The sequence below is a fragment of the Natranaerofaba carboxydovora genome, assembly GCF_022539405.1.
In the GTDB taxonomy this organism is placed as follows: Bacteria; Bacillota; Natranaerobiia; order Natranaerobiales; family Natranaerofabaceae; genus Natranaerofaba; species Natranaerofaba carboxydovora.
In genome coordinates, this window is the sequence record NZ_CP054394.1 from 2,259,215 (window position 1) to 2,489,900 (window position 230,686).

At 36.3% G+C, this 230,686-nt stretch carries 202 protein-coding genes, 3 pseudogenes, 1 riboswitch and 1 other annotated feature (1 of these 207 only partly in view); of the genes and pseudogenes, 60 read left to right on the forward strand and 145 right to left on the reverse strand.

Annotated features, from left to right (window positions below; all coding sequences use genetic code 11):
- The 16 genes and pseudogenes from ACONDI_RS10780 to ACONDI_RS10860 all read right to left on the reverse strand — a co-directional run.
- Window positions 1-758, reverse strand: partial view of a glycine betaine ABC transporter substrate-binding protein gene (locus ACONDI_RS10780; RefSeq protein ID WP_241078555.1) — the 5' portion only. The gene continues 196 nt to the left of window position 1, outside the view; only the first 758 of its 954 coding nucleotides appear in the window; the start codon lies at window positions 756-758; its stop codon lies off the left edge, out of view.
- Window positions 759-922: 164 nt separating this feature from the next.
- Complete coding sequence (locus tag ACONDI_RS10785) at window positions 923-2,098, reverse strand: iron-containing alcohol dehydrogenase (RefSeq protein ID WP_241078556.1); 1,176 nt, start codon at window positions 2,096-2,098, stop codon at window positions 923-925.
- Window positions 2,099-2,151: 53 nt separating this feature from the next.
- Window positions 2,152-3,993 (reverse strand): aldehyde ferredoxin oxidoreductase family protein, encoded by a 1,842-nt coding sequence (locus ACONDI_RS10790; protein WP_241078557.1) that lies wholly within the window; start codon window positions 3,991-3,993, stop codon window positions 2,152-2,154.
- Window positions 3,986-4,447 (reverse strand): 4Fe-4S dicluster domain-containing protein, encoded by a 462-nt coding sequence (locus ACONDI_RS10795; RefSeq protein ID WP_241078558.1) that lies wholly within the window; start codon window positions 4,445-4,447, stop codon window positions 3,986-3,988. Before ACONDI_RS10795 ends, ACONDI_RS10790 begins: the two co-directional genes overlap by 8 nt.
- 406 nt (window positions 4,448-4,853) lie before the next feature.
- Complete coding sequence (gene cudC / locus ACONDI_RS10800) at window positions 4,854-5,393, reverse strand: choline uptake/conversion transcriptional regulator CudC (RefSeq protein ID WP_241078559.1); 540 nt, start codon at window positions 5,391-5,393, stop codon at window positions 4,854-4,856.
- Window positions 5,394-5,547: 154 nt separating this feature from the next.
- Window positions 5,548-6,018, reverse strand: coding sequence for a hypothetical protein (locus ACONDI_RS10805; RefSeq protein WP_241078560.1), 471 nt, complete (start codon window positions 6,016-6,018; stop codon window positions 5,548-5,550).
- Window positions 6,019-6,131: 113 nt separating this feature from the next.
- Window positions 6,132-6,881, reverse strand: coding sequence for an MBL fold metallo-hydrolase (locus tag ACONDI_RS10810; RefSeq protein ID WP_241078561.1), 750 nt, complete (start codon window positions 6,879-6,881; stop codon window positions 6,132-6,134).
- Between the two features lie 306 nt (window positions 6,882-7,187).
- Window positions 7,188-8,597 (reverse strand): argininosuccinate lyase, encoded by a 1,410-nt coding sequence (gene argH / locus ACONDI_RS10815; RefSeq protein ID WP_241078562.1) that lies wholly within the window; start codon window positions 8,595-8,597, stop codon window positions 7,188-7,190.
- A gap of 38 nt (window positions 8,598-8,635) precedes the next feature.
- A complete protein-coding gene (locus ACONDI_RS10820) occupies window positions 8,636-9,862 on the reverse strand; it encodes an argininosuccinate synthase (protein WP_420848201.1) in 1,227 nt (408 codons plus the stop codon).
- A gap of 272 nt (window positions 9,863-10,134) precedes the next feature.
- Window positions 10,135-11,097, reverse strand: a complete 963-nt coding sequence (gene argF / locus ACONDI_RS10825; RefSeq protein WP_420848202.1) for an ornithine carbamoyltransferase — start codon at window positions 11,095-11,097, stop codon at window positions 10,135-10,137.
- A gap of 259 nt (window positions 11,098-11,356) precedes the next feature.
- Entirely contained in the window at window positions 11,357-14,578 is a 3,222-nt protein-coding gene (carB, locus tag ACONDI_RS10830) for a carbamoyl-phosphate synthase (glutamine-hydrolyzing) large subunit (RefSeq protein ID WP_420848143.1), read from the reverse strand.
- A gap of 36 nt (window positions 14,579-14,614) precedes the next feature.
- Window positions 14,615-15,826 (reverse strand): aspartate aminotransferase family protein, encoded by a 1,212-nt coding sequence (locus tag ACONDI_RS10835; protein ID WP_241078566.1) that lies wholly within the window; start codon window positions 15,824-15,826, stop codon window positions 14,615-14,617.
- A gap of 12 nt (window positions 15,827-15,838) precedes the next feature.
- On the reverse strand, window positions 15,839-16,744 hold the full coding sequence (gene argB, locus ACONDI_RS10840) for an acetylglutamate kinase (protein WP_241078567.1): 906 nt from the start codon (window positions 16,742-16,744) through the stop codon (window positions 15,839-15,841).
- A gap of 27 nt (window positions 16,745-16,771) precedes the next feature.
- A pseudogene (gene argJ / locus ACONDI_RS10850) lies at window positions 16,772-17,961 on the reverse strand (bifunctional glutamate N-acetyltransferase/amino-acid acetyltransferase ArgJ).
- A gap of 22 nt (window positions 17,962-17,983) precedes the next feature.
- The gene (gene argC / locus ACONDI_RS10855) at window positions 17,984-19,021 is read right to left on the reverse strand and encodes an N-acetyl-gamma-glutamyl-phosphate reductase (RefSeq protein WP_241078570.1); all 1,038 of its coding nucleotides are present in this window, start codon (window positions 19,019-19,021) and stop codon (window positions 17,984-17,986) included.
- Window positions 19,022-19,136: 115 nt separating this feature from the next.
- Window positions 19,137-19,409, reverse strand: a binding site (T-box leader).
- A gap of 256 nt (window positions 19,410-19,665) precedes the next feature.
- Window positions 19,666-20,952 carry a DUF401 family protein gene (locus tag ACONDI_RS10860; RefSeq protein ID WP_241078571.1) on the reverse strand — a complete coding sequence of 429 codons (1,287 nt, stop codon included), beginning with the start codon at window positions 20,950-20,952 and terminating at the stop codon, window positions 19,666-19,668.
- An 82-nt stretch (window positions 20,953-21,034) separates the two neighbouring features.
- Between ACONDI_RS10860 and ACONDI_RS10865 the strand changes: the two genes are divergently transcribed.
- A complete protein-coding gene (locus ACONDI_RS10865) occupies window positions 21,035-21,193 on the forward strand; it encodes a hypothetical protein (RefSeq protein WP_241078572.1) in 159 nt (52 codons plus the stop codon).
- A gap of 62 nt (window positions 21,194-21,255) precedes the next feature.
- Here the strand turns inward: ACONDI_RS10865 and ACONDI_RS10870 are convergent, their stop codons facing one another.
- The 7 genes and pseudogenes from ACONDI_RS10870 to ACONDI_RS10900 all read right to left on the reverse strand — a co-directional run bounded on the left by ACONDI_RS10870 (window position 21,256) and on the right by ACONDI_RS10900 (window position 27,969).
- The gene (locus ACONDI_RS10870; protein ID WP_241078573.1) at window positions 21,256-21,861 is read right to left on the reverse strand and encodes a 5-formyltetrahydrofolate cyclo-ligase; all 606 of its coding nucleotides are present in this window, start codon (window positions 21,859-21,861) and stop codon (window positions 21,256-21,258) included.
- Window positions 21,862-21,990: 129 nt separating this feature from the next.
- Window positions 21,991-23,435: pseudogene (gene proS, locus ACONDI_RS15855) on the reverse strand (proline--tRNA ligase).
- 202 nt (window positions 23,436-23,637) lie between these two features.
- Entirely contained in the window at window positions 23,638-24,348 is a 711-nt protein-coding gene (locus ACONDI_RS10880) for an ABC transporter ATP-binding protein (RefSeq protein ID WP_241078574.1), read from the reverse strand.
- A gap of 266 nt (window positions 24,349-24,614) precedes the next feature.
- Window positions 24,615-25,799 carry an ABC transporter permease gene (locus tag ACONDI_RS10885; protein ID WP_241078575.1) on the reverse strand — a complete coding sequence of 395 codons (1,185 nt, stop codon included), beginning with the start codon at window positions 25,797-25,799 and terminating at the stop codon, window positions 24,615-24,617.
- Between the two features lie 149 nt (window positions 25,800-25,948).
- Window positions 25,949-26,488 (reverse strand): Fe-S-containing protein, encoded by a 540-nt coding sequence (locus ACONDI_RS10890; RefSeq protein WP_241078576.1) that lies wholly within the window; start codon window positions 26,486-26,488, stop codon window positions 25,949-25,951.
- Window positions 26,489-26,541: 53 nt separating this feature from the next.
- Window positions 26,542-27,528 carry a M56 family metallopeptidase gene (locus ACONDI_RS10895; RefSeq protein WP_241078577.1) on the reverse strand — a complete coding sequence of 329 codons (987 nt, stop codon included), beginning with the start codon at window positions 27,526-27,528 and terminating at the stop codon, window positions 26,542-26,544.
- 15 nt (window positions 27,529-27,543) lie between these two features.
- Window positions 27,544-27,969: a BlaI/MecI/CopY family transcriptional regulator gene (locus tag ACONDI_RS10900; RefSeq protein WP_241078578.1), complete on the reverse strand. Its 426-nt coding sequence runs from the start codon at window positions 27,967-27,969 to the stop codon at window positions 27,544-27,546.
- Between the two features lie 257 nt (window positions 27,970-28,226).
- Between ACONDI_RS10900 and ACONDI_RS10905 the strand changes: the two genes are divergently transcribed.
- A complete protein-coding gene (locus tag ACONDI_RS10905) occupies window positions 28,227-29,351 on the forward strand; it encodes a polysaccharide deacetylase family protein (protein ID WP_241078579.1) in 1,125 nt (374 codons plus the stop codon).
- 87 nt (window positions 29,352-29,438) lie between these two features.
- On the opposite strand, the gene ACONDI_RS10910 is transcribed toward ACONDI_RS10905, so the two are convergent.
- Complete coding sequence (locus tag ACONDI_RS10910) at window positions 29,439-29,924, reverse strand: hypothetical protein (RefSeq protein WP_241078580.1); 486 nt, start codon at window positions 29,922-29,924, stop codon at window positions 29,439-29,441.
- A 352-nt stretch (window positions 29,925-30,276) separates the two neighbouring features.
- Here ACONDI_RS10910 and ACONDI_RS10915 point away from each other — a divergent pair, with 352 nt between their 5' ends.
- Genes ACONDI_RS10915 through ACONDI_RS10960 form a run of 10 tightly spaced genes read left to right on the forward strand, consistent with a single transcriptional unit; the run spans window position 30,277 to window position 37,743 of the window.
- On the forward strand, window positions 30,277-30,609 hold the full coding sequence (locus tag ACONDI_RS10915; RefSeq protein ID WP_241078581.1) for an MnhB domain-containing protein: 333 nt from the start codon (window positions 30,277-30,279) through the stop codon (window positions 30,607-30,609).
- A gap of 4 nt (window positions 30,610-30,613) precedes the next feature.
- Complete coding sequence (locus tag ACONDI_RS10920; RefSeq protein WP_241078582.1) at window positions 30,614-31,006, forward strand: sodium:proton antiporter; 393 nt, start codon at window positions 30,614-30,616, stop codon at window positions 31,004-31,006.
- Between the two features lies 1 nt (window position 31,007).
- Window positions 31,008-32,522, forward strand: coding sequence for a complex I subunit 5 family protein (locus tag ACONDI_RS10925; protein WP_241078583.1), 1,515 nt, complete (start codon window positions 31,008-31,010; stop codon window positions 32,520-32,522).
- A 20-nt stretch (window positions 32,523-32,542) separates the two neighbouring features.
- The gene (locus ACONDI_RS10930; RefSeq protein ID WP_241080951.1) at window positions 32,543-33,055 is read left to right on the forward strand and encodes a Na+/H+ antiporter subunit E; all 513 of its coding nucleotides are present in this window, start codon (window positions 32,543-32,545) and stop codon (window positions 33,053-33,055) included.
- A complete protein-coding gene (locus ACONDI_RS10935; protein ID WP_241078584.1) occupies window positions 33,052-33,354 on the forward strand; it encodes a monovalent cation/H+ antiporter complex subunit F in 303 nt (100 codons plus the stop codon). The genes ACONDI_RS10930 and ACONDI_RS10935 overlap by 4 nt, the downstream gene beginning before the upstream one ends.
- Before the next feature lie 58 nt (window positions 33,355-33,412).
- Window positions 33,413-33,796 carry a monovalent cation/H(+) antiporter subunit G gene (gene mnhG / locus ACONDI_RS10940; RefSeq protein ID WP_241078585.1) on the forward strand — a complete coding sequence of 128 codons (384 nt, stop codon included), beginning with the start codon at window positions 33,413-33,415 and terminating at the stop codon, window positions 33,794-33,796.
- On the forward strand, window positions 33,783-34,031 hold the full coding sequence (locus ACONDI_RS10945; RefSeq protein WP_241078586.1) for a hydrogenase subunit MbhD domain-containing protein: 249 nt from the start codon (window positions 33,783-33,785) through the stop codon (window positions 34,029-34,031). The genes mnhG and ACONDI_RS10945 overlap by 14 nt, the downstream gene beginning before the upstream one ends.
- Window positions 34,024-34,314 (forward strand): hydrogen gas-evolving membrane-bound hydrogenase subunit E, encoded by a 291-nt coding sequence (mbhE, locus tag ACONDI_RS10950; protein ID WP_241078587.1) that lies wholly within the window; start codon window positions 34,024-34,026, stop codon window positions 34,312-34,314. The genes ACONDI_RS10945 and mbhE overlap by 8 nt, the downstream gene beginning before the upstream one ends.
- A gap of 29 nt (window positions 34,315-34,343) precedes the next feature.
- Window positions 34,344-35,732: a proton-conducting transporter transmembrane domain-containing protein gene (locus ACONDI_RS10955; RefSeq protein WP_241078588.1), complete on the forward strand. Its 1,389-nt coding sequence runs from the start codon at window positions 34,344-34,346 to the stop codon at window positions 35,730-35,732.
- A gap of 13 nt (window positions 35,733-35,745) precedes the next feature.
- Entirely contained in the window at window positions 35,746-37,743 is a 1,998-nt protein-coding gene (locus tag ACONDI_RS10960) for a complex I subunit 5 family protein (protein WP_241078589.1), read from the forward strand.
- Between the two features lie 243 nt (window positions 37,744-37,986).
- Here ACONDI_RS10960 and ACONDI_RS10965 read toward each other — a convergent pair whose 3' ends face one another.
- On the reverse strand, window positions 37,987-39,201 hold the full coding sequence (locus tag ACONDI_RS10965; protein ID WP_241078590.1) for an NAD(P)-dependent malic enzyme: 1,215 nt from the start codon (window positions 39,199-39,201) through the stop codon (window positions 37,987-37,989).
- A gap of 278 nt (window positions 39,202-39,479) precedes the next feature.
- On the reverse strand, window positions 39,480-40,058 hold the full coding sequence (locus ACONDI_RS10970) for a biotin transporter BioY (protein WP_241078591.1): 579 nt from the start codon (window positions 40,056-40,058) through the stop codon (window positions 39,480-39,482).
- Window positions 40,059-40,232: 174 nt separating this feature from the next.
- Between ACONDI_RS10970 and ACONDI_RS10975 the strand changes: the two genes are divergently transcribed.
- Window positions 40,233-40,508: a hypothetical protein gene (locus ACONDI_RS10975; RefSeq protein WP_241078592.1), complete on the forward strand. Its 276-nt coding sequence runs from the start codon at window positions 40,233-40,235 to the stop codon at window positions 40,506-40,508.
- A gap of 91 nt (window positions 40,509-40,599) precedes the next feature.
- Here the strand turns inward: ACONDI_RS10975 and prxU are convergent, their stop codons facing one another.
- Window positions 40,600-41,202 (reverse strand): thioredoxin-dependent peroxiredoxin, encoded by a 603-nt coding sequence (gene prxU, locus ACONDI_RS10980; protein ID WP_277397767.1) that lies wholly within the window; start codon window positions 41,200-41,202, stop codon window positions 40,600-40,602.
- A gap of 266 nt (window positions 41,203-41,468) precedes the next feature.
- On the opposite strand from prxU, the gene ACONDI_RS10990 reads away from it, so the two are divergent.
- Window positions 41,469-43,235 carry an FMN-binding protein gene (locus ACONDI_RS10990; RefSeq protein ID WP_241078593.1) on the forward strand — a complete coding sequence of 589 codons (1,767 nt, stop codon included), beginning with the start codon at window positions 41,469-41,471 and terminating at the stop codon, window positions 43,233-43,235.
- A 54-nt stretch (window positions 43,236-43,289) separates the two neighbouring features.
- Here the strand turns inward: ACONDI_RS10990 and ACONDI_RS10995 are convergent, their stop codons facing one another.
- Both ACONDI_RS10995 and ilvD read right to left on the reverse strand, forming a co-directional pair.
- Window positions 43,290-44,099: a histidinol-phosphatase HisJ family protein gene (locus tag ACONDI_RS10995; protein WP_277397768.1), complete on the reverse strand. Its 810-nt coding sequence runs from the start codon at window positions 44,097-44,099 to the stop codon at window positions 43,290-43,292.
- A gap of 59 nt (window positions 44,100-44,158) precedes the next feature.
- A complete protein-coding gene (ilvD, locus tag ACONDI_RS11000) occupies window positions 44,159-45,820 on the reverse strand; it encodes a dihydroxy-acid dehydratase (protein WP_241078595.1) in 1,662 nt (553 codons plus the stop codon).
- Between the two features lie 252 nt (window positions 45,821-46,072).
- Here ilvD and ACONDI_RS11005 point away from each other — a divergent pair, with 252 nt between their 5' ends.
- A complete protein-coding gene (locus ACONDI_RS11005; protein WP_241078596.1) occupies window positions 46,073-46,990 on the forward strand; it encodes an amidohydrolase family protein in 918 nt (305 codons plus the stop codon).
- Here the strand turns inward: ACONDI_RS11005 and ACONDI_RS11010 are convergent.
- Entirely contained in the window at window positions 46,987-48,159 is a 1,173-nt protein-coding gene (locus tag ACONDI_RS11010) for a CaiB/BaiF CoA transferase family protein (protein WP_241078597.1), read from the reverse strand. The genes ACONDI_RS11005 and ACONDI_RS11010 overlap by 4 nt on opposite strands.
- A gap of 258 nt (window positions 48,160-48,417) precedes the next feature.
- Window positions 48,418-49,575: an MFS transporter gene (locus tag ACONDI_RS11015; RefSeq protein ID WP_241078598.1), complete on the reverse strand. Its 1,158-nt coding sequence runs from the start codon at window positions 49,573-49,575 to the stop codon at window positions 48,418-48,420.
- 215 nt (window positions 49,576-49,790) lie between these two features.
- Between ACONDI_RS11015 and ACONDI_RS11020 the strand changes: the two genes are divergently transcribed.
- The 3 genes from ACONDI_RS11020 (at window position 49,791) to ACONDI_RS11030 (ending at window position 53,703) form a co-directional block, all read left to right on the forward strand.
- Window positions 49,791-50,330: a gamma carbonic anhydrase gene (locus tag ACONDI_RS11020; RefSeq protein ID WP_241078599.1), complete on the forward strand. Its 540-nt coding sequence runs from the start codon at window positions 49,791-49,793 to the stop codon at window positions 50,328-50,330.
- Between the two features lie 2 nt (window positions 50,331-50,332).
- Entirely contained in the window at window positions 50,333-51,208 is an 876-nt protein-coding gene (locus ACONDI_RS11025; protein WP_241078600.1) for a radical SAM protein, read from the forward strand.
- Between the two features lie 401 nt (window positions 51,209-51,609).
- Complete coding sequence (locus tag ACONDI_RS11030; RefSeq protein ID WP_241078601.1) at window positions 51,610-53,703, forward strand: methyl-accepting chemotaxis protein; 2,094 nt, start codon at window positions 51,610-51,612, stop codon at window positions 53,701-53,703.
- Window positions 53,704-53,831: 128 nt separating this feature from the next.
- Here ACONDI_RS11030 and ACONDI_RS11035 read toward each other — a convergent pair whose 3' ends face one another.
- The gene (locus tag ACONDI_RS11035) at window positions 53,832-55,427 is read right to left on the reverse strand and encodes a long-chain-fatty-acid--CoA ligase (RefSeq protein WP_241078602.1); all 1,596 of its coding nucleotides are present in this window, start codon (window positions 55,425-55,427) and stop codon (window positions 53,832-53,834) included.
- 564 nt (window positions 55,428-55,991) lie between these two features.
- Here ACONDI_RS11035 and ACONDI_RS11040 point away from each other — a divergent pair.
- Both ACONDI_RS11040 and ACONDI_RS11045 read left to right on the forward strand, forming a co-directional pair.
- A complete protein-coding gene (locus ACONDI_RS11040) occupies window positions 55,992-56,660 on the forward strand; it encodes a hypothetical protein (RefSeq protein WP_241078603.1) in 669 nt (222 codons plus the stop codon).
- A 40-nt stretch (window positions 56,661-56,700) separates the two neighbouring features.
- A complete protein-coding gene (locus ACONDI_RS11045) occupies window positions 56,701-57,267 on the forward strand; it encodes a YIP1 family protein (RefSeq protein ID WP_241078604.1) in 567 nt (188 codons plus the stop codon).
- A gap of 352 nt (window positions 57,268-57,619) precedes the next feature.
- On the opposite strand, the gene ACONDI_RS11050 is transcribed toward ACONDI_RS11045, so the two are convergent.
- Complete coding sequence (locus tag ACONDI_RS11050; RefSeq protein WP_241078222.1) at window positions 57,620-58,840, reverse strand: IS110 family RNA-guided transposase; 1,221 nt, start codon at window positions 58,838-58,840, stop codon at window positions 57,620-57,622.
- 318 nt (window positions 58,841-59,158) lie between these two features.
- Between ACONDI_RS11050 and ACONDI_RS11055 the strand changes: the two genes are divergently transcribed.
- The 3 genes from ACONDI_RS11055 to acs all read left to right on the forward strand — a co-directional run bounded on the left by ACONDI_RS11055 (window position 59,159) and on the right by acs (window position 63,507).
- Window positions 59,159-59,518, forward strand: coding sequence for a DUF4212 domain-containing protein (locus ACONDI_RS11055; RefSeq protein WP_241078605.1), 360 nt, complete (start codon window positions 59,159-59,161; stop codon window positions 59,516-59,518).
- Window positions 59,519-59,599: 81 nt separating this feature from the next.
- A complete protein-coding gene (locus ACONDI_RS11060) occupies window positions 59,600-61,282 on the forward strand; it encodes a sodium:solute symporter family transporter (RefSeq protein WP_241078606.1) in 1,683 nt (560 codons plus the stop codon).
- Between the two features lie 257 nt (window positions 61,283-61,539).
- The gene (gene acs, locus ACONDI_RS11065; protein WP_241078607.1) at window positions 61,540-63,507 is read left to right on the forward strand and encodes an acetate--CoA ligase; all 1,968 of its coding nucleotides are present in this window, start codon (window positions 61,540-61,542) and stop codon (window positions 63,505-63,507) included.
- A 127-nt stretch (window positions 63,508-63,634) separates the two neighbouring features.
- Here the strand turns inward: acs and ACONDI_RS11070 are convergent, their stop codons facing one another.
- The 11 genes from ACONDI_RS11070 to ACONDI_RS11115 all read right to left on the reverse strand — a co-directional run bounded on the left by ACONDI_RS11070 (window position 63,635) and on the right by ACONDI_RS11115 (window position 75,976).
- Window positions 63,635-64,036: a cobalamin B12-binding domain-containing protein gene (locus ACONDI_RS11070; RefSeq protein WP_241078608.1), complete on the reverse strand. Its 402-nt coding sequence runs from the start codon at window positions 64,034-64,036 to the stop codon at window positions 63,635-63,637.
- 52 nt (window positions 64,037-64,088) lie between these two features.
- Window positions 64,089-65,774 (reverse strand): acyl-CoA mutase large subunit family protein, encoded by a 1,686-nt coding sequence (locus tag ACONDI_RS11075; RefSeq protein WP_241078609.1) that lies wholly within the window; start codon window positions 65,772-65,774, stop codon window positions 64,089-64,091.
- A gap of 27 nt (window positions 65,775-65,801) precedes the next feature.
- Complete coding sequence (locus tag ACONDI_RS11080) at window positions 65,802-66,947, reverse strand: acyl-CoA dehydrogenase (protein ID WP_241078610.1); 1,146 nt, start codon at window positions 66,945-66,947, stop codon at window positions 65,802-65,804.
- 31 nt (window positions 66,948-66,978) lie between these two features.
- Window positions 66,979-68,127 carry an acyl-CoA dehydrogenase gene (locus tag ACONDI_RS11085; RefSeq protein WP_241078611.1) on the reverse strand — a complete coding sequence of 383 codons (1,149 nt, stop codon included), beginning with the start codon at window positions 68,125-68,127 and terminating at the stop codon, window positions 66,979-66,981.
- Between the two features lie 82 nt (window positions 68,128-68,209).
- Window positions 68,210-69,403: an acetyl-CoA C-acetyltransferase gene (locus ACONDI_RS11090; protein ID WP_241078612.1), complete on the reverse strand. Its 1,194-nt coding sequence runs from the start codon at window positions 69,401-69,403 to the stop codon at window positions 68,210-68,212.
- A gap of 211 nt (window positions 69,404-69,614) precedes the next feature.
- Window positions 69,615-71,258 (reverse strand): AMP-binding protein, encoded by a 1,644-nt coding sequence (locus ACONDI_RS11095; protein WP_241078613.1) that lies wholly within the window; start codon window positions 71,256-71,258, stop codon window positions 69,615-69,617.
- 365 nt (window positions 71,259-71,623) lie between these two features.
- Complete coding sequence (locus tag ACONDI_RS11100; protein WP_241078614.1) at window positions 71,624-72,181, reverse strand: YIP1 family protein; 558 nt, start codon at window positions 72,179-72,181, stop codon at window positions 71,624-71,626.
- Window positions 72,182-72,294: 113 nt separating this feature from the next.
- Window positions 72,295-73,053 carry a sodium:solute symporter family transporter gene (locus ACONDI_RS15680; protein WP_420848144.1) on the reverse strand — a complete coding sequence of 253 codons (759 nt, stop codon included), beginning with the start codon at window positions 73,051-73,053 and terminating at the stop codon, window positions 72,295-72,297.
- 55 nt (window positions 73,054-73,108) lie between these two features.
- Window positions 73,109-73,963, reverse strand: coding sequence for a sodium:solute symporter family transporter (locus ACONDI_RS15685; RefSeq protein WP_277397769.1), 855 nt, complete (start codon window positions 73,961-73,963; stop codon window positions 73,109-73,111).
- A complete protein-coding gene (locus ACONDI_RS11110) occupies window positions 73,964-74,260 on the reverse strand; it encodes a hypothetical protein (protein ID WP_241078615.1) in 297 nt (98 codons plus the stop codon).
- Between the two features lie 420 nt (window positions 74,261-74,680).
- Window positions 74,681-75,976: an MFS transporter gene (locus tag ACONDI_RS11115; RefSeq protein ID WP_241078616.1), complete on the reverse strand. Its 1,296-nt coding sequence runs from the start codon at window positions 75,974-75,976 to the stop codon at window positions 74,681-74,683.
- Window positions 75,977-76,062: 86 nt separating this feature from the next.
- Between ACONDI_RS11115 and ACONDI_RS11120 the strand changes: the two genes are divergently transcribed.
- Window positions 76,063-77,010, forward strand: coding sequence for a diacylglycerol/lipid kinase family protein (locus ACONDI_RS11120; RefSeq protein WP_241078617.1), 948 nt, complete (start codon window positions 76,063-76,065; stop codon window positions 77,008-77,010).
- Window positions 77,011-77,507: 497 nt separating this feature from the next.
- The gene (locus ACONDI_RS11125) at window positions 77,508-78,122 is read left to right on the forward strand and encodes a DUF1847 domain-containing protein (protein WP_241078618.1); all 615 of its coding nucleotides are present in this window, start codon (window positions 77,508-77,510) and stop codon (window positions 78,120-78,122) included.
- 139 nt (window positions 78,123-78,261) lie between these two features.
- On the opposite strand, the gene ACONDI_RS11130 is transcribed toward ACONDI_RS11125, so the two are convergent.
- Both ACONDI_RS11130 and ACONDI_RS11135 read right to left on the reverse strand, forming a co-directional pair.
- Window positions 78,262-79,080 (reverse strand): 3'-5' exonuclease, encoded by an 819-nt coding sequence (locus ACONDI_RS11130; RefSeq protein WP_241078619.1) that lies wholly within the window; start codon window positions 79,078-79,080, stop codon window positions 78,262-78,264.
- Window positions 79,081-79,146: 66 nt separating this feature from the next.
- The gene (locus tag ACONDI_RS11135) at window positions 79,147-81,081 is read right to left on the reverse strand and encodes a DUF294 nucleotidyltransferase-like domain-containing protein (RefSeq protein ID WP_241078620.1); all 1,935 of its coding nucleotides are present in this window, start codon (window positions 81,079-81,081) and stop codon (window positions 79,147-79,149) included.
- A 327-nt stretch (window positions 81,082-81,408) separates the two neighbouring features.
- Here ACONDI_RS11135 and ACONDI_RS11140 point away from each other — a divergent pair, with 327 nt between their 5' ends.
- Window positions 81,409-82,149: a hypothetical protein gene (locus ACONDI_RS11140; RefSeq protein WP_241078621.1), complete on the forward strand. Its 741-nt coding sequence runs from the start codon at window positions 81,409-81,411 to the stop codon at window positions 82,147-82,149.
- Between the two features lie 310 nt (window positions 82,150-82,459).
- Complete coding sequence (locus ACONDI_RS11145; RefSeq protein ID WP_241078622.1) at window positions 82,460-83,293, forward strand: glycine betaine ABC transporter substrate-binding protein; 834 nt, start codon at window positions 82,460-82,462, stop codon at window positions 83,291-83,293.
- Between the two features lie 93 nt (window positions 83,294-83,386).
- Here the strand turns inward: ACONDI_RS11145 and ACONDI_RS11150 are convergent, their stop codons facing one another.
- From ACONDI_RS11150 to lgt, 6 genes are all read right to left on the reverse strand, one after another.
- Window positions 83,387-83,974: a TetR/AcrR family transcriptional regulator gene (locus ACONDI_RS11150; RefSeq protein WP_241078623.1), complete on the reverse strand. Its 588-nt coding sequence runs from the start codon at window positions 83,972-83,974 to the stop codon at window positions 83,387-83,389.
- Entirely contained in the window at window positions 83,964-87,074 is a 3,111-nt protein-coding gene (locus ACONDI_RS11155; protein WP_241078624.1) for an efflux RND transporter permease subunit, read from the reverse strand. The genes ACONDI_RS11150 and ACONDI_RS11155 overlap by 11 nt, the downstream gene beginning before the upstream one ends.
- A complete protein-coding gene (locus ACONDI_RS11160; protein ID WP_241078625.1) occupies window positions 87,071-88,414 on the reverse strand; it encodes an efflux RND transporter periplasmic adaptor subunit in 1,344 nt (447 codons plus the stop codon). Before ACONDI_RS11160 ends, ACONDI_RS11155 begins: the two co-directional genes overlap by 4 nt.
- A gap of 96 nt (window positions 88,415-88,510) precedes the next feature.
- On the reverse strand, window positions 88,511-90,508 hold the full coding sequence (locus tag ACONDI_RS11165; RefSeq protein WP_241078626.1) for a TolC family protein: 1,998 nt from the start codon (window positions 90,506-90,508) through the stop codon (window positions 88,511-88,513).
- A 17-nt stretch (window positions 90,509-90,525) separates the two neighbouring features.
- Complete coding sequence (locus tag ACONDI_RS11170) at window positions 90,526-90,738, reverse strand: FmdB family zinc ribbon protein (RefSeq protein ID WP_241078627.1); 213 nt, start codon at window positions 90,736-90,738, stop codon at window positions 90,526-90,528.
- 282 nt (window positions 90,739-91,020) lie between these two features.
- Window positions 91,021-91,767, reverse strand: coding sequence for a prolipoprotein diacylglyceryl transferase (gene lgt / locus ACONDI_RS11175; protein WP_241078628.1), 747 nt, complete (start codon window positions 91,765-91,767; stop codon window positions 91,021-91,023).
- Between the two features lie 177 nt (window positions 91,768-91,944).
- On the opposite strand from lgt, the gene ACONDI_RS11180 reads away from it, so the two are divergent.
- A complete protein-coding gene (locus ACONDI_RS11180) occupies window positions 91,945-92,331 on the forward strand; it encodes a hypothetical protein (protein ID WP_241078629.1) in 387 nt (128 codons plus the stop codon).
- A 136-nt stretch (window positions 92,332-92,467) separates the two neighbouring features.
- Here the strand turns inward: ACONDI_RS11180 and cobT are convergent, their stop codons facing one another.
- From cobT to ACONDI_RS11210, 6 genes are all read right to left on the reverse strand, one after another.
- Entirely contained in the window at window positions 92,468-93,538 is a 1,071-nt protein-coding gene (gene cobT / locus ACONDI_RS11185; RefSeq protein WP_241078630.1) for a nicotinate-nucleotide--dimethylbenzimidazole phosphoribosyltransferase, read from the reverse strand.
- A gap of 101 nt (window positions 93,539-93,639) precedes the next feature.
- A riboswitch (cobalamin riboswitch) is annotated at window positions 93,640-93,872 on the reverse strand.
- 154 nt (window positions 93,873-94,026) lie between these two features.
- Window positions 94,027-96,039 (reverse strand): DUF4127 family protein, encoded by a 2,013-nt coding sequence (locus tag ACONDI_RS11190; RefSeq protein ID WP_241078631.1) that lies wholly within the window; start codon window positions 96,037-96,039, stop codon window positions 94,027-94,029.
- A gap of 69 nt (window positions 96,040-96,108) precedes the next feature.
- Window positions 96,109-97,440, reverse strand: coding sequence for an MFS transporter (locus ACONDI_RS11195; protein ID WP_241078632.1), 1,332 nt, complete (start codon window positions 97,438-97,440; stop codon window positions 96,109-96,111).
- A gap of 17 nt (window positions 97,441-97,457) precedes the next feature.
- Complete coding sequence (gene thiD, locus ACONDI_RS11200) at window positions 97,458-98,264, reverse strand: bifunctional hydroxymethylpyrimidine kinase/phosphomethylpyrimidine kinase (RefSeq protein WP_241078633.1); 807 nt, start codon at window positions 98,262-98,264, stop codon at window positions 97,458-97,460.
- A 155-nt stretch (window positions 98,265-98,419) separates the two neighbouring features.
- A complete protein-coding gene (locus ACONDI_RS11205) occupies window positions 98,420-98,620 on the reverse strand; it encodes a DUF6485 family protein (RefSeq protein ID WP_241078634.1) in 201 nt (66 codons plus the stop codon).
- 6 nt (window positions 98,621-98,626) lie between these two features.
- The gene (locus ACONDI_RS11210; protein ID WP_241078635.1) at window positions 98,627-99,355 is read right to left on the reverse strand and encodes a LysE family transporter; all 729 of its coding nucleotides are present in this window, start codon (window positions 99,353-99,355) and stop codon (window positions 98,627-98,629) included.
- Window positions 99,356-99,488: 133 nt separating this feature from the next.
- Between ACONDI_RS11210 and ACONDI_RS11215 the strand changes: the two genes are divergently transcribed.
- The 3 genes from ACONDI_RS11215 to ACONDI_RS11225 all read left to right on the forward strand — a co-directional run bounded on the left by ACONDI_RS11215 (window position 99,489) and on the right by ACONDI_RS11225 (window position 102,495).
- Window positions 99,489-100,229 carry a response regulator transcription factor gene (locus tag ACONDI_RS11215; protein ID WP_241078636.1) on the forward strand — a complete coding sequence of 247 codons (741 nt, stop codon included), beginning with the start codon at window positions 99,489-99,491 and terminating at the stop codon, window positions 100,227-100,229.
- A gap of 197 nt (window positions 100,230-100,426) precedes the next feature.
- Window positions 100,427-101,956 carry a sensor histidine kinase gene (locus ACONDI_RS11220; protein ID WP_241078637.1) on the forward strand — a complete coding sequence of 510 codons (1,530 nt, stop codon included), beginning with the start codon at window positions 100,427-100,429 and terminating at the stop codon, window positions 101,954-101,956.
- Window positions 101,957-102,072: 116 nt separating this feature from the next.
- A complete protein-coding gene (locus ACONDI_RS11225; RefSeq protein ID WP_241078638.1) occupies window positions 102,073-102,495 on the forward strand; it encodes a hypothetical protein in 423 nt (140 codons plus the stop codon).
- Between the two features lie 103 nt (window positions 102,496-102,598).
- Here the strand turns inward: ACONDI_RS11225 and ACONDI_RS11230 are convergent, their stop codons facing one another.
- The 3 genes from ACONDI_RS11230 to ACONDI_RS11240 all read right to left on the reverse strand — a co-directional run bounded on the left by ACONDI_RS11230 (window position 102,599) and on the right by ACONDI_RS11240 (window position 107,789).
- The gene (locus tag ACONDI_RS11230; RefSeq protein ID WP_241078639.1) at window positions 102,599-103,180 is read right to left on the reverse strand and encodes a TetR/AcrR family transcriptional regulator; all 582 of its coding nucleotides are present in this window, start codon (window positions 103,178-103,180) and stop codon (window positions 102,599-102,601) included.
- Window positions 103,181-103,347: 167 nt separating this feature from the next.
- Window positions 103,348-106,464 carry an efflux RND transporter permease subunit gene (locus ACONDI_RS11235; RefSeq protein ID WP_241078640.1) on the reverse strand — a complete coding sequence of 1,039 codons (3,117 nt, stop codon included), beginning with the start codon at window positions 106,462-106,464 and terminating at the stop codon, window positions 103,348-103,350.
- Entirely contained in the window at window positions 106,461-107,789 is a 1,329-nt protein-coding gene (locus ACONDI_RS11240) for an efflux RND transporter periplasmic adaptor subunit (protein WP_241078641.1), read from the reverse strand. The genes ACONDI_RS11235 and ACONDI_RS11240 overlap by 4 nt, the downstream gene beginning before the upstream one ends.
- Window positions 107,790-108,322: 533 nt before the next feature.
- On the opposite strand from ACONDI_RS11240, the gene ACONDI_RS11245 reads away from it, so the two are divergent.
- From ACONDI_RS11245 to ACONDI_RS11255, 3 genes are all read left to right on the forward strand, one after another.
- On the forward strand, window positions 108,323-108,511 hold the full coding sequence (locus ACONDI_RS11245; protein ID WP_241078642.1) for a hypothetical protein: 189 nt from the start codon (window positions 108,323-108,325) through the stop codon (window positions 108,509-108,511).
- Between the two features lie 365 nt (window positions 108,512-108,876).
- Window positions 108,877-109,050 (forward strand): FmdB family zinc ribbon protein, encoded by a 174-nt coding sequence (locus ACONDI_RS11250; RefSeq protein WP_241078643.1) that lies wholly within the window; start codon window positions 108,877-108,879, stop codon window positions 109,048-109,050.
- A gap of 217 nt (window positions 109,051-109,267) precedes the next feature.
- The gene (locus ACONDI_RS11255) at window positions 109,268-110,209 is read left to right on the forward strand and encodes a hypothetical protein (RefSeq protein ID WP_241078644.1); all 942 of its coding nucleotides are present in this window, start codon (window positions 109,268-109,270) and stop codon (window positions 110,207-110,209) included.
- 79 nt (window positions 110,210-110,288) lie between these two features.
- Here ACONDI_RS11255 and ACONDI_RS11260 read toward each other — a convergent pair whose 3' ends face one another.
- Entirely contained in the window at window positions 110,289-111,284 is a 996-nt protein-coding gene (locus ACONDI_RS11260; protein WP_241078645.1) for a copper amine oxidase N-terminal domain-containing protein, read from the reverse strand.
- A 151-nt stretch (window positions 111,285-111,435) separates the two neighbouring features.
- On the reverse strand, window positions 111,436-113,301 hold the full coding sequence (locus tag ACONDI_RS11265; protein WP_241078646.1) for a PQQ-dependent sugar dehydrogenase: 1,866 nt from the start codon (window positions 113,299-113,301) through the stop codon (window positions 111,436-111,438).
- Window positions 113,302-113,600: 299 nt separating this feature from the next.
- Here ACONDI_RS11265 and ACONDI_RS11270 point away from each other — a divergent pair, with 299 nt between their 5' ends.
- On the forward strand, window positions 113,601-113,765 hold the full coding sequence (locus ACONDI_RS11270; protein WP_241078647.1) for an aspartyl-phosphate phosphatase Spo0E family protein: 165 nt from the start codon (window positions 113,601-113,603) through the stop codon (window positions 113,763-113,765).
- A 41-nt stretch (window positions 113,766-113,806) separates the two neighbouring features.
- On the opposite strand, the gene ACONDI_RS11275 is transcribed toward ACONDI_RS11270, so the two are convergent.
- The 5 genes from ACONDI_RS11275 to ACONDI_RS11295 form a co-directional block, all read right to left on the reverse strand.
- Window positions 113,807-115,369 carry a histidine kinase N-terminal 7TM domain-containing diguanylate cyclase gene (locus ACONDI_RS11275; RefSeq protein WP_241078648.1) on the reverse strand — a complete coding sequence of 521 codons (1,563 nt, stop codon included), beginning with the start codon at window positions 115,367-115,369 and terminating at the stop codon, window positions 113,807-113,809.
- Between the two features lie 184 nt (window positions 115,370-115,553).
- Complete coding sequence (locus ACONDI_RS11280; RefSeq protein ID WP_241078649.1) at window positions 115,554-116,981, reverse strand: bifunctional diguanylate cyclase/phosphohydrolase; 1,428 nt, start codon at window positions 116,979-116,981, stop codon at window positions 115,554-115,556.
- A 6-nt stretch (window positions 116,982-116,987) separates the two neighbouring features.
- Complete coding sequence (locus ACONDI_RS11285) at window positions 116,988-118,175, reverse strand: FIST signal transduction protein (protein ID WP_241078650.1); 1,188 nt, start codon at window positions 118,173-118,175, stop codon at window positions 116,988-116,990.
- An 80-nt stretch (window positions 118,176-118,255) separates the two neighbouring features.
- Entirely contained in the window at window positions 118,256-119,713 is a 1,458-nt protein-coding gene (locus tag ACONDI_RS11290; protein ID WP_241078651.1) for an aspartate ammonia-lyase, read from the reverse strand.
- Window positions 119,714-119,767: 54 nt separating this feature from the next.
- Window positions 119,768-120,646 (reverse strand): DUF1385 domain-containing protein, encoded by an 879-nt coding sequence (locus ACONDI_RS11295; RefSeq protein WP_241078652.1) that lies wholly within the window; start codon window positions 120,644-120,646, stop codon window positions 119,768-119,770.
- Between the two features lie 229 nt (window positions 120,647-120,875).
- Here ACONDI_RS11295 and ACONDI_RS11300 point away from each other — a divergent pair, with 229 nt between their 5' ends.
- From ACONDI_RS11300 to ACONDI_RS11315, 4 genes are all read left to right on the forward strand, one after another.
- A complete protein-coding gene (locus tag ACONDI_RS11300; RefSeq protein ID WP_241078653.1) occupies window positions 120,876-121,343 on the forward strand; it encodes a hypothetical protein in 468 nt (155 codons plus the stop codon).
- Between the two features lie 217 nt (window positions 121,344-121,560).
- Complete coding sequence (locus ACONDI_RS11305) at window positions 121,561-122,382, forward strand: nuclease-related domain-containing protein (protein WP_241078654.1); 822 nt, start codon at window positions 121,561-121,563, stop codon at window positions 122,380-122,382.
- 87 nt (window positions 122,383-122,469) lie between these two features.
- Window positions 122,470-123,042, forward strand: a complete 573-nt coding sequence (locus ACONDI_RS11310; RefSeq protein WP_241078655.1) for a permease — start codon at window positions 122,470-122,472, stop codon at window positions 123,040-123,042.
- A gap of 37 nt (window positions 123,043-123,079) precedes the next feature.
- Complete coding sequence (locus tag ACONDI_RS11315; protein ID WP_241078656.1) at window positions 123,080-123,571, forward strand: permease; 492 nt, start codon at window positions 123,080-123,082, stop codon at window positions 123,569-123,571.
- Here ACONDI_RS11315 and ACONDI_RS11320 read toward each other — a convergent pair.
- On the reverse strand, window positions 123,545-123,988 hold the full coding sequence (locus tag ACONDI_RS11320; RefSeq protein WP_241078657.1) for a MarR family winged helix-turn-helix transcriptional regulator: 444 nt from the start codon (window positions 123,986-123,988) through the stop codon (window positions 123,545-123,547). The two genes, ACONDI_RS11315 and ACONDI_RS11320, sit on opposite strands and share 27 nt — an antisense overlap.
- Window positions 123,989-124,413: 425 nt before the next feature.
- Between ACONDI_RS11320 and ACONDI_RS11325 the strand changes: the two genes are divergently transcribed.
- The 5 genes from ACONDI_RS11325 (at window position 124,414) to ACONDI_RS11345 (ending at window position 126,226) form a co-directional block, all read left to right on the forward strand.
- Window positions 124,414-124,641 (forward strand): DUF1659 domain-containing protein, encoded by a 228-nt coding sequence (locus ACONDI_RS11325; RefSeq protein ID WP_241078658.1) that lies wholly within the window; start codon window positions 124,414-124,416, stop codon window positions 124,639-124,641.
- 40 nt (window positions 124,642-124,681) lie between these two features.
- Window positions 124,682-124,903 (forward strand): DUF2922 domain-containing protein, encoded by a 222-nt coding sequence (locus tag ACONDI_RS11330; protein ID WP_241078659.1) that lies wholly within the window; start codon window positions 124,682-124,684, stop codon window positions 124,901-124,903.
- 84 nt (window positions 124,904-124,987) lie between these two features.
- A complete protein-coding gene (locus tag ACONDI_RS11335; RefSeq protein ID WP_241078660.1) occupies window positions 124,988-125,149 on the forward strand; it encodes a YvrJ family protein in 162 nt (53 codons plus the stop codon).
- A gap of 188 nt (window positions 125,150-125,337) precedes the next feature.
- Window positions 125,338-125,751 carry a nucleoside recognition domain-containing protein gene (locus ACONDI_RS11340; RefSeq protein ID WP_241078661.1) on the forward strand — a complete coding sequence of 138 codons (414 nt, stop codon included), beginning with the start codon at window positions 125,338-125,340 and terminating at the stop codon, window positions 125,749-125,751.
- Between the two features lie 22 nt (window positions 125,752-125,773).
- A complete protein-coding gene (locus tag ACONDI_RS11345) occupies window positions 125,774-126,226 on the forward strand; it encodes a nucleoside recognition domain-containing protein (protein ID WP_241078662.1) in 453 nt (150 codons plus the stop codon).
- On the opposite strand, the gene ACONDI_RS11350 is transcribed toward ACONDI_RS11345, so the two are convergent.
- Entirely contained in the window at window positions 126,210-126,410 is a 201-nt protein-coding gene (locus ACONDI_RS11350; RefSeq protein WP_241078663.1) for a hypothetical protein, read from the reverse strand. The two genes, ACONDI_RS11345 and ACONDI_RS11350, sit on opposite strands and share 17 nt — an antisense overlap.
- A 310-nt stretch (window positions 126,411-126,720) precedes the next feature.
- Between ACONDI_RS11350 and ACONDI_RS11355 the strand changes: the two genes are divergently transcribed.
- Window positions 126,721-127,041, forward strand: a complete 321-nt coding sequence (locus ACONDI_RS11355; RefSeq protein WP_241078664.1) for a putative quinol monooxygenase — start codon at window positions 126,721-126,723, stop codon at window positions 127,039-127,041.
- Window positions 127,042-127,061: 20 nt separating this feature from the next.
- Here the strand turns inward: ACONDI_RS11355 and ACONDI_RS11360 are convergent, their stop codons facing one another.
- The 4 genes from ACONDI_RS11360 to ACONDI_RS11375 all read right to left on the reverse strand — a co-directional run bounded on the left by ACONDI_RS11360 (window position 127,062) and on the right by ACONDI_RS11375 (window position 131,109).
- Entirely contained in the window at window positions 127,062-127,538 is a 477-nt protein-coding gene (locus tag ACONDI_RS11360; protein WP_241078665.1) for a DUF6773 family protein, read from the reverse strand.
- Between the two features lie 79 nt (window positions 127,539-127,617).
- Window positions 127,618-127,761, reverse strand: a complete 144-nt coding sequence (locus tag ACONDI_RS11365) for a hypothetical protein (protein ID WP_241078666.1) — start codon at window positions 127,759-127,761, stop codon at window positions 127,618-127,620.
- 81 nt (window positions 127,762-127,842) lie between these two features.
- A complete protein-coding gene (locus tag ACONDI_RS11370) occupies window positions 127,843-130,362 on the reverse strand; it encodes a PocR ligand-binding domain-containing protein (RefSeq protein ID WP_241078667.1) in 2,520 nt (839 codons plus the stop codon).
- Between the two features lie 135 nt (window positions 130,363-130,497).
- A complete protein-coding gene (locus ACONDI_RS11375; RefSeq protein WP_241078668.1) occupies window positions 130,498-131,109 on the reverse strand; it encodes a nitroreductase family protein in 612 nt (203 codons plus the stop codon).
- A gap of 437 nt (window positions 131,110-131,546) precedes the next feature.
- Here ACONDI_RS11375 and ACONDI_RS11380 point away from each other — a divergent pair, with 437 nt between their 5' ends.
- Entirely contained in the window at window positions 131,547-133,562 is a 2,016-nt protein-coding gene (locus tag ACONDI_RS11380) for an N-acetylmuramoyl-L-alanine amidase (RefSeq protein WP_241078669.1), read from the forward strand.
- Window positions 133,563-133,649: 87 nt separating this feature from the next.
- Here ACONDI_RS11380 and ACONDI_RS11385 read toward each other — a convergent pair whose 3' ends face one another.
- The 4 genes and pseudogenes from ACONDI_RS11385 to ACONDI_RS11400 form a co-directional block, all read right to left on the reverse strand.
- On the reverse strand, window positions 133,650-134,387 hold the full coding sequence (locus ACONDI_RS11385; protein WP_241078670.1) for a stalk domain-containing protein: 738 nt from the start codon (window positions 134,385-134,387) through the stop codon (window positions 133,650-133,652).
- 137 nt (window positions 134,388-134,524) lie between these two features.
- Window positions 134,525-135,574 carry an RNA-guided endonuclease InsQ/TnpB family protein gene (locus tag ACONDI_RS11390; protein WP_241078671.1) on the reverse strand — a complete coding sequence of 350 codons (1,050 nt, stop codon included), beginning with the start codon at window positions 135,572-135,574 and terminating at the stop codon, window positions 134,525-134,527.
- 167 nt (window positions 135,575-135,741) lie between these two features.
- Window positions 135,742-135,873: pseudogene (locus tag ACONDI_RS15860) on the reverse strand (type II toxin-antitoxin system PemK/MazF family toxin); the annotation flags it as partial.
- Window positions 135,858-136,055: a DUF2281 domain-containing protein gene (locus tag ACONDI_RS11400; RefSeq protein ID WP_241078673.1), complete on the reverse strand. Its 198-nt coding sequence runs from the start codon at window positions 136,053-136,055 to the stop codon at window positions 135,858-135,860. The gene ACONDI_RS11400 and the pseudogene ACONDI_RS15860, both read right to left, overlap by 16 nt.
- Before the next feature lie 585 nt (window positions 136,056-136,640).
- On the opposite strand from ACONDI_RS11400, the gene ACONDI_RS11405 reads away from it, so the two are divergent.
- The 7 genes from ACONDI_RS11405 to tnpC all read left to right on the forward strand — a co-directional run bounded on the left by ACONDI_RS11405 (window position 136,641) and on the right by tnpC (window position 147,212).
- The gene (locus ACONDI_RS11405; RefSeq protein WP_241078674.1) at window positions 136,641-137,702 is read left to right on the forward strand and encodes a toprim domain-containing protein; all 1,062 of its coding nucleotides are present in this window, start codon (window positions 136,641-136,643) and stop codon (window positions 137,700-137,702) included.
- Between the two features lie 34 nt (window positions 137,703-137,736).
- The gene (locus tag ACONDI_RS11410) at window positions 137,737-139,317 is read left to right on the forward strand and encodes a hypothetical protein (RefSeq protein ID WP_241078675.1); all 1,581 of its coding nucleotides are present in this window, start codon (window positions 137,737-137,739) and stop codon (window positions 139,315-139,317) included.
- Window positions 139,307-140,050: a DUF6063 family protein gene (locus ACONDI_RS11415; RefSeq protein WP_241078676.1), complete on the forward strand. Its 744-nt coding sequence runs from the start codon at window positions 139,307-139,309 to the stop codon at window positions 140,048-140,050. The genes ACONDI_RS11410 and ACONDI_RS11415 overlap by 11 nt, the downstream gene beginning before the upstream one ends.
- Entirely contained in the window at window positions 140,043-144,476 is a 4,434-nt protein-coding gene (locus ACONDI_RS11420; RefSeq protein ID WP_241078677.1) for a coiled-coil domain-containing protein, read from the forward strand. The genes ACONDI_RS11415 and ACONDI_RS11420 overlap by 8 nt, the downstream gene beginning before the upstream one ends.
- A gap of 455 nt (window positions 144,477-144,931) precedes the next feature.
- On the forward strand, window positions 144,932-145,240 hold the full coding sequence (gene tnpA, locus ACONDI_RS11425) for an IS66 family insertion sequence element accessory protein TnpA (RefSeq protein ID WP_241078388.1): 309 nt from the start codon (window positions 144,932-144,934) through the stop codon (window positions 145,238-145,240).
- Entirely contained in the window at window positions 145,234-145,590 is a 357-nt protein-coding gene (gene tnpB, locus ACONDI_RS11430; RefSeq protein ID WP_241078389.1) for an IS66 family insertion sequence element accessory protein TnpB, read from the forward strand. The genes tnpA and tnpB overlap by 7 nt, the downstream gene beginning before the upstream one ends.
- Before the next feature lie 65 nt (window positions 145,591-145,655).
- Window positions 145,656-147,212 (forward strand): IS66 family transposase, encoded by a 1,557-nt coding sequence (gene tnpC, locus ACONDI_RS11435; RefSeq protein WP_241078390.1) that lies wholly within the window; start codon window positions 145,656-145,658, stop codon window positions 147,210-147,212.
- 53 nt (window positions 147,213-147,265) lie between these two features.
- Here tnpC and ACONDI_RS11440 read toward each other — a convergent pair whose 3' ends face one another.
- The 3 genes from ACONDI_RS11440 to ACONDI_RS11450 form a co-directional block, all read right to left on the reverse strand.
- A complete protein-coding gene (locus ACONDI_RS11440) occupies window positions 147,266-148,147 on the reverse strand; it encodes a COG1361 family protein (RefSeq protein ID WP_241078678.1) in 882 nt (293 codons plus the stop codon).
- 55 nt (window positions 148,148-148,202) lie between these two features.
- The gene (locus tag ACONDI_RS11445; protein ID WP_241078679.1) at window positions 148,203-149,249 is read right to left on the reverse strand and encodes a stalk domain-containing protein; all 1,047 of its coding nucleotides are present in this window, start codon (window positions 149,247-149,249) and stop codon (window positions 148,203-148,205) included.
- Between the two features lie 376 nt (window positions 149,250-149,625).
- On the reverse strand, window positions 149,626-151,497 hold the full coding sequence (locus ACONDI_RS11450; RefSeq protein WP_241078680.1) for a S8 family serine peptidase: 1,872 nt from the start codon (window positions 151,495-151,497) through the stop codon (window positions 149,626-149,628).
- 504 nt (window positions 151,498-152,001) lie between these two features.
- Between ACONDI_RS11450 and ACONDI_RS11455 the strand changes: the two genes are divergently transcribed.
- Window positions 152,002-152,262: a hypothetical protein gene (locus ACONDI_RS11455; RefSeq protein ID WP_241078681.1), complete on the forward strand. Its 261-nt coding sequence runs from the start codon at window positions 152,002-152,004 to the stop codon at window positions 152,260-152,262.
- A gap of 67 nt (window positions 152,263-152,329) precedes the next feature.
- Here the strand turns inward: ACONDI_RS11455 and ACONDI_RS11460 are convergent, their stop codons facing one another.
- The 9 genes from ACONDI_RS11460 to ACONDI_RS11495 form a co-directional block, all read right to left on the reverse strand.
- Entirely contained in the window at window positions 152,330-153,061 is a 732-nt protein-coding gene (locus tag ACONDI_RS11460; RefSeq protein ID WP_241078682.1) for an FMN-binding protein, read from the reverse strand.
- 241 nt (window positions 153,062-153,302) lie between these two features.
- Window positions 153,303-154,661, reverse strand: coding sequence for a tripartite tricarboxylate transporter permease (locus tag ACONDI_RS11465; protein ID WP_241078683.1), 1,359 nt, complete (start codon window positions 154,659-154,661; stop codon window positions 153,303-153,305).
- A 1-nt stretch (window position 154,662) separates the two neighbouring features.
- Window positions 154,663-154,917 carry a hypothetical protein gene (locus ACONDI_RS11470; protein ID WP_241078684.1) on the reverse strand — a complete coding sequence of 85 codons (255 nt, stop codon included), beginning with the start codon at window positions 154,915-154,917 and terminating at the stop codon, window positions 154,663-154,665.
- Window positions 154,918-154,929: 12 nt separating this feature from the next.
- Window positions 154,930-155,853, reverse strand: coding sequence for a hydroxymethylglutaryl-CoA lyase (locus ACONDI_RS11475; RefSeq protein WP_241078685.1), 924 nt, complete (start codon window positions 155,851-155,853; stop codon window positions 154,930-154,932).
- Window positions 155,854-155,869: 16 nt separating this feature from the next.
- A complete protein-coding gene (locus ACONDI_RS11480) occupies window positions 155,870-157,132 on the reverse strand; it encodes a hydroxymethylglutaryl-CoA reductase, degradative (protein ID WP_420848203.1) in 1,263 nt (420 codons plus the stop codon).
- Window positions 157,133-157,405: 273 nt separating this feature from the next.
- Window positions 157,406-158,776 carry a sigma-54 interaction domain-containing protein gene (locus tag ACONDI_RS11485; RefSeq protein WP_241078687.1) on the reverse strand — a complete coding sequence of 457 codons (1,371 nt, stop codon included), beginning with the start codon at window positions 158,774-158,776 and terminating at the stop codon, window positions 157,406-157,408.
- A 152-nt stretch (window positions 158,777-158,928) separates the two neighbouring features.
- Entirely contained in the window at window positions 158,929-159,096 is a 168-nt protein-coding gene (locus ACONDI_RS15865) for a nitroreductase family protein (protein ID WP_420848204.1), read from the reverse strand.
- 251 nt (window positions 159,097-159,347) lie between these two features.
- Window positions 159,348-160,334, reverse strand: coding sequence for a collagen-like triple helix repeat-containing protein (locus tag ACONDI_RS11490; protein ID WP_241078688.1), 987 nt, complete (start codon window positions 160,332-160,334; stop codon window positions 159,348-159,350).
- A gap of 56 nt (window positions 160,335-160,390) precedes the next feature.
- Window positions 160,391-161,437: a stalk domain-containing protein gene (locus tag ACONDI_RS11495; protein ID WP_241078689.1), complete on the reverse strand. Its 1,047-nt coding sequence runs from the start codon at window positions 161,435-161,437 to the stop codon at window positions 160,391-160,393.
- Window positions 161,438-161,808: 371 nt separating this feature from the next.
- On the opposite strand from ACONDI_RS11495, the gene ACONDI_RS11500 reads away from it, so the two are divergent.
- Window positions 161,809-161,958 carry a hypothetical protein gene (locus ACONDI_RS11500; protein ID WP_241078690.1) on the forward strand — a complete coding sequence of 50 codons (150 nt, stop codon included), beginning with the start codon at window positions 161,809-161,811 and terminating at the stop codon, window positions 161,956-161,958.
- 138 nt (window positions 161,959-162,096) lie between these two features.
- On the opposite strand, the gene ACONDI_RS11505 is transcribed toward ACONDI_RS11500, so the two are convergent.
- The 5 genes from ACONDI_RS11505 to ACONDI_RS11525 form a co-directional block, all read right to left on the reverse strand.
- The gene (locus ACONDI_RS11505) at window positions 162,097-162,831 is read right to left on the reverse strand and encodes a stalk domain-containing protein (protein WP_241078691.1); all 735 of its coding nucleotides are present in this window, start codon (window positions 162,829-162,831) and stop codon (window positions 162,097-162,099) included.
- 209 nt (window positions 162,832-163,040) lie between these two features.
- Window positions 163,041-163,835, reverse strand: coding sequence for a hypothetical protein (locus ACONDI_RS11510; RefSeq protein WP_241078692.1), 795 nt, complete (start codon window positions 163,833-163,835; stop codon window positions 163,041-163,043).
- 386 nt (window positions 163,836-164,221) lie between these two features.
- Window positions 164,222-164,959, reverse strand: coding sequence for a YdcF family protein (locus ACONDI_RS11515; protein ID WP_241078693.1), 738 nt, complete (start codon window positions 164,957-164,959; stop codon window positions 164,222-164,224).
- 232 nt (window positions 164,960-165,191) lie between these two features.
- Window positions 165,192-167,819, reverse strand: a complete 2,628-nt coding sequence (locus ACONDI_RS11520; RefSeq protein ID WP_241078694.1) for a copper amine oxidase N-terminal domain-containing protein — start codon at window positions 167,817-167,819, stop codon at window positions 165,192-165,194.
- A gap of 280 nt (window positions 167,820-168,099) precedes the next feature.
- Window positions 168,100-168,948: a UTP--glucose-1-phosphate uridylyltransferase gene (locus ACONDI_RS11525; RefSeq protein WP_241078695.1), complete on the reverse strand. Its 849-nt coding sequence runs from the start codon at window positions 168,946-168,948 to the stop codon at window positions 168,100-168,102.
- A gap of 212 nt (window positions 168,949-169,160) precedes the next feature.
- Between ACONDI_RS11525 and ACONDI_RS11530 the strand changes: the two genes are divergently transcribed.
- Complete coding sequence (locus tag ACONDI_RS11530; protein ID WP_241078696.1) at window positions 169,161-171,032, forward strand: polysaccharide biosynthesis protein; 1,872 nt, start codon at window positions 169,161-169,163, stop codon at window positions 171,030-171,032.
- Window positions 171,033-171,112: 80 nt separating this feature from the next.
- Here ACONDI_RS11530 and ACONDI_RS11535 read toward each other — a convergent pair whose 3' ends face one another.
- The 22 genes from ACONDI_RS11535 to ACONDI_RS11640 form a co-directional block, all read right to left on the reverse strand.
- Complete coding sequence (locus ACONDI_RS11535) at window positions 171,113-172,129, reverse strand: copper amine oxidase N-terminal domain-containing protein (RefSeq protein ID WP_241078697.1); 1,017 nt, start codon at window positions 172,127-172,129, stop codon at window positions 171,113-171,115.
- Window positions 172,130-172,337: 208 nt separating this feature from the next.
- Window positions 172,338-174,683, reverse strand: coding sequence for an O-antigen ligase family protein (locus ACONDI_RS11540; protein WP_241078698.1), 2,346 nt, complete (start codon window positions 174,681-174,683; stop codon window positions 172,338-172,340).
- A 108-nt stretch (window positions 174,684-174,791) separates the two neighbouring features.
- The gene (locus ACONDI_RS11545; RefSeq protein WP_241078699.1) at window positions 174,792-176,993 is read right to left on the reverse strand and encodes a hypothetical protein; all 2,202 of its coding nucleotides are present in this window, start codon (window positions 176,991-176,993) and stop codon (window positions 174,792-174,794) included.
- 33 nt (window positions 176,994-177,026) lie between these two features.
- A complete protein-coding gene (locus ACONDI_RS11550; RefSeq protein WP_241078700.1) occupies window positions 177,027-180,122 on the reverse strand; it encodes an AAA domain-containing protein in 3,096 nt (1,031 codons plus the stop codon).
- Window positions 180,119-180,289, reverse strand: a complete 171-nt coding sequence (locus tag ACONDI_RS11555; protein ID WP_241078701.1) for a hypothetical protein — start codon at window positions 180,287-180,289, stop codon at window positions 180,119-180,121. The genes ACONDI_RS11550 and ACONDI_RS11555 overlap by 4 nt, the downstream gene beginning before the upstream one ends.
- Complete coding sequence (locus ACONDI_RS11560) at window positions 180,290-181,111, reverse strand: serine/threonine-protein kinase (protein ID WP_241078702.1); 822 nt, start codon at window positions 181,109-181,111, stop codon at window positions 180,290-180,292. It lies immediately after the preceding gene.
- A complete protein-coding gene (locus ACONDI_RS11565) occupies window positions 181,098-182,426 on the reverse strand; it encodes a protein kinase domain-containing protein (protein ID WP_241078703.1) in 1,329 nt (442 codons plus the stop codon). The genes ACONDI_RS11560 and ACONDI_RS11565 overlap by 14 nt, the downstream gene beginning before the upstream one ends.
- A gap of 168 nt (window positions 182,427-182,594) precedes the next feature.
- Window positions 182,595-184,505 (reverse strand): leucine-rich repeat domain-containing protein, encoded by a 1,911-nt coding sequence (locus ACONDI_RS11570; protein ID WP_241080953.1) that lies wholly within the window; start codon window positions 184,503-184,505, stop codon window positions 182,595-182,597.
- Window positions 184,506-184,696: 191 nt separating this feature from the next.
- On the reverse strand, window positions 184,697-185,803 hold the full coding sequence (locus ACONDI_RS11575) for a DegT/DnrJ/EryC1/StrS family aminotransferase (RefSeq protein WP_241078704.1): 1,107 nt from the start codon (window positions 185,801-185,803) through the stop codon (window positions 184,697-184,699).
- A 40-nt stretch (window positions 185,804-185,843) separates the two neighbouring features.
- Window positions 185,844-186,623: a polysaccharide deacetylase family protein gene (locus ACONDI_RS11580; RefSeq protein ID WP_241078705.1), complete on the reverse strand. Its 780-nt coding sequence runs from the start codon at window positions 186,621-186,623 to the stop codon at window positions 185,844-185,846.
- A gap of 31 nt (window positions 186,624-186,654) precedes the next feature.
- Entirely contained in the window at window positions 186,655-187,299 is a 645-nt protein-coding gene (locus ACONDI_RS11585; RefSeq protein ID WP_241078706.1) for an acetyltransferase, read from the reverse strand.
- A 15-nt stretch (window positions 187,300-187,314) separates the two neighbouring features.
- Window positions 187,315-187,929: a sugar transferase gene (locus ACONDI_RS11590; RefSeq protein ID WP_241078707.1), complete on the reverse strand. Its 615-nt coding sequence runs from the start codon at window positions 187,927-187,929 to the stop codon at window positions 187,315-187,317.
- Window positions 187,930-189,063 carry a glycosyltransferase family 4 protein gene (locus ACONDI_RS11595; protein ID WP_241078708.1) on the reverse strand — a complete coding sequence of 378 codons (1,134 nt, stop codon included), beginning with the start codon at window positions 189,061-189,063 and terminating at the stop codon, window positions 187,930-187,932. It lies immediately after the preceding gene.
- Between the two features lie 39 nt (window positions 189,064-189,102).
- Window positions 189,103-190,302, reverse strand: coding sequence for an O-antigen ligase family protein (locus ACONDI_RS11600; RefSeq protein WP_241078709.1), 1,200 nt, complete (start codon window positions 190,300-190,302; stop codon window positions 189,103-189,105).
- Between the two features lie 88 nt (window positions 190,303-190,390).
- Entirely contained in the window at window positions 190,391-191,545 is a 1,155-nt protein-coding gene (locus tag ACONDI_RS11605) for a glycosyltransferase family 4 protein (protein WP_241078710.1), read from the reverse strand.
- Between the two features lie 391 nt (window positions 191,546-191,936).
- Complete coding sequence (locus ACONDI_RS11610) at window positions 191,937-192,611, reverse strand: hypothetical protein (RefSeq protein WP_241078711.1); 675 nt, start codon at window positions 192,609-192,611, stop codon at window positions 191,937-191,939.
- 158 nt (window positions 192,612-192,769) lie between these two features.
- Entirely contained in the window at window positions 192,770-193,663 is an 894-nt protein-coding gene (locus ACONDI_RS11615) for a glycosyltransferase family 2 protein (protein ID WP_241078712.1), read from the reverse strand.
- Window positions 193,664-193,754: 91 nt separating this feature from the next.
- The gene (locus tag ACONDI_RS11620; RefSeq protein WP_241078713.1) at window positions 193,755-194,915 is read right to left on the reverse strand and encodes a hypothetical protein; all 1,161 of its coding nucleotides are present in this window, start codon (window positions 194,913-194,915) and stop codon (window positions 193,755-193,757) included.
- Window positions 194,916-194,930: 15 nt separating this feature from the next.
- Complete coding sequence (locus ACONDI_RS11625; RefSeq protein WP_241078714.1) at window positions 194,931-196,049, reverse strand: hypothetical protein; 1,119 nt, start codon at window positions 196,047-196,049, stop codon at window positions 194,931-194,933.
- Window positions 196,050-196,098: 49 nt separating this feature from the next.
- Window positions 196,099-196,809 carry a ParB N-terminal domain-containing protein gene (locus tag ACONDI_RS11630; RefSeq protein WP_241078715.1) on the reverse strand — a complete coding sequence of 237 codons (711 nt, stop codon included), beginning with the start codon at window positions 196,807-196,809 and terminating at the stop codon, window positions 196,099-196,101.
- Window positions 196,810-196,956: 147 nt separating this feature from the next.
- Entirely contained in the window at window positions 196,957-197,715 is a 759-nt protein-coding gene (locus ACONDI_RS11635; RefSeq protein WP_241078716.1) for a class I SAM-dependent methyltransferase, read from the reverse strand.
- A 163-nt stretch (window positions 197,716-197,878) separates the two neighbouring features.
- Window positions 197,879-199,324: an oligosaccharide flippase family protein gene (locus ACONDI_RS11640; RefSeq protein WP_241078717.1), complete on the reverse strand. Its 1,446-nt coding sequence runs from the start codon at window positions 199,322-199,324 to the stop codon at window positions 197,879-197,881.
- Between the two features lie 625 nt (window positions 199,325-199,949).
- Here ACONDI_RS11640 and ACONDI_RS11645 point away from each other — a divergent pair.
- Both ACONDI_RS11645 and ACONDI_RS11650 read left to right on the forward strand, forming a co-directional pair.
- Complete coding sequence (locus tag ACONDI_RS11645) at window positions 199,950-200,318, forward strand: hypothetical protein (RefSeq protein WP_241078718.1); 369 nt, start codon at window positions 199,950-199,952, stop codon at window positions 200,316-200,318.
- Window positions 200,319-200,602: 284 nt separating this feature from the next.
- On the forward strand, window positions 200,603-201,139 hold the full coding sequence (locus tag ACONDI_RS11650; protein ID WP_241078719.1) for a hypothetical protein: 537 nt from the start codon (window positions 200,603-200,605) through the stop codon (window positions 201,137-201,139).
- Window positions 201,140-201,191: 52 nt separating this feature from the next.
- On the opposite strand, the gene ACONDI_RS11655 is transcribed toward ACONDI_RS11650, so the two are convergent.
- The 22 genes from ACONDI_RS11655 to ACONDI_RS11760 form a co-directional block, all read right to left on the reverse strand.
- Window positions 201,192-201,623 carry a type II toxin-antitoxin system VapC family toxin gene (locus tag ACONDI_RS11655; RefSeq protein ID WP_241078720.1) on the reverse strand — a complete coding sequence of 144 codons (432 nt, stop codon included), beginning with the start codon at window positions 201,621-201,623 and terminating at the stop codon, window positions 201,192-201,194.
- The gene (locus tag ACONDI_RS11660) at window positions 201,620-201,892 is read right to left on the reverse strand and encodes a type II toxin-antitoxin system Phd/YefM family antitoxin (protein ID WP_241078721.1); all 273 of its coding nucleotides are present in this window, start codon (window positions 201,890-201,892) and stop codon (window positions 201,620-201,622) included. Before ACONDI_RS11660 ends, ACONDI_RS11655 begins: the two co-directional genes overlap by 4 nt.
- Before the next feature lie 768 nt (window positions 201,893-202,660).
- A complete protein-coding gene (locus ACONDI_RS11665; RefSeq protein ID WP_241078722.1) occupies window positions 202,661-202,909 on the reverse strand; it encodes a hypothetical protein in 249 nt (82 codons plus the stop codon).
- Window positions 202,909-204,594, reverse strand: coding sequence for an HD domain-containing protein (locus ACONDI_RS11670; protein WP_241078723.1), 1,686 nt, complete (start codon window positions 204,592-204,594; stop codon window positions 202,909-202,911). Before ACONDI_RS11670 ends, ACONDI_RS11665 begins: the two co-directional genes overlap by 1 nt.
- Before the next feature lie 186 nt (window positions 204,595-204,780).
- Entirely contained in the window at window positions 204,781-205,329 is a 549-nt protein-coding gene (locus ACONDI_RS11675) for a hypothetical protein (RefSeq protein WP_241078724.1), read from the reverse strand.
- A gap of 810 nt (window positions 205,330-206,139) precedes the next feature.
- A complete protein-coding gene (locus ACONDI_RS11680) occupies window positions 206,140-206,310 on the reverse strand; it encodes a hypothetical protein (protein ID WP_241078725.1) in 171 nt (56 codons plus the stop codon).
- A 1-nt stretch (window position 206,311) separates the two neighbouring features.
- Entirely contained in the window at window positions 206,312-206,701 is a 390-nt protein-coding gene (locus tag ACONDI_RS11685; protein ID WP_241078726.1) for a hypothetical protein, read from the reverse strand.
- Window positions 206,702-206,968: 267 nt separating this feature from the next.
- Complete coding sequence (locus tag ACONDI_RS11690) at window positions 206,969-208,399, reverse strand: IS200/IS605 family accessory protein TnpB-related protein (protein WP_241078727.1); 1,431 nt, start codon at window positions 208,397-208,399, stop codon at window positions 206,969-206,971.
- 133 nt (window positions 208,400-208,532) lie between these two features.
- Window positions 208,533-209,408 (reverse strand): UTP--glucose-1-phosphate uridylyltransferase GalU, encoded by an 876-nt coding sequence (gene galU, locus ACONDI_RS11695; RefSeq protein WP_241078728.1) that lies wholly within the window; start codon window positions 209,406-209,408, stop codon window positions 208,533-208,535.
- Window positions 209,409-209,421: 13 nt separating this feature from the next.
- Complete coding sequence (locus tag ACONDI_RS11700) at window positions 209,422-210,399, reverse strand: GDP-mannose 4,6-dehydratase (RefSeq protein WP_241078729.1); 978 nt, start codon at window positions 210,397-210,399, stop codon at window positions 209,422-209,424.
- Between the two features lie 141 nt (window positions 210,400-210,540).
- The gene (locus ACONDI_RS11705) at window positions 210,541-210,900 is read right to left on the reverse strand and encodes a helix-turn-helix domain-containing protein (RefSeq protein WP_277397772.1); all 360 of its coding nucleotides are present in this window, start codon (window positions 210,898-210,900) and stop codon (window positions 210,541-210,543) included.
- Between the two features lie 183 nt (window positions 210,901-211,083).
- Window positions 211,084-212,496: a UDP-glucose dehydrogenase family protein gene (locus tag ACONDI_RS11710; RefSeq protein ID WP_241078731.1), complete on the reverse strand. Its 1,413-nt coding sequence runs from the start codon at window positions 212,494-212,496 to the stop codon at window positions 211,084-211,086.
- 99 nt (window positions 212,497-212,595) lie between these two features.
- A complete protein-coding gene (locus ACONDI_RS11715; RefSeq protein ID WP_241078732.1) occupies window positions 212,596-213,390 on the reverse strand; it encodes a transposase in 795 nt (264 codons plus the stop codon).
- A gap of 154 nt (window positions 213,391-213,544) precedes the next feature.
- Window positions 213,545-215,008, reverse strand: coding sequence for a phosphohexomutase domain-containing protein (locus ACONDI_RS11720; protein WP_241078733.1), 1,464 nt, complete (start codon window positions 215,006-215,008; stop codon window positions 213,545-213,547).
- A gap of 35 nt (window positions 215,009-215,043) precedes the next feature.
- Entirely contained in the window at window positions 215,044-216,393 is a 1,350-nt protein-coding gene (locus ACONDI_RS11725) for a glucose-6-phosphate isomerase (protein WP_241078734.1), read from the reverse strand.
- Window positions 216,374-216,640, reverse strand: a complete 267-nt coding sequence (locus ACONDI_RS11730; RefSeq protein WP_241080983.1) for a hypothetical protein — start codon at window positions 216,638-216,640, stop codon at window positions 216,374-216,376. The genes ACONDI_RS11725 and ACONDI_RS11730 overlap by 20 nt, the downstream gene beginning before the upstream one ends.
- Window positions 216,601-217,047, reverse strand: a complete 447-nt coding sequence (locus ACONDI_RS11735; RefSeq protein WP_241078735.1) for a copper amine oxidase N-terminal domain-containing protein — start codon at window positions 217,045-217,047, stop codon at window positions 216,601-216,603. The genes ACONDI_RS11730 and ACONDI_RS11735 overlap by 40 nt, the downstream gene beginning before the upstream one ends.
- Window positions 217,016-217,396, reverse strand: a complete 381-nt coding sequence (locus tag ACONDI_RS11740) for a hypothetical protein (RefSeq protein ID WP_241078736.1) — start codon at window positions 217,394-217,396, stop codon at window positions 217,016-217,018. The genes ACONDI_RS11735 and ACONDI_RS11740 overlap by 32 nt, the downstream gene beginning before the upstream one ends.
- Window positions 217,397-217,430: 34 nt before the next feature.
- The gene (locus ACONDI_RS11745; RefSeq protein WP_241078737.1) at window positions 217,431-217,751 is read right to left on the reverse strand and encodes a hypothetical protein; all 321 of its coding nucleotides are present in this window, start codon (window positions 217,749-217,751) and stop codon (window positions 217,431-217,433) included.
- Window positions 217,721-218,572, reverse strand: coding sequence for a hypothetical protein (locus ACONDI_RS11750; RefSeq protein WP_241078738.1), 852 nt, complete (start codon window positions 218,570-218,572; stop codon window positions 217,721-217,723). Before ACONDI_RS11750 ends, ACONDI_RS11745 begins: the two co-directional genes overlap by 31 nt.
- Window positions 218,573-219,285: 713 nt before the next feature.
- The gene (locus ACONDI_RS11755; RefSeq protein WP_241078739.1) at window positions 219,286-219,570 is read right to left on the reverse strand and encodes an RpnC/YadD family protein; all 285 of its coding nucleotides are present in this window, start codon (window positions 219,568-219,570) and stop codon (window positions 219,286-219,288) included.
- A gap of 15 nt (window positions 219,571-219,585) precedes the next feature.
- The gene (locus ACONDI_RS11760) at window positions 219,586-220,185 is read right to left on the reverse strand and encodes an RpnC/YadD family protein (protein WP_241078740.1); all 600 of its coding nucleotides are present in this window, start codon (window positions 220,183-220,185) and stop codon (window positions 219,586-219,588) included.
- Between the two features lie 229 nt (window positions 220,186-220,414).
- On the opposite strand from ACONDI_RS11760, the gene ACONDI_RS11765 reads away from it, so the two are divergent.
- On the forward strand, window positions 220,415-220,762 hold the full coding sequence (locus tag ACONDI_RS11765; protein ID WP_241078741.1) for a type II toxin-antitoxin system RelE/ParE family toxin: 348 nt from the start codon (window positions 220,415-220,417) through the stop codon (window positions 220,760-220,762).
- On the forward strand, window positions 220,762-221,031 hold the full coding sequence (locus tag ACONDI_RS11770; protein ID WP_241078742.1) for a helix-turn-helix transcriptional regulator: 270 nt from the start codon (window positions 220,762-220,764) through the stop codon (window positions 221,029-221,031). Before ACONDI_RS11765 ends, ACONDI_RS11770 begins: the two co-directional genes overlap by 1 nt.
- Before the next feature lie 278 nt (window positions 221,032-221,309).
- On the opposite strand, the gene ACONDI_RS11775 is transcribed toward ACONDI_RS11770, so the two are convergent.
- The 6 genes from ACONDI_RS11775 to ACONDI_RS11800 all read right to left on the reverse strand — a co-directional run bounded on the left by ACONDI_RS11775 (window position 221,310) and on the right by ACONDI_RS11800 (window position 230,659).
- Entirely contained in the window at window positions 221,310-222,011 is a 702-nt protein-coding gene (locus tag ACONDI_RS11775) for a copper amine oxidase N-terminal domain-containing protein (protein ID WP_241078743.1), read from the reverse strand.
- Between the two features lie 275 nt (window positions 222,012-222,286).
- Entirely contained in the window at window positions 222,287-224,485 is a 2,199-nt protein-coding gene (locus ACONDI_RS11780; protein WP_241078744.1) for a stalk domain-containing protein, read from the reverse strand.
- A 111-nt stretch (window positions 224,486-224,596) separates the two neighbouring features.
- Window positions 224,597-227,056, reverse strand: a complete 2,460-nt coding sequence (locus tag ACONDI_RS11785) for a copper amine oxidase N-terminal domain-containing protein (protein ID WP_241078745.1) — start codon at window positions 227,054-227,056, stop codon at window positions 224,597-224,599.
- Between the two features lie 712 nt (window positions 227,057-227,768).
- On the reverse strand, window positions 227,769-229,937 hold the full coding sequence (locus ACONDI_RS11790; RefSeq protein ID WP_241078746.1) for a diguanylate cyclase domain-containing protein: 2,169 nt from the start codon (window positions 229,935-229,937) through the stop codon (window positions 227,769-227,771).
- A gap of 148 nt (window positions 229,938-230,085) precedes the next feature.
- The gene (locus ACONDI_RS11795) at window positions 230,086-230,340 is read right to left on the reverse strand and encodes a putative Se/S carrier protein (RefSeq protein WP_241078747.1); all 255 of its coding nucleotides are present in this window, start codon (window positions 230,338-230,340) and stop codon (window positions 230,086-230,088) included.
- A gap of 94 nt (window positions 230,341-230,434) precedes the next feature.
- The gene (locus tag ACONDI_RS11800) at window positions 230,435-230,659 is read right to left on the reverse strand and encodes a sulfurtransferase TusA family protein (RefSeq protein WP_241078748.1); all 225 of its coding nucleotides are present in this window, start codon (window positions 230,657-230,659) and stop codon (window positions 230,435-230,437) included.
- Between the last annotated feature and the right edge of the window lie 27 nt (window positions 230,660-230,686).

Genomic DNA, 230,686 nt, shown 5'->3' on the forward strand with positions numbered 1-230,686 from the left:
AAATACTTAGCAAGGTTTGGGTTCTCTTCTTCAAAACCAGGTCTTGATATTGTACCTACTTTTTCACCTTCACCCCAGATACCTTCAGGATCATCGAGATATTCCATATCAAATAGGACATTCATATAATGAGGTTCCCAACCGCTAAATACTACCCATTCTTCATTATCTATGGCTTGTTCTACTTCAGCCATCATAGCAGCTTCGTTACTAGGGATAAGCTCCCATTCACCGAGTCCATAAGTGTCATCTTCAAAAGCATCTATCATAATTTGATTTCCATCATTACCTTCTTCTAAACCATAATACGTATAATCAAATTCCTCAGAGTAATCAGCCAAATCTTCCAAAGAAGTGATGCCTTCTTCATAAACATAAGTCGGTACTGCTGGTGCATATGCTGTCTCTTCTAGATGAGTTTCAAGATGAATTACATCTCCTGCTTCTAAAGCATTCTCAAGAGGAGTACCCCAGGTTTGAAACCAAGCATCTGTAAATACATCAATGTCTCCGTCACTCATACCCTGTAAGACAACAGGCAACGTATAGTTTTCTAGTTCAACATCAAAACCAAGGGATTCTAAGATTTCTTTATTTACATAACTTTTTTGAGTAGAGCATGTCCATTCAACTTTTGCTAGACTGATTTCATCTAATGCTACTTCTTCTTCTCCGCATCCTCCTGCAAAAACACTACTTACCAAAATCAAAGCTAAAGCTAAAGATAAAATAATTTTGCCCTTTCTTAAAGATAACATAACTTAAAAATAACCCCCTATAATAATTTTTTATACAGTATATACTTTACAATCTTTATACTAAAGTTTTTTAAAGTAAAAATCAAGCTTTAAAAAACTTTTTAACAGTTAATATAAAACAAATAACATCAATTTAACTCATTAAATCATCAATGTCCCCATTTTTAGAAGCATTTACGATAGATTTCTTCATAACCTTTGATGTCTATATCCCTTGGATTCCCTATAGTCTGAGGATCATGGTATGCCTCTTTCGCAAGTCTTGAGAGCATTCCTTCATCTACTCCAAGATCAGTCAAAGTTGGAGCATCTATATCTTCTGTAAGTTCATAAACTGCATCTACAGAAGCTCTAGCCGCATCTTCAAGGCTCATATTAAAGGTATCTACGCCGAGAGCCTGGGCAATCCTGGCAAATTTGTATGGATCGCCAATCCAATTGTATTCCATCGAAGGTGCAAGGGTCGCAGCAACTGCTGAACCGTGAGGAACAGAGACAATACCTCCAAGGGTCTGTGTCATAGCGTGAACTGCACCAGCACTTTCACTACCATAAGATATACCTGCAAGATTAGCAGAGATAGCCATACCATACCTTGCTTCAATGTCCTGCCCATTACCTACAGCCCTTCTAAGGTACTTACCTGCGTACTCTATAGCCAGAAGTGCTACTGCATCAGTATGAGGCTGTGCATAGTGACAGGTATAGCATTCAATAGCATGACATAGCGCATCCATACCAGTACCTGCAGTTACATGAGGTGGCATAGACACATGAAGCTCGGGATCTACAATAGCAGTATAAGCAGCTATCAAAGGGCCACCGGTATTAAACTTAAATTCCCTAGCAGGATCTTTGATAACAGCCCACATTGTCACTTCACTACCTGTACCTGCAGTAGTAGGTATTGTAACAAAAGGTGGGACTCTGTACTGAAGGGGCTTTTTACCTTCTGCTGCCTCATATTCTAAGACCGGCTCATCATGAACAACTTCTACTCCTATGGCCTTTGCAGTGTCCATGGAACTACCACCACCAAGACCAATTAAGCTATCACACCCTTCTTCTTTGTAACAGCTTGTACCCTTTGCCACAGTGTTAATACACGGATCAGCTACTACTCCATCAAAAACTGCATAGGAAATACCTGCTTCTTTCAAAGGTTCTTCGATTTTCTCAAGTAATCCGGCGTTTTTTACTCCTTCATCTGTTACAATTAATGGCTTTTCCACCCCTAGCTCTTTTATCCTTTTGCCAAGTTCTTTTGTAACCCCTATCCCGTGCACCACTTTCGTTGGAAGTTCAAACTCATTGCCCTTAATTTGCTCAAATCTAAACATTTAAAATACCTCCTTATTATTATAACATTAAAATTACTATTAAAAATTTTTATTTAAATATTAATTTTTAACTCTTTTAACTTTTCTTCCGTTGGATGTCCTTGTTCGTTCCACCCTCTTAATCTGTAATACTCCTGAAGCATCTTCTCTTCGTCTTCTTCAGTAAATTTGTTTCCCTTAACAGGACCATCAGGTATTTGTTCATAAAAACGTTTTGGAAGTTTTTCCTTTTTGTAATCTATACCCTGCATAACATTAAACATTCTGGTGGTATTCCATATTCTTTCTCCTATTTCCTTAAGCCTTTCGCTGCTCATTTCATCACCAGTTGCAGCCTCATAAAGCTCAAGGTAAGCATCCTCACTTATCCCAAAACTTCCAAAGTCACATTTGACCATAGTATCTAGCGCGGCTAGATAATCTTGATCGTCAATTACTATTTCAGCCTTCTTGTTTGTGCCGGTTCTTTCTATCTCTTCTCCATCAAAGAGTTCTCCACCAACTTCATAATTTATTGGAAAAGCCCTTTGATGACATGCTCCCCTATCAGCGGTTAGATAAGCAAGCCCCATTCCAGGAGAACTTCTTGGTTCAAAGGCAGGAAACTCCATACCTTTAACATGACAGGCAAATTCTTTTGACTTAGTGTTTAACTTCTTAGAAGCCCTGGACACACCGGTTGATAGCAGCTTACCAAGTTTACCTTCGACACCCGCCGTATCTATTATAGCCTTTTCTAGGTTTTCTGCAGAGCCAAAAGACAACTCTATCCCATCAAAATCCTCTGCTTTCATAATTCCTTTTTCGTAACATTCCATTGCAAAACCAAGCACTCCGCCCATACTCATTCCATCTAGACCAAGGGCATCACATAGATAAACAAGATAGGTTAACTCCTTGACATCTGTTAGTCCAAGATTAGCTCCCATAAGTGCTGAGGTTTCATACTCTACGATATCTGACTTTGTTCCTTTTCTTTTTCCTTCTCTAATAACGCCCTGCTTACTACAGGCTATAGGGCACGAGGCACATCCTTCATGCCTTAGCCAAAGTTTGTCCCTTTGATCTATATGTGATATACCTTTGGGTTCAGAAGTGCCTTTTTGGTAATTATTCACCGGCAAAAGCCCTTCTTGATGAGAAAACCACATAGTAGGGGCAGTACCAAAGTTTGAAAGTTCTTCAATTTCTTCTGATGATTCTAGCCCACCAATTGCTTTATCTATAGCCTTCTTGAATTTTTCTTTATCCTTTACGCTTACCATGTTTGTTCCTTTTACTGCCACAGCTTTGAGATTTTTGGCACCCATAACAGCTCCTATACCGCCCCTGCCAGCCTGTCTATTATATTCGCATGATACAAGGGAGAAGGGCACTTGATTCTCACCGGCAGGTCCAATACAAGCTGTTTTGTAGGAGTTATCATTTAACTCTTCTCTGATTTTTTCTTTTGTTTCAAATGTATCCAGACCTTTTAAATTTTCCCCGTCCCTAAATTCTACGTGGCCATCTTCAATTTTTAAATAAATAGGTTTTTGTGCGTTTCCTGTAACCATTACTGCATCAAACCCAGCGTATTTAACCTCCTGGGCAAAGTGCCCCCCAAAATATGAATCTACAAAACCTCCAGTAAGGGGTGAAGTCGAAATTATAACCCCTCTCATAGCAGGAGCCCTTGTACCTGTCAAAGGCCCCGTGGCAAATATAAGAGGATTATTATATCCAAGGGGATGAATCATCTTCCCGTTATTACAACTTTCTCTGTACAAAAGCCATGCTCCAAGACCCTTGCCACCAACATACTTTTCCATAACTTCCCGGGAAAGTATCTCTACTTCATAGGTTTCTTTTTCTAAATCAATTTTCAGTACTTTTCTAGTCAAAGGCTCAATCATTTTTTTCAACTCCTTCCCGGTAAAGCTTAATAGCCCCTTTCGGGCAGTTTTTTATACAAGCAGGCTCTCCATCGCAAAGCTCGCATTTATACGCTTTTTTGTCTTTTATAACTATTACACCTTTAGGGCAGTATTCTTCACATCTACCACAGCCTGTACATTTTTCATTATTTATAGATACTACTTCTAAACTTATTTCATTACCCTCATTATCTTTTTTAATGATATTTTTCTTTGATATTGCTGATACAGGACAAACCCTTTCGCAAGCTGCATTGTCACATTGATTACAAGCTACGGGTTCCACAAAGATACCATCTTTTAGATCTTCTACTTTTAACATGGCATACCTTGGGTTATACCCTCCAAAGTTCTCTTCACAACATGTAAGCATACAAATATTACAACCAGTACAAAGATCAAATTCCGGGATTAGTTTAGCTATTTTCATCATCCCCCTTCTATAAACATAATTTTAAAACTAAGAAACTTAAAAGTAGGAATTAAGTAACCACAAAAAGAAGACAACTTACATCTGACTTCAATACATAAAGGTGCCATAACATAAAGATTGTAAAGATGGTTCAATCTGTACAGTTTTTATTGTACAAACTGACAATATTATACCCTAAGTTGAGTAATTATGCAAATCAACTTAATAAATTTCAGTACAAAATTCTATTCACATAATTAAGCTCTAACGACATCCTATCATTAGAGCTTAATTATCCTGCTTTCTCATTACAATTATAAACAAAACTTTGTTTATTGACTTTTTGCACCAAAATCAATTTTTCTTTTTTGCAATAATAAAAGACAAAAAAAAGTAAAGGAGAAGAAAAAGAGAGAGGGGGTAGGGGCTATTTTTCAGGTGGGATTAATTTGAATATCTCACCAGATTCTACGCTATCAGCAAGTTTACCTAGCCAGTTATAATAGGTCTTACCTTCTTCTAATTTCTCTAAATCTGATTTCGCTTTTTCTCTTATTTCGCTGTCTTCACTTTCTAACAATTCCTGGAGTTCAGGTTCAGCGCGTCTTATTGCATCCATATTAGCCTCAATCTCTCTTCTCCACATGGGAACGAAAAAATTTATAAAGTGAGTGAAAAAGTTCTTTTCACCCAGATAAAGATCCTTTCTAACACCTTTTCTCCATACTTTTTTGACCATTTTATTTTTCTCTAAATTTCTAACACCTGTACTCATACTGGTCTTACTCATTCCCATAGACTCCTGAAGTTCGTCTAATGTCATTGGTTCATCGCTAAAATATAATATAGAAAATAAGTGCCCTATACTTGGAGTTATCCCATAAAGATCCATGGTTTTTGCCAGAGCGGACCCTACGTCATTTCTAGCCCTTTCTAATTTCTCTTTGTCATTTTCTTTTTCATCCATTATTAACCACCTACTTTGTACAATTTGTACAGTTATTTCTTTACGTCTTAATAATATTATATTCTTTTCCTGCGTATTTAGCAAGTTATTATGAACAAATTCAATATTTTTCTTTGTCTTATTCATCAGAATATTTTACTATAATATCACTTAATCAGATAGCTTCATCGTCAATATATTCTTCTTCTGTATAATCTTGGCCTTGTACTAGCTTTTCTTCAAAACACCTCATTACTAAAACACCGGCAATAACACTTAGTACAATATTTAGCTCTAACTGTTGCAGTGGTGTAAAGACCCACCCGAGAAAGATATTATCCATTGGATCTTTCACCCCAAACCAACCTTGCCAGGTTACATGGGGAATAAAAGATATCACCAGAAAAACCACTACAGGTATGAATTTTATGTAATTTAATTTTACATCTGCCCTGATTACATTCAAAATAGTTCGCCACTCTAAGATAGCACCCAAAACAACTCCCCAAAGAGATAATAGTAAAGAATGGAAAATAAGTAAACTCTCAGAAGGTTCTTGTGAAATGACCCAGGCACTGCTTGACATCAAATTAAGCACTATAACAGCACCAATAAGTAATAGGACCAACGCTAACCTGCTTTTCATGAAATTTCACCTCTCGTATTAATAAAATAGTAATTCAGGCTGCAAAAAGTCATATGAACAAAGTTTTATTAATAGACTTTTTGCACCAAAATCAATAATAAAACTTAAATTAATCAAACTATGTAGGTCTTACCTTCTATAGCCAAATTAGTATCCTCAAACACCTCTCTTGCTTCGTAGAGAAGGTTTTTTTCTTCATAAAATGGCCAGAAGTGAGTTAAAATAAGCTTCTTGACAGCGGCTTTTTTGGCCAAATTAGCAGCATCTTTTGTTGACATGTGTCCTGGCACTGTCCCTTTGTCTTCTTCCATTAAAGAACTCTCACACAATAACAGGTCAGCATTTTCACAAAGCTTAAACAGCTCACTTCTAAGGGAAAGTGAGCTATCTCCGGTGTACACTATTTTTTTGCCGTTATATTTAATAGCAAAAGCTGCACATTTCATTGGATGATTAGTTTCTAACCATTCTATCAAAAAAGGATCAAAGGGATAATCAAGGCCTGCTTGAAGTTTGATCACAGAAAAAATATTCTGGTAGTTTTCTAATTGTCTTACCTCATACTGCGGTTCATTAGGCGTATATATTCTTAAAGGTGAATTTATATTACCCATTCTCATATTTGCGCTCCAAGCATGTCTTAGAGAGTGAATATCAGCTTTATGATCAGGATGATGATGGGAGAGCAAAACACCCTTTAAATTCGTAATGTCAATATGTCTTTGAAGCCTGCTTAAAACTCCACTGCCAAGATCTAAGAGCAGATAATCACTACCGCCCTTCACCAAATACCCAGAACATGCCCCGTCTTTTGGAGGGAAAGGAGAATACTTCCCTAGCACCGTCACTTCAAACTCGGCCACAATTAACACCCCTCAGCTGCACCTTTTATTGTTTCCTTGCTTCCAACAAAATTACCTGTATCAAGCTTTGATTCAACTGCAAAAAGTCATATGAGCAAAGTTTTGTTTTTAATTGCAATACATCTTGATGAGAAAACAGGAGAAATAAGGCCTAATGACAGGACGTCATTAGCTAATTGAACTCACGATGAGTTCATTAATTAGGTAGCCTTATTTCGACTGCTGACGAATCTTAGATGTATCAATTAAAAACACTATAATTATGTGAATAGACTTTTTGCAGTAGAATCAACTTTTGATTTGCTTTTATATTAACTTCACAAGTTTCTCACAAGTAGCTTCCTGACTTAAAACTTCCTTTCTAGCAACTTCTATCTGTCTCATAACCTCTGTCTCAGCGGGGCCACCCCTGCTTTTTTTCTGCTGCACAGAATCTTTCGGGTCAAGATAGTAGAAGGCCTTTTCATCTAACACAGGGGAAATATCTTTTAACTCTTCAAGGGTTAACTCAGATAGAAGTTTGTTATTCTCCTGACAATATAAAACAGCTTTGCCCACAAGAGCATGGGCATCTCTAAAGGATATCCCCTTTTTCACCATATAATCAGCAAGGTCAGTAGCATTTGAGAAGTCACTGTATACAGCTTCTTTCATCTTTTCTTCATTAACTTTGATTCCAGGTAACATCCCGGTAAACAAAGTTATAGAAACCATTAGGGTCTCCACAGCATCAAAAAAACCTTCTTTGTCCTCCTGCATATCTTTATTATATGCTAAGGGAAGTGCTTTCAAAGTGACAAAGAGACCATTAAGAGAACCAAGGACCCTTCCTACCTTACCCCTAATTAGCTCGGCTACATCGGGGTTTTTCTTCTGGGGCATAATACTTGACCCGGTACAAAAACTATCATCAAGCTCTATGAATCCATACTCCGAAGAAGACCATAAGATGATATCCTCACTGAATCTACTTAGATGAGTCATAATAGTACTCATACAAAACAAAAACTCTAACACAAAATCCCTATCACTTACTGCATCCATGCTGTTTTCATACAGCCTCTCAAATTGAAGCTCATCCCTAACCGACTCTCTATCAATAGGATAACTCGTACCTGCAAGGGCACAGGCACCAAGGGGCATTATATCAACCCTTTTATACAGATCAAAAAGTCTCTCAACGTCTCTACTCAACATCCCGTAATATGACATCAAATGATGACCAAGACTTATAGGCTGAGCCCTCTGCAGGTGGGTATAACCAGGCATTACAGTAAGTTTATGTTCATCTGCAAGATCTAGAACTGCTTTTTCTAGTTCTATCAAAAGTTCTATCATCCCCACAAGCCTATCTCTTGCATAAAGATGTAGATCAAGGGCAACCTGGTCGTTTCTGCTCCTTGCAGTATGGATCTTCTTTGCCACATCACCTATAATCTCTATAAGCCTTGCTTCTATATTCATATGAATATCTTCATGCTCGACTTTGTAAGAGAACTTACCTTCTTTAATTTCACTTTCTACCTGTAAAAGCCCTTTTAAGATTTTATCTCTATCATCTGAGGTTATTATTTCTCTTTCAGCAAGCATCTTTACATGGGCTCTACTGCCTATAATGTCATAAAGGGCTAGTTTTTTGTCAAAATCTATTGAAGCATTGAATTTTTCCACAAGCTTATCAGTTTCCCCGGTAAACCTGCCTCCCCAGAGCTTCATAAAAGTTCACCTCTATTCACTTCTTATCGATCAGGTCCTTAGTTTTTCTTCTTTCTTTCAATTATACCCTGATTCATAGCCGAAAGGCCAAACAAATTAATAAACCCTTCCGCATCTTTTTGATCATACACTTCATCTTCCTCAAAAGTTGCCAGCTCTTCGTTGTATAAACTATACGGAGAAGTTCTTCCAGCAATTTGGACAGAACCCTTGTACAATTTCAGTTTAACCTTACCTGTAACATTCTTTTGGGTTTCATCAACAAAAGCATCAAGGGAATCTTTAAGCTTCGTGAACCATAGACCATTATAAACCAGTTCAGCATACTTCTGACTTACAGTCTCTTTGAAATGCATAGTATCTTTGTCTAAGACAAGATATTCTAGCTCATTCTTAGCTGTAAACAACAACGTACCACCAGGTGTCTCATATACTCCTCTAGATTTCATCCCAAGAAGCCTGTTCTCAACAATATCAATCCGGCCAATTCCGTGTTTTCCAGCTATGTCATTAAGCTTTTCAAGCATTGGTACCGGTTCGAATTTTTCCCCGTCTACTTTAATAGGGATACCCTGCTCAAATTCTAGTTCTAGATAGCAAGGTTCGTCTGGAGCCTTTTCAGGTGAATCAGTCATTAAGAACATGTCATCTTCAGGCTCAAAGTATGGATCTTCAAGGACACCGCCTTCATAGCTTGAGTGCCACAGATTCCTATCTATACTAAAAGGTTTGTCCTTACTTACAGGAACAGGGATATTATTATCTTCAGCATATTTAATACAGTCTTCCCTGCTTTTAAGATCCCACTCCCTCCATGGAGCGATGATTTTCAAATGAGGCATTAAAGATTTGACTGTCAGTTCAAATCTAACCTGATCATTTCCTTTCCCTGTACAGCCGTGAGCTATGGCATCCGCTCCTTCTTTTTCTGCAATTTCACATAACCTCTTTGCAAGGACAGGTCTTGCAATTGCAGTTCCAAGAAGATACTTTCCTTCATACAGAGCGCTTGCCTTCAGGGTAGGATAGACATAGTCAGTCACAAACTCCTCTGTCAAGTCCTCTACGTATGCTTTTTCGGCCCCTGTTTTAAGGGCTTTTTCTCTAACAGGTTCCAAATCTTCTTTTTGCCCCACATCTCCTACCATAGCAATTACTTCACAATCATATAAGTTTTTTAACCATTGTACAGCAACAGACGTATCTAGGCCGCCTGAATATGCCATTACTACTTTTTTAACCATTTTTAGCTCCCTCCCATAAATCTAAAATCCATTGCTCTATTTGTTTTTTGTTCTATTTCTTATCCATTTGAAAATCCCAAAAAACATAAGTAGTGATTTTAGTAGTCTAAAGATAATTAAAACTCCTTATTTGGTAATAATTTACATGATAATAAGATTTCTTATTTGCCCGATAAAGATAGCGCAAAAGGTAGAGGCAGGGAAAAAAGCTAGAGCATTTTATAATATAAACACTTTTATGTTTTAAAAAATCCCAATATCAAAAAATTAGCTTATGCGGGTAGCTATTTTCCCTAGCCTCTACCCCCATCCATCATTAATGACACCAGTATCCCTTTTTGCGCATGCAGCCTATTTTCAGCTTCTACAAACACCCTTGATTTTTTACCTTCCATAACGCTATCTGTTATTTCCTCATCCCGGTGTGCCGGAAGACAGTGTAAAACTATTGCATCTTGATGTGCCTTAGCTAGTAAGTCATCATTAAGCTGAAATGGAGTAAGATCTTTTAGCCTTTCTTCTTTTTCAGCTTCATCTCCCATACTTACCCATACATCAGTATATAAAACCTGACTTTCTGCTACTGCTTCTGCTGGATCATCAGTAATTTTTATCTTACTTCCCTGTTTACTAGCAATCTCTTTTGCCTCATTAACAATATCTTCTCTAGGAAAATACTTTTTGGGTGCACCAATGGTTATGTTTATCCCCATTTTGCTGCATCCGTATAGAAGAGAATGGGCCATATTATTTTTGCCATCACCTAAATATGTCAAAGACAAACCAGAGAATGAATCAAACTCTTCTTTGATGGTCAAAAGATCTGCCATCACTTGACAGGGATGATAAAGATCAGTCAAACCATTTATCACTGGTACACTAGAATAATCAGAAAGCTCTGTTATAGTATCATGAGAAAAAGTTCTAACCATAATCCCATCAAGATATCCAGATAAAACCCTTGCGGTATCTTTTATTGGTTCTCCTCTTTTTAGCTGTAGATCATTCGAGCTCAAAAATAACCCCATTCCACCAAGCTGGTGGATAGCCACCTCAAAGGAAACCCTTGTTCTAGTAGATGGCTTTTCAAACAACATCCCAAGAGTTTTCCCTGCAAGGTAAGGCGTTTTGGTGCCTTGTTTTTGTTCTTTCTTTATCTTACTAGACAAATCCAATATGGACTCTAACTCTTCTTTACCAAAATCCTTAAGGGTCAAAAAATCCCTACCCTTTAAAGACTCTATCGTCCTATCAATAGCCACGGACTTAGCACCTCCTGTGTAGGAACTCGGGTTTCGATTTAACTGCAAAAAGTCATATGAACAAAGTTTTGTTTTTATTTACAATACATCTTGCTGAGAAAGCAGGAGAAATAAGGCCTAATGACAGGATGTCATTAGCTAATTAAACTCAGGATGAGTTATTTAATTAGGAAACCTTATTTCGACTGCACTCGAAGCTTAGATGTATCAATTAAAAACACTTGTTTATGTGAATAGACTTTTTGCAGTAAAATCAATCCTCTAAATACTCCCCTAAACTCTTAACATTTATCTTTCCACCAGACTCGACCAAATATTTCAATGCTTTTAAATAAGCAGCTGCAGTATCAGGTGAAGTAAGAGTAGTTATCTTCAGCTCAGAGCTTAGTCTTCTAAGTTTAAATCCTGCAGAATCAGGGCTTTTGCTACCTGTAGGAGTGTTTATCACAAGGTCTATTTCCCCATCTTTTAGTAAGTTCATTACATTCGGGAGACCTTCGCCAACTTTAGTAACAACTTCTACATTGTTGATACCTTTATCCTTAATAGCATCATAGGTTCCTTGTGTAGCATACAGCTTGAATCCAAGTTTTGAGAATTCTTCAGCAAGAGGAATAACCTCCTCTTTATGTTCATCTGCAACGGAGAACAATACATTTCCTTTTTCGAAAAATTCATTACCAGAAGCAAGAAGGGTCTTGTATAAAGCAAGAGCAAAATCTTCGCCTATTCCAAGAACCTCCCCTGTGGACTTCATCTCCGGCCCAAGGGAAGTATCTACTTTGTGAAGCTTCTCAAAAGAAAATACCGGCGCCTTGACAGCCGTAAAATTCATCTCTGGATAGACACCTGTGCCGTATCCAAGCTCACTAATCTTTTCTCCTAGCATACATCTAGCTGCAAGATCAACAGCAGGTATCCCGGTTACCTTTGCTATAACGGGTACGGTCCTGCTTGCTCTTGGATTAATCTCTAACACATAAACCCTATCATTATAGTATATATATTGAATGTTAAAGATTCCTTTTATATTCAAGGCACGGGCAATTTTCCTGGTGTAATCTTCAATTTCGTGTTTTGCCTTATCAGACAGGCTCTCGGGGGGATAAACTGCCATACTATCACCCGAGTGTACCCCGGCCTCCTCAACATGCTCCATAATCCCAGGAATTAACACATCTTCCCCGTCACTTATAGCATCTATTTCTACTTCCTTTCCAGGAAGATAACTATCCATTAACAGAGGATAATCATCGGAAACTTTAGTAGAAAGCGACAGGTAATCAAACAATTCCTGCTCATCTCTAACAATCTCCATGGCTCTGCCGCCGATAACATAAGAAGGCCTTACAAGAAGGGGAAAACCTATCTTCTTTGATGCTCCTAGAGCATTTTCTTTACTTGTGACGGTTGTTCCCTCTGCCTGAGGTATATTCAGTGAGCGTAGAAGGCTGTAACACTTCTCCCTATCTTCAGCCTTATCAATGCTTTCTGGTGATGTTCCAAGAATATTAATACCTTTTTTGTGCAGCGGTCTTGTAAGATTTATGGCAGTCTGACCACCAAACTGAACCACACAACCCTCAGGATTTTCCTTGTCAATAATATCAAAAGCATCTTCAGGACCTAAGGGCTCAAAGTAAAGCTTATCTCCACAGTCAAAGTCCGTACTAACGGTCTCAGGGTTATTATTAACAATTATCACCTTTTTGCCTGCTTTTTGTAGAGACCATACACAGTGAACACTTGCATAATCAAACTCAATCCCCTGACCAATTCTTATGGGACCAGAGCCAAAAACGATGACTTTTTCGTCATCATCACTTTCAACCTGATTTTCGCCTTCATAAGTGCTGTAAAAATAAGGCGAATCCTTGCCGTAATCTCCTCCATAAATAGTTACTTTTCTATATGAAGGATAAATGTCAAATTCTTTTCTTTTATTTCTAACTTCATCAGAAGTGGAGTTTACAACAATAGCAATCTCATCATCTGACATTCCGTACTTTTTAGCTTTAGAAAGCAGTTCCTCTGAAACATTCTCCAGGGTTGTTTCCCTAAGTTTCTTTTGTGTTTTCACCACATTATTTATGGTTTCCAGGAAAAACATATTTATTTCAGTAAGCTCTTCTAATTTCTCAGGCGCGACACCTAATTCAAGGGCTTTTGCCAGGCCAAATAATCTTCTGTCATCACCTAGTTTAACAAGTTCTATAGCCTGCAAGTCTATAAAATGCTCAATTTCTGGCAAATAAAATCCTATATTATCTATTTCAAGAGAGCGAAGGGCTTTTAGGAAGGCTCCTTCAAGGGTTCTATCCAAAGACATGACCTCTCCTGTAGCCTTCATCTGAGTACCAAGTATCCTTCCCGCATCTTCAAACTTATCAAAAGGCCACCTGGGTATTTTTACAACGACATAATCTAAAGAAGGCTCCGAAAAATAAGATGATTCATCATCAGGATCCTCATCTAGCTCATCTAATCCGTACCCCAGAGCAATCTTAGTAGAAACTTTGGCTATTGGATAACCTGTCGCCTTAGATGCAAGGGCACTTGACCTGCTAACCCTTGGATTAACCTCGATAACATAATATGAACCTGACCCTTCTTTATCTAGGGCAAATTGAACATTACAGCCGCCTTCAATCTCTAACCCGGAGATAATTCTAAGGGCACTATCCTTCAAAATTTTATATTCTTTATCGGTTAAAGTTTGATTAGGTGCAACTACTATACTATCCCCCGTATGAATCCCTATAGGATCAAAATTTTCCATGTCACAGATAGCTATGGCATTTCCTTTTCTATCCCGCATCACTTCAAACTCTATCTCTTTCCACCCTTTAACGCTTTTTTCTATAAGTACTTCGCCAATTATGCTCAAATTAAGGCCCCGCTTAACAATATCAATCAGTTCTTCTTCATTCCTGGCATTTCCACCACCGCTTCCACCAAGGGTATAAGCAGGACGCACTATAACGGGATAACCTATTTTATCTGCAAAGTCGACTGCTTCCCCTGCAGTCTTAACCACAGTACTGTCGGGTACAGGTTCATTTAGCTCATTCATTGCTGATTTAAACTCTTCTCTATCTTCGGCTTTTTCGATGGAAATTAGAGAGGTGCCTAAGAGCTTAACTCCATACTTTTCAAGAACACCATTTTTGGAAAGTTGAAAAGCAAGGTTTAAAGCCGTCTGGCCTCCAAGTCCTGGAACAAACCCATCGGGACGCTCTTTTTCTATCACCCATTCAACAAAGTCTGGAGTTAGAGGTTCAAAATATACTTTGTCACACAGCTCCAAATCCGTCATTATAGTAGCAGGATTACTATTTACAAGTACTACTTCAATCCCTTCTTCTTTTATAGCTTTTAGTGCCTGGGTCCCTGCATAGTCAAATTCCGCCGCCTGACCAATAACAATAGGACCGGAACCGACAAGCAGTATTTTATCTATATCATTTAAGGGCAAGCCCATCTCCTCCTTTAGGCAGTGATACCAATAATATCAAGATTCTATATCAGCGATCACATTTTCAAGTATTCCAAGTGCAATATCTATCTGGTTCTTCTCAATTACTAGAGGTGGCAAAAGCCTTATAGTACTATCACCTATCGCATTTATAAGCAACCTCTTTGATAGGCATTCGCCAAGAATCTCCCCGGCACAACCATCCACCTGCAGGGCAATCATCATCCCTTTATGTCTTACACCTTGAACAGAAGAATAATTGAGAGCTAGCTCTTCAAGTTCTTTTACAAAGTAACTGCTTTTTTCCTGAACGTTTTCTAAAAAACCGTCCTCTAATAGAGTATTAACCACTGCCACTCCAGCCTCTGCTGCCACCGGGTTGCCGCCAAAGGTGCTTGCATGATCTCCCGGCGAAAATGACTTCGCCACTTCGTCAGTACAAAGCATAGCACCTATGGGGAGCCCTCCACCAAGAGCCTTTGCAAGGGTCATAACATCGGGTGTTACCCCATAATGTTCATGGGCAAAAAGTTTTGCAGTCCTGCCCATCCCCGTCTGTATTTCATCATAGATGAGAAGTATATCCTTTTCCTTACAGAGCTCTTTTGCCTGCTCTAGATAATCTTTTTCGCAGGGGTGTACCCCTCCCTCACCAAGGATAGGTTCAATCATAACAGCACAGGTTTTGTCATCTACTTCCTTTTTAAGCGCATCTATATCATTTAGAGGCACATAGCTAAATCCTTCTGGCAGCGGGCCAAAGCCTTTTCTGACTTTTTCCTGTCCTGTAGCTGTCAAAGTTGCCAGAGTTCTTCCGTGAAAGGATTTTTTCACAGTAATTATTTTCTTTCTATTTTCACCATATTTTAACTCAGAATATTTTCTTGCAAGTTTGATAGCAGCCTCATTTGATTCCGCGCCACTATTTGCAAAAAATACTTTGTCTGCAAATGAATTTTCTATAAGTAGTTTAGAAAGTTCCACCTGGGGCACTGTATAGTACAGGTTACTGGTATGAAGAAGTTTATTCATCTGTTTGGTTGCAGCTTCAACCACTCCTGGATGAGAGTGTCCTAGGTTGTTAACACCAAGTCCAGACAACAGATCCAAGTACTCATTTCCTTCCTCGTCATGCAAAATACAACCCTTACCTTCTACAAACAAAGGGGTTTTCTCAGGGTTTCTTCCGTAAGTATTTATTATATAGCTACTTTCAAGCTCTTTGATTTTGTCATAATCCTTAAACATAATCTATCCCTCCTAAGCACTAACCATAGTTCCTATACCTCTGTCTGTAAATATCTCAAGCAGCAGGGAATGTTTCAAATTTCCATCAACAATGTGTGTTCTTTTCACCCTGTGCTCTAATGCCTTAATACACGCCTCAACTTTCGGAATCATTCCTTCTTTAATCTTACCTTCAGTTATCATCTCTCTAGCCATAGATATACTAAGAGTAGATATAACTTCATCATCATCTTCTTCAGAATACTTAATACCGGGCACATCCGTCAAAAGAATTAACTTCTCCGCTCCAAGAGCTCCTGCAAGCTCCCCGGCAGTATGATCTGCATTTATATTAAGTGATTTGCCGTCCATATCTACAGCTACAGGGGAGATTACAGGTATAAAATCCTGATCTGCCATATGTTTTATGATCTCAGGATTTACCTTTTTGATATCACCAACTGCTCCAAGGTCTATCTCTTTATTACCTTCACTTTCAACAGCAGGCCTTGTCGGGGGACGTTTTTCTGCCACCAATAGGTCTCCATCCTTACCGGTAAAACCAGCAGCTTTACCTCCCAAATTATTAAACATTCCTACAATATCTTGATTTATTTTGCCAAGTGCCATCTCAGTAAGCTCCATAGTTTCTTCATCAGTGACCCTGAGTCCATTTACAAATTCAGGCTCTTTATTAACCTTTTCCATCAGCTTGGTTATTTCTCTTCCACCACCATGAATCACAACAGGCGATACTCCTATATATTTTAGAAGGATAATATCCAGGAGTATAGACCTTTTAAGTTCTTCATCATCCAAAATACTGCCACCAAATTTAATTACAAAAGTCTTATTGCTAAAAGTCTTGATGTAGGGTAAAGCCTCTATTAAAACATCAGCTTTTTCTATTACACTTTTAACACTTTTATCTTCTCTCACTTTTATCCCCCCATTAAGTTTTTAATTTTAACTTCTATACATTCCATTGATCTTGACATACTCATAGCTTAGATCAGATCCATAGGCCACAGCTTCTTCATCTCCAAGGCCAAGTTCTACTGTCACTGATACTTCAAAAGGTTTTAGTATTTCACTTGCTCTTTCTTCATCAAAAGATAAGCCCTGTCCGTTTTTTACAACCTGAATATCCCCAAGATAAACCGAGACCTTTTCTGGCACTATCTCAACTCCTGAGTTGCCAACAGCCATTATAATCCTACCCCAGTTAGCATCTTCGCCAAAAAAGGCAGTTTTAACAAGGTTTGAATTTAAGACTGTCATGGCGATCTTTTGGCATCTTCAAAGGTCTTTGCCTGTTTTACGTACAGTTTTATAACTTTAGTTGTACCTTCGCCATCAGAGACTATCATCATTGAAAGTTTTTTATTCAGCTCTGTAAGAGCATCTCTGAATTTGAAGTAGTTCTCATCTTCTTGATCTATAGTCTTATTCTCACCCGCTCCATTTGCAAGAGCTATTACCATGTCATTAGTGCTGGTATCACCATCCACAGTCATCAGGTTATATGACCGATCAACACTATAAAATAGTGCTTTGTTTAAAAGTGGCTTTGAAATAGCAACATCTGTTGTAACAAAACCAAACATTGTAGCCATATTAGGATATATCATTCCACTTCCCTTAGCCATTCCGCCAATTGTAATTTCTTTACCGTCTATTTCTGTAGTAACTGAAGCTTCCTTTGGTTTTGTATCGGTTGTCATTATAGCTAGCGCTGCATTTTTGTTTCCATCTTTTGATAGTATAGGTGCGACGTTTTCAATCCCTTCTTTTAGCTTTTCCATGGGAAGATACTCACCAATTAAGCCAGTTGAGCCGACTATCACCTCTTCTTTTTTTATTCCCAAAGCTTTGGCTGTGCACTCTGCCATCTCCTCTGCATCTTTCATACCCTGCTCTCCGGTACATGCATTTGCTAGGCCGCTGTTTACCACAATGGCTCTGGGATTTGCGTTATCTATATGATCTTTTGTTACCACTACAGGAGGTGCCACAAATTTATTTTTTGTATAAGTTCCTGCTGCTGTAGTGGGATGTTCTGATTTGACCATAGCAAGATCTAACTTTGATTTACTTTTTCTAACTCCACAGTGTATTCCTTCAGCTAAATATCCTTTTGGACTAGTTATTCCCATCTTTCTCACACCTCCGTAAAAATCAGGGCCAAAGGGCAGTTTTCATAAGGCCTTCATCTTCTTCAAATCCATACATTATATTCATATTCTGAACGGCCTGCCCGCTTGCCCCTTTTATTAAATTATCTATCACCGACATCATTATAAGAGTATTTGTATTTTCATCCATTACAAAGGAAATCCCAAATGAATTGGTACCATAAATCCACTTAACCTGGGGATAACCTTCTAATAGCATAGCAAAAGGGCTATCCTTATAAAATTCTTCAAGGCAGTTACTGACATCTTCCTTCGAAAGCTTATCCTTCAAACTAACGTATATTGTAGAGAATATCCCCCTGTCCATAGGTACAAGATGAGGGCTAAATAATAAAGATAAATTTTCACCTGCCGCTTCAGATAGAGCCTGTTCCATCTCTGGGCCGTGCCTGTGAGAAGCAACATTATAAGCCTGGAAATTATTATTTCGCTCCGGGTAGTGAAAAATTTGTTTTGGCTCTTTGCCCCCACCAGATACTCCCGTTTTACAATCTGCAATTATATTTTCCTTATCTATAAGTCCTTTTTCTAACAAAGGATACAGCGGCAAAATTACCCCTGTAGGGAAACAACCCGGGTTTGCAACCAGACTCGCCTTTTTGATACTCTCCTTATTTATCTCACAAAGGCCATACACAGCATCCTTAAGAATTTCTTCATATTTATGTGTAATCCCGTACCATTTCTGATACACCTGGATATCTTTTAATCGATAGTCACCGGATAGGTCAATTACTTTCACATCTTCTTTCAGCCACTCAGGCACTACATCCATCGAGACTTTATGAGGAAGTGCTGCAAATACAAGATCAAGTTCTTTAGCATCTTCTTTTTCCGGGTGAACTCCTTTAAGGATAAGGTCTTTTTCTGGTTCATTAAAATGTGGCATTACATCTGATAATTTATTTCCTTTATTGCTTTCTGAAGCAATATAACATAAATCTACTTTATCATGTGCTGACAAAATCCTACAAAGCTCTATCCCACCGTAACCTGTTGCACCTAACACTCCAACTTTCATTTTGTATATCCCTCCTGTAACCAAAGTCTAATAACTATAGTTTAAAGTCTTTCTGACAAGAATCTAAACCTAAAATCTTCTAATAAAATTAAAAATCCGCCCCCATATAAAAACATACAGGGACGGAATATTATCATCTTCCGCGGTGCCACCCTGGTTGACCGGATATAATTCGGCCCCCCTTAACAAAAGCACTACAGACGTTAACGGCGTCCTAACCGTTAAGACCTACTCTCAGTTGAGGTCAATTAAAAAATTAACTAACCACACCGGTTTCGGCCTTAAAGCTCCAGAGTGCGCTTCCATTCTTCCGTGGTAGCAGGCTCTCACCATCCCTGCCTCGCTTTGACCATAGAGAAGAATGTACTCTCTCCTTCAAAGCTTTTTTCATCGATTCTATATTTAAGTTTATTAAGAATAATACACCTCTGAGTTTGATATGTCAAGTGTAATATTCAATTTTTATTTGTCTATCATACCAACTCTCACTAGAATTTGTAAAAATCGTACAAATTAAAAGTTCGTTTATGGTATGATAGACAAATAAATGTTATCATCTCGCGTAAGTTCAAGGTAAGCTCCCTTATAGTATGCAAACTAATAATCTTTCATAGGGGTACCAACTCTCACTAGAATTTGTAAAATTAATAAAGACTCCATATAATAGCATTTATCACAGTAACTAGCAGCATTATGATTGTAGGTACTGAGAGTTCGTATATTATCTTCTTAAAGTTTGCCTCGAAGTGTTCTCTAGTCAGGACCAGGCAAAGGTGAATTGGCGAAATAAAGTATCCCGCAAGGCTAGTAACGTACAACATGCCAAATAAACCATAAAACGCTCCACCATCAGGCAGCATCGAACCAAAGATAGGATAGGATATTCCAAAAGCCGCGAGATTATGGCCCGTAAAAAAGCCAGCCAAAAAGGGCACTATAAAGACTAATACCCCAAGGGGAATACCCATCTCTATAAGATACGTTGACATCACATCTACGATACCAGAACTTTCAATAAAACCCTGATAAAGCATTATCCCTACTACGGCAAATATCATATTCCATTTCACAGCATATTTTAAATATGAAAACCTGGTTTTAATCTCTTCACTCAAGCCCTGTGAGGAAATAGTAATATAATTAAGGAAAGCAATTACTACCCCCACAAAGATTGCTGCAGGGATATATACATCAAATACAATTGCTAAAAAAACAGCAGTAAACAGAGGGGATATACTCTGTACAAAACTAACTATATTTTTAAAATCAATTGATCCAGTATTTTTATTTTTAGTAGAATTGTTATTAGCCACATCTGATTCATCTTTGTAAACTGATACCCCTCTAAACAACCAGAAAAAACTTGTCACCAAAGTAATAATAGTAGCAGGCAAGTTTAGCAGTAGAAAAATACCTAAAGATACCCCTGACATTTCTAAAGCCAATATAACTGCTGGAAAAAGTGGGAAAATCAAAAACCAAATATGCCTGAAAAACATATTAACTCCACTCATCCTAGAAGGGGATAAGTTAAGCTTATTTCCTACTTCTTCAACCATAGGAGCAGATAAAATAGCTCCACCCGGAACAGGAAGCATTCCTATAAGAGATGGGAGTATAGAAGCCAAAAGCCTGTTATCTTTTATCAATATATTTAGACTGCTAAGCATTTCATCAAGACTACCCGTCCTCTTTAAAAGCTCCCCCAACACACCAATAAAAAAAACTACTAAAACCAAGTTTATAGTTTCAGGAGATGTCAAGCTCTGAAAAAAGACTTCACCAATCTTGCCAAAAGACATTCCAGTAGAGATCCCTACCATCAAACTGGCAATAACCATGCTTATTCCCATTGGTACCTGCTTTCTAGTAAGGTACATAATCAGTACTATTGATAGAAAAACCCCTAGTATTCCTATTACTTCAGTCATAATTTCTCCCCCATAATCTATTACTATTGCTTACCACAATTTATTATAAAATTATTCTTTTGATTCTGGTGCAAAAAGTCATATGAGCAAAGTTTTGTTTTTAATTATAATACATCTTGACGAGGAAGTGGGAGAAATAAGGTCTAATGACAGGATGTCATTAGCTAATCGAACTCAGGATGAGTTCATTGATTTGGAAACCTTATTTCTACCGCTGACGAGTTTTAGATGCATCAATTAAAAACACTTTACTTATGTGAATAGACTTTTTGCACCAGAATCTTCTTTTATTTTCTTAATATTTTACCTTACATCAATCACTCTATCTTCTGTAAATATCAAATGTAACCTTTTATCCCATTTGTCAAGGGGAACTTTTGTCACGATCTGTTCTTCAAAAGAGACAGCAGCAAGAATCGTATCCTCTCTCAGCTTTGATATAAACCGGTCATAATAACCTCCGCCATAACCAAGTCTATATCCGTCCTCATCAAAAGCTACTCCAGGCACAACCACAAGATCAATCTCTGTAGGCTCTAAAGGAAAAAGTCTGTCTTCTTTAGGCTCTAAGACCCCATAATTACCGTATGCAAAATCATTTTCTAAGTCCACTATCAAAGCAGGAACCATAGTTTTTGTCTTAGGATAAGTCTTTGGCACGGTGACTTTTTTGCCTTTTTTTATAGCATCTTTTATTATCGGCATTGTATCTACTTCATTCTGAAATGGCAGATAAGCCATAATACTATTTGCCTTTTGATAACTCGAAAAAGAAATAAATTTTTCTTTTATAGATTCACTCTTTCTATCCACTTCTTCTATTGGTATTTCTTTCCTTTTGTCAATCATCTCTTTCCTAAGTCTCTTTTTTTCTTCTTTCATCTTATCTTCCATACTACCTTCCCCCATAACGTTAACCCCCTGTCACTAAAGTGAGCTTACTATGTTCTCACGCAAATTTTTATGTCATGCCATAAGCGAACTTTTAATTTGCACGCTTTTAGCAAATTCTAGTGAGGCGTTGGCATGACATAAAAATTAATAGGCTTGCGCAAAAATAACCTCCCTAGCCGGCTTCTCCCCACAGCATAGACAGCTTCCCTTTTCTTCGCTATCAAATGGAATACAGCGGATTGTAGCCTTTGTTTTGTCTTTTATCTCATCTTCACAAGAACCGTCCCCACACCAGGATGCCCTTACAAGACCTTTATGGTTCTCCATAATCTCTAATAATTCATCTATGTTAGATGCCTGTCTAGTATTCTCATTCATATATTCTAAAGCATTTTGATACATGTCTTCTTGGATTTTATCAAGCTCTTCTTTAATCCTTTCTACAAGGCCTTCTCTTGGCACAAAGTTTTTCTCCCCGTTATCTCTTCTCACAAGAACAACCTGGTCTTTCTCAAGATCTTTTGGACCCATTTCAAGCCTTAACGGTACACCTTTCATCTCCCACTGGTTAAATTTCCAGCCAGGGGTGTACTCTTCTCTATCATCAAGTTTGATTCTAAAGTTGTCTTTTAGCTCATCATAAAGCCTCCCAATTTCTACTTTAACGTTCTCTTTTTGCCTTTTGGCATAATAGGTATCATTACAAGCTGAACAGGAGCTACCCTTGGAGGCAGTTTCAGCCCTCTGTTGTCACCGTGAACCATAATTAGACCACCTAGAAGGCGGGTTGACACTCCCCATGAAGTCTGATTAACATATTTTCTCTCATCATCTTGATCAAGAAAAGTTATGTCAAAAACTTTTGAAAAGTGCTGGCCAAAGTTATGGCTGGTACCAGCCTGAAGAGCCCTTCCATCAAGCATCAAAGCTTCAATGGTATATGTTTTCTCAGCACCTGCAAATTTTTCTTTTTCGGACTTCTGACCAGATATCACAGGCATAGCGAGCTCATTTCTGGCAAACTCCTTATACACCTCTAACATTTTCAGCGTTTCTTCCTGGGCCTCTTCTTTTGTTCTATGTGCTGTGTGACCTTCCTGCCACAAAAACTCTGCAGTCCTAAGAAAAGGTTTAGTAGATTTTTCCCATCTAACAACATTTGCCCACTGATTAATAAGTACAGGTAAGTCCCTCCAGGACTGAATCCACTTAGAATACATCTCACCAATAATAGCTTCAGATGTTGGACGAACTGCAAGCCTCTCGGCTAACTCTTCATCTCCACCTTTAGTAATCCAGGCAACCTCAGGGGCAAACCCTTCTACGTGATCTGCTTCTTTTTGCAAAAGGCTTTCCGGTATAAATAAAGGAAAGTATGCGTTCTCATGACCTGTATCCTTGATTCTTTTATCTAAAGCAGCTTTCATATTTTCCCAAACACCGAACCCGTAGGGTTTGATTATCATACAACCTCTAACCGGTGCATAATCTACCATATCTGTTTTTCTTATAACATCCAAATACCACTGGGAGTAATCTTCTTCCTGTGGAGTTATCTCTTTTACAAAGTCTTCATCTTTTTTTGCCATTTAAAATCCTCCTAACATTTGTAGATTCTAGAAAACTAATCATTATTTTGGCTAACCTATCTTTTATTTCATGCAGTTAAGCATCAGTATCAATGTATCATATGTATATATACGTATGAAAAACGTCCTCTTACCTTTAAGGCAAAAGGACGTTTTTATTATAGCATACACAAGCTGTCAAAACAATTTAGACGGTGTTTTCTTAGACAGGGCTTTTTTCTTTGCTTTCTTCTTTCTCCACCTTGCCATCCATTAGTGATATTACCCTCTTGGCATAATCACAATTAGAAGTGTCATGAGTAACCATTATTATAGTTAAGCCTTCATCATTCAAACGGTTAAATATCTCCATTATTTCTTTTCCTGTAGCAGAATCAAGACTCCCTGTTGGTTCATCAGCTAATATAAATAAAGGTTTATTAACAAGGGCACGTGCAATTGCTACTCTTTCTTTTTCTCCACCGGATAATTGACTTGGAAGTCTATTAGCCTTATCATCAAGTCCCATATCTTCAAGGACTTTTAAGGCTTTGTCTATCTTTTCTTTTTTTGGCATGTTTACCACAGCAAGGGGCAAAAGAACATTCTCTACAGCTGTCAAATACGGCACAAGCTGATAATCCTGGAAAACAAAGCCTACATACTTTCTTCTAAAATCTGCAAGATCTTCTGATGAAAGAGAATAAACATCCATATCATCGATTATTAACTCGCCCTTAGTAGGATTATTCAAGCCCCCTAGGATCGACAAGAGTGTCGTCTTTCCAGAACCAGAAGGACCAACCACTGCAACGAATTCACCTTTTTCAATGGACATATTTATACCATCAAGGGCTCTAACCTCTTTATTATCGTCATTTTCTTCGCCAGTATTATAGATTTTTGACAGATTTTCTATCTTAACAATTTCCATATTAATTTCCTCCAATTACGATAATTAAAATCTAAATTTTGATTCCGGTGCAAAAAGTCATATGAACCAATTTTTGTTTATAATTGCAATACATCTTAATGAGAAAACAGGAGAAATAAGGTCTAATGACAGGATGTCATTAGCTAACCTGACTCAGGATGAGTTCTTGAATTAGGAAGCCTTATTTCAACTGCTGTCGAATTTTAGATGTATCAATTAAAAACACTATATATTTGTGAATAGACTTTTTGCACCAGAATCAAGTTTTACAACAATCTAAGTGCCTCAGTAGGATTAAGGTTTGAAGCCTTGTAAGCAGGATATAGAGTTCCAATAACGCCCATTGTTACAGATAATATAATTGAAAACAGCAGCAATAACGGTTCAAATCCAAGCTGTATATTAAGTTCTCCCAAAGACGGCCCAATCATCAGGGCAGTAACATATCCTGCAAGATAACCAATAATTCCACCTGCCCCACTAAGAATCACAGCCTCTAATAAGAATATCTTCATAACATGGCTCTTTCTATAGCCAATAGCCCTAAATACTCCTATCTCCCGCACTCTTTCGTTAACTGATGACATCATAGTCGTAACAACTATCAAAATCCCAATTAACACCACAACTGTTGAAACCGCTAAAGAAAAGTTTGAAAAGCCCTGTATAGTTTCATCCCTAGCAACAGCTTCTTCCCTTAAAGCCATAACCTCAGCTTCCGGGAGCTCTTCCGAGATCTCCTCTTCTATAGTTGTAATTGGACATTCTGTACAGTAGGCACTTACTTCTATAAGTGAATACTCGCCCTCTCTATCCAAAATAGACTGTGCCCTATCAAGGGAGATAAAGACTATACCATCTTCTTCTGCACCCATTCCCTCCAAAACACCAGCTATCTCAAAGCTTTCACCATCTACCTCTATTTCATCACCAATTCCTTTTCCAAATGATTCAGCAACCCTTTTACCTATTATTGTTTGATCTTCCTCCATTCCATCATATACGAAATCTATCTTTGGTTTACTGCTATCTTCAAAGTCCCACCAGGGCTTAAGCCTAAGCTCTTTGGCAAAGTCAAGTCCTACAATAAGGCCATCTTCCCCACTAATTGTAGTAGATCCGATTACTTTTGGCGAGATAATATTTAAACTATCCGCGTGATGGATGCTTTCTATCCTTTCTACTGCATCTTCGTTGATTTCTTCTACATGATAAGTAACCCCCGGAAGGGGCACCCCACCATAAGTCAAACTAAGGCCCTCAGATTTTGGCGCAACGACAAGGTTTGCCCCAAACTCATCCATCTGTTCCCCTACTTGCCTTTGCATAGAAGTATTAATCACATAAAGACTTGTAACAGTCGCCACAGCTATTACAAGACTAAAAACTATAAAAAATATTTTAAGCTTTCTTCTTTTCAAATTATTAAGCGCTATTTGAACAAGGCTCATTTTATGCATTACCCCTTATCTTTATCTGGTGTTTGTGTTCTAAAGGTAAATTTGGAGCAAAAAGTCATATGAACAATGTTTTGTTTTTAATTGCAATACATCTTGATAAAAAAGCAGTAGAGATAAGGTCTAAAACTTTTGCTGGCAAACTATTCTAATTGTTCCAACTCAATTTTTATCTGCCCATCCTCAAAGATAAAATCTAGTTTGTTAGGCAAATAACCCTCTTCTTCAGCCACCGATGCATCCAATTTGTTTCTATGTTCCAAGTCATACACGCTGTAACAACCATCACACACAAGGGTATCATTTTCTATATAATATTCAGTAGACTCGCATAACTTACACTTACTCTCACTAACAAATATTCTACCTGATGGAGCAACATAAGACATTAACCTAACATCCTCAGAGGACACTTCAGGCACCTCAAAAGACACAAGGCCATTATGATCAACTTTTTTGACTGGCAAACTAATATACTTTTCAGTAGTATCAGTTTCAACTTCTTTCATGTATATTCTTTCTCCATCATAGCTACGAGAAGATAACAAGGGCTTATCTCCTTCAGAGTCCTCAAAAAAAACCATGCCAAACCATGCCCTCGCCCCAAACACAAGAAATAATATCAAAACAATTAAGCCTAGCAAAAAAAGGTTCGTTTTAGTTTCTTTAAAACCTTCTTTCATCTTCTTACCTCCATATCATCTTAACTCTAAGGTTAAGCTCCAACATAAATCCACTAACACAGATAAAAAAGAAACATCAAAGCACTCATAACAAAAGCAACCTCTTTAATTTTATCTAATTTTAAGGATTCAAAACCGTTATCATCAAACCATAGCAGGTTTTCTACTCTTCTTGCAGTGCCACCTTTTGTCCAACTAAAACCTGCAACTACAGGGTTTGGATTTTGACTTTGTGATTTTTTCACTTTCAAAAGCCCACGCCCCAAAGACAAAGGTTCTTTTGTATATAATGAAGCCAGTACATCACAGGCTTCTTCACGTTCTTTCATGTACATTTTTTTTGCCAAAAGAGAAAAAGGACTGAAAAACAGCATATAACTAACTACTGTCATTACTACGTCCCATGTAGTATCTTTTAACTTAATATGAGAAAGTTCGTGAGCAATTACCCCTTTTAGCTCCTTTTCATCCAAAAGTCCTAATAAACTTTCTGAAATATAAATTTCTGGTTTAAAAACTCCACTAGTAAAAGATATAGTTTCTTCTGTGAAAATTATATAAACATCAGGCCTGTTTTTCAGGTTCATCTCAAAGGCTAAATCATCTAAAATACTATGGATTTTATCATCATTATTTAAACTTAATGAAACTTTTCTAGCTTTTTTTATAAAATTAATTCTTTTTTTATAGGCTTTGAAACTCAAGAATAAAGTCATAATAAATATAATAAGCGACAAGGGTACAATCCAGGTAGAGATAAACCCACCCAGCTTACATACAAAGTGAAAAGGAAAAATAAAAGGAAATCCAACTGAGTTATCTGGATTTACATAACCACAAGTACGAAAGAAACTAAAATAAAAAACAGGATACGATATTATTGGTAAAATAATTACCAATAGATATAACCTTCTTAAAACTAAAGAAGAAGGTTTGAAAGCTTTTGACCATAAAGCAACCATCAAAAACAAAATGGCTGAACTCAATATTACATAAGGCATAAGTGAATGGTTTTGGTAAATTAAAATAATCTCTTCCACGTTATCCATCCTTTTTTAATCTTGTTTCTCTCTATCTAAAAGTTTTTCTTCTAGTTTTTTTAGTTTATGTTCGTCTTCATCTTTATATTTTTCAATAAACTTACTAACGGCTACATCTTCAAAATCCTCAAACAATCCATCCATAACTTTACCAACTACATAACTAAGAAGTTCATCTTTCTTCCATATAGATGTATAAATATAAGCATTACCCTCTTTTTGCTGCTTTAACAAGCCTTTTTTGGCAAGTCTTGTCATAACTGTCATCACAGTAGTATAGGCAATCTTTTTGTTAACAGATATATCTTCATAAATTGTCCTAACAGTCACCGGTTCTTTTTCCCATACTTTTTCTAATATCTCTGCTTCTAAGTCTCCCAAAATTTTTCTCAATCCCTTTTCGTGGGGCCTAAAATCCCCTACAGAAATTCCCTTTTCCATGATGGCTGGCCTCCCTCTTTCATATTATATTTTAATTTAAGTATATATCTTTGGTTTACTACTGTCAATCGTAGAATCCATCTGTACTAAAAAGCGCACAAATCAAATGCTCGCTTTTTGTATGCAGTCAAATAATAAAACTTTTTGTGAATAGACTTTTTACAGTAGAAGGAATTTATCATAAAAAAACGAATCTAAATAACGAATCTAAATTAGGTAATAGCACTATCTAAAAACCAAGAATCGGAGGGAAAATTGTGAGGAAAAATTTATCATCTATGCTACTTATCACTCTAGTTCTAACTTTGTTTGTAACACCGTTAATTCTGTCAGGTTGTGGTGATGAACCTGCAGTAGAAGACGAAAAAACAGATGAAAAAGAACAAAAAGAATCTAAAGAACAAGAAGAAAAAGAAACTGATGAAAAAGAACAAGATAAAGAACATGAAAAAGAAAAAGAAGAGGAAATTGAAGAAATAGACTATGAAAAAGTACAGCCAAATGAGCTTGGAGAAATAATGATCCTTATGTATCACGATGTTGGAGATGAACTAGGGGATTGGAAAACTACAAGAGAAGACTTTAGAGATGATATGGAAAGACTTTACGAAAAAGATTATAGGTTAGTTGATCTAATGGACGTTGTTAACGGTGAGATTGATATACCTGCAGGCACTACCCCTGTTGTACTTACTTTTGACGATGGGCATACTGGCCAGTTCGATGTAATAGAAGAAAATGGGGAAAAAATTGTAGACCCTGATAGCGCTGCCGGCATTATTTTAGAACTTAGTGAAGAATACGATGATTTTACAGTAGCAGGTAATTTTTATATTAATTCTTACCCGGAGCCTTTTGGTGATAGAGATAATTTGGGAGAAAAGCTAGAAGTCTTGACAGACCATGGGTTTAGCGTGGGTAATCACGGTTATGCACATGCACGCCTTGATCATCTAGATACTTCTGAAGAAGTTCAAGAAGAGCTAGGTAAAATGCAAAAGAAAGTAAAGGAAGCTTTTGATGGCTACAAGTTTGATAGTCTCGCCCTTGCTTATGGACAGTGGCCTAGCGAAGAGCTTAAAGAGTATGTTTTTTCTGGAGAATATGACGGGGCAACTTATGAACATAAAGCAGTATTAAATGTAGCTTACTTCCCGGAAGTATCTCCTTTTCACGAAGATTTTGACCCATTAGACCTTGAAAGGGTAAAAGCAAATGATGGTGTTGATCAGGAAATGGACAGATGGCTAGATACTTACGAAGAAAGTCCAGAGAGAAGATATATTAGTGATGGAAGAACTGATACAATAGCTATACCAGAAGATAATGAAGACAAGTTAAATGAAGATATAATAGAAGAGTACGAAGTTATAACGTATTAAAAAAGCTTGGGCGAAGGGAGGGTCTCTACGCAGGATTTGGTACTGTCCTCGCCTTTCGCCCACCCTTCTAAGCATTTCCCGCTATTATTATTCTTGCTCAATCTTTTCAATGTGATCCATACTACTTACCGAAATTGAAAAATGACTTTCGCCGTGATCATCTATACTTTTTGTTTCCTCGTTTACTTCAAGCACTCCTTTTATCCTTAAAGGCTCAAAAGTGAAGCGAAGATACTCCCCCTGAGGTAAAAGCACAATCATCACATCCATATAGTCGACTTCTTCTCCCTCACAAAACGGACAACTTTCACTAGGGGTATTAATTAGATAAAAATGATTCTCCCGAAAAGGTGAAATAGGCGACATCCAACCATCAAAAACAACTGTTTCACCATCTAACTCATAAGCTTTATCACTAATAACTCTCTCGCCCTGTTCATTTTCCGACAAATCCTCTATATTCCACACTTCAAATCCGTCATAAAATTTTTCTTCACCACAACCTAAAAATAATGCCATAGCAAAAATACTAGTAAGAACAATTACAAAACCCATTTTGAGTATTTTTTTCACTAATATTACTCTCCCTTTTTATTCTTGGACTATTTTTATTTTCTAGCTATACAAATTACAATTCATAAGCTTAAAGCATATTCTATAAGAAAAGTTGCGCTTTTCGAATCTATTTGTATTATGTCTAACATAATAATAGTTAATTTCCTTTTTGTAAATTGATAAAATATTTTGAATATTATTTAATTTATTAAAATGTTACAAGGTAAGAAGGATTTTCAAGTTCATCATAGAACTTTTAATTTAAAAATGCATTTTAATTTTATTGAGTCAGAATAAATTGTGCTTCGTTTTAGAATTTTTCGCCTTTTTGTGAATAGTATAACTATATACCCTTAAGGAGTCTGGTGATATGAAAGATTTTATTCTTACTACAGTAGCAAGTTACATCATACCATTTATACAGTTATATGGACTTTACTTAACTTTTCATGGTCATGATTCCCCCGGAGGCGGCTTTGCCGGAGGTATTATTATTGGCATGGGCTTTTTGCTTTACTTTATTGCTTTTTCCCCGGATCCTGATAATATCAATCTTCCAGACCTTGGAACAGTAAGCGGTCTTATAGTAATAGCCACACTTTTATCTTTATACTTTTTTGGTGACGGTTTTGAGATAGGGATAGGTTTTAAAGTAGCTCTAGTAATTGTTGGTATTTACTTTACCATCGTAAGGGAGGTCTGATTCATTGGAGGTTATTAACGATCTAATCTATAATTACCCGTATTTTGCATCAATAATTTTGTTTAGCGTTGGCTGTTTTATCATCCTGGCTGAATCAAACCTGATAAAAAAAATAATAGGAATAAACATCATGGAAACTTCTGTGTTCTTATTTTTCATAGCCCTTGGAAACATCAAAGGACACAGTCCACCAGTAATATCACCCTACTTAACAGAAGAAGCAGCAGCACAGCAGTTGTACATTAATCCCCTCCCTTCAGCGCTGGTTCTGACCGGGATAGTTGTAAGTTTGAGTATAACAGCTTTTGCATTAGTAATAGTCGCCAAAATTTATAAGTATTACGGTACCATTGATAGTCACGAAATTTTTGAAATAAGAAGCAGAAAGAAGTGGTGATATGATGATCGAGTTTATGTTTTATAATCCACCAGTAATTGTGTTAGTTATATTAATATTTGCACTTTTAATGCCTCTTTTGGGTAGATACTTGGGACATTTGGCCGGTTATATAGCCGCCCTTGTTGCCGGTTTTTCCTTTATTGTTTCATTAATTTTTGCTTTTATGATCTCCGAAGGGGAAAAAGTAAAATACGTTGTTTTGGACTATTATTCTAGTATTGGTATCGAAGTTGTTTTGGATTCTTTAACCATTTATATGATGGCTGTGATGAGTGGTATTTCCCTTGCCATCTTACTCTATAGTGTGCCTTCTATCAAAAAAGAGGTCCGTGAAAAAGCTATCGGTTGGTATTATACTTTGTACCTTCTGCTGTTGTCTGCAATGTTTGGAATTATAATGACTAATGATCTTTTTAACCTTTATGTTTTTGTTGAAGTTGTAGGGATTAGCGCCTGTGCTCTTGTTATCATAAAAAACGACCGCGCCTCAACAGAGGCAACTTTAAAGTATCTTCTATTAACTGCAATTGGTTCTGGATTTTTGCTTTTTGGCATAGGCCTTACTTATGCCATTACAGGTCATCTAAACTTAGATCACGTTCATTATTCATTGGCTATTTTTAGCTATGATTTTCCATTTCTGATGTGGACAATAATAACATTCTACTTCATAGGTTTTGGTATTAAGGCGGCTTTGATGCCATTTCATGTATGGCTTCCTGATGCTCACTCAAAAGCACCTACAGCGTCAAGTGCAGCACTATCAGGTCTTGTGGTTAAGGCATACATTATTGGTCTTATAAAAGTATATAACGTTTTGATGCAGGCACCATTATTTGACTTCGCCCACATCAAGATAGCCATACTAATACTCGCTTCTATTGCTATGATAGGGGGATCATTTTTTGCTTATGTACAGCATGATCTTAAAAGACGCCTTGCTTACTCTAGCGTGGCCCAAATAGGTTACATTTTCCTTGGGATATCCCTTGGAACAGTTTCTGCTCTTACTGCATCTTTTCTTCATATTCTACATCACGGTGTTGTTAAAGCATGTCTGTTTATGACAGCAGGCTCAATTTATTACCAGACTGAAGAGACAGATGTGAGAAATTTATCAGGGCTTGGGTTTAAAATGCCAATAACTTTCACAGCCTTTACCATTGCTTCGTTATCTATGATCGGTCTCCCATTATTTTCTGGTTTTATTACAAAGTGGTATTTGGCTGTAGGTAGTATTGAAGCAGATAACTATATTTTTGTAATTCTAATTGTTATCAGTGGACTTCTAAATGCTCTTTACTTTTTCCCGATTGTATGGCAGGGCTTTTTTGATCCACCTGCCAAAGATGCTCCAGATTCTGGCTGGAAAATAGATAAAATACCACTACCTATGTTAATAAGTACAGTTGTTTTAGCTATTTTTAGCATATTTATTGGGTTATTCCCTAAATATCCTTTGGCAATTATAACCGATGCAGTCAATAATCTTGATGGATTTCTATTTTATTGAGCAAGGGGGAGAATTTTTTGATGGAGAACTATAAGATCAAAGACTTTTTTGGTTTTTTAACAATTACAATACTTCTTTTAGGCTTTTGGTTTATGCTTGCACCGTATTTTGATTTTTATAATGTTTTTCTTGGTATTTTATTTTCAGCTAGTTTAACCTATATCTGGAGAAAAAATCTATTTAAATCCAAGAAAAAAACAAAATTTGGTTTCAAACAAATTTTCTTATTTGCTTTTTATATTTTTAGCCTAATACTAAACATTGTCAAGGCTAATATAAACGTTGCAAAAATAGTTCTAAGTCCAAAAATGCCTATAGAACCTGGCATCGTTGTAGTAAAGTCTATCCTTCAAAATGATTTATCTAAAGTATTTTACAGTAATTCAATAACCTTAACACCAGGTACCCTTACAGTAGATTCAGATGGAGATAAATTAATCATCCATGCTCTTACAAAAGAAAATGCATACGGTGTATCTGATTGGTATATGGAAAATTTAATGAAGAATATTGAAGAAGGTGAGCCAAAATGATACAGTCACTGTTCGACTTTTCAGGATTAAGTTTAATAGAGTTCTCATTTAGAGGTGCAACACTTGTCATTATTATTACATCTTTTATGGCACTCTACAGAATACTGATCGGACCCAAACGAAGCGATAGAATTTTGGGGGTAAATGTACTTACTAATAATGTAATTGTAATCCTTGTGATCCTGGCATTCTTAACCCAAAATTATACTTTTATTGATGCAGCAACAGTTTATGTGCTATGTGCCTTTATAGGTACTTTAAGTGTTCTTAAATTTTTGGTATACGATCGGGGAAGTTGAGATTTGGTCTTTATAAGTCTTTATGAATTTGGCTTTTATATGAAGGAGGACATTTATTATGAACTTGCTTTTTGAAATTTTTGTTTCACTTTTAATTTGGGCCGGGGCTTTCTTTTTATTCGTAGGTTCACTGGGGCTTATTCGTCTGCCTGATATCTTTACAAGGATGCATGCAACTTCAAAGTGTGACACTCTTGGGTCTGGTCTTGTACTTTTTGCGGTGATTTTGACCATAGGCTACTTTGCCCAGATCACAAAATTAATATTTATCATAGGTTTTATCTGGTCAATAAACCCTGTAATAGCTCACCTAATTGCCAAAATAGAATATATGCGTGATACACCCCTAACACCCGGCAGCTTCATAATGAACTGCTATTCGTCTGATAGAAGCTGTGTAGTTGATACGGTTAAAGAAGGAAGTGATAATGTTGATGCCTGATATTTTGGTAGTTGTCCTTTTATCATTCTTAATAGTGGCAAGTATCTCACTAATATTTATAAAAAATTTAATTTCCTGCATCATTTTATTTGGCGCATACTCACTTGGCATGGCTCTAGTGTGGCAGCAGTTTAATTCTCCTGATATCGCCATCACAGAAGCCGCTGTAGGTATAGCAATGACAGTTCTTATGGTTGCAGTTGCAACCAAAGTGGAGGGTGAGACTGATGACTAGAAGAAAACTTTTTATAATTGCATTAATATTGGTCCTTGGAACTAACCTTTTTATATTTACAATGGCAATAGCGGAGCTTCCCACTTATGGAGATCCGGGCAACCCAACCAATAACCATGTTAGACAACACTATGTAGAAAGAACTGTAGAAGGAGTCGGAGGGGACAATATGGTTGCTAATATTCTCGTTGATTACAGAGCTTATGATACCTTGATAGAAATAATAGTACTTTACTCTGCTATAATTGCTATTTTAGCTACACTAAAGTTTACCACCAATTAACCAGAAAGCGAATGAAGGGATGGGAGATAATGAACTTCAAAAAAATCTTACCCAGTTTAATTACGGCTATAACAGCTATTTTGGTCCTTATTTTGGTTAATAGTGTTTATACTAGTGAAGAATTTCTTCAGTTCACATTAATCGAGATTACTAAAGATCTATCTATATCTTTAAAAATTGATCCTTTAGGAGGATTTTTTGCCTCTCTGGCTTCAGTGCTTTGGTTTTTTACTAGTTTGTATGCAACAGGTTATCTTGCCAAGAAAGAAAGACAATCTACTTTTTTTACATTCTTTCTTCTTTCTCTGGCAGTAACTTTGGGGATATCTTTTTCAGCTAACCTTTTTACTTTTTATCTATTTTATGAACTTTTAACTCTTACTACCTATCCCCTTGTTACCTTTGACAAATCAAAAGAAGCTGAAAGAGCAGGTGTCATTTATCTAATATATAGTTTTGCAGGGGCAGGTTTTGTGCTCTTGGGGATGTTCTTAGTCTATTCAATGACAGGTACCCTTGATTTTCACCACCAGGGAATACTGGCTGCAGGCAGTGGTTCTGATTTCCAATTAATCGCAACTTTTTTTATTTTTATTATAGGGTTTGGTGTCAAAGCCGCAATCATACCACTACATTCATGGCTGCCTCTTGCAATGGCAGCACCGACTCCGGTAAGTGCGCTACTTCACGCTGTAGCAGTTGTTAAGGCAGGTATTTTTGGAATACTTAGGGTCATGTATTCAATTTACAATGTCGATCTGTTGCAGTATTTGAATGTAGGTATCATTCTTTCGATAATAGCTTCATTTACGATAATAATTGCATCAATTATTGCGATGAAGCAGGATGTTCTAAAAAGACGCCTTGCCTACTCAACAATAAGTCAGCTTGGATATATCACCCTCGGTGCTGGGATGGTTAATTTTGCCGGCTTCTCAGGTGGGGTGATTCATATATTTAACCATGCGTTACTTAAGATCACCCTGTTTTTTTGTGCAGGGATAATAATAAAAATGACAGGCAAGAAAAAAATCAGTGAACTAAAAGGAGTAGGAAAACAACTCCCATTAACCATGACAGCTTTTACTCTTGCAAGTATTGGTATGATAGGAATACTACCACTTAATGGTTTTATATCGAAGTGGTATCTCGTAGAGGGAAGTTTAAATATTGGTGCACCTGTTTTCTTTGGGGTATTAATGCTTAGCAGTTTCCTAAATGCTTGCTACTTCTTCCCAATTATATCACAAGCTTTTTTCAAAGAAGGGGTATTTGAAAAAAGCAAAAACCTTGAAGCTCCAGCTGCAATGCTTGGACCAACGTTAGTTCTAGCTCTTGCCTGCCTGTTTTTTGGCATATACTTAGACTTTAGTGTGCCACTAGTCCAAACTGTAGCATCTTATTTCATCTCTTCTTAAGGGGGGAAACATTATGTATGAACCAGATACAATTATTCAAATGCCCTGGCCCTTTTTGGCAGTAATAATACCATTAATAGGTGGTTTGATCATACTTGTCAAAAGAAACATTTCTATAACAGTTATGAACACTATGTTATTTGTCTTTTCTTTTTTACCGCTTTTATTTACTATTTTGATGTTTAATACAATTACTAAGACAAAAGTATATTACTTTAGTATGGATATAGTATCTCCTTTCAATCTAACTTTTCAGGTTGATGGGCTTGGGTTCTTGATAGCTCTTGTTTCAGCTTTTGTCTGGTTTAGTGCAACGGTGTATTCTTTTTCCTATATGGAAAAGTACAAAGATAAAAGCCGTTTTTACGGCTATCTATTATTAACCCTCAGTGGGACCATAGGAGTAGCCCTGGCAGGAGATTTCTTAACGCTGCTATTATTCTTTGAGATTATGACCCTGGCATCTTACGTCCTTGTGGTACACAGTCAGTCCGAAGAAGCTTACGATGCAGGTAATATATATTTATATATGGGTATTTTTGGAGGCTTAAGTGTATTTGCCGGTTGTGGTCTTTTATACTATCTTTCCGGTTCAGTTGATTTCGTAGAAGCATCCCAGGGGTTAATTGAGGTAGGAGAGCCTGGACTTAGATACCTTGTCGTTATACTTTTTAGTATTGGTTTTGGGATAAAAGCCGGTATGATGCCAGTTCATATCTGGCTTCCAAAAGCCCACCCTGTAGCACCTGCCCCTGCAAGCGCTTTGCTATCAGGTATAATGATCAAAGCAGGTGCTTATGGAATAATCCGTACATTAAGTCTTTTTGCTCCTCCTGGTGGAATTGATATTGAATCACTGGGTGTTCTCTCCCCTGACATAATTTGGCAGTATTTTAGCAATATGGGCTATGTATTAATCTGGATTGGTGTAGTAACTATGTTTATGGGGGTTAGTATTGCTTTGCTCCAGGGAAATGCCAAAAGGATGCTGGCATGTCATAGTATAAGTCAGATGGGTTACATCTTAATGGGAATTGGAGCTGCAGCCTATCTTGGAAATGAAGGCGGAATGGGCCTTTCAGGCTCAATATATCATATCATCAACCACGCCCTCTTTAAATCGCTATTATTTTTATCAGTAGGCATGGTGTATTTAAAGACAAAAGAAGTAAATATGTATAACCTTGGAGGTCTTTGGAGGAATTTACCTTTTACAGCTCTGTTTTGTCTAATAGCTGCCCTTGGAATAGCAGGCTTTCCAGGGCTTAATGGTTATGCAAGTAAAACATTGCTGCACCATGCTATAGAAGATTCAGCTATTTATGGAGCTCATTACACCTCTCTAATGACAGCAGAAAAAATATTTGTAGTAACAAGTTGTGGCACAGTTGCATCTTTTATCAAGTTAATGCACATGACCTTTTTTGGCAAAAGGCCTGACGATCTAAAAGAAGTAAAAGGTGAATCACTAGCAGCTAAACTTTCTATGGGTTTTTTAGCCCTTTCTATAATAGCACTAGGAGTCTTCCCCCATGCTTTTATCGGAAAGGTCCTTGTTCCAACCCTTAGCTATTTTAATATGGAAGCTGATCACCTTGAGTACCTGGCAGACACTAATGTTTTTATTGCACCTGATCTGATTAATATTCTAATAGCTTTTGCTGGTGGAACAGCTATCTATATAACTGGCAAAAAAACAGGACTATTCAAAAAGAAGCTACCCGAGTGGCTTGGAAGCGAATTTTACTTTGGTAAGTTTAATAAATTTAGCGACTCGGCCTGGACAGTGGCAATTACAGCTTTAGAAGCAATTTTGAGACCAATCAAAACTTTAGCACAAAAAATATATAGTTTTGGCTTTAACTCTCTTATGAAATTAGATTACAGACCAGGCGATGCTAATACTTACCAAACAATAAGCTTTGCAAACTTAGATTTTGATCTCTTAATAGTGATAATCATGTTATCTGCTGTTTTATCTCTAGCGTTTTATATTCAGTTTTTTATTTAGATTCAAAAAGTGATTCTGGGTGCAAAAAGTATATTCACATAAGTATGGTGTTTTTAATTGATACATCTAAAAACAAAACTCTGTTCATATGACTTTTTGCACCCAGAATCAAAATTCTAATGGTAGCAGGCAGCTGCGCTTAAGACCACCAACAACGAATCTATAACAAGCCTTATAAAAAAAGGATAGGCTCCCCCGATAATATCATCAGGGAAAACCTATCCTTAGAAGAGAATGAGTAAGCTACTTTTCAAGATCCTTCCCAATTTCATCTAAGGGCTTTTCTTTTCTTGCAATGCCACTCTCCATAGCAGCCTTGGCTGCTGCCTTGGCAACTGCAGGAGCTACCCTCTTATCTAGCGCATTTGGGATAACATAATCTTCTTTAAGATCTGATTCATCAACAAGTTCAGCTATTGCATATGCTGCAGCGATTTTCATATCTTCATTTATGTCAGTAGACTGTACATCAAGAGCACCCCTCATAATTCCTGGGAATGCAAGTACATTGTTTATCTGATTTGGGAAATCACTTCTACCGGTACCTACAATTCTTGCCCCAGCTTCTTTAGCTTCATCAGGGAAAATCTCAGGTACAGGGTTTGCCATTGCAAAAATCATAGCATCGTCATTCATGGACGAAACCATATCCTTAGTTACAGAACCTGCAACACTAACACCTAAGAAAGCATCTGCTCCCTTCATTGCATCAGCAAGTGTGCCTTTAACCATATCTTTGTTAGTCTTTTCTGCTAGCTCTTCTTTAGCCCAGTTCATTCCTTCTTTTCTGCCTTTGTATATAGGTCCTTTTGAATCACAAAGGATCAGGTTTTTCACATTCATATCAAGAAGTATCTTTGCAACAGCTACTCCACCTGCTCCTGCTCCATTAACAACTACATTCAAATCTTCAACTTTTTTGCCAAGTACTTTCACAGCATTTATCACTGCTGCTGCTGCAACTATGGCTGTTCCATGCTGATCATCGTGGAATATAGCAAGCTCAGTCTGCTCTTTTAGCTTTCTCTCAACTTCAAAACATACAGGAGCCGTTATGTCCTCTAAGTTAATTCCGCCCCAGGTTGATTCAGTTAAAGTTACTGCCTTTACTATTTCGTCCGCATCCTGACTATCAACACAAATAGGGAAAGCATCAACATCAGCAAATTCTTTAAATAATACTGCCTTACCTTCCATAACTGGCATAGCAGCTTTGGGCCCTATGTTGCCTAGCCCTAGCACAGCAGACCCATCGGTTACAACTGCAACAAGATTTCCTCTTGCAGTGTATTCCCATACATCCTCACTGTTCTCGTGAATTTTCTTGCATGGTTCAGCAACTCCCGGCGTATAAGCAAGGCTCATATCATCAGCTGACTTGAGCGGCACCTTGCTTACCACTTCGATTTTCCCTTTGTTCTTCCTGTGTAACTCCAAAGCTTTTTCTTTAACATCCATAAAAAATCCCTCCCAAATATTTAAAATTTGTAATGATGCCTTTACTCACAATAAAAATTCACCTTAAAAGGCCAATAGCATACTAAGTACATCAGTTAAGGAAAAGTTTAGATTTAATATAATTTTCTAAAAAGTTAAAATTTTAACTAATTATGCCTGAATAAAACAACTATATTAAGTTTTTTGTTGCTTTATCCTAAAAAAATAGAATACAAATATTCTTTTTATTGTATTCTATTTAGTATATTTCTATTAATTTTTTAAAATCCCTTCCACGATTAAGTGAAAATAATACCTTTTTCTTTAAGCGTGTTTAGTGATTCTACCAATATAACTGTTCCAAATACTTTGAATACATCTCCAATTAAGTACGGTACCACACCTGCCATAATAGCTTCATTCAAACCAAGCTCTAATACAAACATCAACCATAACACTCCAAAAAAGTATACTACAAAGATTCCACCTGTAATTATTGACAAAGTTGAAGATATGATACTGTTACACCTTTCGTTTAGTAATTGATATATCAAACCAATCACATAACTCCCCACAACAAATCCTACCAAATAGCCACCGCTTTCTCCAAACAAAACAGCAGGACCACTTCTAAAGCCAGCAAAAATAGGAAGGCCAACAACACCTAGGAAAATATAGACCAGCTGACTCATAGCAGCTTTTTTGGGTCCAAGTAAAACTCCGGCTAGCATAGGGCTTACAGTTTGGGCGGTAACTGGCACGGGACTAAATGGAATAGGAATATAAATGAAAGATAATACCCCCGTAAGAGCAGCAAAAAGCGCCATTAATACTAAGTCTTTGATAGTATAATTTTTCATCCCTTGTCCTTCCGTCATTATTATATCACCTCTTTAATTATTAAAATAATATTTCCTATCAGCCTTTGTTAACCTCATATTTTTTCTTGGTTAACGGTCTTTTCAATATTTCTACAAAATATTTTTTTCCCCTTCCTTTGTTTATGTTAAAATTAAAAAAAAATAAGAATTTTTTTGGGGGGAGATGATATCATGACAGGAATTATAATTGGTATAATCGTTATTATAGCTGTAGTTTATTTAATTAATAAAAGAACTAATATATTTAAAGGTCCAGGTGGTGCTTTACCAGGTACCAAGAAAAATTTGAGAGAGCAGTGTAGAGCACTTCTAAAAATGCCTCCTGATGAAGCAGATAAAGTTATAGATAGATTAATCGAAAGGCAAAAAGAAAAAAATCCTGGCCAATCAGAAGAATGGTATCTAGACAAAATTCTGTTTGATTTAGAAAAAGATAAACATAGATAAATATATACATAAAAAAGCCCTTATTAACCGGGCTTTTTTTATGTACTCATTTTAACAACATATATTTCAACGTTGTAAATCTTTTTCTAAATTAATAGTTATCTTCTACCTTCCATTCTTTCCATACCTTTCCTGCTAAGTCTGGACGGGGTTTTAAAGTCTTTTTGCCAGGTTCCCAACCTGAAGGAGTTACTTCCCCTGTTTTTTCTATATGTTGATATGCTTTTACTTGACGAAGTAGTTCTGAAACGTTTCGACCAACTTCTGGTGTCAAAACCTCCATTGCCCTAAGTTTACCTTCTGGATTTATGAGAAAACGACCTCTTATATTCACTCCACCTTCTTCACTATATACCCCATACGCACGTCCGATTTTGCCATTGGAATCAGACATCATAGGAAAAGGAATCCCACCTTCAACCATCTTAGATAGTTCCACTTCCTGCCAAATCTTATGGCTGAAGTTACTATCAGTACTAATAGCTACAACATCTACCCCTAATTCTTGCAGTTCATCATACTTAGCAGCAACTGCTGCTATCTCTGTTGGTCATACAAATGTAAAATCACCAGGATAAAAACAAAGAACCAACCATTTTCCTTCATAATCAGACATTTTAACAGTTTTAATCTCATTTTTCACTAAAGCTTTCCCTTCAAATTCAGGTGCTTTCTTACCCACAACAGCGCTCATATTGTATTCCTCCTTTAGAATTCTCTAATAGTTATTATTCGTTATTATTTTCAAATTTCCTTTTATTATTTAAAATTTGTTTTAACAATTAGGAGTGTTTTAATTTAGAAGTGATTAGATGAATACTTTTAATTTTTTATTTGTGAAATAATTATCAAACAAGTTGCTTTCATTATTAGTTATTTTTAGTTAATTATTGAAACTTTCTCTCCTGCGTGGTATAATATCTTAGGATTAAAAACAATAAAATATGAGGGGGAAGACAGGTGAAAAAATTTTTACTTATTATCGGGCTTGTTTTAGTTGTAACTTTCACAATTTTGGGTTGTGAGCAAGGAGATGTTGACACACCAGTAGCAGACCCGCCAGAAACTATGGATGGTACATTTGTAGGTTATTCAGAGGAGAGTAGAGGGTTTACAAAAGCAGAAGTAGTTATTGAAGACAGCAAAATAGTAGGAGTAACATTAAAAGAATTTGATAATAGAGGATTAGTTAAAGATGTTGACTTTGAGTATTTGAATGAAGGCCGTATTGAAAGTTGGGGAGAGCGCGTAGATAATTCAGAAGAGTTTTTCGAAGAATTCGAAAGTCATGCGGCAATGACTGAAGAATTAGAAAGAAGGTTCGTCGAAACAAATGCAGCTGACATTGACGGAATTACTGGGGCCACAAGTACATCTGATCAAGCTATTGAAGCTGTTGAGATGGCTTTAGCAAAAGCAGAGGGCGAGACCTTATTTGACGGCAGATTTATGGGTATTTCTGATGACGACTCAAGAAGTTGGGGAATAGCAATTGTTGAAGTAGAAGATGGAAATATAGTAGACGTTGAGCTAGAAGAAGTTGCAAAAGATGACCCGTATGGTTTAAAAAGAGATTCAGACCTTAAAGACGAAGAATACAGTTATGAAGAATTCCATGAAGCAAAAGAAGAAATGCCAGGAAGATTTGTAGGTGCTAATGGGCCTGAAGTAGACATTTATACAGGTGCCACGGGAAGCTCAGAACAGTGGAAACAAGCAGTAGCAAGAGCTCTTGCAAAAGCCGGGGTATATGAAAGAACAGTAGGAGCCTCAGAGGAAAGCAGAGGATTTACTAAAGCAGATATAATACTTGATGGTGACGAATTTGTAAACATTGGTTTAACAGAATACACTAATGACGGCCTAAGAAAAGATGTAGACTTTGAATATTTAGATGAAGGCCGCATCGAAAGCTGGAGCGAGCGTATAGATGTTGATTTATTCGAAGAATATGATAGCCACGGGGCAATGGTTTCAGAACTAGAGAATAGATTCTTGGAATCAAGCTCTAGTGATGTAGATGGTATAACAGGCGCAACTAGCACATCAGACCAGGCGAAAGAAGCGGTAGCAAATGCCCTTTCTGAAGGGCCTTTTGATGGAATTTTCATGGGAATTTCCCCAATAAATATGAGAGATACCTGGGGAATTGCTATTGTAACCTTTGAAGATAGCAATATAGTAGAAGTTGAGTTAAATGAAGCAAGATTAGATAATGAAGGCGAAGTAGAAGTAAAAGATGAAGACTATGATTGGGATGAATTCCATGAAGCAAAAGAAGAAATGCCAGAAAGATTTATAAATGCTAATGGGTCAGAAGTTGATATCTATACTGGTGCTACAGGTAGTTCTAATCTTTGGATGGCTGCTGTAAGAGACGCTATGAATAACGCAAAGATAGAAGCAAAAGTTTCTGAGATACCACAAGAAATTGAAGAAACTGAAGAAGAAGCTGAAGAAGTTACTGACGAAGAAAGCTTCACCGGCTCTGGAGAAGGTTTCAAAAGCACAATAGAAGTTAAAGTTACTATGGTTGGAGATGAAATTGTGAACGTTGAAGTATTAAACCAGGATGAAACACCTTCATATTGGGAAGATGGTGTGAAAACTGTAGATGACATTCTTGAGGCAGGAAGCACTGATGTAGATACGGAAACTGGAGCAACAGCCTCAAGCGAAGGTATTGTAGAAGCTGTTAATGATGCTGTAGGGCATATCATTAACTAAGTCAAAAAAAGAGAGATCAAAAAAAGAGGCCATTTTAGGCCTCTTTTATATTTTTTATTTCAATTTATTTGCTATAGCTTTTCTATCTTCATAAGTATAAAAATACTCAAAACCAGTTTCCAAAAGTAATTCATGAGCATGCTGAATTTTATCTCCTATCTCTTCTTCACTATGAGCATCAGAACCTATGGTGATAACCTCTCCGCCTAGCTCTTTATATCTTTCCAAAACTTCAAAAGATGGTAAAGGCGTCAATAAGCCGTATCTGTAGCCTGATGTATTTAGCTCGATACCCTTCCCTTTATCGATTATTAGTCTTAATATATCATCGATCATGGGTTTAAGTTCATAAGTAAAAATTATATCATTTTTCCCTTTAAATCTTTTTATATAACGCCTCATTAGATCAAGATGACCAAGGCAGTCAAAGTTATCATAATTCTCTAGGCAGTAGTACATTTCTTCTAAATATAGTTTGTATGCTTTTTCGGCAGATATCGACTTATGAAAACCCCAGTCATTTACCTCTACTCCATTCACCTCGTGCAAAGATGCCAGCACAAAATCATAGGAGTGAGCCTTGATATATTCTTTACTTGCATTCAAGGTGCTTCTAGACAAACCAAGCTCTACTCCTATTTTAATCTTAGGGCAATCTTTTTTCATAGAAACTTCCTTGATCTCTTCAAAATACTTTTTAGTATATTCTTTGAGAGACTCTATACTACCGCCATCTAAATCATCTGGCTCCAAATGATCTGTTATACAAATTTCCTTAATGTTTTTCTTTTTTGCTTCTTCTATCAATTCCCTAATATCCATATTAGAATCATCCGAGAATTTGGTATGGACGTGATAATCCACTAGATTAGTTACAGCAGATATATTACCATCTCCTTTTACTTATATACTGCTTTTGCTTTTTACTCTAATACTGCCCCGGTACTTGCCGATTTAACCAGTCTAGCATATCTAGCCAGATAACCTTTATTAACTTTTAATGGAGGTTTCTCAAATTCTTCTCTTCTCTTTTTTAGCTCTTCTTCTGATAGCTCTACATTTAACTTTCTTTCAGGTATATCTATCTCAATAATGTCCCCATCACGAAGTAGACCTATCTCCCCTTCTTCCATCGCTTCTGGTGAAATATGTCCAATAGCCGCTCCCCTGGTAGCCCCCGAAAATCTACCGTCTGTAAGAAGAGCTACATCTTTATCAAGGCCCATTCCAGCTATAGCAGAGGTTGGGCTTAACATTTCTTTCATACCAGGACCACCCTTTGGTCCCTCATACCTTATTACCACAACATCTTTTTCTTTTATTTTCCCATCAAAAATTGCCTCAATCGCTTCCTCTTCAGAATCAAAAACCTTCGCGGGACCTTTATGTCTAAGCATCTCTTCTGCAACAGCAGACTCCTTAACAACTGCACCCTCAGGAGCCAAATTCCCTTTAAGAATCGCAAGCCCTCCTGTAGGCCTATGGGGAGAATCAATGGGCTTTATAACATTTTCATCTTCAATTTCTTTATCTTTTACATTTTCCCCAATTGTCTTCCCTGTTATTGTTTTGGCATTCTCATCAAGCAAATCACCCTTTATAAGCTCATTCATAAGGGAAGGTATGCCTCCTGCCTCATGAAAATCCTCCATATGATGTTCACCACTAGGACTTAACTTCGTTAAATAAGGTGTATCCCCACTTATTTCATCAAACAAATCTAACTCCAAGGATATGCCCGCTTCATTTGCAATAGCAGGAAGATGAAGCACGGTATTAGAAGAACCAGCCATTGCCATATCAACAGCTATCGCATTTTTAAAAGCAGATAGGGTCAGTACATCCAAAGGCTTAAGATCACTTTCCAAACAGTTCATCACTTGTTTCCCTGCTTCTCTTGCAAGCCTAAGCCTCTCACCGCTGTGTGCCATAGCTGTACCATTATATGATAGACCCATTCCAAGAGCTTCTGTCAAACAGTTCATACTATTAGCTGTAAAAAGCCCAGCACATGACCCACATCCAGGACAGGTCTTTTCTGCCACAGCTTCAAGTTCCTGTTCATCTATCTTGCCATTTTTGTATGCCCCTACCCTCTCTATACAATTGCTAAAATCAAGCTTTTCACCTTTAAGTTTCCCGGCTTTCATCGGACCACCACTTACCACAACGCTAGGAATATTAAGCCTTGCAGCAGCCATCAACATCGCCGGTGTGATTTTGTCACAGTTGGTAATAAGAACTAAACCGTCAAGGCCGTGTGCCATAGCCATAGATTCTATAGAATCACAGATAAGCTCCCTGCTTGCGAGGGGATAGCGCATCCCTTCATGCCCCATGGCTATGCCATCACAAATTCCAATTGCAGGAAACTCAAGGGGAGTGCCCCCATTCATCGTTACCCCTTTTTTTGCTTCCACTGCTATCTCATCAAGGTGTTTATGACCCGGAACTATTTCATTTTGAGAATTAACAATCCCTATCAAAGGACGTTCTATCTCTTCTTTACCATAACCCATACCATAAAAAAGGGCTCTTGCCGGTGCACCTTTAGGACCTTTTTTTACTACATCACTACGCCTCATAATTGTTAACCTCTCCTTTAACATAAAATATTTTATAAAAACATGACATTGATTCTAATGCAAAAATTCTATTCACAATAAGCTAAAATTTGGCAAATCACTTTAAAAAATACTCGCCATATTATTATAAATCTATATTTAGAAATACTCTTAATAAAAATAAACTCCTGCTAAAAAGTAAATCAAATTTTATTTGCAATTAAGAAACAAATTATAATATTATAAAACAAAGGGGAGGAAAGGGGATCTGTTATGAATATCAAAAAACCTGAAGTTTTTCGAGAAGATAAATACAATAAGCCCGATTACTGGCAAATCCATAAAAAAAGGGTCGAAAGCTTGACCGAAAACCTAAATGATATTTTAGAAGACAAACCTTTTACAGACACTCATATCCACCTTTATCCGCCAAAATTATTTAACGCAATTTTTAACTGGTTTGACTGGGCAGGCTGGGTAATCCCTTACAAAAAAGATACAGACAGCCTTTATAAATATTTAGAACTAGCAGGAATCAAAAGAAGTTTTTTGCTTCTGTATGCACACAAACCAGACATATCTTATTCTCTTAACAAATGGGCAAAGGATTTTTGCATAGATAAGATGCTCCTACCTTTCGGGTGTATTCATCCAGGCGACAAGGACCTAGACAGAATTCTAGGAGAAGTTCTTGATAACTGGAGCTTCCCCGGTATCAAGCTCCATCTTTTAGTACAAAAAATAAGAGCTGATGACTCTTCCCTCTCTCCTGTATACGAAGCACTAAACAAAAGGGATAAGTGCCTTATAATTCATGCAGGCACCTGCCCCTATCCTGAGAGCCATTTAAGTATTGATTATCTTTATAACGTCCTAAAAAAGTTTCCATATTTAAGAGTTCAGATAGCACATCTTGGCCTATACGAATTAGACAAATCATATTACCTGGCCAAAAACTACGAAAATGTATACTTAGACACTTCTTTCATCCTGGGTAACCCGGCATTTCCCCTGGGAAATTACATGGAAAAAATTTTAGATCTTGAAGACAAAATAGTATATGGAAGTGATTTCCCTTTAATTAAGCATGACATGGTAAAAGGAATCGAAAAAATATTAGAGCTAGAACTAGACAAAGACTTTTACCAAAAGTTATTTTCAACAAATGCCACTAAATTTTTGGGGTCCTAGATTATTTTATCCTCTTTCAAATTAGTAATCTCATCTTCACCGAAACCTAGTTCTTGTAAAACCTCTTCAGTATGTTCACCGTATTCTGGAGGCTGTCTGTGCTCTCTTTTTTCTTCCTCACTAAATTTAATAGGAGTATCTACAACTTTTACATTACCACCCCTTGGATGAGGTATGTCCTTAAGAACTTTCCTATGTTTTATCTGAGGATTATTTTCTAGTTCATCTAGGTCAAGGACAGGATCACAGCACACATCCTCATTAGCAAAGATCTCTTCCCATTCTTCTCGGGTCTTAGATAAAAATATGTTTTTTACTTCATCTTTTACTTCTTCTTCTTCAGACAGCCTTTTCGAAATCAAATCCTCTCTTTTAACCACCTTACAAAAATCTTCCCAAAATTTTGGCTCAAGGGCCGCTAGAGCCATATGTTTACCATCTTTGGTAGGGTAGACATTATAGCATGGTAGCTTACCACTAAGGGTAGCCTCTCCCCTTTTTAGGTCTTCACTTATTCCAAGCTGAGATATGAGCATTGTCGCAAAAGAAACAGCACCATCAAGCATAGATATATCTATATACTGACCTTTGCCTGTTTTTTCACGGTTATACAAAGCAGCCAAAATTCCAGGCACCGCCATCAAAGAACCTCCACCTATATCTCCTATTTGTACTGGAGGTATAACAGGGTCTTTGTCTTTTTCGCCAGTTAACCCCACAATTCCAGACAGTGAAGTAAAGTTCAAATCATGTCCTGACTTATCCCTATAAGGTCCATCCTGCCCATATCCAGATATAGAACAAAGTATTACCCCTGGGTTTTTCTCCTTAAGTGTTTCATACCCAATACCTAACTTCTCCATAATGCCAGGCCTAAATCCTTCTACCACCACATCGTATTCCTGAATTAGTTTAAAAAGTATCTCCTTGCCCTTTTCGCTTTTTAAATTTAATTTTATCGCCCTTTTATTCCTATTAAGCCCCCAAAATAACGGACTTTCTTCAAGGCCTTCAAAATGCGGCTCAAGCCACCTCATATAATCCCCAAGCCAAGGATCCTCTACCTTCAAAACATCTGCACCCATATCACCAAGCATTTGAGTAGCAAAACCTCCGGGCAAAAGCCTTGATAAATCAAGTATCTTAACATCCTTTAACAATGAATACATAAAACCATGCTTCCCCCAATCTTAATTTTAATTTTTTTATTAACATTGCTAACCATTCATTTGATATAACTATTAATCACTCTTATAGATTCTATCACAATTATCAGAATTTTTTAATAATGTTCTGTTATAGTTCATTGTTAATATTTATTGTAAACACCTGCCTGCTACCATAAATGAGCTTTTAATTTGCGAGATTTTTAGCACAAATAAGTTCCCCCGACATGTTGGTAGCAGGCAGGTGCTCTGACATCTCATTTAGAACCTTCCCATCAAAGTAAACCTAAACATGACCAAAGATGCCAGAACTATTAATAAACCAAACAGCATAAAAGACAAAGGAAAACCTATAATGCCTAATATTCCACCAAAAATAAAAGAAGAAATAGCTATAGACATATCAATAGTACTTTCGAAAAACGATAGAGCAGTAGCTCTTGTTTTGTCCTGGCTCCTATCTACAAGCCAGGCAGCAATTGCAGTTATAGCACCGCTAAAGCCAAAACCAACAAAAAAGCTGCTAAGATAAAAGACCAAAGATGACAATGGTAATATCACATATATACCGACCCCTATCCCTGCGCTGATAAGACAGGGCCATACCACTCTCGCCCTACCAAAAATATCAGACAAATAGCCGGCCGCAAGATTGGCGAATATGCCAAACACCCCAAAGAAAGTAAAGTAAATTGCAGGATTGTCCATATTCATCACCTGAGAAACATAAATCGAACTAAATGTAAATATCACACCATGAGAAAAGGCTCCAAGAGAGGTAGCAATATAGATAGGCCACAAATTTTTATCTCTTAACACTTTTATATTCTTTTCTACCTCTTCTTTTATACCAGAAGTCTTTTGTGCCTCAAAGGCTGGAGGTGTTATCATAGTTCCAAGAATAAAAGCTGCTACTCCTATGCCAAAACTAACTATGAACCAGGCATCAAAATTATAAGCATCCTTTAATTGCATAGCGATAGCAGGACCAAGAAGAAGAGCAAGAGTATTAACAAGCCTGTACATACCTAGATAACTGCCTCTTTTGTCCGGGGGAGAGATATCAGCAGTAAGAGACGTTCCTGCCGAAAAATAAGCAGCAAGGCCTACTGCCTGATACACCCTTGCCATTATCAAAGAAAACACACTATTACTAATCATAAACAGCAAAGGAGCAGTAGCAAAGGCAAATATTCCAATCAAAAGGGGAACCTTCCTCCCTCTACTATCTGCCATAGGTCCAAAATAAAACCTCAAAAGAACAGCAGCAATAAAAAAAACAGTGTTTTGTAACCCCGCATAGAATTCATTGCCACCAAGCTCTATCACATGAATAGGGGCTGTAACAAGAGTCGCAAAAAAATTAATAAATGTTAGTAGTGCAGCACCCAAAAGTAACAAAAAGTTCTTGTTTGTCATCTAGTTCATCTCCTAAATTGTTTAAATAACTGGCAAATCCAAATTTAAGTTTAACAAATTGGCTGAGAATTGACAAAAAATTTATAAAAAATGTTAAAATATAAATGTGATTCTGATGCAAAATTATATGAGCGAGTTTAGTTTATAACTTAAGTGCTAATTGGTCAGACTTTTATGTTAATCTAGCAATATTTATTTGAAAGGGGTTAAAAACAATGATATTACCTTATAAAGACAAATACCCTGAAATCAAAGATAGTTCTTTTATAGCTAGCAGTGCCATAATTACCGGTGATGTTAAAGTTGGCAAAAAAACAAGCATATGGTATGGTTGTGTAATAAGAGGAGACGTAGCGCCAACAATAATTGGTGACGGGGTAAACATACAAGATAATACTATCTTACATCAAAGCCCTGAACTGCCGGTCATAATTGAAGATGGTGTAACTGTTGGTCATAACGTGGTCCTTCATGCCTGCAAGGTCAGAAAAAACGCCTTAATAGGTATAAGCAGTACAGTATTAGATAATGCAGAAATTGGCGAAGGAGCCATGGTGGCTGCAGGAAGTGTAGTGCCACCTAGTAAAAGTATCCCACCAAAAACTCTAGTGATGGGGTCGCCTGCCAAAGTTATTCGCGAGCTAACAGAAGGTGAAATTGAGGAAATGAATAGGATTAGAAATAGTTACGAAGAGAGAGGTCAGTATTATAAAAAACTAGAAGAAGACTATTTTAATAGTGAGGAAGGTGTATAAGTATGGTTTACAGCACTCCTTTGTACAGACCACCAAGTGAAGCTTCAAGCCTAATACTCCAGATCACCCATGGATGTTCCCATAACGCGTGTACTTTTTGTGGAATGTACAAAGAAAAAAAGTTTTACATCAAAAGCCTAAAAGAAATAAAAAGCCATATCGACGAGCTTGCTAACGACCCAAGGATTATAAAAAGAATATTCTTAGCAGATGGTAATGCCCTGGCTGTAGATACAGACACCCTGGTCAAAACCCTTAACTATATTAAAGAAAAATTTCCAAACGTTGAAAGAATCTCGATTTATGCTGGACCAAAGGATGTTTTAGACAAGACCGATAAAGAGTTAAAAACTCTTGGAGAAAACGGCTTAGAGCTTTATTACCTGGGGATCGAAAGTGGAAGCGATAAAATACTAAAAATGGTTAACAAAGGGGTAACAGTCGAGGAAATGATAGAGGCAGGACAAAAAATCATGAACAATGATCTAAAACTTTCTGCAACTATTATCTTAGGTCTTGGTGGAAAAGAATTAATAAAAGAACATGCAGTAGAAACAGCCAAAGTAACAAACAAAATAAACCCTACTTATCTTGGAGCACTAACCCTGATGGTAGACCCTAGATCCTCACTACACAAAAAAATAGAAAAGGGTGAATTTCAACCATTAGATTCAGTAGAAATACTTCAAGAGTTAGAAATCCTCCTAGAAAATTTTGAACTAGAAAATACAGTTTTTAGATCTAACCACGCTTCTAACTACTTACCCCTTAAGGGCACATTAAATAAAGACCGGGACAAACTTTTAGATATGATTAGATCAGCACTAAAAAATCCTAAAAAAGCAGGACTAAGACCAGATCATTTAAGAGGCTTATAAGCCTGCATAGCTTATAGGGTCAATATTATAATTGTTCATAAAAGCCCTTTCGGGGCTTTTGTTATTTTTCTGTATTAATATAATTTATGTTTATATTAATTTTTATTATATCAGGTCTTTATACATTTTTATTTATATTTTTATATATTGACATTATTACCTATCATAATTGGGACCATTAATAACAATTTTCGAGGAAAATTAAAAAAATTCGATATTTTAGGTCGATTTTCTCATTTCATATTATCTTCCATGAAGATTAGTAAGTAATTTATCAGAAAATCATTACTTTTATACTATTACTTGTTGTTTTTTTATGGTTTAAAATAAGGCATAAAACATGTTTCGAAAATTTTTTTATTATTTCTACTAAAATCTAGACTTCAGGAGGGAAACTGCTAATGAAATCAATGTTAAACAGTTTAAAAGGAAAACTAATAATGTTATTCCTTTTAGTTGGCTTAATACCTATTTTGGCTGTAGGTATTATTTCTTTTATTTCCGCAGAAGATAATTTAAGGGAAGAAGTATCAAATTCTATGGAGATGTATTCAGAGATTTCAAATGAACAATTAAGTGAATTTTTCGAAGAAAGAGAAGGAGATGTAATAACTTTTTCCCAGGTTGAAGATGTAAGGACAAGCCTGGAAACCTTAAGAGATGCAGATTGGGATACTAATGATGAAGAGTGGCAGGAAAGAATAGATGTCCTACATAACATTAGTCATACTATAGAAGATGAATTTGGTTATTCTTTTATATTTTTCACAGATCCTGAAGGAGAGATTGTCTATGGTACCATCGAGGATACCATAGGTGAAGATATTTCCATGAGAGATTACATCCAGACCTCTCTTGAAGGTGAAGTTAATTGGGACGAGTTCTTTTACTCCGAAATCATCGACCAAAATGCTCTTGTCGTATCAGGGCCTGTACACGGCCTGGATGGTGAAATAATAGGTACTATTAATTTGATGTTTGGTGATGAACACATTAATCAGACAATTCATGAAGGAATAGACATTATTGGCGATACTGCAAACGCTTACCTTATCAATGAAGAAGGATTATTGCAAACGAATACATTAAGAGGCGAATATCAAGAAGATGCAGTTCTTCAAGAGTATGTAGAAAGCAGCGGTATAGAAGTACTAAAAGATGTTTTGGCACAAGATCTTGAAGAGGAAGAGCTTTTTCAATTCAGTGAACAGATGGAATACGAGGACTATATGGGAAATTCAGTCCTTGGACAGTTAGGTATTACAGTACTTGGAGATACCCCTGTCGGTTATGTTATAGAGGTAGAGCAAGATGAAGCTTTTGCCGGAGCAGCAGAACTACAGAATTATCTATTAATTGTTGGCTTTATAGTAGCTGCAATAGTTGCTATTACCGGTTATATGATCGGGGGTAAATTTTCAAACCCAATTATTCAAGCTGCAGAGCATGCAGAAAAAATAGCATCAGGCAATCTTCAAGATGACATCTCAAAAGAGCATCTTAAGAGAAAAGATGAAATAGGACAGATGGCTAATTCTCTAAATAATATTTCCAATGCCTTTAAAGATCTAATTGGCAAAATAAAAGAATCTGCAGAAAAGGCAACGGCTTCTGCAAATGAAATAAATATCGCATTAGATGAATCAAATAAAGGAATGGAAGAAGTAAGCCAGGGTATTGAACAGGTATCCGAAGGAGCAGGCGAAAATTCTAACTCTCTTTCTGAGACCAAAAAAGCTATCGAAGATATCTCAAATTCGGCCCAAAACATGGCAAGTTCAGCAGAAAAAGCTGCCGATAACAGTTCAAGTACAAGCGAAAATGCTGAAAATATTAATAAAATGATGGACAAGTCTTTAGAAAAACTTGATGAAGTTGGAAAAGGCAGAGATAAAGTCAGGGAAAGTTATCAAGAGGCTGAAAACGCTGTTTCTAATATAACAGAGTTTGTAAACACAATAACAGAAATCTCCGAGCAGACTAACCTTCTTGCCCTTAATGCTACAATTGAAGCAGCAAGAGCTGGAGAACATGGAAAAGGTTTTGCAGTAGTAGCTGACGAGGTCAGAAAATTAGCCGAACAATCATCGAAATCTGCCGAAGAAGTTAAGTCAGTTGTAGATGAAGTAAAAAACAAAACTTCAGATGCTTTTAAAGCAGTCGAAGAAACTGAAAAGCCCATCTCTGAAACTTTAGAAACCATTAACAATGTTAAAGAACGGGTAGATGAAATAACAACTCAAATAAAGGGTATAGATAGTGAAATTCAAAATATTGCTGCAGGAGCAGAAGAACAATCTGCATCAAGTGAAGAAGTAGAAGCTTCAGTTGACGAAGTACTAAACACCGTAGAAAGCACATCACAAAACGCCGAAAAAATAAGCGCATCTACCCAAGAACAAACTGCAAGCTTAGAAGAGATAAGCGCAAGTATGCAAGAACAGCAAGAGGTTATAGAAGGTCTCTTAGAACAAATCAAATTCTTCAAAACATAACGAATACGAATAATAATTAAAAGTAAAAAAGCTAAAAGTCGCCAGGGAGCAAAGATGACTGTGTACTGAATTGCTCCCTGGCGACTTTTTTAAACTTACCTTTTTTTATTAACTGATTTTATCTAAATCTAACCTACACTTTTATCACTGTCTTCCCAGTATTTTCTTCTAAGTTCAAATTTTTGCACCTTACCAGTAGCTGTTGTTGGTAAAGCATCAACATATTCTACGCTTGTTGGACATTTATAGCCTGCTATTTTTTCCTTGCAATATTTAATTATCTCCTCTTCAGCAGGCTTTTCATCTCCTTTTGGAACAATAATAGCTTTTGGTGTTTCTCCCCATTTTTCTGAGGGCACTCCTATAACTGCACACTGAGCTACTGCTGGATGTTTGTAAAGCAAATTCTCTACCTCAACAGAGGAGATATTTTCCCCACCTGAGATGATAATATCTTTATCACGGTCTTTTATCTCACACATTCCATTTTCGTCAATTGTAGCCAAATCTCCTGTATGGAAATAACCTGGCCTTTTGGCGTTAAAGGCTTCCTCAGTAGCTTCAGGTTTGTTCCAGTACCCTTTCATAACCTGATTACCTCTGATAACTATCTCTCCTATCTCTTGACCGTTAGGTTCAACATCATTACCTACATTGTCAACAACTCTCACATCAGTTCCAAGAGCTTCAAAACCCTGCATCTTTTTCAACTCATACTTGTTTTCTTCAGTGGTAAATCTAAAGCTATGACTAGTTGTAATAAATGGAGCCACCTCTGTCAGCCCGTAAAGCTGTCTAATCTCCCAACCAAATTCATTTTCTATAGTTTCCATAGTAGTTTGCGGTGGTGGACTTCCTGCTGTAGTTAGCCTTACATGGCTATCTCCTTTAGTAGTTATATTAGGATTATCATTATAATGGGCGATAAGCATATTAAGTACAGTAGGCGCTGCACATAGATAAGAGACATTATATTTATTAATCCGGTTAAATACTTCAGCTGGATCAACTTTTTTCAGACAAACATGCACACCTCCATTACCTGTAATTGAATAAATATGTCCCCAGCCATTAACATGGAACATCGGAAGGGTCCAGAGATAGACATCGCCATCATTGATCTGAAAATGTGTACTCAAAATTAACGCATGCCAGTGCTCTGTCCTGTAAGTCCTCATAACTCCCTTAGGGTCACCTGTTGTACCACTTGTATAATTAATTGTGCAGACATCGTCTTCATCATAATCGGGACGCTCGGGCTGCTCAGGGCTTGAGCTTTCTAATAATTCTTCATAATCTTCCCAGTCTCCTTTGGCATCCTTAGCATCATAAGCAACATAATACTCTGCAGGAAGCTCAGCTCTAATTTCTTCAATCCTATCAGTTAGCTCTGAGTCACAAATTATTACTCTAGCACCACAATCCTTCAAAATATAGTCATACTCAGAAGGCTTAAGCCTGTAATTAAGGGGTACATTAATAATTCCTAGTTGATTAGTGGCATAAAAAGTCTCTAAAAGCCAGTGAGTATTAAATGATAATATCGCTACCCTATCACCATATTTGAGGCCCCACTTCTTGAATAAATTAGAGAGCCTGTTAACACGTTCATTAAACTCATTATAAGTAAACTCCGTTCCATCATCTGCTATTACACCCAGATGATCCCCATAAATATCTACTGCCCTATCCAAAAACTCTACTGTTGTCATTGGTACTTTCAAAAAAACCATCCCCCTTTTTAATAAATCTTTAAGTTTTAACATTAAATCAAATTACAAATCAAATTTAGCTTAAATGAAAACTAATAAAACCAGTCCAAAATTATAGGTTGCATATACTAAAGGTTATTAATGTTAATCAGGCGTAATAGTATTAATATAGCGAAACTTTAAAATATTCAGAATTTTAATCTCGTTAATATTATACAAGGACAGTTAAATAAATTCAAGTATATGTCATAAAAACTATTATTAAACCAAAAAAATAAACTAAAAAAACTCTTGTCTTTTTTGCGAATATTCTGTAAAATATAAAGCAGCTATTCTAATACATCATTCTAAAAATAATCTTCTATTCTATAACGGTGCCCTGAAAACAAAATACTTCTACAAATGATTATTGTAACATTGTAGCAACTACTACCGTAAATATCTCATCAGTCACCCATCTGGCACCATACAAATTTTACAAAAAATAAAGAAGGAATTTATTAAGTATAAGCGAATATTATTTATATTAGAGTGAATTTTCTAAATATTTAGCATATTTCAAGGAAGGGTGAGATTATGAAAAAATTTTTCATATCAGTATTAGCTTTAGGATTACTAGCAGGCTTTATGCTTCCGATTGGTGGGACTCATGATTACAATACTCCCCCCGACGAGGTAGTTAACAATTACTGGGAACTACATCAACTAGGAGAAATTGAAGAAGCCAACAAATTATTGGCTGAAGATGATATTAAATTAATTAATGAGAAAGATAATAGTAAAATAAAAATAAGAATTAATAACCAAACAGAAAATATTGGGGATTTTGAGAAAATTCTTTTAGAAAACCTTGAAATTGAAGCTACCAATTATGAAGAAATCGAAAACAGAAAAAGGTATGCTCTTTTTGGTACAAAGGGTGCACTAGCAGATGTAAAAGTCACAAAGCCTAACTTCGAAGAAGTTTTCGATAAATTCATCTCGGAAGGACAAGAAGAGCTAATATCAATCAAAAATAATGGTGCTAGTAACAAAGAAATAAAACAAAAAGCAGAAGAAATTTTAGAAAACCTATTAGAAGAATCTCCTAAAGTCACACATCAAGAACAGGTTATACTTCGTTTAGTTGAAATCCGTTCTTCAGGAAGAATGGAAGGATGGCAAGTAGCTGATTGGAACTTTGAAGCTATAAACGCTAGAATTGATTCAATAAATAAAAAAATGGATAATGAGTTTAGTTTATAATTACTCACAGATTTATAATTACTAAGGAGGAGATCACCAGATGACTTCGGCTTATCAATTAAGAGAAGCTGCGTTTGTCACAGAAAATGTTAAAGCAGAATTAAGAGAAAGAAAATATTACTTTAAATTAGGACACTATATTGCAGCAATAACAGGCATTATTTTTGGTGTCAGCAGTTATTTTGCTACAAATGAATTATTGTCACCAGATTTAGGTACAAATTTATTTGCTTTCGCGGCTTTAGTAGTAGCATTTTATTTTGTCGCTAAGTTTTCTCAAATAATTCTTGGATTTGTACTGTGGGTTGTAGCCAAAATGTTTCATTATAAAATTCCTATTGCTCAAATTGTAAGATCTATAAACTTTGCTTTCTTACCATTATGGTTAGCGGCACCTATCGTACCATTTATTACTGTAGCACCAAACCCTATAACAGGGCCTGTATTATATATTATCAATATATTTTTAGTTATTATTATGATATGGTTTATTAGATCATTGATACATGTGATGGATGCAATCTTGTCAACTAATATTCACCAGGCAATAGTTATAACTGGAGTTAGCTGTTCTTTAATTCTTACTTTTATATTGGTTTTCACATAATTCACTCAAATAAAATTTTAAGGTTTTCAAAGAAGGAATTAGGCATAAATTATAGAATAGATGAAGTTAAGTTTTTACAATTTTCAGAATTTTTAGTTAATGATAGCCAGCAAGCGAGTAAATTTTCTTAGAACCTCAAGTAAAGTAAAACTATAAACAAATAAAATTCTTGAAAGGAGGGGTTGACCTTCTAGTTATATAAAAATCATCCGTGTTAGTTAGATTGTTAAATGGTGTTAAACGGCGGTTGTTAAATTATTTAAAGAGACGTGCTATGAATAGTCAAGTATAAATTTTTCAAAGATTTTTCAAAGATCACTGTTGTTCTTTGACAACCACATAAGGATTTTGGCTAAGAATTATTATCTGGAGACCACTTGTAGTTACTTTGATAAGGGCGATTGTTTTTCCACAAAGAGAAAATCATATGTACTAATTTTCGAGCCACAGCACCAGTTGCAACATTAGAATGCTTACCTTCTTGTTTCTTTTTTTCATAGAACTCTTTAAGTTCAGGATTAAACCGCCTAGCTGATACAGCTGCCATCCACAAGCTATGCCTTAAAACAGGGGACCCTCTTTTGGACATTTTGTTTTTAGAACCTTCAAACTCTCCAGAAGCGTACACACTAGCATCAATACCAGCAAAAGCTACAAGGGCTTTGGCATTTTTGAATCTGTGGATATCCCCAACTTCACCAATTATGGCAGCAGCAAGGGTAGGTCCAATACCAGGCACAGTTTCTAACACATGGCGATACTCAGTATCTTCAGAAGGACGCATCTCTTCCATGACCTGATCTATGGCTTCTTCAATAGTGTTTATCTGGTCTTCAACAAACTCAATTTGCTCCATAAGAAGCCTAAGCTCTAAAGCATAAGCATCAGCGGCCAGATTTATCCCAAAGGTTCCCTTGGCTAGATCTTTAACCTGCTGGGCTTTATCACTGCCAAACCTTCCCCTTGAATGTTTCTTTAAGAACTCTGTTAACTCTGAAAGATCCACATCAGCTAGTTCTTCAGGGGAAGAAAATTCTTGTAAAAGCTTTTTAGAACTGTTGATAAACACACCAGAAAAACACTCAGGGTATTCTGGGAAAACTCTGTCTAAGATAGCTAGTACCTTGTTTTTCAAATCGCCAACACTTCTAACAAGATCAAAGCGGTGTCTGGATAGAGTTTGAAGTTTCATAACAGTTTCAGATGCAAGCTCAGACTGCGGCAGTCGCCCGAAACGGACCATATCAGCTAAGATAAAAGCATCTTTTAGATCTGTTTTGGTCTTTCTGATATAGAAGTTTCTGATGGCATGAGATTGGATAGGATTAATCACATGAACCTCATAACCCAATTCTGTTAAATGATAGTAAAGAGAAAGCCAGTAGTGGCCTGTAGCTTCAAGGCAAAATTTGCAGTTGTCAGTTGTAATTCCTAAGCGTTCAAAGTTACTAAGAAGTTTATCTACACCCTTTTTTCTATTATGAATATTAATACTAAGAACTGAATTACCTTCAGCATCAATGATGCAAACTTCATGCTTATGTTTTGCAATATCAATACCGCCAAAAAACATTACAAAGATACCTCTCTTTAACAAAATATTGACAGGGCCAGTCCCCAGCACCTCACAAGTCCCAACCTTGCTCGTTACTCGAGGCATACAGCAAGCTATATCCACAACGTGCTCATTCGAGAAATCTTATGAGGGCGGGGCTCCACTCTCTATACCAGGACAGCTTAACTTCCCATGGAGGTGATCGAAGCCCCTGCCTCATTAGAGATATTAGCTACTTAAGGCCAAAATCCCTATGTGGTTGTCAAAGATCAGTGAATTCTTTTGACTATCAATAGCATGTCGGGAACTAACTATATTGTACAAGGAGGCTAAAAAATGGCTGATGAAGAAAAAAAGAATGAATCTTATGACGATACTGATGTGTATTTTGAACATGAAGTTAACTTGTTAAGCCCCAAGACCCCCTTTATGAAAGATTTCTTAAAACTCAGTTTACCTTTAGTAATTATCTATGTATTTGTCCTCATAGCAGGACCTGCAGTAATTTTTTTAACTGCGGAAACGGCTGATGGGATGGGACCTTTAACAGAAGCTACAATTCTAAGCTTTCCTGTTCACTGGTTTATAGTTGCCTTTATCTGTCCTGGCGTTCCATTTATACTCTCTATTATTTTTGCAATACAGCAGGATAAATTATTTGAAAAATACGCTGATAGTGAGTCTGAAAGCGCATAAAGGGCACGATCATGATTAAGATAAAAAAATTATTTTTTAATTATAAGAGTTTGATTTTATTAAAAGGAGGCGAACTTATTAATGGATGTTGCTGGTTTAGATATTAGTTTTAAGTTAGGTGCAACCATATTAACAATAGCAATGCTTGTAATTTTCCTTGCTGTAGGTCTAACACAAAAGGTTAGTTCTACAGAAGGTTACTGGGCTGCTGGACGTTCAATCGGCCCATTAGAAAACGGTATGGCAGTGGCTGCTAACTGGATGAGCGCTGCCAGTTACCTTGGAGTTGCTGGTACCTTTAGTGTTTTAGGTTTTTTTGCTTTTGCTTATATAATTGGATGGAGTACAGGGTATTTTATCCTGTTAGTCTTTATGGCAAGTCAGATTAGAAAATACGGAAAATATACCGCACCAGACTTTATCGGAGACCGGTATTATTCAGATGTTGCAAGAGCCATTGCAGCAGTCACTACAGTTTTTATCGCTATAACATATGCTATCGCGCAGTATTCAGGAATCGGTCTAATGTTTGGTTACATCCTTGGGGCACCTTACGAAACTGCAGTAATAATAGGAACAATAGTAGTTATCGCATACATTTTGATCAGTGGTATGCTTGGAGCTACCAGGAACATGGTTGTTCAGTACGTAATTTTGATCATAGCATTTTTAATACCTCTAGTAATCCTTGGCTATGAATATGGTTTGCCACTATTCTTTATACCATGGATAGGTTATGGCCCACAGGTGCAGGCAGTTATGTCAGAAGTTAGTACAGATTTTGTAGCACCTTTTGCTCATATGAGTGCTTATCACTTTTACGCTCTTATGATTACATTAATTTTTGGAACAAATGGTCTTCCTCACGTTCTTCAACGTTTTTACGTGGTTAGAGACGAAAGTATTTCCCGTTGGTCAGCAGTTTGGGGATCCCTTTTTATATTACTGCTTTATCTAGGGACTCCAGCTTACTCTACTTTTGCGATTTTTCAATATTTCGGAATGACAGGAGAATTTCCTCTAGCTGGTGAGTGGGCAGACGCAACGGTTGTTCTTGCAGCCCAGTATAGTGAAATCGTTCCAGGAATAATCGTTGGCCTTTCAGCAGCCGGTGGTGTTGCAGCAGCTTTTGCTACTACTGCAGGTCTATTCATGGCAGGTTCAGCCGGTATATCTAACGACCTTTATACAAGAATTTTCAAACCAAACGCTACCCAAAAGGAACAGGTTCTTGTTGCTCGTGTTGCCACAGTAGTAATGGGTATTATCGTTACCTTATTTGCTCTTGATCCTCCGGCAATGATTGCTGACTTGGTTGGTATGGCCTTTGCAATTGCTGCAGCTGTTATATTCCCAGTGTTCTTTATGGGTATCTGGTGGGAAAAAACCACCAAAGAAGCTGCTATTACCTCTATGGTCTTTGGTTTAATAGTAAACGTGGTAACTTTTGCCGGTATGGGCCATCCATGGTTTGACCAGTGGTTACCGGCCACTTCTTCGGGACTATACAGTGTGCCAATATGCTTTATAATTATTGTAGTTGTATCTAAGATGACTCCAAAACCACCTGAAAGAATTATTCAGTTAATCAGATATGTGAATAGTCCAGTTCCAGGACATAAAGCGGGTTTTGCTGCTTCAGCTAACGAAAATCTAAATGAAGAAACAACTCCTGAGCCAGAAACTAACGAAACTAAAAAAGAGTCAGATGAACCTGGACCATCAGCTTCTGGGCCAAATTTTGCACCAAATCCTACAAAATAAATTTAATTAAATAGCAGGAATATTATTAAATATATAGAATATATGATAATAAGATTTCAGAAAATTCATTACAGTTAAAATCTTAAAAAAATTATCAAGGTAAAGAAGCGGGGTATTTCACCCTGCCTTCTTTGCCCCAGTTTCTTTTTTACTAGTTAACTTTCTAGCTAGTAATCAAAAATTTAAACCGGACCTAATTCCCTGGTTTAAAAATGTTTTCCTAAACATAATTTAGGGTACAAGGAGGGAAAATTTTTATGTGCGCAGAATTTAAAGAGTTCTCAGAGAAGGACAAAATTAATCCACCTAAGGAATTTGTAGAAAAGGCTAACCTTAAATCTTACGACGAATACAAAAAAATGTACGAAGACTCCGTTAAAAACAGGGAAGATTTTTGGGCTAGAATGGCAGAAGAAAAAGTCGACTGGTTCAAAAAATGGGACAAAGTAAATGAAGAAGATCTATCCAAAGGAGAAATCAACTGGTTTGTAAACGGAAAACTAAATGTATCATATAACTGCCTGGACAGACATCTTAAAACCCACAGAAGAAACAAAGCAGCAATAATATGGGAAGGTGATGAAGGCGAAAGTAAAACTTACACATACCAGCAGCTACACCAAGAAGTATGTAAATTTGCTAATGTTTTAAAAGCACAAGGTGTCAAAAAAGGCGATCGGGTGGCAATCTATCTACCAATGGTACCTGAGCTTCCTGTTGCGATGTTAGCATGCGCTAGAATCGGTGCAATTCACAGCATTATCTTTGCTGGTTTTAGCCCCGATTCTATTAAAGACAGGGTATTGGACTGCGAAGCAAAAGTTATCATTACTTCAGATGAAAGTGTAAGAGGCGGAAAAATCGTACCTTTAAAAGACAATGTTGATAAAGCTGCTGAAAACCTAGATGTTGTAGAAAAGATCATTGTCCTTGAGCGTACAAGCGGCGATATAAATATGAAAGAAGGACGAGATGTCTGGTGGCATGAAGAGATGAAAAAAGCAGACGATAAATGTGAACCAGAAGAAATGGACGCAGAAGATCCTTTATTTATCCTTTACACTTCAGGTAGTACCGGCAAACCAAAAGGAGTACTTCACACTACCGGGGGATATTTACTTTATACTCAAATGACCACTGAATATATCTTTGATATAAAAGATGACGATGTATACTGGTGTACGGCAGATATTGGCTGGATAACAGGCCATAGTTATATTGTCTACGGACCCCTTGCAAGCGGTGCTACAACTTTAGTTTTTGAAGGTGTCCCCACCTATCCTGAACCTGATAGATTTTGGCAAGTTGTTGAAAAATACAAAGTAAACATTTTCTATACTGCACCAACTGCACTTAGAGCTTTAAAGAAAGCAGGAGATGAGTGGATAGAAAATAGAGATTTAAGCAGCCTAAGGCTACTTGGAACTGTAGGAGAACCTATCAACCCTGAAGTGTGGAGTTGGTATCATTATGTGATTGGCCAAGAAAAATGCCCAATCGTTGATACATGGTGGCAGACAGAAACTGGAGGAATCTTAATCTCTCCAATACCTGGAGCCATACCAACTAAACCAGGTTATGCTACTGTTCCGTTTTTCGGAGTCGAGCCTCTAATTTTAAAAGATGAAAATAACGAATGCGACACTAACGAAACCGGATTCCTAGTAATTAATAAATCCTGGCCGTCAATGTTAAGAGGAGTTTATGGAGATCACGAAAGATTTATGAACACATATCTTAAAGCTTTTCCTGGATATTATATGACTGGTGATGGTGCATTTGTAGACGAAGATGGTTATGTCCGCTTAACCGGCAGAATCGACGACGTTATAAACGTATCAGGCCATCGCATGGGTACTGCAGAAGTAGAAAGTGCCCTGGTCGAGCACGATGCAGTGGTTGAGGCAGCAGTAGTAGGAGTTCCGCACGATGTCAAAGGTGAAGGAATTTACGCATATTGTATCCTTTCTGAAGGATATGACAAGTCAGGAGATCTTAAGAAAGATCTAATAAACCATGTAAGAGACTCCATCGGACCAATCGCTAAACCTGAAGATATACACTTTGTTGATGGACTGCCAAAGACAAGAAGTGGTAAGATAATGAGAAGAATTTTGAGAAAAGTTGCTGAAGGTGAAACGGATAAGTCAAAGCTTGGAGATACCACTACACTAGCCGAACCTGAGGTAGTAGATCACATTATCGACACAAAGGGCAAATTCTAATTTTATAACAGTTTTATCTATCATTTATTTAGTAAAGCATAAGTATTTAATAAATAAAGTATAGCAATAAAGAAAGCGCCGGAGTATTCCGGGCGCTTTCTTTATTATTTTAGCTTGTTATAGTTCTTTACGGCTTTACGTTTTCATTAATCCAATTAACAATATCCTCTGTCGATGTACCCGGTGTGAATATTGCATCCGCTGCTCCCATGTTTAGTAGTTCCTCTTTTTCGTCATCTGGGATAGTTCCTCCACCAAGTATAGTTATGTCACCTGCTCCTTTTTCCTTTAACATCTCCCTTATCTTTGGTATAAGGGTCATATGCGCTCCGGACAGTATACTTAGCCCTACAATATCAACGTCTTCCTGCAGTGCAGTTGAAACTATTTCTTCAGGTGTTTGATGAAGTCCGGAATATATAACCTCAAAGCCCGCATCTCTTAGAGCTCTTGCCACCACCTTAGCTCCTCTATCATGACCATCAAGTCCAGGTTTTGCAACCAAAATCCTAATTTTATCTTCAGCCACTAAAAATCACTCCCCTCGGAATTCTTTAATTTTAGAATAATTTAAGAATGTTTTAGAATATCGGATCTTCTTTAAATTCACCAAATACCTCTTTTAACGCAGAAATTATTTCACCTTCGGTGCAGTATGCTTTAACACAGTCAAGTATCTTAGGCATCAAGTTATCATTTCCTTTAGCTGTTTCTTTTAATGCATTAAGGGTGTTACTTACCTCTTCGTTGTCTCTTTCTTCTCTTAACTTAGCAAGTCTGGCTTTTTGATTCTCCTCAACAGCAGGATCAACTTTAAATAGATCGATCTCCATTTCATCATCTTCTATATACTCGTTAACTCCAACAGTAATACGTTCTTTACTTTCTAGCTCTTCCTGCTGCTTATAAGCTGCATCAGTAATCTCCTGCTGGAAGAAGTTCTTTTCGATTGCTGGAATTACTCCGCCAAGAGCATCAATCTTCTCGAAGTATTCTTCTGCTTCTTGTTCAAGTTTATTGGTTAAAGATTCAATAAAGTACGAACCTGCAAGTGGATCAATAGTATTTGTCACTCCTGATTCATGTGCTAGAATCTGCTGAGTTCTAAGAGCAATTTTAACAGCCTTTTCTGTTGGAAGTGCTAGAGTTTCATCCATTGAGTTAGTATGAAGGGATTGAGTACCACCAAGTACAGCTGCCATTGCCTGATAAGCAGTTCTCACAATATTGTTCTCAGGCTGCTGAGCAGTTAATGAACATCCTGCAGTCTGAGTATGGAATCTTAACATCAATGATCTTTGATCTTTAGCCCCATATTTTTCTTTCATTCTCTTAGCCCAAATTCTTCTTGCCGCTCTGTATTTACAGATCTCTTCAAACACATCGTTATGGGCATTAAAGAAAAAAGATAACCTAGGTGCAAAATCATCAACATCTAACCCTTTTTCTTTACCGGCTTCTACATATGCGAAACCATCTGCAAGGGTAAAGGCAAGCTCCTGAGCAGCAGTAGAACCAGCCTCCCTAATGTGATAACCACTAATACTTATGGTATTCCATTTAGGAACATTCTTAGCTGAATATTCAAAGATATCAGTAATAATCCGCATGGAGTGTTCCGGTGGGAAAATCCATGACTTTTGAGCAATATACTCTTTTAGGATGTCATTTTGAATAGTACCTCTTAACTGATCCTTAGGTACGCCCTGCTTTTCCCCCGTGGCAATGTACATAGCATAAAGTATTGAAGCAGGTGCATTAATTGTCATTGAAGTACTTACCTGATCAAGGGGAATCTGATCAAACAAGGTTTCCATATCCGCTAGGGAATCTATCGCAACTCCAACCCTACCAACTTCACCAGTAGCCATATAAGAGTCCGAGTCATGACCCATAATAGTAGGCATATCAAAGGCTACGCTAAGACCTGTTTGACCCTGGGAAAGTAGATATCTATAACGCTCGTTTGACTCTTTTGCAGTACCAAATCCTGCAAACTGACGCATGGTCCATACCCTACCCCTGTACATGGTAGGCTGAACACCTCTAGTATAAGGATAGCATCCTGGCCAACCAAGATCTTCTTCATAATCCATGCCTTCTATGTTTTCAGGAGTATAAAGTGGATCTATAGGAACTCCTGAGATAGTTTGAAAGTTGATATCCCTCTCTTTACCTTTCGCATCATAAACTTCTTTTTTCCATTTTTTGTTCTCTTCTTTGATATTTTTTAACTTATCATCATCAAACATTTTCTTATCTGCCATAACAAAACTCCCCCCTAATCCTAATTATCATTCTTGAGTTATATATCTAGAAATTACAAGTCTATGCACTTCACTAGTACCTTCATAAATCTCTGTAATCTTAGCATCCCTCATCATACGCTCAACAGGGTACTCCCTGGTGTATCCATATCCTCCAAGTACCTGCACAGCATTTGTCGTAACATCCATAGCTGTTTCAGAAGCATACAGCTTGGCCATAGCCGAATACTTAGGAAACAAAGGATCGTCGTTCGTTGCTTTATAAGCAGCCTGATAAGTTAGCAGCCTAGCAGCCTCAATATTAGTCGCCATATCGCTTAGCATAAATGAAATGGCCTGGAATTTGGAAATGGGGCGGCCAAACTGTTCTCTCTCTTTAGAGTAGTCTCTTGCTGCTTCAAAAGCTCCCTGAGCGATACCAAGAGCCTGAGCAGCTATCCCTGTTCTTCCATTATCCAATGTTTTCATTGCGATTTTGAAACCATCACCTTCATTGCCAAGAAGATTCTCGGCAGGAACTCTACAATCTTCAAATACAAGTTCGGTGGTCTTTGAAGACCTAATCCCTAGCTTTTCTTCTTCTTTACCAAAACTAAATCCAGGCGTTCCCTTCTCTACTATAAAAGCACTTATACCTTTATGGGCTTTTTCTTTATCAGTTGCAGCAAAAACCACGTAGGTATCTGCAACCTCACCATTAGTTATAAATATCTTAGTTCCATTTAGTATATACTCATCCCCATCTTTGACAGCAGTTGTTTTCATATTTGCAACATCACTACCAGCCGCTGGTTCAGTCAATCCAAATGCGCCAAGTTTTTCACCTTCTGCCATGGGCTTTAAATACTTTTGTTTTTGATCTTCACTACCAAAATAATATATCGGTGAACCGGCAAGGGAAATATGAGCTGATAATAGAACTCCTGTGGATGCACAGACTCTAGATATCTCTTCAACAGCTATTGCATAGCTTATATAATCTGCTTCAGCACCCCCATACTGTTCTGGCCAAGGAATTCCTGTTAGCCCTATCTCTGCCATCTGATCAAAAAGACCTCTATCAAATTCTTCTTTCTCATCTCTTTCTGCTGCTCCTGGGGCAACTTCTTTATCGGCAAAATCCTTAACAAGCTTTTGCATCATTCTCTGTTCATCAGTGAGGTTAAAATCCATTAACACTCCCTCCATTCGTCTAATTCAAATTTTAGCCTTTTTCTAATATATCTCTCGAGATCACTAATCTTTGAATCTGATTTGTACCTTCATATATTTGTGTTACTTTGGCATCCCTGAAGTGACGCTCTACTGGATACTCTCTTGTGTAACCATACCCACCTAAAATCTGAATAGCTTCAGTAGTTACTTTCATTGCAGTATCCGTTGCATATTGCTTAGCCATAGAAGCAAGTTTGCCACCTTTAGGGTCCTTTTCATCTCTTGCTTTAGCTGCTTGGTAGGTCAGTAATTTCGCTGCCTCTATTTCTGTTGCCATATCAGCAAGTTTAAATGATATTGCCTGAAATTTGCTAATAGATCTGCCAAACTGCTCTCTAGTCTTTGAATACTCAAGAGCTGCCTCATAAGCTGCTCTAGCAATTCCAAGCCCCTGGGCAGCGATACCAATTCTACCACCATCTAACAAGGACATAGCAATCTTAAATCCTTCACTCTCTTTGCCTAACATATTCTCCGCTGGAACTTTAGCATCACTAAAAGCAAGCTCACATGTTTTTGAACCATTAAGTCCCATTTTCTTTTCTTCCGCTCCTATTGAAAATCCTGGCGTGTCCTTGTCCACTAAAAATGCGGTAATCCCTTTAACTCCTTTTGACCTGTCAATAGAGGCCAAGACAGTATAAACATCTGCTTCGCCTGCATTTGTAATAAAGTTCTTAGTACCATTTAAAATATAATTGTCTCCATCTTTTACTGCTGTTGTCTTTATACCTGCAGCATCAGAACCTGCATTAGGTTCTGTTAACGCAAATGCTCCTAATTTTTTACCCTGGGCCAAGTCAGTTAAATATTTGTTCTTTTGTTCTTCAGTTCCATAATATAGAATCGGCAGTGTTCCAACAGAAGTGTGTACTGACAATATCACCCCAGTAGTTCCGCACGCACGAGATATCTCCTCAAGAGCCATCACATATATTAAGCTTGAAGCCCCAGAACCTCCCCATTCTTCAGGGATAACAATTCCCATCATTTCGTTTTCTGCTAATTTTTCAATATTCTCTCGGGGGAATTCTCCTTTTTCATCTATCTCTGCAGCTTTAGGAGCAATTTCTTGATCAGCGAATTCTTTAAACATTTTCTGCATCATTTTTTCTTCTTCTGTCAATTCAAATCTCACCAAAATACCCTCCTTTATTTAGACAAGTAAAAAACATATTTACTAAAAAAGCCTACATCAAATTAGTTATTTTTTGTTTTGTTTAAATTCTCTGTACTATTGTTGCTTCACCCTGAGCAGCACCACTGCAAATTGTAGCAAGACCTAATTCTACATCTCTTCTTTGCATCTCATATAGAAGAGTTAATAAGATCCTTCCTCCACTTGCACCGATAGGATGTCCAAGGGCTACTGCCCCACCATTTACATTTACTTTTTCAGGATCCCATTTGCCAATCTCGATACTAGTAAGGGCAACAGAAGCAAAGGCTTCATTAACTTCAATTAAATCTATGTCATCTGTCTTAAGGTTTGTCTTCTCAAAAGCTTTGTTTGCCGCAAGTGCTGGAACTGTAGATATATAAGGTGGTTTTTCTGATGCCATACCCTGTGATACTATTTTAGCTATAGGTTTCAAACCAAGCTCATCTGCTTTCTTTTTGCTCATCAATACAAGAGCTGATGCTCCGTCACTTATCGGAGGGGCATTCCCCGGGGTGACTGTCCCATCTTTTTCAAAAGCAGGAGGCAGCTTAGCTAATTTTTCTAGGTTAGTATCAGGCCTTGGGCATTCATCTTTTTCTACTGTTTCAACCTTACCTTTTTTACCTTTTACTTCAACCGGGACTATTTCCTCAGATATATATCCTTTTTCCATAGCTTCTACAGCTTTTTCATGACTTCTAAGAGCCCATTTGTCCTGGGAGTCTCTATCTATGCCGTATTCATCTCTTGGGACTTTGCTACCGTGTACTCCCATATGAACATCGTGCACAGGGCACCATAACCCATCGTTTATCATTCCGTCAATAAACTTTGTATGACCCATTCTTTGACCAAATCTGGCTGACTCCATCAAGTAAGGTGCCTTACTCATGTTTTCCATGCCACCTGCCATAACTATCTCAGCTTCCCCGGCTTTAATCATTACATCTGCGTAGTTAACAGCTCTAAGACCGGCAGCACAGACTTTGTTTAGAGTATCAGAAGGAACTTTTTCTGAGAAACCTGCTTTCAATGTAGCCTGTCTTGACGGAATCTGTCCCGTTCCTGCCTGGACAACCTGACCCATTATTACATTTTCAACTTTTTCTTTGTCGATTCCAGCCCTTTTAGCAGCTTCTTCAAGGGCCGCCGCACCAAGTTCAGGTGCCGCTAGTCCAGAAAGCCCACCACCAAAGGCACCAAAAGGAGTCCTAGCACCTTCGACAATAACTGTCTCTTGTAACTCAGCCATTTACTTTTCACCTCAACTTTGATTAAATATTATTGAGTCTAGTGCAAAAAGCAATAGACTTTTTGCACTAGAATAAACAAGGAAGACACCCCCCTTATCATCTGATTAGCCGCGATCAATGGATAAGTTTACAAGGAGCATCTTCCTTCTGGAGGTTAAATTCTTATAGTTAAGAAAAATATGTCAGTTAATTATATTCTATTATGATCTACTACATTCCTTTTTTCTTCTTCTCGTTCTCTCTAAGTTCTACTCTTCTAATCTTTCCGCTTACAGTCTTTGGTAGTTCATCTACGAATTCAATCTCTCTTGGATATTTATAAGGCGCAGTAATATCTTTAACAAAGTTCTGGATCTCTTTCGCCAAATCGTCCGATGGTTCATAACCAGAAGCCAAAATAACAAACGCCTTTACAATTTCGCCTCTTGTCTTATCTGGACTAGCAATAACAGCAGATTCTGCAACAGCCTCGTGCTCAACCAGTGCACTCTCAACCTCGAATGGTCCAATCCTATAACCAGAACTGATAATAACGTCATCGTCCCTACCCACAAACCAGAAGTATCCATCTTCATCTTTCATAGCTCTATCTCCAGTTAAATACCAATCACCACGGAAGGTTTTTTCTGTTTTTTCTTCGTCTTTCCAGTACTCCTTAAACAGTCCTACAGGTCTTTCCGGCTTAACTTTAACAGCAATATCACCTTCCTGGTTAACTCCTACCGGGTTACCATCTTCATCTATTACATCTACAGTATACCCTGGAGCCGGCTTACCCATAGAGCCTTGCTTTAACTCAATACATGGGAAAGTCCCTACCAATAGGCATGTTTCTGTTTGTCCAAAACCGTCCCTAATTAAAATTCCTGTATGCTTTTTCCATTCTTCAATAACCTCAGGGTTAAGCGGCTCCCCTGCAGCAACACAGTGTCTCAGGTGCTTAAAGTTGTACTTACTTAAGTCGTCCTGAACAAAAACTCTGTAAATGGTAGGAGGGCCACACAAGGTTGTAATAGGATACTCTTCTACAAGCTGCAAGTTTCTTTCTGGCCCAAACTTACCACCACCTGGCTTGTGAGCAAAAACAGTTGCACCACAATTCCAGGGGCCAAAAATACTACTCCAGGCAGCCTTAGCCCAGCCAGTATCACCGATATTAAAGTGAACATCTTCTTCAGTTAAATCAAGCCAAAACTTACCTGTAATCGTATGACCCAACGGATATGAAGAATGAGTATGAAGAGTCATCTTCGGATATCCGACTGTTCCAGAAGTAAAGTATATAATAGCATCCTCATCATGCCTGGTATTTTCAGTTTCACATTCAGGCGAAGCATTTTCCATAGCTTTGTCATAATTTATCCAACCGTCGCGATCACCACTTGTTATAATCATAGTATGAAGAGTTTCACAGTTATCCTTAACGTTTTCGACTTTTCCAGCATTCTCCGGATCAGTAAGTACTCCCGCTGCATCGGATCTGCTTATTCTGTATTCTATATCCTTATCGCTTAACATTGCAGTACCCGGTGATACTACAACACCAGCTCTTAAGCATCCCAAAACAGCTACCCAGAACTGCCAGTCTCTTGAAAGTAAAACAGTTAAAACGTCACCTTTTTTCATACCATTATCTCTTAAAACATTAGCAAAACGCTTTGAAGCATCAGTAAGATCACTAAAAGTAAACTTCTTCTCAGTACCAAGGTCATCTACCCACCATAAGGCAAGCTTGTCAGGATTTTTCTCGGTCCACTTATCAAAACAATCTCTCACCCAGTTAAAATACTCAGGGACCTCCAGTTTAAACTCCGCTTTAGTTTTGTCATAATCTTTCATGTTGTAACCGCTCATAAGTTGTCACCCTCCTTAGGTTATAATAAATCTTTGGCAGATTAATTTTATTTAAATTTTTAAATAAATTCTGACAAATCACAAAATTTAGCTACCAATAATACATTATTATCGCAGTATCATCTCAGTATCATCACAGCTTATTGTAATAATTTATCTGACATTCTCAGGCTACTAAAGGCTAATTCGAAGTTCTAACTTCCACCGTTTTGCTTTACACCCCCCTTGACTACTGCTCCAAAAAAAGACATAATTCATTCTTATCTTTTTCTTTTGACTTTTTACATTATTCTGAAAAAATTCTCAAAAATCCTTCTTTTAATGAAAAATTTTTAAAGTTTTACTGGATATTTTGATAACCAAAATCACTGCACCATCCAGAGATATAAAAAGCTTACCAGGTATATAGCGAGTCCTAGAGTTACAAGAGCCATTTTTAGATATGATAAGCCTGAAGCGCTCTTTGTTGCAACAAAAAATGTAAGAGCTACATAAGCCGAAGCTAAAATTGTAAAAACAAACAAAGCCGCACCAGCAATCCCTGCCTGTACTGCAGCAAGACCGGGCATTGCAACCCACAACGGAATAAGGGCAACACCGGTGTTTGTATATACCAGTGACAATGGTTTATGGGCTCCAAGAGCTCTAGTAAAAGCCCACACCAGCAGGGCTGCACCAAAATGGATGATGAAAACCACAAATATACCTGCTCCTATAATAAGTCCTTGCACCAGGAAAAGCTCAATTGTAGACAACTCTTCAAAAAGCTGGGGGTTAAGAAAAATTGATGTCAAGCTATATATAAGCGCTATAGCAACAAAGTTGATTGTTGTATACCTTAACGCCAGGTTCCTTTCTTGAATTTCTCTAAATATTTCTTCGTCTAATTTTAAAACTCTTATCATGGCGGTTAAAAAAAACATGGGGTCCATACCTCCTAGAACATTTCATTAAATATGGTGAGAAAGTTTTTACTTTCTCACCATATTATACACCTTTAGGTACATAATTCCAAATCAATTGGATTATATCCTACTTACCAGGGCATAAGACCCCAAATTGAAATACCTATACAAACAAGAGCAACAATCAGTGGAAAGCCTGTCCAGTTGTAACGATTTTCATCATAATCATTACCCCAGCCGTGAATATAATCTACAAGCCTCTTCTCTTCATCTGAAGGTGCAAGGTGATTAAGACTTGGAACCTTATCAAATATTAAGGATAAGATTATGAACAGTGCAAAAGCCATCGGCACTGTTACAAGCCCACCTGCCATACCTAGCTCGGCAGTAGGCCCATGGCCTACAACTATAGCATCTAACACGTGTGGAGAAATAATTATATAAATTGCTCCACATAGAAGTGATGATATAACAAGGGCAAGTTTATGTGCTTTTTTCCACCATACACCAAGTAAGATCCCCGGTGTAATTGTCGTAGCAAGCATTCCAAATGCCCAAAGTATACTTGTAACCAAGAACTCCGGTGGCCTAAAGGCCAGAAGAACTACTATAATTCCACCTATTGCAACAGCCAAGTAACCAAGGTTAACTTTCTTTTGGTCATCCATGTTTGGTGCAACTATCTCTAAAAGGTCACTTCCAACCATAGCTGATATAGCCATCAGGTTACCACTAATTGTAGAGAGACCACCTGCGATAGCACCAGCCATAACAAATGCTGCAACCCATTCTGGATTATAGAATAGATTTAATATAAGTATTATTTGGTCCGGGTTAGCAATCTCGATACCTTCAGTCGCCTCGAAATAAACTCCAGTAAATCCAGTCACATAAGCACCAGTAAATAGTAGTCCAAGGAAAAATGCAAACCAAACTGTAGCTTGTCTAGCATGTGCCCTTGACCTTGAGGTAAAAAACCCTCATAGCAAGGTGGGGCAGGGCAATCGGTCCAAAGGAAAATGCAGGGATTAAAGCAAAGTACCATCGAAATCTATTTCCTTCTCCCATAAACTCCTGCTCAATATCAAAAAATGTAGGTGATGCCTCCATCATAGCTGGCACTAAGTCCCCATAACCAAGGTTCGGGAACCACCAACCATCAGATCCAAGAAAATGCATAACTGCACCCATTGGAACAACCATAGCTATAATCATAACCGCACACTGAAAAGCCTGGTTAAAGGACGCCCCGTACATTCCACCAAGGACGATAAAACCAAGAGTTACAAATCCAGCAATAATTACAGATGTTACATAAGGAATACCAAACATTAGCTCAAAAGTTTGTCCCAGTCCAACCATCTGTCCTAGAGCATACATAAGCATGGATAGAATCATCCAGATAAGACATACAACAGTTGCCTCAGAACCATAGCGGCGCGAAATAAATGACGCTGGTGTAAATGTTTGAATCCTTCTCAAATAAGTTCCATATAACAATGTAAGAAGCGGTATTGAAAGAGCCCACTGTGTCCAAAGGAAAACAAAGGGCACCTGTAATCCAAGAATCAAACCACTAACACCCATAAAAGTTGCAAGACTTGCCCAGGTAGCAACCATAGCAAGACCATTAACTACCGGTCCAATTGTAAATCCTGCTGCATAAAGGTCACTAGAAGTTTCAGTTTTTCTCTGAGATGCTATAGCCACACCATAAAATACAATAAACAAAAACCCAAGCCAAGCTACTCCAAGCCACATATTGTGTAATACAATTTCTTCTCCTACTACATCACCCATTTAGTTGCCCCCCTCTTCTGAAGAATCATCTGATGCCTCACCAACAAACTCTTCCATCTCTTCATCAAACTTGTTGGCTACAACGGTATAAATGTAAGTAACTGCGATCATCCCAAACCAACCAAAGAATAGGGTAGTAGCATAATGGGTGGGAAATCCAAGAATGTAGCCACCTTTCAAATCAGGGAATAGAACAAAAATAAATACGGTATAAGCCATTACAAAGAAAAGTAAAGCAAATACAATGGTTAGCATAATTTCTTTCTTATAAAGCTGACTCTTTTTTTCTTCATTCAAAACCTTTCAGCTCCTTTCTCCCGGGTTAAAATTACAAACAATTGACACAATAATAAGTTAGTGATTTTCCTTCATACTTCATCCACTATACAGCGAATTAGACAAAGTGCATAATTTGTTTAGCTTACCTCACCTCCTCAAAAGGGGTTTTGAATTTTTTGAAAATATCGACTCTTTGGTCTGCAGCTCTGTAGTCTAGTATATTAAATAGGGGAATAATCAAAATTGCGTTTTAATATTCTGAATATTGCAAGAAGTTTGTCAAAGCGCCTAGTATAAACTCATAACATTGCCAAGAGCTTATCCCTATAAAATGAAAAAATTCCATCTCATAGCTAACTATTCGACGGTTTTATAAAAAATCCTCCTTAAAATTATAAATAATTAAAATTTTTAAAAAATTTAAATTATTACATTAAATTATCTTTTTTTCTCCTTTATAAAGAAACTAGCTATAAGAGCAAGGACCGAAAAAAATAAATAAACTCTAAAACTATCAACATAGGCAAATAATTCATAAACCCGCACTCCATTTAACAATTCTCCCGTCCATAAACTATCAAGTCGCCACCCTATTAGGTTATTCATCAAAGATGTTCCAAGAAAAGGGGCTACATTTATAACGCTTGTGGATATACCAGAAAAATTAACATCATTCACTTCTTTTACATTAGTAAAACAAAGCATAGCAAAAACCCCCCAAAACCCCATTAAAAAGTTTAAAAATGGAATTAATAAGGCAGGAGGTTTCCCTCCAGCTAGAAATAATATAACTCCCCAGCTGACTGTAAAAATTAAAGCACCTATCTGAATTAACAGCTTTCTTTTTCCAAGATAATCAGCGAGCCTACCCATAATCGGAGACCCAACTATAACCCCAAGGGTAAAAAATAACACCTGGTTAGCTGCCACATCTCTATCCATACCATAGCTATGACTTAAATACGGCACTCCCCAGTTACCAGAATAGCTCATTATGATACCAAGTATCCCAAATATTATAATAAAATTCGGCCATGTATAGGGGTTTAAAAACACTCTTTTTATTCCTGTAAAGACAGAAATTTTACGTTGATTATCATTATTCTCATTCTCCGATTCAGTTTCATCCGAAACAACAGGCTTAAAACCCATATCAGCAGGATTATCTCTAATGATTTTCCACATGAAAATAGCTAGCACTAAAGAAAAAATGCCAATCAAAATAAAAGAGCTTCTCCATCCTATTCCAATAACCAAAAGGGCAAAGGGAGTAGTAGCAAGAAGACCTCCTACATTTCCAACCAGGGAAGTAAGCCCTGTAACAGTCGCAAATTCCTCCTGTTTAAACCATACTGACTGAATCTTAAAAAGGCTAACAAGAACCGTCGAAACTCCAAGGCCAACCAAAAGCCTTGATAAAGATGCCAGAAAATAACTATCCACAATACCAAACAAAGCCGAACCAATACCGGCAAACAATATACCAAATGTAGCAACTTTTCTTGGACCTATAGAATCGGCAAATATCCCGACAGGAATCTGCATGGCAGCATAAGCATAGAAGTACATAGAAACAAGATTACTAAGCATAGCCCCTGTAAGGCTGAGTTCTCCAGATAAATCTTCAGACACAACAGCCACTGAATAACGGTGAAAAAAACCTACTAAAAAAGCAAGGGCCATAACAAACCATATCAGCCACCTATAACTTTCCCTTTTATCTACAAATCTCACAGGAAATCTCCCCCAACCCTTTCATATTTAAGTTAGTTAAGATGTAAGAAGGAATATAGCCTCAGAAAAAAGAATACAAGTCTATTATGAATACTAATATTGCGAGCACTATTATAACAAAAAACAAAATCGGCATAATAATTAATCCTTATGCGGGAAACAACAAAGCTAGAAGAGCATGGCCAAAAATAGAAAGCCAATTAATTAAATTTAATATTTCTTTTGAAAAATATTTTACCGACTCTTCTATACATGCCTCTCATCTTGCTAAACAAGTTATCTCTAAAGATATCTCTACAATTGTATTAGTAGGTGGTGATGGCACCTTAAACAGTTTGATTAATGGTTTATCCATAGAAGAATTAAATCGTATAAATATAGGTATTATTCCCCAGGGAACAGGAAACGACTTTTGTAGATCACTTAACATATCATCAAAAATTGAAGACTTATTAAATCTCATGCAAAAAGATCAAACCAGATTGGTTGATTTGGGTAGGGTGAATAACAATTTATTTGCCAACATCTCAGGCTTCGGTTTTGATGCCCAGGTGGCAGATGATATAAATAAAAACAATAAAATTTTGGTAGGCAGAACAGCTTATCTATATTCAATTCTTAAATTATTAATTAAATACAAAAATATACCCCTACATATCATTATAGATAACCAAACACATATTTCAGAAAATGTTTTTTTAACTGCTGTAGGTAATACGGGATATTACGGCGGAGGGATTAACATAATACCCTCTGCTAAACCAGATGATGGTTATTTTCACCTATGTACCGTAGGAGATATCAAGAAAAGACAAGTTCTAAAATCCCTGCCAGGAGTCTTTTCAGGGAAACACTTAACACATCCCCAGGTAAATGAGTACAAAGCAAAAGAAATTATCATTCATCTTGCTGATAAAAATAACATAGGTCCGGAATGTCCAAATGTGCCTGTTCACGCCGATGGTGAAATTCTAACTTATTTGCCAGCCAAGTTCAACATTATACCATCAAAGTTAAAAATTTTTGCGCCATAATATTAATTCTGGTGCAAAAATTCCATTCACATAAGTAAAGTGTTTTTAATTGATACATCTAAAATTCGTTAGCAGTCGAAATAAGGCTACCTAATCCAAAAACTCATCCTGAGTCAGGTTAGCTAATGACATCGGCGTCATCAGGCCTTATTTCTCCTGCTTCCTCATCAAGATATATTGCAAGTAAAAACAAAACTTTGCTCATATGACTTTTTGCACCAGGATCAATACTTAATTATAGAGCAAACTTAGGCTTATTAAAGTTCATTATTGATGTTTTTTATTAACACCTGCCTGCTACCATAAGTGAGCTTTTAATTTGCGAGATTGTTAGCAAATTCTTGCGACACGTTGGTAGTAGGCAGGTGCTAAGACCACTAAAAATATACTTTAACAAAGCCTAAATTTCAAATTTTCAAAGGAAAAATAAGTTTACTGTTGAAATCTTAATTGTTAGAAGTTTAAAAAATTATTTTAATAAGCGAGGTGTATTTTTAATGGAATGTGGTAAATGTGGTTCCCACGGATGTTTTAAAGGCAATACTGACAAACTACCTAAAGACTGCCCTTCAAAAGAAGAATCAACTAAAGAAAAGCTTAATGACTACATCACCTGCGAAGAAAATGAAAATATAGCATTAAATGCTGCCAGAACAGAAAGCGAAGGTTATAAAAGATGGACAAGGCTTGAAGAAATTATCCAGTTTTCCAAAAAAGCAGGTTACAATAAATTAGGCCTTGCATTCTGTGTTGGGCTAAACCAGGAAGCCAAAAAAACAGTAAGAATATTAGAAGATCATGGATTTGAAGTAATTTCACTTATATGCAAAATGGGAGCGGTCCCTAAAGAAGACATAGGCTTAGAAGACAAGGAAAAAGTAAATCCTGGTAATTTTGAACCTATATGTAATCCAATTGCTCAGGCCGAGATTTTCAATGAAAAGGAAACAGACTTTAATGTCATCCTTGGGCTTTGCGTAGGACATGACTCATTACTTATCAAACATTCAAAAGCCCCTGTAACTACTTTTGCAGTAAAAGACAGAGCCCTTGGACATAATCCCCTTGCAGCAATATACTGCGACTTTTACATGAAATCCCGCTTTCAGTAGTAAATCAGGACAGTAATACGCATCGTTAAACAACACAAAACCCCTTGGAAACTTCTTTATCTAAAACCTTCCAAGGGGGTTGTTTTTAAGACATTTAAATTTATTGAAATTTAAAATTTTCTGTAATTTTAAATTATAACTAGCAATAGGGAAATTCTTTAAACTCCTCAATTCTTTCATATTTGTTTAAGAACTTTTCTTTGTAATATTCTGAATCTTTATTCTGTATCAAATCCCTTACTTCTTGCAAGGTATTTATATTGTGCTTTTGTAACTTATTAATATAGTTGATCAGGACTTGAGCTGTCATGTATGCATCTCCTTCTGCGCTGTGTCTACCTTTTACTTTTATCTTCAGATACTCGAGAAGATAATCTAGGCTGTGACTTGGCAAGTGAGGATAAAGCACCTGACCTAATTGAAAAGTATCTAATACCGGGTTATGAATTTCCTCCTGGCAGAACCAATTTAATTTTAAATTCAGAAAAGTCAGATCAAAGCTTGCAAAATGAGCTACCAAAGGCCTACATTTAATAAATTCTAAAAACTCACACAGTACAGGGCCTACAGGTTCTTTATCTTCCACCATTTCATTGGTTATCCCTGTTAATTTTTCCACTTTTTTGGGTATGTGCCTCATGGGGTTTACGAGCCTACTAAAAACTTTATCCTCTTGAATCTCACCATTTTTCACTACCACACCGGCAATTGAGGTGATTTCATCACCTTCATACGGCTTTAAACCAGTAGTTTCAGTATCAAATACCACAAACTCTGTATCTGTTATGTTTAGATCATATTCCACGTTATTTTTTATTTCTTTACACTTTGCTCCAAGCATTTTAGAGGTAGTTCTATCCGGTTCAGATTGATATACTCTGCCTATACTCGCCTCATTTTTTTTCCTTTGCTGACCTTTTTGTAACCTTAAGAAAAAGTCTCTAACTAAAATAGACAAATTATCACCTCCAAACCCTCTCCCATAACTAACCTTATATAATGTAGTTACATACATATATACATATTAGCCATAGATATAAAAAGCAAATCCTGTGAGATTTTGCAGTCTCTCAACAGCTAAAAGGGATTCTCTTAATATGGTTTTTTCCCATTTTGTAAGCTTATTTAACGCTACCATGTTATCCGGCTCAAGTCCCTGTTTTACTTTATCTACACTATCTTTAATTCTAAACATCATCAGCGCTTCATAAGAAGCATGAATAAAATCAGCATCATCCTTAGAAAGGACATTTCTTTCTTTAAGCATATCAAGCCTCTCATAAGTGTTTGTAGAAACTATACCTTCTCTAAGAGAAAACACCCGCAAACAATCAACAATATGAACGCAGGCTGACTTTTTAAGATTTACCCACTCACCATATTTCTTATCTTTTTGAGCTTTTATCTGCTTGAAAAACCCAATTGGAGGCTTCCTTCTCAAATCATCTCTTACTAAAAACTGTAGGGCCACACTACTCTCCCTAAAAGTTCTTATAACAAAGTTCTTTAATAGATCACAGTAACGTTTCTTGCCATATATATGCCTGAAATCCAAAAATATGGTCATAAGTCTAACATTTTCCCCATCGGGGTTAGTAGCCCACTTTTTGACTACATTTCTCCAGCTCTTAAAGGAACGACACCATTTTGGATTATTAGCCATTACATCTCCAGGACATCTTTTAAAACCTAATTTTACTAACCCTTCAACAATTTTATCTCCAAGGATTAAGAAGTATTCCTGAACTTCTTTTTCGTCCAGTTTGTATACATCTTCAAAAACTATTCCATTATCTTGATCAGTCCTCATAAACTGCTCTTTTCGCCCACTACTTCCCATATTTATAAAGCTATAATTAACAGGCGGCGGGCCATGACCTTCTGCTTCCATTTCCTTCTCTGATATCTGAATAACCTTACTTGTAAGTTGATCATAAAATTCTGTTATAACTTCACAAACCATCTTAGCACTAGCTCTTTCTTTAATAAGCTCATCTATTAGACTATCTATCTCATCTCTTGCCACTAATAGGTCATCAATTGTCTTAGCATTTTCTAAACTAGCAGCAATATTTAACGCCCCAGCCTTTCTTGATTTGACCAGGTCTCTAATTGTCAAAATTCCAGCTAGCTTTTCTTTTTCAGTTACTACTATATGCTTTATTTTATGCTTAACCATTAATATAAGAGCATTGTACATATATTCTTCTGGATCTAAAGTTATAAGATGCTCACTAGATATATCTTTAGCTTTAACATTTTGGGGCGAAATGTCATTTGCGACAATTCTATGTGTTAAGTCCTGCTCTGTTATTATTCCCTGAGGTATCTCATTGTCATCTACAACTACTACAGAGCTAACGTCATGTTCTCTCATAATTTCAGCAACCCGTTTTGCAGTGTCATCTTTTTTACATACTATTACCGGTGATATCATATTTTGCTTTACTGAAGTCCGAAGAGAAGCTTCATCTACAGATAAATCCTTTCCTCCGCTTCCTTCAATCAAAAACTTTTCGTACAGATTCTTTATTCTTTCTCCAAGTTCTTTTTGAAAATATTGTGAAAACTGGGGGTTTTCATCTGCAAGTTCTTCAAAAGTATCTTCATCTATTACTAAACAGTTCATTTCCTCAATTACCTTAGATGAACCTGCATAGCGCCCATCGGTGAAAAAAGCTGTCTCACCAAAGAAGTTATATGGTGTCCTTTCCCCCTGCTTTATCTCTTCACCATTTTCCCCTTTGACAAGTATCTCTACTTTACCTGATAGGACTATAAATAATAATCCCTTACTCTGATCACCCTGTCTAAACACATAACTACCTTCATGATAGCTTCTAATATGAAGCTTATCTAGGGCAGTATTTAAAGTATTTTCGTCAAGAAAGCTAAACGGAGATACATCTTTAAGAACTCCAAAGTAATCTTTTGGTGTTTCTTGTTTTAAAAAAGCCAAGGACATCATCCCTTTGTTCTTTGTAAGATTATGTTAAAAGCTAAAGGTTTATACCCATTGTATAATAAAATCTGAATACAAACAAGATTAATTGTTGAAATTTTTCAAATATTTACTCTATGACACCTACTTATATTAAAATGATTGACAAAAGACAATTCCTTTTAATAAAATTTATCATTACAAGTAGAAATATTTTTCATTTAAAGTGCAGCAAAAGACTGATATAATATTCATAACATCTCTTATTGGTTAATAACTTTATTTAAGAATGTGATTTAGTTTTTTTAGTTTTAGTTTTCGATTAGAAAGGAGGGAATACCCCCCATGGATGACGATAAAAAGGTTAGAGAGGCTTTGAAAGAAACTGAAATACTATATCAGCCCAAACAGCTTCTTGATACTTTTGGTTCATCAACCGTAAGATATTACGTGTTAAGTGAGTCTATCTGCGATGAACTAACAGGACAGAACTCTAAAGATACAGTAGTAAGAAAAGGAGAGTTAATCTGGGAACCTCCAAGGGTACTGAGCCCCGTCCACATGCTTAAGATGGAAGGATTTAACGAAAAAGCACGCCAGGCTATAGAAATGATAGCAAAAGAAAACCCAAATCTTGCGGCTTTCTTTTATTCTATAAGATATGAAAAGAAAGCAGAAGAAATGCATGTGGTAAATGGCAGCCTAGAAGAAGTTTCTGAGAGAATAATAAATGAAATCGAAAGAGATTCCGAACCACTAACTGCAGTAATAAAGGGTGTTGGAGGCTACTGGGATGTTTCTTTGATGAAATTTATCCAGGACATGGTAATAAGAAGTGCACGTTTTTCACAGTTCCCGGATCTTAAAGACAAAGGCTTAATAAAAATAGATGAGTCTGGTTATCCAATCGTAACTAAAGACTCCACGGGAATACCCCTTGCTGCCAAAAATAAAATTGAAGATATGTTTCGACGCGTTAAAGATGGTGAAATGGAAGCAAACCATTTAAAAGAAGAACTTGATAAATGGGGACTTTTTGAACAGTACGAAGATAGATTTTTAAGTTTATTTAAAAGAGATGAATAAATACAGGCTAGCAACTTAAATAAATAAGGTTGTTGGCCTTTTTTTTTAAATTGTTTTATTATATTAAATTATTGTTATATTCTGTATTTTTTAAGTTTATATGGTAATATAACAAATAATTAAAAGTTAGCAAATTAAAGATTTGGGTTGTTAAAGTAAAATATTCGTTATTGTCGGGATTTGGCTTACTTTACAATACTTTGACAAGCTTATATAATATAGAGGTAAGGATGTTATAAAGTTTTAACTATTATTTAGGGGGGATGACAAAATTAAGAAAAGCAAAGTTTTAATCTTAGCACTTGCTGCTGTGTTCTTAATAGGTTCAGTTTTTACAGCTACTGGCTGTGAACCTGAAGAAGCAGCAGGAGAAGAGGTTGATTTGGTTTACGTTGAATGGGCTTGTGCAGTAGCTACTTCACATCTACTAGCTGAAGTTATCGAGTCAGAATTAGGTTATGATGTTAACCTTACTTCTGCAGAGGCGGGCATGGCATACTCTGACATAGCTGCTGGCGGCATGGACGTATTCCCAGCTGCATGGCTACCAGTAACTCATCAGAGCTACCACGAAGAATACGAAGGTGAGTTTGACGACTTAGGTCCATTATATGAAGGAGCTAGAATTGGACTAACTGTGCCAGAGTATGTAGACATTGACAGCATTGAAGAAATGGACGAGATCGCTGAGGACCTTGACCATGACATAATTGGTATTGAGCCAGGCGCAGGTGTTATGGATGCAACTGAATCAGCTATCGAAACTTACGACAGTCTTGAAGACTTCAACTTAGTTGAGAGTAGTGACGCTGGTATGACAGCTGAGCTAGAGACTGCAATCGGAAATGAAGAGCCAATTGTTGTAACTGGCTGGACACCTCACTGGAAATTTGCAGAGTGGGATCTTAAATTCTTAGAAGATCCAGAGCTAGTATATGGTGAAGAAGAAACCATTAACGCACTTACTAGACTTGGATTTGACGAAGATGCTCCAGAAGTGTATGAGCTATTAGAAAACTTCCATATTACTGACGATCAACTAGGTGAGATCATGGGTATGATCGAAGACACCGGCGACGAAAGTGGTAGTGCTGCTGAATGGGCAGAAGAAAACCAGGATGTAGTAGAAGATTGGCTGCCGTAATTTAAAATCAAAAATATTTTTGTGTAACTATGTTACGAATTAAAAAAATAGAGAGGGGCATCTTGCCCCTCTCTATTTTTTTAATCCTTCTTATTATTTTTTCAACCCTTCTTTTAATATTGTAATAGTCTCTTTAATTTCGTCCTTCTCAGGCCTCTTGCCTTCTATTATTATCTGTGGTGAAATCACTTCAATCATAACTCCTCTAAAAATCTTCGCAGCAAGAACTGGATTAGCTTCCTTAATCTCGCCCTTAATTTTAGCTTCCTCAAATTCTTGTTCCAAATCCCTGATGAAATTTTCTCTTATATCCACCATCCAATCTTTAATTCTTTTCTGAAATGGATGATTAGAATTAATCATAAGCCTTCCAATTTCTTTGTTATCCCAAAGGTATTCAACATGTGCCATAAGATGATTTTCTAGGGTTTCCCAGATATCTTTCCCTTTAATCTCTTTAAAGTTAATTTGCTTTTGATACTCTTTTACCCCCATTTTGAATATACGGTTTAACAGATCTTCTTTACTCGAAAAATACTCATAAATAGTACCTTTGCCCACACCGGCAAAATCAGCAATTTCCTGCATTCTTACCTCATGAAAACTTCTTTCACTAAAAATTTTGCATCCTGCATCCAAGATTAATTTTTCTTTTTCTTTAACTGCGTCACTATTCGACACTTTCTCCACCGCCTATCTTTTCTTTAATCCTAAGTGAAAGATCATCCAATAGAGAGTATACCACAGGGATTAGAACCAGTGTTATTACTGTCGATACCGCCAGACCTCCAATAGTTACAGAGGCCATTGGTGTTCTCATTTCGGCACCTTCTCCTATTGGCATTGCCATAGGTAACATCCCAAGGATAGTTGTAAGTGTAGTCATTAGAATAGGCCTTAACCTTATTCTCCCAGCTTGAATAATCGCGTCATATCTATTTACTCCCTGCTGGTGATATAATTGATTGATATAATCGACCATAACAATACCATTGTTAACAACAATTCCGGCAAGCATTATGACACCTATAAAAGCTACAATACTAAGTGGCCTACCACCTATCAAAAGAGCAGCAATAACACCTATCAAAGTTTGAGGAAATGTAAACATTATTATAAAAGGATACAGCAAAGACTCAAATTGAGAAGCCATCACCATATAAACAAGTATAACTGCAAGACCAAGAGCAAAGAAAAGCCCTGTAAATGCATCCATCATATCACTATAGGCCCCACCATATTCAACTGTATAACCAACAGGTAGTTCATAATCGCTAAGCTCCTCCTGAATATCATCTACTACACTACCCAAATCTCTGCCTTCTATCTGTACTCCCACAATTCCACTTCTAACCTGATCCTCTCTTTCTATTTGCCTTGGCGCTTCCACCATCTCAATATTAGCTACTTCTTCAACAGGTATCTGCTCACCTGTCGGTGTGTCAATAAGCATTCTTTCCAAGGCTGATACATCAAACTCATAAGGAAAGTCTGCTTCTAAGCGAATATCATATTCTTCTCCTGCTTCTCTATAAAAGCTAATAGTTTCTCCATCGATTACCCTGCTAAGAGTATTCCCAACTTCGTGAGTAGTAAGACCATAGGAAAAAGCTTTATCATTATCTAGCTTTAATGCTATCTCTGTTGTCACATCTTCAAAGTTAGAAGTTGTATTAGCGACACCTTCCACCCTCTGTGCTTTAGTAGAAATATCGTCAGTCAACTCTTCTAAAACTTCCAGGTCGTCTCCTCGTATTTCTATAGTGACATCTTCTCCCATTCCTCCGCCTTCATCGGCCATATCATCTATAGAAACAGACTTATCAACTCCAGGTTCTTCAGGTAACAACTCTCTTATTTCATCTGCTATTTCAAAAGCATCCCTATCTCTCTCCCTATCAGACACCAGACGAATTGACAAACTACCCTGTCTAGATCCGCCACCGTCACCCGCAATCATATCACCACTGCCACCGGACTCTGAAAATAATACATCTATTTCCGGAATATTTTCTATCAATGTATCCTCGAGTTCTTTCATCCTTTCATCAGTTTCTTCCATAGTAGTTCCCACCGGGTAAGTCACATCCACACTTAGCTCACCAACGTCAGCCGATGGCAAAAACTCAAAACCCAATAAAGGAACCATAAACACACTGCTAACCATTATCACAAGAAAAATCGCTATGACTCTAAACCGATAAGTCAAAGCCCATTTTAGTATTCCTGTATAACGCTCTATTGTATTAGATACAAAAGAGTCCATCTTTCGAGGAAGATAAGACATATTTGATTTAATTTCACTGATATTTCTACCCAAAAGTTTAACCGACAACAGTGGGATAAGCCCAAGTGCTACTACCAAAGAAGCAACCAGGGCAAAAACAACTGTCCAGGCAAGAGGTTCAAAAATTATCCCTGCAATACCTTCAGCATAAGCCGCCGGTAAAAAAGCTGCAACTGTTGTTAAGGTTGATGCAATTATAGCACCCGAAATTTCTTGACTTCCCTCTATTGCTCCATCTACCGGTGTTAAGCCTTCTTCTCTTTTTCGGTATATATTCTCCAACAAGACAATAGAGTTATCAACCACCATCCCTATACCAAGAGTTAGTCCACCAAGGGTTATCATATTCATTGTATAGTCCATAAAATAGAGAAGGTTAAACGTACTCACTATAGAAATTGGTATCGCAATTCCGATGACAAGGGTGGGCCTTATACTTCCCAAAAATAACCACAGTATAACAACTGCTAAAATAGCACCTATTACTGCTGTAATGTACATACTATCTATCGCATCTTCAATAAAAACACTCTGGTCCATAGCTATATTAAAGCTAATATCCCCGGGCAAATCTTCTTCCATAGCTTCCATCTCGGCTCTAGCAAGCTGTGCTACCTGTACAGTATTTGCCCCACTTTGAGTTTGGATAGCAATGGAAACTGTAGGTTCTCCATTCATTCTGGTTATTGGCTCCATCTCTTTTAACTCATCCTCGACATAACCTATTTGCGAGAACCTTACAGGACCACTCTCAGTCTGTCCGACTATTAAGCCTTCTATTTCTTCTGGTGATTCAAATTCACCCTCTACCTTAACAGAGTATTCAAATCCCCCTTCTACTACATCTCCACCAGTAATATCAATGTTTGTAGCCTGGATTACCTCGGATACATCATTGTATGTCAGCCCATAACTAGAAAGCTTGTAAGGGTCGACCCTTAGATCAATCTCCCTCTCTAATCCACCCATCGTGTCAACAGAAGCAACGCCTTCTAATCTTTCAAGCCTACTCTGCACAACACCTTCAGCCAAATCCGTCAATTCTTCATGACTCATATTACCGCTTATACCAGCCTGAATTATCGGTAACATATCAGGGTCTATCTGCATTACTGTAGGGTTCCCCACATCATCGGGAAGTTGATCTATTGTCATATCGACAACTTCCCGTACATCAAGTGAGGCAAAATCCATATCCGTACCCCAGTCAAATTCGAGTATTATAGTGCTCTGACCGGAACTAGATGTAGACGATATCCCACTCAAGTTATCTACTGTCGATAATCCTTCCTCCAAAGGAGAAGTCACCATATTTTCTACTTCACCTGGTCCGGCACCTTCGTAATCAACCATTACCAAGAGCACGGGAAGTTCCATGTCAGGATAAAGGTCTATGGGAATCATAGTAACAGAGATTGTAGCAAGCAAAAGAATTATCAATACTACCATCATAACCGTAACTGGTCTTTTAATTCCAAGCTTTGATAAATTCATGAGTTATTCAACCTCACTTCATCTCCTGGACCAACATCACTTAGACCGGCAGTAATAACTCTTTCTCCTTCATCTAACCCATCTACAACCTCTATCATACCATCCTCAGCAATACCTGTTTCTATTATGCGAAAATCCACAACGTATTGCCCTCCTTCATCTTCTACAACATATACTCCTGATTCGCCGTCCTCTTCCAATATTGCATTACGAGGAACTACTATCACATCTTCGCTAGAATCAACCACTACTTCAAGGCGGCTAAACATTCCTGCTCGAAGTAAACCTTCTTCATTTGGGATAACGACCTCTATAGGATATCCCCTGCCATCTTCAGGCGGCATATCACCAATACGCTGAATAGTGTTTTCATAAGGTTCTTCCCTGGCGGAAGGAACATTTACCAGTACATCTTGCCCTGCATTCACATTATTGATATATGTTTCTGGAACTACAGCATTAACAATTACCACATCTGTATCAATAAGAATCATTGATGGGGAGGCTGTATCAGCCATATCCCCTTCACTAACATCAAGAGAAGCAATCGTGCCACTTCCAGGGGCCTCTACCTGCGCCCTGTCAAGAGTCTGCTGGGCAAGTCTAACCCCAACATCAGCCTGGTTCACCTGAGACCTAAGTGCCCTTAGCTGTTCTTCTCTTGCCCCTTCTTCTACTGCATCCATTGCAGCCTCAGCCGCTTTTGCCTGCTCTTTAGCATTTTTGTACTGCATTTCTGCCTGTTCTAATTCCTGGTCAGAAACAAACCCTTCTTCATGAAGTGATTCTATTCTTTCAAATTCTTTTTCCATCTGCTCTTCTTGATCCTTTGCCATATTTAGCGTTGTCTCCATCTCTGTAACTTCGGCATCCCTTGGTCCTGCCTCAGCCTCATCTAGCTGAGCCTGAGCAGCATCTCTTGCTGACTGAGCTTCTTCTAGCTGTAGTCTATAATCATGATCATCAATAGTCATGAGAAGTTCCCCTTCTTCCACTCTATCGCCCTCTTCTACATGGATGGATTCAATCTCACCAGAAAGCTGAGGTATAACCATCACTGTATCATCTGGTTCGACATTTCCAGTCAGAGAAGCTGTTTTTTGAAGATTATCTCTGTGGATAGGCTCTGCTTCAACAAGTGGTGGTTCTTCTTCTTTTTCTTCATCTGCTACTGTTTCTCTAACCTCACCAGACAAGTAATATCCTCCCCCGGCCAAAAACAATACAAGAAGAACAACCAAGCTAATAATAATATTCCTTTTTTTCTGCGTCTTCTTCTCTTTAATTTCCTCATTTAGTTCTTCTTTCTCATTTAATTCTTTTTTATTGTTATTACTCATTGAGTTATCCTCTCCCATTTTAACTATATGTCTCCTTTCCTTCCATCTTTTCCGGCCGACTGGTCAGTCGGCTACAGTCAAAGTAAAAGCCCAAAATTATGGGCTAAAAGAATCCATATCTCCATCTTCCATGCCAGGACCCATACCAGAATCTCCTGTACCAGGATCCTCAGGCCCAAAATCAAAATCCTGATCCTGATTCATTCCAGGAGCCGTGTTAAAACTTCCAGACTCTGGCCCGTCTTGATTCATACCTGGATCCATATCCATACCAGAATCCATACCATCATCTTCCATGTCGTCCATCTCATCAGAATCTTCCATATCAGGGCCTTCTGGGGCCATTCCGTCTTCCATATCCTGTTCCATATCCATATCACCGCCAGCATCTAATACAATTCCTTCTTCATCTAAATGTATAAGCTCTCTTTTGGCAAGATATGCTTGAAATTTTGCCTGTTCTATCAAACTAATTGTCTCATTTAATTCTGTAAGGCTGTCAAGATAATCATTTTCTGTAATCATACCATTCTCTATCATTATTTTATCTGCCTTGACTGACTCCACTTGAAGGTCTAACCCTTCTTCTGCAAGTCTATAATCATTCATAGCTTCATTGAATGCATTATAATTTTCATTCATTGATTTTTCAATATCTTCCCTGGTAACTTCCTTGTCTAATTCAGCTTGTTCTAGCTCAACTCCGTACATCCTATAGGAATCCGAATCTACACCATGTTCATTCGCTGCAAAATCCAAGTTATCTTCTGCAAATTCAACTTTTTTCTCTTGAAGCCTAATCTCATTACCTGCATACTTAGCATAATCAAGACTCTGTTCAAAATTAAAACTCTCTTCAAAGTCCTCTAAGTCAAAAGAAATTGGTTCTAAATAAACTGTTTCATCCATATCAACACCTATAAAACTTAAAAACTCTCTTTTCAAATCATCTCTACTGTTTTGTAGGCTTTCTATATTATCTTCTATTTCATTTTTTTGAAGTTTCAATGCATCCACTGAGAGGTCCGTGCTCAAACCAGCATTTTTTCTTGCTTCTTCTTGTTTTATAGTTCTTTCTACATTAGCTAAATTCATTTTTGCTGTTTCTAACTGTTCATCCATAACAAGTAATCCTATATACATACTTTCTGCACCAAACTTCAATTCCTTCTTCCCAATTTCTTCCCACTCCATATATGCAATATCTCTTTCTTGCTTTGTTTCTCTTTTTCCCTGCTCGGCTTCAGCAACCATATCGTCAAGCATATCTTCGTAATCCATCTCATCAGTAGCATCAAGTAATTGATCAAACATGGCAATTTGCATTTGTATAGCCGATAGGTTTGCAATTTCAGTCATAACAGGAGCTGTTTTATCAATCAACTCCTCATATACCTCATCATCTATTCCTATATCACCTTCTCCATTACTCCCCGATCCATCACCGCTACTTTCCTCCTGTGTTACGTCTCCAAATTGTTCCTCCATTGCTTCTTCTATTGCTTCATCAACTGCTTCTTGTACAGCATCATCTATCATTCCCGCAATCACATCTTCCATTTCAGGCATCGCTTCCTCATCTAACACCTCATATAACTCCTCAACTGCCTCAACTAGGTTATCTTCTGCTTCCTTCATTTCTTCATCTTCAAGACGCTTTTTTTCTTCTTCCAAGTCATCTATTAGATCATCAATATCTTCTCTCATCTCTTTCATGTCTTGATATTGTTCTTCTGCCATGTCAACACCAATATCCGCCATTTCAAGGCCTAGCTCAGCCTGCAATGCCTGAGGTGAGTTTAGTACGATGTCTCTAGCGCCTTCAAGAGTTAGTCTTCGATAGTACGCGCCTGTCTCTTCTTCATCCTTTTCTACCCCAAAAGTATCCTTTTCTTCATCCACCACTTCAAATAAATCTTCAATACTTACCTCATAGTTATCATCCTCTTTTTCATTTTCATCATTATTTTCTTTTACTTCTTCTTTTTCTTCTTCATCATTATCATTGTTTTCTTCCTCTGCCATAACACCAGGCATTATTATAAAGACAGACAATAACCCGACAACGAAAATCATAAGTAATAACTTCTTCACCAGTTAACCCTCCTCATTTAGCAGCAGCTTCCCCCACTACAGGTGCCACAACCACTGCTACCACTATTTCCTCCAGAACTTTTGCCTCCTTTAACCATTACAGAGGTAAAAATCTGTTTTGTTTTATCTGAACCACACTCCTTACAGCACACTTCATCTCTTCTTTCATAAGATATCCTCTTAGAAAATTTACTGCTGCACTCTTCACATTTGAAATCATAATTCGGCATATATTCTAAACCCTCCTTCATGTTAACGTAGATTACATAATTTCACAAAAAATCTTAAAACCATTTACATTTTTAATTTTAATCCTATCTACAAAATAAGTCTACCTCAAAACCAAAAATAAATCTACCACATTTTATCTACATTAACACTGCAACAACACTCACACTAACACCAACATCAACACCAAAAAATGGATCACTAAACTTCCTAATCTACACTTACATAATTATATCATTATTATCTATATCTACTTTACATAATTACATATATTCTCCTTAATTCTACTTAACACTATATCTTCTTCTCTGAATAGCAAGTATCAAAACACCAACCACAACAAAGCCTAAAGCCACTACCTGGGGTGCAGTTAATCCCCACATCATTTCAGGGTTCACCCTGACAAATTCCACAACAAATCTATATATGCCATAAAGCACCAAAAACCAGGAAAGTAAATATCCATCAAAGTACTTATGCTTACGTAAATATAAAAGGATAACAAGTACCACTACCATCAAAAGGCTCGAATAAAGCTGAGCAGGGTGTCTGCTGATATCATCTACCGCCGGATAGACTACAGCCCATGGCAAATCACTTGGCAAACCATAACAGCATCCATTTAGAAAACATCCTATCCTGGTTATGGGATACCCAATAGCAACAAGAATAACCCCAAGATCCATCAGCCTAAAAAAAGAATACTTCCTGTAATAACTGTAAGCCAAAACACCAAGTGCTGCAAAGATAAATCCTCCATGAAAGACAAGCCCACCATCTCTAAAGCCAAGCATCCCCCACATGAACTCATGCCTGTAAAATTCAAAGTTTCTCGCTACAAAAATAAACCTAGATCCAAGTGCTGCAAGGACTATTACAAGTATCAAAACTTCTAATATATGATCTTCTTTAAATCCTTCTTTTGGCGCCTGCTTTAGCGCATAAAAAATTCCCACCACAAACGCAATGGCAATCATAACTCCGTAGGAGTAAATAGCCATTCCACCTATCTCAATTAATTCAGGACGCAATCGTATCCCTCTTTTCTTTTATTTACCGTTTATTTCTTCCCAAATAACCATTTATGTTATATAATTTCTAACTACACCTTATAATAATACTTCGCTTTTTTATTTTATTACTTTTTATTATTTTTGAAAAGAGGTAGTTATTTATTTAGTATAGTTATTTGAAAGGAGTTTTTATTTATGAACGAAGAATTTAACAACCTTCTCTGTGAAAAATGCAAAAACGCTTTCTTTGCTGAAGCAAATAAAGAAATTTGTGAAAGATGTGCTGAAAACATGTTTGAAAAAGTTAAAGAATATATTGAAGAAAATCCAAGTAACACCATCAATCAGATTATTTCTGAAACAGGGGTAGAAGGAAAATACATAAAAAAATGGATCAGGGAAGGAAGACTAATACTAAATACCCCGGAAGGCCAAAGAGAAAAAGAAAAAGCAGATAATTTTAAAAAACAGGCAGGTAAACTGCTAGAAGAAGAAAAAGAAAAAACCTCTGGCCATGATAAACAGGATGATAAAAAAGATGACAGAGACAGACCTTCAGACGGTGGTTATTACACAAGGTAACAGCCTTCTAGCATAACGAGTATAGCTTTATGGTTTGTCTCCCATAAGTTAGTTTTTATGGGAGACAAACCAAAGCAAACTTATATTAACCATTTGAGATATCAATTGCTAGTTAGATACTAATTGCCAAAATTTACTATTCATCTTTACTGACACCAGCATCTGAAAAGGTAGCCATCTCATTAATAATCTTCACAGCTGCCTCAACAGAGTTCATGGCAAGGACAGCCCCTGTTCCCTCACCAAGTCTCATATCCATACTAAACATAGGCTTAATCCCAAGAAGGGATAACATTACATTATGTCCAGGCTCTTTGGACAAGTGCGACCCTATCATGTAATTAACACTACCCTCACAAAACTTAGAAGCCATAACAGCAGCCGCTCCCGAAATAAATCCATCTATCATCACAGGAATTCTTTTACTTGCACAGCCCAAAAACACACCGCACAACCCTGCTATCTCAAGGCCACCTATTTTCGAAAGCACATCTAAAGGATCATCTGGATCAGGACTGTTAACTTCTATAGCCTTTTCAATGGCCTTAATCTTATTCTCTAACCTGTCATCTTCAACACCTGTCCCCCGTCCAACTACTTGGCGAATGGGAGCATCTCCATATAAATATATTATTGCAGCACTAGGAGTGGTATTACCTATACCCATCTCGCCTGTAGAGACAATTCCTACACCATCATCACTGAACTTTTCAGCTATTTCAAAACCTACCTGCATAGCCTTTAAAGCCTCATCTTTTGTCATAGCTGGTTCTTTAGCCATATTCTTAGTCCCTGGTGCAACCTTTCTATGCAGTACCTTGTCGATATCAGATATATCTTCATAAACCCCAACGTCAACTAATGTAAGCTCTACTCCTTCATGATTTGACAAAACATTAATTGCTGCACCTTCACCAGCAAAGTTTTGCACCATCTGGGCAGTAACTTCTTTAGGAAAAGCAGACACCTTCTCTTCAACCACACCATGATCTGCTGCCATCAAAACTCCTGCCTTCTTTTTAAGGGAAGGAATAGGCTCTTTGTATATTCCAGCCAGCTTTTTGGCAAGTTCTTCAAGTACTCCAAGGCTTCCAGGGGGTTTTGTCAGATCATCTAGCCTCTCCTGTGCCTTTTTCATAGCCTCTTCATCCAAAGGCTCTATCCCTTCAATAACATCATCAAGAACATCTTTAAGCTTTTCACTCAATTTTATCGACCTCCTAAATTTGTTTTAATGAAAATAAAAAAAGTTCTTGGAGCCCATTAGAAAATGAGCCCAAGAACTTTACCATCATCCTTAGGGTAACTATCGCCCTCACCAAAAAGGCAGGTCTTCTGGCTTCGATTCTCCCTACTTCCCCGCCTTCCCAAGCACCTTTGTTCTCCTTTACCTTAACTCTCCCTAGCATAACTTTAATTAGGAGTAGATGCCAGTGGCATGATGGGGGTTCGTCCTCGATTACAGCGGCGGGACCGCGCCGGTTAAAAGCCCGGCTTCCCTATTATCCCCAAGAGAGGGGACCTTTTTGGATATTAAATTGTTGATTCGCTAGTGTAAGAATCAATTGTAATATTTTCAAATGTATTTTCACTGTTACATTTTCACTATTTTATTTTAGCAATACCACAGCTAAAATGTCAACTTCAGAAAAACTTCATAAAACCAGCAAAAATCCATTATTTACGATACTATCCTTACCCTTCTCTTTCTATTACAAATTCTGGGGTTATATCTACCTCAAACAACCTTCTCCAGGGCAAGTTAATCTCTAACTTTGACAAACTTTTTAGTACATAACCAGGCTGATCACCCTCATCAAGACCAAGACTGCAAAAGCCTTCACAACAATCACAGTCCCCACTATCCCCTAAAGCTAATCTCCTACCATCAAAATAATCTTCATAAAACTCTTCTAACTCACCCCTAAATTTATCATCAAAATAATCTTTAATCTTATCGTAATCTTCACCAAGGTCATGCTGATCTCCATCATTATCTTCTAATTCACCCATATAATCTATTACTTCTTTACGAAATCCACCTGCATATAGATAGTCTTTAGAAAATCTATGAAAGATCAGACTTGCCTGAGCTCTAGCCCCAAGGAGCTTAGAGTCATTATCAAGATAGTATCTATCTTCATATTCAATATCTTCACTACCTGCCAAAATATAAAAATGCCTGTTATTTGCCTGGGCAAGGGACTGACCAAGACTGTTCCCAGCAGTATTCCAACCGCTGTATGACAGAAGGTCAAAAAGTTCCACTTCTTCTAGTAAACCTTCAACAAAGGTCTTACATCCTCCATTTAGCTTTCCAACATCAGAAACTGCCGCATACCTACCCATATTGAGATTGTATGATATCTCTCTAGCAAATTCTTTTATACTCTCTGTTAATTCATCCCTTACTTCTATTTTTTCATCTTCATCAAGTTCTATTTGTCTCTTAAGCCTTTTTACAAGGTCCTCTGTCATCTCACCACAACCGCAGTTTAAATTATTAACAAATAAAAGGATATCTGCTTTTTCTCTATCATCTACAAGCTCTCCCCCAAGGGCATTAATACGTGCTTCTATATTTTTTTCAAGGGGGATATCTTCTAGAAGAGGGATCCACTCTTCTGGATCATAATATTCTGGATCAATATTGTCTTTTATAATTTCTGGTACTTCAGGATATATCGGATAAAACAAAGGCTCTCTATCATAAGCCTTATTAATATATCTAGAGATCAAAATCCCATCCACTTCATCAGTTCCTGGGAAAATTTCAATTTTGTCTTCTATATTAAGAGAACTCTTCTTCTCTTCAATCTCTTTTTGCTCCACTCTATGAAGACCATAATCTGCCGCATCGTCTTGGGATATTACCATATAATCTATATAATCATCATCTAATAGCTCTAAGAGCTTGAGATTTATCCTTTGATTCATCTCCCTAGAATTAATATAGCCCTTCAAAATACCATCCGGGATTCTATTTTCTAACCTCTCAAGATTTGCAGTGTACTCAACTTTTCCCTCATTATGGACCCTGTCATAATTTATCGCCCAGTACCTAATATCATTATAAAGATCATCATCCACATCCCCAGCAAAAGTAGGTGCCAACCTTTGGATCGAAGAATAGACATAAACTTCAGCATCAGGATATATCTCTTTAAGTTCTTTTAGTATATTGGTTCCTTTTTTAATCCTTTCTTCTTTGTCAATATTAGGCTCTACATTTCTAGAAGAGACAAGCCCGCCAAAAAAGAGCATATCCGCAGATATTACAAAGGCATCAACCTCCCCGTCATGGCCAAAAGCCTCATCAGCTTCATTTAACTCTCCATACCCTTTATTTTTCAAAAAATCCCCTATCTTCTCTATTAACTCGCTGTCAAACCCCTCATCCTTTGGCGAAATCTCTTCCATTAATTCCTCTGGCATGGTATTAATATTTACCCCACCACTTACCTTGGCAGTCTTCTCTGGAACAAAGGTATTAGCAGGTCTATCATCTAAGGCCAACAGCACAATATTTTCATCCACATAATCATCACTGCCAAAAGAACTAATAATCCCAAAAATACCAAAAAGCACTATTACAAAAAGAACAATTTTTTTAATTATACTGCTTCTTATTTTGCTTTGATTGTTTTGATTGTTATGATTGTTTTGATTGCTATGTTGTTGTGTTTGATTTTGGTTTCTATTTTGCATCTTTGTGATTACCCCTTTACTACCCCTTAAGATAGATTATTCAAATTCAAAATTATTTTATCAATTATATCAAATGGTATTTTTCTTTGATTTTTCCTCTTCCATTAATCTGATCCGCTCCATGGCACCCTTACTTGTAAAATAAAATAACATTGTAAGGATGAATACTAGACCACTAAGTACTATCCAGCTAAACTGATAACTACCAAATACATCAGCAATGTAACCAAATATAGGCGGAACTATAATAACCCCAAATCTAAGAAAAATTAATGCAAGGCTTGTAGCGGTCCCATTTTGATTTTCAGGGACAAGCTCGCCAACAGCGGTAAAATAAACTCCAGGAATACCTAAGACAAAAAATCCCATAAAAAATGAGAATACCAACCCTCCAACAAGTCCAAAGGAAAATACGTATACCAATATACTTGTCATCAACAAGACAAAGGAAATCAAAAGCCCCTGTACAAAAAGACCTTTTCTTCTATCTCCACCAAAAAAATTCTCATTTATATATCCCCAGCCAGGTTGACCAAACATACCCCCGATCTGAAATAAAGCAAGAGGCGCTCCAACAAACCCCTGTGATATACCCATATCCTGTCCAGCAAATATAGTATAATGGGTACTAATAGAGCTTATCCCAGCACCAAAAATAAATCCCATAGCACCAAAAGATATCAGAAATCTATTTTTAATAAGAGAGATTATATCTTCTTTAAAGCTTATTTTTTTGCCTGCATCTTTACCTGCATCCCTATCAACAACAGCAGGGTTTTTTCTTACATTAGAAGCCTTACCACTTGTTGCCCTATCGGAATTGTAAAAATAAAAAATCAAAACACCGATAAATACAGCCGCTCCACCTGACAAAAATAAAGAAACTCTCCACCCATATAACGCCCCAATATAAGGTAGAAGCATTGCAGCCATGAAGCCGCCAACACCACCACCTGCATGGACTATCCCCATAGATACAGCTCTTTTCTTAGGAGAAACAAGTTCCATAACACCTTTATTTGCAGCAGGAGTAACAAGGCTAAATCCTATCCCTGCAAAAAAGGCAAGGATAAGCATAAAAATATATCCCGGCACGAAAGTATGAAAGACCATAAGCCCTCCCATGCTTAATGCACCAAGCATCAAGCCCTTCCTAGGCCCTATTATATCGACAATCTTACCGCTAAAAAGGGCAATAGCCGTAGCACTAGCAAAAAAGAAAGTAGAATATAATCCCGCCTGGGCCCTTGTAAGGACAAACTCCTCTGTAATAAAGGGCATAATGGTCTTTATCCCCTGCATATTAAGCACTGTAGCTATATAAGCAGTGGATATAATCATCAATATAAACCAGGTATTACCTTTTATTTTTTGGCCTACTTTTTCAACATAATAACCCATTTGTATTGCTCCTTTTTTTACAGTACTAAATACGCTCCAAAGTTTAGAACCCTAGAACCCTCGCCAGGCTTAAACCCTGTTTCTATAGCTTTGTTAGTAAGTTTTTTTGCTTTTTTGATAGCTGTCTTTAGGTCATCTCCCCTTGCCAAAAGAGCACATATAGCAGCTGACAAGCTGCAGCCTGTCCCGTGCAAAGGCCCAAGGTCAAATCTTTCTTCAGAGAACCAGGTTTTTTCTTTATCTTTAGTCACAAGGAGGTCAAAGGATTTATTTTCACTTTCCTTTTCCTTTTCCATATGACCTCCTTTTAATAATACATTATTAGCTCCCTGGTCTACAAGCTTTTCACCAGCTGTTTCCATCTCTTCAAAGCTGTCTATCTTTTTATCTGTAAGCTTTTCTGCTTCAGGTATATTTGGCGTGATTAAAAGTGAAAGAGGCATTAATTTTTCTTTTAAAACTTCTACAGCTTCATATTTTAAAAGTAGATCACCGCTTGTGGATACAAAAACTGGATCTACTACAAGATTCTTCTGATTATGTTTTTTTACCTCTTCCACAACAACTTCTATTATCTCCCGGCTAAAAAGCATCCCCGTCTTAGAAGCCTTTATATCAAAATCACTAAAAACAGCTTCAAGCTGTTTTCTAACACCTTCTACACTAACATCATAAACACCGCTAACTCCCTGGGTATTCTGGGCGGTAACAGCAGTTACTACACTAAGGCCAAAAGTAGAAAGACCGCTAAAAGTCTTAAGATCTGCTTGAATCCCAGCCCCACCACCGCTATCTGACCCAGCTATTGTTAGTACACTTTTCAAAAGCAACTTCCTCCTTCTAAACTAAATTTTTATTCTAGTGCAAAAAGTCATATAGCAAAGTTTTGTTTTTAATTGTATCAATTAAAAACACTTTACTTATGCGAGTAGACTTTTTGCACCAGAATCAACGTTAACTTGCTTTATCAATTATACCTTTACTCGCCTCTTACCACTTTGGCAAACCTTTCAAAGGACCTGTCATAAGTCTTCTCAACCTCAGCAGGGAAAAAACAGGCAGGAAGTTGGTTCTTTTCCCTATGATAATGAAGACACTCACAGCAAGCACCTTTTCTAGGACACCCAGAATAAGTACAATTACACCTGTCTAAGTTTTTTTGAGTTTGATCGCAGTCCATCTTATATCATCCTCCTTGAAGAAAATTAATACCACTCCAAACAAAATATCCACCCATCCCTATAATAAATATGGACAAAGAGGCCATAACACCTCTGTAAATACCATCTGTAATAAACTTTTTACCTGAAGCAAGAATCAAGGAAATAAAACTAAGCCATAAAAAATCAGCCATCATATGCCCTACAAAAAAGAACAGCAAACCTCTAGTACCATACTGCAAAGATATAGTTATATACCCTGCACCAACCGTAGCCCACCAGATAAACCAGTAGGGATTACTAACAGTAGCAATAATTCCAGCTACAACTGTGCCATTAACCAGTTCATCGCCTAAATCATCTATATTATTCTTATTATCTGGGTTGTCTTGAGTATCGGTATATATGTTATCGTAGTTAGCAATCTGATTATCATCTAAGCTTGCATCATCTATACTAATAGAACCTGATCTGGCATCAGAAAACATCTTATACCCCATGAGAAACAATACAGTTCCACCAACAAGACCAATAACGCCACCTGCCAAGTCACTTGCCATATATGAACCAAGCCCTGCTGCAAGCAAAAGAACTACAAGAGCTTCCATTATTCCGTGTCCAAAAGTTACCAGAGGGCCTGCTTTAAACCCTTTTTTAAGAGAGTGCTCTGCAGTCACCGCTGTGAGGGGGCCAGGGGCCATTGCACCAGACAGCCCTACCAAAAAAGCCGTGACCAGTATATAGGCTGCATCCAATTTCACTTCCCCCTCCAGTTCTAGTAAAATATATGATATTATTAATTCTATAGAGCTTATACATTTTAGTCAACGATTTTAAAAATTGGAAGTTATGCTTACTTTTGTTACAACTGGGAGGTTAAATTAATAAATGATTGAAGATAATTATAACTACCGCATTCTCATTATAGAAGATGAAAAAGGACTTGTTAAGGTCTTAAAAGCATATTTAGAAAAAGAAGGATATGAGGTGTTTTACTCTCACGACGGAGAAGAAGGCTTAAAACTTTTTTATGAAAAAAATCCAGATCTTATAGTCTTAGATTTAATGCTTCCTTCAATGTCAGGGGAAAATATAGCTAAAAAATTAAGACAAACTGATAACACCCCGATAATAATGCTAACTGCCAAAGGAGAAGAAGAAGAAAAATTAGAAGGCCTTGGAATAGGTGCTGATGACTATGTAGTTAAACCTGCAAGCCCAAGAGAGATAACAGCCAGGGTAAAAACCATCCTTAGAAGATCAGAAAAAGATCAGGGCAGGGTGCAAAAAGATATAATCGAGACAAAAAACCTTACCATTAACACCTTGTCTCACAGGGTATATCTAAAACTAGATAAAGCAGACGAAAAAGATGAATCAAGTCTAGAGTTTGAAGAACTATCCCTTACCCCAACAGAATACGAGATTCTAAAACAGCTAGCTCTCTATCCAAAAAGGGTATTCTCTAGAGAAGACCTTGCCGATATAGTCTTTGGCTACTTCTGGGAAGGTGACCCAAGAACTGTAGATACCCATATAAAAAACCTCAGAAAAAAAATCGAACCCGACCCAAAAAAACCAACTTTTATTAAAACGGTATTTGGGGCAGGGTATCAGTTTCAAGAATAGCGATTAGCAGTATACCAACGAAGGGCTTTTAATGTATACCAACGTTCACAAGAATTTGCTAAAAACCGCGCAAATTAAAAGTTAATTTAACTGCAAAAAGTCTATTCACATAAGTATAGAGATTTTTTATATGACTTTTGGCAGTTAAATCAAAGTTCACTTAAGGTAAAATGAGATAAAAGGAGCATGTATAAATAATGACCCATATCAAAAAACTTCTAAACCCAAAAAGTTTATTTTTTCGCCTTTTTATTGCCCTTTGGCTGCTTTCTGGTGGGATGTTATTTTTGGCAGGGGTATATATTAACTTCACCATTGACCAGGAGTTTGCCGAATTTGTAGAGACTACCCAAATGGGAGAGAGACAAAATATCATTGAAGCAGTATCAGATATTATTGCTGAAGGAGACGATACAAGACAGGCACGTGAACAGATGGCCATTAATCAATTGGCAAGAACTCATAACGAAAGGATAATAATAAAAGACCAAGAAGGGGAAATAATCCATGACTCCATGACAGATGGTCATGGGCATATGGGTATGGGAAACGGTGGAATGGGAGGTCCCATGAGAGATAGAGATGATATGCCAGGTCAGGGGCCACGCCCTGACCACACAGATGATACCACCGAAAAGCCCTTTGAGGAAATTCCTTCTAATATAATAGAAGAAAACACCTATCCTCTTGAGATAAATAGCGAAACCACAGGAAGTATTATACTTCTTCCTACAGATAGAGGGCCAGATTTTTTTACCCCTACTGAGCTAGATTTTAGAAGTGAAATAAGTAGAAGTATAGCCATAGGTGGAGGCATCTCCCTTGTTCTTGCAGCATTAATAAGTTCTGTAATATCCGTCTCCATCTCTAGACCGATAAGTAACCTAAAAGAAACAGCTGAAGGATTAAAAGAAGGCAAACTTAATCTAAGAGCCCCAATAAAAGGACCTGGAGAAATACGAGAACTCTCTTTAAGTTTTAATGCCATGGCAGAAAACTTAGAAAAAAACGACTATCTAAAAAAGAAGTTAACCCAGGATGTATCCCACGAACTAAGAAATCCTGTAGCATCCCTAAAAGGATATTTAGAAGCCTTTCAAGACGGGGTACTGCCAACAGACAAAGAAAATATCACTCATACAATAAACGAAGTACAAAGACTTGAAAATCTAACAGAAGAACTTCACCAGTTAGCTTTGCTTGATTTCAAAGAAAGAAAGCCTAATAAAAGTCCACTAAACTTAAATGAACTTGCAGAAAAAATAAATGCCACAGCAAAACCCCAGGCTCTAAATAAAGGAATAGAATTTCATTACAAATCTATAGAGGAAGATATAATAATCGAAGCTGACGAAGACCTTTTGTATAGAGCAATCAAGAATCTCATCCAAAATGCCTTAAATCACACTGAAGCTGGAGGAAAAGTAGAGCTAGGCATCCAAAAAAATCAAACAAGTAAAGAAAACCCAGGCGAAAGTGCCCTGATATATGTAACTGATACCGGCAAAGGCATCCCTGAAGAGAAGTTTCCTTACGTCTTCGAAAGATTCTACAGGGCTGACGAATCAAGAACAAAAGAAAAAACAAAAAGTGGCAGTGGAAGCGGCCTTGGATTATCTTTAGTAAAAGAATGGACTGAAGCAATGGGAGGAACTGTAGGAGCTTATTCAAAAGAAAACCAGGGAAGCACCTTTTATCTTAGCTTTCCCTTATCAAACGAACATTGAATTCATATGAACAAAGTTTTTTGCACCAGAATAAAATTTTAGATATCTTCACAAGATCTTCATATCCTCCTGTTAAAGTATAATTAACAACAAACAAAACAAGGAGGAATTTAAAAATGATTAAACGTTTAGGAGTAGTTTTAACAGTAGGAGCACTTGCTTTAGCTCTACTTATCACACCTGGAGAACTTCTTGGAGCAGAAACAGCAGAAGGTTTTGGTGCTAACGGCCAAAGAGGGCCAGCTGAAGATGAAAGGTATGAAGGAAATGCTAGATTTGAAGAAAGAGATGAACTTCGCATCCAAAAAATCGAAGAACTTGTTGAAGAAGGAGCTATTTCAGAGGAAGAAGGCGATGAACTACTAGAAGCAATTGAAGAAAGAAAAAGTTTTGAAAGAGGAGAATGTCCTGCAGATGGACCAAGAAACTGTGATGTTAACCTAGAATTAAGAGAGCGTTTTGAAAGTGAAGATGGTGAAGAAACAAGAAATGGTTTTGGTTTTGGCAGAAGAGGCATGGGCCATGGATTTAACAGATAACAACTAATAAATTCCTGCACTGCACACCACGCACACCACAATAAAAAGAAAAAGAGTAGCGGTTCACATAATAAACCGCTACTCTTTCTTTTTTACTGCTCAATTAGCTTTCTTCTTTTTCGTTCAAATTGTTGTTTAAAAATATCCCATCTGTAAGAACAGCCATAGATTTTTCAATTAATTCTTCATTTGGTTTTTCTCCATCAATTATAATATAATAACAGATCACCTGCTGTTCTACACCGCGAAATATTCTAGTATACAAATTTGAGTCACCAAATGCAACTTTACCATTTTTTATGCCTTTTTCAAATTCACTTTTTAACTTCTCTATGAATAATCCTCTAATATCTATCAACCACTCATAAAGCGTCCCTGTAGACAAAATATCTGATGTAAAAAGAAATCTAGCTACATCTTGATTTTCCCATAAGAATTCAGTTTCTTTTTGCAGCAGCAGTTTTAGCTTGTCAACAAGAGGCATATCTTTGTTCAAAATTGCCATTTTTAACTCTTTATACTCTCTAATACCTTCTTTCATCATTTCTTCAAATAGTTCTTCTTTACTACTAAAATAAAGATAAACCGAACCTTTAGCAATATCAGCTTCCTTTGCAACCTCATCGACTTTAGCATCATGAAAACCTTTTTGCCCAAAAACTTTTCTCGCTGCATCAAGGATCAACTGTTTTTTAATCTTTCTTCACCTCTTTTCAGATAAAATCATAAATAATGATTCTGGTGCAAGAAGTCTATTCACATAAGCTAATTGTTTTTAGATGTATTACAATTAAAACAAAACCTTAGTTCATATGACTTGTTGCACCAGAATCAAATAATTTATTTGTAATATCAATAATTAATAGTATCTTCACCTGCTGTCACCTGGGGTTTTTGACTTTTATTCTTGATTCTTTCACTTACGTCATCCATCAAAGTATAAATAACTGGCACTACCACCAAAGTCAACAAGGTGGAAACCAAAAGACCACCAATAGTAACAGTAGCCATAGGAGCAATAGCTTCTGCTCCTTCACCAATACCAAGGGCTAAAGGCAGCATACCAATTACTGTAGTTAAAGTTGTCATCAAAATAGGCCTAAGCCTTTTCTTGCCTGCCTCCATAATAGCCTCTTGGCGCGGGGTATCCCTGTCCCGGTACAACAGATTGATGTAATCAACCATTACTATACCATTATTTACTACTATCCCGGCGAGCATTATTATCCCTATAAAAGCAATAATGCTAAAAGTCCGTCCTGTAATCAAAAGCGACCCAACAATTCCAAGCATTGTCAAAGGCAAGGTAAACATTATAATAAAAGGATATAACAAAGATCCAAACTGGGATGCCATCACCATATAAACCAAAACCACAGCAAGAGCTAATGCTACTTTTAGCTCATCAAACGCCTGTACAGTATCCCGGTAAATACCCATATATTCGATACTATACCCAGAGGGTAAATCGAGCTTTCCTACCTCTCCTTGTATATCATCCATAACAGAGCCAAGGTCTCTGTCCGAAATCTGACCTGTTATTGACCCAGAGCGCATTTGGTCTTGACGCTCAATATCTCTTGGAGCTTCCCCAAAGCTAAGCTCTGAAATCTCTTCTAAAGGAACCACTTCTTCTGATGGAGTCTGGACTAAAAATGATGAAACAGTAGACAGGTCCCACTTTTCTGGATGTTCCATCATTATATTCATATCATACTCTTCTCCATCCTCACGATATAGCGACACCAGCTCACCATCTAAGGCTGTATTCATATAGCCCCCGAGTTGATATGGAGTCAAACCATAAGTAAGTGCCCTATCTCTATTCAAATCAACAGTTAATTGCGGGGCTAATTCATCAAAACTTGTATCTACTTCACTTGTACCTTCTACACCTTCTACAATTTCAGATATTTCTTCTGTCAGTTGTTCTAATTCATCTAAATCGTCTCCTCTAACAGCAATATCAATATCTTCCTCCATCCCGGCAGCACCTGCTACCATATCCTGATCAATAACCACCGTGCTAATTCCAGGTGCCTGTGGTAGAATCTTTCTGATTTCCTCAGCAACCTGAAAAGTATCTCTATCTCTTTCATTTTGGTCAACAAGCATAACCTCGATACTACCTACGTTAGAGACCTCTTCATCCATCAAACCACCGCCGCCAATACTAGAAAAGGTAGATTCCACCTCATCTATTTCTGATATTTTATTTGCATATCGGTCAATGGTGTCTTCAGTATCATCAATATGACTTCCTACAGGTGTATTTATATTAACAGTAATTTCACCCGTATCCATAGGCGGCAAAAACTCAAAACCTACCATAGGTATCATCAGTATAGAGCTTATCAGTACTACAACAAAAAGAGCTCCTATTTTCATACGGTTAGCAAGGCTCCAACCAATAATCTTTTCATATTTAACTGTCATTTTTTCCAACATATTGTTAAAAGCTATCGTTATTTTATCAGATCTCTTATTCAAGTCCATATCAGCAGGAATAAACTTTGTTGTCATCACAGGAATAACTCCAGCTGCCACTAATAGAGAAGCCAATAGAGCAAAAGTAACCGTCCACGCAAGGGGAGTAAATATAATACTTGCCACACCTTCTACAAAGACAATAGGCAAAAAAGCAATCACACTGGTTATTGTCGCTGCAGCAATAGCACCTACAACCTCATTACTTCCATCAACTGCTGCCTGGTTAGGTGATAGTCCTTCCTCTCTTTTTCTAAAAATATTTTCTAATATAACTATAGCACTATCCACCATCATCCCAATTCCAAGAGCTAAGCCGCCAAGAGTGATGAAATTCAGTGTATATTCTCTAAAATAAATCAGATTAAATGTTGCAATAACAGAAATAGGAATTGCCGCCCCAATGATTATTGTTGCTTTGACATTTCCTAAAAATAGCCACAGTACTATCATAGCAATAATAGCACCCGTAACACCCATATTGACAAGGGTACTAATACTTGCTTCTATGAATTCACTTTGATCTGAGGTAACAACAAAGTGCAAATCACCTGGCAGTTCTTCTTCTATACGATCAAATTCTTCTGTCACGCTGTTTGCTACTTCAACTGTATTAGCTTCACTTTCTTTTCTTACTGAGATTGATACTGAAGATTCCCCGTCAATCTTTGTTATAGGCCTTTGCCTTTCCATAGTATCTTCTACTTCAGCAATTTCACCCAACCTAACTGGGACACCACCAGATTCAGCTACAATTAGATTTTCTACTTCATCAACTGTTTCAAATTCTCCTTCGATTTCTATCAAATAATCACGCTGGCCTTCTGTCACTTGACCACCAGACATATCCACATTTGAAGCATACAAAAGCTCACCAAGTTCCTGTATAGAGATCCCATAAGCAGACATTTTATATGGATCAACTTTTATCTGTACTTCTCTTTCTACCCCTCCTGCAACCTCCGCTAAAGCTACACCATCAAGTCTTTCAATGCGATTTACTATAACATTTTCGGCAGTATCTGTTATTTCATCTTTGCCTTGAGCTCCTTCAATTCCTGCAGTAATAACAGGCAGCATATCAGGGTCAAGCTGCATGACAGAGGGACGCCCTATATCATCGGGCAATTCCTCCATAACCATGTCCACCATCTCACGAACCTCAAGGGCAGCACCGTCCATATCACTGCCCCAATCAAATCTCAATATAATTTCACTCTCACCAGGCCTTGATGTTGACATGACGGTATCTATCCCGTCCACAGTAGACAAAGCATCCTCTAGATTAGAAGTAACCATGTTTTCTACTTCCTGTGGCCCTGCCCCCTCATAAGGAGTTGTAATCATAATAGCAGGTAGATCAATATCAGGAAACAAATCTACATTTGTTTCCGATACAGCTATAACACCAATTAACAAAACACCTAGAATAACCATCAAAACTGCTACCGGCTGTTTAATACCTAGAGATGGAAGATTCATGAACTATCACCCATCTCATAGTCATTTGTTTTGTCAACTTCAACCAAAGCACCGGGCGAAATTTCGGCAAATCCTTCTACAACAACCTGTTCGTCTTCAGAAATACCGGATTTGATCTCTACGTAACCGTCATCAATTATCCCTTCACTAACTTTGACAAAATCAACCACTTTATCCTGGTTTTCTTGAGACACTGTATAAACACCGGTTTCCCCATCCATTTCAACTACTGCATGACTGGGTATCGTTAGTGAGCTTTCTCTTTCATCTATCGTAACATTTATTTGGCTGTACATTCCTGCCCGTACTTTTTCTTCTATTTCCCGGTCAAGTTCAATCTCTAAAGGATAAGCCTGACTATCTTCTGGTGGAACTTGACCTACATTGGTTATAGTACCCTGGGTATATTCTTTTGAGACTGAGGGAATTTTCATTTCAACATTTTGTCCTTTTTCTACACTTCCTACATAAACTTCTGGCATTCCTCCAATTACCTGGTAACTATCAGTATCTAACATAACAATAGCTGGTGCACTAGTTCCTACTAATTCATCTTCCTTTGCATCAACAAGAGCTATCTCTCCAGATACAGGAGCAGTAATCCTGGTTCGCTCAATCATTCTGTTGGCTAGATCAACCCCTACTCTGGCTCTATCTACCTGAGAGCGAAGTGCGTTAAGCTCTTCATCCCTTGCACCTTTCTTTACAGATTCTTTGTAACCTTCGGCAGCTTCTAATTGCTCTTTTGCATTAATATACTGAAGCTCCACCTGCTCAAGCTCCTGATCAGATGCAAAACCACTATCATGCAGTTCTTCTACACGTTCAAGTTCTCTATTCATTTGTTCTTTTGCTTCTTTGGCTCTTTTGACACTGGTCTCTGCCTCTTTTTTCTCTCCTGTCCTAGCTCCTTGTTTGGCATCTTCTAGCTTTGCCGTTGCACCACGCAGGCTTGCTTCTGCTTCTTCTCGTTTTAGATTATAGTCGTCTTTTTCTAATTCCATTAGCATATCCCCTTCTTCTACGTGATCCCCCTGTTCTACATGTACTGTTTCTACTTTTCCTGATACTTCTGGTATGATGATTCTTTTTTCTGTAGGATCAACTTCCCCAATTACAGTTACCTGTCTTTTCATATCCCGCTCCTTTGGAGAAGCGGTTTCTACAATTGGGAGTTCTTCCTCAACAACCACCTCTTCTTTCTGATAATACTCTACAATATACCAACCCATACTAACCGCTATTATAATTACAAATACAGAAGCTATTATCTTCTTTTTTTTAATAAAGAAACTTCTAAAGTTAGATTCTTTTTTACCTTCCATGGAAACTCCCTCCTAATAAAATCTCCACCTAATCAAAGTTTTTTAAACACCAACTATACGAATGACCACTCAGTCATTAATGAGTATATGCTAACCCCACAAAATCTATTATAAATCGGGGATTATTATAACTTGATATTTACTGACTTGCGAGTCAGTTGTGCTTTCATCATTATATCCTTTAAATTTTTTAATTGCAATAAAAAATTAAACAAAAAAAAATAAAGTAAAGTTTTTCTCATTATCACGCTGATATTTGGGAAATATTATTATTATTAATTTTTTCTAGTTATATGTTTACAAAGTTGCAGTATTAGGGTGAAAAGCCCACGGTTTCAAATCGCGGGATGTAAGCCCATTTTTTAAAATAATGGCTGCAGTAAATTGCAAAAAAGTATACAATAGAATTATAAACAAGAATATCGAAGAACTAAAAAACAGTATCATTAATCAATAACAGTACCAGACCCTAAACCTAAAGATGCCGTCAAAACAAAATAATTTTTTTAAATATCTTTAAGGAGAGTTTATTTATGACTGAATTTGTAGAGTTATATGGTGGGCCTTGTGATGGTGAGGTGAGGATGATAGAGTTTGATATAGACACAATTCTAGTTCATCACACTTCTAACAAATATAAGCATATATCAAAAAAAGATGTCCTAATCTACAAACGAAAAGAAAAAGATAGCAGCGTTTTCGAATATGATGGGAAATTATAAGTTTGATTATGGTGCAAAAAGTCTATTCACATTATAGTGTTTTTAATTGATATATCTAAGATTCGATAACAGTCGAAATAAGGCTTCCTAATTCAAGAACTCCTCCTGAGTTCAATTAGCTAATGACCTCCTGTCATTAGACCTTATTTCTCCTGCTTTCTCATCAAGATATATGGCAATTAAAAACAAAACTTTGTTCATATGACTTTTTGCACCATAATCAAAATTTAAACATAATCAAAATTTAATTTGACAACACAACAAAAGTGATATATAATTAAACTAGATACCCCACAGGGGTATATCAGAGGGTTAAAGATTTAAGTATCAATCTCCATCCAATACGATGTAGGGGAGGAATATATATGCCTGTCTACGAATTCAAATGTAAAAAGTGTAATACTGACTTCTCAAAAAAATCAAGTATGGCAGAAAAAAAGTATATTAAATGTCCAAAATGTGATTCTAAAGAACTTAAAGAAAACTTCACCACTAACACTTCCTGCAGTTTATTTGCAAAGCGCCTTTCAGGCGGATGAGGCTAAAACAAAAATAGGGCTGTAAGCCCTTGAAAGCTGACTCTTTTTCATATAATAGCTGCTTTTTAATAAAGCAGCTATTTTTTATCTAAATTTTTTTCATGTTCTTATTAAAATTATCTAAACATAGTATTATAAGAACAAAGTCTTAAACAAAGTTTTTATCTGAACATTTGCAATCTAGGATGTCACAAATATTTCAGCCAGGGTGATATAGATGACACAATTAAAAACATTAATCCTAATCCCAATATTTATACTTTCAATTATTACAGGCTGGTTTTATCTACTTGGAATGTCTTTTGAGACGACTTTTTTGAGTACTTCATATTTTGAAGATTTAACAAAAGAAGTGGATATTATTCCCTATATCTATGATAATATCCCTTATGATACCATGTTAGAAGACATCCCAGAAAACATACCCGGAAGACTTCCCATATCAGATAATATAAATATTTTTGAAGACAAAAGATTTCAAGAGATGGTAGAAAGATCTTTTGTTGCAGCCTTCCCTAAGTCATGGACCAGGGAACAATCTATTATAGTAATTAATGAATTCTTAGAGTTCACCAAAGAAGAAAAACAAGAATTTGATCCTATGATAAGCCTACATACTCCTAAAGAAAATATACATAATAATCTTGTCTCTTACTTAAGAGAATATACCGATAGATACAATTTAGAGAGATATCTAAATAGATCTGTAGAAGACATAGTAGCACTTACAATAGATGAAATGGATATCCCTGAAGAAGTGCACCTGGTCAAAATAAACCCTGAGCTTTCAAGTGATATAGAAACTGCCGCCACAAACCTTCAAAACTTACGTAGATACTATCTAACACTTCCATATATAATTTTTGGAGGTATCTTCCTATCATTTTTTATCTTCACAGGTTTAAAAGGGGCAATTAAAGGCCTTGGCGCTTCCCTTTTAATTTCAGGGTCAAGCTTTTTATTCTTTCTTTTTCTTAGTCGATTTGTCTTTCTTTATTCACTGATAGAATATATGGCTGCAGAAACCAAGATCGACCAGGATATATTACTACAAACAGCAGAATTCACCCTGGATAACTGGTTTTCACTTCCTATTATCTTTAGCACAGTGGGAGCAGTATTATTTGTAGCCGGTGGGATATTACCTACAAAAAATTAGAGCGCCTGAAATACTATAGCAGGCGCCCTAATCATCAAACAGCAAATTATTAATCACTTTATCATTTATTATTCATCAGTTATTTTAGACCTATATCTATCTCACCAGTTTCTTCGTACCATTTTACACTTTCTCCTAAGACCTCACTCACAAATCTTAGAGGTACCATCGTACGGTCATTCTTTATCTCTGCTGCAACGTCTAGCTCTTCAACTCTTTCTTCCCCATTTTCTATGATACTAACCTGTTTTTCACCAATAGGCAGTTCAATTGTGGTCATATGCCTTTCAATTGTAACTGTTCTGGTATCATGATCCCAGCTAACATCCGCTCCAAGAGCTTCGGCAATTGCCCTCACAGACAATATTGTACGGTCATTTGTAATCACAGGATCAGTTGTATCTTCAAAGTTTAACCTTTCACCGTATACATAGATTTTTTCATTTAGCTCCATTTCCCTTCTTTCTGCAATAAGATCAGGATTTTGAAGGATCTCTTCTACCTCACTAACTCTTTTTTCGATATTTTGTCTTCTTATAAGCCTGTCCATAACACTATCAAAAACTTCATTTACATCTTCACCAGTAATCTCAAATATTTCCTTTAAGTCTTCTACAACTTCATCATCTCTTAACCCTTCATAAAATTCCCTTGCCTCATCAACAATAAAGATAATATAATCTGTTGATAGACCATAAGTAGTTTTTAACTGATCCAAAGTAGAAAGATCAAAATTATCGATACTATCTAAAACAACATCCATATTCAATCTTACATTTAGTTCATCGAGCCTATCCCGCAAATCCTCGTAACTCTCAACACCTTCTAACTCATCAACCTCAGCTAAAGCTTCAGAGTGCTCATCGATCAAATCATCAATTACAGCTTCAAGATCGATTCCATCAGGTCCTTTTTCATAAAGTTCTTCAAAATACACAAGTTTTTGTTCCAGGTTAAGATCAAGATTTTCTAGCTCGTTTTCTAATTTTTCTTTAGAATCTTCAATCGCAACAACACTTCCTACCGCTGCCCCAATAAGTAATATAGAGATTAGTACTAAAACTGCTTTTTTCAAAAAAAGCTCCCTCCCTTGATTAGATTAATACTTCTACTACTCAGTTGGTTCTAAACTTCCTTCTACTATATTTTAAACTAAAACCCTTAGCATGGGAACCTTTATTTAAAATTACTAATAATTGGCATCCAGCTCGAGTTTAATTTAAAATTTAATTTTCTGGAGTAACTTTCCACAGCACCCCAGTCCTTGGGATAGCATTAGGAGCCATATCAGAAAACTCAAACACACCAAAATCAAGAACATAAAGTGACTCACCCTCAGGATCAAATTTAACAGCTATCGGCCTGTTTAGACCCTGACCAAACCGACCGGCTCTAGGCTTTTCACCTTTATTTTCAAGAAATACATAAAAATGTTCTGTCCCCGGATCAAGCCTTAAAATCATTGCCGGCACAGGGTCTTCTGTTTCACCTGTCATAGGCTCCCCGTCTCCAAATACCGCCACAAAAATATCCGATGGTCCGATATCTTTTGGCACCTCTTTTTTCTCCTGTGAGCCTACTTCGGCAAATTCCCCAGGAGCTATATCAAGCTTCATAGGTGAAAAATGAGGCGGGAAGGATGCATAAGGCTCTTCTACTTCAGGATGATCTTCTAAAAGAGGTTCTAGCTCTTCTCCTCTATCACTTTGAAAAATATCCGATTCTATAGGTTCAGTCCCTACATAATCAGGCCAGCCATAAAAGCCGCCCTCCTCTACCCGATAGATAAAATCCGAAGCATCTTCTACAGCCCTTGGTCCCCTATCATCATAGCCAAGTACCGTAGTAAAAAGCTCGCCCTTATCACTAAAAGTAAGACCATAGGGATTTCTTAGCCCCCATGCATAAAGCTCTAACTCATAATCCTCGTCAGGATCAGCCCTGTAGATAGCTGCATTACCGGGTGTTTCACCCTTAATCTCCTGACCTTTTTCACTTCTGCTGCCAAAAGGCATAAAAGCTCCCGTCTCTACCTCTTCTGCAGATAGTATCTCTCCAAGGTCCTGGCTTTTGTAGTTCACTCCTCTTAGGCTAATATCTTCTGGTGGAATATCATGAAACTCTGGATAATCCTGAAGCCACCCGTAAATATAATTATCATCGCCAACTATACCTGCATTAGTAGCAGACCCCTGGCCAAAATAAAGCTTACCATCAGGGTCAAATAAAAGATCATTATTTTGATGATCACCATGAGAGGGAAGTCCAGTTATCAGATCTTCTACCTCTCCTCCTCCTTTATCAATTTTGGATATTTTCCCCCTGTGGGAAACATATATCATCCCATCTTTGTATGTAAGCCCGTTAATTGGACCGTTAAAGTCTGTGGATATCTCTTTTATATTGCCGCCTTTAGGATCTACCCTGAGAAGCCTTGGAGTAGTTTCTTTTGGGCCGTATGCATATCCGGCTTCTGCCACATAGACATATCCTTCCTCACAAAAAGTAAGACTTGTAGGATAGGTGAAGTTTTTGGCAACTACATCCACCTCATACCCATCATGTACCGCCAGATTTCCTGGACTTGTTGTAACAGCAGCCCGAAGCAAAAGAGGGGCAGAAATAATACCTATTAGAAGGACCACAGCCGGCACTATGTACTGCCACTTCTCCTTCTTTTTGCCAAGCCAAACACGATAAAGTAAGGTCATAGAGATCCCATACACCAAAAAAGCAAGTAAAGACAACCCATGATCAAGAGGATTAGCAAAAACAGGCGGAAAACCTAGAGCTAGAGGTATAAGTATCAATGTACCTAATCCCCAAACCAAAAAACCTATTCCAACCCCAATAAGTACACTAGCCGCAAAACTATCTACCTTCTCCCTTATAGCAACACCATATATCACACCAACCAAAGTAGTCATTACAAGAACCACTACAAGCCCCTCTATTAGACTAACACTTGTAAGCAGCAAACCAAGAGCCGGAAGCATCCAACCACCCCATAAAAAAAGCGATACCATAATGCCTCCAACTATACCAGAAGCTGCTCCAACCAGTGCATAATATCCATAGCTTTTCAAAGCCAAATTTGACCCCCTTTTTTGTCACATTACTATAAGACTTAATTGTTAACCTTATTATTAGTTGAACCACTCCTATAATTTATAATTGCCAACTGTACAATAAAACTTGCATTTTAAAAGTATATATGCTAAATTTTGATTTGAATTATCTTTAAAATAGAACTATTGTACTAACTTTGTTTAGAAAAAAGGTGATTTTGACCTATATTCCGAAAAAGAAGTTAGTATGGCTGTAGTATTAAATATTGTCATCGGGTATATTTTAAAAATTGTTAAAAAATCTTAAGAAAGGGTGGAATAAAATGGAGCATAACGTCAAAGAAGTATTAAAAGAAATTGAGGAGTTAAGGGATGAGCTTGAGAGGTTATATGACAAAAAAGATATAGGTGACCCAGAAATTATTGAAAAAAGCCAAAAGCTAGATAAAAAGCTAAATATATATAATAGAATACATAATAATAAGTGAATCGTTAAAATTTTTCTTTTTACAATTCACTTATTTATTTACTATTTTTCACTTTCAGCTTTTCTCTTTTCCTTATAGTCAAATTTATCTTCATACATCCTATCGTCAGCTTTTTTGAAGATATTTTCTAGTGAAACTCCTTTTTCGTTAGCAGTTGCAAATCCTATAGCTATACTCATAGGGATCTCCGGTTCTTTTTTGTTGTATTCTTTTACTTTGTTTAAAATTCTATTTACTACCTTTTTGGCGTTGTTGGCATCGGTATAGGGAAGGATAGCGCCGAATTCGTCACCTCCTAACCTAGCTACAATATCAGACTCCCTAAAACAATCTTTAAAGAGGGTTGAAACAGCAAGTATAACTTCGTCCCCTTTGTCATGTCCAAGGTTATCATTAACCCATTTCAGGTCATTTAGATCAAAAACTATTATAGTTATGGGGTATTCTCTACTTTTTTCTAATCTCAAAAGCTCAGTATCAAAAAACCCTCTATTATAAAGGCTGGTCAGAGGGTCATGTGTGCTCAGATACTCAAGTCTTTTTTGATAGTATTCCTGCTCAGCTATATCTCTAAAGTTACATACAGCCCCAAGAACATCTCCCCACTCATCTCTCATCAAATAAGCAGAAAAAAGCACCGGCACTTTTTTCCCTATACTTGTCTGTAAATATCTTTTTTCATTTCTAACAAGCTTGTTATTTATACCGTACCCAAGGTTATACGGCAGAGGAGAATTGTTCTCTACAGCACTGCCCTCAAATATATAATCTATACTCTCACCAATCAACGTTCTTTGTTTAGACCCCAAGATATTTTTTGCTTCTCGGTTTACCATTTGAATTTGTTTGTCTGTATCAATTAAGATAACACCTTCACCAATTGTCTCTAAGATTTCTCTGGTAAAATTTTCGGGGGTAAGGGACATTAGCCTTAGCTTTGTTATGGAGTACCATATACTACCCACAGGAAGCAAAAGACCTATAATAGTCAAATTATACCCAAAGGTTTCCCCATTAAATAGGCGATTTCCCGTCAGTACAAGCAAAGCTAAAAAAACCGTAAAAATAATAATCTTTGCCTGTTTTCTTTCCCTTACAACAACGGAATCACATCCCCAACGCCAGATCACAAACAAAGAGATCATCGTAAATAATATATAATAACTATCATATAATAAAAACCAGGTATGTTCATAGGAATGTATAATATTCCATCCATAGGCAGTTTTAATCAAATTTTCACTTCCCCATTCATAAACAAAGAAGTAGCTATATGTAAGAATTACAGTCGGAAGGTATATAAGAGGATAGATCCACCATTTACTTAAAACCCATTTATTTTTTGTAAGCTCTAAGGAAAAATGAAGGAAGAAAGCAAAAGTAGCACACCAGCTCACAACAGAAATCTCCTGCCACAATAAAGCAGACTCCACATCAGGGGCATAGACAAAAAAAGCGCCAGAAAATGCCCTCACACTAAGGCTCAGGCTAAGAGCGAAAAAAAGCTGGTTTACTCTCGCTTTAGGGTTAAGATGAAGCACATACGCACCAAAAAATAAATAAAACGCAAAGCTAAGTACAATAGCCATCAAAAAGACGTTCATCCCCAAATCTCCCCCAGGTTATTTTACTACCCCATACCCCATTAATATAATATTATTCATTAACCTAATTTTAGAATTAAGAAATTCATCCTGAGTTCAATTAGCTAATGACTCGTTACACCAGAATAAATTGTCTAAAAATTAAAATATTTTTTAACTACTACCATAATAATATATTATAATGTTACAATGCAATCTCTTTTTTTAAAACAAATACAAATGCATTGACAACAAGAGGGTCAAACTGGGTTCCCGAGGAAGCTTTTATTTCAGAGATGGCTTTTTCTTTTTCCATAGCATCTCTGTAGGGCCTGTCGCTTATCATAGCATCATAAGCATCAGCAACAGCAATTATCCTACATTCTATTGGTATTTCTTCACCTTTTAGGCCAAGAGGATATCCTTTGCCATCCCATCTCTCATGATGCTTTAGAATAAGACCTGCTACCCCGGCCATATCTAATGAAGATAGAGCGATACGATAACCTTTTTCTGAATGTGTTTTAATAATTTTCCATTCTTCATCGTCCAAAGGCCCCTCTTTAAAAAGAATATGATCTGGTATACCAACTTTTCCTAGATCATGAACCTGGGCGAGAAGGGATAGATCATTTAACTGTCGATGTGAAAGTCCTATTTCCTTGCCAACTTTTTCACACAAATCACCGAGCCTGTTGGCATGTCCTTCTGTTATATGATCTCTTTCTCTAAGGGCCGCCATTAAAGTATTAAGGATTTGCGATCTTGTACCAGCCTCTTTATGAAGTTTGCTTCTATACATACTATCAGCTGCTTCTTTTGTCGCATCCATAAGTTTATCACTATTATGGGCCGTTGAGACACCGATGGAAATATTCAAAGGGAATTTCGGGTTATCTGTATTGTGTTCATCAACTTTTTTACAAATATCATTAACGATATTCTCTCCCAATTCTTCAGGAGTTCTTGGCATAATTATACTAAACTCGTCCCCTCCAACCCTTGCCAAGATATTCATATCACCAGCTTTTTCTTCCAAAATATCTGCTGCTGACTTAATAAGCTGATCTCCCACATCATGCCCCATAGAATCATTAATCACCTTAAGACCATCAAGATCAACGGATATAATAGTAACCGGATAATCCTTTTCAGATTCTTTAAGATGTTCCAAACACTTCTCAAAATACGCCCGGTTATAAAGGCCTGTCAAAGCATCGTGGTTGCTGTTGTAGATTAAATATGACCAGTACTGTTTTCTTTTAAGAATATCTTCTAATCTCTTCGAAAAAATATTAAAAAGTTTTTCCCTATTAGAGTTCATTTCATGGCAGTGCTCAAAGAAGATCGTACCCGTATCAAAATTATATTCAAAAGTATTATTCCCCTTCTCCAAAAACATTTCTTTTAACTGAATGAAGGTTAATTCATCTTCTTTTCTAGAGCCAAATCCCCAAATACAATAAGGGCTTAATTCTCCTTCATCATCTGTAATAAATATTGCGATCTTTTTGGCACCAAGGACCCTTGAGCCTTTTTCTATAATCTCCTGTTTTAACTCCTTATCATCAACGGAAAAACTTAAAGAAGAAATATCATATAATGCTAAAACTTCCACAGGATCTAAGCTCATTCATAATCACCCCGTTAAAAAAACTATAGATTTATTAAAAAATAAGGGCAAACCAAAAGAACTTGATATCTCCCCAAAAGTTAATATCCCAAAAGTTTTTTTGTCAAAATGTTTGCCAATACAACTTAACTCCTTCTCAAAATCCTTTTTCATAAGTAGATACCTTGATACACAATCAAATACCAAAACAAATTTGTTTTCTTTGGCACAGGCATTATTAGCTGTCGCAAATGCATTTTCAACAAGCTCATCCACACCGGCTTCCATGATAACCCCTGCTGTATCCTGAGGAAGCTCAGAGACAAACACCAAGCTATCATCCTCTCCTACCTCAATAGGATCTCTAATCAAAAATCTATCCCCAATGCAAGGAATACCGACAGGATGCTTCATTCCGTAATAAGAAAAATTCTTTTTCGTAATACCCCCTAATAGCTCTGAATACCTTTCAAAGGCGGGGATCCCATCTATTTCGTATACCACTTTTCCTTTTGCTTTTGTTATCACAAAAGCTTCACTTCTAGGGCTCCATCCATGCCCTACTGTTTGCTCCGGTAAAAACCCTTTCACAAAAGCTGTTGCAACAGCTTTGTCTGATATACCGTTTTCAGTAAACTGACAGGGCTTATGAAATTTCAGGTTATCTCCAGAACCTCCACCGGCATATCTAACCCTAGAACCTAATTTGTTATAGATCCCCCTTAACATCGAAGAAATATCATAGCTAAACCCATCGGGGAAAATAAACAGAGTTCCAGCTTCATCTTCAATTACAAAACCATTATCATCTTTTTCAGGTCCATTATCTTTTGATCCATTATCCATATCATCTCTAAGATATTCTGAATAATATTCACCAATTATTTCTCCGCTTCTATAGGCATCTTCCTGCCTACCTTTTAGAAAGCTTGTCCTAACATCTAAGTTATCACCTCTAAGTCCAAAGGCACTTACGCATTTTTCGTATACCTCGCTACCAGAGATAACCCCAGGAACACAGGCTCCAACAAATCTCGATAGTTTATCTTTACAGACTTCATATACAGCTTGATGATCATAGGTATCGGTAAAAAAAATTAAAACAAGATCAAGTTCTATCTCACCAATCTGATCTTTTATTTGTTTTAAAGCATCAGCGGCTGCTTCTTTGCTGTCATTTTTATCACTTAAACCTATGGCAGTTACAAAACTCATTTTATAATCCTCCAGGTTAGTTTTTCCACTTTATCATAATATAAAAATTGTCAATTAATGTCGATAAGACCAAAATCTTATTATTTTTTGTCAAAATATAGGCCGGCAGTCCCGTCATCGTCTATGTCCCCCGCTATACCAGGCTCTGTCATCTCCTTTGGGTGAAGAATCCTGTTTACTTTTTCTTCTGATAAGGCCCCTTCCTCTACTACAACATCTCTTACCCCGCGGCCTGTCTTTAAAGCCTTAAGTGCTATTTCAGAAGCTTTTTCATAACCTATATGAGGATTAAGGGCAGTTATAATGCCGATATTTTTTTCCGCCTGCTCTTTGCAGTGCTCTTTATTTGCCATAATACCTTTGATACATTTTTCTGTAAGCACATAGGCACCATTCGTTAGGCTCTCTAAAGATTCAAAGAGATTATGAAATAGCACCGATGTCATCACATTCAAATCAAGCTGTCCTGCTTCAGCTGCCATTGTTATGGTCTTGTCATTGCCTATCACCTGAAAAGATATTTGATTAATAACTTCAGTAATTACAGGGTTTACCTTACCTGGCATGATAGATGAACCAGCTTGAACAACAGGAAGGCTTATCTCACCAAAACCACATCTAGGCCCTGATGCCATGAGCCTTAAGTCATTACACATTTTCGATAGATTGACAGCACAGGTCTTAAGGGTTCCGGAAAGGTTTAGATAATCGTCCATGTTCTGGGTAGAATCTACCAAATGCTCACTTATCTCTAGCTCAAGGCCACTGATGTAATTTAGCTGATCCTTAGCCTGTTCAATATAAACCTGATCTGCATTAAGCCCTGTACCAACTGCGGTAGCACCAAGATTAATATATTTAAGCTCCTTTAGAGCTTTGTTAATCCTTTTGATATCCCTAAAGACAAACCTGGTATATGCCCCAAACTCCTGACCAAGCCTTATAGGCACGGCATCCTGAAGATGGGTTCTTCCTGTCTTCAAGACATCGTCAAATTCTTTTTCCTTCTCAAAAAGAGCGTCATGGAGGTCATCAAGGTTTGCTATTAGCTTTTTGCTTAGATTAGTTATTGCTATTTTGAACGCTGTTGGAATCACATCATTAGTCGACTGGGACATATTCACATGGGTGTTTGGCGAAACAAAAGTGTAGTCGCCTTTTTTGCCTCCCAAAAGCTCTACGGCCCTATTAGCAATTATTTCATTAGCGTTCATATTAATCGGTGTACCTGCACCACCGTGAATCACGTCAATTATGAACTGGTCATCAAACTTACCGGATATCATCTCCTGGCTTGCTTGCTTTATGGCCTGGCCAATATCTTTAGATAACTTACCTAGCTCCATGTTGGCTTTAGCAGAAGCCCATTTCACCATTCCAAGGGACTTTATGAGTTCTGGGTGAATATTATGACCCGTTATAGGAAAGTTCTCCCTTGCCCTTTCTGACTGGATACCGTAATAAGCATCAGCAGGAATCTTCTTTAGGCCAAAGACATCTTCTTCAACTCTAAGCTCTATCTTTCTTTCATCTTCCATAAAAAATTTAACACCCTTTCATAAAGTTAAACAAAATATATTATATAAAGTCTATTATCTAATGTTTGTATAAAATATTCTCTCTTCAAGAGGCGCACCTGGCCCCTCGCCTATTAGCCTTACCGCCCTAGCTGCTGCTTCTAGCTGTTTGTCAGTAGGTTCTTTTGTCATAATAAGATACTGAAATAAAGCACTAACCCATAATAAAGGCTTAAACACCACTTCAAAAAATCTAATTTTAACCAGGTTAAAAAGTTCCATCGCCAAAATAAGAGAGATAAGCACATTTATAAACATTACCGTTCCCGTAAGATAGTTAAGCAAAAACACCAACGGCAGATAAAACACCACCAAAGTTGTTCCACATCTAGAACTTACCCTGCTTTGCTTTTTAATATTATTTACAGTTAAAGGTTCATCCATTAAAGCAGCATTAATAGCCTTATGCTCTGCACCGTGATACCTAAATAAATCTATCAGCTTCCCCGTATATAATTTTAACTTACCAGTAACCAAAAGCCCTACAAGGACTATCAAAACCAGGTACATAAAGTACCAGGAAGATACAAAAGAAGGTGAAGATGAAGCCGCAATAAAATATCCAGGAAATATCAAAAAAAGTATATCGGAAAAAACAGATAATATCAGTACCAACAAAAGAAACAATTTAGGGATTTTGCCAAGGGTCATAGACAAAAGCTTAACAAGCATCTTAAGCTTCATAAAAGACCTTACTATAGGAATCTTTGTCAATATTCCTTTATTTTGCTTCAAGTTACTTCTTTTCTTGGTAAGCTTAAATCCATCACTAAAATCATTGTATATTACTATACAATCGCTTGCGAAAAAATATATCCCGTTAAATTTTGCCCTGCCTCCAAGGATTTTATCCTTTATACTTATATTTTGTAGATTCATATCCTCTACATTCATTCATAAACACCTCGTTAATATATTCTGTATCCTTTTGATCTAGCTGATATAAATTTATTATAACATAACCAGCAAAGATTACTTGATAAACTAAATAAGTTTTCGAAAATTTCTCTAAATTATTTTTAAAAATATTATTGAAAATCTTGAGTATCTGTTATATAATAGAACCACCATAATAGATTAGTTGTTATATAATGCTAAGGTTTTAAGGAGAGGAGGGAAATCCTTGAATAGTGTTAAGGTAAAAAAGTATAAAAATAATCATGACAACAATAACAATAGATTGATTGACCAATACTTTGATCAATGGATTGAGTTTATGAAACAATATAATAACACCAAAACCCTTGAATGGTGTGGCAAAGAATGTAAGGAAGGATGGAAGTCTTGTCAAAAAATGCAAAAGGAATTATTCTCTTTCTGGTTAAATAACATAAGCAACTTAGAGCCTGATGACATAGCTATGAAATTTGGGGCAAAGACTTTTGCCAAATGGCAAAAAAATGTATGGAAACATTGGATGAAAATTCAAAAAGTCTTTTTGGACCAATGCCTAGATAAGATTAAAGAAGAGGAGGAGGAAAATAACCTAACCCCAGAGCAGGCCATGACCAAGTTGTATGACTGCTGGCTTGATATGTTGGATGAGTGCACGAAGACAATGACAGGCAACAAGACAGGCGACAACACCTAACAACTAGCACACCCCATACCCCCATATATAATATATATTCTACCCCCTGTTAAGCATAGCATAAGTGCTTTACACAGGGGGTAGTTTATTTATTAAACCTTTAAATATTAAAAGGTTTGCTGCGTTGTTTGTTGAAATAAATTAGATAATACAAAATGATTCTACTGCAATCAATAATCAATTTTCAATTAATTTATTCAGATGGAGGCAGGGCAAAATGGCCATCGTTCTAAAAGGCGAAAAATCTCTAGAAGGTAAAATCAAACGAAAAGAACAGGCTAGAGATCAGCTAAAAGGCGACATAAAAGAGACTAAATCAAAGCTTTGGACCCTTAGAAAAGAAGGTGTTAAGGATATTTTTGAAAAACTCTTTGGCAAAGATAATAATTACGAAAACACAACCGAAGAGAAAAAAGAACTAAAAGAAAAGATAAAATCCAAAAAAGAGGAAATAGAAAAGCTAGATGAAGAAATTACAGCCCTTACAAAAGGCCACGCCGGAGAAGAAGTGGTAACAAGTATACTAAAACAAAATCTATCCGATGAATATTATATACTAAGCGGCAAAAAAATAGGCGGCGAAAAAGAAAAAGCAGAAATAGATCATCTGGTTATAGGCCCAAAAGGAATAATTCTAATCGAGGTAAAAAATACAAGCGGTATATTCTATTACGACAGCGAGGGAGAAGGCTGGCTAAAGGCTCCTTTTTCCGGCAAAAACGCCCTTATAACACCCATGAAAAGTCCTCAAGATCAGGTGGAAAGGGCAAGTAGGATATTTAAAGGAAATTTAAATAACCACTCAAATATTAACATTAGTATTTCTAATGTTAATATTAATACAGCAGTTGTCTTTGCAGACGATAAATGTGTTTTTAACGGTATCGAAAACAGATTTACTATGAAGACTCCTCTTCTATTAAAAGATGAAATAATCCCCTATATCAATTCCCTACCTCAGGACAAACTACTATACAATAATAATGAAGCCGCCAGAAAGTTATCAAATATAATACTAACACAAAAACCTAATAATTAGTTCTTCGGAGGTAATCAGTTGTTTATTGCAACTTTTAAAATTACTTGATATAATAATTTGTTGATAATAACCTATGGAGGATGTCAAATGAATACAACAATCAAAGGAATGGCAATAGCTGCTATTATCCTCTCCACAACAGCTTTATTTAGGGGAGGATTTGAACTGTTTCTTGATGGAATTTTAGTTGGAGCAGGTATGCTCATTCGGATAATACCCCTTTTAGTAGTAGCTTTTGCGGTCGCTGGACTGATAGCAGTACTAATAAATGAAGAGAAAGTTTCTCGCTGGCTTGGGAAAGAAGCCGGATGGAAGGGCCCATTTTTCGGAGCACTTGCAGGAGCTTTGGTACCAGGAGGACCGTTCTTTTTTTATCCTATGATGGCTACGCTATTACTTTCCGGAGCAGAAATAGGTACCTTAATAAGCTTTGTAGCAGCCAAGACCATCTGGAGTGTAGGTCGTATCCCGATGGAGATAGCTTTTGTAGGAACTGAATTAACAATCTTAAGACTTGCCGTAACTTTTATCTTTCCTATTCTTGTTGGCATGATTATAAATACCTTTTTCTCTGGAATGACCGAAAAAATAAAATCAGACGTAGAAAATACTCAACTAAAGAATACAAATAAAGAAGCCAGTAAAGCAGATTATAAATAGAACAAAGCATAAACTTAGAAAAAAGAGGTGACAGGATTTGCTAGATGCATTTATTATATTAACTCTCATGGGAGTAACCCTTTTAATTATAGCATACAGACGCGGAGATAACTCCCACATCAAAGGCTTTATCGAAGGCAAAAATATGTTCAAAAACGTCCTTCCCTTGCTACTGCTTGCTTTTACGATAGCAGGATTTATAGAAACCTTAATCCCTGCAGAAACAATTAGCACCTGGCTTGGCGAAGAAGCAGGTTGGAAAGGATTTTTCATTGGTCCAGCAGTTGGCGGCTTAGTTCAGGGAGGACCATTTACTTTCTTTCCCCTTTTTGATGCTATCTTTAGGGACAGCATTGGCACTGGCACAGCTATAGCCATGATAACAGGGTGGGGCATGTTAAATGTGGGACATATCCCTTATGAGTTAGCTTTTCTTGGACCTAGATTTGTAACATTAAAAATTGCATCTTGTATAGCTATACCGCCTCTATCCGGGGTATTATCACACTTTTTGATAAATATTCTCTGACATTCTCTTAAGAAGATCTATTATTATCTTGTTTTCCTCTTCTGAAAAATCCCCAGACAATATTTCTGTAACATTTTTCAATATCTCTTTTATATCTTCTTTTATTTCGTTACCTTTATCAGTAACATACACTTCCTTTATCCTATTGTCAGCTTCGTTAACCTTTCTGATAACATACCCTTCATTACTTAGTACATTTAACTGTTTGGTTACTGTTATTTTGTCAAGATGAAGTTTGTCTCCTAATTCGTTCTGAGATATCCCTTCAATATTATGATATTCCTTAAGGTCATATAACTCTTTTAATATTTCGACCTGGGTAATGTTAAGGTTAAATTTCTTCACCCTTTGGTTAATATAATATGTTATAAATTTGGACAATGCGTTAACATGCTTTCCTATAGACTCCCTTGACATATTAATCCCTCCATCCATCCTTTATATTGCTATCCCTATACCACTAACTATAGTACAAAAATTCATATGAACAAAGCTTTGTTTTAATTCTAATAAACACTGCTACTGTTTATTTTATCACACAAGTTTAAACTTTCACAAGCAAGTTTTCATATCTACTTTAAATTGTATCATTTTATAATATATTTACCTACAGCAATTTCCCTTAGGGGAGCAAAAAATATGATTTTTAATTTTAATTCTGTCACTTCACCAAAATAACTAACTCACTCATGCTTAAAATTCTATCTCTCCTGGGTTACTTTTCTTATATCCTCATCAATCAGAAAAAAACCCCTCTAACTTTTATTTTAAACCGTGTTTTTGCTTTATCACAGCCTCATATATAATTAGATCATCCCACACAGACAGGAGGTGAAAAAAACATGGTGATGATAGGAACAGAAATATCTAGTCTTCAGTTCAGGCTGATGACAGGCGAAGACGATGAAGGCCAGCCTAAGTTAAGCACAAGAACCATCGGAAGAGTAAAGGCAGAACTAACAGATGAAGAAGCATTCGAGCTTGGAACAGAGATCATGGGTCTTCAAAAAAACCCGGTATCCACTTTGTACAGAGTAGACAGGAAAGAATTGATAGGCTCTGAAGAGTAGACAAAACTTAAAAGAAGCCTTACAAAGGAGGTGAACCCTAGTGATAAGAGAATATCTTCAGATGAGCTTTAGGAACTTAGAAGGTGGTAACTTCACCCTTTCAGTATACGATCCAAAGGAAGATTTGACCTCAGAAGAAGTGGAAGCAGTCATGAATAATATCCTCGAGAAAAACTCATTCAAATCCCCCGGAGGAGACTTAAAAAGTAAGAGTGCTGCAAGAATAGTAACCCGCCAGGTTAATACTTTGGCAGAATTCTAAAAAACCCACCAAAACAGCAGGGAGCCCTGGAAGTAATACCTCTCCAAGACCCTGCTGTTTTCAATTAGAAAGGAGGCAAGCAAAGTGGAAGAATTAACCTATGCAATTGCAAACCTTGGCTTTCCCATAGCGGTAAGTATCTACCTTCTAATCCGAATAGAAGGTAAGCTCGAATCGCTAACGGCAAGCATCAACGAGCTAAGCAGGGTTTTAATAACCGCTCCTGAAATCAAAAAAATCAAATAAACCAAGCTCTTAACCTGGGCATAATTCTTCCCAGGTTATTTTTTTACTTACGTAACAACTGTATATTTGTTAAAATATATTTATATTGTCTCTTTTAAATTGTCTCTTTTAAATTGTCTCTTTTAAATTGCCTCTTCTAAATGTTCTAGGGAATATGTTTTTGACTAGATTGACTGGAGGATTATGAAATGGTAGCTACCCTTAAACGCGGTCTAAATAACAGCTTTGAAGTTATAAAAGAACTAGGAAAAGTACTTGTACCTGTTATTTTTCTAGTAACATTTTTGGAACATTCGGGGGTACTATACATATTAGCTGATTATGCTTCTCCTTTGATGAGGCTCTTTGGCCTTCCCGGGGAAGCTGCCCTTGTGCTTGTGATAGGTAACTTAACTAATGTATACGGGGCTATAGGGGCAATACTTAACTTAGAATTAACTGCAAGACAGATCACAATAGTTAGTGTTATGGTAACAATAAGCCACAGTTTACCCAGTGAAACAGCTATAGTTACTAAAGCCGGGGCTCATGGAAGATGGGTACTTATCTATAGAGTAGTGGCAAGTATTATCTTTGGTTTGTTTTTGAACCTTGTATTGTAGGTTATAGGAGGAGACTTTTGGAATGAACTGGTTAGAAATGCTTCAGGATGCTGTAAGCTCAAGCTTCTTTTCTATGCTTCAGATAACATTAATAGTAATACCTTTGCTTGTTGTTACTGAATTTTTAAAAGAAGGCGGCCTATTAAACAAAATATCAAGGTTATTTGAACCTTTTACAAATAAATTAAACCTATCTAAAGAAGCTGCCTTTCCTATAGTTATAGCCTGGACAGTTGGACTGCAGTACGGGGCTGGAATTGTTATGCAGGTAGGAAAAGAAGGTAATCTAACAACCAAAGAGCTTACCATTACCGGAATTTTCATAGGAATAGCCCACTCTTTAATAGAAGAAACCATTTTATTCTCAGGTATTGGAGGCAATCCTTTTATATTATTTTTCTCCAGATTCTTTGCAGGTTTAATATTTACATATATATTTCTACTGCAGTTAAAATTAGTCAAACACTATCTCTAACATTTATATTTTCTCTATTTTTTGTTTCTACTTTTAACTCTAATTCTGCATCTAAACTTGGTTCTGCATCATTTCTTCTATCTAACTCTGGCTCACACGAGGTAAAAACATAATTAGAAAGCACAACTACTGTAAGGATAATTATCCCGCCAACTAACAAGCTTATTACACCTTTATTATTCATTATTATAGCCTCCCACTTAGTGTCTAAGATTTAGATTAGAATTAAAAATACTGGTCTTTTGTTAGGCCAAACTAGTTTTAGTATAATCAGAAAAAGTTTATTAAATTCACAAATATTCGACAAATGTTTGAAGTGCTTGGCAAGAATCGATATAATGAGTACAGAGTAAATTAAAAATATTATTTCTTTTTGTGATACACAGGAGGAAAAGAATTAGGAAAAACTTTAAAAAGAATCCGTGGAAGACTGGCAGAGTATTATCATAATAAAACTGGAATACAAATTTAAAATAATCTTGGAGGTGGATATAGTGAAAGCTATAGTAGCAAAGCTTAAGGCAAAAGCAGGAAAAGAAGAAGAGTTAAAAAATGAGGTACTAAAACTCACCCGGGAGGTCAATGACAAAGAAGATGATTGTCTTATGTATGAGCCTTTTGTTTCAGAAGATGACCCTACCACAATCTTTATAGTTGAAAAATACAAAAATGAAGAAGCTATCGAATACCACAGAAAAACCTCCCACTATATATCAGCAAAGGAAAAATTTGAAGAGCTTCTAGACGGGCCGCCAGAAGTTAATGTATTAGATGAACTTTTTGGGGATTCGAAAAAAGGCTTGTTTGAAATGTAAAGCCAAGTCTTTAATATTTTTTATTTTTTCTTATTAGCTATCTTGTATGAAACAAAAGGCATAAGTACAGAGATGGCGAAAAATACTGTCCCGCCAACAGCCGTTTTCATAACATCATTAACTGTACTTATGCTCCAAACTCCAAGTAAAACCATAAACAAAATAAATCCAATAGTACTTATAAAACCCTTTAGGGCGGCTTTCTTAAAATTATACCCGTCTTTTTTTTCATGTTCTTTTTCATGAAGTTTTCCAAGAAAAGTAAACCTCAGGGTTATATACAAACTTGCAGCAAGAAACAAAACTACAATGTCCCAGGTACTCTCAACCGGATGATTAAGTATCAATACCCTAACGATTAATAAAGCTAATAGCCCAAAAAATAACAAATAAAAACTTTCGACAAAAACATTATCACTATAACTTGTAGATTTCGTATTCTTTGGTTTAAAATACCTAGGCTTTTCTTGCCGAATCACATACCTTTTTTTCAACACTTATAACCCTTCCTTTCCAGGTAATCATCCTCATCATATCAGAGGCCTTTTTACTGACGGCTCATCCTGTTCTTTCTCATTATTTACGATGCTCTACATGATCCTCTTTAACTTCTGTTTGGTTATCAGTTATGTCAAAAAAAACAGTAGAAAAGCAGCCAAGAGAACCAATAAAAATTAGAATGAATATACTGGCTAAAGCTAACTTTCTCTTACCAGTCATAATAACTCCCCCAGGCATAAATTCTTAGTAACAAGTATTATTTCGACAATAATCGAGGAAATACCTTCCATGTTCACTACTTTAGTCTAGTATATTGAGAAATACTTCTACTAGTTCTGGATCAAATTGAGTGCCAGCACACCTTTTGAATTCTGCAATTATTTCCTGATGTAACATAGGTTTTTTGTAAGGTCTTCCATTGGTCATTACTTCATAAGCATCAACAATTGCTGTGATCCTTGCAAGCAGTGGTATCTCTTTGGCTTTTAGGCCTCGAGGGTAACCTTTTCCATCAAAGCGTTCATGGTGCGACAGGATATCTTCAGCTACATGAGAAAATTCTTGAGTGGCGCATGCAATTCTATAGCCTATCTCCGGGTGTTCTTTCATTGTTTCCCATTCTTCTTCCGTCAAAGGGCCTTCTTTAGTCAATATACTCTCCGATATATTTATTTTCCCGATATCGTGAAGGATTATGGCTAGTTTTAATCGCCTCAATTCAGAATCAGAGAGTCCTAATTTTTCACCGATTTTCAAAGCTGCTTTTTGCATGCGAAGTGCATGTGCTTCAGTTTCATAACTTTTTTCCTCTAAGGTTTTAAGTAAAGTATTTAGTATAGCACTCCTGGTACTTCGGCTCTCAGCTAGCTTTTGCTTGTACATATCATTTTCAGCTTCTTTTAATACCTCTAACAGGCTTTTAGTTGTGTTATTCCTGGTAGCAGCACCCAAAGTTACAGAAATCGGTATGTCTTTAATATAAACTTCTTTGCAGTTATCATTTATCTTTTTACAAATATCTCTTGCTTCTTCTTCCTGGGTTTGTGGTAGAAGGATAACAAATTCGTCCCCTCCCCAGCGAGCAATAATATTACCTTCATGGCATGACTCGATTAAAATATTAGCTATTTTTTTAAGCATCTCATCTCCTACAAGGTGACCGAAAGTGTCATTTACGAGTTTTAACCCATTTAGATCAGCCATAACTATACTTATGGACTGAATTTCATCATTGTTATTATAATTAAGCTCCTGCATCTTCTCTTCCATGTAAGATCGGTTATAGAGCCCTGTGAGTTTGTCATGAAAGCTCAAATAGCGAATTCTTTCTTCTGCCCACTTTCGCTCTAGAGCTTTCCATATATTATCAATGAACAGTGAAAGCTGAAGGGCATCAGTTTGAGTATAATCAGTTTTTTTATTAGCAACTCCCATTACGGCAACAATCTTATTACTTTTAAAAATAGGAACACCTAGGTATCTGTGTATTTTTGCATGACCCTTTGGTTGTCCTTTCTTTAAAGGTGTGTACTTCTCGTAATCATTAATAATAATCGGTTTTCTCTGGCGAACAGCCTCAGCCCAGATCCCCGCATTGTCAAGCTTTCTAACCTCTCCGTATTTTTCTACAGTGCACTCATCTTTGACCCCTTCTGAATAACTAAATAAGCTAAATTCCTTTTTGTCTTCATCATATTGATAAAAGTGTCCAAGTTTACTACCAGTTAGTTTTATCGCTTCGTGAAAAGCATAGCTGCGCAGCTCTTCGACAGATCCGGCATCATATTGAAACAAATTAACCAGGCTCTGCAGGCGAGCTTCGTTTCTTATTAGTTCTTCTTTGGCCAAATACTGCTCTGTAACATCTGAAAAAACCATTACAGCACCTCTGACATTTTCCCCCTGATCGGTTATGGGTGCAGCACTATCTGCAATCTGCAGCTTTGTTCCATTACAAGTTATGAGGGTAGTATCATTTGAAAGTCCTCTTTTATGTCCTGTTTTTAGAACGTTAAATATTGGATTAGATATAGGAGTGTTTGTGGTGCTATCAACTAATTGAAATATTTCAGATACCTTTTTGCCATAGGCTTCTTGGGCGCTGTATTCGGTTAGTTTTTCTGCCTGGGGATTCATGCGAGTAACACGACAAGAAGTATCGGTAGTTATTACACCATCACCAATTGAATGTAGTGTTATATAAAGATCCTTTTCACTTTCTCTTAGCCTTTCTTCTTTTTCTTGTAAACTTTTCACAAGCTGTTCACGTTCTTGTAAGATCCGCGAATATCTAAGATTACTGTAGCCAAGCTCTGAAATCATATGAGCAAGCTTAATATAATAATTCATAACTCTATCAACGTTTTCTTTTTTAAAGCGAGGAATCTTTTTAAGAGAAGCGATATATTCTTCCTCATCGAAACCGTATTTTCTCGCCTGAGAACGAAAGAATTCATAATCTATATTGTCATCTTCAAACATAAATTGTCCCATGAAAATATTTCCCATTTGTATGTCATTTACCACGATTGGTGTAACAATATCCCACAGGTTATTTTTGCACTTGTATGTCTTATATGTTCCTTTTGGAACTCCCCTGCTAAGGTATATATCACTTTCTATACAGTGTTTTCTAGTCTCGGGGTGGATTCTATGAAATTTTGTGCATATTTCCTGCCAGCCTACGCCAACCAGGACTTTCCCATTCATGTCGATAATCGAACCAGGAAGCCCTGTAAAACTATAAAAATCATCCATCATAGATTGGAGCTGCTTGCTATCGATAATGTCCTCAAGCTGAAGGTTTTTTAGGAAAACCACCTATACCACCCCATTTTTTTAAAAACATTCCCTCTAATGAGTTTTGTTTTATAATAGTCTTGTGAACTGTATTATAGCACATTTTGCTTAATTGTTCCATTAACTAGCGCAAGCAGCGTGAGGTGATATGTGTAGCTAGACTTCTCCCAGATAAATATCATCTATATCAAGGCGCGGCCTTTGCTTTGGTTCCTGTGCCGGATAGCCAAAAGGAACTAAAGCAGTTACCTGTAGATTATCTGGCAGGTCAAGTAGTTCTTTTACTTTTTCCTGATCAAATAGCATCACCCAACAGCTACCTAGCCCAAGATCAACACCCCGCAAAATCATATGTTCCACCGCTATTGCAACATTTAAATGAAGATAGCTAAGGGCTTCTTTTTCATCTCTTTTTGTTTTCTTAGAATAATCTTTAAGAGAACCCTTGCCAAGGTCCGTTCCTGAGAAGGCTCCTACCTCTTTTAGCTCTTTAACTCTTTTCCCTTGTGTCTTGAACGAGGAAATATCTGCACAGCATACCATTGTTAGCGGTGCTTTTGCGATAAAATTAACATTAAAAGTACAATCTGCAAGTTTCTTTCTCATATCTTCGCTTGTCACAGCCAAAAAGCGCCACGGTTGAATGTTTGTCCCCGAAGGTGCAAGGCGAGCTGCTTCTAGTAGTTCTTTTATGGTCTCCTTCGTTATGGGATCTTCCTTAAAGATTCGAATGCTTTTTCTTTCTTCTATTATTTGTTTTAATTCCATACAATCTTCACTCCTTCTTTCTTAGTAATCTTAGTAATCATGGAACATGCTATCTATCTCCTGCGTTATTTCTACGTCATACTATCTTTTCCTTTTAAAAATGACGTAATTTTCCTTGGAACATTATCGGCACAAATTACTTCAAAATAGTAAAGGGAATTATGACAATTTTAGACAAGCTTCTCTTTTTTTTGTGGAACAAGCAAGAATCTTAGATTATAATGTAATTAGTAAGTTTTTAAGGGAAATTGACGACAATATGCGTAAGCGACGGGGAGTGATTACTGATCAGCACAACAAAAAAGTCTTACGACTTTAGTAAGAATTTATTTAGTAACAATATATATTGCAAAAGTATGTATATTGGCAACATACATTTTAGGTATCTGATATCTTTTATGATGTTTTTGTTTGTCCTTTTCTTTTCTCTAGGGAGTATGTTTTCTTTCGGTAATGAAAGTGGGAATAAAGTTTTTGGCAGTGAAAATATAAGCATCTATGTGGATGATGAGATCATTCAACTGCCAGAGGAAGAACAACAGCCATATATTGATGAAGAAGACAGAACCCAGGTTCCAGTACGATTTGTAAGTGAAGCTCTTGGCGGAGATGTCAGCTGGGACGGGGAAAAGCAAAAAATAGAAATAGAAAGAGACGATGACCTATTAGTTCTCCACATAGGAGACAATAATTACACCCTAAACGGCACTGAGATGGAAATGGACACTGCACCAACTATAACTGATAATGATAGAACTATGGTGCCCCTAAGGTTTGTTAGTGAAGGGCTTGGAGAAGACGTAGACTGGAACAGCGAAGAACGCTCTGTCTACATAGAGACCACAGAAGATAATCCTGGAGAAGAGCCCGATACAGATAACCCAGATGAGGATGAGTCAAACGACACAGACGAAAGCGATATAGATCCTGAAGAAATCTCCAAGGAAAAAGCCCTTGTCACCGCAGGAACCTTGAATGTAAGAGACGGTCCTGGCACAGATAACGAAAACTTTGACCAGGTCCATGAAGGTGATGTATTCGAGATATTAGAGCGACACACCATCGAAGAAGATGTAGACTACAAGGAATGGATAATGATAAATATCACTGGGGACATTGATGCTGGCGAGGACGGCGGTGGCGATGAAGTTGTTGAAGGCTGGATAAGTACTGATTTCGTCAAAATAATCGAACCAAAATCACCTGAAGAAGATGAATCAGGTGAACCAGATGAAACAGATGAAGAAGAAGATAGTAGACCTTTTAGGCCCGTTGATCCAGAGCCGGATGATGAGCCTGATGACGATGTAGCAGGCTCCCCTGATGACTACAGCGGCGCTATTGGAGAGTTAACCATTGGAGCAAACAGCCTTAATGTCAGAAAGGGACCAGGTCTTGAGTACCCTAGTATCACCCAGGTAGACGAAGGTGAAAGCTACGAAATCTTTGCAAAATCAAAAGCAGGCAATCATCCAGAATATGATGAATGGATTAAATTCAAACTTGATGATGGCAGTATAGGTTGGAGCGCAGCAGAATATATAAAGGAGACAAACTATAACAACAACTTGGATGAAGTAAACTTCATTGAATACAGTGAAAACAGCCGCAACACCGAGATAAGGCTTGGCCCTATCAAAAGAACACCGATAAATGACTTTTCAATGGACAACCCTGATAGATTTGTATTTGATCTAAAAGACATTTCCCTTGCAGATAATATTGAAGAAGAAATAGCAGTAAACTCTAATACCGTTAACAAAATTAGAACCGGTGAAAGAAGCGAAGATAACTCTTCAAGAATAACCCTTGACCTAAACAAAAAAGAACACTATACAATAAGATGGGAGAACTCCCACCTTGTGATAAGGACATTTGAAGATGGACCTCTAATAGACACTAAAATCATCATTGATCCGGGTCATGGTGGAAGTGATACTGGTGCAAGAGGCAGCGGAGGTCTAGCCGAAAAAGAAGTAGTCCTAGATGTGTCTTTAATGGTAAGAGACATGCTAGAAGAACTTGGAGCAGATGTAAGAATGACCAGAGAAACAGATAAGGAAGTATCCTTAGATAGCAGAGTTGATTTTGCTACAGAGAATGACGGGGATGTATTCGTAAGCGTTCATGCTAACGCTCATCCAAGTAGCAGCATCAAGGGAACAGAAACTTTTTATTCATCAAACAGAAACCCAATGGACTTCGAACTAGCACAAAATCTACAAGACAGCCTATTAAATAATCTTGGCACAATTAACAGAGGTGTAAAAGATAGAAACTTCCGGGTAATAAGATACGCAACAATGCCAGCAGCTCTTGTAGAGATAGCCTTCTTATCAAACGCTGATGAAGAAGAACTTCTAAAAGACGACGGTTTTAGAAAAAAATCTGCTGAAGGAATAGTACAAGGACTGCTTAATTATCACAGAAATAACGATATGACTTCTCGGTGAAAATGTTTAAAAATTAATATCACCACACCACATACAAATTTGAGCCATCTAGTAACCAATTCAGGTTTACAGATGGCTCTTTTTTACTTAAAGCATTAAAGTTATAATCCTGTCATCCTCATACCACTCCACTTCTGCCCCGAAGGCTTCTGCAAAAAATCTTAAAGGTACCATTATCCTATCATAATCTTGATCAATATATGGTTTTGCGTCAAGTCCTTGTGGCTTACCATCTACATAGGCAGTTACCTCATCGACAAAAAATAAAACTTCAATACCTTCATACTCCGCTTCCACAGCTTTAAGTCTATCATTCCAATCTACCTCAACATCAAGGATTTCACCTATTATCCTAAATGGAAGAAAAGTCCTGCTATCTTCTTCTCTAATTGTAGGCGCTACTTCTATCTTTTTTTCTTCACCGTGGATTAGCGCATCATAAGAATCAATAATCATCATAATATCTACATCTTTAAATATATCGTGAACTAGTTCTTCTTTTTCCTTACTTTCAATTTCCTTACCTTCAACATCCTTATCTTCGTCACCATTGTCTTCGTCTATTAGCCCTTCCTTTTTTAATTCTTTTTCTATGTCAGCATCCCTCTGATCTTTTTCTTCTCCTTCTGCTTGTAGTTCTCCTTTTCCTTCATAATTATTTTTATCTTCATCATTTGATCCGCTATCTTTTTCTTCTAGAGTATCGCCTTCCTCTTTAATACCATCTAGTTGTGGAGCTAATTCAATGTTCTCATAAACATAGTACTCATAATAGCTATCAGCGGGTGAGGTATCACTTCTTACTACTACCTGTTGACACTCCAACACGCATAAATGCGTGGGATTCTTGGGTAGCTTACCGTCCTCAATCCATTTCTGCTTTGGACAGCTCCCAAGCTAAGGGTATGCCAGTACCCTTCCCATACCAGTGCATATAGCAGTATGGGCTGATAGACTGCAGCTTAAGCTGCTCCATCTATCACAGGTGCATGAATGATATTCATCCCTGCTACCCGGTCTCTGTGCGAACTAAAACCGCAGGTGCATTGATATTTTCTATCTTTAGCTTGATTTAGTACTTCACATACAGGACATGTTTGACTGGTGTATTTAGGGTTTACATATTCTACTAATATGCCTGCTAATTTCGCTTTGTACTCAATGTATGATGCTAGACGATAGAAGGACCATGCATGAAGGTTCTTTTCGTTTTTACGGCTTGTTCTTGCCGTGGTTCTGATATTAGATAGTTTTTCTAATCTAATGATGGAAACTTTATTATCTATTGCAAAGTCAACCACTTTACGGCTGATTTTATGGTCTTGGTCTTTCATCCAGCGTTGTTCTTTGTCGTTGAGGTTTTTGATGGCATTTAATTTTTTTGCTTTTCCTAGTTCACGTCGTTTTGTTTTGAATTTTCTGCGGATATATTTGTTTTGTCTGCCGTTACCGGTGAATTTTGTTTTTCCGGTACTTGTTACTACGACTGCTGGAGATTTTAGGCCTAAGTCTACGCCCATTATTATATCTGTTTCTTTAGGTTTAGGGTCTGGTACTTTTACACAAATTTGAGCGATCCATTTGTTTGATTTCTTTGTGATGCGCATTGTACCCAGTTTGTTTTTAAGTAGCTCGTTTTGATATTCGGTTAATACGGCTTTTATGGCTATACGCTTTGATTTAGTGTTGATAAATACTGGAAATTCTATGGTATTTTCTTTGATTTTGTAGTTTTGATTGTTCCATATACAGAGAGGCTTTTTTAGAATAGGGACTCTTTTTAATTTTTTGGATCTACGATAAACACTTTTTGCATCACGGATTGCTTGATTTTTGACAGCACTTGGCATTGAAACTTGTACATCTTTTGATGATAGTTTTAATGATTTTTTAGCTTGTACCATTTTAGATACCAGGGTGTTGACGGTTTTTATGTATTCTTTTGATATATCAATTAGGTGTTCTTCTTGTTCTTTTGTTGGTAGTAGTTTGATCTTCGCTGTTTTTTCCATAAGTTCACCCTCTTGTTTAGTTGATTAATGATACGGTAGTTTTAGTTGTTCTATATTCTTGTTTCATAATTCTATTGTATATGTTTTTTCTTTGCACTGCACGATAATTTATAAAAAAATGGGCTTTCATCCCACGATTGAAAACCGTGGGCTTTTCGCCCTAATACTGTAATTTGACATAGTATGATATCTTCTCCTTGAAGTTCTGTTAAAACAAGTGCAGGACGACGTTTAGAGTTTTTTAAATCAGAAAAAGGAAAAGGAATAACTACAACATCACCTCTTATAAGTCGCTCCACACATCTTCCTCCTCATGTTTTAGCCAATCTTTTTTGAGAGATGATTCACTAACTAATACTAAATCTAAACTTTCTTTGCTCTTATCAACTTTTTTTAAATATTTAATATAGTTAAGCACTTTTTTTGTTAAATCCTCTGGTAACTCTTCAATCTCTTTAATAATTTGATCTTTGTCTACCATTACTAATCACTCCTCTTTTGATAACTTTATTCTTTGTATTAGTGTGTCATTACATTTTCCATTTCTATTATATTTTATCACAGAGCCTCCAAGTATGCATTTGAACCCCACCACTTAATACCTTTCAGAGTGTTTGAAGTGGGTGTTCTAATGCTCATTGGCTCGGCCGACTCCAGTCACAAGGGATGAATCACCCGAACTCTTTGACCGCAATTAAATCATTTTGAGCTAATGTATTATTTAAATCAACCATTATATTACCCCTTGACTTTTAACTCGTCTTAAAAAAATTCTGAAAAGCATTATCAAGGTTGTAAATAGAGTTAGTCAAGGCAAACTTGTATATTGCAATCTATCTTAGACAGAGATTGTTGCTTGTCCTCATACAGTTTTATCTTTTTGTCTAAGTAGTAGTTATAGACAAATCTACCACATTTCCGGCAAATATTTTTAATTAGTAATACCGCCTAATAAAATTGGTTTATGATAAAATTAATAAGATACAGTAAAATTTTTGTACCAAAGTCACCTCTTCTTTGATCATTAACCTTGGAACAGAAATTATTAAAAAAGGAGTAAAAATCTATGTACAAAATTCTTGATAAACTTGTCACCGATTTTTCAAAAAAAATCAAGCCTGGTACTAAAAAAACAAAATTAGATATATATGAATTAGAAAATGGATTAGTTAAAAAACTAGGAAAAAAAGATTTCAATATTTTGGGTGGATATGCCAAATTTGCAGAATCTGTAGAGGTATTGATTGAACAGAATAAATTACAGCCAGTTAAAAAAAGTGGTTCTAACGGCAAAAACCCAGCTTTATATAATAAATATTGGCTACTAATCAATCAGGAACTAAGAAAGCAAGTTAAAAAAGAGCTTTTGTTATTTCAGCACTTAGACAACGCTTCTTTTTTCTATGAAACATACCCGGAAAAATTTCAGGAAGATAAGGAATATCTAGTATTGCTAAACGATTTTCTTAAAAACGATCAAGCTTCTAATAAGAGAATTACTTTAAACCAGCGTTCATATCAAATTTTTAAAGACGAGAAATTTTTGCAAGACAAGGATAGGGGTAAGCCGTATTTACTCAAATTAATCAAAAATCCAAGAGAAAAACTTAATTACTACGAAGAAAACGACCCTGTTTATCTTTTTCCGCTAACAAGCAAGCTGAATAAACTTTCTTCTGTATTAATAGTTGAAAATAAAAATGTTTTTAGAAGCTTACATGAAGACACTGATTTTAGAAAAACTTTAATTAAAGATTTTTCTATATACGGTCTAGGGTGTGGATACGGCAGAAAGATAACAGGCAATTTTGATTTTATTAAAGAGATCCCCTTTATAGATAAAGCTACTACAAGAATTTATTATATCGGCGACCTTGATCCCGAAGGTATCTCAATTGCAGTATACATAATAAAAGAATATCCCGAATACGATATTAAACCTATGACGTCCTTATATGAACGGATGATAAAAAAAGAGCCTGATCCACCTTATCTTAAAGAAGATCAAAGTTGTAGTAAAGAACAGCTAGCTTATTTTCTAGGTTTTTTTGACGTAGATTTAAGAAAAAAAATAAGACAAGTTATAGAAGAGGGTAAATATATCCCGGAAGAAGTTTTGTGTCTCTAATAGATTTTTTCCGTTGTAGAAAGGATGAATGTTAATGAGGACAGATGAGTTTAATGATGTCTTTTTCGATTCGGGTAAAAGAATTAAAGAGTTAGCTATTTTTGAGCCAATACTTGGTTTTTTAAGGATAACGAAATATAGCCAATACGATTTAGTTTCTATAGCCTTTAATGTTCTTGGTCTTGTTTTGAACAAGATGTTTTACGGTAAAGGTTGTCCTAAATCTACAATCGAAGACTTTTTAAAGGAATTTGTTTATGAAGTCTACGGGGATAGTTTAACAGAAGAAGAACTAGAAGACTTCTTTTATACAATCTATGAGGGCTTAACCAATAACGGGCGAAAACATAAATTTAAATATTTAAACCCTGCAACGATGGAAAATGAAATATATAAGTTTGATCTAATAGAAAAAAGCGACTATGGAATAGATGAAAGTTTTACTTTAAAGCTTACAGAAGAAGGTTTAAATCTTATGTTTAAGACCAGAGAAATAATGCAGGAGCTAAAAATATCTATTAGTCAGCTCAAGCTCCGTTTACAGATAAACAAGGGGGTTTTTGATGATGCTTTAAGAACTGTCCGGGAAGATCTGTATGGGGATATACGATCACTATACGAAAGTTTGGAAAGGATGATTAGAGAGATCGAAAAAGACCCTCTGGCCAAATCAATGGAAGACTTTAATGAGCTTAAAAACCGGATAAACAACCAGTTAAAAAAAGACCGAGAACAGTTTGATGAACTTATTAAATTAGTAGAGGATGCTAAAAAAGACTATGATATAAAGCGAGATGAAAGACAAAAGGAGTTTGATACTTTATTAAAATTGTACGATGAAATTAAGAAAGCAAAAAACCATCATTATAAATTATTTTCAGGTAAAATAAACCTTGGAAATATAAAGGACGAGGCTTTAAACAAAAAAATGCTAACCTCTTTAGGAACCAATATAGACATAGAAACAGAACTGATAGATAGAATTATCGAAAACGATTCCGCTTTAGGTCAGTTAAGTAAGGTTTTGGCTCCGTTTTTACCAGTTAATCCGCCAAAATTTTTGTCTGTAGATAAGTTCTTTGCCCCGCAAAACTTAAGAAAGAATGATGCGGATATGGGCTTAACCGATATAGGTGGTGAAGAAGGTGATTTATTTACCCAAAGGTTTAAAGAAAAACAAAAGGAAATGGAAAGTGAGTGGGAAGATACTATAGACAAGTACTTAGAATACATTCTTCTACCTTTATTTAACAAAAAAGACTATACTTTACAGCAACTTTTCGAATGGATAAAAGAGGAAGAAGGGTGGCAAAGAGTAGAGGAAATAGCAATGGATCACCGTTTTTTCGAGGTACTTCACTGGCTGCGTTCACACCAAAAGAATGCTTTATTTACTGAAAATATGCTAAGAGAGGAAGTTGTTAGGCAAGAATTTGACAAGCTTTATATCCTTAAAGTGTTTCTAAAAAAACTTCGAGAAAGCGGTAGGGATATATACAAGATTCAGTATATAAAAATTACACCGCCTTATGTTACATCCGAAAAGGTTTCAATTGGTGAAGATGTCTGGTGGCACAATTTTATTATTAAAAGAGGTGAAAGAATTGGAAACTGAAAATATCCATTTAAACAGAGAAAATCTAGCAGACGCTATGGAAGTTGTTAGGGTTCTTATTGAAAAAGGTGAGATAAGTAGCAACAATAGTTTGTATGAAAAATACATGGATAGGTATGTTAAAGAAATAGTAGATACAATGGGAGAGCAGTGGGGTTTTGAAGTCGTAAAAAGTGAGAACCGTAAAAAAATCTACTTTTCTGCAGCTTATGACAATATTTTATGGGGATATACTAACGAAAGGCTTCGTTCTAAACTTAAAGTTAAAAACAATGAAGAGCTATATTGTCATCTGTTTGCTCTACTATGCATGATTGCTCAGTTTTTCACCGAATCTTTGGATTATGATCTTACTTATTTAAAGGTGGAAGAATGGGAGCAGTATGTAACCGATAAAGCAAAGGCTATAGAGGAAACCTCAAGTGCAGAAGAAGACTCTGACGATTTAGAAATTAGATTTAGTGAAGCGGCAAAATACTGGTTGGAACTTCCAGATATAAAGGAAAGGGCTGTGGCACATCAACAAACTGATGCTAGGGTCGGTATATTAATCAGGTTGGCAAGAGTGCTTCAAGAAGAGCAATTGTTAAAACTAGAGGATAACAGACACATCTATTTAACCGACAAATTCGAGTCTTTACTTAAAAATCATTTTGGTATGGCAGGTAGAAAAGAAGAGATCATCGGTTATATTAGGAATATTGATGATATGGAGGGAATAAACAGTGCCTAAAATTAATAGATACAGGTTTATAGCAATCCCGTATGGTGTTAAAGGAGAAAAAAATTGGATTTCGGATTTAATTATAGAGCCAGAGGAGCAACATCTATTGTATAACCTGCAAAACCGAGGCGGTAAAGGTGTAGCTTTATTGCTGCTGCTTCAATCCGTTTTGCCAAAAGAGAAAATGTCGGCTAAAGGGGGAGACCCCGAGAGGGAAAATAGTTTAACTAGAATTGTAAATCACAGTGATTTTACTACAGGTCACGTTTTGGTAGAGTGGGCTTTGGATACTGATGACGAAAAGTATTTATTAACAGGGGTTTGTTTTACTGGTAAAAAAGATGAAAATAGAGGAATAAAATATCCAGTTGTCTTTTGTTATACTAACGAATACTCTTCTATGGACGATCCTATGGGGCTTGAGAATATTCCGATAGTAGAAAATGGTAAGTCTAAATCATATAGTAGATGGCGTAACAAGCTAAAGGATCTAGAGAAACAGTACCCAAGACTGGAATACTACAATTACGAAGATTCAGATAAGAAAAAGAGCTACCAAAACAAACTTATAAGTTATAACATCTTTCCGGAAGAATGGCTAAACATAAAAAAGATAAACAGTGCAGAAGGTGCTATGGATGGGTATTTCACTAATGCAGATACTGACGGAAAATTGGTTAAAGAAATAATCTTTTCGGCTGTTATTAGTGTGCATGGAGGAAGAGAGGATAGTATTAAAGATCACTGGGTTGAAATGTTCAAAGGCTGTAGAGAAAAAGTTAGAAACGTTTCCTATATAGAAAAAAGCTTGTCAGATTTTCGTAAGCTATATGATCAAATTGCAGATTTGGTAACGCTTTTTGAGGATCTATGTAATATAAATGATAAACTAGAGGCAGAGGAAGCTCATTTATATAGCTATTATTTAAAGGTTTTCGCAGAAAAAGAAAATATGGAAGAATATATCAAAATGCTTCAAGACGAGTTGGAAAAGCTAAATAACCAGTTAAACGATATGATATGGGAAGAGCAAAGTGTCGGTTGGTATGAAGTATCTTTAGAGATACAGAGTCTAAAAGAAAAACTTTATCAAAAACAAACCGAAGTTAATGATGCGGCTAAAGCACTAAGATTAGAAAAAGAAACGTTAAACAAGCAAAAAGTTTTGTATCAAATGCCTAAGATAGAAGAATACGAAAATCAGATTTACAAACTTGAAACCCAGATAAACAACAGATATAAAACTAAAGAAGAGCTTTATAACAAATTCAAGGTTGCAGCCACAAAGTATTATCATAAACTTTTAGAAAAAATCGAGGCGTATCAAAAAAGATATGAAGCTACAGAGCTAGAAAAGAAAGAGTGTGAAGATAATTACAACCATTTATCGCAAAAGATCAAAGAATTGAGAGACAAGCGCGATGATTATATCCAGGTAAAATCAAAAAAAGAACAGGATATAGAGCGGTACAATGAAAAAAAAGAGGAGTTAAGAAAGAAAGAGTATGCATTGGAACAGCTAAAATGCCCAGAGGGTTCGATTGTTAAATTAAACGATCTTTTAGCAAAAACCAATCATCAAATCGAAAACATTTCCGAAAGTATTAGTGATTTGGAAAAAGAAAAGGAGAATTACAATACTAAATTAAATAGCCTAGAAAGAATTAAAGGTTCACTTGAGCCAATTATAGACAATTTAGATAAAGAATTATCTAAAATATATAAAGAAAAAGATGCTTTAGAAGATCAGTTTGCTTCTATGCTAGATCTTGAAAAGGTCAATATACTTGAAAATCATCAAGAGATCTTAGGAGAAGTGCAAAATCAGTATGAAAAAATCAAGCATAATAAAGATAAAATAATCACTGAAATAGCCAACGATCAAGAGATACAAAAGCTATATGACCGCAGCGGAATCTATATTCCTAACGAAGGTGTCAGCGAAATTGCAGAGTTTTTACGAAAAAAAGATATAAGTTTTTGGTTTGGATCGGAATGGTTGATAAACCAGGACGAAAAAACAAAGAAAAGAATACTAGAAAAGAATCCATTAGTCGGTTATGGGTTAATTGTTGATGAAAAAGATATGAAATATATCAAGAATCTTCGGCTAGAAAAGATTATCAACTCTCCGGTGCCTATATTTAAAAAAAGTGATGTAAATATAGAAGGTGTAAGCATTGTTTCTCATTACGGTATAGAGCTTTTTTCTGATCCGGATAAACTATTGAATTACATTAATAATATAAACAATAAGATCAGCCAAAACAAAGAAAAACGCCAGAAGTTTGAGGAAACAGAAAAAGAATTAAACAGGCTGCAGTTTTCTATAGATAGCTTTGTAAACGAAAACACGCCTGAGACAATTAAAAAGAAGGAAAAAGAGCTAAAAGAGAAAAAAGAAGAGCTAAACAATACAGAAAAAGAGATTGCTAATGTTTTTAACAGTATTGAAAATACCAAAAATAATATCGATAAAAACAAATCAGAGCTGGATGTATTAAAAGAAAGTAAAGAAAAGTACAAGACTTCTATCAAGGATCTAGAAGATTTCAGTAAACTTCACAAAATCTACATAAAAAGCATCAAAGAAAAAGATGAAATAATCAAGGAGATTGAGGCTATTAAAAAGCAAATTGAAGAGACCGAAACTAAGAAAGAAGAGGTTAACGATAAAAAGTATGAGCTTGAAACATCGCTAACTCATATTCAAAACGAAAAAAAAGAATTGGAAAAAGAGCTAGACGAAGTAAGCACTAACAAAAATGATGAAGTATATGATGTCAGTTCAGAAGAGTTTAGTCAATTAAAACAGGAATACCGCTCCCTAGAGGAAAGTTTTAATAAAGGGGTCGCCGATATTGAACAACTAAAAAAGTCTTTGAACTATTGTAGAGATAGTCTGAATGGACAGATAGGAAGAGTTAAAGAGCTAAACTATTCTTTAGAAGAGGCTAAAAGATTATGGGAAGAACATAGTTACAAAAAAGTAAGCGATTATGAAGTAGAACAACAAAGTCAAAAAGTAGCTGAGGCAATAAATAAGCATAATGAGCTCAAAGAAGCTAAAGAGCAAATTGAGAATAGTATAAACGAAAAAAATGGTGTTCAAAATGAGAAAGAAAACCAAATTTTCAACACTTTTGGTAAAAAGCCAAAGGAATTTACCGATACTGATATTGAGAATATAGTAGCAGAAATAAAAGAAAAAAAATCTAAAATCCGTAGCAAAATAAATGAATATAAGACTGAAACCGAAAAGCATCAGGTTTTTTGTGGTAAACTCGATACTGAGATAAATAAAATTGAAAATTATGACGACATAGAAAAAGATGAGATAGGCTTACAGATGTTAAGTGAAGAAGAGTGGAAAAAGTATAAAGAGGAGTTGGACAGCGGCACAAAAATAGCCAGACGATTGATTAATGAACTGAATTCTGCTAAAGAAAACCGAAACGAAGCAAAGCAAAACTTGGATAAAGAAATAAGCAAAACTAGACAGCTTAGAAAAGACGATGCTCAGCTTTTCAGTGATTTTGTAGATAAAATCTGTGGTTTGCTAAATCAAGAACAGGAAAGCGATGAATACAAAAAAGATAAGCTAAGAGAATATTTAATGATGATAGACAGAAAGATAGAGAATTTTTACGCGGATAAAAATGAGATAGACCAGGAAATAAATGAGGTTAAAGATGAGATAGTCGAAGAGTTAAGTACTATAAATAAATTAATCGGTGAGATTGAGGATTATAGTAAGCTTGGGCAAAAAAAACAAAAGACTATATTTATAACCTATCCAGAATGGGATAAGGAGATTGGCGGCAAAAAGATATATGAAAAAATAAAAGAATATATTAAGCTGTTAAATGAAGAAGAAAGTAGTGGCAAATTAACTAAAAGCGAAGTGCATAAAAAGATAGAAAACATGTTGGATCCAGCTGAGCTGTTTAATATAGTTTGTCCTTTTGGTAAGTTTGAAGTTAAGATTAAAACTCCGGTAATGAATAAAGACTTGGATTCAGAAGATAGTTATAAGTTGGGTGATAAAATTCCTTGGAACCATGTTGTCGGTTTCTCTGGAGCACAAAAATATACCAGTTACTTCTTCATGTATGTTTCTATGCTTATATTCATCAGGCGTCAGTTAACCAATAAAACTTTCCCAGGCACTACATTACTTGCCGACAATCCGTTTGGAACAACTTCTGCCGATGATAATTTAAGCGCTATATTTGATTTAGCAAACGAAAACAACATTCAATTACTGTGTTTTTCAGGATTAAAAGATAGTAATATATTTAAACATTTTCCTGTAAGCTATAGTATGAAATTAGAGCCTGAGTTTAGTCAAAATCGGTTGGTAATTGATGAAGCAAGAAGGATTGATCTAAGTGACGCTAATGTATTAAGTGGTGGCGGATATAGAAAGGGATAAGAATTAGATAATTTTCTAAAGGAAGAGGATAATAACTTTGTGCTTTTTAGTTGTGGATATCCTCTCGCTGTAATAAAAAAACGAGGACGACTAACAAAAGGATTTTGTCACCTAATAAAGAATATATTAATAAAGTAACAAAATATATGGCTGCTAAATATAATACTCATAAAAAGTACCATCGAAAAAGTAACTATGTAAACTAAAACCAGGAGGACCTCTTTATGAAAGGAAAATTATTCGATATTATGTATAGAATACTTATATCTTTGGGTTTATTTAATTAGATGTCAATAGATTAGAGCCCATAAAAGAACTCCCCACAGAAAATTGCTAAGGGGAGTTCTTTTATCATCATCATCTCTATTCGTAAGCGTCAAACAGTACCCACCTAGATTTTCTTCATACAATATGCCATAATCTTCCCCAAATAACCACGAAGGGGATGATTTTTTATGGCAAAAACAAATGAACAGTTAAGAGCTGAGTGGAAAGAGAGAGTCTCAGCATTTCGGGCCAGCGGCCAAACAGCAAAAGATTGGGCCAAGGCTAATGGTGTTAAACTCAATCGATTACGCTACTGGTGTAGAAAATACAAAGAAGATGCTCCTTCCAAAGAAACTAAATGGTCACCAGTAGAAGTAGACTATTCAGATGAAAGTAATATTACAGTAAAAGTAGGTAAAGCCTCAATAGAAGTAAAACCTGGCTATGATAAAAGTCTTTTAAAAGACTTAGTTAATACATTGTCTGGACTATGTTAAATGAAGCTACCATAGAACGAGTTTACCTGGCAAGGGGCAAAACGGATCTTAGAAAATCAATTGATGGCTTAGCAGTAATTGTAAAAGAATCCTTTGATTTAGATCCCTTCTCTCCCTGCCTTTTTGTCTTTTGCAACAGGAAAAAAGATAAATTAAAAATACTCCACTGGTCAAACAACGGTTTTTGGCTATATTATAAGCGTTTAGAAGAAGGCAAGTTTAAATGGCCAGATGAAGGTTCTCCTGTTCCTATGAAAATAACCTACCGCCAGCTACGCTGGCTGTTGGATGGCCTCTCCCTTGATCAGGGTGATGCCCATAAAGAAGTAAAGGCAAGAACAATATTATAAATTTTTTTCTCCAAAAAGCCCTGATATTAAAGGGCTTTTTACCATTTAAGTAGAATTAATTAAATATGGAAAATAAATCAGAAACCATTAACCAATTAAAAAATAGATGTGACCAACTGGAACGCCAAAATGCTGATTTAAAAGAACAAAACGACTGGCTAAAGGAACAGTTTCGTCTTAAGCAAAAAAAGCAGTTTGGAAGTTCTAGTGAAGCCACCCCTCCAGATCAGCTGCAGTTCTTTAACGAAGCTGAAAAAGAATCTGATTCTAATTCTAAAGAACCCGAACTGGAGGAAATTACATACAAGCGCCGTAAAAGTAAAGGGCACCGTGAAGACCAGCTTGACGGTTTGCCTGAAGAGACTATCGAGCACCGCCTTTCCCCCGAGGAGCAGGTGTGTTCCTGCTGTGGTGACGAGCTTCATGAAATGAGTACAGAAGAGAGAAAAGAACTAAAGATCATTCCTGCTAAGGCAAGCGTAGTTAAACATGTACGCTATGTTTATGCTTGTCGCCGCTGTGATAAGGAAGGCACTGAGAACTCCATAATTACAGCTTCCATGCCTAACCCGGTTTTACCCGGCAGTGTAGCATCCTCTTCTGCCGTAGCTCATATCATGAACCAAAAATACGTAGATGCTCTGCCCCTTTATCGTCAGGAACAACAGTTATCTCGTTTGGGTATAAAACTGTCAAGACAGACTATGGCTAACTGGATGATAGAATGCTCAAATCGCTGGCTCACTCCTTTATACAATAGATTACATGAACTATTAGTTGAAAAAGACATTTTGCATGCTGATGAGAGCAATCTTCAGGTACTTCGTGAAGATGGTAGGTCTGCAAAGAATAAATCATTTCTTTGGCTTTACCGTACCGGACGAGAAGATGAACCAATAATACTTTATGACTACAGAACCACCAGGGCAAGTAAGCACCCCCGAAAGTTCTTGGCTGATTTTGAAGGATTCTTACAGGTTGATGGCTACTCAGGGTACAATGATTTATCTGATATCAGCCTTGTTGGGTGTTTAGCTCACGCTAGGCGTAAATTTGATGAAGCATTAAAAGCGCTCCCAAAAGACCAACAAAATGCTCAAGTAAGTGCTAAGAAAGGACTGGAGTTTTGCAACCAACTCTTTGCCATAGAACATGACCTTCGGGATAAAACGCCCGAAGAGCGTCACAAAATTCGGCACGAGCGTAGTTTGCCGGTATTAGAAGAGTTCTACGCATGGCTTAAAGAACAAAAACCTAAAGTTCTTCCTAAAAGTGCCTTTGGTAAGGCTATCAACTACTGTTTAAATCAGTGGCCTAAACTTGTGAAGTTTTTAGAAGATGGTCGCTTAGAGTTAGATAACAACAGAGCTGAGCGTTCCATCAAGCCTTTTGTAGTGGGTCGAAAAAACTGGTTGTTTGCCAATACTCCTAAGGGTGCTAAGGCCAGTGCTACAATTTACAGTATTGTAGAAACAGCCAAAGAAAACGGTTTGAAACCATTTGAATACCTCAAATTCCTGTTTGAAAACCTTCCTAATATTGATCTTCAAGACCAAGAAGCTATTGATGAGTTACTACCATGGTCTGATGCTATCCCTTCAGAGTGTAAAATCCAAAAGTAATCTTTATTTCAAGGTGGGCGCTATTTGACGCTCACCTTTTATCATCATCATCTCTATTCTACATTTGCATCTATACTGCTTTTATCATTTTCACTTTCTACCATTATTTCAGCATCTTCATCTACTTCAAAGCTAAATTCAACTTCGTCCGTTTCCTCAGCGTCTAAGCTAATAGTTTCGCTTTTTGTAACTTCTTCATCTCCAAGATCCAATACTGCAGTTATATCCTGTTCACCTTCTACTTCACCTGTATTTTTAATTTCTGCAATTATTTCTACATCATCATTATAAGTAATACTCAATCTACTTATTTCAAAATATGCTGACTCTTTTAGCTCAAATTCAACAGTCTTATCTTCACCATCTACTACAAAGTCCCCTTCATAAACTTTGTAGTCCTCCAGGTTCGCTTCAAATGAATATTCACCATTTTCAAGTTCTTTTTCTGCGATACCATCTTCATCTGTAGCAAATTCTTCTCCTATCTTTTCTTCATCATCATCTAAAACAGCTATCTCTACATCTTCTAATTCATTCTCTTCTGCAAATTCCACTGCATAAACTTCATCAGATACTTTTTCCTCTTCTTCATCTTCTAAAAGACTGTCTCTTAAGAAACGAGGGATTCCTGCAAATGCAGGTGGTCCACTTTCTTTTTCACCGCTAACTCTTGCCTGAACCATTTCTCTTACTGCATCCGGAGCATTAGAATGCTCAGGTGGGCCAGGCTCTCCTGCACGCTCTGGTGGGCCGACTCTTTCTTCTTTTTCTTCTTCTTCATCTTTTTCTTCATCATATTCCTCATCGGAAACTTTTTCCTCTTCTTCGTCCACTGCTTCTCTAGATGGTCCTGCATGGTCTGGTGGACCTTGCGCGAGTACTGAACCGAAACTTAGTAATGAAATTGCTAATACTATTGCTAGTATCTTCTTCATAAATTTACACCTCCAAATTATTTTTAAAATTAAGGATTAAATTAATTTACCAAGTTTACTGAGCTTCTTCTAAATCTTCTTCTGCTTCACTCCATCTTTCTTGGAAATTTTCAAATATAAATTCATAAATCTTCCACTCTCCATCAACTTTGTGCAGTTCTATTTTTTCATCATAACTGATTAAATCTACATCCTCGAGGATCTCTGTTAATAGTTCATCTGCTCTTCCTTCAATTTCAGCATCATTTGCACCCTCTTCATACATTTCCCACAGTTCCAGAGTAGCTTCGTCATAATATCTTTCTACGGCTTCTTTTAGGTCTGGTTTAGTAAGTAGGATATCTACTATAGCGGTATCATTTTGAATCTCATAGCCAGTAGCTTCGATTTTAAGCCTTTCGTCTATAGCTTCTTCTGTTTCTTCCATACCATCCATATCCACATCCATGCCGATTATCTCACTAACTCTATCATCAACTACTTTCTTTTTTGCATCATCTAGTTCACCATCTTTATATAGTTCCCAAAAATCATTCACAACATCTGCCGGGCTATCTGGCATATTTAAGGCTATATCTATTTCACCGGTTTCTTCATGATAATCTACACTGTCTCCAAGGATTTCACTTACAAACCTAAGGGGGACCATTGTTCTTTCTTCTACAATCTTAGATGGCACTTCAATCTCATAAATATCTCCATCCACCTCTACTTCTTCTTCGCCTGCTATCATCTCAATAAGTTTGTCGTCTCTTTCAATAACAACTTTTCTCTCTTCATCGATCCATTCTACATCTGCGTCTAATGCTTCGCTTACAGCCCTGAGAGGTATAAGGGTTCTATCTTCTTCTATCATTGGCGGCACGTCAAAGCTTACCTGTTGCCCTCTGACAAAGATTTTGTCTTCTAAAGGCAGGCCATCTCTTTGTTGTGCAATTTCTTGGTTTTGTCTAAATTCTTCAATTTGTGCTAGTCTCTCATCCCTCCTTTCCTGCATCTCTTCTGTCATGTTTTCCTGATTAGCAAGGCCTTCTGCAAAAGCTATACTGGTAAATGCAAATAATACTAGAACTGAAATTAATATAATGCTTTTGTTTTTCAACTTCTCTCCCACCTTCTTTAATGTTTTTTAGATTGTAAAATCTATACATGAAAAGGGTTAATTACCCTTTATATTAACAATGCGTTTCTTGTTTAAAATTTTGGGGGCTCGTAATCAATTTTTTTATTAAAAAATTGATGGAGAATAACTCTTCAATAATATTATTAAACTTCTTGTCTAATCGGATACTTAAGCCTATCTGTTAACCACAGGTTAATTTGTTTTGTTAAATGAGGTTACAGAAGGCTCTATGTTTTAGGGTTTTTATACTACTCCATCTCCAAAGTCTTTTTTGCAAAAAGTCTTAGCGTTATCATCACCCTTTGATGATCATCACGTTAAGTAAACGGAAACTAAAGAACTGTTTCAGGTTTTGTTAATAAAAAATCAAAACCTTTTCTTCTACAGGGTCCCAGTTCACTTCTGCTCCAAGAAGGTTCTGGCTGAAATATCTCACAGGTAGATAGGTTCTTTCTGATTTTTCATCAAGATATGGGGCTACGTCCATTTCCCGTAAACCCCCGTTTACGGTGTATGTTTTTTCACCTAGCCTGAAGATCACCTGATTATCTTCACTTTCTACTGTAATAGATCTTTCTTCACTATCGAAGATTACATCAGCATCGAATAGCTCCATAATAGCTCTAACGGGAAGATATGTCCTGTCATTTCTGATAAAAGGTATTACATCTTCGAATTCATATTCTTTTTCATCTATGGTATATATTTTACTTCCTATAGAGATGACCATTGCTGTACTCTTGCTCTCAGCTTCTATCGGTTCCTCTAGTTCTATTTCAATTAAGTCCTGGATCTTCTCTTCCTCTTTAAGTTCTTCATATTCCTTATCTTCATCAACAATACGCTCTAGGCTCTCTACATACAAAACCAAAGGAACCTGAGCTTTAATTTCGCCGGCTTTACTAAAAGTTAAAAAACCGCAGTATTCACCGATAAATTCAGTATCTGCATCAATATCCAAGCTCACTTCAAAGTTTTTCGTATTTCCTTCTTGAATTAGGATCTTTTCATCAAACTTTAGATCTAGTTTAGCGATTCTTCCGACTACCCCAACCTCTAATTCCATATCTCCTAATTTTTGACCACTTAAATCTCTTAAATCAATTATTTCAAAGCTTGCCTTACCCTGCCCGCCTATATCCGATTCAAAAAATCCAAAGCTATGACTTCCATCCAAAACTACAAAGGAAGCTTCCATAGCTCTCTCTAAATCTACCCTTCCTGCACCCTGGACCATTACAGGATATTTATTACCCTCTCGGTCAACAAGTACCTCTGAAGTATTCATCAAAATACTTTTTATTATTTCAGGGGTTACGTTATCCCCGTGCTTTTCTATAAGTAAAGCCGCTGCCCCGGCCACATGTGGGGCAGAAAGGCTTGTCCCGGAGTTAGCCGCATAACCTCCACCTGGTTTTGGTGAAACAATATTACCTCCGGGTGCTACAACATGAGGGCTAATCTCCAAGTCAAAGGGTGATGGTCCACTAGAGCTAAAGCTTGAGATCAAATCAAAATCTCTCTCCCTATGTCTTCCTCCAGTAGAACCAACAGATATGCCTTTGCTTGTGTTTCCTGGATATCTGATTGAACCTCGTCCTTTATCACCTTCATTCCCTACTGGTACTACCACCACTACTCCATGCTCTACTGCTAAGTCTATAGCTCTCATTACAGGATAATCTATCAAAGCCTCATCTATATCTGTTGCAACAGACATGTTTATAATATCCGCACCGTCATTGACGGCCCGTTCAATCGCTTTTACCAGACTTGTCCCATATATTACACCGTCTCTACCTGCCACATTATAAGCAAGTATATTTGCATCCGGAGCAACTCCCTGGTATCTTATGCCATTATAAACACTCTCCCCAGCAGCAACCCCAGCCACATGGGTGCCATGCCCGTGAAAGTCCATAGGGTTATTCCTGGGGTGCATGTTATCACCTATATTATATCCTCCAACATAATTATCCCTTAGATGAGGATGGCGAAAATCCACTCCCGTATCTATAATCGCAATCGTTACACCCTCTCCCCTGTAGCCAAATTCATCATCTGCATAATAGGCTCTAATGTGTTCTACGCTTTCATTAATACTTGTCTCGTACACTCGATTATTTTCTGTTAATTCTAATGCAACAGCTGCTCCGTCAAAGCTAAATAGATTAAGAGCAATGACAAAAACAGTGATAAAACTTAGTATTCTTTTCAATCTTTTCATTTTTTTCGCCACCCTTTTAAAGAAATAAAATTTAATAAAACATTAAAATTTAATAAAACATTAAAATAAAAAAAGCCTCCCCGAGTAGGGTGGCTCCATGACACTATCAAACAACACTCAAGATTTTACACTTCATACTAATTAGAGTGGAGTCAGCTTTCCCCGGTATTTTGTTTTATAAGTAGATATATTATATCACATATTATACCACAATAAGGAATGAATTAGGGATATAAATATACAAAATTTCCTCTGAAATCATAGAACCATTTAACATAGAATGAAAGCAAAAAAGCTAAAGAAAAATATATACAATTTTATGCTGAAGGATATAAAGACATTGATGTAAAAAAAGCGCTAAACAGCTTCTGGTGTAGTTATTCGTTAGTTGTTTACTTAAATCAATATTTTCTTGAAAGATTAGAACCATTTAATATAAAATGTATACAAAGAAGCCCTATATGCTTTAGTTTAAAAGGGAGTAAGAAGGAGTGACTAAAATTGATGAAATTTAAGTTAATCTCTATTTCCCTGGTTTTACTACTTATACCTATTATTTTTGTAGCAGGTTGTAATAACGGAAAAGATGATGACCTTCAAGATAAAGAACAAGAAGAAATCCAGCAAAAAGAAGATGATATCAAAGAAAATAACGAAGATAAAGAAAGCATGGAAGAGCAAGAAGAAAAAGAAACAATCCCAGAAAAGTCCGATGAAAAAGAAGCTGACGAAGAAAATGATGACATAGACCTAAGAAGAGGATGACAATAAACTTTGGTTCTTTGGCAAAGAACCAGACAAACTAAAAAGCTGGCCCTTTGACCAGCTTTTTTTATTCTCTTCCTGCTTTTGTTAGAGCATCTTTCACAGCAGCTTTCCATTTTTCTGAACTTTTTGTAGCTCCCGAGTATATATCCACCTCGTAAGAATCATTCTCGACAAAACGGCTTCTTAACTCTTCTCTTGCTTTTTGCCATTCATCATAAGGATAATCTTCCTCTTCCTTAAAGTTTTTCTCTTCATCAATCTCTTCTAAAATCACCTGGGTAATCTGTTCATCTTCAAGTCTCACCAGGGCAATACCCCAACCATCTTCACTTATTTCGGCAACTCCCATATAAATGCCATCAAATGGTTTTTCTTCTCCTTTAGATAATTGTAAGGCCCTGTCAACAGCCTGCATAGCCCTATTAGAAGTTCTAGTAGCAGAAGAAACAATCTCTACCTCCGACGAGTTAGCTTCTACAAATCGTTCAGGAAGTACATCCATTGCTTCTTTCCATTCAGGGTATTCATAGTCCTCTGTTTTTAATCGCCCTTTATTATCAAATTCAGTTAGATCAACCTCTACTATCTCCTGGTCTTCAATGGTCACTTCCGCTTTAAGATAGCCGCAGCTTTCTACATCTGATACCGCTTGATATGTTTCATCTCCTAGCCCGGTCTCATCAGCCTTAGTCCCTTCATCTTCACATCCAACAACTAAAATAGCCAGCAAAAAAATAATTAATCCAGCCAAAATTAACTTCTTTCTAGTCAAAATATTTTTAGAAGTTATAATCAAAAATGCATCACCTTCCTAACAAGGCAGAATCTTCTTAATGTATTTTAACATTAACTCCGGCAACAATCAAAAGGAAGCAGGGACCGATCCCCTGCTTCCTCCTTTTACAGTTATGTTTTTATGTCTACAATGCAAGGGGTGATGGAGAAATTAAAAAATATGACTTTGATATATAAAAAAAGGGGGATCAAGCGCATCCAATCCCCCTTCTCTTTCAACTTAACTTTTAGACCCGTATTTGTTAAATAGAAAATATCCCAATCAACCACGGTGCACAGTAAAGAATCATGAATTGAACTCCGAAATTAACGCCTTTCTTATTAAAATAACCAGCCACAAGTGCAAATAACAATGTTCCAAAGATACCAATTACACCCGCATCCATATATGCAAGGGTTATAACCAGGCCAAAAAATAGTGCAAGTAAGCTCTCATGAGGAATCTTTTTAAAAACAAGCTCACATATTTTTGTAGAATAACGAACAGTTATAGGATAAACAATTATCATGGCTATAACAACAGCTAATATTGTAGCTAATGCAATCTCTCCAAAACTAAGTAGATGATGGATGTTTTCTTCTGGCGAAAAGCGAGGTGGTGCGTTAAACAATGGATTTGCAGGGCCAATAGCCATTGGACTTACCGGAAGCCCTACTGCAATTAAAGGAACCAAAAGTCCTGCAACATAAGTTGCATTAGTTAGAGCATCCATTGACGAAATTGCCCTTCCAGCTCTTTCCACTTTATCTTTAACATTAGAGCTTACCGCCTCTCCAACGAAACTAGTCATACCAACTGGAGTCATAAAGAAAAACACTGTACCAACTACTGCCGAAATAGCTGAAAACAATCCTTCTTTTGCGTTTAATACTTTATAAGGAAGGGGAAACTTCATTTTTTCTTCTAGTTTGTCTTTAATGAGTGAAATTTTCTTTCTTGTTCCCTTCATTGCTTCTCTATCATTAGAGTTGGCAAGTTCCAAAAGATTAACAATCATAGGTCCGATGGTAATCCCTAAGAAGAAAGAAGTAAAAATTACTACATCTTCGTCAATCGCTCCTAATCCTACGTAAAATGACCTTAAAGCCTGTATAGTCACTGCAAGGGGTATTATCGAAAGTAGACACATCAACTTTTCTTTAGCCATTAAAGATAGAAAAATAGCTCCAACAAAAAATACTATATCAGCGTACTGTTCAATGAAAGGTGCTAATGGTTCTAATAGACTTGCTAAAACCAAGCTTAAAGGTACAGACACTAATGTTCCTATGATAGAACCAGAAGCCATCTTTCTAATACTGTGATTTGCACGCCCTGCTTCTTTCAGGGTGACCCCGTGTTCTACCATCGGAGCAGACATTACTCCACCGGGTATTCCAGCCACTGCTACGGGTACAGAGTCGGTAATCTTTTTTGCTACTATAGAAGCCATGAAAAAAGTCAAAAGAAGCATAGGCTCTATACCCGCAAGGGCCAGGGCAAGACCTACTGGAGCAATAACAGCTGTTTCATCTGTACCGGGAGCTATCCCAATCGCTAGATAAAGCGCAGAAGCAATAATTGCAACCAAAACCATCTGAATAATCAGCATAGGCTCCATATTACGATCCCTCCACTTCTTCTGCTTCTTCTTCAAAAACTATCTCTCTTTTAACCTTAAATAAAAAGATATTACATATAAACCCTGCTATAGCCCCTATTAGTGCGACCACAAGTGGTTCAGTATTAATTATTTCTCCAAGAATATAACCACCTAAAGTCAAAATTGCACTTATCACCATGGAAATTAACAGATCAATAATCTTAACATTATCCTGCCAGACTTCAACCAAATTATCATTGTTTTTGCTTTCCAAGGCTTTTCCCCCCTAATAATAATCTTTGCTTTTTTCCCAAGTTTTAGCAAGCTTGCCAGGTAACACTCGGCCAAGTTTATTTTCTAAATCCTTTGCTAGATCAACTAATATATCCAAAGATATGTCTGTTTTTACTTCCATCTTTTCAAACATGTTTACCATGTCTTCCATTGCCACATTTCCTCCTGCACCAGGAGTTACAGGACTGCCACCAACTCCACCTACAGAACCATCAAAAATTCTAGCTCCTTCTTGGTAAGCCGAAAAAATATTTGCAAGACCCATACCCTGAGAATCATGGAAATGAAGCGCCAAATCAGATCTATTCTCCCCTTTTTCTTTAATGGTATTTACAACTTCTTTCACATACAGTGGGTCAGCCGAACCTGTGGTATCACCAAGGGAAACTTCTTCTATTCCGCATTCTTCTAATTCTTTGTAAATCTCTAATATATCTTTAAAGGAAACTCTTCCTTCATAAGGACAATCAAAAGCAACCACAATATAACCTCTAAGTTTAATATTGTTATTTACAGCTAAACTGCTTATTTTTTCTATATTTCTTAAACTTTCTATCTTACTCATATTAACGTTTTTTTGGTTGTGAGTTTCTGTAGCCGAAATAAAAACTCCTATTTGGTCCACGCAAGCTTCAACAGCTTTCGCTGCACCTTTTTCATTGGGAGCTAGAGCTGAAAAAGTAACACCAGGATGTTTATTATAAAGTTTTGATGCTATTTCCCAAGCATCGTGCATCTGTGGTACAAATTTTGGGTTAACAAAAGAAGTTACTTCAATTTCTTTAAACCCTGCTTCAACTAAAGATTCAACTAAACTTAGTTTATCATGTGTAGAAAGAATTTCTTTCTCATTTTGTAATCCATCTCTTGGGGTAACTTCCACAAGTTTAAGTTCACTATTCATGTTAGCAGCCAAAATTATCCCCTCACTTTTAACGTCTTATTTCTTCTAATATCTGTTTTGCTTTTTCCATATTTACCTGGTTACCTTCAACCATCTTATCAGCTACTTCATCTACCTCTGTTTCGCTAGCGCCTGCCATCACAGCAATATTTTTTGCATGAAGAGACATATGACCTTTTTGAATTCCCTCTGTAGCAAGAGCTCTAACAGCTGCTAAATTTTGGGCTAACCCAACTGCTCCAATAACTTCTGCTAGCTTAGGGCCAGTTTCTGCTCCTAATATTTTTAGCGCTATTTTTGCAACCGGATGAACAGCTGTTGCACCTCCTATTATCCCAACAGCAATAGGTAATTCCAAAAACCCTACTAGATAACCTTCTGTATCTTTTTCCCAGCGTGTCAAAGAAGTATATTGTCCGTATGTTGAAGCATAAGCATGAGCTCCTGCTTCAAGTGCCCTAAAATCATTTCCTGTTGCAATTGCTACTGCACTAATTCCATTCATTATTCCTTTATTGTGGGTAGCAGCTCTGTATGGATCACAGGAAGCAAAAGTATAGGCATTTAATATCCCTTCTATTACTTCTTCTCCTCCAATTGCTGAAGGGGCTATCCTGGTATATGCCCTTACAAGCCGTTTGTCTGCTAGATTCGACAATATTCTTAAATAAACTCGTCCGCCTGTAATTTTCTCTATTTCTGGAGCTAAGACTTCTGCCATAGTATTTACAGAATTAGCCCCCATAGCATCACGGGTATCTACAATTAGATGCGTTACAACCATGTAACCAAGTGGAGTTTCTAAGACTCTTACTTCTAAGTCTTCAGCCCCTCCACCAAATTTTTTAAGAATTGGGTCTTGATCATTTGCTTTTTTAAGTAAATATTCTTTTTCATTAAGAATTTTAAATTTTACCTGAGATGGCGATTTAACATTTACCAGCTGGATTTGGGCTATCATTTTTGGACCAAGACTATTTACATAAAAACCTCCACAATCCCTTGCTATTTTGGCAGCGTTGCTAGCTGCAGCTACGACTGAGGATTCTTCTGTCGCCATAGGAATAAAAAACTCTTCATCGTTAATTGTAAAATTTGTAGCAATACCTAAGGGAATATCAAATGTTGAAATGACATTTTCAATCATAGTGTCAGCAGTTTTTTCATCTAAAGATCCGTATTTTTTCAAAATTTTTATTTCATCTTTTGTCAGATCTGTTTTTTCGGCAATTATTTCGAGCCTATCCTGAACACTTTTTTTGTGAAAACCTGATATTCTTGAGCTCAATATTATCCCTCCTTATTCTTAGTTTAAGATTTTATATAGCAAATCTTATTTTTCTTAATATTGCAAAAATCATGCCACTTTTAAGTAAGGATGAATAGTTAAAGTCGTAAAGGCAAAGGTGCATTTCCTACTCTACAATTACACTTTTAACCTTTGTATATTTTGTATATAAATGAATTTCAAATGATTATAAAAGTTAATAACAGCCAGAAATAAATTAAGTTGTATACAAGGTATACAACTGTATAAAAAATATATAGATTTTGTCGTTCAATATTATTTTATATAAAGATCATACTTTTTTAATTTTTGATAAAATGCTCTCCTACTTATACCTAATATTTTGATTGCTTGAGATTTATTATCTGTCTCTTCCAAAGCTTTAGTGATTAATTCTTTTTCATATTTTTCAAGCATATCTTTTAAATTGATGTGCTGATTTGGCAAAAAGGTTTTGCTTGAAGATGAATGGTGGAGTTTTTGGGGTAAGTGTGAAGGCTTGATTGTTTTAGATTCACACATAGTCAAAGCATATTTTATCACATTTTCTAACTCCCTAACATTTCCAGGCCAACTGTAATTAAGCAGCGCTTCTTGTGCTTTAGTACTAAATTCATAATTTTTCCCATCGGGAGCAAATTTATCAAGAAAGTGCTTCAATAAAACAAGGATGTCACTTTTTCTTTCTTTTAGGGAAGGTATATGAAGTGGAATTACATTTAAGCGAAAATACAAGTCTTCTCTAAATTTACCCTCTCTAATCAACTCTTCAAGGTTACTATTTGTTGCACTGAGTATTCTTATATCGATTCTTTTAACTTTAGTACCACCCACAGGGATAAATTCCTGTTCTTCGATAACTTTAAGAAGTTTAGCCTGAGTAGTTAAATCCATGTCACCTATCTCATCTAAGAATATACTACCTTTGTTGGCAAGTTCTAATTTGCCCTTCTTACCTCCTGTTTTTGCTCCAGAAAAAGCTCCTTCTTCATAACCTAGCAGTTCGCTTTCTAGAAGGTTTGTAGGTATGGCAGCACAATTTATAGGGATAAAAGGATGATTACTTCTATTACTTGCAAGATGAATTGCCTTTGCTAATATTCCCTTTCCTGTACCACTCTCTCCTCTAATATTCACCGGCATATCCGTTTCTGCAGCCTTAGATGCTTGGCGAAGAACTTTTAAAAACTCTGGATTATTTCCAATTAAATCCTCAAAAGAAGAAGGCAGTTTTTTAGAAGAAGGCTCTAGTTGACTTTTTAAGTATTCATTTAGTGATGATACCCTTTCAAGTTCATTTGTAAGCTCTACTAATTTTGTTATATCTCTAAAAACAGAAACACAATATTCAATCTCTTTATTATTGTATAATGGAAAAATATTCACCAGGACTTCTTTACCAAGTGTTTGAATCCTTGTTACTCTATCTTTAACAACCCCACCATCTTTTAGAACATCAAGCATTTTTGCGTTTGGTTCAATATTAGTCAGTTTTTTATTTAAAACTTTACTTTTCTCTACACCTAGTATCTCACTATATGCCTTGTTGATAAATATTATTTTTGATTCTTTGTCCACAATAACTACACCGTCAGCCATATTATTTAAAATTTTATTGAAGTACTCTTTGGTTAAAAAATTCTGCAAGAAAACACTCCTTTACTGCCTATATACAAACATGATAATTAATGCAGCAACTTACCTCAATATAATAGAATATCCCATTATCAAAAAGCTAACCATTAATTCTTAAAAGCACTTCTTATTTCGTTAAATTTTAAACCTCGCCTAAATAAATATTACCTAGCTTTAGACGAGGCCCTGGCTTTGGGTCTTGAGCCGGATAGCAAAAAGGAACCAGAGCAGTCACCTGAAGGTGCAAGGCGACCTGCTTCTAATAGCTCTGTTATAGTATCTTTAGTTATGGGGTCTTCTTTAAATATACGAATACTTTTTCTTTCTTTTATGACTTGCTTTAGTTACATTTCACAGCTTCACTCCTTCTTCATAATAAATTATAAAACAATTATGAAATAAAATATAAAGATTTATCTCTATCAAAATAAATCAAGATATACCTAATTCGTTAATTTCTATGTAAGATTATATTTCCCTTTTTCAAATCTAAAAAAAGCCCGCCTGCAGGTATAGCTAGAAGTACAGCAATACACCTGTAGACGGACCCTTTATAAGTAAGTCAGCTTTATCTTGAATCTATTTAATCTACATTAACTTCTCTTGTAGTACTATCGTCTTCAGTTTCTAATGTAATTTCAGCTGATTCAGCATCTTCAACAACTTCGAAGATAAATTCTACTTCTTCTTTTTCCTGACCGTCTAAGCTAATAGTTTTACTTTCATTTAATTCTCCCTCAACTTCTTCATCTTCCCAAACTAATACTGCCGTTACTTCTTGTTCACCTTCTAAGTCACCAGTGTTTTCAATATCTGCTGTAACGTCTATTTCGTTGTCCTCTCCATATCCTATACTAGAACCACTTATTTCAAAGTAAGCAGATTCAAGCTCTTCCATCTCAAACTCAACTATTTTATCTTCACCATCTACTTCAAATTCCCCTTCATATACTTTGTAGTCCTCCAGATTCGCTTCAAATGAATATTCACCATTTTCAAGTTCTTTTCCTGCGATACCATCTTCATCTGTAGTGAATTCTTCTCCTATCTCTTCTTCATCATCATCAAAAACAGCTATCTCTACATCTTCTAACTCATTCTCTTCTTCAAATTCCACAGCATAAACTTCATCAGCTACTTTTTCCTCTTCTTCCTCTTCATCTTTTTCATCTTCTAAAAGACTGTCTCTCAAGAAACGAGGGATTCCTGCAAATGCAGGTGGTCCACTTTCTTTTTCACCGCTAACTCTTGCTTGAACCATTTCTCTTACTGCATCCGGAGCATTAGAATGCTCAGGTGGTCCCTGCTCTCCCGCATGTTCTGGTGGGCCAGGCTCTCCTGCGTGCTCTGGTGGGCCGACTCTTTTTTCTTCTTCATAAACTTCGTCAGTAACTTTTTCCTCTTCTTCATCATAAACCTCGTCAGTAACTTTTTCCTTTTCTTCGTCCACTGTTTCTCTAGATGGTCCTGCATGATCCGGTGGACCAGCATCCTCAGGTGGTCCTTGTGCAAGTACTGAACCGAAACTCAATAATGAAATTGCTAATACTATTGCTAGTATCTTCTTCATAAAGTTACACCTCCAAGTTATGTTTTAAAATTAATGATTTAATTAATTTACCGAGTTTACTGTACTTCTTCCAAATCTTCTTCTGCTTCACTCCATCTTTCCTGGAAATTTTCAAATATCAATTCATAAATCTTCCATTCTTCATCAACTTTGTGTAGCTCTACCTTTTCATCATAACTGATTACATCTACATCCTCGAGGATCTCTGTTAATAGCTCATCTGCTCTTTCTTCAATTTCAGCATCATTTGCACCCTCTTCATACATTTCCCACAGTTCCAGAGTAGCTTCGTCATAATATCTTTCTACGGCTTCTTTTAGGTCTGGCTTAGTAAGTAGGATATCTACTATAGCGGTATCATTTTGAATCTCATAGCCAGCAGCTTCAATTTTAAGCCTTTCGTCTATAGCCTCTTCTGTTTCTTCCATGCCATCCATATCCACATCCATGCCGATTATCTCACTAACTCTATCATCAACTACTTTCTTTTTTGCATCATCTAGTTCACCATCTTTATATAGTTCCCAAAAATCATTCACAACATCTGCCGGGCTATCTGGCATATTTAAGGCTATATCTATTTCACCGGTTTCTTCATGATAATCTACACTGTCTCCAAGGATTTCACTTACAAATCTAAGGGGGACCATTGTTCTTTCTTCTATAATCTTAGATGGCACTTCAATCTCATAAATATCTCCATCCACCTCTACTTCTTCTTCGCCTGCTATCATCTCAATAAGTTTGTCGTCTCTTTCAATAACAACTTTTCTCTCTTCATCGATCCATTCTACATCTGCGTCTAATGCTTCGCTTACAGCCCTGAGAGGTATAAGGGTTCTATCTTCTTCTATCATTGGCGGCACGTCAAAGCTTACCTGTTGCCCTCTGACAAAGATTTTGTCTTCTAAAGGAAGGCCATCTCTTTGTTGTGCAATTTCTTGGTTTTGTCTAAATTCTTCAATTTGTGCTAGTCTCTCATCCCTCCTTTCCTGCATCTCTTCTGTCATGTTTTCCTGATTAGCAAGGCCTTCTGTAAAAGCTATACTGGTAAATGCAAATAATACTAGAACTGAAATTAATATAATGCTTTTGTTTTTCAACTTCTCTCCCACCTTCTTTAATGTTTTTTAGATTGTAAAATCTATACATGAAAAGGGTTAATTACCCTTTATATTAACAATGCGTTTCTTGTTTAAAATTTTGGGGGCTCGAAATCAATTTTTTATTAAAAAATTGATGGAGAATAACTCTTCTTATAATATTATTAAACTTCTTGTCAAAATGAAAGTATCTATGTGCCTAAGTTCTGGTAAGATGGTCTGCTACAATAGTCTGTAATTACCGGGTCAAATTTCTTAATTATCGTCAAGAATTTAGATTATTATATATTCTCTATTGAAAATTCATTTGGGAACGAAAGCGGGTATAGAGTTTTTGGCAGTGATAATATAAGTATTTTGATGACTTCACCATGGACAACCCTGATAGATTTGTCTTTGATCTAAAAGATATCTCCTTAAGCAATGAGATAGAAGAAGAGATAGCAGTAAACTCTAATACCGCTAAAAGAATTAGGACTGGCGAGAGAAGTGAAGATAACACTTTGATAATTTGGATTTGATTATGATATTGACTTCCTTATTTATTTACAGTGATAATATAAAATACCCATCTAAAAAAAAAGAAATACCCCGACGCAAAATAAACATAAAACATACGCCGGGGTATAAATTCATTTAATCTTCCATTTTCCTTTCTTCTATTCTTGTACAAATTCAGGCTCTAAAAGTCCAATGTCTCCATTATTTCTAGTTCTGTTAGCCTCTACTTCAAATCTTAAAACACCTTCAAGGTCAAGTTCTACTTCTACAGGTTCAGTTATATCAGATGCAATAGGACCTGTATCATGTATTTCTTCACCATCAGCGTAAAATCTGAATGAACCAATGTTATCATCTGCTTCTCTATTATTCCAATCTTTATGTGGTGCAATCACAGCAGTAAAGTTATCATATTGGCCATCTAGGTTATATTCTTTAACAATTTCTTTACCTTGGATACCTTCGGTTGACCAATAGTAACCATTTCGATAAGTTTCTCCGATATTAGTTTCAAATATTTCTCTAGAACCGTTGTCTATCTGGTACCACCAACTATCACCTTCATATGTATGAGTTGTCATATCCTTCATACGTGTAACTTCTCCACCTGGAACATCGCCTATATAAATACTTTGATCTGAACCATCCCAACTTACATTTTCGTCAAGTGCTTCTGATACAAAGCGTAATGGTACATAAGTTGTTCCTTCATAAATAAATGGATCTTCTTCTGGCTGTTGTTCAACACCATCTACATAAATTTTAATGTTGTTGTAAATTACCTCAAGACTTTCTTTTGCATTTCCTGCAAAAACTGTTGAAACAAATACCATACTTATTAAAACAAATAAAACTCCCATAAGAAAACCTTTACCTTTTTCTTTTGAAAACAAAAAAATCCCTCCTTATAAATTTGGATTAGTTTATTATAAATTTATTATTTATTAAAATGCTTGAGACCCAACTCTGGTTCTATTTTTAGATTATTCATCCAAAAATGAGTCTCCCATCTAACGACAGCCTCATTTTATATTAATAAATTCTATACCCTAGTATAATTTTCCTTTCAACTATTATAAAAATCATAAATATCTGTATCATATTACGTATTTTCCTCTACAACTTCTCTATCAATTATTACCCAATTATCATCTTGTCTTTCTAGTCTTGTCTCCATGACTAAATCAGCTTCCTTTGCACCATGGCCAGAATAAGTACGGTAAGTCACAACTGCTTCGCTAGAACCTTTTTCCAAAACTTCTACATCATGTACGCCAACAAAAATATTGCCTCTTGGTACTATCCCTCCCATTTCCTCACTCCATATATCCTCTGTCAAAAACTCTGCATAATCCTCATCCCAACCGGTCCTAAAAATTTCATACACTTCTTCTCCAGACTCAGGCGATTTTTCTGCAACCTTGCTTTCTAAGTCGTAAGCGTATTCAAGAGCCTCCACCAGTTCTTCATCATCCGCCACTTCTTCACCAAAATATAATTCTACTACTAAGTCCTCACTGACGGTCACTTCTATATCTTTATCTAAGTACTCTTCATTATTTATAATCCACTTATCAAAACTCCAGCCTTCTTTTGGCTCTGCTTCTAAAGCAATTGTTTCCCCTTTATCCTTTTCAAAAATTTCATCATCTGGATAAAAGGTTCCCTCGCCAGATTCTATAGATATCTCTATTTCTTTTTGGGCTATTTCATCTTTTTCATCAGTTTTATCTTGTTCTTCAGTCTCTTCAACTTCCTTTTTGGCTTCTTTTGTCTTTTCACCATCTCCTTCTTCCCCACATCCAACCAAGAAAACAGTTCCTACAATTAAAACTAAAAAAAGTGACAAAATATGTAATATACCAATATAAGGTTTAATTAAGCTTAAGCTTTTCATGCTTAGTTCCCCCTTCTTTTTTTCATAATATCTATTATTACTTTTTTGTCTTACTTTTCTTTATTTCTTCAATTATCTAGCAACTCCTTCCAAATATTTATTCTTAAAACACAAAAGTAAGTCCTTTACTATCGCTTAGATGTTTTCGCACGTTTGTTCGTCTATATTAATGATACCACATCATGCACTTAATTGGAAGTGTTTAATTACACAATTTGAATTCACAATTTATCCTAAAAAAAGCCCCGTCAACAAGTCAAACGAACTTTCATACAAAGTTATAGGAAGCAGGGGACCGGTTCTCACGGTTCTCAGAAGCAGGGTACCGGTTCTCCTGCTTCCTAGAGTTATGGTTAATTTCTTCTATATTTTCTACTATCTTTACTTTATATCCCAAAAGTATAAAAATTAATAAACTTCAAGTACTCCATCAACACATTCCTAGCCTGTCTTCTATCCTGCCACCATCTATCAGGTTCAAAAGGATCATAAGGACTTGGAGTAGATATTACCTCAACCCTGTCATAAATGCCAGCATTAGAAAATCCCTCTTCAAAGATAAGTCTTGCCCTGTTGGAATGAAACTCTGAAGTGACAAGTAAAATTTTCTGTGTCAAGTCATCCTCAGATAATTCATTATCAAGGGATTCATCTGTATACTCATCCAAGGTCGCATCTTCCAAATACTTAGCTATCTCTCTTGCCTCCTCTTCGGTACTATCAACTTTTCCCGGAAGAATCTTCACATCATCTTCTTCTACACCTAACTGAAGAGCTGCTTCCTTATTAATATATACACTAGATGGTAGATCAAGGTCTAGTTCTTCTATTAATTCATAGTTTGTAAAGCTTTTACTCTCTACCATTAAGATTGTATCGGCATAGCCATCCATGTATAGATCGGCTCCGTGTACTATCCTATCAGGTATCCCGCCTTGAAGAACTACTATGTACGAGGCATCTACAGGTTCTTCTTGTTTAAGCAATACACTTCCAATAGAGATCAATATATTTTCTAGAAATATAAGGGTAAGCAAGATTATAATTAGTATAAAAGCAGTAATCCCTGCCAAAACAGGACGTTTTCTAGGAAAATTTTTGATATTTTGAATTAGATTTTTCATAGTACAAACCCACTTTCTAGCTTTAATCTGCCTTTTTCATCAACATATAGTGGAGTTTTCATTCCTTTGGGTTTATCTCCTTGCCAGTTGGCATGCCGTTTTTTTGTAATTCTACAATTTCTTTTGAAACCCTTCTCAAGATAAATCTTATTTCAACCGTGGCATACAACAGAAAAAAGGGAAGCAGGAGAACCGTCCCCCTGCTTTCTTTCTTCTTTTCTGCTCCTTCCTACTAATATACAATTGTGACTTGTTCTTCTACTGGATCCCAGGTTACCTCTGCGCCAAATACGTCCTGGCTGAAGTATCTTACGGGTAGATAAGTTCTTTCTGCTTCTTCGTCAAGGTATGGGGTTACATCCATTTCTTTTTCTTCACCGTTTACGGTGTAGGTTGTTTCGTCTAATTTGAAGATAACAACATGCTCATCTTCACCCTCACCAGTAGTAATGGTAATGGATCTGTCTGCTCCATCGTATTTTACTTGAGCTTCAAAGGCCTCCATTATAGCTCTAATGGGAAGATAGGTTCTGTCATTTCTGATGAAAGGTTCTACATCACTGAATTCAAATTCTTCTCCATCAATTGTATAGGTTTTACTTCCTATGGTAATCACCATGGTTTTTGTAGTTGATTTCACTTCTTCTTGAAAAACTACTTCAAACTCCACAGCGTTACCTTCTTCAGTTACTACTTCTATTCTGTAAGTTCCAAAATCTCTTACCTTAACTTCAAAGCTTGCTTTACCATCTTTAAAGTCTTTCTTGTTTAAAATATCAATTTTGTCTTCTTCCTGGGTAAACACATCATATTCTTCATCTTCTCTACCTTCATCTATGGTTCTATAACCATCTCTATCTCTCATTATTAGGGTTACAAAAGCATTTTTTTCTCCGTCTATTACATCAATTACTGCTTCGATATGATCTAATTCTCTACCCACATAGAAGGTAGCGCTGTCTCTAAAACCATCGTCGTGCACTGCTGTAATGATTGTTTCACCCTGGCTTCTAGGGTTAATATGACCTTCATCTCTATTAACAGTAGCAACAGAGTTTCTGCTAGAGCTAAATCTAATCTCTCCACCGTATTTGTAGTCTTTTTCCATGCCTTTGTCATCAACCAAAGTTACTTCTGCTGCGTTTTCAAACTCGCTTTCACTTCTAAGAGCTACCTCAGGGTTTAGCTCTAATCTGATCTCGACAAGCTCACCGAATTCTGCTGCCATGATTGTGGTGTATGCTCTCTGAGTGGTTCCGGCGATATTTCCTCTTACTTCATATTTACCTTCTGCATCGCTTCCTAACTCGTCTTCAATCTTTGAGTAGTCAACTTCTACATAGAACATCTCTTCATCATCGCACCAAAAGTCCCTGTAATTATTTTGTCTACCAACTATCTCATCACCGATGTCACCTGCGCCGTATATATTACCCTTTGGGTCTACTACTCTAAAGCCAAATATATCATCCCAGTCATAACCAGCACTTAGACCTCTTGTGGCAGATATTAGGCTGCCATAGTCGGTGTTGCCATACTCATCTGCTATCTCGAAGTATACTCTAAAAGTATCATCCTCTATATTGTGAAATCCACTTGCTTTCTCAGCCTTAATGCTATCTGCATCACCAGGGAATACAGAGACAGTTATCACATCATAAAACAGATGTTTTTGATTTATTTTATCACTATCTACACTATTATCGTGATAGTCGTTAGCTCTTCTCCAGGTACCAGCCACTGCGCGAAGTTCGTATTTTCCTTCTTTCTCAATATCAAATCTTACCTTAGCTTCGCCGTCTCTGTTGGTTTTTACTGTGTCGATTTTTTTCCAGCCTTTGTCCCAGTCTTTGCTGCTACTTTTTTCTCTAATTTCGAAAACTACGTTTTCTCCTTCTACTTCCCAGCCAGTACCTCTATAGCCTGAAGATACAACTCTTCTATCATCATATGCTGTTGCTTTAAGCTCGATGTCTTTACCGGCTTTGATCCAGCCATCGTCAACACCGCTGTTTACTTTGTCTACTTCTAGCTCGATATAGGCTATATCTTCCTTTGAACCAACATTAATTGTGGCACTGTCGATTCTGCGTCTTTCGCCCTGATCTTTGTAAAAACCCACATCAACTTCATCTGGTACAGTTGTTACTATCTCTAGTTCTACATCCCCTCTATTGTTCTCGACAACCACGAAGTACTCGTTAGCCTTAGCATCATTAACATTGAAGCCCTCACCGTGATAGTCATTATTATATTTATTTACGTCATTTCGATCTTCTAGGTGAAGTATCGCTACTATATCGCCTGCATCTTCATCAATGTATGATGCATCTCCACTTAAGATTACATAAAACATAATATGCCCATTCTCATCACCTTCAAATCTATTGCCATCAGTAACGCGAAATCTTAACTCAAATTCTGAAACCTCGTCAACTTTTACGTTTTCGTCATAGTTTCTGATTCCACTTGCAGCAATACTGTAGCCAAATGGGCTTACAGGCTCTTCTTCAACAGCTACAACAGCCTCTACATCGCGAGGAGAACCACTCCAACCATCAGGTAATTCCAGTACGCCTACTGCATTGTAATCCCCCGCCTGATTAGCATTGTAGTCTGTTATGCTCCAGGTGATGGTCGCTTCTCCTTCTTCTCCCCCTGCTCCTGTAACATCAACTGTACCTGCCAACTCTTCTATTGCGTCAGCTTCTTCAGTGCCGAATGGAACTGAAATGTCAAAGTCTACCTCTTCTGTTGATTCATATTGGATACCTTCTGCTAACACAACCCCGCTAAACAATGTGAACACCATTACTACTGATAACAACATAGATAGTATTTTTTTGTTTTTCATTTTCATTTTTCATCTAGCTCCTTTAAGTATTTTGTCCTTGCTTTTACCGCCTAGAAAGCCCTATACTTTCGCCGTAGATTCATAACTTCACCCCCTTTCAGAGTTATAATACTGCATAAAAAAAGAGCAACCCCGAGTTGGGCGCTCCTTCTTTTTCACAGTAATACCACACTTTGTATGGAAACTGCTTGCCTCGGTTATTTTGTTTTTGGTTTCTAAAGATATTTTCAATCTCTAAAGATATTATAGCATGTTTTCATTAAAAAAGGTATATATTTTTTCAAAATTATTCAATATTTTGCTTTTTTAGGCTAGTTTTTATCAACTCCTCCCTCAAGTCCTCCTTTTCCATAGCAAAGTCAACAATCGCCTTCAAATAACCCATAAGGTTTCCCGTATCATATCTTGTCCCTTCAATCGTATGTGCAAAGACTTTTTTGTTTTTTGACAATACATCTATAGCATCAGTAAGTTGTATCTCCCCATCTACTCCTGTGCCAATACCTTCAAGACATGAAAATATATCAGGGCTAAATACATACCTTCCCATTGTCCCAAGGTTTGACAGAGCTTTATCAGCCGGGGGCTTTTCAATAATTGATTCTATCTTTACTTGTTTAACTTGTTTTTTGGCACAACTTTTTTCTATTTCTTCACTCTTTATAACTGCATATTTATGAGATTCTTCTAGTAAGATCTCTCTAACACCAATTACTCCACCTAATTCTCCCTTATATTCCTCACATCCCTCATATTCCTCATATATATCAATCAACTGCTTAAGACAAGGCTTTTCTTCACTCTTTACCACTGCATCACCTAATATCACTCCAAAAGGCTCATCACCAACAAAACTTTTGGCATGCAAAATTGCATCTCCAAGACCGATAGCCTCTTTTTGTCTAATGTAATGCAGATTAACATCTGTCCTGTCAAAATGATCTATAATCGATTCTTTACCCCTACTGATAACAACAAGTATATCTTCTACTCCCGAGAAAATAGCTTCTTCAACCAGATACTGAATAACTGGCTTATCAAGGATTGGCATCATCTCTTTGGGTATCACTTTGGTAGCAGGAAGCAGCCTGGTCCCAAAGCCACCTGCGGGGATTACTGCTTTTTTTACTGTCATTTGTTAAAACCCCCAGTTTTAATTTGTTATCTAATTTAATATTGATATTCAATTTTCTTGTATCTCATTTGTCAGGTATTGCTCTTATTTTTTAATCTTATAATCATTTTAAAGGACTTAGATAATATTTTCTAGAACTATATTTCAATGCACACCATTTTTTAGTATAATTAATAACAAATGATTTAGGGTAAGTAGGGAGAGGATTAACCTTGACCAAAGGATACATAAAAAAAGGGCTACAGGTCCTTGTAGACATCTACCTCTTTAACATGGCCTTTATTTTGGCGCTACTTATACGCTTTGAAGGCTATGTACCAAGGAGTTGGATAGATCTATACCTAGAGAATTTCATCTGGCTAACTGCAGTTTTTATTATAACCTGTTTTATCTTCAGGCTATACAACCGTCTATGGTCATACTCTAGCATTCATGACCTAATAGTATTATTTACGGCAATCACCATTGGTGTTGCCTCCACTTTTGGACTTTCTGCAATTATCGGAGCAGTACTTCCAAGAAGTATTTATTTTATCGCCTGGTTTCTCTGCCTTCTTCTGCTTGGTGGATTTAGACTTGGATTTAGAGTATTAAAGCTCTACAATATGCCAGCCTTACTAAGCAGTAATAAGGGCAGAAGCAAAAATATCTCTGCTAATAAAAAAAATGCCAAAAACGCTCTTATCCTTGGAGCTGGCGATGCAGGAAGTATCTCACTAAAAGAACTAAGCCGTCATCAAGATGAAGTCCCTATAAATGTAGTAGGTTTTTTAGATGATGCACCTGCCAAGCAAAACTGCTGGATAAACGGGGTAAAAGTCCTTGGAAAAATCTCAGACCTAGAAAAAGTCTGCAATAAGCACGGGGTAGAAGAAGTAATAATAGCAATGCCAAACGCCCCAAGAACCATAGTAAGGGACATAATCCGTACCTGCAGTGACAATAATATTAAAGCCAAAATCCTTCCCCCGGTACACCACCTGATATCAGGAAGGGTAACTGTCAGCAGTATGAGAGAGGTAAACATTGAAGACCTCCTAAGAAGAGAACCGGTAGATCTGAATATAGATGAAATATCAGGATATATTAAGGGCAAGATCATCATGGTCACCGGAGCAGGAGGCTCCATAGGATCAGAACTAGTAAGACAGATTATTGAATTTGACCCAGAGAAATTAATATTAATTGATCACTCAGAAAATAGTCTCTTTGATATTCAAAGAGAGCTAGAAACACATCAACATAAGGACAAGCTACTAACAATGATTGCAGATATTCAGGACAAAGCAAGAATAAACTCGATTTTTGAAAATCTAAAACCTCAGGTTGTATTTCACGCGGCAGCACATAAACATGTACCTTTGATGGAGAATAACCCAGAAGAAGCTGTGAAAAACAATATCTTTGGCACCCAAAACGTAGCAGAAGCAGCAGATACATACAAGGCAGAAAGGTTTGTCCTAATCTCAACAGACAAGGCAGTAAACCCAAAAAGCGCCATGGGCGCAACAAAAAGAGCAGCAGAAATAATAGTCCAGAGCCTAGCAACCCGCTCAGATACATCTTTTTGTGCTGTAAGGTTTGGTAATGTTCTTGGAAGTAGGAGCAGTGTAGTCCCACTCTTTCAGGAACAGATAAAAAAAGGCGGGCCAGTAACGATTACTCATCCAGATATGACAAGGTATTTCATGACCATTCCAGAAGCCTGCCAGCTGGTTATAGAAGCAGGTAGTATGGGCAAAAAAGGAGAAATATTTATCCTTGATATGGGTGAACCGATAAAAATCCTAGACCTTGCCAAAGACTTAATAAAACTCTCAGGCTATGAACCAGAAGTAGACATACCAATCACCGTTACGGGAATAAGAGAAGGAGAAAAGATCCACGAAGAACTATTGACAAACAGAGAAGAAGTAACAAACACAACTCACGAAAGAATATATATCACAGATAACGACACTCTAGACCTTAAAGATATTAAACAAGAACTTAAAGAATTAGGCGAAATCACTTCTTATGATCTTAGTTTTCTTGCCAAAAAGTTAGAAAACTGGATTGACTCTCACGAGATAAGAAGTAACTAACTAGATCAAAAAAAGGCTCCGGCATAAACTTTTTACTTTAATGCCGGAGCCTTTTTTTTGATAAATCTTTTTATCTATGCTTATACTACATCGTCGCTTTCTTCAGATTCATCTGTAGGCTCAGATTCTTCTTCTCTGTCAGCTTCCTCTTCCTCCAATGTAGTAACGATCGCAGTATTTGTTTCATCATCCCAGTCAACCTCTTCTCCCATAGCTTCACTGACAAACCTAAGAGGTACCATGGTTCTTTCTGCTAAATTAATTGCTGGAACATCACCTTCGACAATTTCACCATCAACTTCTACCTGAATTACAGAATGCCCCTCAAAAGTTCCATGATCTCCGGCTTCTATTCCAACAGCAGAACTAGAAGCTTCTCCTTCAGTTGATACAATAGCTGTTTCTGTCTCTTCATCCCAATCTACATCTGCTCCCATAGCTTCACTTACAAATCTAAGCGGCACCATTGTTCTACCTTCTAAATTCACCGCTGGTACATCTCCTTCAACACTCTCGCCATCAACTTCTATTTGCGCTACATCATAGCCTTCAAAAGTATCTTCTTTTTCTACATCTTCATCAACGTCTTCGTCCACTTCTTCATCAGCTTCTTCTGGTTCTTCCCCCTGCACTTCTACTAAGAAGTTAGCACCAGGCTCAACCCAATGTGTAGTTGATATCATATAAGCCCCTGGCTCAGAAAGGGTTATTGAACCACTTACTTGGTTAAACTGCTCTGGATATTCTTGGATAGAAGGTTTCTCACTGGTTAACTCTCCTTGTAATTCGTATTCTGCATCATCCCATTCCAAAGGTTCTTCATCTTCAGCAACACTTGCATCCTCGATAGAATCAACTTCAAAAATCTCAGCATAAGCAAAAAGTGAATCTTCAGGAAGATCTTCTGTTACTTTGATAGTAGCCGGTGCTTCAACTGTGTACTGGTTACCATCTTCTTCGCCAACTACATTTGTCAATTCAAGTGTTCCTAATGTTTCTGTCTCCCCCTCACTTTCAACTTCTGCGCCCATAACTGGTGCCACAAAAAGCGAGCTTAAAAGAAAAACTGCTGCAATGATACATAAAACTTTTTTCATAACATAACCCCTCTCTCTTATTATTTTTTGGGGACTGCTTCGAACTATCTTAAGCTACATAATTCTACATAATTCGACAATCCCCTAAAGCAGAGAATGAGGCCATCGTATCAACGACAGCCTCATTCTCTGCTTTAGCTCATGTTCTATGATATTCTATACATAGTTAATTTTTCCTTCTAAATTTTAATAAAAATCATAAAAATTATCAATTATCCTCTAGTCCAAGCATCGAAATATAACTTTCATAACTTTCTATTATGCCCTTTCTTTCATCTTCATCTTCAACCCTATCAAATACTTCTTCGGCCCTTTCTAGATCTCCTAACCCCTTATAAGTAATCGCCTCAAAAACATACCTCTCTTCATTATCTTCTGGCAGTTCACTTTCATTCATAAAACTCTCTGCTCCTTCAAAATCTTCCATCAAAACATAAGCTTTAAATACATTCAAGTCAAAGGTTCTATCTTCTGAATGATAATCCAAAAACTCATCTCTAAGATCGATTGCTTTTTGTAGCTTAGAATGGGCTTTTTCAGTACTTTCATTTGGATCTTCATTAAACATATAATGTTCAGCCGCAAATATCAACCCATTAGAATAACGTAAAAAGCTGTTATAATTATGGATATAATATTCATTTGACTTCTTAAGAGAATCAAGGCCTTCTTCTATTTTACCTACACTTAACATAAAACTTCCATGATCTGCTAGGTTTGTCGGATGGTAGGGCTTTAGCTCTAATGCTCTCTCTGCGTTATCTATAGCCATAGGGATATATCTTCCTTCTTGATTTTGCTCATAAATATTCTTATATAACTCAGCAAGATTCATGTAATGATCAGCATTCAAATGATCATTACTAGTTGCATTATTCAAACTGCTTAAAGCCCTTTGAGCATCCCCTTGTTGAAGAAATGCATGAGCAGTTCTTCCTGCACTAAATCCGTTATAGACAACCAGAGAATATATCACGAGCCCAAAAGCTGCTGCCATAGAAACATAAGGGAACAATTTATTTAACCTAAAGGAAACCGAAGGGCTAACGTCAAAGCTCTCAACAGTTTCACTTCCAGTAGAATCTAAGTAATAATGATTCAATAAACCAAACAAAGCCCATAGATATATCGCTACAGCACCAAGAGACAGGTTGAAGTCTACTATACTGTGCCCTCCAAGGGCTATAGCAGCAACAAACACCCCTGTTGCCTTTATATATTCTTCACTCTCGCTTTTTTTGTGCTTTAGCACCATTATCATCTGATAGAGTAGTGCTATCCATATAGTACTAAAGATCAACATCCCCGGTATACCCGTCTCAACTCCAACTTGAAACAGGTGACTGTGGACTTCTGTAGTAGTATAATCCCTGTCCATATACTGAAAGTACAAACTCTCCCAGCCGCCACCTCCTGCACCAAGGATAGGTCTATCAGTAGTTATATCCCAGGCAACCTGCATTAACTCTATCCTTGTGGTAAAGCCTGTCTCTTCAAAATCTATTCTCTCAATCCTACCAGAGATGGCATCCGGCATCATCTCGAGAGTCCTATCATAATTTAGCGCCGCAAAGATAGTACTAGCAAGCATCACCACAACCAAAAACCCGGCAAGACCGTACTGAACACTTCTTTTCTCTAGCTGTTTGATCCTGTTAAAGAAATAAGTAGCAAGATAAGTCAGGCCAAAGGCACCGACAAGTCCAATTATTATATATATCCAACCGGTATTCTGGTTCTCCTGCACCGCTGTCCATACAGGCATCGACACAACCAAAAACATAATCCCTGGTATTGCAGTATAGACAAAAACGCTGACAAAGCGTCTTATATTCATAGCCCAGTAGATTATCACTACTATAGGAAATAACATCCAGGCAGCCCTTGACATGGTAAAGACAAAAGTTATTAGGATTATAAAGGAGGCACTTCCCATAAGACCCTGAAGCCAGATCTTCTTCTCAAGCTGCATCCTTGACAGGGTGACAAAAAAGGCTGCAGTAAGAAGTGCCGCAGTAGTATTTGGATACTGCAAAGTTCCAAATATCCTACTTCCACTCACAGCACCAGGATAATCAAATGAACCAAACCCTGTACCAAGACTGATAACTGTCATTACACTAGCACCAATAATCAAAGCATACAAAAACCACCTGTCAAAGCCAATATTAGACAGCCTTGACACCATCAAAAATACCGCAAAATAAGTAGCCACAGCCATAAATTCCAGCACAGCTTCTCTTGGTACAACCGCAACTATTATACTAACCCCATATATCAAACTAAACAAAAGCAAAACATAATCCAAAGGAGTTGACAAAAATCCTGTCTCACCAGACATCAGCCTATGAATAACAAAAAGCAAAAAGATAAAAAACACTGCCGCCTGGGTCAAAAGCATCTCCCCATCAAAGAATAGCCCTCTATAAAAAAGACCGTGTATCAATGTTATAGCAACCAAAACTATAACAACATATCTCATTATAGAAGGTTTGATTTCTGTTTCTTTTATTTTTTTATCTTTATTATTCTTCTTTTTGTTCTTTGAAGTCAAATCGTATTCACCTCTACTAAGCTATAAAATTTAATTAATAAAAATTCTTCAAAAATCCCTATACAAAAATCCTTATATCTAATTCTTCAATTATACTAAAATCCCTTTTCAATTTTTTGACTTTCTAGAAATCACCCAAATTACTATTATAATTATAAAGAAGAAAAATGTTAACTCAACAAACAAAAACAGTATAACTATAAGTAAAAACAATGCTGTCAAAAAAACAGCAAGCAATGCAGCTATCTCCAAAACAATCCAAAAAGGTTTTGGTAATAAATCGTAACACTTTTCATCAAAAACTAAGTCATACTTAATTTCAAAATAAGCATAAACACCAACCAAAGATAAAATTATCATAAAAACCAAATAAGGCATGGTCGTCATATTTGGAAGGACCAAAAACACACCAACAACTGCCAAACCTATAATTATTTTTTTAAAGGTGTTTTTCTCAACTCTTAAAATATCTTTGGTTTTATTTTCTAGTTTTTTATCATATACTTCTACAAATTTTATAATGGGTATTAATAAAGTTGGTAAAAAGCCTGCCCCACCTAATAAAACAAGCATAAACATCAACAAAAAAGTTGTAAGATTAGAAACAAAAAATCTATAATCAAGATTATAATTTTCGCTAAAATTTTCTCCTAACCTTTTAATTAGTGAGCTTTTCATTAAAACATTATCTTTTAACCAAACAAAAATATCAAAAACCTTCCCATAAGTATATACATACTCTTCATTATTACTTGCTTTATTATTACTTACCTTATTATTATAGATCAATTTTTCATCGCTTACTTCATTATTTACCATCTCAACTTCATCTTCTGTCACATTACTATCACTTGAGTAACTTGAAGCAATCTCCTTAGTAAGTTCTTCTTCGAATTCCTTATCAGGCATAAGTCCATCGTTAAGTGCCGATTGATTATCATAATCAGTATCTTTGTGCAATACCTTTTCATTTTTATTTTCCTCTAACTGTGATTGTTTACTATTTGCTTGTTTCTTTTGCTCTTTTGGAGGCATTTTTTTAAGATTTTCGAGAATTTTTTCTAGTTTATCAGTACTAGAAATGTTTTCTTCATTAAAAGTTTCTATGTCTTCTACCCCGTTTAATTTGGTTTGTAATTCGTAAGCTAACTCTTTTAGAAGACCACTATTAGTTTTTGCATAACACACAAGACCCGGATAGACATGATTAGCCCCAAACCTAACATACGGCCTAAAATTTGAATTATTAACTCTTGAATTTAACCCTATATCGTAATGAAATAGTGACTTTAAAAACTTTTTATCTATTTTTACAATATCTTCCTGGTCAATTGACAAGTAAATAATATTGCCTTTTAACTCATATTCCAGGGACTCCAAATCAATACACCAATCTGATTTTATAAGCCCTTCGATTTTGGCAGGAATTTGATATAGGTTTTCCAAAATATAATCAAGCTGGTTTTTGATATCGCCTGCAATCTGTTTCAAAGTATCAAAGTTACTGTCAGAAACAACGTTTATATCAGTATTATAAAGCCCTAGGATTTGTTTAGTATTATTAGATATGGCAACAGGTTTCCAATAAAATGCATCCTTTGCATCTTCCATTTTTTCTGTCCTTTTACATTTCAAAAGCACAAAAGGATCAGGTATTTTTTCAAATTTCACCAAAAACCCATAAGCAAAATTTATTTCCTTAGAAACAAGCCTTTCAATACTATCTATATTTAAATAAAACACAGTATTTTTTCGCTTTTTATATATGTCGATATTATCTTTTAGATCCTGAAATATATCCTCTTCTACATGAGGATCTAAGGGCTGTAAATGAGGGATATATCTATTTGTGTCTTCTTCACTCAAAAGCCCTACCCGTGGTTGATGCATTTCCCTGGTGATCAAAGACCCTGAAAGGGGGTCAACCTGTACCTTCTGCCTGGTGCTGTACTTTTGATATTTCACCCCATCCCTAACCGACTGCATTCCAAGAGCTGTAAGCTCAAAATCCAAAACATGCCCATATCCCTCTAGTATCTTAACTAATTTTTCTATATATTTGGGGGTAAGACCCATCATATCCGCTATCATTTGTATGTCTTTTACTCCACCGTAGATCAACTCAAGAACAGAATGTTCTATAGTCTCAAACTCTTCACTACTCGATTCAATTGTCTCAAGCTCTAAGTCAGCAAGGGGATAATACACACATGACCAAAGTTCAACCTTACCCCCTCTCAAAAATTCCGGATATTCCTCAAAAAAATCCTCTAACACCACGTGAGGAAAGGTAAAAGGGGTTTTTGCCATAACCTAGCTCTCCTTTTCTTCCTTATCTTTTTATTACAAATCCTTGCTATTAATTCGCTGGGCTTTTCCCTGTTCTGCATAACTAAGCATCAAATTAATAAACTGGGAAAATTCTTTTTCACTAGTTCCCGGCAGCGGCCTTCCATATTCATCTACAAGCGGCTGCTCAAAGTCATCCTTCTCAAAGTACTCACATGTAGACAAAAATTCTAAATCTCCAATAAACACCAACTGTTCCTGACACCTAGACAGGGCCACATTAAGACGCCGAAGCTCTTTCAAAAATCCTATCCTTGGAACGTGGGGAGGTTTTTTACTGCTTCTTGTACAACTGTAGATAATCACACTTCTTTCCTGGCCTTGAAAGCTATCAAGTGATGCAACAAGATCCACTACTTCCTTCTTAGATATACCAGGTATAGCTTCTATTACCATGTCCCTAATATGCTGAACCTGTTTTTTGTAAGGGGTTATCACACCTACATCATTTAACGGCTTTCTATAACTCTCATCTTCATCATCAGCTTCTCCTGCTTCAGACAATATCTGCTTCAAAACTTCCACCACCAAATTGGCTTCATAATCATTATAATAGCCCTGCTCTAGAACCCTGGTTTCATATCTATTCTTTGCAGTAGAAGTATCAATTAGGACAAAAGGGTTATTAAATAAATTAGGGAAAGGTGTCTTAACATCGATCTTATTCTTAAATGAACGGTACTTACCCTCATAAAACCATTCCGACAAAAGCTCTGCAATAACATCAGGCATCCTGTACTGAGTATCAAGTAATATTTTGTTATCAGCGGAAAAATCCTCATATAGATATTCAAACAAACTCTTTGTTAAAAAATCAGTATCTATGCCTGCATCTTTGCACCGTTCTATCACTGCTTCATCAGCAATTGGCGGTATTTGAAGGTGATCTCCAAGCATTATCACTTTCTCTGCTCTACTCATTGGGACTATGGCATTATGTATCTGAATTTGCCCTGCCTCATCAATAATCGCTACATCAAAATCAAGATTTTGAAAACGCTGTTGACTGTTAATCCCTATACATGTTGCCCCAATCAAATCAACTGATTCTAATAAAACTTTTGATAGGGCATAGTTTTTCTTATTATCCAAAAAACCACGCCAGCGATTAAGAGCCTTTTCTACAATCCTTACTTTTCTGTATTGTTTATCACAGCTTTTTTTGAGTTTTGTTAATTCATCCAAGGCTTTCTCCTTATCAATACTTCTAGGGCTTAACTCCAGGATATTATCCCCCAAATCTCTATATTCAAAATCTTCTACCTCCAAAACTGCATCATCCCATTTATCAGATTCCTGATACCACCTGTTTTTTACTGGCTCAATTTTATCCTTTCTAAATTCCTCCATAGAGTCAATTAAGTTTTGATATTCCTTTATAATCATCTCATTTTCGTCGTGCAATTCCCTGTATTTTTTAGAAGCGCTATTTAACGACCGTTTATTAATCATATACATAATCCAGGTAAATACCTTTTTCCAGGCCGGACTATTAAGATGTTTATTTATCTTCTCTTTTAGCTTGTCTATCTCACCTCTTAGGTCTTGAATTTTATTCTTTTGTTTTTGATCTTGATCTTTATAATCTTTTAAAGGCTCAATATAATCTTTATATAAGCTATCATATCTTTTAACCAGATCATCATGCAGGGTTTGTACTTCTTTAGCAATTGGTTCTAATTCACTTAGCTTATCAAAGAATTTTGTAAGCTCTTCTCTTTTCTCTTGAACTTTTTTCATATATACTTCATTAGCATTGATTATATTTTTTTGCAGTTCATAGGCACGGTTTTCATACATCAATGGAGTTATATTCGACTGGATCTTTTCTTCACTGCCTATTCTAATAGTATCAATTTTATCTTCATCTACTAATTTTTCTAACACATTATCAACCGCTTTATTATTTTGAGAAGAGACCAAAACACGCAATTCTTCTTCTAATACAAAATACTTCACCCATTCTAATATAACTGTTGTCTTACCCGTCCCAGGAGGCCCAAGCACCAAAAGAGCATCCTCTGTTTCGACACCCTTCTTTATAGCCTCTAATTGGCTTTCATTAGGAGGTTTGGTGCTATTTTTTAGTCTATCTATGATATGATCAAGTTTCTTGTCAGAAAATCCTCGAAACTCACCCCTGCCGATTACAGGGTCAATATATGTAGAGGGAGTTGTCCCATTTCTTATCCCTTCTATAACCTCTTCGCGCACCATTCGCTGTACAGCATTATACTCTAAGGAAATAATTCCCTGAGGAAGCATTTTGTTGACCTGGAATTTTTCATCAAAGAGGATAACTATACTATAAGGCTCCTGATCTGTGTCTATATCCATGATCACACCAGATACTTCTTCGTCCCCGTCCAAATGTATAACCACCCGTGCACCTTTTTTGTACAAATTCTGGTCAAAATCATTAACTAAAAATTTATAAGCTAATTTTTCTACCCGGGCATAATCATCCACAGCACTGAATTGATAATAGCTAATCTGTGGGCCAGACTGGGCAGCAACTTTTTGGATCTCATCTTCTGCAGTTACATAATATTCAGCCATTGTCAATAACTCATCTAGTTTGTTGCTAACTGTGTACTCTTCTTCTAAATCATTTGTTTCTTCTTTTCCAGGGGTCTTTAGATCATTTATCCTCTCAACCAAACCAGAGACAAAAGGCTGAAATTTTCTTCTGGCAGTTTCTGGCCTAACAGTTCCCCAGCTACTTCTCTGCCCGTGCCATAACACAGCTCCATGATTAGTACGTATTTTTAAGGCATGCTTAATAAAATGATTTTGTTTACCTACGGTTTTCTCCTGTACACTGGTTATGGTGAAATTCCCTTCCTCTTCTAAAGCACAGACCAGTATTACCTTCTCTGTTAAAATATTAAAAAACTCTTTACTCTTTGGAGCATAATTTATCAAAAAGACTTTTTGTTCTACTAGTTGATTAATCAAAACCTCTGAATCAATGGAAAAATCAGCACATTGATTAAAAAAAGCATTAGTACAAACAAGGGGCAGTGGACTATCAATCTCATAAGTTCCCTCATCTTCATACAAATAGATAGGTGCTTTCATCTCGCTCATGAGCTTTCACCTTCTCCCCTAGAAGAACTATAGCTATCATCAATATCAATAGATGTAATAGATTCTAGATGATTAAGTTTTCTTTCTAGCTCCAAAAAGCTCCCCTTAGAATCAAATCGCTTAAGCATTCTCTCGTCAAAGTCATCCCACTTAATCTTGTCTTCCAACTACTTAACCCCCTTAATGACCTTTATCAACTCTCTTTTAAGTTGATTGGCATCCTTTGGCCTCTCTTCTGGATTAAGTTTCATACACTTTTCTATCAGCTCACTCACCTGCCCCGGGATTTTATTATTTATATCCTTTGGAGGATAAAAAACCTTCCATTCCCTTTGATCATCAAAATCAACTTGATAATGTTTTCCGGGAGCAGGAACCTCACCCGTAGCTATCTCATACAACAGGACACCCACCGAGAATATATCTGCCCTGTCCTGACCTATACCAAATACATATTCACTTTGCTCAGGTGCCCTATAAAAGTCTGTACCCTCCCCGGCAAAAGGTACTCTTGTAGATAAGTTGAAGTCAATTAAATAGACTTGATTGTTTTTTTGCACCATTATATTCGCTGGTTTTAGATCCCTGTGCTGGTATTTCTTTTGATGCAAAATAGACAAACTATCACATAAATTTATCATTATCTGAAGTCCCTGCCTTAACGGCAGTTTCCCTTTCAGTAACTGCTCTAAAGTACGACCTTCTTCGATAAGCTGCATTATTAAATAAAAACGTTCATTTTTTTCATCATAATACGTGCTATAGAGAGCAGGGATACTGGTAGTCTTATTAGCAAAATAATTTAGCATCTGGGCTTCTGTTTTGGCATTTTGAAGGTCTTTTTTGGGAACATCCAAAGATTTTATCCCTACTTTTCTTTTTTCTTCTTCATCAAATGCTTCAAAAAACTTTGACTCACCATCTTGAGTTTCATAAATGGTCTTAGTTATTGTATAGTTATGAGACTTATTATAGCTAAGCTTTTGCATACTCTTTCACCTCTTTTTGGATCACATCTAGCACGTCTTCTATACCCGGGCGTTTCGAAGAAGTTTTGTTTATCATACTGTCTACAATACCCAAAAACTCCTCGGATAGGTCAAACTTTTTTAACGCATCAAAAACATTTGTTTCTGCATTTGCCTTGCTAAAAATAAATAAATAAATTATTAGCATCCCAAAAGAATAAATATCTACCTTACTCCAATCTATATCATCTCCACCTGATTTGATCTCTCCTGGTTGAAACATATCGACGCTTCTATTTATGACTTTTGTTTTCATGGTAGCACCACTTACATTAACCAGTTTTGCATATTCGAAGTTTCCGATCTTGGCAATACGAGCACCGCTTTTTTTCTTTCTTACATAGATACTTGATGGGCTTAGGGCACGGTGGTATATTGGCTCATCAGCGTTATGAAGCTCATGCAATCCCTTAGCAACATCAAGTATCATATCAAGGCGTTCTTTTATAGTTAGAGATGGTAAATTTATCTCTGTCAGATTAACATCCTCGTCCCCTAGTTCATAACAGGTAAAAAACAGCACATTATCCTTTTCTGTCGAAATATTATGGTTTTTGACCACATTAGCCATTTCCTCATCCCAGCTTCGCCTAATAGCTTTTAGATCCCGGGTGATAAACTCAATGTCTTTTTGAGTATATTCTAGGGGTCTTCTAAACTGCCTAATAACATAATAAGAGATGGTTTCAAGCTCTACTTCCTCTATCTTGCAATAATACTTTTTCTCACAACCTTCTTCATATTTTTTGACATCTAAATTTTCGATAGGGATATAATCCTCAATCATCACCTTGTCTGCAAAGTCTTCCCTATCTTTCTTACAATCAGGATCATAAATCCTGATTTTTTTCTTCATTATTTTTTTAAATATAAAATAGCTGTTAAGTACACGGTGAAATAAAAGTAGATGGTCTATAACTTCATCGGGATGAGCTTTTCCCAAAGGAGATTTCTTTGAAGTATCTTCTGGTCCATCTGTGTGGGTATATTTATTTCCCAGGTTTTTGACCTTATGTAAGTAATCTGACTGCCAGCCAAGCAAAAGGCGTCTGTTTTTTGCCTCTCTGATCATATCGTTGTTTGACTTTTCATAACCGTCATCTTTTTTTCTAGAAAGATTATTATAATCAAAAAACCATTTCAGAAAATACTCCATTGCCCTTCTCAAATTACTAGCTGCATCAGTAGGGCTTGTCTTAGCTTTCTTCTCTGCATCTACGCAGTGATTGTATAATCCTTCATCAATATCCTTAACAAAATCAAACAGGTTAGACATCGTATCACCTCACGTACTATAGTTTAATATTCATAATATTTAAATAATCCAATGTTATAATTTTCTATATTTATATAGGATTTACCTCCCATTTTTTCTAGGACTTGTTTACTGATATAAAAAAACGCCCGTCAAAGGGCGCTAAAAGTTTTAAACACTTAAGCTTTATTAAACATCCAAACCAATATCAATTTCACTAGTATTTTCATGATATTTTACAGGTTTTTTCAGCATATCACTAACGAATCTCAAAGGCACCAGGGTTCTTCCATTTTGTTCTCTAGCAGGTACATCCAGGTCTTTAATACTGTTATTAACGTAAATTTCTTTTTCACCAAGGGTCATTTCAATTTTTACATCTTTTTTTTCAATTAGGATCGCGTTCTCCTCGCCTATGTAATCTACTTTGGCTCCTAGTTCTTCTGAAACAGCCCTAACAGGAATTAAAGTTCTTCCATCTTCAATAACAGGTGGTTGATCGAAATCTATCTGCTTTCCTTTTACAAAAACTTTATCTTCTAAAGGCTTTTGTCTAATCTGTTCTATCCTTTCAGGATTATTTTTAATTTCTTCTATATCTTCAAGGCGCCTGTTAATTCTGTCCATGTCTTTTTCTTCTATGTCTAGATCTTCTTTGTTATTTTGAGGTTCATATTTAACTGTAACACCGTCATTCTCAAAATTTTCAATTATTGAGCTATTATTAGATCCCATGCTTATATCGATGTAATTTTTCTTTAACTTCAGCATTCTAAGATTATCTAAATCTTTTAAAGGGGTAATATCTGTTACAAGGTTGTCATTAAACTTTAAGTAACTTACTTTTTCTAGATTTTCTACAGGACTTATATCTTTCACCTTATTGCCTTTAAAATTCAAAGCATTGTTTAACCCTTCTAAAGATTTTACCGGGGATATATCAGTGACCTTATTGTTTCTAAATGCTAATGTATCTAATTCTGTTAGTTCTTCTACAGGACTAATATCTGAAACATTGTTTTTGCAAAAATTAAGTCTATTCAGATTTTGGAGGTTCGTTAGAGGGCTTATATTATCTACATAATTTTCTTCAAATGTTAGCACTTCAAGACTTTCCAGGTTTTTTAAAGGAGAAATATCACTTACATGATTTAGATCAAAATTAAGTTCCTCAAGATTGTTCAATTCTTGTAAAGGGCTTAGATTACTTATAAGATTAGCTCTCATATTAATTCTTCTCAGCTCTTTAAGCCCCCTTAAAGGTTCTAAGTTTTGTTCTATTTCACCTCCTAATGGGCATACGTCGATAATTTCGTTGGAATTAATTAATAGTATCTCTAATTTTTCCATGTTTTCAAGCGCATCCAAATTATTGACTTCATTTAAAACAAAATTTAGCTCTTTTATATTTGTTAATTCTTTTAATGGTTCTATGTCAGATACCTCATTACCACCAAATCTTAAATTCTTAATGTTTACTAAGTCCCGCAAAGGCTCTAGATTTTTAACATTATTGTCATTTAGTTTTAATTCCTCTAATTTACTTAAATTTTTTAAAGGCCCAATATCTTCTATTTTGTTTGAATTAATATTTAATTTTCTAAGATTATTTAATTCTGCCAGAGGGCTTAAATCTTTTATTTCATTTCCTCTTAATTTCAAAACTTCTAAATTGTCTAGTTCTTTTAGAGGACTTAAATCATTTAACTTATTGTTTTTAAGATTCAATTTTTTTAAATTATCTAAATTTTGTAAAGGAGTTATATCTTCTATAGAATACCCAGGTGCCTCTAACTTTTTTAAATTTTTGGCATACTCAAGACAGGATAAATCTTTAATATCCTCTGGTTCTTCTAATATACCAAGGACACTTAAATCTAACTCCTTAATGTTTTTCATATCTTCTATAGTAATGTTTTCTTTTTCATCTGCATCAATTTGCTCTCGGATTTCATCTTTTATAGTCTCGTAGTAAATTTCAACATCTTCATCTGCTGTGGTGGCAGTAGCAGAACCGTGTAAAAATAAAAAAACACTTAAAAAAAATATTGTCAAAAAATAAATCTTTAAAGTTATTGCTTTAAGACATTTGCTTACCATGTTTAACACGAACCCTCCTCCCATATTCCATAATATAAAGTTTATTTATTATTATACCTGTTTATTTAAACACCCCAAGGGACAGTAATATTTTATAAAAAATATCAAAAATAACTCCTTTAAACACAACAAATCCTCCTACAAATACATCTGTTTACTCATTTTTGTTTATACAGATATTTACCGGCAACTCATCTATTAACAACCTCATCTAATTTTTGCACCACATAATCAATCTCTTCTTCTAAGATATTATTAAAAAATGGCAAAGCTATAGTCCTTTTACCCACCCCTTCACATACTGGAAAATCTCCCTCTTTGAACCCAAACTGCTCTCTATAAAAAGGCTGAAGATGGATAGGAGAAAAGTAAGGCCTACAACCTATACCCTGGCTTTGTAAATATTCCATTACACTATCACGATCAATCCCTTCTTCCACCTGCACCACATAAACAAACCAGCTCATCTTCACTTTGTCTGATACATAAGGTGGTTTAACACCATCTACTCTTTTCAGTTTTTCAGTATATTCCTCTGCTACTTTTTTTCTTTTGTCAAGAATCTCATCAAGCCTCTCAAGCTGTGCCACCCCAAGGGCAGCACTTAGCTCATCCATCCTGTAGTTATAACCTAGCCTTACATGATGAAGCCATTCTTCTCCTTCTCCTCGTCCCTGGTTTCTCATGCTCCTGCATAACTTAGCTATCTCATCATTATCAGTTACTATTATCCCGCCCTCACCTGTTGTAATCTGTTTATTTGGGTAGAAGGCAAATACAGAAGCATCTGATAACTGCCCTGCTTTTATCTCCTCAAATGAGGCTCCTAATGCCTCACAGGAGTCTTCGATAATTTTAAGGTTATATTTATCAGCAAGTTCTTTTAACTTCTTCATATCCATCATCTGGCCAAATACATGAACGGGCAAGATGGCTTTGGTCTTGTCAGTTATCTTATCCTCGATCTTATCAATATCCATGTTATATGTATAAGGATCTATATCTACAAAGACAGGCCTCGCCCTTTCAAATAAAATACAGTTACTTGAAGCTATAAAGCTAAAGGGAGTAGTTATCACTTCATCACCTTCACCAATGCCAAGTGCCCTTACTAATAGATGAAGGCCGCTTGTCCCGCTATTAACTGCAATGGCATGTTTTTTCTCGGTGATTTCTCTAGTCTTAGCTTCAAAAGCCTCTAACTTTGGACCCATAGCCAGGTGACGAGAGTTCATAACTTGATTTACAATTTCTATTTCTTTTTCTGTTATATCTGGACTTGCTAAAGGTATCTGCATCTATTTACCTCCAGATGTTAAATAATATTTGCCTTTTACTTTATAATCTTTTTGCCAGGTAGTAAAACTTGTTAACCAGGTCTTTCCCCACGCTGTTATTATATACCGTTGTTGCAGTAAATCTAGCAGACCTAAATAAGTATTTGCTTACATAAAACTTTAATCTTGATTTTTGCCATCTATGGGTATGAGTATAAATATAAATAGAGTTATTATCCTTGATAAAGTCTACTATATCTTTAATATCACTAAAATTTCCCCTATTCCAACTATAAGCAGCATCACTGATGAAAGTATATCTTTCTTTTCCAACTTGAGAAGGGATATCAACAGTTGCATCATATAATCCAAATAATCTTTTGCTCTCACCGGGGACAAAAAGATCTTTGTTACCCCTCCATCCATTTCTTTTTTTAAGTGGATTACCATGAGGACAGATAGATTTTAAATCAAACCCAAGATCTACAAATTTATCTATATAATATTTAAATTCTTCTATAGCCTTTTCTCTATCGCCATTATGCTTATCCAATACATCGTAATGATAACCAACTTCATGGCCAAGATCTTCTATTTCTCTAAGAAGTTCAACATTAGCAGGGGTTAACAATTCCCCATGAACGTAATATGTTGAAGTTATATTATTATTACTTTCTATTCGGGCAATATCAAGGGCCCGACTTATTTTCCCTTCCAGGTCATGTCTTATTATGGCAAAGGGCTCCTTTATGTTATCTTCAAAAGCATCCTTCACCTTATAAGTATTTATATCAAATTCATTTAGCTTTTTACAAAAAAATTCCCAATCCTTATATATCATTTTAATTTATCTCCTTCATTACCAAAAAGTATTACTGACTAATATCTTTAGCAGGAACACCAACCATAGTAGCACCTTCAGCCACATCGTCTACAACAACTGCCCCTGCTCCAATTCTTGACCAGGGACCGACTTTTTTCCCTTGAATAATAGTACTACCGCTACCAAGTTCTGATCCCTCTTCTATTACAACATTACCTGAAATATTAACATCCCAGTACAAACTAGCATAATCTTTAATTATAGCATCATGACCAAACCCACACCTTGGATTTATAGATACATGGTTACCAATTACTATATTAGTGGTAATAACCGTATAAGGACCAATGATTATTCCTTCGCCAAGTTCTACATTTTTTGTCATATAAACACTTGGATGAATAACATTAAAAAATCTACAGTTATTATTTTTCGCTCTTTCTATCAGTTCTTTTTTAACCTTTGGGTTTCCAATAGCACATACTACATAGATATCATCTTTGTCGTTTAGCTCTTCTATTTTACCTAGAACAGGATAACCATCAACAAAAAAGTCTTTTTCATAGTTATCATCAACAAAACCAACTATTTCAAAAGTTTTAGAAGTAGTATTAACCTCATTAATATCCTCAATATATTTTATAACTTCTCTGCCAAAGCCACCTGCTCCAATGACAGCGACCTTTTTTTTCATTAGCCACACTTCCTCTTAATAGTTAGATACATTTTGATCCTGTCCATCACCCATAAATTCAGGCATGGTAGCATGACCTTCTGCACTAATTCCTTCTCTTTTTATAACTTTTACAAAGGTTAGCCACAAAATCTTTATATCAAGCCAAAAACTTCTATTATCTACGTACCATACATCAAGTTCGAACTTCTCCTCCCAGCTAAGAAGATTCCTTCCATTTACCTGGGCCCATCCAGTTATACCAGGCCTTACTTCATGCCTTCTTGCCTGTGTAGTATTATACCTTTCTAAGTATTCCATCTTTAGGGGTCTAGGGCCTACAAAACTCATATCCCCTTTTAAAACATTAAAAAGCTCGGGTAGCTCATCTAAGCTATAATCCCGTAAAAACTCCCCAAAAGAAGTAAGCCGTATCTCATCGGGAAGTAAGTTTCCTTCTTCATCTGTCTCATTAGTCATCGTCCTAAATTTATAAATATTAAAGGGTTTACCATTTAGACCTGGTCGTTTCTGGATAAATAATACGGGAGTACCAAGTTTAGCCCCAACCAAGGCTGAGATTATCAGAAGTAAGGGAGAAAATAATATTATTAACATTATAGACATAATAAAGTCGAACAAGCGTTTCATTTAAGTCCCTCCCTTAGCCCTACTTAGCCCCATCTCAGTTAAAATCTTATCATTTATCAAGTTAACATCAAATTTGTTCTCGGCAATTTCTCTGCTTTTTAGCCCCATTTTTTTAATCATATCAGGATTTTTTATAAACTCTTCAATTGTTTTCGCAAGATAGTTACTATCCTTAGTAGGAATTAAATAGCCATTCTCTCCTTCTACTACAGTTTCTCTACAACCAGGTGCATCTGTAGTAATAATAGGCCTACCAACAGACATAGCTTCCTGGATAGTCCTTGGTACTCCTTCCCTGTAATAAGAAGGAAGAACAAATACGCTGCACTTTTTTAGATAAGGCCTTACGTCATCCTTTTCTCCAAGATATTCCACAATTCCTTCTGATTCCCACTCTTCTATATCTTTTTTCTTAACAGAGTCCGGATTGTTATCTAAGGGGCCAATCAACATAAATAGAACATCAGGGTACTTCTCTTTTATCTTCCTTGCTGCTTCTATATATTCTCCTATACCTTTTCCCCATATTAATCTTGCTATTAACAAAAAGCTTATCCTATCTGTCTTGGGGTCAGAGTAATCAAACTCATAGGTATTAACTCCGGAACCATTAACCAAGACAACATTATTATCAGATATTATTTTTTTTTCTTTAAACAGCTGTATGTCATCAGGGTTTTGAAAGAAAACTTTTTGGTTAAACTTAAAAGCAAGCTTATATTGTAAGGAAACAAGTTTTTGTAGTAGCTTTTGTTTTAAAAAACCACCATTAGAAAAAGTATAACCTAAACCCGTAACCAAAGAATAGATATTTTTAACTCCTGCTAATTTTGCTGCAATAGAGCCATATATCACAGGTTTAATAGTATATGAAAAAACTATATCTGGTTTTTCCTTTTTAAATACTTCTATTAAATTTTTCAAAAATTTAATATCACTTACAGGGTTTATCCCGGTCCTATTTAGAGGTATCTTTATAAAAGTGGCTCCTAGGGATAAAAGTTCTTCTTCCACCCCTTCTTCAGGGCCAGCAGCTATAACTTCATGGCCTAATTCTATCCATTCTCTTATCAAGTCTCCCCTAAAATTAATAAGGGAACTGGATTTGCCGGATATTATCATAATTCTTGGCAATCTATTAGTTTCCTCCTTTGTAGGGCAAAAACAATTGTTTCAATCATAACATAGGATATAGTCATCAGTTTTCTTATAATAATCATTAAGAGCGTATATAAAAACAACAAGCAACCAAAACTGGGGCCAGCGTAAGTTTTGATGTGTTAATCCGTAAAATAGCACAGGAGACAAGTACAATATAAGATCGATACCTGTCGCTCTAAATATATAATAAAACAAAGCTACAAATAAAGAAAAACCGATTATACCGTAAGAAAACAAAATAGTGCCTATCCCAGAATGCATCTCTTTGTTCCCTAATTCTGATTCAAACCTCTCGAAGGCTCCTTCACCTGAACCAAAAACAAGATATTCCGGATGATTTACTATTCTATCATAGCCCCTACCGGCTAAATTATCATCTGGGGATTCTCCGATAGTTGTTACTCTTTCTTCGATGTTATCCAGCACCGGGACATCATAATAAAAATTAACTATAAAAAATCCTAAAAATAAAACAACTGAAAGCAGGCCTATTAAAAAGACAAGTCTTGGTTTTTTAAACAATTCAAAAAAAAGTAGTATTATAAAACCTATAATGACTGCACTAGAAAGTGAAATGGCTAAAAGATACAATAAACCTAAATAAAAAATAAGTTGCTTTGTAATAGAAATTTTATAATAATTCAAACCGATACCTAAAAAACAAGCTGAAAGGAGAACGAAATAACCTAGTTGATTTGGATTATTAAAAAAAATTGTCTGCCTAATTTGACCCCAGCTACCAGCCCTAAGATCCTCCAATTCTATCGTAAAACTTGATAAAAAAACCTGGATCACTACCGAAATTATAATAGAAATTAATATTATATACAAAAACTTCCTCTTATCAACACTGCTTGTATACAGTGCCAAAAACGAGACAAAAACTAGAAAGTTAAAGAAATAAAATAAAATACTCTGAACTATAAAGATATCCTGGGTAATAAAATAAAATATCAAATTTATAATTCCAATATAAGAAACTAACATACCAAAAATATATACAAGTTTTCTATGCGGATAAATATCTACTTCTCCAGTATAAATCAGTAATAGTATTATAAAAATCAGCACACCCAGAATGAAATCTGCAACCTGAGGCATTCCGCTGTCAAAAAAATAAAAAGGAGCTAATATAAAATAAGCACAAAACATATAGGGTAAAAAAGAAATAAGCTTCTCTTTTTTAAAAGAACCCTCTAAAATTTCTTTCATAAATCCATCAACTACCCTTCTAAAGCTTGATGCAAATCAGTTCCATCTTTTATTAACCATACCATCCATTAATCAACCATTATGTAGACTAACTGATATCATTTTCATTTAATATACGTCTAACAATTTCCAAGTAACGAGAAACCTGGTGTTCCACAGTATAGTACTCTGATATTTCCTTAGCCCTTTCTCCCATCTTCACCCACTTATCTTTATATTCCCAAGCACGGTCAAAAGTATCTCTATACGCTTTTTTTGTTGGTTTCTCAACGTGAAAGCCAGTTTCACTATCAACCACGGTAACTGAAGGTTCCCCTGCTTTGTAAGCAATAACTGGCTTACCTGCCGCCATCGCTTCTATAATAGAAATTCCGAAAGGTTCTGCATTCCTGCGTCCATTTATCGCTATATCTATTGTATGATAAAGAGACTTCACGTCTTCTATCATACCTAATAAATGAATTTGTCCATTACCATACTTCGCTGCTATATCATTTAAGTAAGAACCAAGTTTAGACTCTAAAGGGCCTCCGGCGATAATAAGATGAGCCCCTTCAGAAAATGCCTTAGATTCCAAAAAGGCATTTAATACAATGTCTGGAGCTTTATCATATACAAGGCGAGATACCATGCCAAAAACGACATCTCCTTGTGATATTCCTAATTCAGTCTTAAAATCTTTTTGGGGTTGTCCAACAACCCTATCCTTAGAAAAACCCGGGTAAACAATATCACTACTTTCTAATCCAAGTTTATTTAATGTGTACAGGCTATTTCCTATTGGGATAATGTTATAATTATTTAAAATGTAATTAATGTAATACCTTTTATATAAGTTCATAGTATCTGGTATATGCCATAGCACTGGTATGTCTAAGCGTTTGGAGAGAAGTCCACTTAAATGAAGTAAAAACGGTTTTCTTACCGATAATACGCATGGTAAATCGCAAGCAGGAAAGTTCTTTGACAAGTAATCAGCAGCCTGAAAAGTCCTCCAAAGCAAGCTCGCAATATTTAGAGGTTTTTTTAGTACACTACCACCAAATACTGGAAAAGGGTGCCCTGGCTCAAACGATCGATCAAAAAGACTTTTGTAAGTGTCTTTTGTATCTCCATTACCAATAATAATACCTGATACTTTAACGTCCCGTTTTTGTAATTCTTTTGTATATTCAATCTCTGAAGTACGTACCCCCCCACCATCTGCACCAGTAACAACTTTTATTATTTCAAATCTATTCACCTTATGAATTACCACCCTTCGGAATGCAATTATAATTTTTACAACTATTATCGATAAGTGCTAATTAATTACAAGTTCTAAGTTAATATCACAAGTTAATTTTATTTCAAATTTTATAATATCCCGTACCATGATTTTATTTTTATTCCATATTTCCCCCTTATACTATCTTTTAAAAGCTATATCATAGTTTTTAGTTCACCATCATGATAAGTCAAACCACCTATTATCCTTAACATGTGAGAGGGATATCCTGCACGGGAATAATACATTCAAAATATAGGCTCACATTAACTTTATACTTTTAAGAATCTCGTTCAATTGTCATAACCATTTTTTAAAATGAAGTTAATTTCCCCGTAATTAAAAAACTAGATTATAAAATTTAATTCTAGTTCTTCGAATTAATATTTTCAGGCTTTCTATAATAATATAAATACTTTATCCCTTGTGGATGTACAACTCCAATCGTCGCTGGAATCAAGTCAAGATCTAAAATTTTTGCCATAGCTAGCCTGTGATTTCCTCCTTCACCATGAATTGGCTTGCCTTCTCTGTCAATAAATACTTCAATCTCACCTCTTCCTTTAGCAAACCAACGATTTTTACCTTCAAGTTCTTCTCTAGTTAACAACCTACCAATTTTACGTACGCTTTCAAAAATATTGTCTAACTGTTTATATCTATGTATAACATCTTCTATGGTTTTACATCCATCAACGTCTCCTCTTTTATATATATTTTTCAACATTGCTTCATATCTTCCTGTTTTTTCCCAAGGAACACCTTCTATCCAATGTTTTTTACATGCTTTATACAATGATTTTTCTTTAATAAAAACTGTATCATAATCCCAATCTCCTGCTATTACTTTTCCACTTAAAACTTTTTTACTACCAAAATGCTTAATTCTTTCATTCTTTCTTATTCTCCTTTCAACCTCATTTGGATTCACCCAAATCCTCTCTTTATATCTAGGTGCTTGAAAACCATATAATAATTTATTTTTTAAATTAATCAAGATATAAAATTTCATCAATCTTATATATTCCAAAATCTTACTCATCCCCTCTTTTCACCACCGTAAAAACTGTGTTTATTATTGATTATTTTGTTTTATTGCTCCTATAACTTTTTTAACATGCCTATCCCAAGAATTTATCTCTGCCCAATCCTTTTTATTGAAAATAATTTTTCCAGGATTGTATTTTTGTTAAATTTTTGTTAAATTATTTTTTTAAGTTTATTCCTTAAAAACCCTACCAAATTAGCTGTTTTCATTACAATGCTAATTACTTGTCCCGTTAACACAAGTTTATAATAATAATTTTCATAATATTGGGAACCACTTTTCATTATATTTTCCCGAACATTTTTAGGGCGTATAGGTATGAAAATTCTTACCAGCAACCAAAGTATATTCGTTTGTCTTCCTTCTTCTTTCCATATTTCTGGTTGAGCTAACCCAACTCTCCATTGTTTTTTTACTAGCAAAAAAAAAGGTCTAGCTATTTTTTCAACATAAGCTTTTTCACAGTATACCATTTTACAACCTTGTGTAACTGCCTTTCTTGTCCAACGAACATCAGCACCGGAACGTACTCCTTCAGGAAATTTTCCAACTTCATCAAATACCTCTTTTTTTATAAATAAATTAGCTGTTTTTGCAACTTGCTTTTCAAGTATTGATTCTCTCATTTTAATATTAGTAATAGAATCATATATTTTCCCTGCAGTTATATTATTGCCAAAATCAAATGCCACTTCTCCTCCGACAATATCTGCGCCTTTATTATATAAACATGAGACTCCTGCTAAAAGCCAATTTTTTGAAGGAAAGCAAGTCGAGTCAAGCAAAACAATAATATCCCCTCTAGCTTTTTCAATTCCTCTGTTCCTAGCAGAATATGGACTTGATAAATTAAAGTGTTCAAATAGTAAAGATACATTCTCAAATTTTTCAACTACTTTAACTGTGTCATCCGTTGAACCGTTATCAACAACTATAATTTCATAATTTTCCTTAGGATAATTTTGTTCTTCTAATTTGGTTAATGTGTTATAAATAGCTTTTGAATCATTATAAACAGGAATTATAATAGACACAGTTGGATTCATAAAGTTTTTCAACCTCCATGTTTTGTAAAATCACCAATTACACAATTTGTTAATTACAAGTTTATCTATATCCTATGTTACCCTTTTTAAACTATAAAGCTCTTGTAATTTCATATATCCTAGAATTTAATGTCCTTTGGTCTTCAGTATTAATGGAAAAACTATTTAAGTTTGTTTCATATGTTAAAGCAAGTTGTCTTTTCAAAGCGAACTTTGTTTTCTCATAACATTGGTTATTATTGTTTTTAAAAAATCTATCCTTAAATATATTATATATATACGGTAGTTCAAATCCGGGAGCGTTATATGGATATCCATATCTATTAACACTTATTTTTTTATCCATTGCTGGAAAAGTTATATCTAAAGCATGATTATCCTTTTCTAAAATAGTAAAAAGTGAATCACTGAAGGCATAATTTAGCGCTTTTTTAAATTTTTTAGACTCCCAAAATTGATTGTCACTATCAATATAATAATAGATTAGGGCAAAGGCATATAGATTAAATAGATGATAGCCATTCTCCTTATAAACCATATTTCTACCACTCACAAGCCTGTTTTTCCAGTTTTTACACAAATCATAACCCCATCTTAATTTTTCTTTTTTATTATGTTTTCTTTGGATTTTATGCTTAATTAAACCATTATTATAAACTTGAAAATTATGTTTTATTTTTTTTAAAAATATATCAATTTGTCTTCTACATTCTTGATTTTGTTGTAAGTTATGTAGAAGTGCCCCTGCTGCTGCAAACCACAGTTGATGGTTAAAAGTCATGTCAAATCCTTTATAACTACCATCAACATTTACCACTACCCACAACCCTAGATTATCATCAAAAGGATGTAATAAAAATACTTCGTTAGCAGCATTAATAAATTTATCATTATCTAAAACTGAGTAAGCTTCAACTAAAGCCTCTATAACCCATGCTTGTCCAATTAATCCATTGCTAAAATCTTTTTTAGGGTTTTTCCTACAATAAAAAGTAGCTTGCATAGGTCTAGCTTCATCTGATAACAAATACTCTCCACATTTCTCTAAACCTTCTAAAAAGATTTTGTCTCCTGTTTCCTTATATAAGTAACTAAAAGTAATCAACCAATGCGCTGTATTTCTGACAGGAGTTTCTGGATCCATATATGGTCCATTATTACCTGGCAAAACATACCCATATTTATTAAGTTCATCTAAATATTCTACTCCTAATTTGTGAATCAAGGCTTTATATCTTTCATAATAACACAATCGTTTTCACCACCTTTATATATCCCCTTCTATTTTATCAAAAGCTTCAAATGCCCTCACAAAATTCAGCAATACTTTAATTGTGTGTTCATTAAGCTCCCTAAATTCTACAATTTTATCAATTCGTTCTATAAAATATAGCCACCTATACAAATTCTTATTGTTTAAAATATGTTCTTTACAATTGTCAATATATTGAATAATAAAATATTCTCGTGCTCTATCTAACTGAGTTAGTAAATTAAAAAAATTATACCTTTTCCAGTTACTCCTACTACGAACATAATTTCTAAGAAATAAGTCTGTTAAATCAAACAAGCAAGTTCTATATTTTGTAGATTCCCAGTCTAAAATTTTAAGGTTTTCAACTTTTTGGCTTTCTAAATACAATACATGCTTTTCATTCAAATCTCCATGAGAAATACTCATGTAAATTATATCATTGTGAAACATTTTTAACTTACTTGCTATTTTGCTTTGAAAATGTAGTATGTCATTAAATTCGCTTTTTTTTGAATATTTGTTTCTTATATGTTTTTTTAAGCATTTAATGTTTTGTTCATGAGAACTTATTAAATCATTAACCTTTACAGTAATCAATTCTTCAGATTTTACTAGTTTCCCTAAAAGTTCTATCATTATTGTATTAAATGTATTCATATTTTTGTAATCATAAGACAACGGTACTCCATTAATATATTTTTCCGTATATTGCTTCTTACTTAAATTATAATTAATAATTGGGGGAGCAAAATCTTTTCCGTACCTAGTGATTCTTTCAATTTCATTTTTAATACTTTTTTCTGTATAATATGAATGATATCTTTTATGAACTATTTCCTTTTTTAAATCAAAATACTTTAGACCTGTTTGAATTTCAATGACTAAATCAGCCTTATGCTCATACATTTTAACCGGTAATTTTTTAAATTTTGTACACACTAGTAAAAAGCTAAATAATATTTTGTTTATGCTAATTGTTTTAATTAATAAGCTTTTTAAATTATTCCCTTTTTGAAAAAAAGGTTTACCTTTAAAAAATAATATCAAACCCAATCTTAATAAGTTTTGATCATAATAAAACCATATGCTGTTTATTTTAACATATCTATAACCAATATAATTATTCTCCATAGTAGCACTCTCCAAAATCAATTAAGAAATATATTTTTAAATTTTTTGTCTAACTATACTTACTTTCAATCTCATTTTTAATACCTTCATTTATTGCAGACACTATATCTTTTTCGTAGTGATACAAGCAATATAAAGCCCAATTATAATGAATTGCTTTAATATAAACAGGTATTTTTTTAATGTTAAGTAACTTAACTATTGCTAAACGGTGATGTCCTTCTCCGTGCTTTTTTTGGAGTTCTCCGTTTCTATCTATAAATACAGTTATTTCGTTTTCTTTTTTGTTTCCTAATTCCTCTTGACTCTTATAGCCGTATTTTTTTATATTATTATAAGTTTTTATCAATTCATTATAATAATTAGCTAATTGCGCAAGGTTCTCGCAACCTTTGGTTTTTTCTAAAGAAATTAAATTCTGTTCTATATTTTTTTTCATCATTTTATATTCATCGCACTCCCAATATGAATACCCATAAATGAACAATTGCTTTATACTCTTACAGTTAACATCTGCATTTAGATAATCATCTATTAACAATCTTGAACTTATATCCCATCCTCCGTTAATTATAAATTTCCTTTTTTTGCTATTGCAATTTTCAAGAGAAGGTCGTCCACCCCATTTAATTTTATCCACATCGACATATATTACTTGATGAACTAAACCTTCTGCTTCATCAGGAAATAATTTGATTTGTTTCTCTGAACTAAAATTTAATATATTATACAACTTATTAAGTTGAAATGTTTTATACACAAAATGATAAACGCTCTTTAGATAATTTTTTAATGACTTATAACTTCTCGTAAATTGTTCCAAAAAAACCAGTATAATATAATAACTTTTTAGTTAATAACTTTAGCATATACTGTTCTCCCTCTTATTCATATCAATTATCCTCGTTTATTTAGGCTCTCCTATAAAAAGTAATCTTTCAGCGTCTTTATTTATTGATGAAGATTTCCCAAGCACCCTTATGTTCTTTAATCCTCCTTGCTGCAAAAAACTCCTTATATATTCTTCTTGACCTTCAGGCATTTCAGGCATTTTATAGGACCATTCTTTTTCCTTTTCCTCAGAAGTACCCATTTCAAATATGACAGCTTTTCCAGCTTTCATAGAAATAGAACTTATAAACTTTTGGGCAGCCTCTACGCCATCTTTGTAAATAATATGATGTACTACAGATAAACATAAAATTACATCAAAGTTAGGTAGTTTCAAAATATCTGGTGGCGTCATCCAAGACTTCATTGCAGCAACCCCGGAATTTCCATCATAAAGCCTTGAGACCTCACCAGGTACTAAGCGTTTATCGTCTATTTCTATCCCTAAAGCAAAATAACCATTACTTGCTATCTGCTTTAATAACCAACCTTCCGCACATCCAATATCTAAAACATTATAAGCATTATGAACTTTTAGTGCATCTATTATTAACTCCAAGCGATTTTCGCATTCTCGCTTACTACCACTAAAAGTTTGTCCTTCAATTTCGAGAGGCTGGTAAGGTAATACTAAGTTTTTATACTTAAAAAATAATTTTTTATGTGCTTTTTTAGTAGATTTATATTGAATACTTTTTAAAATCTTTTTCATTTTTTTTCTTATAAAATTTATGAGTCTAATTTGCTTAATATATCTAATAAATTTAATAGTCAAAACTATTTCTCTCCTATCTTAAGGTTATGGAATTATCATAGAATCTACTATGATAAAGTGTGATATGTTTTTATCTCTTCGGTTCCTATTTATCAGGTTGCTCCCTATGCCCAAATAATGTTTTTATGTTTAGGTGACACTATATTTCAAAATCTAATAAATTTTATAATACCTTTCTTAAATCCCAATAAATTTTCTTAGTCATGTTCCAGCAAATCAAAATATAAGTACTAGCACCAGCACCAACTACAACTAACAACATTGCTATCTCGTTATACATTAAGTTAATCAGCATCAATTGTAAGCCAACTACAACAACAGCCATTGTAGCGACAGCCAAAAAAGGCCATTTAGCTATCAAAAGTATGTCTTTTATACTACGCTCAATAGATTTCATAGCATATAATTGTTTAATGTTTGCAGTTACAATTCCTTTTATTGCTCTTATAGTAATTACAAAAGCTACACCATATTGGGCAAATATAAATAAAGCTGCTATATATAACACATTTGAAAAAGAATCTATTTGAAAATTTAATTTTGATTTCCCAAGGGAATATATCAAATTACTAGCAGTGCCCGTTGACAAAATAGTAAGAGCAGAAACAACTGAAAACACCTGTATAAATATCACTCCGCCCTGCCAGTCTTCTCCAAATATTAAAGGAACAAACAAGTTAGCTGTTAATGCTACCCCTATAAAAACCGGAAAAGAAAAGAAAGCAAGTAGTTGTGTAATCTTTTCATAAATCTGAAACAACTCATCTTTTTTTTCAAGCTTTGAAAAATAAGAATATAGAACTTTGCCAAACGACCTTTTAATAAGCTTCTTTAGTTTTTCAACCATGTTCTTACTAAAGTAATAAAAGCCTAAAATTTCGGGAGCTAAAAAGTAACCGATTAAAATTTCATCTAAATGTTTTGTAACTGAATTAATAGCTGTTTTGCCAAATACAAATTTGCCAAAATCATAGTAATGCCTTAAACTTTCTATACTAGCACTCTTTATCAATTTATAACCTGTTAATTTATAATTGTATATCATAAAAGTAGTAGAGTTTACAAATGCCCTTAAAATATTAGCATATATTACTGAAATAACTCCATATCCCAAATATAATAGAACTCCTAATAGTATAAAAGAACCTATTTGATTAAATAGCCGCACCTTAACTAACTGTTTAAATTTCATCTCCCTTTCAAGGGTTGATCTAAATACCAGCGTAGGTGCCTTCAAAATTAACAAGATTGACGCAAGGTGAAGATAGCCAGCTAAACCAGGAAGTTCAAGGAATCCAGACACAAAAGGCGCAATTAGATTTAGTATCCCAAAAAGTAGCAAGCCTGCCACTATATTGAGTAAAAAAACAGAGGTTATCTCCTCGTTGTTAACTTCATCTTTTTGAATGATTGCTTTACTAAACCCAAAATCCTCAAACCGTTGGGAGGTATTAATTACTATATTGATAATAGCTATATAGGCAAATTCGTAAGGAGATAAAAAAATAGCTTTTAATATATGATTTAATGATTCTATCCCCGCAGAAATTCCTGTTTCTAGAGTTGTCCATTTAACCCCAGTAATAAACTTTTTTTTACTCTTTTCCAATTCAGTACTCCTCCATAAAAGAAAACACTCTTTTAAATAACAACACAACTACATTTGATTCTTAAAATCTATGTTTATTTACCTTTTGTCAGATCACGGCTTTTTTATATTTAGTATTATAGGCGCAATATCCCCTGTTACTAATTAACTATTATAGTTTAAATCCATCTACATACCAACCCCTCTATAGACAAATCTACTAGAATAACGTTAGCTTTTAAAACAAATTCTAACACCAAGTTTTACTGTTCTACAAGCCCTTTTACAAATTCTACAATATGCGCTCATTCCCTGCTTGAAAAAAATTCTTTTTTATCAAAATAAATAGAGGAATTTGACATCTTTTGAAGAATTGTTCTTCTTGTTTGTATAAGAAAATTTTGGCTAGGATTTTAAGACGATTGGAGGTGACAAGATGACTGATACATGAATAACAGGTAGAGAACTAAAAGAAGTATTAAAGAAGACTAAGCACGATATAGCTGCACTTATACCATACTACACCGAAGATAATAAAAACTACAGCAGGATATTATACAATGATAACAGCACCATATATGTCAAATCTGCAATGTATTCTCTTATAAGGCGGGTAGTAAAGGCCTTTGGTCAGGATTATAGTACTATGAACCAGATGTACGGAGAATCTTTAAAACAACAGCTCGTTCCCCTTCCCCTTACCACTTCTTTGATGTTAGTCCCTCTCAAAATGAGAAAGTCAAACAAAAAGCAGGACGGGGCTTATGGGTATGTTAATTTTTACGGGATAAGCGAAGTAGACCGAGAAAAATTCAAAGAAAAAGAAGCATTCATCAAGCTAAATGATACTTACACGCAAAAGCTATACCAGGAATACGGTAGTTCAGTAGATAGGATAAAGGAGTGTATACATGCAGCTCAGGTTTTTCGGCTTAATACAAATATTACAGAAATGATTTATGAGGAGAGTAGGGAGGCTAAGCATTTTTCTAATATTAAATTTAATGATAAGTAAGTGGACAAAAGCAGGCGAAAAGGTGCCTGCTTTTTTTATTATAAAAATATTTAAGATTTAATAAAAACTGGGACTTTGTCAAAGTAAGACTCTTTTACTTAGGTAAAATCGCTGCTAATTTGCCTAAAATACTGGGTTCTTGCAGGATAGTACCCCGTAAAGTGCTTGCGATTTGTAATAAAATAGTGCCGACTTTGGCGAAGTCTTGAATATTTCTGTCGATATTTTACAGTTATAATTTGAAATGTCTTACAAAATAAAATATGGAAAGTGAGCGATAAAACATGAAAATGGGTAAGTTCTATCAAAAAGGTAACGACATTATTAATCACGACAACAAGGGCAAGATCTCAGCTATTATCCCCATCTACGGGGAAGATGGACGTAACTGCAGTAGGATAATCTTTGAGGATGGTACAGAACTGATCAGAAACACTTCTGTAAAGGCATCAATAGGGCTTTTGTTTAGACTTCATGGCCTAGACCTAAAGACTCTACAAAGATATTACGGGGAGTTCTTTGAAAGTATACATATCCCCCTGCCTATTACCTACAAAACCATTATGATTCCCTTGAGGCTTAGAGAGCCCCTTGGAAAACACGACGGTGCTATAGGCTATATAAATTATTATCATATAGATGACCTAGAAGTTATTGAACCTGAAGATATCTTAGGTAAAGAAGAAGTCTATATAACCCTAAACTGCGAGAAGAAAATAAAGGTCCATCAGATACCTAAGACCACAAGGACAAAGATAAACCAGTCAAAGTTAGTTGCTATTCTTTTCTCTAAGAATTTTAGGGATGATTGTATGGGGTAGGGGTTTGGTAGGAGCAGGAAGCAGGGTACCGGTTCTCCTGCTTCCTGCTCTTTTAGATATAATCAGGGATCACATCCATATTATCTTTAAAAGCCTCCCGTAGTCTTTTATCCCAACACGCAGAAACAACTTTTTCGTTAGTTTGTCTAAGCAAAAAATTTGCACTAGCCAGATGAATAGCATCAAAGCCGCGCAGAGGATATTTTTCAACTAATTTACCGGTTGCTTTAATAATTTTATCGCTTACCTCTACAGCTAAATAATCTTTGAAGTCCATTTCAAAAGCATTAACTACAGATAAATAATCCTTCTGATCATAATAATTCTCCCGCTTAAGTCTCATAAAAGCTGCTCTTGTTTCGGCATAAGCAATCTTTGAAGTTGCAACAATATCCGATTTTTCGACTTCAGCATATATTATATCTGTACCTTTTTCATTAACATAGAGTTTAATTAATGCACTGGTATCTAAGTACAAAATCATCTTCTGTCCTCCGATACTATATCCGATGCTTTACTAATATTTTTGCTTTTTAATTTAACGGGAGTTTTCATCCCTTTGGGTTTATCTCCTTGCCAGGTAGCCATGCCAGTTTTTTGTAACTCTACTATTTCTTTTGGGACTTGCTCCTCATACGGTACTATCCTGGCAATAGGGATGCCATGTTCTGTGATGACTATGGTTTCACCTTGTTTGACTTGTTTTAAATATTTGCTTAGTTTATTTTTGGCTTCTCTTACTCCTATATCCAAAACAATACCTCCAATAAATCAATTTGTAGCTATATTGTACTGTTTTTGTGTCTACAATGCAAGGAGTGATAACAGTTTTTACAGAATTTGTGCCAGAAAGCCCATCCTTACTAGTGGCTTTAGCCGTGGGATGAATGGCACTTGCATAGCAAAATATGATATAATATAAATAGTCAAGTACAAGACTTAAAAACACTACAACTGAATATATGCGGTTGTTGAGAGTAGCCATTCTCGGGCGTAAAATATTCAATGCCAGACGTTAGTCAGTCGTCAATAAACAGACTGTGATAGATGGTAAAAGTCTATCAGCCCATACTGCTATATGCACTGGTATGGGAAGGGTACTGGCATACCCTTAGCTTGGGAGCTGTCCAAAGCAGAAATGGATTGAGGACGGTAAGCTACCCAAGAATCCCACGCATTTATGCGTGTGGAGCGTCAATTTCTTATCAGGGAATACATAAAATAAAAAAAGGTAATCGCGCTCACCTGAACGAGACTACCTGCTATAGTAGTTTTTCGCACTCACCTGAGTGAGAATAGCTACCTCTGTTTCTGCTTATAGTCTACCCCATTTAATAGCTATAGGCTATATAACTAGACTAATTGCTATTCTTTTCTCTAAGAATTTTAGGGATGATTGTATGGGGTAATACAGGGGAGCCCTCTCGTGGCTCCCCATTTTTGATAATTCTACTACTTTGAGCATTCATCTCAAAGTATCTTTGTATTATTAGATGAGCAACGGTTAGCTTAACAGTTTCCTTATACGGTTTCCTCTTTTAACATAAAATCAGCTTCTTGTTTTCCTCTTTCCGTTGCAAAGTATTTATCTTTATGTCGCTCAATTCTACCTGTGATAATATTAGTTTCCAATAGATCCTCGATGTTGTTCACAAAGATGAACATACCTTCTTTTCCTAACTCTTTTAGGAGTTCTTTATATGTTAACCCTTCTTCGTTTTCACTTAGCACTTTTAAAATTTTAAATATCTCTTTTTTATTCTTTGTCATTAGCTCTCACTCCCTTTTTCTTTATTCTTTTTATAGATATATTTGTCTTTAACACTTTCACAAATATCATTGTAAATTTCTTTGATTTTTTCACTTTGTTCTTTTAGATTATCTCCTATTAAAAACATGTGAAACATTCGCTCTTCATTTTTAACAACTTTCAAACTATCTATATAAGGCGAAATTTCATTTGCTGGAATGAGCTGTGTATTACCATCGTTATCATCAATCACTATCTTTAACTCTGTTTCATCTTTAGTCTCCCATTTAAGTAATTTTGGTAAAATCTTTTTGTAAAGAAAAACTACATCCGAGTGCTTATCATTAATTTCTGTCAATATTAAGTCTATATCGTCTTGGATAATCTCAGAACATCTATTTTTAAAATCAGTAAAATTAGCATCCTCTTTTGCTTCTTTATTAACTTTTGTGTAAATATCTTTAAAAAACTTGTAGTACATGTCATACCTTTTAAAGATAGAATAAATATTCTCCGTTTTTCTTAATATAAAAGTCTCTATCAATAAAAATAAGTTGTTAATTATTTTTATATCTTTATTATGTAAATCTTCTTTTTGTGAAAAAATTGTTTTTATTAGATTATTAAACCAACCCTCATCACAGTAAAAATAATCTTCATATCCTTCGTTTGAAGTGTTCTCATAATCATTAATCTTACTCCAAAGGTTATCAAAACCATTTTCCATTAATATTAGACGTATCTTCTCGTATTCCTCTTTTTGATTATTAAAATATATTTGGATTAAAATCTCTGTTATTTTTCCAACTATTTGATCCATTCTTACTTTACCATGATGGTAAATCAAATACTTATGTGTTAGGTATCGCTGATGAAAAAAAGATTCAATACTGGATAAAGCTTGTCCTTTCGGCAAAATCCTATAGATGTCTTCTTCGGTGCGAGCTATAGTGAAGTTATTTAAAAGTCTTTCTATATCAAATTTTCCTAATTCTAGCCCAGAAGAATAGGGGTCTCTCAAGGTATAATCTAACCTGTCCGCATCCACCTCACCTGAAGCAATTTCATACAATGTATGTATTATGTTTTCTTCATCTTCTGCTACATCACCCTGGTTTATGATTTTCTTAGCTAATAACCTGCTAAAATATTGAAATTCTGTCAGTTTGCTTTCTGGAAGTATTTCATCAATTATTTTAAGACTAATGTATTCGTGCAGTTTTCCTTCATCTAATAAGTTTGCAGCACCAAAATGATTAATCATTTCAGTGCAGTTCTCAAATATCTGTTTTTCAGGTCCTTTAATATCGTCTTTTGTATCAAACAATTCTCTCAAATAATTACTTACTGCACTTTCTACTGTATGACTATATGGAAAATGTCCAACATCATGTAATAAACAGGCAAGCCTTACACTTTGAAATAGCAATCCTCTAGTAAAATCGAAAACAAATTTAGATTCAGGATCATCTAATTTATCACGTAAAGCTACTTTGCCTGGGTGCCTTAAATTAAAACCATATTTTTTAAAAGTTTGATCTTCTGCTTCAAAAAATTCTTCTGCCACATCAACATATCTAGCAGAGTTTAACTCACTGACTAAATATTTTTTTAAAAACTCAAAAGCATCTCGAATGAAACTTTTGACTGCAGGATCAGAAAAATCTTGAGTAGCATTTAGAAAAATATCTCCACCTATCTTCATGACACCTAGTGAATGTAGAAATCTACAGTGTTTATTTGAAGGATAGGTATGATAAGCAGTTCCATTTTATTATAAAAATCCCTCTAATTTTGTCGAAACTCTGTATTTTTGCTAGTTTTTATGGCGGGTGTATTTGGATGAGTTTTTGATACCTATCACACAGGGGCTGTCCCTCTGTGTCGTCCTTTAAACCTGCTCTCTAATCCATATACTGCTTTTATCATTAGTATCATGCATAACAAAATCAAATTCTCCTAAAAATGGACCACTAAGCTCATCATCACCTTCATAGTCCACAATATACGTAATTGCTGAAGCCGAATGTCCTAATATTGATATCAAGTTTTCCATTGCTGTTTTTTTAAGCATTTCATATTTAGGTTCTATTTTAAAGTCGTCAATGTATAGTATCCCTGATTTTAAAGCATACTCTTCTTTTATAGGACCATTTTTATCTACTAAAAATGATACTGCCCATAAAGAATCTCCGTCAATTTCATCCGCTAAATCTAAAATATCTAAAGGGGTATCATCTAAAACATTATAATATGGAAAGAAGTAGCACCTAAAGCTACCGATTTCAAAGGTTTCAATCTCATCAGTTACCTCATCTTCTCTCATTACAGGTTTTTCAGCAACAAACTTGCCGATGTGAGTTATTGCTTTTAAATCTGTTAAGTTTGAGCGGGTCTCAAGGTCAATATAAATAAGGTCAATAATTTCTTCTAAGCTCATAATTCTGCCTCCTTATAAAGAAACACAACTTTTCCCGTGTAATAATACAAATTTAATTCAGCAGCAATTTCATTACAGAATTGTTCCGTAAAGTCATCCGCCGGGAGCATCTGGCAAAGGTCAAAGGCTGCACTTCTGCCAACAAAAATATGGGCTAGTTCATGAACCAGGGTAAACATTCTTGCCGCTTTAACATCTCTTTTACTTACAAGCTAAGTTCATAAGCCTAGGTAAATTCTAAGTTGATTTAACCTATATTTTTATTATAACAGTTTATTTATTTAATTCCCATATTAACCAAGCTAACCATCACCCTCATAGTCCAGTTTAAAAAAGCAGGTAGTCACGCTAACTTGAACGGGACCACCTGCCATATGTTCTAGCACTCGCCTCAATTAAAATACCTATCTTAAATTCAACAATAGCCGAGATCGCCTATCTTAATTATTGATAGACGATCTCTCCGCTCCTTCTGCCTAATTGGCAGATGAGCATTGATGTTTCTTTTTTTCCCTTTTTATAGCTTTTTCTTGCAAAATTGTCAACTTTATCCTCCGTTTTTTACCTAAATAATTGTACTCTTATGAATATTATACCATCAATTAGTAAAAATATAAAACATATATTAGCTTTGCAAACTAAGTCAGTAAGGTTATTAATAACTCTTATAAAATTATAGTGAATGTTACTCAAGCTGCTAGTGAAACATTCGAAAATACTAAAAAATATACTGTCCAAACTAAAACAAAACTCGCCCATAAGAAAACTTATAGGCGAGCTCATAAGTCATTATACCGGGAGATTAGATTTCTAACTCTCCTGCTCAGAAACCTCTTCTTTGGTTAGGCCAGTTATTTCTATTATCTCATTTATTTTATAACCTTTTTCCAACATTTGTTTAGCTATCTCTTTTTTTCCTTCTTCTCTACCTTTTTCTTTACCACGTTTCTCCCATGATGTAACTAACTTTTCTTTTTTCAAGTTAATTAACCTCTTTTCTAATCTTCTCAACTTCTTCTTTAGTTAGGCCAGTATGTTTTATTATTTTCGCTATATCTTCCCCATCAGCTAACATGCTCTTAGCTATCTCTTTTTTTCCTTCTTCTCTACCTTCTTCTCTGCCTTCTTCTCTACCGCGTTTCTCCCAAGATGTTACTAATTTTTCCAACTTGCTCACCTCCCCTGGTGGAAGTTCTTCTGATAGTTCTTCTTTAATCTTTTCTTCTTCTTCAGGTTCTAAACCAATATATGCATCCATGAAAGTGACTAGAATTTCCATTCTTGCTTCATCAATCTCTAGCTTAAGCATCATTCGCAAGAATTCTTTTTTGACCTGTTTCTTTTCCTCTTCGGTGTAATCCATTTTACTCATTAGTGCTGCCACTACAGGGTTTTCTCTTCTTAGGTATTCTTTCCAGTGAACTACTCACGACTAAAGTCGCGAGCTTCTAGCCGCCCCCAAACTGTTCAGGATGCGCCAGCATACAAATCGCAACCTAGCAGAAGGGGAATACTATACGGGTATCCTATATCCCGGGTATGCCGCCAGTTAAAGATATAAGAGTTCCCATATAGCCAACTATAGCGGGTTCACAGAAGCCGCATAGTACATATACAGCATATAGCTATATACGTTACCTCATATTGCTATGAAGTTTTGGTTTCTAAGTTTGGCCTTGCGCTCTTTGACATCTTTTTTATTTATTCTTGGAAAAACCCTATAGAATTTACGATGAAGATTCATGCTTCCGTTAAAATCAGCGTTTAAAATCTTTCCATCTTCAAAGATAATCAGGCTACAGCCATTACCTGTAAGCGAAAACCTTTCGCCTACTTGTTTATCTTTATAATGAATCTGTGAAGTCATAAAAGCGCTTCTTTCTGTGACATAGATCTTTTCATGGTAAGCTTTGTACCTTGTGTATTTGATGATTTTTCCGTGTAGCCAGTAGTTACGTTTTAGATTCATTTTCTTTGCTTTGGATGCGCCTTTTTTCTGCTTGAAGCTTTTTAAGTGTTCGAAGATGACAACTTCAACGCCGTACTCTTTTGCCAGCTCAACGATTCTTGCGCTAACTTTATGAGCTGTGTCTTTATTCAAGTTTGAAGTATAGTCCCAAAGCTTTTTATTGGACTTCTCGCTTTTTACAGGCTTACCGCTTAGTCTTTGCTTTTTCGTGATCTTTTGAAGTGCCTGGTATCTTAGGCAATTTACCTTTTTACCGGATATGAACTCTGTTTTAAGTAGCTTATAGCTCTGTTTGATAGTTATTACAGCTAAATGACTTATTCCCAAATCTATCGCCATTGTAATAAGCTCTGGTTTATCTTTTAGGTAAGTCTTTAGCTTTTTCATGTTGATTTTCTTTTTAAACGGGAAGCATAAATACCACTCGCCTTTTTTGAAAGACAGAGATGGCGAACACATTTTGTAGTAAGGGTTTGTCCCAAACGTGTCTTTTATAATCTCTTTAATTTCCTGTTTAGAGTAGCCATTAGCTTTAAGTTTACTTCTAAGCTCTTTCTTTTGAGCTTCGATTTCCTGGTGCTTAAAGTGGTCTTTGTGCATCCTGTTAAACTGTTCTGTTAGCTTAGTTGGATAATTAACCATACTCCACTTATTGCCGTCAAACACTCTAAGTTTTATAAACTGGTTCTGAATATCTTCGAACTCCAGGCTAAAGTCATTATTGTAAAAAGTAGGACTCATGTTTGGCTTTGGAAGCCTGGGAGCATTTTTGTTTTTGTTTTTGAGCCAGTTATTGTAGTTTGACCTGTAGCTGTTCATTTTGCCTATGGCGTGGTTAATGATGCTTCTCTTTAGTACAGAAGGCGGTACATTGTGTTTTTCATTTAGCGGAATTTCGGGCTCCGGGTTATCCCTTGTTCTTATGGTAAGCCGCTCCAACTCTCTCATCGGAAACTTGTAATCTAATATTTCCATGTTGTCGGCAATAACGTCTATATAGAATGACAGCAATTTGTTGATCTCGTCTTTAGTTTTTTGCAGGTTTTCGAGCTTTCCCATATTTGGATCTATTATTTTTAGCTTGATAGTTTTAGTAGCCACGAACTCCTCACCCTTTAACATTTAATCTTGAAGCATTCTTTCATATTGGAGAGTCAGTATGATAGGCTCTAACTCATGACTAAAGTCACAAGTATGTGAGCCGTTTGTAATCAAAATTGGCGGGTTTTGAATATTAACTGTTCAAAAGGTTTTCTAAGTACTTTTTAAAATCCTCACTGATATCTTCTCTATGAAGAGCAAACTCCACAGTAGTCTTAAGATACCCAAGTAAATCCCCTGCATCATATCTAATGCCTTCAAATTCATAAGCCACTACTGACTCTTTTTTGGCAAGGTCATTAAGGGCATCAGTAAGCTGTATCTCCCCTCCGCTTCCTGGCTTTGTCTTCTCTAGCAGTTCAAATACTCTAGGGCTTATAACATACCTACCCATAATAGCCAGGTTAGAAGGAGCTTCTTCTAGGGGAGGTTTTTCTACAAGTTCATCTACTTGAGAGGCTTTATCTGTTTCTTTACCGGTCTTTTTCACTATTCCATATCTACTTACTTCTTCGTCAGGTACTTGTTTAACCCCTATTACACTTGCTTTATCTTTTTCATAAATATCTATCATCTGCTTAAGACAAGGGGCTCCGTCTCTATTAACTACTATATCATCACCAAGCATAACCCCAAAGGGTTCATCCCCTACAAACTTCTTGGCATAAAGGATAGCATGGCCAAGACCAAGGGGCTCTTTTTGTCTTATATAATGTATGTTTATGTCACTTGTTTTTTGAACTTTCTCTAAGAGGTCGTGTTTTTCTTTTTTCAAAAGGGTATCTTCTAGTTCATAAGCCTTATCAAAATGATTCTCTATAGCTTCTTTGCCCCGGCTTGTTATTATTAGGATGTCTTCTATACCTGACTCTATGGCTTCTTCTACTATGTACTGGATAGTTGGTTTGTCTAGTATGGGAAGCATCTCTTTTGGTACAGCTTTGGTTGCAGGCAAAAACCTTGTTCCAAGGCCTGCTGCCGGGATCACTGCTTTTTTCACCTTATTCATAACTACGTCCTCCTTATAATGTGATCCATTCTGCAAATACCTTTAGCCCCTCTTCTAAAGAAGTAGAAGGACTATAACCAAGCTTCTCCTTTGACCTTGATATATCTGCATAAGTAATAGGAACATCCCCTGGTTGGTCAGGTGCCCATTCTATATTTGCTTCTTTGCCTAATACTTTCTCTATAGACCTTACAAGTTCTATCAGCTTAACCGGGGTGGAATTTCCCAGGTTGAAGTTCTCAAATAGGTGTTCGCTTTTTTGCTCCACTATTTCATAATTAACAGCTTTCAGAATACCATCTACTATATCATCCACGTAGGTATAATCCCTTGCGCTGTAACCATCACCAAAGAGAGTTATCTTCTCGTCATTAAGTATCCTCTCGGTGAACTTACGTATAGCAAGGTCCGGTCTTTGCCTTGGGCCAAAGACGGTAAAGAATCTTAGAGACACTGTGGGTATCTCATATAAGTCTGCGTATGTCTGACATAGGGTTTCTCCTGATATCTTGGTTGCAGCGTATGGTGATGCCGGGTTTAAAAGGGCATCGTCTTCACTAAAGGGTACTTTTTTGTTCTTACCGTATACTGAACTTGATGAGCCAAAGATAAATTTGTCTATCTTGTATTTTCTTGCCCCTTCTAGGAGGTTAAGAGTTCCTTCTATATTGGTAGACTGGTAGAGATAGGGCTTATTAAGTGAAGGTCTTACCCCTGCCCGTGCTGCCAGATGGATTATCACCTCCGGAGCATAGGTATCTATCACCTCATCTACAAGCTCTTTGTCCCTTATATCTCCTCTAACCAGATTAAAGTTATCATAGGATAGATGAGCTTTTATGTTGTCTTCTTTTAATCTAGCTGGATAAAAGTGATTAAAGTCATCTAAGGTTATTACTTCTTTACCTGCCTGAAGGAGTTTGTCTACAAGGTGACTACCTATAAAACCTGCTCCTCCTGTTACTAAGTATCTATTGTAGGTTAAGTCCATTTGATTTCCAACTCCTATATTTTTATTTCCATCAAAGTAAAGAATTCAACAGATAAAGAGTTCAACAGAAGATCGCCTAATCCTGCCGGAAGGGATAATAAAAACAGGTGGCCTCACCCACTTGTAAGTAAACCACCTGTGTTAGTTGATTGCTTCGATATCTTTACGGTCAAATTTCCATTCCCCATCTTTTTTAACCGGTTCTAACTTTCCTTCTTTTATCATCAGGGAAATGGTCTCACAATTTTCTATTAACAAGTCTACTACATCCTCTATGTTTAACACTTTAGGACGCGTATTTGCTTCCTTTGTAGATAAGCATTTTGATAAGTTTTGTAAAAGCGACATCTCTTGTTTATTATATATTTTTTCATTGCAGTTAGGACAAATATACGGCTCTAAGCCTTTTATTCTTAGCTCATATTCGCCCCAACCAGTTTTTATATCTACAGCTTCTTTTTTCATTTTTTTATCACATAAATAACAATTAATACCGGGCATTACTGTTCACCAACCCATTTTGATTATTTCTACATCATTTACAAAATTTAGCAAGGCAAAAGATAAAAAAATAGGGAAAATTAAAAGAGGACCGGACGCATCCAATCCCCTTAGGTGGTAGTCCGCAGACAGCCACCGCATTTCCTTATTAGTATTATACAGTAATCCATAAAGTTATTCAAGCTACCTTCCAACCCCTCTATAGACAAAGCCTTTTGATTCTAGCTCTTCTTTGTCATATATGTTTCTACCATCAATGACTATCTTTTCTTTCATCTTTTCATTTGCTTCAGTGAAGTCTAGCTCTTTGAACTCTGGCCAGTCGGTTATAAGCATAAGAGCATGGGCATCATCAAGGACAGAGTACTCGCATCTTGCATAATCTACTTCCATATCAGGATACTCTTCTTTGAAGTTATCCATGGCTTTTGGGTCATAAACTTTGACAAAGGCTCCAAGCTCAAGGAGTTTGTCTATTATATCTAGGGCCGGGCTATCACGGAGGTCATCAGTTCCCGGTTTGAAGGATAGCCCTAGTATGGCTATGGTCTTACCCCTAAGTATATTAAGCTCTTCTCTTAGCTTCTCTATCAGAAGCATACGCTGGGCGTAATTAGTTTTGCGGGCCTGCTTGATAAGGCCTAGTTCTTCACCGTATTCACCTGCCATGTAGAGTAAAGCTCTAGTATCCTTACCGAAGCAACTTCCACCCCAGCCTACACCCGCTCCAAGAAAGCTTGCACTTATACGGCTGTCTGAGCCAATTCCTTTGGCTACCTGATCTATGTCAGCACCTAGCTTCTCAGCAAGGTTAGCTATCTCGTTGATGAAGCTTATCTTCATGGGTAAGAAGGCATTAGCTGCGTATTTAATAAGCTCTGCACTTCTTGGGTCAGTCTTAATAAAAGCAGGGTTTGGGTAGTTTTCAGGTCTTTTGACAGCTTCAGGTTCTTTGAAGTTCTGGTCTATTAAAGGCTTATAGAGTGTCTCCAGGGTGTCTTCTGCTTCCTTGTAGTCAGTACCTATTACAATTCTATCTGGATAGAGGGTATCTAGGATTGCTACTCCTTCCCTGAGAAACTCTGGTACTGATGCTGTATAGAAAGTAGCTTCAGTGTTTCTTTCTTTAAGTGATCTTTCTATAACTGCTTTTACCCTTTCCTGGGTGCCTACAGGTACTGTGGATTTATTTACCACAACAGGTCCTCTAGTGTCAGCTGTGGATTGACTATTTGCAGATTGTCCTTTCTCCTCAAGGTGCTTTCCTATCTCTCTAGCTACTGCTTCTACTCCTGAGGTATCTGCATCCCCGTTATCTTTTGTGGGGGTACCTACACAGATGAAGATAACATCTGACGAATTAACATAATCTTTTAGTGAAGTGCTAAACTTCAAGTTATCATAGGCATCATGTAATAACTCCTCTAGACCGTGCTCGTAGATTGTAGGGGTCTTTTCTTTTAGCTTGGAGATGACAGCAGGGTTAGTATCAACGCAGGTTACTTTGTGACCTAGATAGGCAAGGGACACCCCTGTTGTAAGACCTACATAGCCTGTCCCAACTATAGTTATATTTAAAGATTTATTTTCTGGCATTTAAAGCACCTTCCTTTTCATTTTTTTGAAGCAGCGGGACGGTTCTCCTGCTTCCCTTGCTTTTTCTGCTTTTCATTGCTTGCCGTTACTTATTTGATTTCATTCCTTTTTTGCTTTGAAGATCATACTCGGTGATATTTCTAGTATACGAGCTGCTTGCCTCTGAGTAACACCATCAAGTTCTTTTATCTTCAACAAAACCTTATCACGTTTTCTTTTTGCTAAGCCTTGAACTTCTTTAATATCCAATCCTAAAGATGAAATAACTTTATTAATTTCTTCTCTCGCTTTTTCATCGGTTAATCTGACTCCATTCATATCATCCAAGCAAGTATCAGTATTTTGAGCTTCATTAAATTCTTTAAACAATTCTATTGCTTCTTTTCTGTTCTTAGAAAAAGTCCCCAAGACAATATCAACATCTAGTAACTCGTGAAGGTGTATATTTTTTTTATAATATCCTCTACAACTACTCCACTTCCAGTTAACAGGTTTTTTTACCATGCCCGCTTTTACTGGATTTTGATGGATATAACGTATTACTGTTAATAAGTAGGCTTCATTCTCAACGGGTTCACTTCTAAATCTATCCTGAAACAGATGACCAATATTATAATACTTATGGTTGTAATACCTTACATAGCTCACCGCTGTTCGTTTAATTATCTCCGCAAGATTCATTTCCCCTTCTTGTAGTAGCAAGTGGAGATGATTACTCATTAGACACCAGCCAAGAACCTTATATGAATTATTGTTATTGTTTTTTGATTTCTTTAAAGTACCAAGATAGCGAATACGGTCTTCGTCGTCATGAAATATCTCTTTACGATTCGTGCCTCTAAGTATGACATGATAAATCCTGGATTTACTTTTTTTCCTGGCCTGACGAGGCATTTTTCGTCATCCCCTGTCAATATTTTCTTTTTAGCACTATAAGCTTACCACAAATAGCTAAAATAAACCAGAAAAAAATAAGGGGAGTAGAGCGGGAAAGTAGGAAGGCGAGCGAAGCGGGAGAACCGTCCCGCTGCTTCCAAGTCTATTCCTGCTAGATACCAAGCAGTTCTCTGGCCGAGTCAAGGATCTCCTGCAGGTTCTTCTCACTATCACTTTCCCCATAGATTCTAACAAGGTCCTCTGTACCCGATGGGCGCATAAGACACCAGGAGCCATCAGATAAATATAGTTTTAGACCTTTTTGTCTATTTATCTTCTCAACCCCTCTATAGGCCAGGTTGTTTGGTTTTAGTTCTTCTAAGAGGGTTAGGATTTTTTCTTTTTGATCTCTTGTGAGAGATAGGTCTATTCTTTTACTAATGAAGGTACCGTATTTTTCTTCTGTTTTTTTTAGAAGACCCTCTAGGTCTGTTTCTTTTTCTTCTAGGATTTCAGTGATAAATAGGGCTGCTGCTATTCCGTCTTTTTCTGGGTATTTTGGGTCTACACCAAGACCACCACTTTCTTCTGCTCCCATGATGGCATTCTGGGTTAGCATGGCATGGGTAAGGTATTTGAAGCCTACTGGTGTTTCTACAATAGATAGGCCTTTCTCCCCTGCTACCTTGTCTATGGCGTGGGTAGTAGCTATTGTCCTTGATAAGGATAGGTTGGATATTTTGGCTTCATTTTCTTGACCATGTTCATAATCATGCTTAGCTCTATCAATCCACTTGTCAGTTGTATAATCTGCAACTGAGCCAAATATCTGATTGGGGCTAATGTAGTCTCCTGTGGACGATACCACTCCGAATCTATCAGCATCCCCGTCAAGAGCAAGGCCAAGGTCTGCTTTTTGGTCTATGACAGCTTGTTTTAGGTATTCTAGGTTATCATCCATTGGTTCTGGCAATTTGCCACAGAAGTCCGGGGACGGTTCTTCTGCTACGGTATGTACCTCGTGGCCTCTCTCTTCTAAGAGTAAAGCCAGATAACCACACCCAGCCCCGTGCATGGAGTCTACTACTATTTTTAGCTTTTTGGGTGGGGCTTGATCTTGGTGCTTAGATGATGCATTATTTTTATCTCTTAGATGGTCCTTGTAGAGATTTTCAAAAGAAGTTATTTTTAAAAGGTCAGCTTTTTCTTTGTATGTTGATGGCTTATCTGGGATAAGCTCTTCTATTTCCCGGGTAATGTAGTCGTATGCAGGCCCACCGTAATGGGGGAAAAACTTAAACCCATTATATTCTGGTGGGTTATGGCTTGCTGTTATCATAACTGCTCCTGCTAAGTCTTTTTCTTTAATCACGTGAGACAGGGCAGGAGTTGGTAGATAGCTATCATTTAAGTAGACAGGGATATCATATATGGTAAAGGTTTTGGCAGCAATTTCGGCGAATTCATCAGAGTGTTTTCTTGTATCATAGCCTATGGCTATGCCTTTTTTCTCATCTATATCTGATTTTATAAGATGTCTTGCTACTCCTTCTGTGGCTCTTTTTACGTTTTGGGTGGTGAAGTCTTTTGATATTTTATCTCTCCAGCCATCTGTGCCAAATTTTATTTTACTCATGTTATACTGCCTCCTTCAAATATGATGTTGTTATATTAATCAAACATAGACTCCTTTTGGTCGTCGTTAGAGTTAGAAGAAGAGGAAGCAGGAGAACCGGTCCCAAGGCTTTCTCTTATGTTTTGCTTGTATTTTTCCACCCCTGGTTGGACAAAGGGGTTAACTCCTAGTAGATAAGCGCTCATAGCACAGGCTTTCATGAAAAAGTAGGTTAGCATGCCGAAGTAATACGGGCTTTTCTCTGGTACGTCTATCTTGATATTTGGTACATCTCCCATGCTGTGGGCTTTTATGGTTCCTTCACAGGCTATCTCGTTTAGGTCTGATATCTCCCAGCCAGAATAATTCTTATCTCCTTTTAGAGTGTTAAGCCTATTGTCAGGCCTATTAACCCATATTGTAGTGGAGAAGAAATCCCTTCTTCCCTCCTGGACGTACTGGCCAAGGGAGTGAAGATCTCTTGTATATGATGCCCCAACGGGGAAGATTCCTTTCTTTTGTTTGCCTTCGCTTTCACCATACAGCTGTTTCCACCATTCACCGAGCAGCTCTAGAGATGGGTCATAGCTTGCTAGCAGCTCGATGGTTTTTCCTTTTTTGTAGAAGATATTTCTTAGGGCTGCATATCTATAGCAGGGGTTTTCTTCTATATCTTTTTCGCTGTAGATGGTTTCTGCGTCTTTGGCCCCTTCTAGGACTTTTTCTGTATCGATCCCCATAATCTCAAAAGGAAATAACGCTACCGGGGTATGGACTGTGTATCTACCGGGCATTCCTTCGGGGATTACAAGGGTGTCATAACCCTCTTTTAGGGCAAGCTTGTAGAGGGGCCCTTTTTGACTAGAGGTGGTGACTATTATTCTGTTCTTTGCTTCTTTTTTGCCGTATTTTTTCTCTAAATGGTCTTTAAATATATCAAAAACTATATTTGGTTCTAGGGTTGTACCTGATTTTGACACTACGTTTATATAGAGGTTTTTGTCTTTTAGCAGCTCATAGAGTTCTTTTATGTAATCAGAGCTAAGACTGCTCCCGGCAAAAAACACCTGAGGACCATTTCTTTCTTCTCTTGGTAGTTGATTGTGAAAAGAACTGCACAGGAAGTTAAACCCTGCTCTACTGCTAAGATAAGAACCTCCAACACCAATTACCAAGAAAACATCGGCATTTTCTTTTACCCTTTTGGCGATCTCTTTTAAGTCCTTGTGGCCTTTGCTGTTTAAGAACTCAGATGGCCAACCGATCCAGCGGGTTTCTTCTTTTCCTGGACCTTTTTGCTCGTGAAGGATATGGTGTACTGATTTTATATTTTCTCTAAAAAAGAACAACTCGTCCTCACAGACAAACTGTTCAGGGTATTTTAGTTCAAGGGTTATTTTGGACATATTTATAACCACCTTCGCTTTTTGTCCTCTTCAATTCATCACAATATCCGGCTTCAGTATTAGATGAGATACTTATTGATGAGATACTATTATAGTAGATTCTATGTGTTTTTGTTTTTTCCTGCAAAAGTAAAACCTCCTGCAAAAAACTGTAAGCAGGAGGTTTTACTTTAGTATTAGGAAACAGCGGAACCGGTCTACTGCTTCCTACATCTCTACAGTTATCTCCTCTTCGTCTTCGTCCCATTCTACATCTGCACCAAAGGCTTCTGCGAAGAATCTAAAGGGTATCATGGTTCTATCAGAGTCTTCATCTATATATGGCTCACTATCTAACTCATGGGGTTCATCATCAATATAGGCTGTTATTTCGTCTATAAATAACATTACTTCTGTTCCTTCGTATTCTGCTTCTACTGCTCTTTTGTCACTGTCCCATTCTACGTCAACACCAAGTAGTTCGCCGATTATTCTAAATGGCAGATAGGTACGGTTATCTTCTTCTCTTATTACAGGGGCTGCGTCTATCATCATATCATCACCATCGACGTATGCTACCTGGCTTCCTATGCTTACTACTATCTCTGTATCTTCATCATCTTCAAAGTTTAAGGTAATATCTTTACTTATACCCACATCTGTGTAGATGGTCACAGATGTTTGTGGCACTTGACGGATCAAGATCTAGTTCTATTCTTTCTACGTCATCTCTAGAGGTAACTGTAAATTCTACCTCATCGATTTCACCTTCATCACTAGGACCTCTGTATGCTGTAACTTCTACATCACCAGTGGCATTTGTTACAACGTTAAATTCTACATCTCCGTTAGATGGATAGGCTCCAATAACCCATTCTTCATCGCCTTCTTCGCCATCTAAAACTCTACCATAATCTTCGTCAATGTCAACTACAGATGCATCTCCATCGAAGTGAAGCTCAAATACTACAGCTCCGTGGTCGTCATAATTAACTCTTGTTCCATCAGTTGTACGGAAACGCATTTCAAACTCGTTATCATCGCCAAGTTCTACTTCATCATCGTAGTCTCTTTCTTATACTGCTTGCAGATGCACTATAGCGAGCACTTTCAAAGTCAACTACTTCTACTGAACCTCCATCACTATCATCTTCACTTGTAACATAGTAGTCAAAAGTATCTCCAATATCCTGATCTCTGTCAATATCAACTTCAAATGTTACTTGAGTTTTTTCGCCACCCTCAAGGGTTACTTCTTCTGTTTGATCAGCATCCCCATCATCATCATCCTGGTCCCAATAGAATTCTATATCCTGTGTCGCTTCATTTGTGCCTTCATTTGCTACATCTACAACTGCCTCGAAAGTGCTTCCTTGCATGACTGTATCTGATGTTTCATCTCATTGATATCAACTTGGAAGTCAACTTCTTCAGGTGCTACTGTTGATAGTTCTACATCATTACTTGAAATATCTGCACCTACAAAAGCAGCACTTTCTGCATTAAAAGATTCAGTAGTTTCTTCTGTTATTCTCCCTTGGAATGAAATTACTAAAGTGTTGTCATCAATTACCTCAAAATCGATATCACCAGAGCCATCGTCTAGCCCAAAACTGTCTGCTATGTTAGTTAAATCAGGGTTGTAATTCGATTCGTCTCTCGCTCCACTTGCAAATTCGTCGTTATTAACTGTCAATTCTATTGAAGGATCCCATGTGCCATAGGTAAATTCACTATCATCAATTTCTATTCCAAATACATTTACTATTTCTGTTTCAGAGTGACTAAAGCGACCTATATGAGTATCAAACTCTACTGTCACGGTAAGCTCATGTTCGCCAGCTATATTTTCCTCTGCATCTTGATCATCATTTAACCAAAAGTCGTCTGGATCATAAGTTCCACCTGAAATTGAAGCATAATCAAAACTGTAAACTTCTCCAACAATGTCTGACTCTATTGTTACTTCCACATCATCTTTATCAAAGCTATCATACGAACCACCTGTAACTGAGTTTTCATATGCAATATTACTTACACTTAAGTCATCAATTTCTTCTTCAGTATGGTAGTAGTCATCTACATTAATGTCAAATTCTTCGCTAGCAACTTCCTGTCCCATCGCTACCCCACTAAATAGGGTAAATACCATAGCTAGTGCGATTAAAAGTGAAATAGATTTTCTCGTTGTTTTTTTCATGTAATCTTTTCCCTCCTTCAAATTGTCTTACTAAACTACTTAAATAAATTACGTTCTTACTAATACTTTCTTTTGTTTGTCAACAAACAAAAGCCTTTTTCAAGGTATAAACTTCAATTGGTCGACCAAAACTAATTGGTGTAAGATACCTTTTTCCTTAGTAACTCTGGTTGGAAAGTGTTCTTGACCCCTGCTCTTTTTACCACCCCCTAAAGAGACTTATTATAATTAAGCTTTTTTGTCTATGTGAAAAAAGCTTATAAACTAATCCAGGTGGTGACTTACAATTCGCAAGGAGGGAAAGTCACATGAGTAACCTTTATTTTTCTGAAATGGATTATAAATAAAAAAACCCCTATAAATAGGGAGCGAAGAAACTACATTTAATTCCACTTGCCATTTTTTTATCTAGATTAAATCAGATTATTTCCATTTAATTTTTTTCACTCTAAATATATCAAAGCACTATTTATTCTATTTACTTTGAATATATCAACTATTAATAAAGCTTCTTTTTATTAATCACTATAAATTTACAGTACATTTGTTCTATCTATTTTAATTTAAAGCAGCTATTTTTTAAGCTACTAAAAACTTACTTCTTTTTTCAGAGCTAGTTAATGAATCGGTTACACTTAACTAGACAAATAAACAAATAAAAACCCCGGCCAATATGATGCCGGGACCAGAACTTCTTATTTTTTTACGCTTTTTTATTTTTTTAATTTTTCTATTACGTTTAACAACTCTTTTTCTGTTTCAAGGTTAATCAGTTTGACTACTATTTCCTCTAGCTTCTCTTTTTGAGATATGCCTTTGATTTTTTCCTCAGTAGAGTCTTTAATAGAACCAAATTTTTGTTTAGCCTGGTTTATAATTACTGTTTTTAAAGCATTTAATTCTCCTTCTGCTTTGCCTTCTGCTTTGCCTTTCTCTATGCCTTCTTTTCTGCCTTCTTCTCTACCTTTTCTTTCCCACGAAGTCATTAATTTTTCCAACTTCTTCACCCCTGCTTATTCTGTTTCTAAAATCTTTATCAGCTCTTTTTCTGAGTCTAACTTTATAATCTTATTTACTACTTCCTCCAGTTTTTCCTTTTGAGATATATTATTGATTTTTTCCTCTGTAGAGCCTTCAATAGAGCCAAATTTTTGATTAGCCAGATTTATGATTACTGTCTTTAGAGCATTTACTTCGCCTTCTGCTTTGCCTTCTGCTTTGCCTTCTTCCCTACCTTTTCTTTCCCACGAAGTCATTAATTTTTCCAACTTCTCCACCTCCTTTTCAGGGAGTTCTTCTTCAAGGTCTTCAATAACCGCCTCTTCTTCTTCGGGTGGTAGCTTTAAATAATTATCCATAAAAGTTGTTAATATTTCAGCTTTTGCTTCGTCTAGCTCTAGTTTTAGGAGCATCCTAAAGAACTCTTTCTTTACCTGTTTTCTTTCTTCTTTATTATAATCCATTTTGCAAAGAAGTGCAGCTACAGCAGGGTTTTCCTTCTTTAAATATTCTCTCCAATTCTTGCGTTTTAAATGAAGCTGTAAAAAATTAAAATCTACTACGTTATGAAAGGGGAAGTCTATACTATAATTATCTTTCGTCTTATTTTTCATTTCAATCTTATTTTATCATAGAAGAATTAAGTGTGCATTGCTAGCTTAAGCTGATTTTCCCTAAATTTTATATAATAAATGGAACAGTTAAAATAATCCTAGTAAAAACTGGGGTCAAAATAATAGGTGAATTTTATTACTAACAGCAAATTCTAAAATATATTTGCACATATAACATATATGTGATATAGTTTTGTCAAAGTAAATAATTGTAGGTTGAGGTGTAGTTATGTATGAAATAATATATTATGAAAGTTTTAGTGAAAATCCTGTAATAGACTTTATAAGTAATCAATATCCAAAAGAACAGGCTAAAATCTTAAGAGAAATAGATTTGCTTCAAACTTTTGGGATTTCACTGGGTATGCCGCATCTTAGAAAAATTAAAAATACTGAACTCTGGGAATTAAGAATTATTCATGGTAATAATATATTCAGGATACTTTTCAAAGATTTAGACAAGAGTACCTATCTGTTACTTCATGGGTTTCAAAAAAAACAAGATAAAACCCCAAAAAAAGAAATTGATATAGCTTTAAAAAGATTGAAAGAATATTTAGAAGGTGGTGATAGATAATGAAACATGAAGAAGCAAAGAAAAAGTTATTAGAAAATCCTGAAGTAAAAAGAGAGTACGATGAACTAGAATATCTTTATGAAATTAAAGAGCAAATTATAAAGATACGCAACGAAAAGGGGCTTAGCCAAAAAGAGTTAGCTGAAATCTTAGGAACCAAGCAATCTGCAATTTCCAGGCTAGAGAATGATATGTATAATCCCACTGTAGAATTTTTAAATAAAATCGCTAAAGCCTGTGATAAAGAACTTGAAATTAATTTTAAGTAGGATTTTTATCCTGCTTTTTTATATTGATTTAAGAATACATTGTGAGAATGTCTGATAAGTCAATAGAGGGAGTTTTTGTTAAGCTTCTATGAGAGAGAAGTGGGGGAGTGAATGATCTAGGCATTTGGATGAAAAAAATCTTTTAGATAATATGAAGGTAAGCGTCAATTAATCACCTTGATGGTTAAAAATGAACTCCCGAATATATTACTAACTGCCATGTCAGCACACAATGTAATGAAGCCACAGCAATTAGCTGTGGCTTCATCCCTACCAGGTTATTCTGTTGGTATTCGGTAAAATGTAGCATCACTACCCTTTGGTATGTAGAACAAGTCATAATCTTCAGCGTTCTCAATACCATACTGACTACCATTACTCCAACTTGTTCCGTATTTATCAATGTGGTCCTCTTCACTACTTATATAGCCATGATCAGGTCCGTCATTAAAACCTAAAAGATAGTAATGTCCATCATCGCGACCTTCTAAATCCCTAATCAATAAATAATTACCGTAATTTGGTGGCTCCGGTAAATATTCCGGATATTTTTCTGATATACTTAATATACTATCTGCTCCATAGTAAAGTTCTTCTTCATCTATGCAGGTGATATCAATCGTTGAAAAAACAATATTCTCTGAAGTCATGTTATTTTCTGCAGTAAATCTAAGATGGCTACCACTGGGGTCATAATATTCCTCCCACTCTTTTCCCTCCAGATATTCTTTTTCATCACCCGGTCTCTTTCCAATATAGATATTCTGTTCAGTTCCATCCCATTCTAAGTGTTCACCTAAAGCATCTGAAACGAAACGTAAAGGCACAAAGGTTCTTCCCTCATGAATAAATGGTTCTTGTTCTGTGTTTTGTTTTTCACCGTCAACATAAATCGTAATGTTGTTGTAAAGTACTTCTAGGTTTTCTTTGGTATCTTCAGCAAACGCTGATGGTAGTAAAAAGGTCAGAACTAAAACCATACTGACTAAGAGAATTTTACCTTTTAAATGTAAATACATAAATAATCCCTCCATAAACTCTTTATCTAATTCTCATTTACTCTTGGCCTTTGCTTCTTCTTTAGCTCCTCTAAATTTTATTATAATTTCGCAAACGCCAAACTTGTATTTACTAATTTCTATAGCAAGAACCACTCCTGGGGAAGTGGTTCTTGCTACTTAATACCTAATAGTTATCTCTTCTTCATCCTCATGCCAGCAAGTCCTTAGCTGGCAAAAAAGGAGGTTATTTAAATCTACATCTCTACAGTTATCTCCTCTTCGTCTTCGTCCCATTCTACATCTGCACCAAAGGCTTCTGCGAAGAATCTAAAGGGTATCATGGTTCTGTCAGAGTCTTCGTCAATATATGGCTCTCCGTCTAGTTCGTAGGGTTCATCATCAATATAGGCTGTTATTTCGTCTATAAATAACATTACTTCTGTTCCTTCGTATTCTGCTTCTACTGCTCTTTTGTCACCGTCCCATTCTACATCAACACCAAGTATTTCACCTACGATTCTGAAAGGTAAGAATGTCCTATCATTTACAATTGTAGGGGATACATCCATACTTACTTCCTCTCCATCAACTATAGCTTTTTTGTCATCTATGGTCATTATTACTTTTTGGGGTGTTAGTTCTTCGAATACTATATCAAAGGTTTTACTAAGGCCAAAGTCAGTAAAAAGATCAACAGTATACTCGCCGTAGTCATCTGCTTCTACCTGGAAGGAGGCTTTGCCGTATTCAAAGTCTTGTTTGTCTAGGATTTCTAGGCCATCGGTATCAAGGATTTCATATTCCACGTCTTCGACAAATTCTTCAGGGTATTCGGTATCATCTTCTGTGTAGGTTTCGAATTCGCCGGGTATTGCTCTGATACCGTTAGAGTCAAGCATAGTTAGGATAACTTCGCCATCTAGCTCTCCGGGTTCTATCTTCTTGGTTATTTCTATCTCATCAGGTTCTCCTGATAGATACAGGGTTTTGGAGTCTTCTAAGTCTTTTTCAGCGTGGCGAGCTCTTATTTCGGTTTCGCCGGTGGACCTTGGAGTTATCTGTCCGGTACTGCTGTTAATTGATGCTGTGGAGGTGCTAGAGGAGGCAAAATAGATGTCGTCGTCAGTGGTATCATACTCGATTCTTACTCCATCTTCATCGATTAGGTATACTTTTGCTTTGTCTTCTTCATAGTATTCAAAGTTATAGCTGTCATCACCGGCAGTGAAATTTCTCATTACCTTGTTATCTAATTCTAATTCTATGTCTTCTATCTCACCGAATTCGGTTACATTTACATAGGTTTCATCTCTCATTGCAGTGCCGGATATTTCTCCTCTTACTTCCCATTCTCCAAGTTCATCAAAATCTATATCTGCAAACATTGCTTCGTTATCAGGACAGTATTCTATATCCCGGCCGGAGTATTCTGTTTCTTCACCGTCAGGGTTATATGCTGTAATTTCTATTCTTTCTGTGTAGTCATATTCTTCTCTTGTTTGTCTAGAGAAGTTTTCGAAATTCGCAAGGCCATGTTCATAATCTTTATTTATATTACCATATTCATCCATAATTCTAAAGTATATTTTTTGTTCACCTTCTGTTATGTTTATTTCATCATCCAAAGCTGTTATAGTGTCTAAGTCTGATGCGGCTACTACTGTGATTGATTTTTTTACGTAACCTCTCTCAGCGTCTCCTACTGCAGCGGTGTATTCATATGCACCGGCTTTTTCTGTTTCCACTGAAAGTTCTGCCACCCCGTCCCGGTCGGTTTCTACTGTGTCAAGTTCGTTCCAGCTAGATTCACCTTCTTCTCGCTGATAAAAAGTCACTTCCATGTTCCTTAGCCTGGGGCCGTCCTCGTATTCTCTTACCGTTGCTGTAAGATCGTAAATTTCCCCCGCTTCAACCAGGTCATCAGAGATCTCTAGGTCATAGCTTTCTGCGTCTAATTCGGCCACTTCTATGCTAACGTTGCCGCCGTAATCACTTCCCATAAACATGTCTACTACCTGGTCATTGTCTTTTTCTTTGCCGATGTAAAATTCAACTTCGCCGGGGTCATTTGTTTCTACCCATATGGAGATGTATCTACCATCAACGAAATCGGCATCAGGGTCATCTGTCTCTATTCGCCAGATGTTATCTCCCTGGTAATCGACTTGGTAGTTTCTTTCTTCGTGGTAGTAAAGGTCAATATCATCACTGTCTCTACTTGATTCGATATAGAAGTAAACATGGTTTTCTTCGCCTATATAATCTCCGTCTTCATTTTTTAATACAAATTCTATCTCGGCTCTTTCATCTTCTGCCGGGTCTAGTTCTTCGTCGTAGTAGATTACTCCGCTTTTGTCTCTGTCTAGGTCATCTTGGGCATAGGAATAGACTGTAGTGCTAAAAAGTGTTACTGCCAGGATAATAATTAAGGTTAAGTGTGCTTTTTGTTTCATGTTATTATTCCCCCCTCTTGATACATAAATCTAATTTTCTTTGGTAACACTATTTAATAATATATAATAAAAGAACCACCCCATAAGGGGCGGTTCTTTATAGTAATTGATTTATCTGTCGATAGTTATTTCGTTAGTAGCTGAGTCCCAGGTTACGTCTGCACCTAATGCTTCACTGAATGCACGTACAGGCATGTAGGTACGTCCAGTGTCTTCGTCTAGGTATGGTACTACTGCGTTGCCATCGTCGTCTTCTAGAGTCATAGCTTCGTCGTTTACAGTGAATCCTGTTCTGCCTAACCAGAATTCTGCTGTGATATCTTCAAGTTCTGTAGTGATCTTTCTTTCGTCATGGTCATAGCTTACATCAGCGTCTAGTGCTTCTGCTAGTGCACGGAATGGAAGCATTGTTCTATCGTCTTCGATGAATGGACTTACACCATCTTCAAACTCGTACTCTTCTCCGTCGATAGTGAAAGTACCTTCACCGATTGTCATTCCAACTGATCTTTCAGCTTCTTCTCTAAATTCTACTTCAAATGCTGTTGTCAAACCTTCTTCAGTTACTACTTCTACTTCATAAGTTCCATAATCTTCTGCTTCGATTTCAAAGATTCCCTGGCCGTCTTCAATATCTTCTTTGGAGTCTTCTACTACTTCTAATTCGTCTGGTAGATAAACATCGAAATCTTCGTCAATGTGCTCGCCATCGTCATCAAGGTTTACAGTTCTGTATCCGTCTTCGTCTCTAATAGTTAGAGTAACTTCACCTTCAAGCTCTCCTCTATCTGCTTCAAATTCTGCTTCTAGATAGTCTGGATCTTCGCCTACTGTGAATACTGCACTGTCTCTTAAGTCTTCTTCGTTATGAGTTATAGTGATTGTAGTTTCGCCTTGGCTGTTTATATTCATTTCGCCGTCGTATCTTCCTACGCTTGCTATTGAACTTCTGCTAGAGCTGAATCTAATGTCTTCGTCGTCATGGTCGTATGGTTTTTCCATGCCTTGGTCGTCAATTAGGGTTACATCTACTTTAAATTCCTCATCAAGATCATCATGGTCTTGAGTTGCTTCATGGCTTAGGTCAATTTCAATATCTTCTAGGTCGCCAAACTCGGCTGCTGTTACTGTAGTATACGCCCTTTGTGTTGTTCCTGCAATATTAGCTCTTACTTCGTAGTCGCCTTCTTCGTCAATTTCTGAGTAATCTACAGTTACTTTGTACATTTCTTCGGTACCGTTTACTTCTTCATCTTCTGTAACTGTAATTTCGTCGTCATCAGCATCATAAGTGTCGCCTTCAGGGTCTGTTACCCTTACTCCCATTTCATCTTCTTTAGTTAGTTTGTTGCCAAACTCGTCTTCGATTGCAAAGTATACGTGAAATTTATCATCTTCTACGTTGTGGAATTGGGCTTCTTCATGGGCTGTAATTGCATCGGCATCGCCAGCAGTCACTGTTAATGTTTCCTCACTACTTCTCATAGAGTCATCATCGTCCCATACAGCACGGAATTCATAATCACCTGTTGTCGTGATTTCATAATCATACTCCGCTTCACCATCTTCATCGGTTTCTACTGTAGCAATTTCGTCCCAATCATCATCACTGTCTTCTTCTCGATATTCAAATACGATGTCTTCGCCCACTGCATCATATTGGTTCATGGTGGCAGTTGCTGTCAGTTCAAGTTCGTTGCCTGCTTTCATTTCATCGTCCGGGTCAAGTGCTAGATCTATATTGTCAACGCCTTCGGGAGATTCAACGTCAATCGTTACGGAATCAATTTCGCCGGAGAGGTCATCACTATCATAATCTTTCCATAGAGTTACCTCAATTTCGCCTGACTTATAAGAAACTACATCAAATTCATAGATGTTACTATCATCAAGATATTTATCTTCAAATTTATAAACATTACCATCACTACCACTTGCACCTTCAACTTCCGCAGCATCGTGGCTAACTTCTACATAGAAGGTTACATCATCAGCAGAATTATCTCCATCTACTGCATCAGGATCTCCAAACCTGGTGTTATCGAGATACCGGAAGTCTACTTCAAATTCTGAGGCTTCCTCGATGTCAACTTCATCATCGTAATCATCGACCTTACTTTGACCGCTACTGTAATCCTGGACACCTTCACCAAAAACTCTCAGCCTGAAGTCTTGGTAACCATATTCTGCATCTTCTTCATCTACTCCACCAAGATCATCATCACTTAAATAAAACTTAAAATTGTGGGTGTCTTCTCCTAAAGCAGCTGTGTTAAAATCTATATCAAATGTTACTTCTCCATCATCGACCTCTACTGAACCAGTTGTGTCCTCCCAGCTGCCAGCACCCTCCTCATATACGCCTGCATAAACCTTATCTGCTACATCATCTTCATCGACCGTGACTGTCATCTCAACTTCTTCGTCAGTCCCACTATATACTACCCTGTATGTTTCCTTATCTAGTTCAAAGTCGCCTTCTTCAGCCGCCACTGCCACACCACTAAATAGAGTAAATACCATTGCTAGTGCGACTAAAAGTGAAAGTGATTTTCTCGTTGTTTTTTTCATGTAATCTTTTCCCTCCTTCAAATTGTCTTTCCAAAATACCTAATAAATTACATTCTTACTAGATCTTTCTTTTGTTTGTCACAAACAAAAGCCTTTTTCAAGGTATAAACTTCAATTGGTCGACCAAAACTAATTGGTGTAAGATACCTCTTTCCTTAGTAACTCTGGTTAAAAAAATGCCTTTGACCCCTGCTCTTTTTACCACCCCCTCAAAAGAGTTTGTTTTATAATTAAGCTTTTTGGGCTGTTTAAAAAAGCTTATGAACTAGGCTAGGTGGTGACTTACAATCTGTAAGGAGGAAAAGTCACATAAGTAACCTTTATTACGTCTGCACATATTCGGTTGTAGGATAAAATCCCCTCCCTTAAGTTAATAAATGTTTTTTTCTGTTTTATCGTCATCACTTATTTATGACGATAAAATTTAGAAAATGTTCCTTTTCATGAATAATTTTTAATAATTCTTTTAAGAAATGCTAAAAGTGTAGCTTTTGTACATAAAATAAAAGGATTTTCACTTTGGGTTGTATTCTACATGAAATTAGCAAGTCCTTCTAATTAGACAAACTTTTTCTAAAAAATTCTTATTACGACAGATGTATTTTTATTCTCTTTTTGTAAACTTTATATCTTTTGACGTGTGTGTTTTGTTATATGTTTCATTTTTTATTAAATTTATAAAAAATTTCCGGCTAAGGCCCTAACCGGAAATCTAACCTATCTCTTCTGAGTTATCATCTTTGCAGCTTTTATCACCTATACCTTCATCAATTAAGTACTCTTCACTTTCAATAACCTCACAGAATATCTCTACAAGCTCCGGGTCAAACTGGGTGCCGGCACAGTTTCTTAGTTCCTTAATGGCTTCTTCTTTTGATAGGGCTTTTCTATAGGGTCTATCACTTGTCATGGCATCATAGGCATCTACTATCGCTAAGATTCTACACTCTGCAGGGATATCTTTTCCTTTTGTTCCAAGGGGATAGCCCCTGCCGTCCCACCTCTCGTGGTGTTTTAGGATTAGGTCTGCTATGCCTGATAGGTCTGGAGATGAGAGGGCTATCCTGTGACCTTTTTCTGAGTGTTGTTTCATTATCTTCCATTCCTCATCTGAGAGGGGGCCTTTTTTGAAAAGTATATTATCCGGTGTGCCTACCTTACCTATATCGTGCACCTGGGCAAGAAGGGATAGATCTCCAAGCCTTCTTGAGCTTAGGCCTATTCTTTCTCCTATTTTGGTACATAGTAGGCTTAGTCTTTTCACATGGCCTTCTGTTACGTGGTCTCTTTCTGCAAGGGCACTCATTAGGGTGTCAATTACCTGGACCCTGGCACTTTTTGATTTATCTAGCTTGTCGCGATACATGTGTTCATCTGCTTTTTTCAAGGTCTCTTCAAGAGAGCTTGTCCCATCTTCTGCTGTGCTTAAGCCAAGGGAGATGCTAAGGGGTAGTTCAGAGTATCTTTTAGAATAATCTTCTGATAGCTCTCTTATTTTCTTTATTACTTCTTCGCCTTCTTTTTCGTCTGTAGAAGGAAGGATTATGGCGAATTCATCCCCGCCTATTCTTGCAGTTATATCCTTTTCTCTAGTGGCATTTTGTATAACTTTAGCTGCTATCTGCAATAGTTCATCCCCTTTGTCATGGCCCATGGTATCATTAACTATCTTTAACCCATCAAGGTCACAAGAGATTATTGCTATTGGGTAGGAATTTTTCTTTTCTAATCTTTTTAGCTCTTTTTCGAAATAATCTCTATTATAGAGGCCTGTTAGACTGTCGTGCATGCTTAGGTATCTAAGTTTATCTTCAAGCTTTTTTCTCTCTGTGATATCATTTGCTACCATAAGGGCTGATATTGAGTCATCAAGGTTTTCAAGCCTTGTAACGTTCATATCTAGAGTTTTACCATTTGTTTTTCTTTCATAATTAAGAGGGCCGGGGTGGTTTATCTTATCATCAAAGATATCTTTTGTCTTACAATCATCACATAACTTCTCATAGCCAAGAAATTCATAACAATACTCTCCAAGATGATCACCAAACTCTTCTCTAGAAGATCTGTTCATAAACTCTATAGTGAAGTCACTTCCGATTACAAATACATATTCCTTCATGTTATTAAATAATTTGTATAGATAATCCCGCTCTTTTTTGATCTTATCCTGAAGCTTTCTTTGCTCTGTTACATCTATTCCTGTGCCTACTACGTATTTTATTTCATCAGATTCACCAGTTATAATTGTGTTTCGCCAGGAGATTAGTTTTTTGTCATTATTTTTTGTTTTAAGATAATTATCGTAGTAGTTTGGGAAGTTACTTGCAAGCAGTTCATTAAAGACTCCCTTGACATCTTCTTTTTCCTCATCAGTTATTAGAACTTCCCAGATGGGAGTATCTTTAACATCTTCAAAGCCAAAGCCTGTCACTTCTTCACAGGCTTTGTTGAAATAAACTATCCTACCTGAAGTATCCATCACAATCACAAGGGCTCCCTGGACATTTAGTATTTTTTCGCTAAACTCCCGTTCTTCTTTAAGCTTTTCTTTTTGTCTTCTGATTATATAGAGTGGTCTACCTATCCCAAAACCTACTATTATATATGTTAAACTACAGCTCAGTACTGCCATGGTAAGTATAGACCCATAGGTTAGATATGAACCAAGACTAATAGAAAAAATAGCCCACATAGAAGAGGCTACTCCACCGTATAGATATAGCTTATAAGAAGTATACACAACAAAAAACAGTCCAAGAATTCCAGTGATGTAAAGGGGAAATAAAAATACAGATACCAAAACCATAAAAGCTCCAATTGTGATTAAACTCTTCTCTCCTGGTGTTAAAGATGTTATTACAGATGTTAAGCGCTCTTTCATCAGTACCCTCCGGCTTTAATATTTTTCGGTCACATTTTGATTTTCGACAAAAAATTACAAGAACAATAAAAATTCCCTATTTATGCTAATTTCATTTTAGCATAAATAGGGAATATATTTCCATACTTCTATAAGTTTAGAGGGTTGTTTAAATATACACCTCTGGCTTTTTCTTTTTGTCCTCTGGAATTAGATAGATGTTCTCGAACTCTATAGAGTATTTGTCACACATCTCTATAAGTCTATCTATCTCTTCTTTGTCAGTTACCTTCCCACAAAAACCGCAGGAAGCTCCTACTTTTCTTGGAAGGGGAATAAGCTTAACATCTCTATTCTCTTCTTTTGCCACCTGGTCAAACTTTAATGCCAGGTGAGTGGTGGGAAAGGTAAACACCCAGTACATATACATCACCTTCTCGTATCATGAGATCAAAATATAAAATTAGTGTCTAAAAGTCTAAATATTAAGTCTGCACATAAAGACCTATTTTGCTATGCTATTCTGGTGTAATATTAACAACAAAATCTTCACTATCTTCTTCTACTTCAACGTAAAATCCTTTTTGCAGGGCAAACTTCTTTACATTATCTTTTGCCGTGGGGCTATTTACAAGGACTTTGTAGTTTCCACTTCCTTCTGATAAGGCATTCTTGGTTAATATGACAGGCTGAGGACAAGACAGCCCTCTTGCATCTATGGTTTTAAATTCTTTTTCTGACATTTTAAGATTCCTCCTTTGTTTTAGAAA

Coding starts and splice junctions, on each gene's coding strand:
- ACONDI_RS10785 (WP_241078556.1), bottom strand. CDS start 2,098: ATGTTTAGATTTGAGCAAATTAAGGGCAATGAGTTTGAACTTCCAACG.
- ACONDI_RS10790 (WP_241078557.1), bottom strand. CDS start 3,993: ATGATTGAGCCTTTGACTAGAAAAGTACTGAAAATTGATTTAGAAAAA.
- ACONDI_RS10795 (WP_241078558.1), bottom strand. CDS start 4,447: ATGATGAAAATAGCTAAACTAATCCCGGAATTTGATCTTTGTACTGGT.
- cudC (WP_241078559.1), bottom strand. CDS start 5,393: ATGGATGAAAAAGAAAATGACAAAGAGAAATTAGAAAGGGCTAGAAAT.
- ACONDI_RS10805 (WP_241078560.1), bottom strand. CDS start 6,018: ATGAAAAGCAGGTTAGCGTTGGTCCTATTACTTATTGGTGCTGTTATA.
- argH (WP_241078562.1), bottom strand. CDS start 8,597: ATGAAGCTCTGGGGAGGCAGGTTTACCGGGGAAACTGATAAGCTTGTG.
- ACONDI_RS10835 (WP_241078566.1), bottom strand. CDS start 15,826: ATGTTTAAGGATTATGACAAAATCAAAGAGCTTGAAAGTAGCTATATA.
- argC (WP_241078570.1), bottom strand. CDS start 19,021: ATGAAAGTTGGAGTGTTAGGTGCAACAGGTTACGGTGGGATAGAGCTT.
- ACONDI_RS10860 (WP_241078571.1), bottom strand. CDS start 20,952: ATGACTGAAGTAATAGGAATACTAGGGGTTTTTCTATCAATAGTACTG.
- ACONDI_RS10865 (WP_241078572.1), top strand. CDS start 21,035: ATGAGCAAAGTTTTGTTTTTAATTATAATACATCTTGACGAGGAAGTG.
- ACONDI_RS10870 (WP_241078573.1), bottom strand. CDS start 21,861: ATGGGGGAAGGTAGTATGGAAGATAAGATGAAAGAAGAAAAAAAGAGA.
- ACONDI_RS10880 (WP_241078574.1), bottom strand. CDS start 24,348: ATGGAAATTGTTAAGATAGAAAATCTGTCAAAAATCTATAATACTGGC.
- ACONDI_RS10885 (WP_241078575.1), bottom strand. CDS start 25,799: ATGAGCCTTGTTCAAATAGCGCTTAATAATTTGAAAAGAAGAAAGCTT.
- ACONDI_RS10890 (WP_241078576.1), bottom strand. CDS start 26,488: ATGAAAGAAGGTTTTAAAGAAACTAAAACGAACCTTTTTTTGCTAGGC.
- ACONDI_RS10900 (WP_241078578.1), bottom strand. CDS start 27,969: ATGGAAAAGGGAATTTCTGTAGGGGATTTTAGGCCCCACGAAAAGGGA.
- ACONDI_RS10915 (WP_241078581.1), top strand. CDS start 30,277: ATGAAAGATTTTATTCTTACTACAGTAGCAAGTTACATCATACCATTT.
- ACONDI_RS10925 (WP_241078583.1), top strand. CDS start 31,008: ATGATGATCGAGTTTATGTTTTATAATCCACCAGTAATTGTGTTAGTT.
- ACONDI_RS10930 (WP_241080951.1), top strand. CDS start 32,543: ATGGAGAACTATAAGATCAAAGACTTTTTTGGTTTTTTAACAATTACA.
- ACONDI_RS10935 (WP_241078584.1), top strand. CDS start 33,052: ATGATACAGTCACTGTTCGACTTTTCAGGATTAAGTTTAATAGAGTTC.
- mnhG (WP_241078585.1), top strand. CDS start 33,413: ATGAACTTGCTTTTTGAAATTTTTGTTTCACTTTTAATTTGGGCCGGG.
- ACONDI_RS10945 (WP_241078586.1), top strand. CDS start 33,783: ATGTTGATGCCTGATATTTTGGTAGTTGTCCTTTTATCATTCTTAATA.
- mbhE (WP_241078587.1), top strand. CDS start 34,024: ATGACTAGAAGAAAACTTTTTATAATTGCATTAATATTGGTCCTTGGA.
- ACONDI_RS10955 (WP_241078588.1), top strand. CDS start 34,344: ATGAACTTCAAAAAAATCTTACCCAGTTTAATTACGGCTATAACAGCT.
- ACONDI_RS10960 (WP_241078589.1), top strand. CDS start 35,746: ATGTATGAACCAGATACAATTATTCAAATGCCCTGGCCCTTTTTGGCA.
- ACONDI_RS10965 (WP_241078590.1), bottom strand. CDS start 39,201: ATGGATGTTAAAGAAAAAGCTTTGGAGTTACACAGGAAGAACAAAGGG.
- ACONDI_RS10970 (WP_241078591.1), bottom strand. CDS start 40,058: ATGACGGAAGGACAAGGGATGAAAAATTATACTATCAAAGACTTAGTA.
- ACONDI_RS10975 (WP_241078592.1), top strand. CDS start 40,233: ATGACAGGAATTATAATTGGTATAATCGTTATTATAGCTGTAGTTTAT.
- ilvD (WP_241078595.1), bottom strand. CDS start 45,820: ATGAGGCGTAGTGATGTAGTAAAAAAAGGTCCTAAAGGTGCACCGGCA.
- ACONDI_RS11005 (WP_241078596.1), top strand. CDS start 46,073: ATGAATATCAAAAAACCTGAAGTTTTTCGAGAAGATAAATACAATAAG.
- ACONDI_RS11010 (WP_241078597.1), bottom strand. CDS start 48,159: ATGTATTCATTGTTAAAGGATGTTAAGATACTTGATTTATCAAGGCTT.
- ACONDI_RS11015 (WP_241078598.1), bottom strand. CDS start 49,575: ATGACAAACAAGAACTTTTTGTTACTTTTGGGTGCTGCACTACTAACA.
- ACONDI_RS11020 (WP_241078599.1), top strand. CDS start 49,791: ATGATATTACCTTATAAAGACAAATACCCTGAAATCAAAGATAGTTCT.
- ACONDI_RS11025 (WP_241078600.1), top strand. CDS start 50,333: ATGGTTTACAGCACTCCTTTGTACAGACCACCAAGTGAAGCTTCAAGC.
- ACONDI_RS11030 (WP_241078601.1), top strand. CDS start 51,610: ATGAAATCAATGTTAAACAGTTTAAAAGGAAAACTAATAATGTTATTC.
- ACONDI_RS11040 (WP_241078603.1), top strand. CDS start 55,992: ATGAAAAAATTTTTCATATCAGTATTAGCTTTAGGATTACTAGCAGGC.
- ACONDI_RS11045 (WP_241078604.1), top strand. CDS start 56,701: ATGACTTCGGCTTATCAATTAAGAGAAGCTGCGTTTGTCACAGAAAAT.
- ACONDI_RS11050 (WP_241078222.1), bottom strand. CDS start 58,840: ATGTTTTTTGGCGGTATTGATATTGCAAAACATAAGCATGAAGTTTGC.
- ACONDI_RS11055 (WP_241078605.1), top strand. CDS start 59,159: ATGGCTGATGAAGAAAAAAAGAATGAATCTTATGACGATACTGATGTG.
- ACONDI_RS11060 (WP_241078606.1), top strand. CDS start 59,600: ATGGATGTTGCTGGTTTAGATATTAGTTTTAAGTTAGGTGCAACCATA.
- acs (WP_241078607.1), top strand. CDS start 61,540: ATGTGCGCAGAATTTAAAGAGTTCTCAGAGAAGGACAAAATTAATCCA.
- ACONDI_RS11075 (WP_241078609.1), bottom strand. CDS start 65,774: ATGGCAGATAAGAAAATGTTTGATGATGATAAGTTAAAAAATATCAAA.
- ACONDI_RS11080 (WP_241078610.1), bottom strand. CDS start 66,947: ATGGATTTTAACCTCACTGATGAACAGAGAATGATGCAAAAGCTTGTT.
- ACONDI_RS11090 (WP_241078612.1), bottom strand. CDS start 69,403: ATGGCTGAGTTACAAGAGACAGTTATTGTCGAAGGTGCTAGGACTCCT.
- ACONDI_RS11095 (WP_241078613.1), bottom strand. CDS start 71,258: ATGAGCGGTTACAACATGAAAGATTATGACAAAACTAAAGCGGAGTTT.
- ACONDI_RS11100 (WP_241078614.1), bottom strand. CDS start 72,181: ATGTTTTTTTTAACCGCCATGATAAGAGTTTTAAAATTAGACGAAGAA.
- ACONDI_RS15685 (WP_277397769.1), bottom strand. CDS start 73,963: ATGGGTGATGTAGTAGGAGAAGAAATTGTATTACACAATATGTGGCTT.
- ACONDI_RS11120 (WP_241078617.1), top strand. CDS start 76,063: ATGAATACTAATATTGCGAGCACTATTATAACAAAAAACAAAATCGGC.
- ACONDI_RS11125 (WP_241078618.1), top strand. CDS start 77,508: ATGGAATGTGGTAAATGTGGTTCCCACGGATGTTTTAAAGGCAATACT.
- ACONDI_RS11140 (WP_241078621.1), top strand. CDS start 81,409: ATGGATGACGATAAAAAGGTTAGAGAGGCTTTGAAAGAAACTGAAATA.
- ACONDI_RS11155 (WP_241078624.1), bottom strand. CDS start 87,074: ATGAATTTATCAAAGCTTGGAATTAAAAGACCAGTTACGGTTATGATG.
- ACONDI_RS11160 (WP_241078625.1), bottom strand. CDS start 88,414: ATGAGTAATAACAATAAAAAAGAATTAAATGAGAAAGAAGAACTAAAT.
- ACONDI_RS11170 (WP_241078627.1), bottom strand. CDS start 90,738: ATGCCGAATTATGATTTCAAATGTGAAGAGTGCAGCAGTAAATTTTCT.
- ACONDI_RS11180 (WP_241078629.1), top strand. CDS start 91,945: ATGAACGAAGAATTTAACAACCTTCTCTGTGAAAAATGCAAAAACGCT.
- ACONDI_RS11190 (WP_241078631.1), bottom strand. CDS start 96,039: ATGCAAAATAGAAACCAAAATCAAACACAACAACATAGCAATCAAAAC.
- ACONDI_RS11195 (WP_241078632.1), bottom strand. CDS start 97,440: ATGGGTTATTATGTTGAAAAAGTAGGCCAAAAAATAAAAGGTAATACC.
- ACONDI_RS11205 (WP_241078634.1), bottom strand. CDS start 98,620: ATGGACTGCGATCAAACTCAAAAAAACTTAGACAGGTGTAATTGTACT.
- ACONDI_RS11215 (WP_241078636.1), top strand. CDS start 99,489: ATGATTGAAGATAATTATAACTACCGCATTCTCATTATAGAAGATGAA.
- ACONDI_RS11220 (WP_241078637.1), top strand. CDS start 100,427: ATGACCCATATCAAAAAACTTCTAAACCCAAAAAGTTTATTTTTTCGC.
- ACONDI_RS11225 (WP_241078638.1), top strand. CDS start 102,073: ATGATTAAACGTTTAGGAGTAGTTTTAACAGTAGGAGCACTTGCTTTA.
- ACONDI_RS11235 (WP_241078640.1), bottom strand. CDS start 106,464: ATGAATCTTCCATCTCTAGGTATTAAACAGCCGGTAGCAGTTTTGATG.
- ACONDI_RS11240 (WP_241078641.1), bottom strand. CDS start 107,789: ATGGAAGGTAAAAAAGAATCTAACTTTAGAAGTTTCTTTATTAAAAAA.
- ACONDI_RS11245 (WP_241078642.1), top strand. CDS start 108,323: ATGACTGAATTTGTAGAGTTATATGGTGGGCCTTGTGATGGTGAGGTG.
- ACONDI_RS11250 (WP_241078643.1), top strand. CDS start 108,877: ATGCCTGTCTACGAATTCAAATGTAAAAAGTGTAATACTGACTTCTCA.
- ACONDI_RS11255 (WP_241078644.1), top strand. CDS start 109,268: ATGACACAATTAAAAACATTAATCCTAATCCCAATATTTATACTTTCA.
- ACONDI_RS11270 (WP_241078647.1), top strand. CDS start 113,601: ATGGAGCATAACGTCAAAGAAGTATTAAAAGAAATTGAGGAGTTAAGG.
- ACONDI_RS11275 (WP_241078648.1), bottom strand. CDS start 115,369: ATGAACGTCTTTTTGATGGCTATTGTACTTAGCTTTGCGTTTTATTTA.
- ACONDI_RS11280 (WP_241078649.1), bottom strand. CDS start 116,981: ATGAGCTTAGATCCTGTGGAAGTTTTAGCATTATATGATATTTCTTCT.
- ACONDI_RS11285 (WP_241078650.1), bottom strand. CDS start 118,175: ATGAGTTTTGTAACTGCCATAGGTTTAAGTGATAAAAATGACAGCAAA.
- ACONDI_RS11290 (WP_241078651.1), bottom strand. CDS start 119,713: ATGGAAGATGAAAGAAAGATAGAGCTTAGAGTTGAAGAAGATGTCTTT.
- ACONDI_RS11295 (WP_241078652.1), bottom strand. CDS start 120,646: ATGAATGTAGAGGATATGAATCTACAAAATATAAGTATAAAGGATAAA.
- ACONDI_RS11305 (WP_241078654.1), top strand. CDS start 121,561: ATGGCCATCGTTCTAAAAGGCGAAAAATCTCTAGAAGGTAAAATCAAA.
- ACONDI_RS11310 (WP_241078655.1), top strand. CDS start 122,470: ATGAATACAACAATCAAAGGAATGGCAATAGCTGCTATTATCCTCTCC.
- ACONDI_RS11320 (WP_241078657.1), bottom strand. CDS start 123,988: ATGTCAAGGGAGTCTATAGGAAAGCATGTTAACGCATTGTCCAAATTT.
- ACONDI_RS11325 (WP_241078658.1), top strand. CDS start 124,414: ATGGTGATGATAGGAACAGAAATATCTAGTCTTCAGTTCAGGCTGATG.
- ACONDI_RS11340 (WP_241078661.1), top strand. CDS start 125,338: ATGGTAGCTACCCTTAAACGCGGTCTAAATAACAGCTTTGAAGTTATA.
- ACONDI_RS11345 (WP_241078662.1), top strand. CDS start 125,774: ATGAACTGGTTAGAAATGCTTCAGGATGCTGTAAGCTCAAGCTTCTTT.
- ACONDI_RS11350 (WP_241078663.1), bottom strand. CDS start 126,410: ATGAATAATAAAGGTGTAATAAGCTTGTTAGTTGGCGGGATAATTATC.
- ACONDI_RS11365 (WP_241078666.1), bottom strand. CDS start 127,761: ATGACTGGTAAGAGAAAGTTAGCTTTAGCCAGTATATTCATTCTAATT.
- ACONDI_RS11375 (WP_241078668.1), bottom strand. CDS start 131,109: ATGGAATTAAAACAAATAATAGAAGAAAGAAAAAGCATTCGAATCTTT.
- ACONDI_RS11380 (WP_241078669.1), top strand. CDS start 131,547: ATGTTTTCTTTCGGTAATGAAAGTGGGAATAAAGTTTTTGGCAGTGAA.
- ACONDI_RS11390 (WP_241078671.1), bottom strand. CDS start 135,574: ATGGAAAAAACAGCGAAGATCAAACTACTACCAACAAAAGAACAAGAA.
- ACONDI_RS11400 (WP_241078673.1), bottom strand. CDS start 136,055: ATGGTAGACAAAGATCAAATTATTAAAGAGATTGAAGAGTTACCAGAG.
- ACONDI_RS11405 (WP_241078674.1), top strand. CDS start 136,641: ATGTACAAAATTCTTGATAAACTTGTCACCGATTTTTCAAAAAAAATC.
- ACONDI_RS11410 (WP_241078675.1), top strand. CDS start 137,737: ATGAGGACAGATGAGTTTAATGATGTCTTTTTCGATTCGGGTAAAAGA.
- tnpA (WP_241078388.1), top strand. CDS start 144,932: ATGGCAAAAACAAATGAACAGTTAAGAGCTGAGTGGAAAGAGAGAGTC.
- tnpB (WP_241078389.1), top strand. CDS start 145,234: ATGTTAAATGAAGCTACCATAGAACGAGTTTACCTGGCAAGGGGCAAA.
- tnpC (WP_241078390.1), top strand. CDS start 145,656: ATGGAAAATAAATCAGAAACCATTAACCAATTAAAAAATAGATGTGAC.
- ACONDI_RS11440 (WP_241078678.1), bottom strand. CDS start 148,147: ATGAAGAAGATACTAGCAATAGTATTAGCAATTTCATTACTAAGTTTC.
- ACONDI_RS11450 (WP_241078680.1), bottom strand. CDS start 151,497: ATGAAAAGATTGAAAAGAATACTAAGTTTTATCACTGTTTTTGTCATT.
- ACONDI_RS11455 (WP_241078681.1), top strand. CDS start 152,002: ATGAAATTTAAGTTAATCTCTATTTCCCTGGTTTTACTACTTATACCT.
- ACONDI_RS11465 (WP_241078683.1), bottom strand. CDS start 154,661: ATGGAGCCTATGCTGATTATTCAGATGGTTTTGGTTGCAATTATTGCT.
- ACONDI_RS11490 (WP_241078688.1), bottom strand. CDS start 160,334: ATGAAGAAGATACTAGCAATAGTATTAGCAATTTCATTATTGAGTTTC.
- ACONDI_RS11500 (WP_241078690.1), top strand. CDS start 161,809: ATGGACAACCCTGATAGATTTGTCTTTGATCTAAAAGATATCTCCTTA.
- ACONDI_RS11510 (WP_241078692.1), bottom strand. CDS start 163,835: ATGAAAAGCTTAAGCTTAATTAAACCTTATATTGGTATATTACATATT.
- ACONDI_RS11515 (WP_241078693.1), bottom strand. CDS start 164,959: ATGAAAAATCTAATTCAAAATATCAAAAATTTTCCTAGAAAACGTCCT.
- ACONDI_RS11520 (WP_241078694.1), bottom strand. CDS start 167,819: ATGAAAATGAAAAACAAAAAAATACTATCTATGTTGTTATCAGTAGTA.
- ACONDI_RS11525 (WP_241078695.1), bottom strand. CDS start 168,948: ATGACAGTAAAAAAAGCAGTAATCCCCGCAGGTGGCTTTGGGACCAGG.
- ACONDI_RS11535 (WP_241078697.1), bottom strand. CDS start 172,129: ATGAAAAAAGTTTTATGTATCATTGCAGCAGTTTTTCTTTTAAGCTCG.
- ACONDI_RS11545 (WP_241078699.1), bottom strand. CDS start 176,993: ATGGCAAAAACCCCTTTTACCTTTCCTCACGTGGTGTTAGAGGATTTT.
- ACONDI_RS11550 (WP_241078700.1), bottom strand. CDS start 180,122: ATGAGCGAGATGAAAGCACCTATCTATTTGTATGAAGATGAGGGAACT.
- ACONDI_RS11560 (WP_241078702.1), bottom strand. CDS start 181,111: ATGCAAAAGCTTAGCTATAATAAGTCTCATAACTATACAATAACTAAG.
- ACONDI_RS11565 (WP_241078703.1), bottom strand. CDS start 182,426: ATGTCTAACCTGTTTGATTTTGTTAAGGATATTGATGAAGGATTATAC.
- ACONDI_RS11570 (WP_241080953.1), bottom strand. CDS start 184,505: ATGGTAAGCAAATGTCTTAAAGCAATAACTTTAAAGATTTATTTTTTG.
- ACONDI_RS11575 (WP_241078704.1), bottom strand. CDS start 185,803: ATGCAGATACCTTTAGCAAGTCCAGATATAACAGAAAAAGAAATAGAA.
- ACONDI_RS11580 (WP_241078705.1), bottom strand. CDS start 186,623: ATGATATATAAGGATTGGGAATTTTTTTGTAAAAAGCTAAATGAATTT.
- ACONDI_RS11585 (WP_241078706.1), bottom strand. CDS start 187,299: ATGAAAAAAAAGGTCGCTGTCATTGGAGCAGGTGGCTTTGGCAGAGAA.
- ACONDI_RS11590 (WP_241078707.1), bottom strand. CDS start 187,929: ATGAAACGCTTGTTCGACTTTATTATGTCTATAATGTTAATAATATTA.
- ACONDI_RS11600 (WP_241078709.1), bottom strand. CDS start 190,302: ATGAAAGAAATTTTAGAGGGTTCTTTTAAAAAAGAGAAGCTTATTTCT.
- ACONDI_RS11610 (WP_241078711.1), bottom strand. CDS start 192,611: ATGAGTAAGATTTTGGAATATATAAGATTGATGAAATTTTATATCTTG.
- ACONDI_RS11615 (WP_241078712.1), bottom strand. CDS start 193,663: ATGAATCCAACTGTGTCTATTATAATTCCTGTTTATAATGATTCAAAA.
- ACONDI_RS11625 (WP_241078714.1), bottom strand. CDS start 196,049: ATGGAGAATAATTATATTGGTTATAGATATGTTAAAATAAACAGCATA.
- ACONDI_RS11645 (WP_241078718.1), top strand. CDS start 199,950: ATGAACCAGATGTACGGAGAATCTTTAAAACAACAGCTCGTTCCCCTT.
- ACONDI_RS11650 (WP_241078719.1), top strand. CDS start 200,603: ATGAAAATGGGTAAGTTCTATCAAAAAGGTAACGACATTATTAATCAC.
- ACONDI_RS11655 (WP_241078720.1), bottom strand. CDS start 201,623: ATGATTTTGTACTTAGATACCAGTGCATTAATTAAACTCTATGTTAAT.
- ACONDI_RS11665 (WP_241078722.1), bottom strand. CDS start 202,909: ATGACAAAGAATAAAAAAGAGATATTTAAAATTTTAAAAGTGCTAAGT.
- ACONDI_RS11670 (WP_241078723.1), bottom strand. CDS start 204,594: ATGAAGATAGGTGGAGATATTTTTCTAAATGCTACTCAAGATTTTTCT.
- ACONDI_RS11675 (WP_241078724.1), bottom strand. CDS start 205,329: ATGAGCTTAGAAGAAATTATTGACCTTATTTATATTGACCTTGAGACC.
- ACONDI_RS11685 (WP_241078726.1), bottom strand. CDS start 206,701: ATGAGTAAAATGGATTACACCGAAGAGGAAAAGAAACAGGTCAAAAAA.
- galU (WP_241078728.1), bottom strand. CDS start 209,408: ATGAATAAGGTGAAAAAAGCAGTGATCCCGGCAGCAGGCCTTGGAACA.
- ACONDI_RS11700 (WP_241078729.1), bottom strand. CDS start 210,399: ATGGACTTAACCTACAATAGATACTTAGTAACAGGAGGAGCAGGTTTT.
- ACONDI_RS11705 (WP_277397772.1), bottom strand. CDS start 210,900: ATGCCCGGTATTAATTGTTATTTATGTGATAAAAAAATGAAAAAAGAA.
- ACONDI_RS11710 (WP_241078731.1), bottom strand. CDS start 212,496: ATGCCAGAAAATAAATCTTTAAATATAACTATAGTTGGGACAGGCTAT.
- ACONDI_RS11715 (WP_241078732.1), bottom strand. CDS start 213,390: ATGCCTCGTCAGGCCAGGAAAAAAAGTAAATCCAGGATTTATCATGTC.
- ACONDI_RS11720 (WP_241078733.1), bottom strand. CDS start 215,008: ATGAGTAAAATAAAATTTGGCACAGATGGCTGGAGAGATAAAATATCA.
- ACONDI_RS11725 (WP_241078734.1), bottom strand. CDS start 216,393: ATGTCCAAAATAACCCTTGAACTAAAATACCCTGAACAGTTTGTCTGT.
- ACONDI_RS11730 (WP_241080983.1), bottom strand. CDS start 216,640: ATGGGACGAAGACGAAGAGGAGATAACTGTAGAGATGTAGGAAGCAGT.
- ACONDI_RS11740 (WP_241078736.1), bottom strand. CDS start 217,396: ATGCGTTTCCGTACAACTGATGGAACAAGAGTTAATTATGACGACCAC.
- ACONDI_RS11745 (WP_241078737.1), bottom strand. CDS start 217,751: ATGCAAGGAAGCACTTTCGAGGCAGTTGTAGATGTAGCAAATGAAGGC.
- ACONDI_RS11750 (WP_241078738.1), bottom strand. CDS start 218,572: ATGAAAAAAACAACGAGAAAATCTATTTCACTTTTAATCGCACTAGCT.
- ACONDI_RS11760 (WP_241078740.1), bottom strand. CDS start 220,185: ATGAAAAATAAGACGAAAGATAATTATAGTATAGACTTCCCCTTTCAT.
- ACONDI_RS11765 (WP_241078741.1), top strand. CDS start 220,415: ATGTATGAAATAATATATTATGAAAGTTTTAGTGAAAATCCTGTAATA.
- ACONDI_RS11770 (WP_241078742.1), top strand. CDS start 220,762: ATGAAACATGAAGAAGCAAAGAAAAAGTTATTAGAAAATCCTGAAGTA.
- ACONDI_RS11775 (WP_241078743.1), bottom strand. CDS start 222,011: ATGGTTTTAGTTCTGACCTTTTTACTACCATCAGCGTTTGCTGAAGAT.
- ACONDI_RS11780 (WP_241078744.1), bottom strand. CDS start 224,485: ATGAAACAAAAAGCACACTTAACCTTAATTATTATCCTGGCAGTAACA.
- ACONDI_RS11785 (WP_241078745.1), bottom strand. CDS start 227,056: ATGAAAAAAACAACGAGAAAATCACTTTCACTTTTAGTCGCACTAGCA.
- ACONDI_RS11790 (WP_241078746.1), bottom strand. CDS start 229,937: ATGAAAGAGCGCTTAACATCTGTAATAACATCTTTAACACCAGGAGAG.
- ACONDI_RS11795 (WP_241078747.1), bottom strand. CDS start 230,340: ATGTACTGGGTGTTTACCTTTCCCACCACTCACCTGGCATTAAAGTTT.
- ACONDI_RS11800 (WP_241078748.1), bottom strand. CDS start 230,659: ATGTCAGAAAAAGAATTTAAAACCATAGATGCAAGAGGGCTGTCTTGT.